At 66.1% G+C, this 219,596-nt stretch carries 210 protein-coding genes, 6 tRNA genes, 3 pseudogenes and 1 riboswitch (1 of these 220 running past the window's edge); of the genes and pseudogenes, 116 read left to right on the top strand and 103 right to left on the bottom strand.

From position 1 onward, the window contains the following. Both ABXG85_RS04835 and ABXG85_RS04830 read right to left on the bottom strand, forming a co-directional pair. Positions 1-337, bottom strand: partial view of a c-type cytochrome gene (locus ABXG85_RS04835; protein ID WP_353512596.1) — the 5' end (the start) only. Its footprint begins 356 nt before the window's first position; the window shows 337 of its 693 coding nt (coding positions 1-337); its start codon is at positions 335-337; its stop codon lies beyond the left edge, outside the window. Between the two features lie 79 nt (positions 338-416). Continuing rightward, positions 417-1,640: a sulfite oxidase gene (locus ABXG85_RS04830; protein ID WP_353512595.1), complete on the bottom strand. Its 1,224-nt coding sequence runs from the start codon at positions 1,638-1,640 to the stop codon at positions 417-419. A gap of 160 nt (positions 1,641-1,800) precedes the next feature. On the opposite strand from ABXG85_RS04830, the gene mutS reads away from it, so the two are divergent. Together mutS and mutL are read left to right on the top strand one after the other, a co-directional pair. Next, positions 1,801-4,236 carry a DNA mismatch repair protein MutS gene (gene mutS, locus ABXG85_RS04825; protein WP_353512594.1) on the top strand — a complete coding sequence of 812 codons (2,436 nt, stop codon included), beginning with the start codon at positions 1,801-1,803 and terminating at the stop codon, positions 4,234-4,236. After that, positions 4,233-5,864: a DNA mismatch repair endonuclease MutL gene (gene mutL / locus ABXG85_RS04820; protein ID WP_353512593.1), complete on the top strand. Its 1,632-nt coding sequence runs from the start codon at positions 4,233-4,235 to the stop codon at positions 5,862-5,864. The genes mutS and mutL overlap by 4 nt, the downstream gene beginning before the upstream one ends. Here mutL and rraA read toward each other — a convergent pair. Continuing rightward, positions 5,758-6,252 (bottom strand): ribonuclease E activity regulator RraA, encoded by a 495-nt coding sequence (gene rraA / locus ABXG85_RS04815; protein ID WP_353512592.1) that lies wholly within the window; start codon positions 6,250-6,252, stop codon positions 5,758-5,760. The genes mutL and rraA overlap by 107 nt on opposite strands. An 18-nt stretch (positions 6,253-6,270) precedes the next feature. Between rraA and purU the strand changes: the two genes are divergently transcribed. Together purU and ABXG85_RS04805 are read left to right on the top strand one after the other, a co-directional pair. Beyond that, entirely contained in the window at positions 6,271-7,125 is an 855-nt protein-coding gene (gene purU / locus ABXG85_RS04810) for a formyltetrahydrofolate deformylase (RefSeq protein WP_353512591.1), read from the top strand. 46 nt (positions 7,126-7,171) lie between these two features. Further along, positions 7,172-8,392 (top strand): S1C family serine protease, encoded by a 1,221-nt coding sequence (locus ABXG85_RS04805; RefSeq protein WP_353512590.1) that lies wholly within the window; start codon positions 7,172-7,174, stop codon positions 8,390-8,392. Here the strand turns inward: ABXG85_RS04805 and ABXG85_RS04800 are convergent. The 5 genes from ABXG85_RS04800 to ABXG85_RS04780 all read right to left on the bottom strand — a co-directional run bounded on the left by ABXG85_RS04800 (position 8,389) and on the right by ABXG85_RS04780 (position 14,110). After that, on the bottom strand, positions 8,389-8,802 hold the full coding sequence (locus tag ABXG85_RS04800; protein ID WP_353512589.1) for a hypothetical protein: 414 nt from the start codon (positions 8,800-8,802) through the stop codon (positions 8,389-8,391). The two genes, ABXG85_RS04805 and ABXG85_RS04800, sit on opposite strands and share 4 nt — an antisense overlap. Positions 8,803-8,806: 4 nt before the next feature. Next, the gene (locus tag ABXG85_RS04795) at positions 8,807-9,781 is read right to left on the bottom strand and encodes a TAXI family TRAP transporter solute-binding subunit (RefSeq protein ID WP_353512588.1); all 975 of its coding nucleotides are present in this window, start codon (positions 9,779-9,781) and stop codon (positions 8,807-8,809) included. Between the two features lie 50 nt (positions 9,782-9,831). Next, positions 9,832-11,928, bottom strand: coding sequence for a TRAP transporter permease (locus tag ABXG85_RS04790; RefSeq protein WP_353512587.1), 2,097 nt, complete (start codon positions 11,926-11,928; stop codon positions 9,832-9,834). A 61-nt stretch (positions 11,929-11,989) separates the two neighbouring features. Beyond that, complete coding sequence (locus tag ABXG85_RS04785; RefSeq protein WP_353512586.1) at positions 11,990-12,973, bottom strand: TAXI family TRAP transporter solute-binding subunit; 984 nt, start codon at positions 12,971-12,973, stop codon at positions 11,990-11,992. Positions 12,974-13,018: 45 nt separating this feature from the next. Next, entirely contained in the window at positions 13,019-14,110 is a 1,092-nt protein-coding gene (locus ABXG85_RS04780) for a site-2 protease family protein (RefSeq protein ID WP_353512585.1), read from the bottom strand. Positions 14,111-14,179: 69 nt separating this feature from the next. Between ABXG85_RS04780 and ABXG85_RS04775 the strand changes: the two genes are divergently transcribed. Continuing rightward, positions 14,180-15,376, top strand: a complete 1,197-nt coding sequence (locus tag ABXG85_RS04775) for an MFS transporter (RefSeq protein WP_353512584.1) — start codon at positions 14,180-14,182, stop codon at positions 15,374-15,376. Here ABXG85_RS04775 and wecB read toward each other — a convergent pair. From wecB to ABXG85_RS04755, 4 genes are read right to left on the bottom strand one after another with little or no spacing between them, the layout of a single operon-like run. After that, a complete protein-coding gene (gene wecB / locus ABXG85_RS04770; protein ID WP_353512583.1) occupies positions 15,351-16,469 on the bottom strand; it encodes a non-hydrolyzing UDP-N-acetylglucosamine 2-epimerase in 1,119 nt (372 codons plus the stop codon). The genes ABXG85_RS04775 and wecB overlap by 26 nt on opposite strands. Next, positions 16,466-17,551 (bottom strand): MraY family glycosyltransferase, encoded by a 1,086-nt coding sequence (locus ABXG85_RS04765; protein ID WP_353512582.1) that lies wholly within the window; start codon positions 17,549-17,551, stop codon positions 16,466-16,468. The genes wecB and ABXG85_RS04765 overlap by 4 nt, the downstream gene beginning before the upstream one ends. Continuing rightward, positions 17,548-18,174: a uracil phosphoribosyltransferase gene (gene upp / locus ABXG85_RS04760; protein ID WP_353512581.1), complete on the bottom strand. Its 627-nt coding sequence runs from the start codon at positions 18,172-18,174 to the stop codon at positions 17,548-17,550. Before upp ends, ABXG85_RS04765 begins: the two co-directional genes overlap by 4 nt. Before the next feature lie 10 nt (positions 18,175-18,184). Then, positions 18,185-19,024 (bottom strand): phosphotransferase, encoded by an 840-nt coding sequence (locus ABXG85_RS04755; protein WP_353512580.1) that lies wholly within the window; start codon positions 19,022-19,024, stop codon positions 18,185-18,187. An 18-nt stretch (positions 19,025-19,042) separates the two neighbouring features. Between ABXG85_RS04755 and ABXG85_RS04750 the strand changes: the two genes are divergently transcribed. After that, complete coding sequence (locus ABXG85_RS04750) at positions 19,043-20,116, top strand: radical SAM protein (RefSeq protein ID WP_353512579.1); 1,074 nt, start codon at positions 19,043-19,045, stop codon at positions 20,114-20,116. On the opposite strand, the gene ABXG85_RS04745 is transcribed toward ABXG85_RS04750, so the two are convergent. Further along, the gene (locus ABXG85_RS04745) at positions 20,110-20,316 is read right to left on the bottom strand and encodes a CDGSH iron-sulfur domain-containing protein (protein WP_353512578.1); all 207 of its coding nucleotides are present in this window, start codon (positions 20,314-20,316) and stop codon (positions 20,110-20,112) included. The genes ABXG85_RS04750 and ABXG85_RS04745 overlap by 7 nt on opposite strands. 142 nt (positions 20,317-20,458) lie before the next feature. On the opposite strand from ABXG85_RS04745, the gene tilS reads away from it, so the two are divergent. The 5 genes from tilS to ABXG85_RS04720 all read left to right on the top strand — a co-directional run bounded on the left by tilS (position 20,459) and on the right by ABXG85_RS04720 (position 25,904). Then, positions 20,459-21,988: a tRNA lysidine(34) synthetase TilS gene (gene tilS, locus ABXG85_RS04740; RefSeq protein ID WP_353512577.1), complete on the top strand. Its 1,530-nt coding sequence runs from the start codon at positions 20,459-20,461 to the stop codon at positions 21,986-21,988. Then, positions 21,967-22,058 (top strand) — tRNA-Ser (locus tag ABXG85_RS04735). The genes tilS and ABXG85_RS04735 overlap by 22 nt, the downstream gene beginning before the upstream one ends. 531 nt (positions 22,059-22,589) lie before the next feature. Continuing rightward, positions 22,590-23,066, top strand: a complete 477-nt coding sequence (locus ABXG85_RS04730) for a type IV pilus modification PilV family protein (protein ID WP_353512576.1) — start codon at positions 22,590-22,592, stop codon at positions 23,064-23,066. A 12-nt stretch (positions 23,067-23,078) separates the two neighbouring features. Next, complete coding sequence (locus ABXG85_RS04725; RefSeq protein WP_353512575.1) at positions 23,079-23,975, top strand: prepilin-type N-terminal cleavage/methylation domain-containing protein; 897 nt, start codon at positions 23,079-23,081, stop codon at positions 23,973-23,975. A 12-nt stretch (positions 23,976-23,987) separates the two neighbouring features. Continuing rightward, on the top strand, positions 23,988-25,904 hold the full coding sequence (locus tag ABXG85_RS04720) for a DUF4900 domain-containing protein (RefSeq protein ID WP_353512574.1): 1,917 nt from the start codon (positions 23,988-23,990) through the stop codon (positions 25,902-25,904). A 6-nt stretch (positions 25,905-25,910) separates the two neighbouring features. Here the strand turns inward: ABXG85_RS04720 and ABXG85_RS04715 are convergent, their stop codons facing one another. Further along, on the bottom strand, positions 25,911-26,525 hold the full coding sequence (locus ABXG85_RS04715) for a YkgJ family cysteine cluster protein (protein ID WP_353512573.1): 615 nt from the start codon (positions 26,523-26,525) through the stop codon (positions 25,911-25,913). Beyond that, positions 26,522-26,701: a hypothetical protein gene (locus ABXG85_RS04710; protein WP_486401641.1), complete on the bottom strand. Its 180-nt coding sequence runs from the start codon at positions 26,699-26,701 to the stop codon at positions 26,522-26,524. Before ABXG85_RS04710 ends, ABXG85_RS04715 begins: the two co-directional genes overlap by 4 nt. Positions 26,702-26,742: 41 nt before the next feature. Here ABXG85_RS04710 and ABXG85_RS04705 point away from each other — a divergent pair, with 41 nt between their 5' ends. Genes ABXG85_RS04705 through ABXG85_RS04695 form a run of 3 tightly spaced genes read left to right on the top strand, consistent with a single transcriptional unit; the run spans position 26,743 to position 28,681 of the window. Further along, positions 26,743-27,240, top strand: a complete 498-nt coding sequence (locus tag ABXG85_RS04705) for a DinB family protein (RefSeq protein ID WP_353512571.1) — start codon at positions 26,743-26,745, stop codon at positions 27,238-27,240. Between the two features lie 35 nt (positions 27,241-27,275). Further along, on the top strand, positions 27,276-27,671 hold the full coding sequence (locus ABXG85_RS04700; RefSeq protein ID WP_353512570.1) for a DUF3197 domain-containing protein: 396 nt from the start codon (positions 27,276-27,278) through the stop codon (positions 27,669-27,671). A gap of 59 nt (positions 27,672-27,730) precedes the next feature. Next, the gene (locus ABXG85_RS04695; RefSeq protein WP_353512569.1) at positions 27,731-28,681 is read left to right on the top strand and encodes a zinc-binding dehydrogenase; all 951 of its coding nucleotides are present in this window, start codon (positions 27,731-27,733) and stop codon (positions 28,679-28,681) included. Here ABXG85_RS04695 and ABXG85_RS04690 read toward each other — a convergent pair. Genes ABXG85_RS04690 through ABXG85_RS04670 form a run of 5 tightly spaced genes read right to left on the bottom strand, consistent with a single transcriptional unit; the run spans position 28,678 to position 34,676 of the window. After that, a complete protein-coding gene (locus ABXG85_RS04690; protein ID WP_353512568.1) occupies positions 28,678-29,532 on the bottom strand; it encodes a hydroxymethylglutaryl-CoA lyase in 855 nt (284 codons plus the stop codon). The two genes, ABXG85_RS04695 and ABXG85_RS04690, sit on opposite strands and share 4 nt — an antisense overlap. Further along, on the bottom strand, positions 29,529-31,190 hold the full coding sequence (locus tag ABXG85_RS04685; RefSeq protein ID WP_353512567.1) for an acyl-CoA carboxylase subunit beta: 1,662 nt from the start codon (positions 31,188-31,190) through the stop codon (positions 29,529-29,531). Before ABXG85_RS04685 ends, ABXG85_RS04690 begins: the two co-directional genes overlap by 4 nt. 24 nt (positions 31,191-31,214) lie before the next feature. Next, on the bottom strand, positions 31,215-31,703 hold the full coding sequence (gene rnhA, locus ABXG85_RS04680; RefSeq protein ID WP_353512566.1) for a ribonuclease HI: 489 nt from the start codon (positions 31,701-31,703) through the stop codon (positions 31,215-31,217). Between the two features lie 10 nt (positions 31,704-31,713). Then, a complete protein-coding gene (locus ABXG85_RS04675) occupies positions 31,714-32,919 on the bottom strand; it encodes an MFS transporter (RefSeq protein WP_353512565.1) in 1,206 nt (401 codons plus the stop codon). Between the two features lie 41 nt (positions 32,920-32,960). Then, positions 32,961-34,676 carry a hypothetical protein gene (locus ABXG85_RS04670; RefSeq protein WP_353512564.1) on the bottom strand — a complete coding sequence of 572 codons (1,716 nt, stop codon included), beginning with the start codon at positions 34,674-34,676 and terminating at the stop codon, positions 32,961-32,963. Positions 34,677-34,701: 25 nt separating this feature from the next. On the opposite strand from ABXG85_RS04670, the gene ABXG85_RS04665 reads away from it, so the two are divergent. Genes ABXG85_RS04665 through ABXG85_RS04630 form a run of 8 tightly spaced genes read left to right on the top strand, consistent with a single transcriptional unit; the run spans position 34,702 to position 45,075 of the window. Continuing rightward, positions 34,702-35,457 (top strand): PP2C family protein-serine/threonine phosphatase, encoded by a 756-nt coding sequence (locus ABXG85_RS04665; protein WP_353512563.1) that lies wholly within the window; start codon positions 34,702-34,704, stop codon positions 35,455-35,457. Next, on the top strand, positions 35,457-37,409 hold the full coding sequence (locus ABXG85_RS04660; RefSeq protein WP_353512562.1) for a protein kinase domain-containing protein: 1,953 nt from the start codon (positions 35,457-35,459) through the stop codon (positions 37,407-37,409). Before ABXG85_RS04665 ends, ABXG85_RS04660 begins: the two co-directional genes overlap by 1 nt. Then, entirely contained in the window at positions 37,406-38,050 is a 645-nt protein-coding gene (locus ABXG85_RS04655) for a response regulator transcription factor (RefSeq protein WP_353512561.1), read from the top strand. The genes ABXG85_RS04660 and ABXG85_RS04655 overlap by 4 nt, the downstream gene beginning before the upstream one ends. Next, entirely contained in the window at positions 38,025-39,326 is a 1,302-nt protein-coding gene (locus tag ABXG85_RS04650) for a sensor histidine kinase (RefSeq protein ID WP_353512560.1), read from the top strand. The genes ABXG85_RS04655 and ABXG85_RS04650 overlap by 26 nt, the downstream gene beginning before the upstream one ends. A 23-nt stretch (positions 39,327-39,349) precedes the next feature. Beyond that, entirely contained in the window at positions 39,350-39,886 is a 537-nt protein-coding gene (locus ABXG85_RS04645; protein WP_353512559.1) for a hypothetical protein, read from the top strand. Then, entirely contained in the window at positions 39,887-40,282 is a 396-nt protein-coding gene (locus ABXG85_RS04640) for a hypothetical protein (RefSeq protein ID WP_353512558.1), read from the top strand. A 15-nt stretch (positions 40,283-40,297) separates the two neighbouring features. Then, a complete protein-coding gene (locus tag ABXG85_RS04635; protein ID WP_353512557.1) occupies positions 40,298-42,502 on the top strand; it encodes a PD-(D/E)XK nuclease family protein in 2,205 nt (734 codons plus the stop codon). Next, on the top strand, positions 42,499-45,075 hold the full coding sequence (locus tag ABXG85_RS04630) for a UvrD-helicase domain-containing protein (protein WP_353512556.1): 2,577 nt from the start codon (positions 42,499-42,501) through the stop codon (positions 45,073-45,075). Before ABXG85_RS04635 ends, ABXG85_RS04630 begins: the two co-directional genes overlap by 4 nt. Before the next feature lie 24 nt (positions 45,076-45,099). Here the strand turns inward: ABXG85_RS04630 and rpsI are convergent, their stop codons facing one another. After that, positions 45,100-45,486: a 30S ribosomal protein S9 gene (gene rpsI / locus ABXG85_RS04625; RefSeq protein WP_039458497.1), complete on the bottom strand. Its 387-nt coding sequence runs from the start codon at positions 45,484-45,486 to the stop codon at positions 45,100-45,102. Then, a complete protein-coding gene (gene rplM, locus ABXG85_RS04620; RefSeq protein ID WP_353512555.1) occupies positions 45,486-45,911 on the bottom strand; it encodes a 50S ribosomal protein L13 in 426 nt (141 codons plus the stop codon). Before rplM ends, rpsI begins: the two co-directional genes overlap by 1 nt. 113 nt (positions 45,912-46,024) lie before the next feature. On the opposite strand from rplM, the gene pyrG reads away from it, so the two are divergent. Continuing rightward, the gene (pyrG, locus tag ABXG85_RS04615; RefSeq protein ID WP_353512554.1) at positions 46,025-47,671 is read left to right on the top strand and encodes a CTP synthase; all 1,647 of its coding nucleotides are present in this window, start codon (positions 46,025-46,027) and stop codon (positions 47,669-47,671) included. On the opposite strand, the gene ABXG85_RS04610 is transcribed toward pyrG, so the two are convergent. From ABXG85_RS04610 to cycA, 5 genes are all read right to left on the bottom strand, one after another. Further along, entirely contained in the window at positions 47,668-48,693 is a 1,026-nt protein-coding gene (locus ABXG85_RS04610; RefSeq protein WP_353512553.1) for a DUF815 domain-containing protein, read from the bottom strand. The two genes, pyrG and ABXG85_RS04610, sit on opposite strands and share 4 nt — an antisense overlap. Positions 48,694-48,736: 43 nt before the next feature. Further along, positions 48,737-48,812 (bottom strand) — tRNA-Lys (locus ABXG85_RS04605). A gap of 39 nt (positions 48,813-48,851) precedes the next feature. Then, the gene (locus tag ABXG85_RS04600) at positions 48,852-49,463 is read right to left on the bottom strand and encodes a thiamine diphosphokinase (RefSeq protein ID WP_353512552.1); all 612 of its coding nucleotides are present in this window, start codon (positions 49,461-49,463) and stop codon (positions 48,852-48,854) included. Continuing rightward, positions 49,460-50,410 carry an ABC transporter ATP-binding protein gene (locus tag ABXG85_RS04595; protein WP_353512551.1) on the bottom strand — a complete coding sequence of 317 codons (951 nt, stop codon included), beginning with the start codon at positions 50,408-50,410 and terminating at the stop codon, positions 49,460-49,462. The genes ABXG85_RS04600 and ABXG85_RS04595 overlap by 4 nt, the downstream gene beginning before the upstream one ends. Before the next feature lie 53 nt (positions 50,411-50,463). After that, positions 50,464-50,910, bottom strand: coding sequence for a cytochrome C-552 (cycA, locus tag ABXG85_RS04590; protein ID WP_353512550.1), 447 nt, complete (start codon positions 50,908-50,910; stop codon positions 50,464-50,466). A 267-nt stretch (positions 50,911-51,177) separates the two neighbouring features. On the opposite strand from cycA, the gene ABXG85_RS04585 reads away from it, so the two are divergent. The 23 genes from ABXG85_RS04585 to ABXG85_RS04475 all read left to right on the top strand — a co-directional run bounded on the left by ABXG85_RS04585 (position 51,178) and on the right by ABXG85_RS04475 (position 69,002). After that, a complete protein-coding gene (locus ABXG85_RS04585) occupies positions 51,178-51,579 on the top strand; it encodes a SoxW family protein (RefSeq protein ID WP_353512549.1) in 402 nt (133 codons plus the stop codon). Beyond that, positions 51,572-52,024 (top strand): thiosulfate oxidation carrier protein SoxY, encoded by a 453-nt coding sequence (gene soxY / locus ABXG85_RS04580; protein ID WP_353512548.1) that lies wholly within the window; start codon positions 51,572-51,574, stop codon positions 52,022-52,024. Before ABXG85_RS04585 ends, soxY begins: the two co-directional genes overlap by 8 nt. A gap of 16 nt (positions 52,025-52,040) precedes the next feature. Continuing rightward, complete coding sequence (soxZ, locus tag ABXG85_RS04575; RefSeq protein ID WP_353512547.1) at positions 52,041-52,367, top strand: thiosulfate oxidation carrier complex protein SoxZ; 327 nt, start codon at positions 52,041-52,043, stop codon at positions 52,365-52,367. Between the two features lie 42 nt (positions 52,368-52,409). Further along, complete coding sequence (soxA, locus tag ABXG85_RS04570) at positions 52,410-53,192, top strand: sulfur oxidation c-type cytochrome SoxA (protein ID WP_353512546.1); 783 nt, start codon at positions 52,410-52,412, stop codon at positions 53,190-53,192. A 10-nt stretch (positions 53,193-53,202) separates the two neighbouring features. Then, positions 53,203-53,778 carry a sulfur oxidation c-type cytochrome SoxX gene (gene soxX, locus ABXG85_RS04565; protein WP_353512545.1) on the top strand — a complete coding sequence of 192 codons (576 nt, stop codon included), beginning with the start codon at positions 53,203-53,205 and terminating at the stop codon, positions 53,776-53,778. Continuing rightward, on the top strand, positions 53,775-55,496 hold the full coding sequence (soxB, locus tag ABXG85_RS04560; RefSeq protein WP_353512544.1) for a thiosulfohydrolase SoxB: 1,722 nt from the start codon (positions 53,775-53,777) through the stop codon (positions 55,494-55,496). The genes soxX (ABXG85_RS04565) and soxB overlap by 4 nt, the downstream gene beginning before the upstream one ends. Next, positions 55,493-56,053, top strand: coding sequence for a sulfur oxidation c-type cytochrome SoxX (soxX, locus tag ABXG85_RS04555; protein ID WP_353512543.1), 561 nt, complete (start codon positions 55,493-55,495; stop codon positions 56,051-56,053). Before soxB ends, soxX (ABXG85_RS04555) begins: the two co-directional genes overlap by 4 nt. Before the next feature lie 3 nt (positions 56,054-56,056). Beyond that, positions 56,057-56,860 carry a sulfur oxidation c-type cytochrome SoxA gene (gene soxA, locus ABXG85_RS04550; protein ID WP_353512542.1) on the top strand — a complete coding sequence of 268 codons (804 nt, stop codon included), beginning with the start codon at positions 56,057-56,059 and terminating at the stop codon, positions 56,858-56,860. Between the two features lie 2 nt (positions 56,861-56,862). Next, entirely contained in the window at positions 56,863-57,297 is a 435-nt protein-coding gene (locus ABXG85_RS04545; RefSeq protein ID WP_353512541.1) for a rhodanese-like domain-containing protein, read from the top strand. Beyond that, positions 57,294-58,145: a translation initiation factor 2 gene (locus ABXG85_RS04540; RefSeq protein WP_353512540.1), complete on the top strand. Its 852-nt coding sequence runs from the start codon at positions 57,294-57,296 to the stop codon at positions 58,143-58,145. The genes ABXG85_RS04545 and ABXG85_RS04540 overlap by 4 nt, the downstream gene beginning before the upstream one ends. A gap of 13 nt (positions 58,146-58,158) precedes the next feature. Beyond that, positions 58,159-59,448: an FAD-dependent oxidoreductase gene (locus tag ABXG85_RS04535; RefSeq protein ID WP_353512539.1), complete on the top strand. Its 1,290-nt coding sequence runs from the start codon at positions 58,159-58,161 to the stop codon at positions 59,446-59,448. Between the two features lie 67 nt (positions 59,449-59,515). Beyond that, entirely contained in the window at positions 59,516-60,799 is a 1,284-nt protein-coding gene (gene soxC / locus ABXG85_RS04530; protein WP_353512538.1) for a sulfite dehydrogenase, read from the top strand. Beyond that, positions 60,792-61,340, top strand: coding sequence for a c-type cytochrome (locus tag ABXG85_RS04525; protein WP_353512537.1), 549 nt, complete (start codon positions 60,792-60,794; stop codon positions 61,338-61,340). Before soxC ends, ABXG85_RS04525 begins: the two co-directional genes overlap by 8 nt. 9 nt (positions 61,341-61,349) lie before the next feature. Then, positions 61,350-62,018 (top strand): cytochrome c biogenesis protein CcdA, encoded by a 669-nt coding sequence (gene ccdA, locus ABXG85_RS04520; RefSeq protein WP_039458526.1) that lies wholly within the window; start codon positions 61,350-61,352, stop codon positions 62,016-62,018. A 41-nt stretch (positions 62,019-62,059) separates the two neighbouring features. Further along, positions 62,060-62,626 carry an ABC transporter ATP-binding protein gene (locus tag ABXG85_RS04515; protein WP_353512536.1) on the top strand — a complete coding sequence of 189 codons (567 nt, stop codon included), beginning with the start codon at positions 62,060-62,062 and terminating at the stop codon, positions 62,624-62,626. Between the two features lie 41 nt (positions 62,627-62,667). Further along, positions 62,668-63,333 (top strand): heme exporter protein CcmB, encoded by a 666-nt coding sequence (locus ABXG85_RS04510; RefSeq protein ID WP_353512627.1) that lies wholly within the window; start codon positions 62,668-62,670, stop codon positions 63,331-63,333. A gap of 57 nt (positions 63,334-63,390) precedes the next feature. Next, entirely contained in the window at positions 63,391-64,077 is a 687-nt protein-coding gene (gene ccsA, locus ABXG85_RS04505) for a cytochrome c biogenesis protein CcsA (RefSeq protein WP_353512535.1), read from the top strand. 91 nt (positions 64,078-64,168) lie between these two features. Then, positions 64,169-64,597, top strand: coding sequence for a cytochrome c maturation protein CcmE (gene ccmE / locus ABXG85_RS04500; protein WP_353512534.1), 429 nt, complete (start codon positions 64,169-64,171; stop codon positions 64,595-64,597). Further along, positions 64,594-66,525, top strand: coding sequence for a heme lyase CcmF/NrfE family subunit (locus ABXG85_RS04495; protein ID WP_353512533.1), 1,932 nt, complete (start codon positions 64,594-64,596; stop codon positions 66,523-66,525). Before ccmE ends, ABXG85_RS04495 begins: the two co-directional genes overlap by 4 nt. Further along, positions 66,522-67,058, top strand: coding sequence for a TlpA family protein disulfide reductase (locus ABXG85_RS04490; protein ID WP_353512532.1), 537 nt, complete (start codon positions 66,522-66,524; stop codon positions 67,056-67,058). Before ABXG85_RS04495 ends, ABXG85_RS04490 begins: the two co-directional genes overlap by 4 nt. Next, positions 67,055-67,474: a cytochrome c-type biogenesis protein gene (locus ABXG85_RS04485; protein ID WP_353512531.1), complete on the top strand. Its 420-nt coding sequence runs from the start codon at positions 67,055-67,057 to the stop codon at positions 67,472-67,474. The genes ABXG85_RS04490 and ABXG85_RS04485 overlap by 4 nt, the downstream gene beginning before the upstream one ends. Then, on the top strand, positions 67,471-68,451 hold the full coding sequence (locus tag ABXG85_RS04480) for a tetratricopeptide repeat protein (protein WP_353512530.1): 981 nt from the start codon (positions 67,471-67,473) through the stop codon (positions 68,449-68,451). The genes ABXG85_RS04485 and ABXG85_RS04480 overlap by 4 nt, the downstream gene beginning before the upstream one ends. Next, the gene (locus ABXG85_RS04475) at positions 68,448-69,002 is read left to right on the top strand and encodes a Rieske 2Fe-2S domain-containing protein (RefSeq protein ID WP_353512529.1); all 555 of its coding nucleotides are present in this window, start codon (positions 68,448-68,450) and stop codon (positions 69,000-69,002) included. Before ABXG85_RS04480 ends, ABXG85_RS04475 begins: the two co-directional genes overlap by 4 nt. Here the strand turns inward: ABXG85_RS04475 and tyrS are convergent. Next, positions 68,999-70,300 carry a tyrosine--tRNA ligase gene (gene tyrS / locus ABXG85_RS04470; RefSeq protein ID WP_353512528.1) on the bottom strand — a complete coding sequence of 434 codons (1,302 nt, stop codon included), beginning with the start codon at positions 70,298-70,300 and terminating at the stop codon, positions 68,999-69,001. The genes ABXG85_RS04475 and tyrS overlap by 4 nt on opposite strands. A gap of 22 nt (positions 70,301-70,322) precedes the next feature. Between tyrS and ABXG85_RS04465 the strand changes: the two genes are divergently transcribed. From ABXG85_RS04465 to ABXG85_RS04455, 3 genes are read left to right on the top strand one after another with little or no spacing between them, the layout of a single operon-like run. Then, positions 70,323-70,700: a hypothetical protein gene (locus tag ABXG85_RS04465; protein WP_353512527.1), complete on the top strand. Its 378-nt coding sequence runs from the start codon at positions 70,323-70,325 to the stop codon at positions 70,698-70,700. Between the two features lie 57 nt (positions 70,701-70,757). Then, complete coding sequence (rpsT, locus tag ABXG85_RS04460) at positions 70,758-71,057, top strand: 30S ribosomal protein S20 (protein WP_353512526.1); 300 nt, start codon at positions 70,758-70,760, stop codon at positions 71,055-71,057. A gap of 11 nt (positions 71,058-71,068) precedes the next feature. Next, a complete protein-coding gene (locus ABXG85_RS04455; protein WP_008632889.1) occupies positions 71,069-71,152 on the top strand; it encodes a 30S ribosomal protein THX in 84 nt (27 codons plus the stop codon). Positions 71,153-71,181: 29 nt separating this feature from the next. On the opposite strand, the gene ABXG85_RS04450 is transcribed toward ABXG85_RS04455, so the two are convergent. The 3 genes from ABXG85_RS04450 to ABXG85_RS04440 are packed head-to-tail and all read right to left on the bottom strand — an operon-like array spanning position 71,182 to position 74,255. Then, positions 71,182-71,922, bottom strand: a complete 741-nt coding sequence (locus ABXG85_RS04450) for a DUF4388 domain-containing protein (RefSeq protein ID WP_353512525.1) — start codon at positions 71,920-71,922, stop codon at positions 71,182-71,184. Then, positions 71,907-72,782 carry a homoserine kinase gene (gene thrB / locus ABXG85_RS04445; protein WP_353512524.1) on the bottom strand — a complete coding sequence of 292 codons (876 nt, stop codon included), beginning with the start codon at positions 72,780-72,782 and terminating at the stop codon, positions 71,907-71,909. The genes ABXG85_RS04450 and thrB overlap by 16 nt, the downstream gene beginning before the upstream one ends. A 27-nt stretch (positions 72,783-72,809) precedes the next feature. After that, positions 72,810-74,255, bottom strand: a complete 1,446-nt coding sequence (locus tag ABXG85_RS04440) for an NAD(P)H-hydrate dehydratase (RefSeq protein WP_353512523.1) — start codon at positions 74,253-74,255, stop codon at positions 72,810-72,812. Positions 74,256-74,289: 34 nt separating this feature from the next. Here ABXG85_RS04440 and ABXG85_RS04435 point away from each other — a divergent pair, with 34 nt between their 5' ends. Together ABXG85_RS04435 and ABXG85_RS04430 are read left to right on the top strand one after the other, a co-directional pair. After that, complete coding sequence (locus tag ABXG85_RS04435; RefSeq protein WP_353512522.1) at positions 74,290-75,024, top strand: SIR2 family NAD-dependent protein deacylase; 735 nt, start codon at positions 74,290-74,292, stop codon at positions 75,022-75,024. Between the two features lies 1 nt (position 75,025). Further along, positions 75,026-75,517 (top strand): hypothetical protein, encoded by a 492-nt coding sequence (locus ABXG85_RS04430; protein ID WP_353512521.1) that lies wholly within the window; start codon positions 75,026-75,028, stop codon positions 75,515-75,517. Here ABXG85_RS04430 and ABXG85_RS04425 read toward each other — a convergent pair. From ABXG85_RS04425 to ABXG85_RS04375, 11 genes are all read right to left on the bottom strand, one after another. Next, positions 75,514-76,998: an ABC transporter permease gene (locus ABXG85_RS04425; RefSeq protein WP_353512520.1), complete on the bottom strand. Its 1,485-nt coding sequence runs from the start codon at positions 76,996-76,998 to the stop codon at positions 75,514-75,516. The genes ABXG85_RS04430 and ABXG85_RS04425 overlap by 4 nt on opposite strands. Before the next feature lie 3 nt (positions 76,999-77,001). After that, entirely contained in the window at positions 77,002-78,036 is a 1,035-nt protein-coding gene (locus ABXG85_RS04420) for a thiamine ABC transporter substrate-binding protein (RefSeq protein WP_353512519.1), read from the bottom strand. Between the two features lie 19 nt (positions 78,037-78,055). Beyond that, positions 78,056-78,149: riboswitch (TPP riboswitch) on the bottom strand. A gap of 5 nt (positions 78,150-78,154) precedes the next feature. Then, a complete protein-coding gene (locus ABXG85_RS04415) occupies positions 78,155-79,003 on the bottom strand; it encodes an alpha/beta fold hydrolase (RefSeq protein ID WP_353512518.1) in 849 nt (282 codons plus the stop codon). Next, the gene (locus ABXG85_RS04410) at positions 78,973-79,212 is read right to left on the bottom strand and encodes a hypothetical protein (RefSeq protein ID WP_353512517.1); all 240 of its coding nucleotides are present in this window, start codon (positions 79,210-79,212) and stop codon (positions 78,973-78,975) included. The genes ABXG85_RS04415 and ABXG85_RS04410 overlap by 31 nt, the downstream gene beginning before the upstream one ends. After that, positions 79,209-79,787, bottom strand: a complete 579-nt coding sequence (locus ABXG85_RS04405) for a fuculose-1-phosphate aldolase (protein WP_353512516.1) — start codon at positions 79,785-79,787, stop codon at positions 79,209-79,211. The genes ABXG85_RS04410 and ABXG85_RS04405 overlap by 4 nt, the downstream gene beginning before the upstream one ends. Before the next feature lie 57 nt (positions 79,788-79,844). Then, the gene (gene rpoC, locus ABXG85_RS04400) at positions 79,845-84,419 is read right to left on the bottom strand and encodes a DNA-directed RNA polymerase subunit beta' (RefSeq protein WP_353512515.1); all 4,575 of its coding nucleotides are present in this window, start codon (positions 84,417-84,419) and stop codon (positions 79,845-79,847) included. Positions 84,420-84,434: 15 nt separating this feature from the next. Further along, entirely contained in the window at positions 84,435-87,791 is a 3,357-nt protein-coding gene (gene rpoB, locus ABXG85_RS04395; protein ID WP_353512514.1) for a DNA-directed RNA polymerase subunit beta, read from the bottom strand. A gap of 169 nt (positions 87,792-87,960) precedes the next feature. Continuing rightward, entirely contained in the window at positions 87,961-89,229 is a 1,269-nt protein-coding gene (gene aspS, locus ABXG85_RS04390) for an aspartate--tRNA(Asn) ligase (protein WP_353512513.1), read from the bottom strand. A 112-nt stretch (positions 89,230-89,341) separates the two neighbouring features. Further along, a complete protein-coding gene (locus ABXG85_RS04385) occupies positions 89,342-89,641 on the bottom strand; it encodes a hypothetical protein (RefSeq protein ID WP_353512512.1) in 300 nt (99 codons plus the stop codon). Further along, positions 89,628-90,944, bottom strand: coding sequence for a phospholipase D-like domain-containing protein (locus tag ABXG85_RS04380; RefSeq protein WP_353512511.1), 1,317 nt, complete (start codon positions 90,942-90,944; stop codon positions 89,628-89,630). The genes ABXG85_RS04385 and ABXG85_RS04380 overlap by 14 nt, the downstream gene beginning before the upstream one ends. Continuing rightward, positions 90,929-91,681, bottom strand: a complete 753-nt coding sequence (locus ABXG85_RS04375) for a TatD family hydrolase (protein ID WP_353512510.1) — start codon at positions 91,679-91,681, stop codon at positions 90,929-90,931. Before ABXG85_RS04375 ends, ABXG85_RS04380 begins: the two co-directional genes overlap by 16 nt. An 85-nt stretch (positions 91,682-91,766) precedes the next feature. Between ABXG85_RS04375 and ABXG85_RS04370 the strand changes: the two genes are divergently transcribed. Together ABXG85_RS04370 and ABXG85_RS04365 are read left to right on the top strand one after the other, a co-directional pair. Further along, on the top strand, positions 91,767-92,753 hold the full coding sequence (locus ABXG85_RS04370) for a lipocalin family protein (RefSeq protein WP_353512509.1): 987 nt from the start codon (positions 91,767-91,769) through the stop codon (positions 92,751-92,753). A 45-nt stretch (positions 92,754-92,798) separates the two neighbouring features. Further along, entirely contained in the window at positions 92,799-93,452 is a 654-nt protein-coding gene (locus tag ABXG85_RS04365; RefSeq protein WP_353512508.1) for a flavodoxin family protein, read from the top strand. On the opposite strand, the gene tsaB is transcribed toward ABXG85_RS04365, so the two are convergent. Continuing rightward, on the bottom strand, positions 93,449-93,997 hold the full coding sequence (tsaB, locus tag ABXG85_RS04360) for a tRNA (adenosine(37)-N6)-threonylcarbamoyltransferase complex dimerization subunit type 1 TsaB (RefSeq protein ID WP_353512507.1): 549 nt from the start codon (positions 93,995-93,997) through the stop codon (positions 93,449-93,451). The two genes, ABXG85_RS04365 and tsaB, sit on opposite strands and share 4 nt — an antisense overlap. 30 nt (positions 93,998-94,027) lie before the next feature. Here tsaB and ABXG85_RS04355 point away from each other — a divergent pair, with 30 nt between their 5' ends. Genes ABXG85_RS04355 through ABXG85_RS04340 form a run of 4 tightly spaced genes read left to right on the top strand, consistent with a single transcriptional unit; the run spans position 94,028 to position 99,628 of the window. Continuing rightward, on the top strand, positions 94,028-95,221 hold the full coding sequence (locus ABXG85_RS04355) for a carbohydrate ABC transporter permease (protein WP_353512506.1): 1,194 nt from the start codon (positions 94,028-94,030) through the stop codon (positions 95,219-95,221). Between the two features lie 49 nt (positions 95,222-95,270). Continuing rightward, positions 95,271-96,404, top strand: coding sequence for a carbohydrate ABC transporter permease (locus tag ABXG85_RS04350; protein WP_353512626.1), 1,134 nt, complete (start codon positions 95,271-95,273; stop codon positions 96,402-96,404). Positions 96,405-96,457: 53 nt separating this feature from the next. After that, positions 96,458-97,711, top strand: coding sequence for an ABC transporter substrate-binding protein (locus ABXG85_RS04345; RefSeq protein ID WP_353512505.1), 1,254 nt, complete (start codon positions 96,458-96,460; stop codon positions 97,709-97,711). A gap of 54 nt (positions 97,712-97,765) precedes the next feature. Next, a complete protein-coding gene (locus ABXG85_RS04340) occupies positions 97,766-99,628 on the top strand; it encodes an aldehyde ferredoxin oxidoreductase family protein (protein ID WP_353512504.1) in 1,863 nt (620 codons plus the stop codon). On the opposite strand, the gene ABXG85_RS04335 is transcribed toward ABXG85_RS04340, so the two are convergent. From ABXG85_RS04335 to hisF, 5 genes are read right to left on the bottom strand one after another with little or no spacing between them, the layout of a single operon-like run. After that, the gene (locus ABXG85_RS04335; RefSeq protein WP_353512503.1) at positions 99,599-100,273 is read right to left on the bottom strand and encodes a DUF58 domain-containing protein; all 675 of its coding nucleotides are present in this window, start codon (positions 100,271-100,273) and stop codon (positions 99,599-99,601) included. The two genes, ABXG85_RS04340 and ABXG85_RS04335, sit on opposite strands and share 30 nt — an antisense overlap. Further along, positions 100,270-102,030 (bottom strand): adenosylcobalamin-dependent ribonucleoside-diphosphate reductase, encoded by a 1,761-nt coding sequence (locus ABXG85_RS04330; RefSeq protein ID WP_353512502.1) that lies wholly within the window; start codon positions 102,028-102,030, stop codon positions 100,270-100,272. Before ABXG85_RS04330 ends, ABXG85_RS04335 begins: the two co-directional genes overlap by 4 nt. Positions 102,031-102,039: 9 nt before the next feature. Further along, entirely contained in the window at positions 102,040-103,008 is a 969-nt protein-coding gene (gene glpX, locus ABXG85_RS04325; RefSeq protein WP_353512501.1) for a class II fructose-bisphosphatase, read from the bottom strand. A gap of 18 nt (positions 103,009-103,026) precedes the next feature. Beyond that, positions 103,027-103,653, bottom strand: coding sequence for a bifunctional phosphoribosyl-AMP cyclohydrolase/phosphoribosyl-ATP diphosphatase HisIE (hisIE, locus tag ABXG85_RS04320; protein WP_353512500.1), 627 nt, complete (start codon positions 103,651-103,653; stop codon positions 103,027-103,029). Between the two features lie 4 nt (positions 103,654-103,657). Then, positions 103,658-104,416, bottom strand: a complete 759-nt coding sequence (gene hisF / locus ABXG85_RS04315; RefSeq protein ID WP_353512499.1) for an imidazole glycerol phosphate synthase subunit HisF — start codon at positions 104,414-104,416, stop codon at positions 103,658-103,660. A gap of 128 nt (positions 104,417-104,544) precedes the next feature. Between hisF and trmFO the strand changes: the two genes are divergently transcribed. Further along, positions 104,545-105,873, top strand: a complete 1,329-nt coding sequence (gene trmFO / locus ABXG85_RS04310) for a methylenetetrahydrofolate--tRNA-(uracil(54)-C(5))-methyltransferase (FADH(2)-oxidizing) TrmFO (RefSeq protein WP_353512498.1) — start codon at positions 104,545-104,547, stop codon at positions 105,871-105,873. Here trmFO and ABXG85_RS04305 read toward each other — a convergent pair. Genes ABXG85_RS04305 through uvrC form a run of 6 tightly spaced genes read right to left on the bottom strand, consistent with a single transcriptional unit; the run spans position 105,854 to position 113,121 of the window. After that, complete coding sequence (locus ABXG85_RS04305) at positions 105,854-107,296, bottom strand: Mur ligase family protein (protein WP_353512497.1); 1,443 nt, start codon at positions 107,294-107,296, stop codon at positions 105,854-105,856. The genes trmFO and ABXG85_RS04305 overlap by 20 nt on opposite strands. Further along, entirely contained in the window at positions 107,293-107,901 is a 609-nt protein-coding gene (locus tag ABXG85_RS04300; RefSeq protein ID WP_353512496.1) for a deoxynucleoside kinase, read from the bottom strand. Before ABXG85_RS04300 ends, ABXG85_RS04305 begins: the two co-directional genes overlap by 4 nt. Position 107,902: 1 nt before the next feature. Beyond that, entirely contained in the window at positions 107,903-108,502 is a 600-nt protein-coding gene (locus ABXG85_RS04295) for a deoxynucleoside kinase (RefSeq protein ID WP_353512495.1), read from the bottom strand. Between the two features lie 3 nt (positions 108,503-108,505). Next, positions 108,506-109,549, bottom strand: coding sequence for a S1C family serine protease (locus ABXG85_RS04290; protein WP_353512494.1), 1,044 nt, complete (start codon positions 109,547-109,549; stop codon positions 108,506-108,508). A 4-nt stretch (positions 109,550-109,553) separates the two neighbouring features. Next, complete coding sequence (locus tag ABXG85_RS04285; protein ID WP_353512493.1) at positions 109,554-111,332, bottom strand: arginine--tRNA ligase; 1,779 nt, start codon at positions 111,330-111,332, stop codon at positions 109,554-109,556. A gap of 10 nt (positions 111,333-111,342) precedes the next feature. Further along, positions 111,343-113,121 carry an excinuclease ABC subunit UvrC gene (gene uvrC / locus ABXG85_RS04280; RefSeq protein ID WP_353512492.1) on the bottom strand — a complete coding sequence of 593 codons (1,779 nt, stop codon included), beginning with the start codon at positions 113,119-113,121 and terminating at the stop codon, positions 111,343-111,345. A 14-nt stretch (positions 113,122-113,135) separates the two neighbouring features. Between uvrC and ABXG85_RS04275 the strand changes: the two genes are divergently transcribed. After that, entirely contained in the window at positions 113,136-114,098 is a 963-nt protein-coding gene (locus ABXG85_RS04275; protein WP_353512491.1) for a dipeptidase, read from the top strand. On the opposite strand, the gene ABXG85_RS04270 is transcribed toward ABXG85_RS04275, so the two are convergent. After that, entirely contained in the window at positions 114,081-114,485 is a 405-nt protein-coding gene (locus ABXG85_RS04270) for a PaaI family thioesterase (protein ID WP_353512490.1), read from the bottom strand. The two genes, ABXG85_RS04275 and ABXG85_RS04270, sit on opposite strands and share 18 nt — an antisense overlap. Positions 114,486-114,507: 22 nt before the next feature. Between ABXG85_RS04270 and ABXG85_RS04265 the strand changes: the two genes are divergently transcribed. From ABXG85_RS04265 to ABXG85_RS04255, 3 genes are read left to right on the top strand one after another with little or no spacing between them, the layout of a single operon-like run. Further along, positions 114,508-115,140, top strand: a complete 633-nt coding sequence (locus ABXG85_RS04265) for an alpha/beta fold hydrolase (protein WP_353512489.1) — start codon at positions 114,508-114,510, stop codon at positions 115,138-115,140. Then, entirely contained in the window at positions 115,137-115,499 is a 363-nt protein-coding gene (locus ABXG85_RS04260) for an alpha/beta fold hydrolase (RefSeq protein WP_353512488.1), read from the top strand. Before ABXG85_RS04265 ends, ABXG85_RS04260 begins: the two co-directional genes overlap by 4 nt. Positions 115,500-115,524: 25 nt before the next feature. Next, positions 115,525-115,959 carry a hypothetical protein gene (locus ABXG85_RS04255; protein WP_353512487.1) on the top strand — a complete coding sequence of 145 codons (435 nt, stop codon included), beginning with the start codon at positions 115,525-115,527 and terminating at the stop codon, positions 115,957-115,959. Here the strand turns inward: ABXG85_RS04255 and truD are convergent. From truD to ABXG85_RS04215, 8 genes are read right to left on the bottom strand one after another with little or no spacing between them, the layout of a single operon-like run. Beyond that, positions 115,956-117,038, bottom strand: coding sequence for a tRNA pseudouridine(13) synthase TruD (gene truD / locus ABXG85_RS04250; RefSeq protein WP_353512486.1), 1,083 nt, complete (start codon positions 117,036-117,038; stop codon positions 115,956-115,958). The two genes, ABXG85_RS04255 and truD, sit on opposite strands and share 4 nt — an antisense overlap. A 14-nt stretch (positions 117,039-117,052) precedes the next feature. Further along, positions 117,053-118,765, bottom strand: a complete 1,713-nt coding sequence (locus tag ABXG85_RS04245) for a M3 family oligoendopeptidase (protein ID WP_353512485.1) — start codon at positions 118,763-118,765, stop codon at positions 117,053-117,055. A 21-nt stretch (positions 118,766-118,786) separates the two neighbouring features. After that, complete coding sequence (locus tag ABXG85_RS04240; RefSeq protein ID WP_353512484.1) at positions 118,787-119,854, bottom strand: branched-chain amino acid ABC transporter permease; 1,068 nt, start codon at positions 119,852-119,854, stop codon at positions 118,787-118,789. A 1-nt stretch (position 119,855) separates the two neighbouring features. Beyond that, the gene (locus ABXG85_RS04235; protein ID WP_353512483.1) at positions 119,856-121,709 is read right to left on the bottom strand and encodes an AMP-binding protein; all 1,854 of its coding nucleotides are present in this window, start codon (positions 121,707-121,709) and stop codon (positions 119,856-119,858) included. A gap of 6 nt (positions 121,710-121,715) precedes the next feature. Further along, positions 121,716-122,465 (bottom strand): ABC transporter ATP-binding protein, encoded by a 750-nt coding sequence (locus ABXG85_RS04230; protein ID WP_353512482.1) that lies wholly within the window; start codon positions 122,463-122,465, stop codon positions 121,716-121,718. Further along, on the bottom strand, positions 122,465-123,241 hold the full coding sequence (locus tag ABXG85_RS04225) for an ABC transporter ATP-binding protein (protein ID WP_353512481.1): 777 nt from the start codon (positions 123,239-123,241) through the stop codon (positions 122,465-122,467). Before ABXG85_RS04225 ends, ABXG85_RS04230 begins: the two co-directional genes overlap by 1 nt. Then, positions 123,241-124,116, bottom strand: a complete 876-nt coding sequence (locus ABXG85_RS04220; protein ID WP_353512480.1) for a branched-chain amino acid ABC transporter permease — start codon at positions 124,114-124,116, stop codon at positions 123,241-123,243. The genes ABXG85_RS04225 and ABXG85_RS04220 overlap by 1 nt, the downstream gene beginning before the upstream one ends. A 40-nt stretch (positions 124,117-124,156) precedes the next feature. Continuing rightward, positions 124,157-125,341 carry an ABC transporter substrate-binding protein gene (locus ABXG85_RS04215; RefSeq protein WP_353512479.1) on the bottom strand — a complete coding sequence of 395 codons (1,185 nt, stop codon included), beginning with the start codon at positions 125,339-125,341 and terminating at the stop codon, positions 124,157-124,159. Positions 125,342-125,429: 88 nt separating this feature from the next. Here ABXG85_RS04215 and ABXG85_RS04210 point away from each other — a divergent pair, with 88 nt between their 5' ends. Beyond that, the gene (locus ABXG85_RS04210; protein ID WP_353512478.1) at positions 125,430-126,866 is read left to right on the top strand and encodes a lyase family protein; all 1,437 of its coding nucleotides are present in this window, start codon (positions 125,430-125,432) and stop codon (positions 126,864-126,866) included. Positions 126,867-126,872: 6 nt separating this feature from the next. On the opposite strand, the pseudogene ABXG85_RS04205 reads toward ABXG85_RS04210, so the two are convergent. The 3 genes and pseudogenes from ABXG85_RS04205 to uvrA form a co-directional block, all read right to left on the bottom strand. Beyond that, positions 126,873-127,745: pseudogene (locus ABXG85_RS04205) on the bottom strand (SLAC1 family transporter); the annotation flags it as partial. A gap of 75 nt (positions 127,746-127,820) precedes the next feature. Then, positions 127,821-128,753 carry an NAD-dependent epimerase/dehydratase family protein gene (locus ABXG85_RS04200; protein WP_353512477.1) on the bottom strand — a complete coding sequence of 311 codons (933 nt, stop codon included), beginning with the start codon at positions 128,751-128,753 and terminating at the stop codon, positions 127,821-127,823. 66 nt (positions 128,754-128,819) lie between these two features. After that, complete coding sequence (uvrA, locus tag ABXG85_RS04195; protein ID WP_353512476.1) at positions 128,820-131,678, bottom strand: excinuclease ABC subunit UvrA; 2,859 nt, start codon at positions 131,676-131,678, stop codon at positions 128,820-128,822. 61 nt (positions 131,679-131,739) lie between these two features. Between uvrA and ABXG85_RS04190 the strand changes: the two genes are divergently transcribed. Then, positions 131,740-132,771 (top strand): SIS domain-containing protein, encoded by a 1,032-nt coding sequence (locus ABXG85_RS04190; RefSeq protein ID WP_353512475.1) that lies wholly within the window; start codon positions 131,740-131,742, stop codon positions 132,769-132,771. Here the strand turns inward: ABXG85_RS04190 and ABXG85_RS04185 are convergent. Together ABXG85_RS04185 and ABXG85_RS04180 are read right to left on the bottom strand one after the other, a co-directional pair. Next, on the bottom strand, positions 132,768-133,097 hold the full coding sequence (locus ABXG85_RS04185) for a tRNA-binding protein (protein ID WP_353512474.1): 330 nt from the start codon (positions 133,095-133,097) through the stop codon (positions 132,768-132,770). The genes ABXG85_RS04190 and ABXG85_RS04185 overlap by 4 nt on opposite strands. A gap of 43 nt (positions 133,098-133,140) precedes the next feature. Next, a tRNA-Ile gene (locus ABXG85_RS04180) sits at positions 133,141-133,217 on the bottom strand. An 88-nt stretch (positions 133,218-133,305) separates the two neighbouring features. Here ABXG85_RS04180 and ABXG85_RS04175 point away from each other — a divergent pair. Together ABXG85_RS04175 and ABXG85_RS04170 are read left to right on the top strand one after the other, a co-directional pair. Continuing rightward, positions 133,306-133,497, top strand: coding sequence for a YgaP family membrane protein (locus ABXG85_RS04175; protein WP_353512473.1), 192 nt, complete (start codon positions 133,306-133,308; stop codon positions 133,495-133,497). Beyond that, positions 133,494-134,018 (top strand): DUF402 domain-containing protein, encoded by a 525-nt coding sequence (locus ABXG85_RS04170; protein ID WP_353512472.1) that lies wholly within the window; start codon positions 133,494-133,496, stop codon positions 134,016-134,018. The genes ABXG85_RS04175 and ABXG85_RS04170 overlap by 4 nt, the downstream gene beginning before the upstream one ends. Here ABXG85_RS04170 and ABXG85_RS04165 read toward each other — a convergent pair. The 4 genes from ABXG85_RS04165 to ABXG85_RS04150 form a co-directional block, all read right to left on the bottom strand. Next, positions 134,015-135,034 carry a hypothetical protein gene (locus tag ABXG85_RS04165; protein ID WP_353512471.1) on the bottom strand — a complete coding sequence of 340 codons (1,020 nt, stop codon included), beginning with the start codon at positions 135,032-135,034 and terminating at the stop codon, positions 134,015-134,017. The two genes, ABXG85_RS04170 and ABXG85_RS04165, sit on opposite strands and share 4 nt — an antisense overlap. Positions 135,035-135,041: 7 nt before the next feature. Next, positions 135,042-135,590, bottom strand: a complete 549-nt coding sequence (locus ABXG85_RS04160) for a LabA-like NYN domain-containing protein (protein WP_353512470.1) — start codon at positions 135,588-135,590, stop codon at positions 135,042-135,044. A gap of 58 nt (positions 135,591-135,648) precedes the next feature. Then, positions 135,649-136,656, bottom strand: a complete 1,008-nt coding sequence (locus ABXG85_RS04155; protein WP_353512469.1) for an NAD(P)/FAD-dependent oxidoreductase — start codon at positions 136,654-136,656, stop codon at positions 135,649-135,651. 74 nt (positions 136,657-136,730) lie between these two features. Next, the gene (locus ABXG85_RS04150; RefSeq protein WP_353512468.1) at positions 136,731-137,762 is read right to left on the bottom strand and encodes a zinc-binding dehydrogenase; all 1,032 of its coding nucleotides are present in this window, start codon (positions 137,760-137,762) and stop codon (positions 136,731-136,733) included. A 116-nt stretch (positions 137,763-137,878) separates the two neighbouring features. Here ABXG85_RS04150 and ABXG85_RS04145 point away from each other — a divergent pair, with 116 nt between their 5' ends. The 9 genes from ABXG85_RS04145 to ttuA all read left to right on the top strand — a co-directional run bounded on the left by ABXG85_RS04145 (position 137,879) and on the right by ttuA (position 147,062). Next, positions 137,879-139,630: an ABC transporter substrate-binding protein gene (locus tag ABXG85_RS04145; protein WP_353512467.1), complete on the top strand. Its 1,752-nt coding sequence runs from the start codon at positions 137,879-137,881 to the stop codon at positions 139,628-139,630. Positions 139,631-139,684: 54 nt separating this feature from the next. Further along, complete coding sequence (locus ABXG85_RS04140) at positions 139,685-140,668, top strand: ABC transporter permease (protein ID WP_353512466.1); 984 nt, start codon at positions 139,685-139,687, stop codon at positions 140,666-140,668. 9 nt (positions 140,669-140,677) lie between these two features. Then, on the top strand, positions 140,678-142,033 hold the full coding sequence (locus ABXG85_RS04135; RefSeq protein ID WP_353512465.1) for an ABC transporter permease: 1,356 nt from the start codon (positions 140,678-140,680) through the stop codon (positions 142,031-142,033). A 72-nt stretch (positions 142,034-142,105) separates the two neighbouring features. Continuing rightward, entirely contained in the window at positions 142,106-143,125 is a 1,020-nt protein-coding gene (locus tag ABXG85_RS04130; protein ID WP_353512464.1) for an ABC transporter ATP-binding protein, read from the top strand. Beyond that, positions 143,122-144,099, top strand: a complete 978-nt coding sequence (locus ABXG85_RS04125) for an ABC transporter ATP-binding protein (RefSeq protein ID WP_353512463.1) — start codon at positions 143,122-143,124, stop codon at positions 144,097-144,099. The genes ABXG85_RS04130 and ABXG85_RS04125 overlap by 4 nt, the downstream gene beginning before the upstream one ends. A 49-nt stretch (positions 144,100-144,148) precedes the next feature. Next, a complete protein-coding gene (locus tag ABXG85_RS04120; RefSeq protein ID WP_353512462.1) occupies positions 144,149-144,775 on the top strand; it encodes a CBS and ACT domain-containing protein in 627 nt (208 codons plus the stop codon). Beyond that, positions 144,769-145,896: an acetoin utilization protein AcuC gene (locus tag ABXG85_RS04115; RefSeq protein ID WP_353512461.1), complete on the top strand. Its 1,128-nt coding sequence runs from the start codon at positions 144,769-144,771 to the stop codon at positions 145,894-145,896. Before ABXG85_RS04120 ends, ABXG85_RS04115 begins: the two co-directional genes overlap by 7 nt. 4 nt (positions 145,897-145,900) lie before the next feature. Continuing rightward, positions 145,901-146,098, top strand: coding sequence for a sulfur carrier protein TtuB (gene ttuB / locus ABXG85_RS04110; RefSeq protein WP_353512460.1), 198 nt, complete (start codon positions 145,901-145,903; stop codon positions 146,096-146,098). 1 nt (position 146,099) lies between these two features. After that, on the top strand, positions 146,100-147,062 hold the full coding sequence (ttuA, locus tag ABXG85_RS04105; RefSeq protein ID WP_353512459.1) for a tRNA-5-methyluridine(54) 2-sulfurtransferase: 963 nt from the start codon (positions 146,100-146,102) through the stop codon (positions 147,060-147,062). On the opposite strand, the gene treS is transcribed toward ttuA, so the two are convergent. The 3 genes from treS to otsA are packed head-to-tail and all read right to left on the bottom strand — an operon-like array spanning position 147,059 to position 152,004. Beyond that, positions 147,059-149,950, bottom strand: coding sequence for a maltose alpha-D-glucosyltransferase (gene treS / locus ABXG85_RS04100; RefSeq protein WP_353512458.1), 2,892 nt, complete (start codon positions 149,948-149,950; stop codon positions 147,059-147,061). The two genes, ttuA and treS, sit on opposite strands and share 4 nt — an antisense overlap. Before the next feature lie 18 nt (positions 149,951-149,968). Beyond that, a complete protein-coding gene (gene otsB, locus ABXG85_RS04095; RefSeq protein WP_353512457.1) occupies positions 149,969-150,658 on the bottom strand; it encodes a trehalose-phosphatase in 690 nt (229 codons plus the stop codon). Next, a complete protein-coding gene (otsA, locus tag ABXG85_RS04090) occupies positions 150,655-152,004 on the bottom strand; it encodes an alpha,alpha-trehalose-phosphate synthase (UDP-forming) (RefSeq protein WP_353512456.1) in 1,350 nt (449 codons plus the stop codon). The genes otsB and otsA overlap by 4 nt, the downstream gene beginning before the upstream one ends. 215 nt (positions 152,005-152,219) lie before the next feature. Between otsA and ABXG85_RS04085 the strand changes: the two genes are divergently transcribed. From ABXG85_RS04085 to ABXG85_RS04060, 6 genes are all read left to right on the top strand, one after another. Then, entirely contained in the window at positions 152,220-153,224 is a 1,005-nt protein-coding gene (locus ABXG85_RS04085; RefSeq protein ID WP_353512455.1) for an ABC transporter substrate-binding protein, read from the top strand. Positions 153,225-153,295: 71 nt separating this feature from the next. Then, positions 153,296-154,141 (top strand): ABC transporter permease, encoded by an 846-nt coding sequence (locus ABXG85_RS04080; RefSeq protein WP_353512454.1) that lies wholly within the window; start codon positions 153,296-153,298, stop codon positions 154,139-154,141. Then, on the top strand, positions 154,138-155,379 hold the full coding sequence (locus ABXG85_RS04075) for a quaternary amine ABC transporter ATP-binding protein (RefSeq protein ID WP_353512453.1): 1,242 nt from the start codon (positions 154,138-154,140) through the stop codon (positions 155,377-155,379). The genes ABXG85_RS04080 and ABXG85_RS04075 overlap by 4 nt, the downstream gene beginning before the upstream one ends. Beyond that, on the top strand, positions 155,376-156,965 hold the full coding sequence (locus ABXG85_RS04070) for an alpha-amylase family glycosyl hydrolase (protein WP_353512452.1): 1,590 nt from the start codon (positions 155,376-155,378) through the stop codon (positions 156,963-156,965). Before ABXG85_RS04075 ends, ABXG85_RS04070 begins: the two co-directional genes overlap by 4 nt. A gap of 4 nt (positions 156,966-156,969) precedes the next feature. After that, positions 156,970-157,611, top strand: coding sequence for a class I SAM-dependent methyltransferase (locus ABXG85_RS04065; protein WP_353512451.1), 642 nt, complete (start codon positions 156,970-156,972; stop codon positions 157,609-157,611). After that, positions 157,602-158,351 (top strand): YkoF family thiamine/hydroxymethylpyrimidine-binding protein, encoded by a 750-nt coding sequence (locus tag ABXG85_RS04060; protein ID WP_353512450.1) that lies wholly within the window; start codon positions 157,602-157,604, stop codon positions 158,349-158,351. The genes ABXG85_RS04065 and ABXG85_RS04060 overlap by 10 nt, the downstream gene beginning before the upstream one ends. A gap of 20 nt (positions 158,352-158,371) precedes the next feature. Here ABXG85_RS04060 and ABXG85_RS04055 read toward each other — a convergent pair. Continuing rightward, a tRNA-Leu gene (locus ABXG85_RS04055) sits at positions 158,372-158,459 on the bottom strand. Next, the gene (gene lnt, locus ABXG85_RS04050) at positions 158,438-159,769 is read right to left on the bottom strand and encodes an apolipoprotein N-acyltransferase (RefSeq protein ID WP_353512449.1); all 1,332 of its coding nucleotides are present in this window, start codon (positions 159,767-159,769) and stop codon (positions 158,438-158,440) included. Before lnt ends, ABXG85_RS04055 begins: the two co-directional genes overlap by 22 nt. Before the next feature lie 61 nt (positions 159,770-159,830). Here lnt and ABXG85_RS04045 point away from each other — a divergent pair. Beyond that, positions 159,831-160,346, top strand: a pseudogene (locus ABXG85_RS04045) (metallophosphoesterase family protein); the annotation flags it as partial. A 9-nt stretch (positions 160,347-160,355) separates the two neighbouring features. Here the strand turns inward: ABXG85_RS04045 and queG are convergent. Beyond that, positions 160,356-161,588, bottom strand: a complete 1,233-nt coding sequence (gene queG, locus ABXG85_RS04040) for a tRNA epoxyqueuosine(34) reductase QueG (RefSeq protein ID WP_353512448.1) — start codon at positions 161,586-161,588, stop codon at positions 160,356-160,358. Between the two features lie 23 nt (positions 161,589-161,611). Between queG and ABXG85_RS04035 the strand changes: the two genes are divergently transcribed. The 4 genes from ABXG85_RS04035 to ABXG85_RS04020 are packed head-to-tail and all read left to right on the top strand — an operon-like array spanning position 161,612 to position 164,313. Further along, positions 161,612-162,616: a homoserine dehydrogenase gene (locus ABXG85_RS04035; protein WP_353512447.1), complete on the top strand. Its 1,005-nt coding sequence runs from the start codon at positions 161,612-161,614 to the stop codon at positions 162,614-162,616. A 24-nt stretch (positions 162,617-162,640) separates the two neighbouring features. Continuing rightward, positions 162,641-163,696, top strand: coding sequence for a threonine synthase (gene thrC, locus ABXG85_RS04030; protein WP_353512446.1), 1,056 nt, complete (start codon positions 162,641-162,643; stop codon positions 163,694-163,696). Between the two features lie 9 nt (positions 163,697-163,705). Next, positions 163,706-164,020, top strand: a complete 315-nt coding sequence (locus ABXG85_RS04025; RefSeq protein ID WP_353512445.1) for a hypothetical protein — start codon at positions 163,706-163,708, stop codon at positions 164,018-164,020. After that, positions 164,017-164,313, top strand: a complete 297-nt coding sequence (locus tag ABXG85_RS04020) for a hypothetical protein (RefSeq protein ID WP_353512444.1) — start codon at positions 164,017-164,019, stop codon at positions 164,311-164,313. Before ABXG85_RS04025 ends, ABXG85_RS04020 begins: the two co-directional genes overlap by 4 nt. On the opposite strand, the gene ABXG85_RS04015 is transcribed toward ABXG85_RS04020, so the two are convergent. Together ABXG85_RS04015 and ABXG85_RS04010 are read right to left on the bottom strand one after the other, a co-directional pair. Beyond that, positions 164,286-164,624: a hypothetical protein gene (locus ABXG85_RS04015; protein ID WP_353512443.1), complete on the bottom strand. Its 339-nt coding sequence runs from the start codon at positions 164,622-164,624 to the stop codon at positions 164,286-164,288. The two genes, ABXG85_RS04020 and ABXG85_RS04015, sit on opposite strands and share 28 nt — an antisense overlap. Continuing rightward, positions 164,617-166,047 carry an ATP cone domain-containing protein gene (locus ABXG85_RS04010; RefSeq protein WP_353512442.1) on the bottom strand — a complete coding sequence of 477 codons (1,431 nt, stop codon included), beginning with the start codon at positions 166,045-166,047 and terminating at the stop codon, positions 164,617-164,619. Before ABXG85_RS04010 ends, ABXG85_RS04015 begins: the two co-directional genes overlap by 8 nt. Before the next feature lie 83 nt (positions 166,048-166,130). On the opposite strand from ABXG85_RS04010, the gene ABXG85_RS04005 reads away from it, so the two are divergent. From ABXG85_RS04005 to ABXG85_RS03965, 9 genes are all read left to right on the top strand, one after another. Then, positions 166,131-166,205, top strand: a tRNA-Cys gene (locus ABXG85_RS04005). A 7-nt stretch (positions 166,206-166,212) separates the two neighbouring features. Continuing rightward, positions 166,213-166,289, top strand: a tRNA-Val gene (locus ABXG85_RS04000). 228 nt (positions 166,290-166,517) lie between these two features. Then, positions 166,518-167,123 (top strand): SagB/ThcOx family dehydrogenase, encoded by a 606-nt coding sequence (locus ABXG85_RS03995; protein WP_353512441.1) that lies wholly within the window; start codon positions 166,518-166,520, stop codon positions 167,121-167,123. Between the two features lie 11 nt (positions 167,124-167,134). Continuing rightward, complete coding sequence (locus tag ABXG85_RS03990; protein WP_014510989.1) at positions 167,135-168,205, top strand: SagB/ThcOx family dehydrogenase; 1,071 nt, start codon at positions 167,135-167,137, stop codon at positions 168,203-168,205. Next, on the top strand, positions 168,202-169,326 hold the full coding sequence (locus tag ABXG85_RS03985; RefSeq protein WP_014510990.1) for a HesA/MoeB/ThiF family protein: 1,125 nt from the start codon (positions 168,202-168,204) through the stop codon (positions 169,324-169,326). Before ABXG85_RS03990 ends, ABXG85_RS03985 begins: the two co-directional genes overlap by 4 nt. Continuing rightward, positions 169,323-170,660, top strand: a complete 1,338-nt coding sequence (locus tag ABXG85_RS03980) for an MATE family efflux transporter (RefSeq protein WP_014510991.1) — start codon at positions 169,323-169,325, stop codon at positions 170,658-170,660. The genes ABXG85_RS03985 and ABXG85_RS03980 overlap by 4 nt, the downstream gene beginning before the upstream one ends. After that, positions 170,657-172,216, top strand: coding sequence for a hypothetical protein (locus tag ABXG85_RS03975; protein ID WP_014510992.1), 1,560 nt, complete (start codon positions 170,657-170,659; stop codon positions 172,214-172,216). Before ABXG85_RS03980 ends, ABXG85_RS03975 begins: the two co-directional genes overlap by 4 nt. Positions 172,217-172,357: 141 nt before the next feature. Further along, on the top strand, positions 172,358-173,560 hold the full coding sequence (locus tag ABXG85_RS03970) for an IS256 family transposase (RefSeq protein WP_014510993.1): 1,203 nt from the start codon (positions 172,358-172,360) through the stop codon (positions 173,558-173,560). Between the two features lie 244 nt (positions 173,561-173,804). Further along, positions 173,805-174,467: a hypothetical protein gene (locus tag ABXG85_RS03965; protein ID WP_014510994.1), complete on the top strand. Its 663-nt coding sequence runs from the start codon at positions 173,805-173,807 to the stop codon at positions 174,465-174,467. A gap of 373 nt (positions 174,468-174,840) precedes the next feature. Here ABXG85_RS03965 and ABXG85_RS03960 read toward each other — a convergent pair whose 3' ends face one another. Continuing rightward, positions 174,841-176,706: a DEAD/DEAH box helicase family protein gene (locus tag ABXG85_RS03960; RefSeq protein ID WP_014510995.1), complete on the bottom strand. Its 1,866-nt coding sequence runs from the start codon at positions 176,704-176,706 to the stop codon at positions 174,841-174,843. Positions 176,707-177,473: 767 nt separating this feature from the next. Between ABXG85_RS03960 and ABXG85_RS03955 the strand changes: the two are divergent. Beyond that, positions 177,474-178,992: pseudogene (locus ABXG85_RS03955) on the top strand (integrase core domain-containing protein). Between the two features lie 501 nt (positions 178,993-179,493). On the opposite strand, the gene ABXG85_RS03945 reads toward ABXG85_RS03955, so the two are convergent. Continuing rightward, positions 179,494-182,082: a valine--tRNA ligase gene (locus tag ABXG85_RS03945; RefSeq protein WP_014510997.1), complete on the bottom strand. Its 2,589-nt coding sequence runs from the start codon at positions 182,080-182,082 to the stop codon at positions 179,494-179,496. A 176-nt stretch (positions 182,083-182,258) separates the two neighbouring features. Between ABXG85_RS03945 and ABXG85_RS03940 the strand changes: the two genes are divergently transcribed. The 6 genes from ABXG85_RS03940 to ABXG85_RS03915 all read left to right on the top strand — a co-directional run bounded on the left by ABXG85_RS03940 (position 182,259) and on the right by ABXG85_RS03915 (position 186,260). Beyond that, a complete protein-coding gene (locus tag ABXG85_RS03940) occupies positions 182,259-182,540 on the top strand; it encodes a transposase (RefSeq protein WP_014510998.1) in 282 nt (93 codons plus the stop codon). Positions 182,541-182,565: 25 nt separating this feature from the next. Then, entirely contained in the window at positions 182,566-183,516 is a 951-nt protein-coding gene (locus tag ABXG85_RS03935) for an IS3 family transposase (protein WP_014510999.1), read from the top strand. Continuing rightward, positions 183,509-183,952, top strand: coding sequence for a transposase (locus ABXG85_RS03930; RefSeq protein ID WP_353512440.1), 444 nt, complete (start codon positions 183,509-183,511; stop codon positions 183,950-183,952). Before ABXG85_RS03935 ends, ABXG85_RS03930 begins: the two co-directional genes overlap by 8 nt. Then, a complete protein-coding gene (locus ABXG85_RS03925; protein ID WP_353512439.1) occupies positions 183,949-184,254 on the top strand; it encodes a TlpA family protein disulfide reductase in 306 nt (101 codons plus the stop codon). Before ABXG85_RS03930 ends, ABXG85_RS03925 begins: the two co-directional genes overlap by 4 nt. Before the next feature lie 173 nt (positions 184,255-184,427). Continuing rightward, positions 184,428-184,946, top strand: coding sequence for a hypothetical protein (locus tag ABXG85_RS03920; RefSeq protein WP_353512438.1), 519 nt, complete (start codon positions 184,428-184,430; stop codon positions 184,944-184,946). A gap of 39 nt (positions 184,947-184,985) precedes the next feature. Next, on the top strand, positions 184,986-186,260 hold the full coding sequence (locus tag ABXG85_RS03915) for an AAA family ATPase (protein WP_353512437.1): 1,275 nt from the start codon (positions 184,986-184,988) through the stop codon (positions 186,258-186,260). On the opposite strand, the gene ABXG85_RS03910 is transcribed toward ABXG85_RS03915, so the two are convergent. Continuing rightward, positions 186,214-186,618 (bottom strand): hypothetical protein, encoded by a 405-nt coding sequence (locus ABXG85_RS03910; protein WP_353512436.1) that lies wholly within the window; start codon positions 186,616-186,618, stop codon positions 186,214-186,216. The two genes, ABXG85_RS03915 and ABXG85_RS03910, sit on opposite strands and share 47 nt — an antisense overlap. A 203-nt stretch (positions 186,619-186,821) precedes the next feature. Here ABXG85_RS03910 and ABXG85_RS03905 point away from each other — a divergent pair, with 203 nt between their 5' ends. Together ABXG85_RS03905 and ABXG85_RS03900 are read left to right on the top strand one after the other, a co-directional pair. After that, complete coding sequence (locus tag ABXG85_RS03905; RefSeq protein WP_353512435.1) at positions 186,822-188,420, top strand: hypothetical protein; 1,599 nt, start codon at positions 186,822-186,824, stop codon at positions 188,418-188,420. Between the two features lie 69 nt (positions 188,421-188,489). Beyond that, the gene (locus ABXG85_RS03900) at positions 188,490-188,801 is read left to right on the top strand and encodes a hypothetical protein (protein WP_353512434.1); all 312 of its coding nucleotides are present in this window, start codon (positions 188,490-188,492) and stop codon (positions 188,799-188,801) included. On the opposite strand, the gene ABXG85_RS03895 is transcribed toward ABXG85_RS03900, so the two are convergent. The 6 genes from ABXG85_RS03895 to ABXG85_RS03870 form a co-directional block, all read right to left on the bottom strand. Further along, on the bottom strand, positions 188,790-189,461 hold the full coding sequence (locus ABXG85_RS03895) for a hypothetical protein (RefSeq protein WP_353512433.1): 672 nt from the start codon (positions 189,459-189,461) through the stop codon (positions 188,790-188,792). The genes ABXG85_RS03900 and ABXG85_RS03895 overlap by 12 nt on opposite strands. A gap of 2 nt (positions 189,462-189,463) precedes the next feature. Continuing rightward, on the bottom strand, positions 189,464-192,757 hold the full coding sequence (locus ABXG85_RS03890; RefSeq protein WP_353512432.1) for an N-6 DNA methylase: 3,294 nt from the start codon (positions 192,755-192,757) through the stop codon (positions 189,464-189,466). Positions 192,758-192,957: 200 nt separating this feature from the next. Beyond that, positions 192,958-193,554 carry a hypothetical protein gene (locus tag ABXG85_RS03885; protein ID WP_353512431.1) on the bottom strand — a complete coding sequence of 199 codons (597 nt, stop codon included), beginning with the start codon at positions 193,552-193,554 and terminating at the stop codon, positions 192,958-192,960. Between the two features lie 8 nt (positions 193,555-193,562). Then, the gene (locus ABXG85_RS03880) at positions 193,563-193,868 is read right to left on the bottom strand and encodes a hypothetical protein (RefSeq protein WP_353512430.1); all 306 of its coding nucleotides are present in this window, start codon (positions 193,866-193,868) and stop codon (positions 193,563-193,565) included. A gap of 51 nt (positions 193,869-193,919) precedes the next feature. Continuing rightward, positions 193,920-194,564 (bottom strand): helix-turn-helix domain-containing protein, encoded by a 645-nt coding sequence (locus tag ABXG85_RS03875; protein WP_353512429.1) that lies wholly within the window; start codon positions 194,562-194,564, stop codon positions 193,920-193,922. 38 nt (positions 194,565-194,602) lie between these two features. Further along, positions 194,603-195,013: a hypothetical protein gene (locus tag ABXG85_RS03870; RefSeq protein WP_353512428.1), complete on the bottom strand. Its 411-nt coding sequence runs from the start codon at positions 195,011-195,013 to the stop codon at positions 194,603-194,605. A gap of 402 nt (positions 195,014-195,415) precedes the next feature. Here ABXG85_RS03870 and ABXG85_RS03865 point away from each other — a divergent pair, with 402 nt between their 5' ends. Then, positions 195,416-195,805: an NADH-quinone oxidoreductase subunit 15 gene (locus tag ABXG85_RS03865; protein ID WP_243094479.1), complete on the top strand. Its 390-nt coding sequence runs from the start codon at positions 195,416-195,418 to the stop codon at positions 195,803-195,805. On the opposite strand, the gene ABXG85_RS03860 is transcribed toward ABXG85_RS03865, so the two are convergent. From ABXG85_RS03860 to aceB, 7 genes are all read right to left on the bottom strand, one after another. Then, positions 195,802-196,200: a PaaI family thioesterase gene (locus ABXG85_RS03860; protein ID WP_353512427.1), complete on the bottom strand. Its 399-nt coding sequence runs from the start codon at positions 196,198-196,200 to the stop codon at positions 195,802-195,804. The genes ABXG85_RS03865 and ABXG85_RS03860 overlap by 4 nt on opposite strands. 28 nt (positions 196,201-196,228) lie before the next feature. Then, positions 196,229-197,347, bottom strand: a complete 1,119-nt coding sequence (hemW, locus tag ABXG85_RS03855) for a radical SAM family heme chaperone HemW (protein WP_353512426.1) — start codon at positions 197,345-197,347, stop codon at positions 196,229-196,231. 5 nt (positions 197,348-197,352) lie between these two features. Next, positions 197,353-198,573, bottom strand: coding sequence for a glycerate kinase type-2 family protein (locus ABXG85_RS03850; protein WP_353512425.1), 1,221 nt, complete (start codon positions 198,571-198,573; stop codon positions 197,353-197,355). 6 nt (positions 198,574-198,579) lie between these two features. Then, complete coding sequence (locus ABXG85_RS03845; RefSeq protein ID WP_353512424.1) at positions 198,580-199,860, bottom strand: (Fe-S)-binding protein; 1,281 nt, start codon at positions 199,858-199,860, stop codon at positions 198,580-198,582. A gap of 4 nt (positions 199,861-199,864) precedes the next feature. After that, the gene (locus ABXG85_RS03840; RefSeq protein WP_353512423.1) at positions 199,865-200,917 is read right to left on the bottom strand and encodes an FAD-binding protein; all 1,053 of its coding nucleotides are present in this window, start codon (positions 200,915-200,917) and stop codon (positions 199,865-199,867) included. Next, positions 200,907-202,286: an FAD-linked oxidase C-terminal domain-containing protein gene (locus tag ABXG85_RS03835; protein WP_353512422.1), complete on the bottom strand. Its 1,380-nt coding sequence runs from the start codon at positions 202,284-202,286 to the stop codon at positions 200,907-200,909. The genes ABXG85_RS03840 and ABXG85_RS03835 overlap by 11 nt, the downstream gene beginning before the upstream one ends. 78 nt (positions 202,287-202,364) lie before the next feature. Then, positions 202,365-203,927: a malate synthase A gene (gene aceB / locus ABXG85_RS03830; RefSeq protein ID WP_353512421.1), complete on the bottom strand. Its 1,563-nt coding sequence runs from the start codon at positions 203,925-203,927 to the stop codon at positions 202,365-202,367. A 99-nt stretch (positions 203,928-204,026) separates the two neighbouring features. Between aceB and ABXG85_RS03825 the strand changes: the two genes are divergently transcribed. Genes ABXG85_RS03825 through ABXG85_RS03815 form a run of 3 tightly spaced genes read left to right on the top strand, consistent with a single transcriptional unit; the run spans position 204,027 to position 206,853 of the window. Beyond that, positions 204,027-204,785, top strand: coding sequence for an IclR family transcriptional regulator (locus tag ABXG85_RS03825; RefSeq protein ID WP_353512420.1), 759 nt, complete (start codon positions 204,027-204,029; stop codon positions 204,783-204,785). Between the two features lie 41 nt (positions 204,786-204,826). After that, positions 204,827-205,537 (top strand): heat shock protein transcriptional repressor HspR, fused homodimer type, encoded by a 711-nt coding sequence (hspR, locus tag ABXG85_RS03820; protein WP_353512419.1) that lies wholly within the window; start codon positions 204,827-204,829, stop codon positions 205,535-205,537. Next, the gene (locus ABXG85_RS03815; RefSeq protein ID WP_353512418.1) at positions 205,534-206,853 is read left to right on the top strand and encodes a dipeptidase; all 1,320 of its coding nucleotides are present in this window, start codon (positions 205,534-205,536) and stop codon (positions 206,851-206,853) included. Before hspR ends, ABXG85_RS03815 begins: the two co-directional genes overlap by 4 nt. Here the strand turns inward: ABXG85_RS03815 and ABXG85_RS03810 are convergent. Further along, positions 206,847-207,563, bottom strand: a complete 717-nt coding sequence (locus ABXG85_RS03810; RefSeq protein WP_353512417.1) for a 2-phosphosulfolactate phosphatase — start codon at positions 207,561-207,563, stop codon at positions 206,847-206,849. The two genes, ABXG85_RS03815 and ABXG85_RS03810, sit on opposite strands and share 7 nt — an antisense overlap. A 10-nt stretch (positions 207,564-207,573) precedes the next feature. After that, complete coding sequence (locus ABXG85_RS03805) at positions 207,574-208,224, bottom strand: Crp/Fnr family transcriptional regulator (protein ID WP_353512416.1); 651 nt, start codon at positions 208,222-208,224, stop codon at positions 207,574-207,576. Between the two features lie 48 nt (positions 208,225-208,272). Here ABXG85_RS03805 and ABXG85_RS03800 point away from each other — a divergent pair, with 48 nt between their 5' ends. Genes ABXG85_RS03800 through ABXG85_RS03785 form a run of 4 tightly spaced genes read left to right on the top strand, consistent with a single transcriptional unit; the run spans position 208,273 to position 211,361 of the window. Further along, a complete protein-coding gene (locus tag ABXG85_RS03800) occupies positions 208,273-208,902 on the top strand; it encodes an ABC transporter ATP-binding protein (protein WP_353512415.1) in 630 nt (209 codons plus the stop codon). A 14-nt stretch (positions 208,903-208,916) separates the two neighbouring features. Continuing rightward, on the top strand, positions 208,917-209,624 hold the full coding sequence (locus tag ABXG85_RS03795; RefSeq protein WP_353512414.1) for a phosphorylase family protein: 708 nt from the start codon (positions 208,917-208,919) through the stop codon (positions 209,622-209,624). 1 nt (position 209,625) lies between these two features. Continuing rightward, on the top strand, positions 209,626-210,441 hold the full coding sequence (locus tag ABXG85_RS03790) for an enoyl-CoA hydratase/isomerase family protein (RefSeq protein WP_353512413.1): 816 nt from the start codon (positions 209,626-209,628) through the stop codon (positions 210,439-210,441). Between the two features lie 44 nt (positions 210,442-210,485). Next, positions 210,486-211,361: a phosphohydrolase gene (locus ABXG85_RS03785; RefSeq protein ID WP_353512412.1), complete on the top strand. Its 876-nt coding sequence runs from the start codon at positions 210,486-210,488 to the stop codon at positions 211,359-211,361. Here ABXG85_RS03785 and ABXG85_RS03780 read toward each other — a convergent pair. The 5 genes from ABXG85_RS03780 to ABXG85_RS03760 form a co-directional block, all read right to left on the bottom strand. Then, complete coding sequence (locus ABXG85_RS03780; RefSeq protein WP_353512411.1) at positions 211,358-211,795, bottom strand: DUF2267 domain-containing protein; 438 nt, start codon at positions 211,793-211,795, stop codon at positions 211,358-211,360. The genes ABXG85_RS03785 and ABXG85_RS03780 overlap by 4 nt on opposite strands. 79 nt (positions 211,796-211,874) lie before the next feature. Next, positions 211,875-212,081, bottom strand: coding sequence for a dodecin (locus ABXG85_RS03775; RefSeq protein WP_353512410.1), 207 nt, complete (start codon positions 212,079-212,081; stop codon positions 211,875-211,877). Between the two features lie 9 nt (positions 212,082-212,090). Then, positions 212,091-213,737, bottom strand: a complete 1,647-nt coding sequence (locus tag ABXG85_RS03770) for a long-chain-fatty-acid--CoA ligase (protein WP_353512409.1) — start codon at positions 213,735-213,737, stop codon at positions 212,091-212,093. 58 nt (positions 213,738-213,795) lie between these two features. Further along, positions 213,796-214,749 carry an MBL fold metallo-hydrolase gene (locus ABXG85_RS03765; RefSeq protein WP_353512408.1) on the bottom strand — a complete coding sequence of 318 codons (954 nt, stop codon included), beginning with the start codon at positions 214,747-214,749 and terminating at the stop codon, positions 213,796-213,798. Next, positions 214,746-215,636 carry a phosphohexomutase domain-containing protein gene (locus ABXG85_RS03760; protein ID WP_353512407.1) on the bottom strand — a complete coding sequence of 297 codons (891 nt, stop codon included), beginning with the start codon at positions 215,634-215,636 and terminating at the stop codon, positions 214,746-214,748. Before ABXG85_RS03760 ends, ABXG85_RS03765 begins: the two co-directional genes overlap by 4 nt. A 34-nt stretch (positions 215,637-215,670) precedes the next feature. Between ABXG85_RS03760 and ABXG85_RS03755 the strand changes: the two genes are divergently transcribed. The 4 genes from ABXG85_RS03755 to ABXG85_RS03740 form a co-directional block, all read left to right on the top strand. After that, positions 215,671-217,752, top strand: coding sequence for an ATP-dependent helicase (locus tag ABXG85_RS03755; RefSeq protein ID WP_353512406.1), 2,082 nt, complete (start codon positions 215,671-215,673; stop codon positions 217,750-217,752). Positions 217,753-217,761: 9 nt separating this feature from the next. Next, on the top strand, positions 217,762-218,475 hold the full coding sequence (locus ABXG85_RS03750; protein WP_353512405.1) for a hypothetical protein: 714 nt from the start codon (positions 217,762-217,764) through the stop codon (positions 218,473-218,475). 12 nt (positions 218,476-218,487) lie between these two features. After that, a complete protein-coding gene (locus ABXG85_RS03745; protein WP_353512404.1) occupies positions 218,488-219,267 on the top strand; it encodes a LamB/YcsF family protein in 780 nt (259 codons plus the stop codon). 17 nt (positions 219,268-219,284) lie between these two features. Next, positions 219,285-219,596: glycosyltransferase (locus tag ABXG85_RS03740; protein ID WP_353512403.1), on the top strand; the 312-nt coding region annotated here is incomplete at its 3' end.

Genomic DNA, 219,596 nt, shown 5'->3' with positions numbered 1-219,596 from the left:
TGGTGTAGACTTGGGCGCCCGTCTTCTTTGCCTCCGGGGCCGCTGGCGGTGGGGGCGGAGGGGTGGTGCCCAGGTAGGTGGCCAGGTAGTCCAGGATGGCCGAGCGCTCCTCTGGGGTGAGCTTTAGGCCCTGGAGGGCCATCTCGTCCAAGACGGCGTCCCACCGTTCCCGGGAAAGGCGCTCCCGGGCCACCAGGCCAATGTCGTGGCAGGTCTGGCATTTGGCCAGAACCAGCTCCTTGCCCGGCCCCTCGGGCAAGGTGGGCTGGCCTAGGGCCAGGTACCCCAGGAGGCCCAGGCCGATCGCTAGAGAAGGGAGTAGCCAAGATTTACGCATCGCTCTAAAGTATCCTCCTTACCCCGGTGGGGTAGAGTGGTGGGAACCACAAAAAACCCTGAGGCGCACAGGGAGGCCCTTAGGCCACGGTGAACCTGACCCGCATCACCCCGTTGTACTCGTAGCCCCGCTCGTTCCAAGCCAGGTTCCCGTCCAGGGGTTGGCTCCGGCCAGCGGCGTCCCAGGCCCGGGCCATGACCTCGTGCTCCCCCGGGCGGAGGTAGAGGGTGGTCCGCCAGCGCACCCAGCCGTAGCTCTTTCCCGTGCGCTCCAGGGCGGCTTGGTGCCAGGTACGGCCGCCGTTGGTGGAAACCTCCACGCTCACGATGGGCACGATGCCGTCGTTGAAGGCCACCCCTTCCACCCGCACGTAGGGGCCCTCCACGGTTTGGCCCTCGAGGGGAGCGAAGACAAAGCTATTCACGTTCACCAGCCAGTTGGGGCGGGAGTTGGTGAAGCTATAGGGGTAGCGGCTTCCTGGTTCTTGGGGCAGGAAGGGGAGGTGGGTGTTGGGGATGGTGGGCACCCGGTAGCGGGGCATCTGTTCGGCGGTGGTGTTCTCCGCCTCGGCGAACTCCACCTTCACCACCCACTTCACGTTGTTCACCCCGAAGTAGCCGGGGAAGACCAGGCGCACCGGCCCCCCGTGGACGGCGGGAAGGGGTTCCCCGTTCATGGCGAGGGCAAGAAGGGCATTCTCCAGGGCCTGGATGGGCACGGAGCGCACGAACTCCGCAGCGTTGCCCTGGCGGCTGGCATGAGCGGTGATGAAAAGGGCCTTTTCCGTGGGCTTGGCTCCCTTGGCGGCCAAGAGGTCCATAAGCCGCACGCCCCGGAAGGTGACGTTCCCCACCCCGCCCCGGCCCCAGGGGTTGCCCGAGGTGCGAGGTTGGTAGAGGGAGCGCCCGTTGCCCGAACACTGGAGGACCATGGTTACCTCGTGCTGGGGGAGGGCGAGGAGCTCCTTGGCCTCTACGGTGAAGGGCTTGTCCACGAGGCCCCCCACCTCCAGGGTCCAGCCCTCGAGGCCCGCCCCTTCCACGGTGTTGTAGCCGGGAAGGTCCACGTTGTTGCGCACGTAGAGGAGTTCCTTGGGGGTGCGTTCCGGTTGGCTGGCGAGGAGGTCAAAGGGGGTTTCCAGGACGATGGGCCGTTGGGAGAGGACAAGGAGTTTAGCGTCCTTGCCCTTCACCAGTTGGTCGGCCGAGGGGGCTTGTTGGGCGAACCCCCGGCCCCCTGCCGCCAGAAAGGCGGCGCCCAGGCCCATGAGCTTAAGGGTGGTGCGGCGATTAAGCTTTTCCATACCCACCTCCGGAACACTAGGGGACATTGGTCCCCTTGTGCGGGTTGCCCCTAGTCTAGGCTCCACACCTTACCCCTGTCAAGTTAGGGTAGGAAACTCTGCGCTCCCATCCCTAAGGGGTAGGAGAAGGCGAGGGAAAGAGGGTATAGGAGGAAGTAAGATGAAGGGCATGCTCAAGGGCGAAGGCCCTGGCCCACTACCCCCCCTTCTCCAGCAGTACGTGGAGCTCCGGGACCGCTACCCCGACTACCTCCTCCTCTTCCAGGTGGGGGACTTCTACGAGTGCTTTGGCGAGGACGCGGAGCGCCTGGCCCGCGCCTTGGGCCTGGTCCTCACCCATAAGACCAGCAAGGACTTCACCACCCCCATGGCGGGCATCCCCATCCGGGCCTTTGACGCCTACGCCGAGCGCCTCCTCAAGATGGGCTTTCGCTTGGCGGTGGCGGACCAGGTGGAGCCGGCGGAGGCGGCGGAAGGGCTGGTGCGGCGGGAGGTGACCCAACTCCTCACCCCGGGAACCCTGGTGCAGGAAACCCTCCTCCCCAAGGAAGCCAACTACCTGGCGGCCATCGCCACGGGGGACGGGTGGGGCCTGGCCTTTTTGGACGTGTCCACGGGAGAGTTCAAGGGAACCCTTCTGAAGGCAAAAAGCGCCCTCTACGACGAGCTATTCCGCCACCGCCCCGCCGAGGTCCTCCTGGCCCCGGAGCTCCGGGAAAACGAGGCCTTTGTGGCGGAGTTCCGCAAGCGCTTTCCCGTGATGCTCTCCGAGGCTCCCTTTGACCCGGAAGGGGAAGGCCCCTTGGCCCTAAGGCGGGCCCAGGGGGCGCTTCTCGCCTACGCCCGCTCCACCCAGGGCGGGGCCTTGAGCGTGCGGCCTTTCCGCTTTTACGACCCCGGGGCCTTCGTGCGCCTGCCCGAGGCCACCCTGCGGGCCTTGGAGGTCTTTGAGCCCCTGAGGGGCCAGGACACCCTCTTCGCCGTCTTGGACGAGACGCGGACCGCCCCAGGCCGAAGGCTCCTGCAAAGCTGGCTCCGCCACCCCCTTCTGGAGCGGGGCCCTTTAGAGGCCAGGCTGGACCGGGTGGAGCGCCTGGTGGCGGAGGGGGCCCTGCGGGAGGCTTTGCGGCGCCTTCTTTTCCGCCTTGCCGACCTGGAGCGGCTGGCCACCCGGTTGGAGTTGGGCCGGGCCGGGCCTCGAGACCTCGCCGCCTTAAGGCGAAGCCTGGAGATCCTGCCGGAGCTCAAAGCCCTTTTGGGCGAGGAGGCGCTCCTTCCCGACCTGGGGGCTTTGGAGGAGGAGCTGAAGGCGGCCTTGGTGGACGAGCCTCCCTTGAAGCTCTCCGAAGGAGGGCTCATCCGCGAGGGGTATGACCCCGACCTAGACGCCTTGAAGCGGGCCCACGCCGATGGGGTGGCCTACTTCTTGGCGCTGGAGGAGAGGGAAAAGGCGCGCACCGGCATCCCCACCCTGAAGGTGGGCTACAACGCCGTCTTCGGCTACTACCTCGAGGTCACCCGCCCCTACTACGAGCGGGTGCCCAAGGAGTACCGGGCGGTGCAGACGCTAAAGGACCGGCAGCGCTACACCCTGCCGGAGATGAAGGAAAAGGAGCGGGAGCTTTACCGCCTGGAGGCCCTGATCCGTCGCCGGGAGGAGGAGGTCTTTTGGGCGGTGCGGGAACGGGCCAGGAAGGAGGCGGAGGCCCTGCGGGAGGCGGCCAGGGTTCTGGCGGAGCTGGACGTTTACGCCGCCTTGGCCGAGGTGGCGGTGCGCCACGGCTACACCAGGCCCCGCTTCGGGGAGCGGCTTTCCATCCGGGGCGGGCGCCACCCGGTGGTGGAAAGGCGCACGGAGTTCGTGCCCAACGACCTGGAGATGGCCCACGAGCTCGTCTTGGTCACGGGGCCCAACATGGCGGGCAAGAGCACCTTCCTCCGCCAGACCGCCCTCATCGCCCTCCTGGCCCAGGTGGGGAGCTTCGTGCCGGCGGAGGAGGCGGAGCTACCCCTTTTTGACCGCATCCTCACCCGCATCGGGGCCTCGGATGACCTGGCGGGGGGGAAGAGCACCTTCATGGTGGAGATGGAGGAGGTGGCCCTGATCCTCAAGGAGGCCACCCAGGATAGCCTCGTCCTCCTGGACGAGGTGGGGCGGGGCACCAGCAGCCTGGACGGTCTCGCCATCGCCACCGCGGTGGCGGAGGCCCTGCACGAAAGGCGGTGTTACGCCCTCTTTGCCACCCACTATTTCGAGCTCACCGCCCTCTCCCTGCCCCGCCTTAAGAACCTCCACGTGGCGGCCAAGGAGGAGGAGGGAGGGCTCGTCTTCTACCACCAGGTCCTCCCCGGGCCCGCCTCCAAGAGCTATGGGGTGGAGGTGGCCCGGATGGCGGGGCTTCCCAAGGAGGTGGTGGAGCGGGCCAAGGCCCTCCTCCAGGCCATGGCGGCGCGGCGGGAAGGGGCCTTGGAAGAGGTCTTGGGGCGGCTTCTCGCCCTGGACCCCGACCGCCTCACCCCCCTCGAGGCCCTAAAGCTCCTCCACGAGCTTAAGGCCTTGGCCCTGGGGGCCCCCTTGGGTAGCATGAAGGGGTGATCCGTCCCCTTCCGCCCGAGCTTAAGGGCCTCCTGGCCCAGGGCGAGGTGCTCCTCTCCGTGAAGGACGCGGTGCGGGAGCTTTTGGAAAACGCCCTGGACGCGGGGGCCAGGCGGGTTAGGGTGGAGCTATTCCGGGGGGGCTTGGAAAGGCTCGTGGTGGAAGACGATGGGGAAGGCATCCCTTTTGAAGAGCTTCCCCTGGCCGTGGAGCCCTTTTCCACCAGCAAGCTCCAGGACCCAAGGGCCATCCGCACCCTGGGCTTCCGGGGCCAGGCTCTCTACGCCCTGAGGCAGGCCGCCACCCTGCGCCTGCGCTCCCGGCCCCGGCACCAGCTTGGGGGAGGGCTTTTGCTAGCCCGGGGGGAGGAGGTGGCGGTGCGGCCTGTCCCTGCGCCCCCCGGTACCCGGGTGGAGGTGGTGGGCCTCTTCGGGGGGGAGGCCCGGGACCCGGCGCGGGAGGCGCGGGAGGTCCAGGCGCTCCTCAAGCGCTACCTCCTCCACCACCCCCAGTTGGTCTTGGCCCTCTTCGTGGAGGGGGAGGCCAGGCTCCTCTTCCCCGGGGCGGGGCTGAAGGAGGCGGCCCGCCTGGCCTTCGGCCGGGTGATGGCGGAGAGGCTTTTCCCCTTGGAGAAGCAAGCGGGGGAGATGGCCCTGTGGGGGCTCCTTTCCGGGCCCCAGGCCTCCCGCACCCGGGAGGACGCCCTATTCCTTGCGGTGAACGGCCGCCCTGTGGCCTTTCCCCCAGGGCTTTTGAAGGCGGTGCGGCGGGCCTATAAGGAGCTTCTTCCCGAGGGGCACTTCCCCCTGGGCGTTTTGAACCTCACCCTGCCGCCCAGCTTCTATCGCCTTCGCTTGGACGCCAGGAAGGAGGAGGTGGCCTTGGACCCAGAGGGGGAGGCCTTCGTGGAGGAGGCCATCCGGGAGGCCTTGGCGGGGAGGAACCTGGCCCGGCTGCTCCCCGAGCCCAAGCCCCTCGCCCCCCTGGCCCCGCCCACGCCCTCCGGGCTTCCCCGGCTCCGCTATTTGGGGCAGTTCCGGGACAGCTACCTTCTGGCGGAGGGAGGAGACACCCTTTACGTGGTGGACCAGCACGCCGCCCACGAGCGCATCCTCTATGAAGAATTCCTACGCCGCTTGGCGGAGGAGGGCCTCGCCCCTTTGCCCTACCCGGTCCTGGTGGAGCTCACCCCGGAGGAGGTCCTCCTCCTACCGGGGGAGGCGGAAGGGCTTTTCGCCTTTGAGCCCTTTGGGCCCCAAAGGGTGCGCCTCCTGCGGGCGCCTTCCTTCCTCCACCCTTACCCCCTCCTCCTCCCGGAGGTTTTCCGGGAGGCCTTGAGGGGGGAAGGCAGGAGCCTCAAGAACCTTCTGGCCCGCCTGGCCTGCCTCCCCGCCATCAAGGCGGGCCACCCCTTGGGCCGGGTTCAGGGCCAGGCCCTTTTGGACGCCCTCCTCGCCTGCGAAACCCCTTGGGTCTGCCCCCACGGGCGGCCCCTGATCCTGGCCTTGAAGGAGGAGGAGCTCATCCGCCGCTTTGGCCGCCGCCAGGGGGCTCGGGTAGGAGAAGCATCCCGTTCTCGTCGGCAAGAAGATAGCTTCCCGGAAGCACCAGGGCCTCGAGAACCCTAAGGGGCACGTCCACCTCTCCCTTTCCCTCTTTGGCGCTTTTCCTGGGGGTGGCGGCGAGGGCCAGAAGGCCGATGGGCACCTCTTTGAGCTCCTCCACGTCCCGCACCGCCCCATAGACCACCACCCCGGCCCATCCCCGCTCCCAGGCGAGCCGGGCCAGGTTGCCGCCCACGAGGGCGGTGCGTAAGGAGCCTCCCCCATCCACGAAGAGCACCTGGCCCTTGCCCTCCTCCTCCAGGACCTTCCGCACCAGGGCGTTGTCCTCGAGGACCCTCACGGTCCGTACCCGTCCGTGGAACCGGGCCCGGCCGCCGAAGCTTTTGAAGACCATGGGGAGGGTTTCGCCCTCCGGGTGCAGGTCCGAGAGGTCTGGGGTGTTCGCCTCCATGGGGATATAGTAGCGGGCATGGAGGCCAGGCTTCTCGTCACCTGCCCCGACCGGCCCGGCATCGTAGCGGCGGTTTCGGGCTTCCTCTACGCCCACGGGGCCAACATCACGGAGTTGCAGCAACACTCCACCGACCCCGAGGGGGGCACCTTCTTCCTGCGCCTCGCCTTCACCACCCCCCACCTGGACCTCTCCCGGCCTGCCCTGGAGCGGGCCTTCCAGGAGGTGGTGGCGGAGCGCTTTGGCATGCGCTGGCGCATGGCCTACGCCTCGGAGCGGAAGAGGGCGGCCATTCTGGTTTCCAAGCCCGCCCACGCCCTTTTGGAGCTCCTTTGGCGCTACCGGGTGGGGGAACTTCCCATGGACCTGCGGTTGGTGATCTCCAACCACCCCGACCACCGGGAGGAGGTGGAGCGTTTTGGCATTCCCTACTACCACGTGCCCGTGGAAGCGGGGGGAAAGGAGGCGGCGGAGGAGAGGATCCTTTCCCTTTTGGAAGGGGAAGGGGTAGAGCTCGTGATCCTGGCCCGCTACATGCAGATCCTATCGCCCCGCTTTGTGGAGCGCTACCCCATGGGGATCATCAACATTCACCACTCCTTCCTGCCCGCCTTCGCCGGGGCTAACCCTTACCGCCAGGCCTATGAGCGGGGCGTGAAGCTCATCGGGGCCACAGCCCATTACGTCACGGAGGAACTGGACGCTGGGCCCATCATCGAGCAGGACGTGGTGCGGGTTTCCCATCGCCACTCCGTGGCGGAGATGCGGCGGCTTGGCCAGGAACTGGAGCGCACGGTTCTGGCCCGGGCGGTGCGCTGGCACCTGGAGGATCGGATCGTCGTCCACAGCAATAAGACTGTGGTCTTTGTTTAATCGCCCCCTAACCGGGGGGGCGTAGGGTGGAGGGAGGAGGTGAGGCATGAACCTTGGTCGTTCCTTCGTGGGTTTCTTGGCCTTGGCCCTCATGGCGGGGGCCGTGCTTTGGTGGGGGATTTCTAACAGTCAGGCTCCCAGCGCCCAGGCCCCCAAGGCCCCGGCTGCCGAGGCTGGCCTTTTGGAGTACGAGCGGAACACCGTGGAGATCGTGGAGCGCTACGGGGACGGGGTGGTCTACGTGGCCGTGGTGACCCAGTCGCAACGGGTCCAGCTTCCCCCGGGCTTTGAGTTCTTCGCCCCCTTCCTCCAGGTGCCGCCCCAAGAGGGGACGGGCTCGGGCTTCGTCATCGACAAAGAGGGATACATCCTCACCAACTACCACGTGGTGGAGGGGGCGAGCCGCATCACGGTGAAGTTCCACAACGACCCCAAGGAGTACCAGGCCCGGCTTGTGGGGGCGGCCCCGCCCCTGGACGTGGCTCTGCTTAAGGTAGATGCCCCCAAGGATAGGCTCGTGCCCTTGGTCTTGGGGGACTCGGACCGGATTCGGGTGGGGCAGAAGGCCATCGCCATGGGCAACCCCTTTGGGCTGGAGTTCACCGTGACTCAGGGGATCATCTCCGCCATCCGGGAAAACCCGGGGGCCATCGGGGACGATACGGGCTTGGTGCCTCAGGTGATCCAGACGGACGCCGCTATCAACCCGGGGAACTCCGGGGGGCCTCTCTTGAACTCCCGGGGCGAGGTCATCGGCATCAACACCGCCATCTTCACCCCCACGGGCCAGTTCGGCGCCGCCCAGTTCGCCGGGGTGGGGTTTGCCCTGCCCATCAACCTGGTGAAGCAGTACCTGCCCGAGCTTAAGGCGGGGAAGACCCTGACCGCCGAGGAGATTATCCGCAACCGTCCCCGGCTTGGGGTTTCCCTCATTCCCCTTTCCCTCTACCCGGAAAGGCTGAGGCAGCAGTACGGCTTGCCCGCCACCGGGCTCATGGTGCAGGAGGTGGAGCGGAATAGCCCTGCGGCGAGGGCAGGCCTTAGGGCCCCAAGCCGCTTCGCCTACATCCAGCTTCCCACCGGGGAGGCCTTGCAGGTGGGGGTGGACGGGGACGTGCTCCTAAAGGCCGACGGGGTGCCCCTCACCTCCATCGCCCAGCTCCGCCAGGTGCTCTACGGGAAGAAGCCAGGGGAGGCGGTGGTCCTCGAGGTCCTCCGCCAGGGGAGGACCCTCACCCTAAGGGTGGTGCCCCAGGTGATGCGCTAGGGGGGCCAGAGGAGCCGGACCCTCAGGCACCCCCCCGCCACCTGGAACCACCGACCCCCCAGGGCCAAGGCCAGGCCTACCTCCGAGCAGTAGCGGAGCTCTTTCCGCCGTTCCCGGGCCAGGCGCTCGTTCCAGGGGTACTCGCCCCCTGTGTAATAGGCCTCCGTCTCGGGGTCGGTGAAGGCCCGGAAGCCCTGGAAGGCCCAAAGGGGGCGGAACTCCAAAAGGACGGGCCGGCCCGTCACCGAGTTCACGAACTCCACCCGCCCCTCTTGCCAAGGGGTGAGGAGGAGGAGAGCCCTACCCCTAGGGCTTTCCACCTCCACCACCCGGAAGGCGGCCAGAAGGAGGAGGGAAAGCCAAAAGGCCCAGCTCCCAAGGAGCCGGGCCGAGAGCCTCGAGGCCAGCATGCCCCTACTTCAGGACCCCGATCTCGCGGAAGTAGCGCAGGGCCCCCTCGTGGTAGGGGATGGTGCCGCCCACGAAGCGTACGGCGTTTTCCGGGGAGGTGTCCTTGGCGGCGGCCACCGCTTGGCGCAGGGCGGGGAGGTTTTCGAAGGTGGCCTTGGTGAGGGCGTAGGCCGCCTCGGCGGGGAGGCTTTCTGGGCAGAGGAAGAGGTTCCAGAAGGTGAGGGTGGGGGTGTCGGCCCGGGTGCCGTAGACGCTCTTGGGGATCACCCCAGCGCTCGCCAGGCCAGGAAAGCGGCGGGTAAAGGTTTGGACCACGGTGCTCTTAGGGTCCATGGGCACCAGATAAATCCTCTGTCCCTTGCGGGCTAAGGCGGCGGAAAGCTCCGTGATGGCCCCCGTGGGCAGGCCCCCCGACCAGAAGAAGGCGTCGATGTTACCCTCCGCCAGGGCGTTGGCGCTTTCCTGCGCCCCCAGGCGCTCCTGTTTGGCGAAGTCCTTGGGGCTAAGCCCCGCCGCCTGCAGGACCAAAAGCGCCTCCACCTCGGTGCCCGAGCCCGGAGCCCCGGTGGACACCCGCTTTCCCTTCAGGTCCTGCACCACCCGGATGCCGGCTCCTTCCCGGGTGACGAGGTGGAGGTAGTTGGGGTACATGGCGAAGAGGATGCGGGCGCTTTTGGCGGGGCGCTCCCGGAAGCGCTCGTGCTGGCCGGTGTAGGCCAGGTAGGCGGAGTCGGGGAGGACGGTGCCGCAGTAGTAGGTGCCCCCGCCGGTGCGGGTTTCCAGGAGGAGGAGGTTGTCTATGGAGGCTGCGGTCTGAATAGCTTGGGCCTCGGCCACCCCCGCCTTGTTCCAGATCTCCGCCAGGGTGGTGCCGTAGTAGAAGTACACCCCGCCCACCCCACCGGTGGCGATGACCACCCGGGGTTTCTGGGCCGCGGCCATCCCCAAAAGGGCTACCAGGAGCAGGACAGTTCTCATAGGTTTGACCCCCTTTCCAGGCCTACGCTACGCCCTTTCCCGCGTCCCCGTCAAGCCCTGGGCTTGGTGAAGAAGGCAAGCCCCAGGAGGAAGGCTAGGAGGTTGAGGAGGGTGTGGGGGACGAAGAGGAGCACGGCCAGGGTTCCTAGGGCCCACGCCTCCCAACGCCGAAGGACCCGCCGGGTGTAGCCGGCGCCGGAGGCGGAGAGGTAGATGATGCCGGCGGCCACGGCCAGGAAGCGCTCCAGGATCATGGGCCAGGCCTCGCCGGGCGGGGAGTTTTCCAGGACGGGGACGATGAGGAGGGCGGTGCCGGAGTAGGAGAGGAGGAAGAAGAAGCCCACCAGGTACTTGGAAAGGGCTACCCGGGCGGCGTAGACCCCGGTCTGCAAGGGGTTAGTGCCGAAGACGCTACTGGCGGCGTAAGCGGATAGGGCCACAGGCGGGGTCACGTCGGCCAGGACGGCGTAGTAGAAGAGGAACATGTGGGTGGCGAGGAGGGCGGCGGAGTCGGGGATGCCGTTTTGCTTGGCGAGAGCGATGATGGCGGGGGCGGTGAGGGCGGAGGTGAGGACGTAGGTGGCGGTGGGGGGCACGCCCATGCCCAGGACCAGGCTGAAGAGGGCAGTGATGAGGGTGGCGAGGAGGAGGCTTTCCCCGGAAACCTGTTGCAACAGCTGGCTGAACTTGGAGGGCAGGCCGGAGATGACCATCATGGCGAAGATGAGGTTGGCAGCGGTGACAGCGGTGCCGATGGGGAGGAGGGTGCGGAAGCCCTCGGCGAGCCCCTGAAAGATGGGGGCTAGCCCTTTAGGCCTCAAGGTGGGATCCAGATAGGCGATGAGGACGAAGAGGACCAGGGCCAAGCTGGCGGCGGTGCGCACCTCGTAGCCCAGGTAGAGCATGGCCACGATGAGGAGGATGGGAAGGAAGAGGGTGGAGTAGCGCCAGGCGTAGGCCCGGCGGCTCATGCCTAGTTCTGCCCCCACCGGGGGCAGGCCTGCCTTGCGGGAGTAGAACTCGTTGAAGGCCAAGACGGCGGTGAGGTAAAGGAGGGCGGGCCCCAGGGCCATGAGGATGACCTTCAGGTAGGGGATTTGGAGGATCTCCACCATGATGAAGGCGATGGAGCCCATGACCGGGGGGGTGATGAGGGCGATGGTGCCGGCGGTGGCCACCAGGCCGGCGGCGGTGAGGGTGTGGTAACCCGCCTTCTCGTAAAGGGGCTTGGTTAGGGCGGCCACGAACTGGGTGTCCGCGGCCCCGGAGCCGGAGAACATGCCCATGAAGACGCTGGCGAGCCCTGTGACCCGCCCCGGGGTGGCGGGGTGCTTGCCCACCAGGGCCAGGGCCAGGTTGGCCACCACCCGGCCCAGCCCCAAGGCCCCAATCATGCCGGAAAGCAGGGTGAAGTAGACCAGGTACTTGGCGGAGACCCCGGTGATGAGGCCATAGATGCCCGCCTCGGTTTCGTTGAAGGTCTTGCCCAGGAGGAGGTCAATCCCCTGCTTGGTTCCATTGAAGGCCCCGGGGAAGAGGTCGGCGTGGAGGTTGTAGCTGAAGAAGAAGAGGACCAAAACGGGCATCACCGGGCCTAGGAGGCGGTAGACCAGGCCCAGGACCAGCATGATGAGGCCGAAGGACATGGCCATGTCCCAGGGGGCGGGGAGAACGGCCCGGTAGACCAGCTCCTCAAAGTGGCGCAACTGGTAGAGGGTGGGGAAAAGGGCGAGGAAGGCGGCGAGGAGGTCAGCGGGGCGCTTGAGGGAGGGAAGGAGGGCTGGAAGAGCCGCTACCGCCCAGTAGAGGAGGCCCATGGCCTTGGCCGCGGGGGGAAGCTCTACCCCGGGGATGCCCGGGAAGAGAAAGTGGTAGAGGGGTACGAGGGTAAAGAGGAAATAGACCCAGGCGCCCAGGGTGCGCTTTCGGGGGAGGTAAAAGGAAACGAGATAGCCCCCGAGGAGGAGGAAGAGGACGTGGGTGCTCCGTTGTAGCTGGACGATGTCCAGGATGGGGATTTCCGCCTGGGCCAAGGGGGTGAAGGGGTGGAGGACCAAGTAGAGGCTATATAGGGCCCCCAGGACCAGGATCCAGTCCGTGAGGCGGCTTAGGGGGGTTCTAGGGGTATGGGCGTGCTCTAGTTCCATGGCTTCGCCTCCAAAAAGCCCGGGGCCTGGGGGGACCCAGGGCACCCGGGCGCCTAGGGGGTTACTTGATGAGGCCCTTCTCCTTTAGGTACCGCTCGGCCCCGGGGTGGAAGGGGATGGGGAGCTTGCCGTAAAGCCTTGCGGTGGCCTCGAGGCTCGTGTCCTTGGCCGCGGCCACGGCGGTGCGCAGGGTGTCCAGGTTTTCGAACACCGCCTTCATGATGCCGTAGGCTGCTTCGGCGGGGAGGGTATCCGGGCAGACCACGATGTTGCCCGTGGCCAAGCCGGGCACGTCCGTGCGGGTGTTGTACACGCTCTTGGGCACCCGGTAGGGGTCCACCAGGCCGGGGAAGCGCTTCATGACCACCTGGGCCGTGGTGCTTTTGGGGTCGATGGGGACCAGGTAGACCCGGTCCCCCTTGCGGGCCAGGGTCTGGGAGAGCTCCACGATGGAGCTGGTGGGCACACCCCCCACCCAGAAGAAGGCGTCCAGGGTGCCCTCCGCCAGGGCCTTGGCCCCCTCGGCCACGGGGAGGCGCTCCCGCTTGGCGAAGGTTTCCGGCTTCACCCCCGCCCCTTGAAGCACCAAAAGGGCCAGGTTTTCCGTGCTGGAGCCGGGCTGGCCTGTGGAGACCCGCTTGCCTTTCAGGTCCTGGACCACCTTAATGCCGCTTTTCTCGCTGGTGACGAGGTGGATGAAGGAGGGGTACATATAGAAGAGGACCCGTTGGCCCTTGGCCGGCCGCTCTTTAAAGCGGGGCTCCTCTCCCGTGTAGGCCACGTAGGCGGAGTCCGTGGTGGTGAGGGCGCAGTAGTAGGTGCCCCCGCCCGTGCGGTCGCGGAGGAGTTGCAGGTTGTCGTAGGAGCCCCCGGTCTGCACCGGCTGGGCCTCCACTACCCCGGCCTTGTTCAGGATATCCGCCAGGGCGGTGCCGTAGTAGAAGAAGACCCCTCCGGTGCTTCCCGTGCCGATGGCTACCCGGGGCTTTTGGGCCAGACCCAAGCCCAAGACCAACAAACCGATAAGGACTAGCGCTCGCTTCATGGCCACCTCCCGCATACTTTTGCGCCCCCTAACCTACCCCACCCCTTAAGGCCTGTCAAGCCCAAGAAGCCGCACCTGAAAGGCCCTCAGGAGGTCCGTTTTGCTGAGGATGCCCACAAGCCTTTCCCCTTCCACCACCAGGGCCCGCGTGTACCCCCTTTCCGCCATGCGTTCCAAGGCGGCCAGGGCTTCCGTGTCGGGGGTGAGGAGGAGGGGGGCTTGCAGGTAGCGGGCCACGGGGGCCAGGGGGTCGGCCCCCTCTAGGCCCTCTAGCCCCACCACCCCGAGGATCCTTTCCTCCTCCACCACGGGAAAGCCGGAAACCTTGTGGTAAAGGGCTAGGCGCAGGGCCTCGGCCACGGGGAGGTCCGGGGGGAGGACGAGGGGGTTAGGGGTCATGAGGTCCCGCACCCGAAGCCCCTCCAAGGCTTGGGCCAGAAGGGTGGCCTCCACCTCGGCCCGGGAGGCCATGTAGACGAAGAAGGCGATGAGGACCAAAAAGGGATTGAGGGCCAAAAGGCCAAAGAGCCCCAAGGCCAAGGCCACCGCCTGGCTTAAGGCCAAGGCTTGGCGGGTGGCCCTGGCATAGGGCTTTCGTAGGGCTAAGAGGGCGCGGTAGACCCGCCCCCCATCCAGGGGGAGGGCGGGGAGGAGGTTGAAAAGGGCCAGCATTAGGTTTACCAGGGCCAGGTAGTGGGTGAGAAACCCCAGGGCGCCGGAAGGAGCCTTTAGGAGGTGGAAGAAAAGGGCCAAAACGAGGCTAACCCCCGGGCCCGCCAAGGCGATGAGGAGCTCCTTGGCGGGCTCCCTTGGGAGCCTTTCCAACTGGGCCACCCCGCCCAAAAGCCACAGGGTGATGCGCCGGGTTTCCACCCCGAAGCGCCGTGCGGTGAGGGCGTGGCCGAGCTCGTGCAAGAGGACCGAGAGGAACAGCCCGAGGGCGGCTAGAAGCCCGAGGAAAAAGGGCCAAACCTCCTGGAGGAGGTCTGGGTCTTGGGGCAGGCCAAATAGTTCCAGGTAGAGGGGGAGGTTGTTCCCGATCAGGAAGGCCAGGAGGGGAAGGATGAGGAGGAAGGAAAGGTCCAGGTAAAGGGGGATACCGAAGAGGCGGAAGAGGAAGATCCCGCGCCCCGCCATGCCTCAGTATAGGCTCTGCCAGGGGCTTCGCCTTGATAATGACCGGTCAGTCAGGAGTAGGATGGAGGGGTGTTGGCCCTTGCCCTCCTGCAAGACCCCCGCTACCGCGCCTACTGGCTGGCCCTCTTCACCTCCCAGATGGGCACCTGGATGCAGTCTGCAGCTCAAGCTTGGCTCGTCCTCCTCCTCACGGGGAGTGCGGAACGGCTTGGGCTGGTGGTGGCCTTGCAGTTCCTGCCCTCCCTTCTTTTCTCCTTACCCGCCGGGGTCCTGGCGGACCGCTACCCTAAGCGGAACCTCCTCTTCCTCACCCAGGGGGGGATGATGCTCTTGGCCCTCCTCATGGCCTTCCTCATCCTCACGGGGGCGGTGCGCTATGGGTACGTCCTCCTCTTCGCTTTCCTCTATGGCGCCCTAAACGCCATGGACCTCCCCGTGCGCCAGAGCTTCACCGTGGAGCTGGCGGGGCGGGAACGGTATCCCGGGGCCATCGCTTTAAACTCCTTTGGCTTTAACACGAGCCGCCTCCTGGGACCGGCGCTTTCTGGGGTGCTCATCGCCCTTTATGGGGTGGGGGTGGCGTATCTCGCCAATGCCCTTTCTTTCCTTCCCCTCCTTTTGGTCCTGCGGCGGGTGCCCCCCGGGCCTAGGGGGGAGGGGGGGGATGGGCGCTTTTTGCGGGAGGCCCTCGAGGGCGTCCGCTTTGTCCTGGAGCACCCTCTGGTGCGGCGGGTGGTGGGGCTCGTCCTCTTCGCCAGCCTTCTCGGCATGAACTTCCAGACCCTGGTCCCCGCCTACGCCCGGCTGGTCCTTGGGCTTTCCGCCACCGGTTACGGCGTTCTCCTTTCTTCCGTGGGGCTTGGGGCTTTGGGGGCAGCCTTGGTCATGGCCTTCACGGGGAGGCCTAGGCCCATGCGTCTCCTCCTTGGGGTTTTCGCCCTGGCCCTCGCCCACCTGGGGCTCTTCCTTCCCCATGCTGGTTGGGTGCCCCTTTTCCTCGCCTTGGGGGGGTTTGGCATGATCTCCGTCCTCATCAACGCCAACACCCTGGTGCAGCTTTCCGTGCCCGACCGCTTGCGGGGCCGGGTCATGGCGGTCTACAGCCTGGTCATGCTGGGCACGGGGCCTTTAGGGGCTTACCTCACGGGCCTCCTCTTCGAGCTTTTGGGGGGGCGGTTCGCCACGCTCCTCCTGGGAAGCGCCGTCCTCCTGGTGGGCCTGTATCAGCTTCAGGCTTGGCCTAAGGACGCCAGTCCTCCGGCCTAGGGCCGAGGCCGAGCCGCCAGGCCACGCCCCGGGCCACTCGCTCCCCGGCCCTTCCGTCCCCGTAGGGGTTTGGGGCCTGGCGCATGCGGCCCAGGGCCTCGGGGTCTTCCAGAAGCCCCTTTACCACCCGGTAGACCCCTTCGGGGTTAGTGCCGGCCAGCTTCAGGATGCCCGCCTCCAGCCCCTCGGGCCTTTCCGTGACGTTCCTTAGGACCACCACCGGCACCCCCAAGGCCGCCCCCTCCTCCTGCAGGCCCCCGGAGTCGGTGACCAAAAGAAGGCTTTCCTTCATAAGGGCGGCCATGGGGCCGTACTCCAGGGGGTCTAGGAGGACGAAGTTCCTCACCCCCTTGAGCACCGGGAAAACCGCCTCCCGCACCACGGGGTTCAGGTGCACAGGGTAGACGAAGGTGAGGTGGGGAAAAGCCTCCGCCACCCGTCTCAGGGCCCGGGCCAGCTCGGAAAGGATAGGCCAGTTCTCCCGGCGGTGCATGGTCACGGTGACGTAAGGCCCCGGAGGGAGCCCCTCGGGAAGCCGCCCCAGTTTGGCCGCCAGGAGCACGGCGTCCACCCCCGTCTGTCCCGTGACCAGGATCCCCTCCCGCGACTTCCCCTCCTTCAGGAGGTTTTCCCTGGCCAAAGGCGTGGGGGCGAAGTCCAGATCGGTGAGGACGTCGGTGAGGCGGCGGTTGGCCTCCTCGGGGAAGGGCTCCTTGAGGTTGCCGCTCCTTAGCCCCGCCTCCACGTGGCCCACGGGGATCCCTTCCAGGAAGGCGGCCCAGGCCACGGCGAAGGTGGTGAGGGTGTCCCCGTGCACCAGGACGTAGTCCGCCCGCATCTCCTTAAGGGCCCGGGCCGCTTGGGGCAGGATGCGGGCCGCCAGGTCGGGGAGGGCCTGGCGTTCTTGCATCACGTCCAGGTTCCGGTCCTCTTGGATGCCAAAAAGGCCTAGGGCCTGCCTGAGCTGCTCCCGGTGCTGCCCCGTGAGGAGGACGAGGGGGATGAGGTGGGGGATGGCCCTTAGGGCCAGGTACACCGGGGCCATCTTGGTGGCCTCGGGTCGGGTGCCGAAGGCCAAGACCACGCGCTTCATTCGCCCCTCCATAGTGCCCGAAGGCGGCGGTAGGTAACCCAGGAAAGGCCAAGGAGGGTGGCGAGGAGGCTCGCCCCTATGGCTTCCCAAGGCATCTTGAGGTAGAGCATGGCGAGGAGGTTAAAGAGGAGGGCCACGCCCCAAAGGGCGAAGGCCACCCGGCGTTGGGAAAGCCCCCGGGAGAGGAGGTGGTGGTGGATATGGTCCTTCCCCGGGGTGGAGAGGGGGTTTTGCCGCCTAAGAAGCCTTCGCGCCACCACCTGGGTGGTGTCCAGAATGGGCAGGAGCAGGAAGAGCATGGGGGGGAGAAGGCCCAAAAAGGTGGTGAGCTTGAGGTTGCCCAGCAGGGCGGTGGCCGCCAGGGTATAGCCCAGGAAGTAGGCCCCGGCGTCCCCCAGGATGATGCGGCTTGGGTGGAGGTTGTGCCGCAAAAACCCGAGGGCGGCCCCGGCCAAGGCGGCCAGGACTAGGGTGCCTGCGGCCCAGAAGGGGAACTGGGCGGAGACGAAGAGGAGGCTTATGGCGCTGATGTAGGTTATGCCTCCGGCGAGGCCGTCCAGGCCGTCCATGAGGTTTAGGGCGTTGGTGATCCCCACCACCCATAGCCAGGTGAGGAAGAGCCCCAAGGCGGGGTCCAAGGGGGTGCCGAAGGCGGCCTCAAACCGCACCCCCACGGCCATGAGGAGGAGGGCGGCCAGGGTTTGCACGAGGAGGCGGAAGAGGGGGGGGAGGCCGAACTGGTCGTCAATGAAGCCCACCAGGACCAGCCAGGCCCCGCCCAGGAGGATGGCGAGGACCTGGATGAGGACGCTCTCCACCAGGATGGGCCGGAGGAAGGCCGCCGCCACCAGGGCCAGGACCACCCCGGCGTAGACGGCGAGTCCCCCGGCGTTGGGCAAGGGTTCCCGGTTGAGCCGGCGCTCGTTGGGAAGGTCGGCCCAGCCCACCTCGAGGGCGAAGCGGCGCACGTGGGGAAGGAAACGCCAGGTGAAGAAAAGGGCCAGGAGGAAGACGAAGGCCACAGTGAGCCAACCCGTGCCCCCCGGGTCGGCCACGCCCATGCGCTTAAGAAGCTCGGTCATTTCGTTCCGTAGATGCGGTCCCCAGCGTCGCCGAGGCCGGGGACGATGTAGCCGTGCTCGTTCAGGTACTGGTCCACCGCCGCCACCACCACCTCGGTGTCGGGGTGGTCCTGGGCGATGCGCTTTAGGCCCTCGGGGGCGGCGATGAGGCACATGAGCTTGATGCCTTTAGCCCCCTTTTCCTTGAGGAGGGAAAGGGCGTGGCTGGCGCTACCCCCCGTGGCCAGCATGGGGTCCAGGAGGAAGACCCGCCGCTCGGCGATGTCCGGGGGGAGCTTGGCGTAGTACTGCACGGGCTTTAGGGACTCGGGGTCGCGGTAGAGCCCAATGTGCCCCACCCGGGCGTGGGGGACGAGCTTGAGGATGCCCTCCACCATGACGAGCCCCGCCCGGAGGATGGCCACCAGGGCGAGCTTCTTGCCGGAGAGGACCTTCACCCGGGCCTCCGCCACGGGGGTTTCCACCGTGGCCTCGGTGAGCTCCAGATCCCGCATGGCCTCGTAGGCCATGAGAAGGGAAAGTTCCTCGGCGAGCTCCCGGAAATCCTTGGGGCCGGTGCGCTTATCCCTCAGGTGGGCCAGCTTGTGCTGGACCAAGGGGTGGTCCACCAGGGTGATCTTCATCCCGTAAAGCCTAACACGCCCGTCGGGGGGAAAGGCAGTCCTGGAAGAAGCTTAGGGCCTTGGGGAGTTTTTCCTTTAGGGCCTGAGGGAAAGCCTCGGGGTGCTTGGTGCGGAACCAGTGGAGGTCGTGGAGGTAGGTGAGGGGAACGTAGAAGGCAAGCCGCTCCCGCACCTCGGCGGGGTAAAAGCGGGCGATGCGGAAGAGGGCTTCCCGGGCCGCCTCCTCCCCTAAAAGGTCCAGGCTTCCCGTCTTCAGGAGGGCGAGGTCGCGGGCGGGGTCGTCGCCCCCGGCGCGCACCCAGTCCACCAAGAGCACCTCGGGGCCCTCCGCATGGGGGTGCTTCACCAGAAGGTTGCCCGCCCAGGCGTCCCGGTGGCAGAAGCGGCGCTCAGCCCCCGCCACGAGGCCCACCTCCCGCCTTAGGCCCTGGATGAGGGCCAGGGCCTCGGGGATGGCGTGGAGGCTTTCGGCGAAGCGCTCTAGCCTCTCCAAAAGCTCCTCTTCCCCCACGTATCCGGGCTCGGGAAGGCGGTGGAGGGAAAGGAAGAGGTGGGCCAAGGCGGCCAGGGTCTTGGGGGTGAAGGCCTCGAGGGCGAAGGGCCGGCCGGGGAAGCGGCGGGTGATGAGGACTCCTTGGCCCTCCACCTCCGCCACCCCCAGGACGAAGCGCCCCAGGCCCGCCCGGGCCATGCGGCGGGCCTCGAGGGCGGCGAGGTGCCCCTCCTCGGGGCGGTAGACCTTGTAGACCCGCATCCCGTCCGTGTAGACCCGGGCCTCAAACCCCCCTAGGGGCGTGAGGCGGGCGAGGGTTTCCGGGGAGAGGAGGCCCTGGAGGGCGGAAAGCGCCACGGGGCTTATTCTAAGGCCGTGGAGCTCCTTAGGCCCGAGGCCACCGTCCTTTCCCTGGGGGATAGGGTCCTCTCCTTCGACCGGGAAGGGCGGCTTTACCACTACTTCCGCCGGGGGATGACCTATAAGCGGGCGTTGGACGGAAGCCTTCACCTGCGCTACCGGGAGGGGAGGCGCAGGAGGCAACGGCTTGCCCCGGAGGAGGCCCTTGGGGTCTACCGGGAGGCCTTGGCCCTGGCGGAGGCCCACCTCCAGGATGGGGAAAGGCGGCGGGAGGTCCTCCGCTGGACCCCGGAGGCCCTCTTGGACCCCAGGCCTTACCGGGAGGCCTACCCCTGGCCCATAAGCATCCTTCCCCCCGACGCCTACCTCGCCGTGGTCCTCCAGGCCACCACGGGCTGCACCTGGAACCGCTGCACCTTTTGTAGCTTTTACCAGGACCGCCCTTTTCAGAAGCGCAGCCCAGAGGCCTTCGCCGAGCACGTGGAGCGGGTGCGGGCGCTGCTTGGCAAGGGGGTTCTCCTCAGGCGGGGGGTCTTCCTGGCGGATGGGAACGCCCTTGCCCTTTCCGAGCCCCTTCTCCCCCTTCTGGAGATCGTGGGGAAGGCCTTTCCGGGGGAGCCCGTCCTGGGGTTCTTGGACCTCTTTACGGGGCTTAAGAAGGAGGCTTCCTGGTGGGAACGCCTTAGGGGCTTGGGCCTAAGGCGGGTCTATCTGGGGTTGGAGACGGGCCACGCCCCCCTCCTCGCCCTCCTGGGGAAGCCTGGCCACCCCAAGGAGGCCTTGGCCTTGGTGGGGGCCCTCAAGCGGGCGGGGCTGAGCGTGGGGGTGATCCTCATGGTGGGGGCTGGAGGAAGGCCCTTCGCCCAGGCCCACTTCCGGGATAGCCTCGCCCTGTTAGCCGAGCTTCCCCTGGACCGGGAGGACCTGGTTTACCTATCCCCGTTCCAAGAAAACCCGGACACCCCCTACGCCGCCCTGGGCCTGGAACCCCTTCCCGACGTAGAGGAGGAGCTAAAGGTCTGGGTGGGGGCCCTTCGCCGGATGGGCCTGCGGGCAAGCCGCTACGATATCCGCGAGTTCCTCTACTGAACCTCTATTTCCCCGGCTTCCGCCTGGAAGCCCACCTCCTTGTGGGTGCCGTCGCAAAAGGGCTTGTTCCCGGAGTGGCCGCAGCGGCAAAGGGCGAGCTTGGGTCGCTCTAGCCGCCTTTCCTCCCCGTTCAGGCGGAAGGCACTTCCCTCGGGGAGGTCCAGGATGTAGGGGCCGTTTTCCCGGAAGCGGAGGCGCATGGCCTTAGGATACCCCGTATAGTGTGGGGTATGCGCCCTTCCCAAGGCGGCCGGGAAGGGCTTCCCCGCCCCCGGTCCACGCCCGTCCGGGGGGCGAAAAGGGCGCGGTGGAAGCCCGCCCTGGGGACGGAGGTGGCGAGGCTTGCATCCCCTAGAGGCCCTCTTCCGTGAGCGCCTGGCGGCCCTGGCCCCGGAGGACCCCTTGGTCCTGGCGGTTTCAGGGGGCGGGGACTCCGTGGCCTTGGCCCACCTGGTCCACCGCGCGGGGCGGAGGGCGGTGGTGGCCCACCTGGACCACGCCCTAAGGCCCGATAGCGCCGAGGACCTGGCCTTCGTGCGGGCCTTGGCGGAGCGGCTTGGCTTTCCCTTCTTCGCCGAGCGGGTGGAGGTGGGAAAGATCGCCCGGGAAAGGGGGGAAAACCTCGAGGCCTTGGCCCGGGAGGTGCGCTACGCCTTCCTCCACCGGGTGGCCAAGCGGGTGGGCGCCAAGGCTATCCTCACCGCCCACACCCTGGACGACCAAGCGGAAACCCTTCTCCTCAAGCTCCTCCAGGGCACGGCCCGGGGGCTTGGCATTCGGGAGAAGGAGGGCCTGGTGGTGCGGCCCCTCCTCCCTTTCCCCCGGGAGGCGCTCCGGGACTACCTGAGGTCCTTGGGGGAGGCCTGGCGGGAGGACCCCACCAACCAAGACCCTGCCTTGGACCGCAACTACCTCCGCCTCGTGGTATTCCCCCTCCTTCTGGAGCGCTTTCCCGCTGCCCGGGAGGCCCTGGCCCGCTTCGCCAAGGTTCAGGAGGTGGAGGACCTCCACCTGGAGGAGGAGGCTAGGGCGCGCCTCCTCCCCGACCCCCGCTTCTTCGTCCCCGCCTACCGGGTGGCCCCCCTTGTGGAAGCCCCCCCTGCCCTCCGCCGCCGCGCCCTCCGCCAGGTCTTGGAGGGCCTTTCCCTCCGCCCCGAGGCCCGGCTCATCGCCCTCTTGGAAGGCGCCTTGGCGGGCCGGGCCGCTACCTTGCCGGAGGGCCACACGGCCCGCCGCAAAGGGGGGACGCTTTTCCTCATCCCCCCGGCCCCCAGGCTCCCCCTTCCCCCCGGCTTCCGCCGCCCGGAGCCCGGGGACTACCTGAGGATGCCCTACGGCCGCAAGCGCCTCCGCGACTTCTTGGCGGAAAAGGGGGTGCCCAAGGAGCTCAAGGGCCTTTGGCCCGTGCGGGCGGAGGGGAAGGAGGTGGTGGAGGTCTATGGGCTCTTTCCCCCGGGGGAGGGGGAAAGGTACATGGGCCTTGCCCTGGAGGAGGCGGAAAAGGCCTTGGCCCAGGGGGAGGTGCCCGTGGGGGCGGTGTTGGCGGTGGGAGAAAGGCTTTACCGGGCCCACAATCTGGTGGAGGCCACCAAGGACCCCACGGCCCATGCGGAGATGCTCCTCCTGCGGCAGGTTGGGAAGGAGGCCCGGGGCGGGCGGGTCTACGTGACCCTGGAGCCTTGCCTCATGTGCCAGCACGCCCTCACGCAGGCGGGGGTGGAGGTGGTCTACGGGACGGAAAACCTGAAGGAGGGAGCCCTCACCCGCTTTGGCCTCAAGGGGAAGGTCTTGGGTGGCGTGCGGGAAGGGGAGTGTGCTAAGCTCTTAAGGGACTTCTTCGCCCGGCTCAGGGAGGGGTGCCGGAGCGGTTGAACGGGCCGGTCTCGAAAACCGGTAGGCCCCGCAAGGGGCCTCGCGGGTTCGAATCCCGCCCCCTCCGCCAAAGGCGGCCTCTAGGCCGCCTTTTGATATCCCCCATTTGGGGGATGCGCTGGGTTTCCTAGGGGCTCTACTATGGTCCCTCAGAAGGGGAGGGCAGGGTGAGTACCAAAGGACTTAGTTTGATGGAGCTCCTGGTGCTTCTCGCCATTTTGGCTGTGGTCCTGGCCATGGGGGCCTTGAACGGGCGACGGACCCTTTCAGGCCAAGAACAAGCAGCCTTCCTTAATACCCTCCAGAACGTCTTCTGGCAGGGGGCTACCGAGGCGGCGAGCCGAGGGGAAAACCTCACCTTAGAGCGCAATGGAAGCCGCTTGGAGTTGAAACGGGACTCCACGGTGCTTCGCACTTGGGATATCCCCCAGGGTGTGATCCTCTCCCTTGGCAACGGTGCCATCGCTCGGTTCACGCCCCCAGGTAAGGTGCAAAATCCCCAAGGGCAACCTCTTTCCCAGCCTCTAACCTTTACTGCCACCGTAAACGGGAGGACTTACACCTATACCATTTCCCTTATTGGGGAGGCAAAGAGGGCGCCATGAAGAGAAGCCTAGGTCTCACCTTGTTGGAAGTGCTCATCGCCCTTTCCATCCTTTCCCTTGTGTTGTTGGCTTTCAACGCCGTTTTGATTTCTAGCTTACGGCAGACTTCCGTTTCCGGGGGCAGGACGCAGGCGGTACAGATCCTGAACTATGTGGGCCGCAGGATCGTGGGGGGAGAGGCCGCCTTGCTTCCAGGGTCCACCCCCATCGCCTACGGCTATGGGACGCTTCGCCAGGCTTTTCCAGACCTTCCCCAAGAGGCTCGCTTCGCCAATCCGGACCTATACCGGGTGGCGGTGAGCAACTTGGGAACCCCTAGTTGGGCTTCCTCCTTGGGGGTTAGCCTAAACGAGTACCGCATCCAGGTTTGCTGGCGGCAAAGCGGCCAGGAGTACTGCACGGAGGGGCGAACCTTTTCTGCGCCACCTGCTCCCTCAGGCTCCCCGCCTCCTCCCCTGGAGGGGGTTAACTAACGGGAGGAAACCATGCGGAAACCCTCAGGCTTTACCCTTTTAGAGCTTCTCCTGGCCTTGGCCATCTTGGCCACGGTCATGGCCATTGCTTACGGCGGGATGGTGCAGTTCATGGGCTTTCGCTCAGATCTGGACGCCACTGCGGGCGCTCAGGCTAAGCTTCGCCGTATTGTGGAGGTATTTACCCAGGATTTGCGGAGCGCGGTGTTCGGGGGGCTGGCCTCCACGCCCTATCCCACCGGCCAGGCCAGCGTTTCCTTCGCCCTTATAGAGGGTGGGGCCGGATATCCCGTTTTGCCCCATGATAGTGGGAGCAACAACAGCTTCAAGCAGGCGTCAGAGGCCAAAATCCTGGTTTTGGCAAACCAAGCCTCTGCCATAGGTATTTCGCGTGGAGATTACGTTCTTATGGTCAATGCCAACGGGGACGGGGTCATCCTTCCGGTTACCGGGGTGAACGCCGTGGGGGGGCAGCCTAACCGTTGGCACGTGGTTCATGCGGGATGTGGCAACACCATCGACTACACGCCCAACACCCTGCTCTTCCGGGTGCGTACCTTGGGGTTTAGGTATGATTCGAACACGAAGGAACTGGTGTACCGCGAAGGCTCAGGGGGAGAGGTCCCCGTGGCGTTTAACCTGACCCGCTTCGCCATCGGCTACGTCTATGAGGCTGGCCAGGCGGACGTGTTGGTGAACCCCCAAGGCTACAATTACGCCAACCCCACCGGCACGCCCCCCTTCCAGATTACCCAAGATGACAAGACATACACCTTGAGGCGCCTTTCCCTGGTGTTGGGCACCGAAGCGCTTTCCCGTGGCCGCTCGGTGAGCCGGGTCTACACGAGCCAGGTGGAGCTTTCCTCCAACACCCAGTACCAGGTGCGGCGCATTCTGCCTTGCCAATGATAGGGGGAGTGTATGCGTCAAAAAGGCATCGCTTTGGTAATCGCCCTCGCCACGGTATTGGTGGTTTCGGGTATCGGCACCTTGCTTTTCCTGCGTACGTTGGGTGAGATCCGCCATAGCGGTCAGGATCAGGGCATCGTCCAGACCCTGATGCTGGCTCGGGGTGCGGCTAACGCTGGAGGCACCTTCTTGAGCACCACGGCGCGGGACCGCTTGAGCGCCATCGTGCGGGCTACGGCGAGCACCACAGACTGCTGGGCCTACGGGGGAAGCAGCAACTGCCAAACGGGGGGTCAGCCTGACCCTGTGGCCGTAGCCCAGGCCCTGGTCACGGTGGCCTCCCAGTTTCAAACCCAAGTAGACAATTACCTGTGCCCTAATGGAACGCCCCGAAACCTTTCCCCTTCCGGCCTTGATGGCACGGTGACGCTACGGGTTCACTTCACCACGAGCGCTTGTGGGCGAAGCCTTCCCCCTAATACCCGCTTGACGGAGGGGCGCTTTGTGGAAGGCGCGCCCCGGGGGGTGGGGAGCGGGGCTTCCCAGACCTATGCCCTACCCTTTGTTATGGTGGCGGAGGCAACCCTCGGCCCTTACCGCCGCAATATCGTTCTCCAGGGGGAGTACCGGTTCACCGTGGGGCGGGCTAGCTTTGCCCGCTGGGCGCTTTTTACCAACGTTCATACCCTACCCAATGGCACGGATGTTTGGTTCACCGACCGAACCCTTTTTGACGGGCCTGTCCATACCAACAGCCACTTTCGCTTCTACCGTCAGCCCTGGTTCGGGGGGGAGGTGACCAGCGCAGGGTGCACCAATCCAGGAGATTCCAGCTGTAGCGGCCAGACCCGGGCTGGGGCTTACTTCTACGGCGTTAATGGGGGCAACTTGGTCCTGGCAAACAACATGCAGCCTTCAGCCAGCGCTCCTTCTTACCGCAATACCTACGGCACCCACGCACCCCAGTTCACCGCCGGGGTGGACTGGAATGCGCCCTTCATTCCCCTCCCTCAGAACAACCAGGAGCAGAAACAGGCAGCCCAAGCTGCGGGGCTCTACTTCGGGCGGACCATTACCTCTTTGCGCCTTTCCCGGAGATGCGTGAACGAAACCACGGGCTTGGAGGTGCCGTGCAGCCTTCCGCTTCCCGTGGGAGTGACCAAATACCAGTACATAGAGGTCACCTACTGCGCTGACAACAACTGCCGTAACACCAACACGGAGGCCTACCGCTACGGGGAGGACCGGAAGCTTTACCGAAAGGTAACCCAAGGGCAGACCACTTCCTGGCAGGTGGAGCAGCGCCAAGGAAGCGAGGTCTACTTCAATGGCGTGATCTTCACCGACGGGGCTATAAACAGCCTACAGGGGCCCGACCGTACCAATGGCAACGATCCCAGCACGGCGGGGCCGGCCTTAGCGGAGTTTGCCCAGATTACCGTGGCAGCCACGGACACCATACAGATCTCCGGGGACCTCAAGTACGAAACACCCCCTTGCTCCGGCGTGCCGACCCGCAATTCCGATGGCACCGTGACCCCTCCTACCTGCGACAACCTCACCGCTAGGAATGTGCTTGGCGTCTATAGCCAGGACGGGAACATCCTCATAGACCAAGGCGCCCCGCGTAACCTTCACATCCACGCTTCCCTTATGAGCGCTAAAGGAGTGGTGGCGGTGGAAAACTACAACTCCATCTCGGACAAGGGAAGCGTGTACCTTATTGGGGGCATTATCGAGAAATACTACGGCGCCTTCGGTACGTTTAACGCCCAGACCGGGCAAAACTCCACTGGCTATGGCCGCGCCTTCACCTACGACCGCCGTTTTCTCCAAGGGGTGGCGCCCCCCTTCTTCCCCACCACGGGGCAGGACCAGGTGACGGGGGTCACGGTCTTCAGCTACGGGCAACGGGAACAGGTGTACTGAGGGGCTTTAGGCGGTGGGGACCACCTGGAACCCCCACCGCCCCCCCAGGACCCCGAGGGCCTTCAGGCGGGCTTCCGCCTCCGCCCGCTCCTGGGGAAGCCCCGTCAGGAGGAGGTAAAGGAGCCCCACCATCTCCCCGAGGAGCACGTAGCCGTAGCGCCTTTCCTCATCTTCCCAAAGCGCTTCCATTTTGCGCCGGGCCATGCGCCAAGGCACGGGGAGGAAGTGCCCTTCGGGGGCCCTGGCCTCGGGGGCGCAAAGGGCGGGGTCGGAGGCGGTGAGGAGGCCCCGGCAGGCCAGGGGGCGGTGGGGGTAGACCCCGCAAAGCCCCCCTGCCAGAAAGGGACAGGGGATACGGTTTTGGAAAAAGCGGCTGGGGAAGTCTTCCTGGTCCTTCCCCCGGGCGAGGAGGGCGAGGCGCCTTGGGCCCTCCGCCAGGACCCGGTCTTTTTGCGCTTCCGTGAGGTGGGGGAGGAGGGCTTCCCCCTCGAGGCGGGACAGGATCACCAGGCCGAAGCAACAGGCGAAGCACCCCGCCCGGCAGGAGGGGACCACCCCCTTTTTCGCCAGGTAGTCGCTGAGGTCCAGGTCTAGGCTACGCCAGGCTTCCTCTGGGGTCATCGGCGTTGGCGGTACAGGCCCCTCCTTGGGTCAAAGGGGCAGGCGCGGAAGGCCACGCGGGGGCAGAAGCGCCGGTAGCGGCGCACCTCCTCCGCCAGGCCCCTGGGAAGGCCGCAGGCGGGACAGGAGGCGGGCCGCCTGGGCCAGAGGCGGTAGGCCAGGAGGAAAAGCCCCAAAAGGGCCAAGAGCTCCACGCCCTTTAGTTTAAACTGGAGGCATGCCCGCGCCCTTTTTGGAACCCCTGGTGCCCGGGGTGCCCCCGGTAGTTTCCGCCTGGGTCCGGGGCTTGGAGGAGGTGGCCCTTCACCTGGAGCGGTGGGCCTTTGGCCTGCCGGAGGAGGCCTTCTGGTGGCGGCCCAAGGAGGGGGCGAACCCCATCGGCGGCTTGGTGCGCCACATCACGGGAAGCTCCCTGCGCCTCGCTACCTACGCCCTCAGCCTGCCCCTTCCCGAGTGGGCCAAGCGGGGCCGGGAGTGGGAGCTCCTGGGGGAGGCGGAGCCTAAGGAGGAGGTGGTGGCCCGCTTCCGGGAGGCCTGGGAAGGCCTCCTTTCCGCCTTCAAGGAGGTGCGGGAGGAGGCCCTGGCTGAGGAGGTGGCCGTGGGCCAACAGGGGGTGAAGGCCCCCAGGGCCCACGTCCTCCACCATCTGGTAGAGCACGCCCAGCACCACGCTGGCCAGGTGATCTACGCCGCCAAGTTGTTTCGAGCCGGGTAGGACCTTTGCCCTTTCCGGGGGCGTAAAATGGGCTTATGGAACGCATTGGCCTGCGCGCGGCGCCAAGGGTGAGCCTCGAGGCCCTAAAGGAGGCCTTGCGGGGCCTTCGCCTTCCCGAGGTCAAGGTCTACCTCATCACCGACTGGCAGGACCGGAGGGATAAGGCCCGCTACGCCCTCCTCCTCCACGGGGGGAAGAAGGACCTCTTGGTCCCCGATGCCTTCGGCCCCGCTTTTCCTGGAGGGGAGGAGGCCTTGGCGGAGCTCGTGGACCTCTTGCTCCGGGGCGGGGCGAGGAAGTTCTACGAGGCGGTGGTCTCCCCTGGGGAGATGACCGCCCTCCTGGACCTCTCCCCGGAGGAGCTGGTGAAGCGGGTGGTGGCCGTCGCCAACCCCACGGACCCCGGCATCTACCTTAAGCGGGCGGCTTAGCGGCTTTTTTCACAAAAAAGGGCCGCGGCCTGCGGTAGGGTGAAGCCCGGAGGTGGGCTATGCGTGCGGTGGTGCTCAAGGGGTTTGGCGGCTTGGAGATGCTGGAGGAGCGGGACCTGCCGGTGCCCGAGCCGGGGCCGGGTGAGGTTCTCGTGAAGAACCTCGCGGTGGCCGTAAACCCCGTGGACGCCAAGATCCGGGCCGCAGGCCGTTGGGCTGGGGTAGAGCCCCCCTTTGTTCTGGGATACGACGCCGCGGGGGTGGTGGCCAAGGTGGGTCCCGGGGTGAAGGACCTTAAGGAGGGGGACGAGGTCTACTACACCCCGGAGATCTTCGGCAACCCCCACGGGACGTATGCGGAGTACACCCCGGTACCCGCGAGCCTCGTGGCGCCGAAGCCCAAAACCCTCTCCTTCGCCGAGGCGGCGGCCATTCCCTTGGCGGGGGGAACAGCCTGGGAAGGGGTGGTGCGCCGCTTGGCGGTGCGCCCCGGGGAAGCGGTCCTCGTCATGGGGGGTGCGGGCGGCGTGGGCTCCTTCGCCGTGCAGTTCGCCAAGGCGGCTGGGGCCTTCGTCATCGCCACGGCAAGCCAGGAGAACCTTCCCATGCTCGCCGAGCTTGGGGCGGACCTCGCCTTGGACTACCGGGGCCCGTGGCAGGAGGAGGTGCTCCGGGCCACGGAGGGCCAGGGGGTGGACGCCGCCGTTGAGACGGCGGGGGAGAACCTGGTGGAGCGCGTGATCCCCGTGGTGCGCCCCTTCGGCCGCATCGCCACCATCCTGCCTCCTCAGGGGAACCTTTCCGGGCTCTACACCAAGAACCAGACCCTCTACGGGGTTTTCCTCACCCGGGAGCGGAGGCGGCTCGAGGAGATGCGCCCCCTCTTTGAACGGGGCCAGGCCAAGCCGCTCCTTGCCGAGGTCCTGCCCTTCAGCGTGGAGAACCTGCGCAAGGTCCACGCCCGCATGGATTTGGGCCACGGGCGGGGGAAGATCGTCCTGACCTTCTAGGCGTAGCGGAGCCTGAGCCGCGCCGCCTCCTCCGCCAAGAGGGGGAGGCGGCTTAGGTCCACCCCCGTGGAGAGGCCCCTGGCCTCCAGGAAGGGCAAGACCCTTTCCGTGGGCAGGTTGCCCACCAGCTCGTCCCCGGCGAAGGGGCACCCCCCCACCCCCGCCAGGGCCCCTTCCAGCCAGAAAACCCCCGCCTGCAAGACCGCCTCCACCTTGGCCAAGGCCCCTTCGGGCCGGGCGTGGAGGTGGGCCCCAAGCCCCTCCGCCCCAAAGCGGGCCACGGCGGCCTCCAGGACCGTTCGGACCCTCTCCGCGTCCGCCACCCCGTAGGTGTCCGCCAGGGCGATCTCCCGCACCCCAAGCTCCCTTAGCCGGGCGATGGCCTCCAGGACCCTCTCCACGCTCCAGGGGTCCCCGTAAGGGTTGCCGAAGGCCATGGAGAGGTAGACCACCAGGCCAAGCCTTCCCTCCACCGCCCGCACCATCCCCGCCACCAGGGGCCAGGATTCGGCGATAGAGCGGTTGGTGTTCTTCCGCTGGAAGGTTTCCGAAAGGGAGAAGGGGTAGCCCACGTGGGTGAGGTTTTGGGCCGCCAAGGCCCGTTCCAAGCCCTTTTCGTTGGCCACGATGGCCAGGTAGGTGCGCCCTTCGGGGGGTGGCAGCGCCGCCAGCACCGCCTCGGCGTCTTGCATCTGGGGCACCCACTTGGGGGAGACGAAGCTGGTGAGGTCCAGGTGGGAAAACCCCACTTCCAAAAGCTTCTTCAGGAAGGCTACCTTCTCTTCGGTGGGGATGAAGCGGGAAAAGCCCTGCCAGGCGTCGCGGGGGCACTCCACCCACTTGGCCGTCATACCTGGAACACCCCCACCCGAAAGGGCTCCCGTTCCGGGTTCAAGGCGCAGGCCTCGAGGGCCTTGATGAGCCACTTCCGCGTTTCGTGGGGGAAGATTACCCCATCCACCCAAAGCCTGGCCGCGGCGTAGCGGGGGTCCAGGGTTTCCTCGTACCGCCCCTTGATGCGCTCGTAGAGCTCCTTTAGCTCCTCGTCCGAGGGCTCTTGGCCTTGGCGCCTTAGCTTTTCCACCTCCAGCTCCAAGAGGGTCTTCGCCGCCTGCGCCCCACCCATCACCGCATACCGGGCGCTGGGCCAGGCGAAGAGGAAGCGGGGGGCGTAGGCCTTGCCCGCCAGGGCGTAGTTCCCCGCCCCGAAGGAGCCCCCGAGGATCAGGGTGATCTTGGGCACGGCGGAGTTGGACACGGCGTTCACCAGCTTGGCCCCACGGCGGATAATCCCCGCCTGCTCCGCCTCCTTGCCCACCATGAAGCCGGTGACGTCCTGGAGGAAGAGGAGGGGGATGTTCATCTGGTTGACCTCGAGGATAAACCGCGCCGCCTTGTCCGCCGCCTCGGGGTAGATGACCCCGCCCACCTCGATCCGCCCCTTCTTCTTGAGGACCAGGCGCTGGTTGCCCACAATGCCCACGGGAAAGCCGCCGATGCGGGCGAAGCCCGTGACCAGGGTCTCCCCGTAGTGGGCCTTGTACTCCAAAAACTCCGAGCCGTCCACGATCCGGGCGATCACCTCCCGCAGGTCATAGGGGCGGGAGCCGTCCGGGGAGATGAGGCCGTAGAGGTCCTCTATGGGGTAGAGGGGCTCTTTGGGCTCCTTGCGCCCCTCGGCCCAGGGGGCGAGGCGGGGGGGCGGGTAGAGGGCGGCCAGCTGCCGGATGCGCTCCAAGGCCGCCTCGTCCGTGGGCTCGTAGAAGTCCACCGTGCCCGAGACCTCCGCATGCATCCTGGCCCCCCCAAGCTCCTCCGAGGATACCTCCTGGCCAATGGCCGCCTTCACCAGGGCGGGCCCTGCCAGGTAGAGCCCGCTCCCTTCCGTCATGATGAGGACGTCCGTCATCACGGGGAGGTAGGCTCCCCCGGCCACGCAGTTGCCCATGATGGCGCTGATCTGGGGAATGCCCAGGGCGGACATGCGGGCGTTTAGGTAGAAGATGCGGCCGAAATCGTCCTGGTCGGGGAAGACCTCGTCCTGCAGGGGCAGGAAAACCCCGGCGGAGTCCACCAGGTAGACGGTGGGGATGCGGTTTTCCAGGGCCATGGTCTGGGCCCGGATCACCTTCTTGGCGGTGATGGGGAAGAAGGCCCCCGCCTTCACCGTGGCGTCGTTGGCGATGATCATCCAGTCCTGGCCCGCAATACGCCCCAGGCCGGTGATGACCCCACCCGCAGGGGCCCCGCCCCACTCCTCGTACATGCCGTAGCCGGCAAAGGCCATGAGCTCGTAGAACTCCGTGCCGGGGTCGATGAGCCGCTGGATCCGCTCCCGGGCGGTGAGGCGTCCCTTTTGGTGCTGGCGCTCTATGGCCCTGGGGCCCCCTCCCTGGCGCACCTTCTCCAGGCTTTCCTTGAAGTCCCGCACCAGGGCCACCCAGGCGTCCTTGTTGGCCTTGAAGGCGGGGTTTTCCCGGTCCTCGGGGCGGAGGGCGGTTTCCAGCATGGCTTGAGTATAACGCTTTTTCGCCTAAGAGGAAAAAAGCGTGCCTTCCCGGGGTGGGGGGCAGGGGGAACCCTCCCGCTTCGCCTCCTCCGCCTGGCGCCGGGCCTCCCGGTCCACCCGGGCGTTTTCCGGGTGGCCGGCGTGGCCCTTCACCCAGTGGAAGCGCACCCGGTGGGGGGCCATGGCCGCAAGGAGGGCTTTCCAGAGGTCTTGGTTTTTCACGGGGGTTCCTTCTGCCGTTCGCCAGCCGTTTTTCTGCCACTTCTCCAGCCACCTTTCGGCGAAGGCCCGCTCCAGGTACCGGCTGTCCGTGTAGAGGTCCACCGCGCAGGGCTCCTTCAGGGCCAGAAGGCCCTCCACCGCCGCCTTGAGCTCCATACGGTTGTTGGTGGTGCAGGGTTCGCTCCCCGAGAGGAGCCTCTCCCGGCCTTCGTGGCGGAGGAGGGCTGCCCACCCCCCAGGGCCCGGGTTGCCCAAGGAAGCCCCGTCGGTGAAAAGCTCCACCCGTTTCACGCCCTATAGCCTACGCCTCTAGGGTCTTGCGCACTTCCTTGGGCGCGGGGATGCCCCCGGTGAGGAGGGTGTAGGAGGCGGCGAGGCTCACCCCAAGCCCCGCCAGGAGAAAGACCGTGGGGGCGCCTAAAGGGCCTTCCAGGGCCCCACCCAGCATGGTCCCCAGGAGGACGGCGGCGTTCATCACCGCGCCGAAGGCAGCGAAGATCCGCCCCCGCATCTCCTGGGGGGTGTTGAGCTGCAGGATGGAGCGGGCGGGGACGATGAAGGCCATGTTTAGGAAGCCGCCCACGAAGAAGGCCACCAGCACCCAGGCGAAGACGGGGAAAAGGCCCACGGAGGCCTCAAAGAGGCCAAAGAGCAAGAGGGCGAGGAGGAAGAGCCTTTCGCGGGGAACCTTGGCCAAAAGCCGGGGCAGGGCGAGCCCCCCCAGGATGGCCCCCAGGGCCATGGCCGCTTCCATGAAACCAAAGCCGGCGGAGCCCACCTGAAGCCATTTGAGGGCCAGCACCACCCCCAAGGCGGTTTCCACCGAGCCAAAGGCGGCGGCGGCGAAGAGGGTACCCACGGCCCTGCGGATGGGGGGGGTCTGCCAGAGGTGCCCCAGGCCCTCCTTGACCCGGGCGAAAAAGCCCGCCTTGGACATCTTCTCCGGCTTCAGGGAAGGAAGCCCCAGGAGGAGAAGCCCCGAGGCCAGGTAGGTGGCGGCGTCCAGGTAGAAGGCGTAGGCGGGCCCCACCGCCGCCACCAAGACGCCCGCCGCCCCCACGAAGAGGACCTCGGAGAGGCGGTCGGCCAGGAGGATCAGGCTGTTGGCCTCGTCCACCTCTTCCTTGGGCACCAGGTCCGGCACCACGGCGTTTTGGATGGGGTCGTGGAGGTCGCGGAGAAGTTCTATGAGGAAGACCAAGAGGAGGAGAAAGGGCAGGCTCTTCGCCCCCAGGAGGGGGATGAGGGCCACCAAAGGGCCCCTCAAGAGGTCCGACCAGACCAAAAGGCGTTTGCGGTCTTGGGTGTCGGCCCAGGCGGAAAGGAGGGGGGAGAAGACCACGGTGCCCAGAAGCTGCACCCCCAGGGTCAAGGAAACCCAAAGGGCGTTTTCCGTGAGGAGGTAGATGAGGACGAGAAGGGCCACCCGGTGGATCTTGCTGCCTGCTTGGGAAACCAGGTAGGCCAGAATGAGCCGGGCGAAGGCTTTGTGCCGGAGGACTTTCATAAAACCCCCTTCTCCGGGATTATACCAGATTATTCCAGCAGCTAAGGGGGCGTGACCACCAGGTACGCAAGGCGCCTTCCTTCCCGGGCCAGGACCAGATGAGCCTCCGGCAGTCGGTAAACCAGGAGGTCCTTAAGCCGTTTGGGCACTTCTCCTGCTTGGCCCACGTAGACCACGTCTTCCTTTAGGCGGAGCGAGAGGACGGTGGAGCCAAGCCTTAAGGCTAGGGGCTCCGGGGTTAAGGAAAGGAGGTGGACCTCCCCGCCCAGGGTTTCCCGGGTAGGGGGACGGCGGCCCAGGTACTCCCTGAGCGCCTCGGCTAGAGCTTTGGCCTCCTGTGGTAGCCCCAGGGCTTCGCCCACTTGGGAGAGGGCAGGGTAGGGGTCGGTAGGGCCCAAGCGCCTTAGGGTGAGATCCAAGAGCTTGCGGGCGAAATCCTGGAGGGCTTCTTCCGGCGCTTGGCGGAACTTTTCCGCAAGCTCTTTCCCGAAGCTTTGGGGTTGGAATTCCCCTTTGAGCTTGGCGGAGAGGGCGCGGAGAAGGCGGAGATAGGCGTAGTCTTCCCAGGGGGATAGGAGGAGGGTGAGGAGGCGGCCTTCCGCCAAAAGCTCGTAAAGCCTCAGGCCGCTTCGCGCCTCCAAACGGAGGTGCAAGAGGTCCCCTTCCCGCACCGCCCAGACCTCGAGGTCCTCCCAGGGGAGCACCAGGGTTTCCTCCAAAACGTGGTCCTCCCCCCCAAGGCCTAGGTGCCAGACGCCCTCCACCTGGCTGAGGGTGAGGACCAGGGGTCCTAGGGGGATGCGGCCTGGAGATAGGGGAAGGGTGAGGAGGCTTTCCTCCCCTCCACCGGGCTCGGGTACCTTGGGCCAAGGGGTTTCCCCTTGAGGCGTGGGAAGGAGGTTGAGGAGGGCGAGGACCTTTTCCGAGGCCACTTGGAAGCGGCGCTTTTCCTCTTCCAGAAGAAGCTCCCGCCGCCTTTCTTCCAAAGCCTCTTTCTTCAGGCGTTCTTCCAGGCGGGCAACTTCTTGGCTGCTTGCCCCCAGGCGCCGCGCCTCCTCCAGGGCTCGCCGCAGGGCCATAAGGTCCCGCTTGGGAGGCAGGCCGTAGGCTTCGTCCCACTCCAGGATGCGGTTCAGGAAGCGCCGGACGTAGGCCTTCGTTTCCTCGGGGGGCAAGGGGAGGTCCTCGGGGATGTGGAGGGCAGTTTCTAGGAATTCCAAAAGGAGGGCCTCCGCCACCTGAGGGTCTTCCAGATCCAAAAGGCTTTCCGAAAGGGAAGGGATGGGATGGGTGGGGACGAAGCGGGAGAGGTTAAAGTCCCGCTTGAAGCCCTCCTTTTCCCGGTAGTCCAGGTAGTTTTGCAAGAAGGCGTGGAGGAGCCTAAGCTCCTCCCGTCTGCCCGAGAGGAGGTCCTTGGCCCGGGCCTTGGCCTCCCGTTCCACCCATAGCCGCCATACCTTCTTGGCCAGGGCCTTCAGGCCGGGGGCAGTGTCGGGCGGGGCCGGGGTTTCGGGCTCCTCCGGGACAAGGGTGGGGAGCTCGGGGGGAGGTGGAGGGGGGGTGAGGCTTCCCCGGAGGGCCCGGAAGCGGGCGTCCGCTTGGCGGAAGCGTTTGGCCAGGGGACCAGGAAGGCGGGTCTGGGCCAGGAAGGCGCGGAGGGCCAAGAGGGCCTTCTTGCCTCCCTTGGGGGTGCGGCCCGCCACCAGGTCCTCCACCCGGTACTCGTATAGGTCCACCAGGTCGGCCAGGTGCTCCACGCTTCCATCCTATACAATGAGGCCGATGCGCCTGGCTCCCCGGTTCAGCGTGGCCGCCGTGTCCCACGTGGGCCGTCGCCAAAACAACGAAGACTTCCACCGGGTTCTTAGGCTGGAGGTCCCTCAAGGAAACCTCTTGCTTTTGGCGGTGGCGGACGGGATGGGGGGCTTGGAGGCGGGGGAATGGGCCAGCAAGGTGGCCATCGAGGCCTTGTCCGAGGCGGTGCGGGCCTACGCCGAGCACCTGCGCACGGGCCGGCCGGCGGTGGGGCTTCCCAAGGTCATGGAAAAGGCCTTCGCCTTGGCCCAGAAACGGGTAGAGAAGGAAGCGGAAAAGCCTGGGCGAAAGGGGATGGGCACCACCCTCACCGCCTTCCTCTACGCCGACTGGCTCAAGGAAGGGGTGGTGGGGCATATCGGGGACTCCCGGGCCTACCTCTTGGGGCTTGGGGGGCTTAGGCGCCTGACGGAGGACCACTCCTGGGTGGCGGAGCGGCTTAAAGAAGGCATTCTCACCCCCACCGAGGCCGAGCGCCATCCCTACCGCCATGTCCTTACCCGGGCTTTGGGTTTGCCCGAGGCCCGTTTCGACCTCATTCCCGTGCGCCTGGCCCCGGGGGAGGGGGTTTTGCTGGCCACGGACGGGCTTTACGGGCTGGTGCCCGAGGTAGAGTGGAAGCTGGGGAAGGACCTGCAGGGGAGCCTCGAGGCCCTCCTGGCCGAGGCCCTTCGCCGGGGCGGGGACGACAACGTCACCGCCGTGGCCTTGCGGGTGGAGTGATGCAGGGGCTTTTGGCCTTCCTCTTGGTCCTCCTCACCGCCCTTTTGGCGGTGCGGCTTTCCCCGTGGCCGCTTTTTCTCCTCCTCGCCCTCCTTGCCGGAGCAGGGGTGGCCACGGGGGTTAGGGCGGAGGTGGCCCTGCCTTGGCTTCTCCTCGCCTTGGGGGCCTTGGCGGCCCCCCGGGTCTACCTGGGGCCGAGGCGGAAGCCCGCCCGCCGCCTGGCCAAGGCTGCCAAGCGGGAAGGGCCTAAGACCACGGAGGAAACCCAGGCCCTTTCCCAGCGCTACGAAATCCTGGAAAAGGTGGGCGTGGGGGGCATGGCCACCGTCTACAAGGCCAAGGACAAGAAGACGGGTCGCCTCGTGGCCCTAAAGGTGCCCCAGGAGCGCTTTGTGGGTGACCCCCGGTTCGTGCGCCGCTTTCACCGGGAGGCGGAGGTCTTGGCCAAGCTGGACCACCCCAACATCGTCAAGGTCTACGATCACGGCCAGGTGGATGGGGTCCACTTCATCGCCATGGAGTTTTTGGAGGGGGAGGGCCTGGACAAACTCATCGAGGAAAGACGTATAAGCCTTCCCCAGGCCACCGCCATCCTGGCCCGGGTGGCGGACGCCCTAAAGCACATCCACGCCCAGGGCATCGTCCACCGGGACATCAAGCCGGGGAACATCATGGTCCTGAAGGGGGCCCTTCGGGAAAACGGGGTGGACCCCCGGGGCGTGCGCCTCATGGACTTCGGCATCGCCGCCGGCAAGGTCTTGACCCGGCTCACCATCACCGGGGCCCGCATCGGCACCCCCGTCTACATGAGCCCGGAACAGGCCAAGGGGCAGAAGCTGGACCACCGCTCGGACATCTACTCCCTGGGCATCGTGCTCTACGAGGCCCTCACGGGCCAGCCCCCCTTCACGGGCGGGTATGAGACGGTGATCCACCAGCAGATCTTCCAGGTGCCCACCCCGCCCAAGCAGCTGAGGCCCGAGATCCCGCAGGCCCTTTCCGACCTGGTTCTGAAGATGCTGGAGAAGGACCCCGCCAAGCGGCCCAGCCTGGACGAGGTGATCCGGGGTCTCGAGGGGCCTTGGGAGGAGGAAAAGGGCCTGCCCCACCCCGTCTACCTCCTCCTGGGGGTGGAGGCCAAGAAGGGGAGCGTGCGCCTTTTGGACCTAGAGGGCACCGCCGCCAGGCTCATCTCCGGCATCGGCTCCGCCCCCGGCCATTTCTCCGCCCCCCCTCTTTCCGTGGCCGCCGACCCGAAGGGGGGGATCTGGGTCTCCGTGTTCGAGCACGGGGCCAAGCTCCTCCACCGCTTCGCCCCGGAAGGGGAGCTTCTTCTCTCCACCGGGCCTTACGGGATGAAGCCGGGGGAGTTCCTCTTCCCCGCCTCCTTGGCGGTGGCGGACGGGGCCCTTTACGTTTTGGACGCCGAAACCGCCACCATCAGCCGCCTGGACCTGGAGGGGCGGTACCAGGGGCGGTTTGGCGGGCAGGGCCCTGGACGGGGCACCTTCCAAGACCCCAAGGCCCTGGTGGCGGCGGGGGGGTTTCTCTTCGTCCTGGACTACGGCAACCGCCAGGTGCAACGCCTAAGCCTCGAGGGGCGCTACCTCTCCCGCTACGCCTTCCGCCGCGCTAAGGAAAGCGAGGAGCTCAGGCTCCTGGGGGGCGTGGGGGCGGACGGGGAGAGGATTTACCTCTACGACGTGGAGGCGGCCAAGGTGCGGGTGGTGAACCTTTCGGGCAACCTCCTCGCCTCCTGGCCCTTGCCCCTGTTGGAAGGGGAAGACGCCCGGAGCCTGGTGGAGCTTCTGCCCTTTGAGGGCGTCCTCTACGCCGCCCGCCGGGGGTCGAGCCGCCTCCACCGCCTGGACCTCAGAACCGGGGAGGCGCTTCCGCCCCTAGAGGTGTACGCCCCGGTGCGGGCCTTGGCCCTTTGGCGGAACCCGGCATGAGGGTCTTGGTGGTGGAGGACGATCCTGGGGTGCGGGAGGCCTTGGCCTTAGGGCTTTCCCTGGAGGGGCACGAGGTGAGGGCGGTGGAAACCCCCAAGGAGGCCCTGGCCTTTTTGCCCTGGGCGGAGGCGGTGGTCCTGGACATCCTCCTGCCGGAAGGGGACGGGTTTGCCCTCCTCAAGGAGATCCGGGCCCGCTCCGAGGTGCCGGTGCTCATGCTCACCGCCTTGGATGCGGTGGAGTGGCGGGTGAAGGGCCTGAGGGAGGGGGCGGACGATTATTTGGTGAAGCCCTATAGCCTCCAGGAGCTTTTGGCCCGCCTCGAGGCCCTTAGGCGGCGGGCGCAACGGCCCGAGGAGGTCTTGGCCTATAAGGAGCTCCGCCTCTACCCGAGGCGCATGGAGGCCTACCGGGGAGAGCGGCGGCTTAGCCTTTCCCCCAAGGCCTTCCTCCTCCTCAAGGCCTTCCTGGAGGCCCCCGAGGAGGTGCTTTCCAAGGAGGCCCTGATGCTCAAGGTCTGGGGCGAGGTGGTGGAGCCTGCCACCTTGGAGGTCCACCTTTCGGCCCTCAGGAAGGCGTTGGGAGAGCCTAACCCCATCCAGACCCTCCGCGGCTATGGCTACCGCCTTTTCCTCCCTTAGGGGAAGGCTTTTTGCCCTCCTCTTCCTGGCCCTTTTGCTCCTGGCCTTTCCCCTCGCCCTCCTCTCCGCCAAGGAGGCGGAGCGGGCGGCCACGGAGGACCTCAGGCGGGCCCTTTTCACCCGGCTTTTCCTCCTCAAGGAGGAAGGCCCTAAAGAAGAGGCGGCGCTTTTGGCGGAGCTTTTCCGCTTGGGCCAGGTTTTCGGGGGCGGGGTGGGGTTCGTGGTGGGGAAGGAGGTGCGCTCCACGGAGCTTGCTCCCTTGGCCCTTCCCCCCGCCCTCCCCCAGGCCTTGGCCGAGGGGCGGGCCTACCAGGGGGTGTGGCGGGGGGTGCTCTACGTGGCCCTGCCCCGGGAGGGCGGGGGGTTCGGCCTGGCGGTGCCCCTGGAGGGGGTGGCGGGGCTGGGGCGGCGCCTCCTTCTCCTCTACGCCACCTGGGGGGGTGGGGTGCTCCTTCTGGTCTACGCCTTGGCCGCCTTGGGGTTTTCCTGGGCCTTGAGGCCCCTAAAGGAGCTCGCCCGCACCCTCAAGGACCGAAGCCCTCAGGACCTTTCCCCTCTGCCCAGGCCTCCTTTGGCGGAGCTCGAGCCGGTGGTGGAGGCGATGAACGGCCTCCTCGCCCGGGTGCGGGCGCTTCTGGAAGAGCTTTCCGAGAAGGAAGCCCTGGCCCGCCGCTTTGCCCGCCACGCTTCCCACGAGCTCCGGAACCCCTTGGCCGCCCTGAAGGGGTACCTGGAGGTTCTAGCCCGCAAGGGGGAGCCCAAGGCCCTGGAGGGGGCCCTGCGGGAGGCGAGCCGCCTCGAGGCCCTTCTTTCCGGGCTCCTGCGCCTCTCCCAGGTGGAGGCCACCCCCTTGCGCCTCCAGCCCGTAAGCCTCGCCGCCTTCCTGCGGGAGCGGGGGGTGGAGGGGGTGGGGGAGGCCGAGGTCCTGGCGGACCCCGAGCTCTTGGCCCTGGCGGTGGAAAACGTCTTGGAAAACGCCCGCCGCCACGGCAAACCCCCGGTGCGGGGGGAGATCCTGAGGGAGGGCCAAGGGGTGTGGCTTTGGCTTGTGGACCAGGGGCCGGGCTTTCCGGAAAGCCTCCTCCCCCGGGTCCTGGAGCCCTTCGTCCACGGGGGGCGGGGCACGGGGTTGGGGCTCGCCTTGGTGGCGGCGGTGGCCCGGGCCCACGGGGGGAAGGCGGTGGCGGAGAACCGGGGTGGGGCGGCGGTGGGGCTTTACCTGCCTTTGGCCTCGCTTAAGGTTTCCCCCGCTGCGGGCTTTGGGGAAGGGGGCTAGGCTTCAGGTGGGAGGTGATGGAAATGCGGAAAGCGGTCTTCGGGCTACTTCTTCTGGCGGGCCTGACTTTGGCCCAAGGGGCGGACTACCGGCAGATTGCCCTGGCTGCTGGGGCCCTTGCCCGGCTCCAGGCGGTGGCCCAAGGCGTTCAGGGCGAGGCCAAGCTCCTGGACTGGGCCAAGGCGGTGCAGGCCCGGGCGGAAAAGGACTTTGCGGATAAGGCCTACTTCAAGGCGGCCCGGGAGGCCCAGGCGGCCCTGTTCCTCTACCGGGCGGCCCAAGGGGAGCCCCAGGTGAGGGCGCCCGCCCGCATGGGGTTCCACCCCGGCCACGGGCCTCGGGACTGGGGGTGGAGGGGTAGGGCGGTGCCCCAGCTGGCGGAGCGGGCGAGGCGCGCCGTGGACCGGGCGGAGAAGGAGCTCGCCTACTACCGCGCCCAGGACGCCTTGGTGAAGGACCTGGTGGCGGAGGCCAAGGCCCGGCTGGAGAAGGAGCCCGGTAGGGCCCTCCTCCTGGCCCAGGCCGCCTTGGCCCTGGTCTCGGCGGAGCGGGGCTTTTAGATGCGCGGGCTCGCCCTTCTCCTCCTCTTGGGCCTGGCCTGGGCCCAAGGAGGGGAGGAGCGGGCCCTCGCCCGTTGCCTCGAGGTGGTGCGGGCCCTAGAGGTCCAGGCCCTTTACCGGGAGGACGGGGTAGTCCTGGTCCTTTTGGGCCGGGAGCGCCCCTTCCTCCTTCTGGCCCTGGAGGGGGGAAGGCCCATGCCCCATGCGGGCCCTCCCCGGGGCCGCCCCATGGGCAGGCGCCCCCTTCCCTTCCTCCGGGAGCTCACCCTGGCCCGCTTCGTGGCGGTGGGGGAGAAGGAGTACCGCTGCTTCGTCCTCCACCGGGGGCGGGTGGTGGGGGTTTTGCGCTTGGCAAAGGACTTTTCCCTCTTGCCCTTGGAAGGGTTTTCCCCTTGAGTAAACTAAGGCCCTATGAAGCCGGGCCTCTATCCCGTGGTGGGGCCCCCGGCTTCGGGGAAGACCACCTGGGCCCTGGAGCTCGCCCTAGAAGCCCTTGGGCGGCGGGAGCGGGTGTGGTGGGTGGGGCTTCCCCACCAACGGGCCTACGTTTACCGCCTCCTGGGGCAAAGGGGGGCGTTTTTGGGCCTGGAGTTCCTCTCCTTCCAGGCCCTCTACTACCGGGTGGTGGCGGAAGCGGGGAGGCTTGGGCCCCCCCTGCCGGGGGCGGGGCGGGTGGCCTTGGTGGCGGAGGCCTTGCGGACCCTCTTCGGCCCCCAGGTGGCCCCGGGGGAAGCCCGCCTCTTCGCCCGGGCCATCGCCGAGCTGAAGCGGTTTGGCCTCTCCCCCTTCGCCTTGCCCAAGGAGGGGGAGGCGGGGCGGCTGAGGCGGGTGTACTTCCTCTACGAGCGCCTCAAGGGGAAGGCCCTGGACTATGACGATTTCCGCCGCCTGGCGGGGAAGGTGCCCTTGAGGCTTTTCCCCAGGCCGGGCCTGGTGGTGGTGGACGGCTTTCGGGAGATCGGTCCCTTGGACCTGCGCTTCCTCCGCCGCCTGGCCCGGGAGGTGCCCGTGCTCCTTACCCTCGAGCTTCTGCCCGAGGGGCTAGAGCCCCTAAAGGTCCTTTCCCCAAGGCCCCTACGGCGCCAGGTCCTGGCCCTGGCCAACCCCGTGGAGGAAAGCCGCCACCTCCTTAGGGCCCTGAAGCGGGCCCTGGCCCCGAGGGCGCTGGGCGGGGAGGGCTTGGCCCCGGAGGAGGTGCTGGTGGTGGCCCCCGAGGGGCGCATCCCTGGGCTTCTCCTTTTGAAGGACGAGTACGGCCTTCCCCTAGTGGACGGCAGGGAACGGGCCTTGGCGGACACGGAGGAGGGGGAAAGGGTCCTCGCCCTCCTCAACCCTTTCCCCACGGGGCGGGACCTCCTGGCCCTGGGGTTTTCCGCTTTGGGCCGGCGTGCCTTGCGCCTGGGCCTGGCGGGGGAGGAGGCCATAAGGGCCTTGGCGGAGCGGGAAGGGTTGCAGCAAGAGTGGCAGGCCTTTTGCGCCCTAAGGGCCCCCGGGGAGGACGCCTTGGCCTGGGGGGAAGAGGTCCTGGAGCGCCTTGGGGTTTCCGCCAAGGAGCCTTTCCTCTCCCGGCTCCGCCTGGCCTTGCGGGTGGACCGGGCCAACCCCCTTTCCTGGTGGCGAAGCCTCCTCTTGGACGAAACCTTGCCCCCCGAGCCAGAGCGGGGCGTGCCCCTCCTTCCCCCCCTTCGGGCCACAGGGGTGCGGGCCCGGCGGGTTTACGTCCTGGAGTGGCTCGCTGGGCGGTACACCCTGGAGGAGCGGGAAGACTACTTCCTCCTGGAGGAGCTTAGGGAAGAGGGGCTTCTCAAGGGGCTTCCCAAGCGGCTTCGGGGGCTAGACCCCCTCTTCCAGGAGGAGATGGCGAGCCGGGGGGAGGAGGTCTTCCTCCTCTACCCGGAGGCGGGGCCCTCGGGGCCCTACGTGCCCTTGGCCAAGGGGGTAAGGCCCGAGCCCTTGCCCCCGGCGAGCCTCATGGAGGCGTTACCCCACGAGCCCTTCCGGGCGGAGGATCCCACCACCCAGGCACCCCCGCCCCACCTCGAGGCCCTCCGCCACTATTTGGAATGCCCTTTCCGGGCCTACGCCCTGCGCTTTGACCTCCAGGAAGGGGACGGGGCCACGGGCTGGCACCTCCTGCCCAAGGAGCTAGAGCGCCTAAGGGAAGACCCCCAGGTGGGCCCGTGGCTTTCCGCCCACGGGGCGCACCTGGAGGGGATGAGGTTTTGGGTGCCTTGGCCGGGCCGGCGCTTCGCCCTGCGCCTGGACGGGGTGCGGCGGGAAGGGAAGACCCTGCACCTCTACCGCCTCCTGCCCCCAGGGAAGGAACCCGACCTGAGCCCTAAAACCCGCTGGACCGAGTGGTACGCCTTGAAGGTTCTCCTCGCCCGGGGGGATGTGGCGGAGGTGCGGCTTTGGGTCTGGCCCTGGCTGGGGGCCCCCAAACCCCACCGCAAGACCCCTTACCGCCCCGGGGATACCCTTTCCCCGGCCCAGGAGGTGGAGGAGAGGGTGGAGGCGGCCTACCAGGAATGGGCTAAGGGCGTCTTTCCCCCCAGGCCCGGCGCCCACTGCTACCATTGCCCCTTGACCGACGTCTGCCGGAAGGAGGAAGCGTGAAGCTCTATGTGGCCTCGGCGGGCACGGGGAAGACGCATACCTTGGTGCAGGAGCTTTTGGAAGGGCTCCGCAAGGGGGTGCCCCTAAGGCGCATGGCCGCCCTCACCTTTACCCGCAAGGCGGCGGAGGAGCTGAGGGGAAGGATCCTGGAAGCGCTGGCCCACCTGGGGGACGAGGCGGCGAGGCGGGAGGCCTATGGGGCGGTTTTCACCACCATCCACGGCTTCATGGCCGAGGCCTTGCGCCACACCGCCCCCCTCCTCTCCTTGGACCCCGACTTCGCCCTTTGGGACGAGTTCTTGGCCGAGGGGGTGTTCCTGGAGGAGGCGCGAAGCCTCCTTTACCTAAAGGGGCTTTCCCCGGGCTGGGAGGAGCCCCTCCGGGCGCTTTACCGAAAGCGCTCCTTGGCGGAGGCCTTTTGCCCTGCGGAAGGGGAGGAAAATAGGAGGTTCCTCGCCCTTTACCAGGAGGTGCTGGCGGGCTACCGCCGCCGAACCTTGGAGGCCCTGGGGCCCGGCGACCTCGAGGCCCTGGCCCTCCGCTTGGTGGAAAACCCCCGCGCCCTCGCCCGCTTGGTGGAGCGCTTCCCCCATCTCTTCCTGGACGAGTACCAGGACGTGAACCCCCTGCAGGCCCGCTTTTTTGAGGCCCTGGAGAGGGCGGGGGCCAGGCTTGTGGCCGTGGGGGACCCCAAGCAGTCCATCTACCTCTTCCGCAACGCCCGGGTGGAGGTCTTCCGCCAGGCCCTGGCCCGAGCGGAACGGCGCGAGCTCAAGGAAAGCCGCCGCCACGCTAAGGAGGTGGCGGCCTTCTTGAACCGGCTCCTGGACCTCTTCCCCGAGGCGGAGCGGGTGCCCCTGGTGCCCTTGCGGGAGGAGGAGGGGCGGGTGGAGGTGCACTGGGTGGTGGGGGAGGGCGAGTTGGAGGCCAAGCGGGCCTTTGAGGCCCGGCTTTTGGCCGAGCGGCTTCTGGCGCTTGCGCAAGAGGGGGTACCCTTCCGGGACATGGCCGTCTTGGTGCGAAGCCGCACGAGCCTACCTCCCCTGGAAAGGGCCTTTCGGGCCCTGGGGGTGCCGTACGTGGTGCGGCGGGGGCGGAGCTTCTTCACCCGGCCCGAGGTGCGGGACCTCTACCACGCCCTCCGGCTTTCCCTGTTGGAAGGCCCTCCCTCCCCACCCGAGCGGCTTTCCCTCCTGGCCTTTTTGCGGGGGCCCTTCCTGGGGCTCAACCTGGGGGCGGTGGAGGAGGCCTTGCGGATGGAAGACCCCCTGCCCCACCTGCCCCAGGAGGCCAGGGCCCGCCTGGCCTGGCTCAAGTCCCTGGCGGGGAAAAGGCCTTTGGAGGCGCTCAAAGCCCTGGCCCAGGACGAAGTCTTCCTCAAGCGGCTTGAGCCCAGGGCCCGGGCCAACCTGGACGCCCTTTTGCTCCTCGCCGCCCGGGAGCGCTTCCCGGACCTCGAGGCTCTATTAGAATGGCTACAAATGAGAGCCCAAGACCCCGAGGCCGGGGAGCTTCCCGAGGGGGGCGAGGGGGTGAACCTCCTCACCGTCCACGCCGCCAAGGGCCTGGAGTGGGCGGTGGTGGCGGTCTTTGACCTGGCCCGGGGGGAACCTCCGGACCGGGAGCCCCTCTTGGTGGGGGAGGGGGGAAAGGTGGCCCTGAAGGGCACCCCGGGCTACGAGCCCCTGGCCATAGCCCTAAAGAAGGCGCAAAAGGAGGAGGCTTTCCGCCTCCTCTACGTGGCTCTTTCCCGGGCTAGGGACGTCCTCCTCCTCACGGGAAGCGCCTCGGGGCGCCCCGGGCCTTGGGCGGAGGCCCTTTGGGATTTGGGCCTAGGGCCCGATGGGGAAGACCCCCTGGTGCGCCGCCACCCCCTAAGCCCCCTCCCCCGGGCCTTACCCAAGGGGAAGGGGAACGGAGAAGGCCCAAACCCCGCCCCCTATGCCGCCTGGCACCTGGCGCCGAGCCCCTTGCCCAGGGTCTACTCCCCAAGCGCCCTCCGCAAGGACGAGCCTCGGCCCCTGGCGGAGGCTTTGGAGGGGGAGGTGGCCTCGGAATACGCCCGGGCCCTGGGTACCCTGGTCCACTACGCCATCGCCCGGGACCTGGACCCTGAGGACGAGGCGGCCATGGAAGCCCTCCTCCTCCAGGAGGTAGCCTTCCCCTTCCCCGAGGAGGAAAAGGCGGCGCTTCTTTCCGAGGTCAAAGCCCTCCTTTTGCGCTACTGGGCGCTTTTGGGCCAGGCCCTTCCAGCCCTTGCCGCCCGGGACGAGGACCACCCCGAGCTCCCCTTGGTCCTTCCCCTGGGGGGCACCGTCTGGTACGGGGTCCTGGACCGCCTCTACCGCATGGGGGAGAAGTGGTTCCTGGACGACTACAAGACCGACCAAGCCCTGCATCCCGAGGTGTACCGCTTCCAGCTCGCCCTCTACGCCGAGGCGGTGCGGCAGGCCCTGGGGGTGGAGGCGGAGGCCAGGCTCGTCTACCTGCGGCATGGGAAGGTCCACCCCTTTCCCCCAGAGGCCCTGCGGGAGGCCCTCAGCCAGATGCCAAAGGAAATCCCCCCGGGGTGAGCCGGGGGGAGGGAAGGGCAACGCCTAGCGCTTGGAGTACTGGGGCGCCCGGCGGGCCTTGTGCTTGCCGTACTTCTTCCGTTCCACCATGCGGGGGTCGCGGGTGAGGAAGCCCAAGGGCTTGAGCTTGGCGCGGTAGTCGGGGTTGTACCGCAGAAGGGCCCGGGCCACCCCCAGCTTGATGGCGTCGATCTGGCCGCTCTTGCCGCCCCCTGTCACGGTGATGTAGGCGTCAAAGCGGCCCAAGGCGTCCACCACCCGCAAAGGCTCCAGGGCCGCCACCGCCCGCACGATGCCCTGGAAGTAGTCCTGGAAGTCCTGGCCGTTCACGGTGACCTTGCCGCTTCCGGGCCTGAGGAAGACCCGGGCCACCGCCTCCTTGCGCCTTCCGGTGCCGTAGTACTGCTCCATCACTTGACCTCCAGCTTCTGGGGCTTCTGGGCCTGGTGGGGGTGGGTGGGTCCGGCGTAGACCTTAAGCCGCTTGAAGAGCTTCCGCCCCAAGGGGCCCTTGGGAAGCATCCCCTTCACCGCATGCTCCAGTACCCGCTCGGGGTGGGTGGCGAGCATCTTCTCCGCCGGGATCTCTTTAAGACCCCCCTGGTAGCCGCTATAGCGGGTGTAGATCTTCTGCTTGAGCTTCTTCCCCGTGAGGCGGATCTTGTCGGCGTTGATCACCACCACAAAGTCCCCCATGGCCACGTTGGGGGTCCAGTCGGGGCGGTGCTTGCCCCTAAGGAGGGTGGCGATCTGGGTGGCGAGCCGCCCTAGGGTCTTGCCCTCGGCGTCGATCAGAACCCAGCGGGGCTCAATTTCCTTCGGCACGTACGTTTGCATGACCAGGGCCCTCCTCAAGTTCTTGCCGGGGGATCGGGGGACCCCGCAAGAACGCCAAAGAAGACTCTACCACAAACCAAGCCCTTCCGCCAGATGTGGTAGGCTAAAGTCCCGTGAGCGGGGTTTCCGATAGCCCAACAAGGCCCAGGAAGTACGTGTTCGTCACCGGAGGGGTGGTGTCCAGCCTGGGGAAGGGGATCCTCACTTCCTCCCTGGGGGCTCTGTTCCGGGCCCGGGGATACCGGGTCACGGCCATCAAGATTGACCCCTACGTGAACGTGGACGCGGGCACCATGCGCCCCTATGAGCACGGGGAGGTCTTCGTCACCGCCGACGGGGCGGAAACCGACTTGGACATCGGCCACTACGAGCGCTTTTTGGACATGGACCTCTCCCGGGGGAACAACCTTACCACCGGCCAGGTCTACCTCTCCGTGATCCAGAAGGAGCGCCGGGGCGAGTACCTTTCCCAGACGGTCCAGGTCATCCCCCACATCACCGACGAGATCAAAGACCGCATCCGCAAGGTGGCGGAGGAGCAGAAGGCGGAGGTGGTGGTGGTGGAGGTGGGGGGAACGGTGGGGGATATAGAAAGCCTCCCCTTTTTGGAGGCCATCCGCCAGTTCCGCTTTGATGAGGGGGAGGCCAACACCTTTTACATCCACCTCACCCTGGTGCCTTACCTGGAAACTAGCGAGGAGTTCAAGACCAAGCCCACGCAGCACTCCGTGGCCACCTTGCGGGGGGTGGGCATCCAGCCTGACGCCGTCGTTCTGCGCTCCGTGAAGCCCGTGCCCGAGGAGGTGCGGAACAAGGTGGCCCTCTTCACCAACGTGCGCCCCGGGCACGTTTTTTCCAGCCCCAACGTGGAGCACCTCTACGAGGTCCCCCTCCTCCTGGAGGAGCAGGGCCTGGGCCGGGCGGTGGAGCGGGCCTTGGGCCTCGAGCCCGTCTTTCCCAACCTGGCCTTCTGGCAGGAGGCGGTCCGGGTCCTAAAGCACCCCGAGCGCACGGTGCGCATCGCCGTCGCTGGGAAGTACGTGAAGATGCCGGACGCCTACCTTTCCCTCCTCGAGGCCCTCAAGCACGCCGGCATCAAGAACCGGGCCCGGGTGGAGGTGAAGTGGGTGGACGCCGAGGCGCTGGAGGCGGGGGATTTGGACGAGGCCTTCGCCGACGTTGCCGGCATCCTGGTTCCTGGGGGCTTTGGCGTGCGGGGGATTGAGGGGAAGGTGCGGGCGGCCCAGTACGCCCGGGAGCGCAAGATTCCCTACCTCGGCATCTGCTTGGGCCTCCAGATCGCCGTGATCGAGTTCGCCCGGAACGTGGCGGGGCTAAAGGGGGCCAACTCCACCGAGTTTGACCCCTACACGCCCCATCCCGTCATCGACCTGATGCCCGAGCAGCTGGAGGTGGAGGGCCTGGGCGGGACCATGCGCCTGGGGGACTGGCCCATGCGCATCAAGGAGGGCACACTCCTCCACCGCCTCTACGGCAAGGAGGAGGTCATGGAGCGCCACCGCCACCGCTACGAGGTGAACCCCCTTTACGTGGACCAGCTGGAGCGGGCAGGGCTCGTCATCTCCGCCACCACCCCGGGGATGCGGGGCCGAGGCGCAGGGTTGGTGGAGGCCATCGAGCTCAAGGACCACCCCTTCTTCCTGGGCCTCCAGAGCCACCCCGAGTTCAAAAGCCGCCCCATGCGCCCCTCGCCTCCCTTCGCTGGCTTCGTGGAGGCGGCCTTGCGCCAGTTGGGCTAGCGGAGGAGGCTTGCAAACTGCCGGGCCACCCGGCCGGAAAAGCCCTTTTGCAGGGCAAAGCGGAGGGCTTCCTCCGCTTCCCCTTGGCTCAGGGGGCGGCCCAGGTGGTGGGCCACCGCCTGGAGGTAGAGCCCCTTGTCGAAGGGGGGGAAGGTGAGGACCAGGCCGAAGCGCTCGGAAAGGGCCAAGGTGTCCTGAAGGGCATCCCAGGCCTCGGGGGCCTCGCCCGGCAAGGGGTTTTCCCCCAGGCGGCGCACCAGGTGGCGGCGGTTGGAGGTGGCCAGGAGGAGGACGTTTTCCGCCGCCCCCTCGAGGCTTCCCTCCAAAAGCGCCTTGAGGTGGTGGAAGGCCTCGTCCTCAGGGTCCAGGGAGAGGTCGTCCAGGAAGAGGAAAAAGCGGTGAGGCAGGGAGGCCAGGGTTTCTAGCAGGGTTTCCAGCCGGAAAAGGGCCTTGGGCTCCACCTCCACCATGCGGGCCCCTTCCAGGTGCAATAACCCCTTGGCGGCGGTGCTTTTCCCCGTGCCCCGGGCCCCGTAAAGGAGGGTGTGGAGGGCGGGCTTGCCTGCCAAGAAGCGGCGGGCGTTTTCCTCCAGGGCTTGGCGTTGGGCTTCATAGCCCAAAAGCTCCCCGGGCCGGGGCAGGCGGGGGGAGGGGAGAGGGTGGAGCTCCCCGTCAAAGCGGAAGGCGCGGTGCAGGGTGAAGGGCCAGGGCCCGTGGGCCTTTAGGACCGCCGCCATGGCCTCCGGATCGCGGGCGAGGAGGGCCTTAAGCGCCCCTTCCTCCGCTGGGTGGGGCGGGCGCTCCCCCAGGCTTCGCAAGGGGTATTCCTGGCGGAGGCGCTCCAGCTCCAGGTAGAGGGCCTCGAGGTCTAGCCGGATCAGGTCCAAGATCCCCGGGGTGGCCCTCAGGGCCCGGAAGGCCCAAGGGGCCTTGAGGAGGCTTTGCGCCAAGGCGTAGCCCCAGGGCTCCCCTTGGGGAAGGTCCAGGGGCAAAAGGTCCAAGGGGGTCTTGGGGTGGTCCATAGCGACCATAATACGGAAGCCCCCGGGTTTCCCCGGGGGACCTTGGTGGGCCGCACAGGACTCGAACCTGTAACCCACCGATTAAGAGTCGGTTGCTCTACCGGTTGAGCTAGCGGCCCAAACGCCAAAAGCTAGTGTAGCCCCCCCTTTTGCCCCTGTCAATAGACGTAGAGCAGCGCCCGCCCGGTCGCCACCTCGATCCGGACCGCCCCCAAGGCCTCGTTCTCCAGGGTGCGGGTGGTGGCCTTTAAGTGGGTCAAGGGGAGGTTCCAGCGAGCCCCTTCCAGGGTCAAGGTGGCCTCGGGAAAAGGGAGGAGGCTAAAGGGGGTGCCCGCCGCTAAGGGAAAGGCGTGCGTCCCGGGAAGAAGGGGGTAGGCCCAGGTAAGCCCGTCGGTGAGGGCCACCTTGACCCCTTCTTCCGCCAGGGAAAAGGAAAGGGCCAGGTGGGCCAGGGTGTGGTCCAGCCTCCCCCCAATCCCCCCGAGCAAAAGCACCTCCCCCGCTCCCAGGGCCAAGGCCTTTTGCAGAAGGGCTTCCCCGTCGGTCAGGTCCTTTTCCCGGGGCAAGGCCTCCTTGGGGGAGGGCAGGGCGGACTGCAGCCAGGGGGGGCTTGAGTCAAAGTCGCCAAGCCAGACCTCTGGGGTGAGCCCTAAGGCGAGGGCGTGTCTTCCCCCCGAGTCCGCCGCCAGGAGGCGGTGGCCTTCCAGCCTCGCCTTGAGGGCCTCCGTCACCAGCAGGGGGCCTCCTAAGAGGAGGGCGAAGCGGTTCATCCCTCCAAGGCTACCGCCTGGGCCAAGTCCAGGTGGAGCCCCACCTCGTCCCCTTCCTTTGGGCCCTCCTCCGCTTCCAGGTAAAGCCTCACCCCCCGGACCTGCACCCATAGCCCCACCCGGTTCCCGTAGAACAGCCGTTCCTCCACCACCCCTGCCCATCCCCCGCCCAGGCGCAAGGCCCGGGGAGGAAGGAGGTGAAGCCTGGGTGGGAGCCCTAGCCGCAGGCTCTCCTCGAGGCCAAGCAGGTTCTTGTGCCCGAGGAAGCGGGCGGTCCAGGCGTCTTTGGGCCGGGCGTAGACCGCTTCCGGCGTGCCCACCTGGACGAGCCTCCCTTCCCGTAGCACCGCCACCCTTTCCGCCAGGAGGAAAGCCTCCTTTTGGTCGTGGGTCACCAAGAGGGTGGTGACGCCTTCTTCCCGCAGGGTCTTGCGGAGGAAGAAGAGGAGCTCCTCCCGCAGCCTAAGGTCTAAAGCTCCCAAGGGCTCGTCCAGGAGGAGGAGGCGGGGCTTTGCCGCAAGCGCCCTGGCTAAGGCTACCCGTTGCTTTTCCCCTCCCGAGAGGGCCTCGGGCCGCTTGCGGGCGTGGGGGGAAAGCTCCATGCGAAGGAGGAGCTCCCCCACCCTTTCATCCCGCCGGGCCTTGGGCCAGCGGGCCTCCACCAGGGGAAAGGCGATGTTCTCCGCCACGCTGAGGTGGGGGAAGAGGGCGTAGTCCTGGAAGAGAAAACCCACTCCCCGCTTTTCGGGGGGGAGGGGGGTGAGGTCCAGGGGGCCGAAGCGCACAAAGCCTCCATCGGGAGGGAGGAGGCCGGCGATGAGCCTGAGGAGGGTGCTCTTCCCGCTGCCGGAAGGCCCGAGGAGGGCGAGGACCTCGCCCTCTTGGACCTCGAGGGCCACCTCCAGGTGAAAACCGGGGAAGCGCTTTTCCAGGGTAAAGGCCAGCACCCCCCCATTAAAGCAAGGCCCGGGGCCTTTCGGCCCCGGGCACACCAGGTTCCTTACTTCAGGCCCAGCTTCTTACGCTCCTCCAGGACCTGCTGTGGGGTGAGCTTCTTATCCCGCAGGGCCTTGACCTCGGCCGGGGTGAAAGGCTTAAAGCCCTGTACCTTCTTGTCGTCGCCCCAAGCCGTGGCGATGTGGTTGAGGAGGGCGGCGATTTCCTCGTCCTTGAGGCCGTTATAGGCAGGCATGGCCCCGTTGTACTTCATGCCCTTGACCTCGATCTGCCCCTGGAGGCCCCAGAGGAGCACCTTGATCAGGTACTCCCGCCCTCCCTGCTTAGCCAGGATCTCCGCCACGTGGCCCGCCAAGGGAGGGAAAGCTCCCGGGATCCCTTGGCCGTTCGCCTGGTGGCAGCCCGCACACTGGGCGTAGAGCTTGGCGCCGTCCGCCTGGGCTAAGGCCAGGCCGCCGAGGAGGAGGAAAACCATAAAGGTCCGTTTCATCTTTACCCTCCGGGGTATAGGGTAGTTTGTCCCTTTGGTTTGGTCAAGGGTCAAGGCTTTAGTTTTCCTTTAGCGGGGGGTAAGGCCCAGCTTGGCGTGCGGGGTAGCTTACCCCTTAGCCGGTAAAAAGATAGGGTATAATGTGATAGGATGTTCAAAATAGTGTAGTTAGGGACTTGATTTTTCGCTGACAAACTTGGTAAGGTACAAATGTCCTCGGGTGTACCCGGGTGGTGTAAGGTGATGTACGCATACAGGGTACTTTGGATGATCCTCCTGAGCGTGGCGCTAGCGGCGCCGGACTTCGGGCGCTGGTATCCCTTTCCCCAAGCCCAGGCCTTGGCTCAGGAGCACGCCCGGGTGCTCATGGTGTACTTTCACAGCGCCCACTGTCCCTACTGTGAGCAGATGAACACCTTTGTTCTCTCCGACCCTGCGGTGAGTCGCCTTTTGGAAGAGCACTTTGTGGTGGCCTCCGTGGGCACAGATACCCTGGAGGGGCAAGACCTGGCCCGGCGCTTCCGTGTACCGGGCACTCCTACCTTTGTCTTCCTCGCCCCCCGGAAGGGGGCGTGGGAAGAGGTGGGTCGGCTTTTTGGCAGCCGGCCCCGGGCGCAGTTCTTGAATGAGCTGCGCCAGATATGCGCCAAAGGAGGTGCGTGTGAATAGGCGAGCGTTTCTGAAGACGACCGGAGCGGCCCTTTCCGCCCTCGCCGTGGCGGGGCTACCCGCCATGGCCCAAGGGTTGGAAGGCGAAGACCTGGCCCACCTGGAAAAGGCCTTGCAGGAGACCCTGGGCAAGGGCTTTAAGGACCTCACCCCCTCTAACCTGGTTAAACTCACCATGCCGGCCATTGCGGAGAGCGGGGCCAACGTGTCCGCCGAGGTGGAGGTGAGCCTGCCCGCAAACCAGGTGAAGGTTATCCATCTTTTCGCCGATAAGAACCCTACACCCCACATCTCCGCTTACATGCCCATTAAGGCTGAACCCTACTTCCAAACGCGGATCCGTTTGGCGGAAACCTCGGCCGTCCGAGCCGTGGTGGAAACCACCGACGGCAAGCTACTTTTGGCCTCAGCCAGCACCCGCGTGACCGTGGGGGGCTGCGGTTAAGGAAAGGAGGTAGAGCATGCCCATCCGCACCATCGTTCGTCTCACCCCGGCCAAGCCCAAGGCGGGGGAAGAGTTCAAGCTTCAGGCGGTGGCCCAGCACCCTAACGAGCCGGGCACCCGCCGCGACGCCCAGGGGAACCTTATCCCCGCCAACTACATCGACTTGGTGGAAGTCTACTTCGAAGGGGAGAAGGTGGCGGAGGCCCGTCTTGGCCCATCTATAGCTACCAATCCCAACTGCGTCTTTAAGTTTAAGGCGGAAAAGCCGGGGACCTACACCATAAAGCTTAAGGACACCAGCGGCGACACCGGGGAAGCCCAGGTAAAGCTGGAGCTAGCCTAAAGGGGCGCCCGGGAAACCGGGCGCCTTTATGGAGATGGGTAGATGCGGCCCAAGGCGTGGTGGGTGGTAGGCGCGGTCCTGGTCTTGGCCTCGGCCCTAGCCCAGGAAAGCCCCGACCCGCGAGAGGAGGCCAAGCGGCAAAAGGAGCTTCTCCTGCAGACTGCGGGTATCCTGCCCACGGAACTTGTGGTCCTGCAAGGGGAGGAGCTCTTTAACCGGAAGGGACCCTCGGGCAGGACGATGGCTGAGTGCGACTTTGGCCTTGGGAAGGGGGTTTTGGAGGGGGCCGCCGCCCGGCTTCCCCGCTACTTCCTGGACACGGGCCAGGTGGAGGACCTGGATGGCCGCATCCTTACCTGCATGACCCGGGTCCAGGGGTTTAAGCCAAGCGAGGTGCGGCGCTCTGAGGTGGTGGCCGTGGCCTTTTACATCGCCAGCAAGTCCACGGGCCACAAGATCCAGGTGCGCCTCCTCTTCCCCCAAGAGCGTGAGCTTTACGCTCTAGGGGAGAAGCTCTTTTACGCCCGCTCGGGGGCTAGGGATGTGGGCTGCGCCACCTGCCACGTGACTTACGTGGGCAAGCGGGCTGGGGTCTTGCCCTACGCCGACGTGCTGGGGAAGGACAAGTCTTGGACCCACTGGCCCGCTTACCGCTACTCCAACGACCAGACCTGGACCATGCAGGACCGCATCCGGGCCTGCTACGGCAACATTGCCCACCCGCAGCCGGACCTTTACTCCCTGTCCATCCTGGCCTTAGAGCTTTACCTGGCCTACCACAGCAACGGGGCGGTGGTGGAGGAGTGGCCCGCCTTCGTGCGGTAGTGGAGGGAGCATGAAGAAGGCGCTTTTGTCCCTTCTGGCAGTCGCCTTTGTGGCCTTGGGCCTTGCCCAGCACTATTTGGGAGGAAGGGAGCTGGAGCTCATCCAGACCGGGGGGAAGGCTTACGCCGAGGTCTTCCTAAACCAGCGCCCGGATCAGGCCCTGTGCTCCATCCACAAAAACCGCCTTCCCGCCGAGCTCTTGCCCCAGTTTTTGGAGGAGCAGAGGAGCCTCATCAAGTACCCAGCGAGCGGGAAGCTAATGGGGGACTGGAAAAAGGGCGGGGCCATCTTCAACAACCTCCAGAAGGCCAACTGTTTTTCCTGCCACTTCGGCTCCCCCGTGCACTTGGGAGGGGATGTGGGGCCGAGCCTAGAAAAGTACGGGCTAAAGCGGGGCCAGTCCGAGGCGGTGCAGCGGTACACCTACGAGGTGATTTATAACTCTTGGGCCTACTTCCCCTGCACGGTGATGTACCGCTTCGGCGCCCAAGGCCTCCTCACCCCGGAGGAGATCGCCGATGTGGTGGCCTACCTCCTGGACCCGGAGTCCGAGTTCAACACCAAGCCCGCTGTGGGGTCTAGATGAACCGAAGGGAAGCCCTTTTCCTGCTTTCCACCTTGGCGGGCCTGGGACCCAAGGCCTTGGCCCAGGTTTTGGCGAACCCGGCTCGCTTGTACGACCTTCCCCCTTACGGGGAGGCCACCCTCCTTTACTTCTCCGACCTGCACGGCCAGGTCTTCCCCCACTACTTCATGGAGCCCCCCAACCTCATTGCCCCCAAGGCCCTCATGGGGCGGCCCGGCTACCTCACAGGGGAGGCGGTCCTGCGGTACTACGGGGTGGCAAGGGGTACGCCTTTGGCCTACCTCCTTTCTTACCTGGACTTTGTGGAGCTGGCCCGGGCCTATGGCCCCATAGGCGGCGTGGCCGCCCTCACCGCCCTCATTCGGGACCAAAAGGCGCGGGCGGAAGCAGAGGGGGCTAAGGTATTGGTCCTGGACGGCGGGGATACCTGGACCAACTCCGGGCTTTCCCTCCTCACCCAAGGAGAGGCCCTGGTGGAGTGGCAGAACCTCGCCGGGGTGGACCACATGGTGAGCCACTGGGAGTGGACCCTGGGGCGGGAGCGGATGGAGGAGCTTTTTGGGAAGTTCCGCGGGGAGCATCTTTCCTACAACGTGGTGGACGAGCTTTTTGGCGATCCCCTCTTCCCTGCCTACCGCCTCCACCCCGCAGGGCGCTACACCTTGGCCGTGGTGGGGGCCACCTACCCGTACGTGAAGGTGTCCCACCCGGAAAGCTTCACCGAGGGGCTTTCCTTCGCCTTGGACGAGCGCAGGCTCCAAGAGGCGGTGGACGCTGCCCGGGCCGAAGGGGCGGATGCCGTGGTGCTCCTTTCCCATAACGGCATGCAGTTGGACGCCGCCTTGGCGGAGCGGATCCGGGGTCTGGACCTCATCCTTTCCGGGCATACCCACGACCTCACCCCCTCGCCCTGGCGGGTGGGAAAGACCTGGTTGGTGGCGGGGAGCGCCGCCGGAAAGGCGCTAATGCGGGTGGACCTGAAGCTGAAGAAGGGGGGCATCGCCAACCTACGGGTGCGGGTCCTGCCGGTATTGGCGGACCACTTGCCGAAGGCTCAGGACGTGGAAGGCTGGCTTTCGGAAAAAGTGGCCCCGCACCAAGCGCACCTCTTCGCTCCCTTGGCGGTCACGGAGAGCCTGCTTTACAAGCGGGATACCCTGTACTCCACCTGGGACCACCTGGTGGGCCAGGCGGTGAAGGCCCTCTACCCGGAGGTGGAGGTGGTTTTTAGCCCCGCGGTGCGTTGGGGCACCACGCTTCTTCCGGGGCAGGCCATCACCCGGGACCACCTCTATGCCTATACCGGCTTCACGTACCCTGAGCTCTACCTCTTTTACCTGCGGGGAGAGCAGATACAAAGCGTCTTGGAGGACATCGCCAGCAACGTCTTCACCCCCGATCCCTTCTACCAGCAAGGCGGGGACGTGAGCCGCACCTTTGGCCTTTCCTACGTTCTGGACCCCGACGCCCCCACGGGCAAGCGGGTGCGGGAGCTACGGGTGGGGGGTAAGCCCTTAGACCCAGGCCGCCGCTACCTGGTGGCCGCCTACGGGGGAAGGCTCCAGCGGGTGGGGGAGGCCAAGCCCGGCTTTGAGCCCAAGCCCATCTATGCGGTCTTGGAGGAGTACCTCAAGGGGGTGGGCCGGGTCAGGGTCTTGCCGGAGCCCAACGTGAAGGTAATAGGACGCAACTACCGCGTGCCGGAGGTGATGGGATGAAACGAATAGGGTTCTTGATCCTAGGCTTGTTGGCTATGGGTGTGGCCCTTTCCCAGGTGAGTCCCTTCCGGGCTCGTCTCGAGGCCCTATTGCATTCGGGAGGGCACGAGTTCGCCAGCGTGATGCGCTCCCAGGACAAAGCCCAGGCCCTTTGCTCCCAGTACCGCGACAAGCTTCCTCCCGACCTCATCCCGGGGTTCCTGGCGGAGCAGAAGGCCCTCATCCGGTACCCGGCGAACGGGAAGTTGATGGGGGATTGGAAGAACGGGGAAAAGGTCTTCACCGACCCCAAGCGGGGCAACTGCTACGCCTGCCACGCCGGGGACCCCAAGGAGGTGGCCCACGGCACCATGGGGCCGAGCCTCACGGGCTACGGCCAGCGGGGCACGGCGGAGGCGGTGGTGCGCTACACCTACGAGAAGATCTACAACGCTTGGGCCTTCGTCCCTTGTTCCCTCATGTACCGGGGTGGGGTGCACGGCCTCTTCACCCCCGAGGAAACCGCCGATTTGGTGGCCTTCCTCCTGGACCCCGAATCCCCCATCAACCGGAGGTGAGCCATGAAGTCTAGGAACCGCATCTTGCTCATTGGTCTTGTGGCCTTGGGTGCCTTGGTGGGGCTTTGGGCCTACACCCAAGGGGAAAAGCCCCTGGACCCCTTCGAAGAGGCCATGCGCCAGCGGCAGATGTACCTGGAAACCTTTGGGGTTTTGCCCGGGGAACTGTACGTGGAAGAGGGCAAGGAACTCTTCTTCCGCAAGGGCCCAAGCGGCAAGACCCTCGAGGCCTGCGACTTCGGCAAAGGCCCCGGGGTTTTGGAGGGCGTCTACGCCATTTTACCCAAGTACTTCCCCGACACCAAGCGGGTGGAGGACCTGGAAACCCGGGTCTACACCTGCATGCAGCGGGTGCAGGGCTTTAAGCCCGAGGAGATCAAGCGGGACGAGGTGAAGGCCATCACCACCTACATCGCCTCCTTCTCCTCCAAGGCCAAGATCCAGGTGGTGCCCAAGCACCCAGAGGAGCTGGCCATGTACAACCTGGGGCGGGAGCTTTGGTACCAGCGGGCGGGGGCCCGGGACATGAGCTGCGCCGTCTGCCACGAGCAGTACGCCGGGCATAGGGTGCGGCTTTCCCCGGTGCGTAGCCCTAAGCAGGGTCTTGGGAACGAGTGGCCCGCCTACCGTTTTGAGGAGGACAAGCTCTACACCATGGAGGACCGCATTAACTTCTGCTACGAGTCTATCGGCATCCCTAAGCCAGACTTCTACTCAGAACCCCACATCGCCCTTACCGTCTACATTCTGGCCGAGGCTACCAAGGCGGGGCACTCCTTTGAGGAATTGCCCTTCTTCACCCGTTAGCTATGCGCCGCCGCCACCTCCTCGCCCTTTTGCCCCTTTTCCTCCTGAAAGCCCGGGGGGAGGAAGGGGCGGACTGGGTAAAGGCCTTTGGGGCGTTTTTGCAGCGGGTGCCCCCAGCGAGCTACCTGGTCTACCCCACGGAGGCTAAGGATCTCCTACTCTTTGAGCCTTTCATCCTGGATGTGCGCACGGCGGAGGAGCGGAGGAAGGGTTACATCCCGGGCTCGGTGCACATCTATGCCGGCCAGGTACCGGACCGCTTGGCTGAGCTTCCCCAGGACAAGGAGAGGCTCATCCTCGTCTACTGCAACTCGGGGAGCGTTTCTGCGGTGGTGGCGGCTTACCTTCAGGCTTTAGGCTACAAGAACGCCAAGAATATCGCCCATGGGTACAAAGGCTGGCTGGACGCTGGCTTGGAAGTGGAGGGAAGATCATGAAAAGACTCTTGGCGCTGGTGGCGGTTTTGGGCTTTTCCCTGGCCCAATCTTTGCTGGTGGAGGTCCGGGGGAACCTGGAAGCGGTGGAGGGGCGGACGCTGGCCGCCCTGAAGGCGGTGGGCCTCGAGGCCGACCGGGTCCTCAACCTGGGGGAGCAGGTGCGCCAGGTCACGGGCCCAGGCTTCCCCGACTACCGCCTCGTGGTCCTCAAGCCGGAAAAGGGGAGCCTGGAGGCGGTGAGCAAGAACCCCATGGCGGCCATCGTCCTGCCCCCCACGGTCTTCATTACCGGGGAAGGGGAGAGGTACCTGGTGGGCACCTTTGATGGGCGGCTTCTCTTCGGGATGCTCGGGGTCTATGGCGGCGAGGTGGAGCGCCTCACCTGGCGCCTGGAGGCTGCCTTGGGTCGGCTCGGTCTGGTGCGCAAGGTTTCTCCCGCCATGATGCCCGACCCCAGGAGCGGCATGATGCCCGCCCTCCTTTACCGGGTGCGGGGGGCTAAGGTGGAGGACGTGGTCCTCATGGTGGAAACCGAGCTTACCTCCGCTGGGCTCAACCTCTTGCCCCACGTCCAGGTGGGCCCCGTCACCGTGATCATGCCCTGCAAGAGCGAGTGGGCCCGCATCATGTTCCTCACCCAGCCCGCCGGGGGGTTCGCCGCCCCTTGCCGCTTCTTTGCCATGCAGATGGGCCCGGACGTTCTGGTGGGGGCCATCGAGCCCATGCTCATGACCATCATGCCGGGGGTCATGGGCTCGCCGGCGGTTACGATGCTCCAAGAAGCCAGGCAGGTGATGACCGGCATCCTGGAAGCCGTGGGCGGGGAGCCTTACCGCCCAGGCCAATGAAGGAGGGAGACGTATGGGTAAGGTAAACCGTAGGGATCTACTAAAATCGGGGGCTGCCTTGGCGGCGGCGAGCGCTCTAGGGGGCAAGGCTTTTGCCCAGGAGTTTTACGCCAGCCCCGCCACCTTGCTCCCCCGCACCCGCAAGCCCCGGGTGGTGGTCATCGGGGGCGGCTGGGGCGGGACCACGGTGGCGCGGAAGCTGGTGCAGTCCGGGGTGGACGTGGAGGTAGTCCTCATCGAGCAGAAGCCCATCTTCATGTCCTGCCCCATGTCCAACCTCTTCCTGGCAGGGGTGAAGCCTCTGGAATGGCTCGTCTTCGACTATACCAACGTGGTCAAGGACGGGGTCATCTTCGTCCAGGAAAAGGTCTTGGACATCAACCGTGACCGCCGCCTGGTGCGCACCACTGGGGGGTACGTGGCCTACGACTTCCTGGTCCTGGCCCCTGGCATCGACTACATGTACGAGGCCATCCCCGGCTACGCCGAGGTGAAACACCTCCTGCCCGTGGGCTTCAAGCCCTTTGAGCACATCGCTCTAAGGCGCATGCTGGACCAGTTTGATGAAACGGGCGGGGAGCTGGTCCTGTACATTCCCACCCCCCCCTACCGCTGCCCCCCGGGCCCCTACGAGCGGGCAGCCATGCTGGCGTGGCGGCTCAAGACCAAAGGGGTGAAGGGGAAGGTCATCGTTCTGGACGCCAACCCGCAGCCCGTGTCCAAGGCCCCGGGCTTCCTGGCCGCCTACAACGACCTTTACAAGGACTACCTGGAGTACGTGCCCAACACCCTCATCACTGGGCTGGATTACGAGAAAAAGCAGGTCCTCACCGAGTTGGGGGAGGTGCCCTTTACCCTGGCGAATATCATCCCCCCCATGAAGGCGGGGGAGCTGGTGCGCACTGCGGGGCTTGGGGAGCGCTGGGCCAACGTGCGCATCCCCTACTTCCTCTCGGAAAAGGATGACCGGGTCTACCTGGTGGGGGACATCACCGGCAATACCCCCTACCCCAAAAGCGGCATGGTGGCCTACGTTTCCGGCACCATCGTGGCCCGGCACCTGGTGGAGCGCCTGAAGGGCAAGCCCTTGGCGGAGATCCCCCCAGAGTTGCCCCAGAACATCTGCTACTCCTTCGTGGACTCGGAGGAGGCCATCTGGGTTTCCGCCAACTACTCCTGGGACGAGGCGGCCAAGCAGATCAAGGCCCAAAGCGCCGTGGACAACCAGCGTTCCAAGGCCAACGGCGAGGCGGCCTTCGGCTGGGCTAATGGCCTCTGGAACGACATGTTCGGCCCTGCCTAAGGCCTTAGGCCCCGCCCCTTCTGGGGGCGGGGTTTTCTTTTGCCCGGCAGATACGATAGGAGGGTATATGGACCGAAGGAAGTTCTTCCGGCTTCTTGGCGCAGGAGGCCTCCTGGGCCTTCTCAAGGCCCGGGCCCAAGGGGTTCCCTGGAGCGAGGAAACCTTCGCCCCTACCAAGACCCTGGGGGCTCCCCTTTCCGAGTACGGGAGTAGGAGCCCCTTTGAGGAAGAGGTGGTGCGCTACATCTCCCCCAACCTGCGCACCCGCCACTCGGGGGCGGACTTCGCCCCCTTAGAGCGGCTGGAGGGGGTTATCACCCCCAACGGCCTCCACTTTGAGCGCCACCACGCCGGGGTGCCCCAGGTGGACCCCAAGCACTACCGCTTGGTGATCCACGGGATGGTGGAAAGGCCTTTGGTCTTCACCTTGGAGGACCTCAAGCGCTTTCCCTCCGTGACCCGCACCTACTTCATCGAGTGTGCCGGAAACGGGCAAAACGGCTACCGTAATCCCCCTGACCCCAACCTCACCGCCACCCGGAGCCGGGGGCTCGCCTCCAACGCCAGCTGGACGGGGGTGCCCTTGGCCCTCCTCCTCAAGGAGGCGGGGGTGAAGCCGGGGGCGAAGTGGCTCATCCCGGAGGGGATGGACGCTGCCATGTATACCCGCTCTCTTCCCTTGGAGAAGGCCATGGAGGACGTGTTGGTGGCCTATGCGCAAAACGGGGAGGCCCTCCGCCCCGAGCAGGGTTACCCCGTGCGCCTGGTGGTGCCGGGCTGGGAGGGGAGCATCCAGGTGAAGTGGCTCCGGCGCATCCTGGTCACGGACCTGCCCGCCATGGCCAAGGACGAGACCAGCGAGTACACGGACGTCATGGCGGACGGGAAGGTGCTGGCCTTCACCTGGGTCATGGAGCCCCAGTCCATCATCACCTACCCCTCGGGGGGGCAGGCCATCAAGCCCGGGTTCCACGAGATCCGGGGCCTGGCTTGGAGCGGGTTTGGCCGGGTGACCAAGGTGGAGATCTCCTTGGACGAGGGCAGGACCTGGCGGCAGGCTACCCTCGAGGCCCCCGTGGAGCGCTACGCCTTCGTGCGCTTCAAGATGCCCTGGCAGTGGCGGGGGGAGGAGGTGGTGCTTTGGAGCCGGGCTTGGGACGAGAAGGGCAACACCCAGCCCACCCGGGAGGAGTTCTTCCAGCGCTGGGGGAAGAACAACCGCTACCACTACAACGCCATCCAGGCTTGGCGCATCCTGCCCGACGGCCGGGTGGTGAACGGGGATCGGCCCGTGGGCGCCCAAGCCGTGGGCTCCGTGGGCGGGTGCGACGGGGAGGTGTTTGATGGCTAGGAAACTCTTCTTCGCCGTGGTCCTCTTGGGCTTGGCGGTGGGGGCGCGGTATGGCCTGGGCACCCCCATCAGCGAGGAGCTTGCGGCCCAGTACGACCTCAGGCCCGTGGTCCTGCCCGATGGCCGGGGGCTTCCCCCGGGGGAGGGAAGGGTGGAGGAGGGGGAGCGGATCTACGCCGAGAAGTGCGCTTCCTGCCACGGGGCCCGGGGGGAAGGCTACCCCTTCAACCGCTTGGTGGCCGAGCCCTTCCCCATCACCCCGGACACGGAGCCCGTGGAGTACGCCATCGGCAACTACTGGCAGTACGCCACCACCCTGTACGATTACATCCGCCGGGCCATGCCCTTCGGCCAGGAAGGCACCCTCACCGACGAGGAGGTCTACCACCTGGTGGCTTTCCTCCTTTACATGAACGGCATCATCGAAGCGGACGAGCCCATCAACCAAAAGACCTTGCCCCAGGTGCGCATGCCGGCCCGGGAGCTTTTGCACCTGGACCCGGAGACCCAGCGCCGTTTCCCCTGGCTCACCTTGCCCTAGGATGGGAGCATGACGCTTTCCTTGGGCGCAGCCTTCTTGGCGGGGGTGCTCTCCTTCCTCTCCCCTTGCGTGCTTCCCTTGGTGCCCACCTACCTTTTTTACCTGGGAGGAGAAAGGGGGCGCCCCCTCTTTAACGCCCTCTTCTTCGTCTTGGGCTTTGGGGCGGTGTTTTTCCTCCTGGGGCTTCCCTTTACCCTTCTTGGGGGGCTTCTTTTTGAACACCGCCAGACCCTGGCCCGGGTGGGGGGGGTGGTCCTGGTCCTCTTTGGGCTTTACATGCTGGGCCTCAGGCCCAAGTGGGGGGTATCCCTCCGCTACGAAGGGGAAACGGGCCGCCCCTTGGGAGCCTTCCTGCTTGGGGCCACCTTGGCCTTGGGCTGGACCCCCTGCATCGGCCCCATCCTAGGGGCCATCCTTACCCTCACCGCCGTGGGGGGTGGGGTGGGCTTCCTGCTGGCGTACATCCTGGGGCTTGCGGTCCCCTTCCTCCTGGTGGCCCTCTTCGCCGAAAGGCTCAAGGGGTGGCTAAGGCGGGCGGGGAGGCTCTCCCATTACGTGGAGGTCTTCGCCGGGGTGGTGCTCGTCCTCGTGGGAGTGCTCCTCTTCACCGGGACGTACTCCGCCTTGAACACCTTCTTCCTGCGCATCACGCCGGAGTGGCTACAGAAGTACCTCTAGGGACCCTTGTCCCCGGGGGATACCCCTAGACTGAAGGGAGTATGTTGCGCCTCGAGGCCGTTTCCAAGCGCTTCGGTCGGGAGTGGGTCCTAAGGGACCTTAACCTTTCCCTGGCCCGGGGCGAAGTTGTGGCCCTTCTGGGCCCCAACGGCTCGGGCAAGACCACCCTTTTGCGGCTCATGGCGGGGCTCTTGAAGCCCACTCGGGGCCGGGTGGTGCGGGAGGGGAGGGCCCTTTTCCTCGCCAACCCCCCCGCCTTCCACCGCCACCTCACCGCCAAGGAACACCTCTTCTACGACCTGGCCTTCCACGGCGGCAAGGGGGACTGGCGCGAGGCCTTGGCCCGGTATGGCCTGCCGGAGGACCTGCCCCTCGCTGCCTTCTCCAGCGGCATGAAAAAGCGCTTGGCCTTGGCCCGCCTGGAGCTCCTTTCCCCCGACCTTTGGCTTTTGGACGAGCCGGAAACCGCCTTGGACCAGGAGGGGCGAGAACTCCTCCTTAGGGCCTTGGCCCGGGCCCGGGAGCGGGGCGGGGTGGTCTTCGCCACCCACGACCGGGCCTTGGCGGAGGTGGCGGCGGACCGGATCCTCTGGCTGGGGGCGGCGTGAGGGCGGAAACGCAAAGGGGTGGGGAGAGGAGGGGCCTGGAGGTGGGGCGGGTCTGGCTTTTGGCCCTGCGGGACCTTCGCCTGGAGGTGCGGGACCGGGCGGGGGTGCTTTCCGCCCTGACCTTCTTGGCGGTGATGCTCTTCATCATGGCCTTGGCCCTGGGCCCGGAGGAGGGGACCTTGCGCCGGGCCGCCCCCGGGGTCTTGTGGGTGGCCTTGGCCTTCCTGGCCACTCTCCTTTCGGGCCGGGCCTTCGCCTTAGAGGTGGAGGACGCCACCTTGGATGACCTCCTCCTCACCCCCGGGGGCAAGGAGTGGGTTTACTTCGGGAAGCTCCTCTTCCAAATGCTCCTCCTCTTGCCCTTTTCCGCTTTAGCCCTTTTCCTTGCCGCTTTGCTCTTCTATTTGCCCTTGGAAAAGGCCCTACCCCTTTTCCTTACCCTGGCCCTGGGGGGGCTTGGCTACGCCAGCGTGGCCACTTTTTACGCCGGGCTCCTCGCCCGGCTACGGGGGCGGGAGGTGCTTTTGCCCCTCCTCCTCTTCTCCCTGGTGGTGCCCGTGGTCCTGGCGGGGGTCCGGGCCACGGCGGGGCTTTTGGAGGGGCTTCCCCTGGTGGAGGTGGCCTCTTGGTGGCAGCTCCTTTTGGTCTTTGACGTGGTCTACCTCACCGCGGGAGCCCTCCTCTTCCCCGTGGTGATGGAAGGGTAGAGGGCCACAGATTTTTCACCCAAGAGGCGGCTATGCTTAGGTTCGTGGAGGCAAGCGATGCTAAAGGCGGCACACCCTGAACGACCGGACGCCCTCACCTGGGCTTTCTTGGGCCTGGGGCTCCTCCTTTTGCCGGTGGGGCTTTACCTGGCCCTCTCCGCCCCGCCGGACGTGAACCAGGGGTACCTGGCCCGCATTATGTATCTGCACGTGCCCGGGGCTTGGCTTGGGTATCTGGCCTTCTTCGTGACCTTCCTGTACTCCCTCCTCTACCTCTTCCGCCAAGACCCCCGCTACGACCGGGTGGCCCTGGCCAGCGCCGAGATCGGCCTCGTCTTTATGGGCCTGGCCTTGGTGACGGGGATGCTCTGGGCTCGGCCCACCTGGGGGGTCTACTGGACCTGGGAGCCGCGGCTCACCACCACCGCCATCCTCTTCGCCGTTTACGTGGGTTACTTCCTTCTGCGGGGGGCCATTGAGGACCCGGAACTCCGGGCCAAGGCGGCGGCGGCGGTGGGGATTTTGGGCTTCATCAACGTGCCCATCAGCTACATGTCGGTGAAGTGGTGGCGGAGCCTGCACCAGACCCAGTCCATCGACCTGACCACGGGCAAGATCCACATGGACCCAGCCATGCTCCAGGCTCTTCTCTTTAACCTCTTCGTGTTCACCCTGCTCTACCTGGGCTTCGTGCGCCTTCGGGCCTTGGTGGCGGCCCTCGAGGCCCAAAAGGAGGAAGCGTGAGCGAAGTCTTCGTCACCTGGGTCTACGTCCTCACCTACCTTGCGGTCTTCGGCTATCTGGCCTACCTCCTCTGGCGCTACCGGAGGGCTAGATGAGGACCAAGTACCTCTTCGGCCTCGTGGTCATCCTGGGGGCCCTGGGTTACCTCGTCTTCGGGGGCCTGGGGCAGAACCTGGTGTACTTTCTCACTCCCTCGGAGTACCTCCAGGATCAGGCCCGTTACCAAAATCGCCCGGTGCGCCTCGGGGGCCTGGTGAAGCCGGGCACGGTGCAATACGACAAGGACCGGCTGGAGCTCCGTTTTGTCCTCACCGACGGGGTGGCGGAGGTTCCTGTCTTCCACAAGGGTACCCCCCCGGGTATGTTCAAGGAGGGCCAGGGGGTGGTGGTGGAGGGCCGCTTCCAAGAGGGGGTTTTCCAGGGCACTAACCTCCTGGTGAAACACTCGGAAAGCTACCAAGCTCCCAAGGCGGGGTGGACGCCCGAGGAGGTGCGCAAGCTGATTGAGGAGGCCAAGTGACCCCGGCGCTTTTGGGCAATCTGGGCGTGAGCCTGGCCCTGGCCTTTAGCCTCTTGGGCCTGGCCCTAGCCCTTTTGGCCTACTTCCAGGGGGATGGGCGCTTCCTTAAGGGGGCCAAGTCCCTCCTTCTCCCCACCTTCCTTGCCGCCTTGGCCGCCTTTTTGGCCCTGGAGTGGGCTCTCCTCACCCACGACTTTTCCTTGGCCTACGTGGCCAAGAACCACTCGGTGAAAGACCCTCTTTGGGTCACCCTGGTCACCCCTTGGGCCGCCCTGGAGGGGAGCATCCTCCTCTGGGGGCTTTTGCAGACCCTTTACACCCTCCTGGCGGGTCGGCGGGCCCTGGACCCCTGGCGGGCCTCCTGGGTGCTCGCCGTGCTTTTTGGTGTCCAGGTCTTCTTCTTTGGGGTTATGGCCACCATCGCCAGCCCCTTTGAAACCCTGCCCAACCCGCCCCAGGACGGGGTGGGCCCCAACCCCCTCCTGCAAAACCACTGGATGATGGCCGTCCACCCCGTGCTCATGTACCTGGGCTTCGTGGGCCTAAGCGTGCCCTACGCCTACGCCGTGGCGGCCATGGTCACCCGCCGCTACCAGACCTGGGTGGAGGAAACGCGGTGGTGGACCCTCATCGCCTGGGGCTTCCTCACCGCCGGGAAGGTGGCGGGGATGTGGTGGAGCTACGAGGTCTTGGGCTGGGGCGGGTACTGGGCCTGGGACCCGGTGGAAAACGCCAGCTTCATCCCCTGGCTTCTCGCCACCGCCTTCCTCCACACCGCCTTGGTGCAGCAGACCCGGGGGGCCTTTAAGGCCTGGAACTTTGCCTTCGTCACCCTGGCCTTCGCCGCCACGGTGCTCGGCACCTTCCTCACCCGCAGCGGCGTGATCCAGTCCGTGCACGCCTTCGCCGAGGGCCCGGTGGGGCCGGCCTTCTTGGGCTTCTTCCTCCTCGCCACCCTGCTTGGCCTGGCCCTGCTTTCCCGGGTTTCCCGCGAGGTGCGGGACACCGCTTTCTTCCACCCCTTTTCCCGGGAGGGGGCGCTCCTTCTGGGGGCCTTCTTCTTCGCCGGTTGGGCCTTGGTGGTAGTCTTGGGCACCTTCTACCCCCTTTTGGTGGAGGCCTTCGCCGGGGCCAAGGTGAGCGTGGGGGCCCCCTTTTTCAACCAGCTTTCCGCCCCCCTTGGGGCTGGGATTTTGCTCCTCATGGGGGTGGGACCCCTTTTGCCCTGGCGGAGGCCGAGGGCCGAGGCCTTGCGGAACCTTTACCTGCTTTTGGGCGTCTTGGCCTTGGGAACCCTTCTTGGGCTGGCCCGGGGCTATACCGTGGGGGCCTCCTTGGCGGTGGGGCTTTTCCTCTACAACGTGGCCGCCATTCTCCTCCTGGTGCGGGAAGGGGTCTTGGGGCGGGTGCGGGCGGGGCTTTCCCCTTGGGGCTTTTTGGAAAACCGCAGGCGGGTGGGGAGCCTGGTGGTCCACTTCGCCGTGGCCCTCATGGGGCTTGGCATCGCTTTTAGCCAGACCTACCGCTTGGAAAGCGAGAAGACCCTTTATCGAGGGGAAAGCTGGGAGGTGGCGGGCTTAAGGCTCACCTTCCAAGGGGTGCGGGTCCTGGACGAGGGGCGGCGCTTCGCCGTGGAGGCCCGGGTCCAGACCGACCGCTTCGGGGAGGTGGGGCCCCGGCTCCACTTCTACCCCCAGATGAACTCCCCCCTGCCCGCCCCCAAGGTGGTCTACACCCCGGGGAACGACTACTACTTCCTCCTCATGGACTTTGACCGGGAAAAGGGCGAATGGGCCTCCTTGCGCCTCATCGTCACGCCCCTGGTCTTCTGGATGTGGGTGGCGGGGGGGCTCATGGCCCTGGGAACCCTCTACATCCTCTGGCCGCAGGCGCGCCGAGAGGAGGCCAAGGGGGTGAGCCCAGCGTGAGGGCCTGGCTTTGGATCCTTTTGGTGGTGGCCTTGGGCGGGCTTTTCTTCTGGGGGATGCAGCGCAACCCCAAGGAGCTCCCCTCGGTCTTGGCCAAGGAGCGGCGCCCTGCCCCCGACTTCACCCTGCCCGTCCTTCTCCCCTACCGGGCGGAGTGGGGGGAGACCTTCCGCCTTTCCGACCACCTGGGGAAGCGGCCCATCGTCCTCAACTTCTGGGCTAGCTGGTGCTATCCCGCCTGCTACGAGGAGGCCCCGGTGCTGGAGGCTGCCTGGCGCGCCTATAAGGACCGCGTGCTCTTCCTGGGGGTGAACACCCAGGACAAGGAGGCGGAGGCCCTGAAGTTCATCGCCCAGTTCGGCCTCACCTTCCCCCAGGTCTTTGACCCCCGGGGCCGGGTGGGGGTGGACTACGGGATGTACGGGGTGCCCGAAACCTTTTTCATCGATGGCGAGGGGCGGGTCCTGGCCCGCCACGCCGGGGCCATCGACCAGGCTACCTTGGAGAAGTACCTAAAGGAGGCGTTGCCGTGAGGTGGGTGCTGTTCCTCGCCCTGTTCTTCCTGCCCGCCCTGGGCCAAGCGGAGCCTCCCCCTGACCTTTCCCCGGAGGTGTTCCGCATCGCCCGGGAGCTCCGCTGCCCCGTGTGCCAAGGGGAAAGCGCCGCCGAGAGCAACTCGGGGGTGGCGGTGGAGATGCGGCGCATCATCGCCGAGATGCTTCAAGAGGGCAAGACGGAGGAGGAGATCAAGGCCTTCTTCGTGGACCGCTATGGGGAATGGATCCTCTACAGTCCGCCTCGGCGGGGGGTGACGCTTTGGGCCTGGGTGTTGCCCGGGGTGGCCCTGTTCCTCCTGGCCTGGGGGCTTTTCGCCTATTTCCGTCCCAGGAAGGTGCCCAAGGAGCTTTTGGAGGAGGCGGAGCGCCGCCTGAAGGAGCCCCCGGCATGACGGCCACCCTGCTGTTCCTGGTCCTCTTCCTCTTGGGGCTGGCCTTGGCCCTCAGGCCCCTTTGGGGCCCTAAGGAGCCTTTTCCCGAGCCGCCCAGGCGGGAGGAGCTCCTTCGGGAGTTGGAGGTTTTGCGCACCGAGGTGGAGGCCCTGGAGGGGGAGGCGAAAAAGCTCGCCCTGGCCCGCATGGTGGAGCTGGAAAGGGCCCTGGAGGGGTACCGCCCCCCGGAGCGGCGCCCCTTCAACCCCTTGCCTGTGGCCCTGGTCCTGGGTGCGGTGGTCCTCCTGGGGGTAGGCCTTTGGCGGTACACCCTGCCCCGCCTACCCGGGGAGACCACGGTGACGCAAAGGGCCGAGGCCCAGGAGCTCAGGGCCCTGGCGGATAAGGCAAAGCGGACGGGGGCGGTGGAGGACCTCTTGGCCTGGGGGCGGCGGGCCTACGAGCTCCAGGCCTTTGACCAGGCGGCGGAGGCTTACCTAGAGGTGCTGAAGAAGGACCCGCGGAACGTGGAGGCGGTGCGGCGGGTGGGGATTCTCCTCTTCATGGGGGGGAGGCTCGAGGAGGCGCAGATGTTTTTGGAAATCGCCCAGCACGCCGACCCCAAGGCCGCGGAGGGATGGCTTTTCCTGGGGAACCTCTACTTCCAAAAGGGGGAGATGGACCAGGCCATCGCCGCTTGGGAGCGGTACCTGGAGGCGGGGGGCGAGGCCCGGGAGCGGGTGGAGGGCTTGATCGCCATGGCCCGGGCTCAGGCCCAAGGGGGGAAGGACGGGAAAAGCGTTTATTTGGCCCGCTGCGCCCTTTGCCACGGGGTGGAAGGGGAGGGGGGCGTGGGGCCCAGGCTTAAGGGGAACCCCATTCTGAAGGCGCCGGAGGCGGTGCGGGAGATCGTGCTGAAAGGAAGGGGCCAGATGCCCGCCGTGTCCCTGGGCGAGGGGGAGCTAGAGGCCCTCTTGGCCTACCTCCAAGGGCTATGAAGCGGCGCGACCTCTTCTTCTACGTTCCCGTGGCCGTGGCGGGGGGCTTTTTCGCCTGGTTTGGCGTGCGCACCTACAACCTCCGCTTCCGGCCCCGGCCCGAGGCGGGCCCGCCCACGTGGAAGGAGGGCCCCAAGGTGGCGGTGGCCCGGCTGGGGGAGCTTGGGGTGTGGCAGGCCAAGCCCTTCCTCTATCCCCTGCCCTTGGGGGAGCTTAGGGCCATCCTCCTTCGGCTTCCCGAGCCCGCTCCTGGGGGGCTTTCCCTGGGGGAAGCGCACTACATTGCCTTTAGCCGCATCTGCACCCACCAGGGTTGCACCCTGAACTACGTCCCCGACCCCGAGGCGGCTTCCCTTCTCTATAACTTCCGCCCCGAGCGGCCCTTCCTGGGCTGTCCCTGCCACTTCGGCGCCTTTGACCCCCTTCTGGGGGGAAAGGCCATCTATGGCCCTCCCCGCTACCCCCTGCCCCGCCTCCGCCTCGAGGCGGAGGGGGACACCCTCTACGCCACCGGCCACGAGGTGCCCCTGAGGCCCATGGAGGGGGCTTAAGGGGCAAGCCTTACCCGCACGAAGCGGTCCTTTCCCCGCTGCAGGACCCGGGGCCGGGAGAGGTCCACCTCGAGGCTGGGGTCCGTGACCAACTCCCCGTCTAGGCGGAGGCCCCGGTTCCCGATGAGCCGCCTGGCCTCGGCGTTGGAAGGGGTGAGGCCCGCTAAGGTGAAAAGCCGCGCCACCCAGATCCGCCCCTCCTTGAGCTCGGAAGCGGGGATGGTGACCTCGGGGATGTCCTCGGGGATCCCCCCTTTGGCCACCTCGTCGTAGCGGACCTCCGCCTGCCGAACTTCCTCGGGGCCCGCCTCCTTGTCCTGGCCCAGGGCCTCCCAGGCGTAGCCCAGGCTCTCGTAGAAGGCCCGGTCGATGCGGGCGGGGATCCTTGGCCTGGCGTAGGCGGCGGTGAGGAGGCGGGCCAGGACCCGATGGGCGGGAACGGGGCCCGCCTGGAGAAGGGCCTGGATCTCCTCCTCGCTCAAGTCCGTGAGGAGGCGGAAGTAGCTCGGGAGCAGGGGGTCGGGGACCCGCATGAGCTTCTTGAACATCACCTCGGGGGGCTCGGCCACCCCGATGTAGTTGTCCAGGCTTTTAGACATCTTCTCCCGGCCGTCTAGGCCCACCAGAAGGGGCATGAGGAAGCAGACCTGGGGGCTTTGCCCGTACGCCCGCTGCACCTCCCGCCCCACGAGGAGGTTGAACCTCTGGTCCGTTCCCCCCATTTCCACGTCGGCCTTAATGGCCACGGAGTCGTAGGCCTGGGCGAAGGGGTAGAGGAACTCGTGCAAGGAGATGGGGATGCCCGCCTCGTAGCGCTTCTTGAAGTCCTCCCTCTCCAGCATCTGGGCCACGGTCATGAGGGAGGTGAGGCGCACCACCTCCTTGAAGGTGAGGCCCTCGAGCCACTCGGAGTTGTAGCGGAGCTCGAAGAGCTCGGGCTCCTGCCTCAGGATCTTCCCCGCCTGCTCCACGTAGGTCTTGGCGTTTTCCCGGGTTTCTTCCAGGGTGAGGGGAGGGCGGGTCTTGCTCCGGCCCGAGGGGTCCCCAATCATCCCGGTGAAGTCGCCGATGATGAGGACCACCTTGTGCCCAAGCTCCTGGAACTGGCGCATCTTCCTCAGAACCACCGCATGCCCCAGGTGGAGGTCGGGCCGGGTGGGGTCGGCCCCCAGCTTTACCGTAAGGGGCCGGCCTTCCTTCAGCTTGGCCAGAAGCTCCTCCTCGGGGAGGATCTCTTCCGCCCCCCGCTTGAGGAGGGCGAAGGCTTCTTCCGGGGGGATGGTGCCCGTGCCTGCCATGTGCCCAAGTATACTTAGGGCAATGCGTAGCCTGCTCCTTGTGGTCTTGGCCGCTTTGGGCCTTTACTGGTACGCCGAACGCTACGGCCTGGCCCTGGGGTATCCGCCCTTCTTGCCCGTCTTCTACTGGAAGTACACGGGGGAGGCCCGCTACCCCTTGCGGGTCACGGGGCTTTACGATGCGGTGAAGGTGCGGGTGGCGGGAAGCCTGCAGGAAGGAAGCCTCGAGGTGGCCTTGCTTCAGGAAGGAAGGCTCTTGGGGGAGAGGCGCTATCGGGGGAGCTTCCAGGAAGAGGTGCGCTTTCCCGTGAGCGCCGGGGAGTACCTCCTGCGCTTCCGCCTACAAGACGCCAAGGGCCAGGTGCGCTACGACTGGGTGGCCACCAAGTTTGCCCCATAGGGCGGGGTGTGCTACACTTAGGCCTGGTCTGCCCCGAGGGGGCATAAGGGGAGAACGATGGCGCAGAAGAAGCCCAAGAGGAACCTTTCCGCTCTGAAGCGGCACCGGCAATCCTTGAAGCGCCGGCTTCGCAACAAGGCCAAGAAGTCGGCCATCAAGACCCTGAGCAAGAAGGCCGTCCAGCTAGCCCAGGAGGGCAAGGCGGAGGAGGCCATCAAGATCATGCGCAAGGCCGAGAGCCTTATCGACAAGGCGGCCAAGGGTTCCACCCTGCACAAGAACGCCGCCGCCCGCAGGAAGTCCCGGCTGATGCGCAAGGTCCACCAGCTCCTTTCCACCCAAGGGGCTAACGCCTAAGGAGGGAAGGCATGGGCAAGGGCGACCGTCGCACCCGTAGGGGCAAGATCTGGCGGGGTACCTACGGCAAGTACCGTCCCCGCAAGAAGAAGTAGGCCAAGGGACCCTGGGGGCCTAGGCGCGCCTAGGCTTCCCCTTCTTTTTCCATCTCCCAGGTGAGGTCCCGCAGGAGCCAGCCCCGGCCCTGGGGGGTAATCTCCCCTGAGCTTAGGGCCTGGACCAGGTAGCGGCGCACCAGGCCCACGGGCACCCCAGTGGCGATCACCTCCCCCAGGTTGCGGGTTCCGTCCAGGAGGGCCTGGAGCTGGCCGTACTCCTCCAGGGTCTTGCCCTTGCGCCCCTGGTAGCGGATGCGCAGGGCGTACCAGGCGTAGCGGCGCAAGGGGTAGAGGTCCCCTTCCCTTACCCCCATGTAGGCCCGCTCCATGGCGATGAGGAGGGGAACCCCCCAGGCCTTGGCCGCGGCCCGGACGCTCTTGCCCCCCTGGAAGACCTCTAGGGGCGGCTTGGGACGGATGGCCTCCAGGACGCGGCTAGGAGAGTCCACCAGGGTGCGGAACCGGTCCCACTCGTCGTTTACCCGGGCCCACTCCCCCAGGAGGCTGGCGAAGGGGAGGAGGGGGCGCTCCTGGGAAGGGGGGCCGGGTTGGAAGCGGAAGGGGCCTTCCTTGGGGTGGAGGGGGAAGGCGAAGAGGGCCTCGAGGCCTTCCCAGTCCAGGATCGCCGCCCCCACCACCTCCCCGGCGGAGAAGCGGAGGGAAAGGGGCAAAGGCCCCACCTTCACCTCCAAAACCCCGGAGCGGCGGTGGCCGTGAATAAGCTCCAAAAGCTCCGTAAGAGGGATGGTGTTCAGGTTTCCTTCCAAAAGTATCCCTCCCCTAGGTTTAGGACCAAGGTCTGGCCCGGGCCGCGGTAACCCTCCAGGGCCCGGGCCACCCGTTCCTCCGTGCCCTGGCGCACCAAGGCGGCCAGGGTGGGCCCGGCCCCCCCCACGAAGGCGGCCAGGGCCCCCGCCTCCAGGGCGCCTTCCAGGGCCTCCAGCACCCCGGGCATGAGGTGGGCCCGGTGGGGCTGGTGGAGGCGGTCCCGGCAGGCCTCCCGCAGGGCCTCGAGGCGCCCCGAGTAGAGGGCGGCGGGCCAGAGGGCGCTTCGGGCCAGGTTGTAAACGGCATCGGCCAAGGGTACCCTTTCCGGCAGGGCGGCCCGGGCCAAGAGGGTGGGCACGGGGTAGGGGGGAACGGCCAGGACGAAGCGCACCCCCTCAGGCCTGGGCAAGGGGATGGCCAAGGGGGGGTCGCTCAGGGCGGCCACGAACCCTCCGTAGACCGCGGGGGCCACGTTGTCGGGATGGCCCTCCAGGCGGGCGGCCACCCGGAACACCCCTTCCCGCCCAAGCCGCCCGCCGGAAACCCGGTCCGCCAAGGCCACCCCCGCCACCAAGGCGGCGGAGGAGCTCCCCATGCCCCGGGCCAGGGGGATGGGGTTGAAGGCGCGGATGGCCAAGGGCTCTGCCTTCAAGCCCAAGGCGGCCATCCCCGCCCGGTAGCCCTGGTGGATCAGGTTGTCCGTTCCCGCCACCTGGCCTTCCCCCTCGTAGAGGAAGACGTCTTCCCGGGCCGGCTCCGCCTCCACCTCCAGGTAGAGGTCCAAGGCTACCCCCAAGGCGTCGAAGCCCGAGCCCAGGTTGGCTAAGGTAGCGGGGACGTAAAGGCGGGATAGGTCCATGGTTCGGGGCAACGCCCTTGCCCAAGACTATACCAGGCCAAAGGGGAGGCCGAGGCCCCCTTCAAGGGCCCGCCGCGCCCGGGGCAGGGCCTCCGCCACCTCCCGGGCCAAAAGGCCCACGCCCCTTTCCCCCGCCAAGAGGTCCCCGGCGAGGCCGTGCAGGTACACCCCAAGCCGGGCGGCATCGAAGGGGGGTAGCCCTGCGGCCAAAAGGGCGGCGATGGCCCCCGCCAGGACGTCCCCCGTGCCCCCGGTGGCCAGGGCGGGGTTGCCCGTGGGGTTCACGGAGGTCCGCTCCCCCTCCGCCACCACCGTGGGGTTCCCCTTGAGGACCACCGTGTGGCCCGTGGCCTCCGCCAGGGCCCGGGCGGCGGCCACGGGGTCTTTGGTTACCTCCTCCGGGGAGGTGCCCAGGAGCCTGGCCGCCTCCCCTGCGTGGGGGGTGAGGACCGCCTTGGCCCCGGTGCGGCGGTAGAGGGCCACCACCTCGAGGTGGAGGGCATCGGCGTCCAGGACCGTGGGCAGGCCCGCCTGCAGGGCCTCCAGGGCCCAGGCCTTCCCCCAGGGCCCCCCGCCCATGCCCACCGCCAGGGCCTCCACCTTCATGGGGGGAAGGGCGGGGGCGGGTACGGGGTGGAAGACGGCCTCCAGGGGCTCTAAGAGCGTCCCCTCAGGAACGGCCAGGTGCACCAGCCCCGCCCCCATGCGGTACGCCCCCCAGGCGGCCAGGAGGGGGGCGCCGGCGTAGCGGAGGGCGTCTCCCCGGTAGCCCCCGAGCACCCCCACCCGGCCCACGCTCCCCTTGTGGGCGGTGAGGGGGCGTTGGGGAAGGAGGGGCCTTAGGGCATCGGGGGTGGCCACCTCGGGGAGGTCCTCCCGCTCCAGGAGGGCTTGGGGCAGGCCGATCTCCGCCAGGAAAAGCGTGCCGCAGGCCTCGCGGTGGAGGAGGTGGGGCGTCTTGAGGGCGGCGAAGGCCACGGTGGCCGTGGCCCGCACGTGGGGGGTGAAGGGAAGGCCCGAGGGGAGGTCCAGGGAGAAAACGGGGAGCCTCGAGGCGTTCACCCGCTCCACCAGCCCGGCGTAAAACCCTTCCAGGGGGCCTTTGAGCCCGGTGCCGAAGAGGGCGTCCACCAGGACCTCCCCTTCCCCCCAAGCGGCCTCCTCCAGGGGAAGGAGGGGAAGGTTCATGGCCTCCAGGGCCCGCCGCATGAGGAGGGCATCCCCCCCTTGCCCTTCTGCGGCGTAGACCCGCACCCGCACCCCCTCCAAGAGGAGGTGCCGGGCCAGGGCAAGCCCGTCCCCGCCGTTATTCCCCTTGCCGCAGAGCACCACTGCGGGCGCTTCGCCGAAAAGCCTCCGGTAGGCCCGGGCGGCCTTCATCCCCGCCCACTCCATGAGGAGCAGGGTGGGGTAGCCCATCGCCTCCGCCTTCCTGTCCGCCTCCCGCATGGCCTCGGGGGTGAAAAGCCGCATCCCCCTTAGCCTACCGCGCTAGGATGGGATGGGGATGGAAAAGCTTCACGAGGCGCAAAGGCGGCTCAGGGAGGCCAAGCGGGTGGCGGTGCTCACGGGGGCGGGCATCTCCAAGCCCTCGGGCATCCCCACCTTCAGGGATGCGGAGGGCCTGTGGCGGAACTTCAACCCCCTGGACTACGCCACCCCCGAGGCCTATGCCAAGGACCCCGAAAGGGTGTGGGCCTGGTACGCCTGGCGCATCGCCAAGGTGCGGGAGGCCCTACCCAACCCCGCCCACCACGCCCTGGTGGAGCTGGAGCGGCGGGTGTTGGCCCGCGGGGGGGAGTTCCTCCTGGTGACGCAGAACGTGGACGGCCTCCACGCCCGGGCCGGAAGCCAGAACCTGGTGGAGCTCCACGGCAACCTCCTCTGGGCCCGGTGCGAGGCCTGCGGCCAGCGCTTTCCCCTGCCCGAAACCTTCACCCCGCCCCCCTTCTGCCCCGCCTGCGGCCACCGGGCCCGGCCCGACGTGGTCTGGTTCGGGGAGCTTCTCCCCCTTGGGGCCTGGGAGCGGGCGGAAAGGGCCTTCGCCCAGGCGGACGTGGCCTTGGTGGTGGGCACCAGCGCCGAGGTGGAGCCCGCCGCCTCCTTGGGGCGCATCGCCTTCGCCGCCGGGGCCTATCTGGTGGAGGTGAATCCCGAGCCCACCCCCCTCACCCCCTTGGCCCACCTCTCCCTGCGCCAGGGGGCGGTGGAGGGGCTTGCCGCCTTGCTCCAGGAGGGCTAGGGTGAGGGCCTTGGCCGACCTGTGCACCCTGGCCCGGGGCGGGGTGGCCTGTTGCCTCCTCCTCCGGGTGGGGGAGGGGCCAGAGGCCTTGGGGCAGGTGGTGCGCCTTCTTCTCCTGGGCTGGACCCTGGATGTTTTGGACGGGATGCTGGCCCGGGCCGCCGGGCGGCCCACCCGCCTCGCCGCCTGGGACTACCCCTTGGACGCCGGAATGGCCTGGGCGGGCTTCGCCTACCTCTTGGGGGCGGGCCTGGTGCCCCTGGGCTTGGGCCTTTCCTGGATGGTCCTGGCCCTTACCCTACTCCTCCGCTACCCCAACAAGAGCCTCTCCATGCTCCTCCAGGTGCCCGCCACCTTCACTCCCTTCCTCTTCGCCGCCTCCCTCGCTCCCGAGGCCTTTCGCGCCGCCTTGGTCTGGGCCCTCCTGGCCCTCCTCCTGGACGGGCGGCGCTTCCTTGGGGTGGTGCGGGAGTTTATGGCCGGGTTTCCTTAACCCACCCGGCCCCGCCCCCGGTCCAGGAGGTAGAAGAGGAGGCCGGAGAGGAGGGCGAGGAGGGCGGCCAGGCTCAAGGCCTCCCGAAAGGGCCCTTCCCCGGGGCGGCCGAGGCGCTCGTAGATGGCCAGGGTCAAGGTGGTCCACTCGGGCCGCCACAGCACCAGGCTCGCCCCAAACTCCCCCAGGAGGGCGGCTAAGGCCAAGGCCACCCCCGAGGCCAGGGCGGGGCGGAGGAGGGGAAGCTCTACCCGAAGGAAGGCGCGGAAGGGGGTGGCCCCCAGGGTTCGCGCCGCCTCCAGGAGGTTTGGGGGGAGGCTCCTAAGGGCCGGCAGGAGGGCCCGGGCCAGGAGGGGGTAGGCCAGGAGGGCGTAGGCGGTGAGGAGGAGGAGCAAGGAGCCCCGCAGGGTGGGGTAGGCCACCAGGTAGCCGAGGCCCACCGCCACCGGGCTCACCATGAGGGGGAAAAGGCCTAGGAGGTCCCAAAGCCCGCTCCGGCGCGCTGCCACCCCGTAGGCCACCCCCAGGGGCAGGGCCAGGAGGAGGGCGAGGAGGGTGAAGCGCAAGGAATTGGCCAGGGCCAGGGAAAGGGGGGTGAAGTCCTCTGAGGACCAGGCGGAGCGGAGGGCGGAAAGGTTCCCTTGGGCGAAGAGGGCCAGGAGGGGGGCGTAGAGGAGGAGGAAAAAGGCTCCAAGCCCTAAGGGATAGGCCAGGGAAGGGGCGGGGAGGAGGGGCCCTGGAGGGAGGGGGTAGGCCTTGAGGCGCAGGTAAAGGAGGACCGCAAGGCCCAGGGTGAAAAGCTGCCAGGCCATGAGGGCGCTGGCCTCGGGCAGGGCCAGGCGGTGGGCGAGGAGGGTGTAGACCTCCACCTCGAGGGTGGCGTGCCTGGGCCCCCCGAGGAGGAGGGGCACCCCAAAGGCGGAGAAGGTGTAGAGGAAGACGAGAAGCCCTGCGCCCCCCAGGGCGGGCAGTAGGAGGGGAAGCCCCACCCGAAGGAAGGCGCGAAGGGGCGTGGCCCCCAGGCTCCGCGCCGCCTGCAAAGGCGCTTCCAGGCCCAGGGCCACGGGGAGGAGGATCCTTAGGGCTAGCCCCAGGTTGTAGAACACCGCCGCCAGGAGGAGAAGGGCGAAGGTGCCGTAGAGGTCTACCCCCAGCACCCCTCGAGGGCCCAGCAGGGCCAAAAACCCCAGGGCCACCACCGGGGTGGGAAGGACGAAGGGCAAGGTGGAAAGGGAGAGGAAAAGGGCGCGCAAGGGGAAGCGCCGCCGGAAGAGGAAGGCCAAGGGAAGGGCCAGGGCGAGGGTGAGGAGGGCCGAGGCCAGGCCGTACTCCAGGCTAAAGCGGTAGCGCTCCCAGTAATAGGGGTTGGCCCAGGCGCTCCAAAACCCCACCCCTAGCCCCAGGAGAAGGAGGCGGAAGAGGGGGTAGAAGAGGGCGAAGGCAAGGAAGAGGAGGACCACCCACCCGGCGAGCCGCGCCATCCCCTAGCGCCGCCCCCGGCGCACCGCCTCCGGGCTTTGCCCCTGGAGGACCACCTTGGTCCACTCCTCGATCCAGCGCTCCCGGTTTTCCGCCATGCGCTTGGGGTCCAGCCGCACGCTCCCCACGGGTTCGGGGGCGAAGCGGAAGACCTCAGGGAGCTTGGCGTCCCGCCGGGCGGGGTACATCCACATCTCCGTGGGGAGGTTCTCCTGCACGGGACGGGAGAGGAGCCAGTCCACCAGCTTTTTGGCCCCTTCCAGGTTCCGGGTGCCCTTCAGGATGCCCACGAACTCCACCTGGAAGAAGGCAAGCTCCGGGAAGAGGTTGGCCGTGGGGGGCTCTTGGTACTTGCCCTCGGAGTAGTAGACCTCGGCGGCGGGGCTGGTGGTGTAGGAGACCACCAGGGGCCGGTCCCCCTTGTAGAGGGTGAAGTGGGTGTAGTAGGCCTCGCTCCAGCCCTTGGCCACCCGCACCCCGCCGTCCCGGAGCCGGGCCCAGAAGTCCAGGTAGCCGTCCTCGCCGAAGCGGGCCACGGTGGCCATGAGGAAGGCGAGGCCGGGGGAGCTGGTGGCGGGGTTTTGCACCACCAGGAGCCTGGCGTACTCGGGCTTGGCCAGGTCCTCGGGCGCCTTGGGCAAGGGCCGGTTCTGGAAGTAGGCCTTATCGTAGTTCAGGCTCACCCAACCGTAGTCCACGGGAAGGGCCCGGAAGGTGGGGTCCAGGAGCAAGGTGGCCTTGAGGTTCCTAATCTCCGGGCTCCGGTAGGGGAGGAGGATGTCCGCCTCCAAGGCTCGGGAGAGGAAGGTGTTGTCGAAGCCGTAGAGCACGTCTGCGATGGGGGCGTTTTTGGTGAGGATGGCCCGGTTCAGGGTTTCCCCCGCATCCCCCGCCTTGAGGATGCGGAGCTTCAGGCCCGTTTCCCGCTCGAACTGGGCGATGAGGCCCTTGTCCAGGGAAAAACTTTGGTGGGTAAGGAGCGTGACCTCCTGGGCCAGGCCGAAGGCCAAAAAGAGAAGGAACGCCAAGGCTTTACGCATAAAACCCCTCCTTGTCACCGGGAGGGGCCCGTCACCTTCCCTACGCCGGCATTACCCGGATCAGGTTCCAAGGGTATTTCTCAGCCCCTTTTGGGGCACCCCCGGTGACGCCCTTAGTCTACCACCCTTGGGGGGCGAGAAGGTGGGCCAGGCCGGCCTGGAAGGCCTCGGCAAAGGCCTCGGGGGCGTCGATCCAGGGGTAGTGCCCCGCCCCGGGCACCACCCGGATGGGCGCTTTAAGCCGCTCCGCCACCTCCTCGGCGTAGGGGTAGCTGGTGCCGTCCAGCTCCCCCACCACCACCGCCAGGGCCTTGGCGGAGGGGGTGAGGTGGGGGGTGTAGTCCAGGCGCCAAAGCCCGTTGCGCAAGAAGGCCCAGGCCGGGGTGTCGGGGCCCAGGATCCCCGAGCCCTCCGCCAGCCACTCGTACTCCAGGCGCCCCCTTGGGCTTGGGAACATAAGGCGGTCGAAAAGAAGCTTGGGCTCGGCCTTTTCCAAGGCGGCCCTGAGGTTTTCCTCCGGGTCCTCCCCCGGGGCGAGCCCCGCTGCCTCCGCCAGGCGGGCGGAAAGCCAAGGGAAGCTCACCCAGGGTCCCAGGAGCACGGCCCCCTCCGCCTCGGGGTAGCGGCGAAGCACCTCCAGGGCCACCACCGCCCCGAAGCCGTGGGCCACGAGGCCAAACCGTTCTATCCCCAGGGCTTCGGCCAGGGCCAGGGTGTCCTCCACCAGGGCATCGAGGGTGAAGAGCCGGGGGTCTTGGGGAAGCTCCAGGCTCCGCCCCGAGCCCCGCTGGTCAAAGTAGACCACGCGGAAGCCTTCCAAGTAGTCCTGGAGCCCTTCCCGGAGGACGTAGGCGTTCCCTCCGGGGCCCCCGTGGAGGACCAAAAGGGCGGGGGCGTGCACGTCCCCCACGTCCTCCACGTAAAGCTCCGCCTCCCCTACGGGGATGTACCCGATTTCTTCCCGCATCCCCTATAGACTACCCCATCCTCCAAGGTAAAGGTCCAGACCCTGACCCCAGGGAGGCCCTCCGCCAGGGCCTTGGCCTCCTCCGTGGCCCCAAAGACCTCGAGGAGGAAAACCCCTTCCCCGGCCAGGAGCCAAGAGGGGTGGGGGAGCCTTTGCGCCAGCGCCCAAAGGGGCTCCCGTTCCTTGCCCTCCACGAAGAGCACCCTCATCCCTTCCCCCAAAGCCGGTGGTAAAGGAGGACCTCGGCGCTTTCCTCCAGGGTGGTGAGGAGGGCATAGGCCTCCAGCAGGGCCTCTTCCGGTCTTTCCTTGCGCCCCAGGGCGAAAGCCCCGTGCCCCTTCAGGAGGCAGACCGGGTGTTCCCGGAGGGCCTCCGCCACCGCCAAGGCCGCTTCCTCCGTGGCGGAGGTGGTCTTGGGGGAGAGGACCGGGACTTCCTTGAGGTAGAGCCGGCCCTCGAGGTCCAAGGGGATGAGCCGCTCTAGGTGCAAGGAAAGGGCCACCGCCACCCGGGGGTGGGCGTGGGCCAGGGCCTGGGCCTTTGTCTGCCGGTAGACCTCCCGGTGGATCACGCTCTCCACGCTGGCCCCAGGGGGAAAGGGGCCTTCTAAGGGAACTTCCACCAGGTCCTCCGGGGTAAGCCGGGCTTTCTGCACCCCGCTTTTGGTGATGAGGAAGCCGTCCTTGGTGCGGACGGAAAAGTTGCCTGCGGTGGCGGAGATGAGGCCCTGGGCGAAGAGGTCTTCCCCCACCTGGCGGAAGACGGCGTAGAGCCTAGCTAGCATGGCCCCATTATGCGGCAAAAGGCGGCGGGGTTTTCCCGCCGCCCCATAAGCCCTCCCTTAAGCCTGCTTGCCCGGCTGCTCCCGGCGGGGGGCCCGGCGGGCAGGGGCCTCCTTGGTGGCCTCCACCGCCTCCTTGCGGGCTTCCTCCAGGGCCTTCAGGGTCTTCTGGTCCACCACCTGGGTGAAGCGCACGAAGTCCGAGCCGGTGCCGGCGGGGATCAGGCGGCCCAGGATGACGTTTTCCTTGAGGCCAATGAGCTCGTCCTTCTTGCCGGCGATAGCCGCCTCGGTGAGGACGTGGGTGGTGTTCTGGAAGCTGGCGGCGGAAAGCCAGCTCTTGGTGGAGAGAGCGCTCTTGGTCACCCCCATCAGGAGGGGCTTCCAGGCCACCGGGGTCTTGCCCTCGGCGATGAGCCGCTCGTTCAGGGCCTCCACGTCCCACTTCTCCAGGACCTGGCCCTCGAGGAGGCGGCTGTCCCCGGGGTCGGTGACCTCCACGTACTTGAGCATCTGCCGCACCACGATCTCGATGTGCTTGTCGTGGAGCTTCACGCCCTGAGCCCGGTAGACCTTCTGGATCTCATCCACCAGGTAGCGTTCCACCGCCTCCGGTCCCTTGGCCTCCAGGAGCTGGTGCGGGTCGATGGCCCCACGGGTGAGGGGCTGGCCCGCCTCCACGTAGTCCCCGTCCTTCACCACCAAGCGGGCGTCCTTGGGGAGCTTGTACTCCTTGGCGAAGCCCTCGGACTCCACGAAGACGGAAAGCTTGTCCTCGGTTTCCTCAATGCGCACCACGCCATCGATCTCCGAGATCACCGCCTTGGCCTTGGGCCTGCGGGCCTCGAAGAGCTCGATGACGCGGGGCAGACCCTGGGTGATGTCCGTACCCGTGGCCACGCCGCCGGTGTGGAAGGTGCGCATGGTGAGCTGGGTGCCCGGCTCCCCGATGGACTCCGCTGCCACCACCCCCACCGCCTCGCCGATGGACACGGGCCGGGCCATGGAGAGGTCGTAGCCGTAGCACTTCTGGCACACCCCATAGCGGGTCTGGCAGGTGAGGGGGCTCCGCACGGGCACTTCCTTGACCTCCCCGGCCTCCGCCCCCTTGATGAGGAGGTTGACGTCTTCCAAGGAGAGGTAGCGGCCCTCCTCGAGGCGCACCCCCTGCACCTCCACCTCCCGGGCCAGGACCCTCCCGTAAAGCCCCGCCTCGATGTCCGAGCGCTTCCTGAGGCGCAAGGAGCGGGTCACCTCGTCGGGCTGGAAGAGGGGGACGGAGATGTAGTTGGTGGTGCCACAGTCTGCCTCCCGCACCACGATCTCGTGGGCCACATCCACCAGCTTGCGGGTGAGGTAGCCCGAGTCGGCGGTCCTGAGGGCGGTGTCCGCCCCACCTTTCCGCGCCCCGTGGCTGGAGATGAAGTACTCCAGCACCGTGAGCCCCTCGCGGAAGGAGGAGCGCACCGGCACCTCAAAGGTTTCGCCGGAGGGCTTTTGCATGAGGCCCCGCATGCCGCAAAGCTGGCGGATCTGTTGCGGGTTACCCCGGGCCCCGGACTGGGCCATCACGTAGAGGGGGTTGAAGGGGTAGTTCTCCTCAAAGTTCTTGAACACCGCCTGGGTGACCTTCTCCGTGGTTTCCGTCCAGAGCTGGATCACCTGGTCGTACCGCTCCCGGTCGGTGAGGAAGCCCATCTCGTAGGCCTGCTCGATCTGGCGGAGCTTGCGGTCGGCCTCCTCCAGGTACTTCTGTTTCTCCGCCGGGATCACGGCGTCGTCGATGCCGATGGTGATGCCGCTGGTGGTGGAGAGGGTGAAGCCGTAGTACTTGAGGGCGTCCAGCAGCCGGGCGGTCTTCTCAATGCCCAGGCGCAGGAAGGACTGGTAGACCAGGTCCTTGAGGGAGTTCTTTTCCTGGGGAACGTCCATCTGGAGGAGCTCCTGGGCCACCTTCTCGTCCCCCACCGCCTCGCCCACGATACGGGCGAAGAGGATGCGGCCCGGGCTCGTTTCCAGCCGCTTGCCCATGTAGCGCACCGTGACCACGTCCTGCAGGTCCAGCAGGCCGTGGGCCACGGCCAAAAGGGCCTCGTCGGGGTTGGCGAAGACGAACTTGAGGCGCCCCACGCTGGTTTCCTTGCCCGCTACCTTGATGGGGGCGTTCAGGGCCACCTCGCCCCGCTCGTGGGCGGCCAGGGCCTCCTCAGGGGTGGCGAACTCCCGCCCGGCGCCCCGCTTCTCCCGCCGCACCTGGGTGATGTAGTAAAGCCCCAGGATGATGTCCCGGCTTGGCTTGGCCAGGGGTTCCCCGGAGGCGGGGGAGAGGAGGTTGTGGGCGGAGAGCATCTGGATGCGGGCCTCCGCCTGGGCGAAGGAGGAAAGGGGCACGTGCACCGCCATCTGGTCCCCGTCAAAGTCGGCGTTGAAGGCCTCGCAGACCAGGGGGTGGAGCTGGATGGACTGCCCTTCCACCAGAACGGGCTGGAAGGCCTGGATCCCCAGGCGGTGCAGGGTGGGGGCGCGGTTCAGGAGGACCACCTTGCCGTGGATCACCTCCTCCAGGGCGTCCCACACCTCGTCCTTGATGTCCCGCTGGCGCTCCAACATGCGCCGGGCCGCCTTGACGTTGGGGGCGATGCCCTTTTCCTCCATCTTCTTGAGGAGGAAGGGCTTGAAGAGCTCCAGGGCCATGCGCTTGGGCAGGCCGCACTGGTGGAGCTTGAGCTGGGGCCCCACCACGATCACCGAGCGGCCCGAGTAGTCCACCCGCTTGCCCAAAAGGTTCTGCCGGAAGCGGCCCTGTTTGCCAGAAAGGACGTCGGTGAGGCTTCTAAGGGGGCGGTCGGAGCCGGGGTTGGTCACGGGGGCTCCGCGGCGGCCGTTATCGATGACGGCGTCCACCGCCTCTTGGAGCATGCGCTTCTCGTTGCGGATGATGATCTCCGGCGCCCCTTGGGCCAAAAGCTTCTTCAAGCGGTTGTTGCGGTTGATGAGGCGGCGGTAGAGGTCGTTGAGGTCGCTGGTGGCGAAGCGGCCCCCGTCCACCTGGACCATGGGGCGGAGGTCCGGGGGCAGGACGGGAACGGCCTCGAGGATCATCCACTCGGGGCGGTTGCCGGAGTCCAGGAAGGCCCGCACCACCTCTAGGCGCTTGCGGGCCTTGGCCCGCCGGGCCCGGGAGGGGTGCTTCATCTCCTCCAGGAGCTCTTGTTCCAGAGCCTCGAGGTCCAGCTCCTTGAGGAGGGCCTGGATGGCCTCGGCCCCCATGCGGGCGTCTATATCGTAGGACTCCACCACCCGCACCACGTTGCGGACCAGGTCCACCTCCACCCGGCCGTAGATCTCGCTCTTTACCTTGCCCCCGTCTGCCAGCACGTCCCCCGGGGCCACCCGGTCGCCGGTGGTGACCTCCACGTCGTCCTCAAAGGGGTAGAGGCGAGCCTTCATTACCACAATGCTGGCGGGCTCGTGCAGATGCACCACGCCCTCCGCCTCGGCGATGACCTCCTCCTCGGGGTCGATGGCGGCCACGATCTTTTCCCCGGCTTCCACCCTCGCCCCCTCGGGGACCACCACGTTCATGTGGGGGGCCACCCGGTACTCCTTGGGCTCGGTCCACTCCAGGGAGAGGGTGAGGTAGACGCTTTCCCCTTCCTCCTCCGCCTCCACCACCTTGGCGTACATGTGGCGGGGTAGGCGCAAAAGGCCCTTCCCTTCCGCCAGGGGCTGGCCTTTCTCCACGATCTCCCCGTGCACCACCAAGGGGGTCAGGCCCACGGGGAGGAAGTAGCGGGCCACGGGCTCCTCGTTTCGCAGGAGGGTGAGGAGGTAGCCCTCTTGGAGCTCCGTGAGCTCCACCACTCCCTCCTCCTCGGCCCGGAGGAGGTAGGGCTCGGGAAGCTCCGCCAGGATCTCCCCAGGCTTATACGCCTCCTTCTCCACCCAGGCGGCCAGGGGCAGGCGCAAGGAGGCCCGCTCCTTTTTCAGGTAGTCCACTACCACCCGGCGGGGGAAGCGGTACAGCGCCACCCCGTCCATGCGGCTCACCACCCCGGGGGCGAGCTCCTGGCCCTTCACCACCTCCTCTCCGTCCTTCACCAGGGCGTCCACCCCGCTGGGCAGGGGGTAGGTTTCCTGCTTGCCGTAGCGGAGCTCCCGGTACTCCTCGTCGGTGAGGAGCTGGCGCTTCTCCACGGGTACGCCGTTCAGGATGGCCCCCTTGGGGTCCAAGACGATGTACTTGCTGAAGTAGAGCACCTGCTCCAGCTCGGTGGCGGAAAGGTCCAGGAGGGTGCCGATCTTGGAGGGCACGTCCTTGACGAACCAGATGTGGGCGGCGGGGGTGGCGAGCTCGATGTGCCCCATGCGGTAGCGGCGCACGATGCTCTTGGTCACCTCCACGCCGCAGCGCTCGCACACCTTGCCCTCAAAGCGCTGGCGCTTGTACTTGCCGCAGGCGCACTCGTAGTCCTTGATGGGACCGAAGATGCGCTCGTCAAAGAGCCCGTCCCGTTCGGGCTTCAGGGTGCGGTAGTTGATGGTTTCCGGCTTCTCCACCTCCCCGTAGCTCCAGGAGCGGATCTTTTCGGGGGAGGCCAGGGCGATGCGGACCTTGCGGACTTCCTTTTTCATCGTTCCTCCGGGTTTTTAGCGCTTGGACGCCAGGCCCTCGAAGATGTCCACGGGGTTGTCCTTCTCGTCCAGGGTCTGCACGTCCAGGGCCAGGGCCTGTAGCTCCTTGACCAAGACGCGGAAGGACTCGGGCACGCTGGGCTCGGGCACGTCCTCGCCCTTGATGATGGCCTCGTAGGCGGCGTTGCGGCCTTCTATGTCGTCGGACTTGAGGGTAAGCATCTCCTGCAGGGTGTGGGCGGCCCCGTAGGCCTCGAGGGCCCATACCTCCATCTCCCCGAAGCGCTGGCCACCGAACTGGGCCTTGCCGCCCAAAGGTTGCTGGGTGATGAGGGAGTAGGGGCCGGTGGAGCGGGCGTGCATCTTGTCCTCCACCATGTGGTAGAGCTTCATGATGAACATCTGCCCCACCACGATGGGCCCCTCAATGGGCTCGCCGGAACGGCCATCGTAGAGCACCACCTTGCCCTGGGTGAAGAGCTCCTTGAGCTGTTCCTCCGGGCTCTTGTCCGGGCTCACCAAGCCAAGCTTCGTGGCCCGTGCCAGGACCTCTTTCTCCCGCTTGTCCACCCCGAAGCCCTCGGCCTTGCGCTTGCCAAAGTAAAGGTCAAAGGCCTCGGCCAAGAGCTCCTTGATCTCGGGCTCCGTGGCCCCGTCAAACACCGGGGAGATGTAGCGCTGGCCCAGGAAGTAGCCCGCCAGGCCCAGGTGGGTTTCCAGGATCTGCCCCAGGTTCATCCGGCTCGGCACCCCCAGGGGGTTCAGGATCACGTCCACCGGGGTGCCGTCCGGCAGGTGGGGCATGTCCTCCACGGGGAGGATCTTGGCCACCACGCCCTTGTTCCCGTGGCGGTTGGCCAGCTTGTCCCCCACTTGGAGCTTGCGCTTTTGCGCCACGAAGACCCGCACCACCTCCCGCACCCCGGGCTTGAGCTCCACCCCCGGGTCGCCCCGCTTGAGGCGCAGGGTACCCACCACGATGCCCCCTTCCCCGGGGGGCACCCGCAAGGAGGTGTCCTTCACGTCCCGGGCCTTCTCGCCAAAGATGGAGCGGAGGAGGCGCTCCTCGGGGGAGGGCTCCTGCTCGCCCTTGAAGCTGGTGCGGCCCACCAGGATGTCGCCCGGCTTCACCTCGGCGCCGATGCGCACCACACCCTCCTCGTCCAGGTCGCGCAAGGCCGCCTCGGAGAGATGGGGGATGTCCCGGGTGATGCGCTCGGGGCCCAGTTTGGTGTCCCGGGCCTCGATCTCGTAGCGCTCGATGTGGATGGAGGTGTAGAAGTCCCGCTTCAGGAGCTCCTCGCTGATGACGATGGCGTCCTCAAAGTTGTAGCCGTCAAAGGGCATGATGGCCACCAGGACGTTCTGCCCCAGGGCCAAGAAGCCCTCCTCGGAGGCGGGGCCGTCCGCCAGGAGGTCCCCCTTCTTCACCTTCTGGCCCACCACCACCCGGGGGCGTTGGTCCAAGGCGGTGCCCTGGTTGGAGCGCACGTAGCGGCGCAAGGGGTATTCCACCAGGCGGCCGTCCTCGTAACGCACGGCAATGCGGCGGCCGTCCACTGCCACCACCTCCCCGTCCTCCTCGGCGTACAGGGCGGCCAAGGAGTCCCGCACCACCCGCTCCTCCAGGCCCGTCATCACCACCGGGGCCTGGGCCCGGATGAGGGGCACCGCCTGGGTCTGCATGTTGGAACCCATCAGGGCCCGGTTGGCGTCGTCGTGCTCCAGGAAGGGGATGAGGTTGGTGTTCACGGAGAAGACCTGCTTGGGGGAGACGTCCATGAACTCCACCTCTTCCGGGCTTACGATCACGGGCTCCCCGCGCCGCCGGGCCACCACCCGGTCTGTGGCAATGCGGTTGCCCTCGAGGGGGGTGTTGGCCTGGGCGATGGTGAAGCGGTCCTCCTCCGTGGCGGTCATGTAGGCCACCTCGTCCGTCACCACCCCGTTCACCACCCGGCGGTAGGGGGTGCGGATGAAGCCCAGCTCGTCCACCCGGGCGTAGGCGGCCAAGGAGGTGATGAGGCCGATGTTGGCCCCTTCCGGGGTCTCCACCGGGCAGATGCGGCCGTAGTGGGTGCGGTGGACGTCGCGCACGTCAAAGCCCGCCCGCTCCCGGGTAAGCCCCCCTGGGCCCAAGGCGGAGATGCGGCGCTTGTGCCGCAAGGAGGAAAGGGGGTTGGTCTCGTCCTTGAACTGGGAGAGCTGGCTACGGCTGAAGAACTCGCGGATGGCGGCCTCGAGGGGCCGATTGTTCACCAGCTTGGCCGGGGTCAGGGCATCCCCGCCCATAACCATGCGCTCCCGCACCCCGCGGGCCAGGCGGCTTAAGCCCACCCGGAACTGGTCGGCCATGAGCTCCCCCACCGTGCGGATGCGGCGGTTGCCCAGGTGGTCGATGTCGTCCACCTCGTGGCCCGGCACCCCAGCGGTGAGGGCGAAGAGGTAGCGCAGGGTGGGCAGGAAGACCTCGTCCTTGAACTCCCCGTCCTCGAAGCGGGCCAGGGTACGGCCCGTGAGGCGGATGCCGAGCTTCTCCTCCGCTTTGTACCGCCCCGCCTCTCCCAGGTCGTAGCGCCGGGGGTCGGCCAGGAGGCCATAGAGGTAGGCCAGGGCCTTGTCCTTCTTGGGCGGGTCCCCCGGGCGGAGCAGGGTGAAGAGGCGCACCAGGGCTTCCTCGGGGCGCATGGCGAGCACCGCCTCGTCCAGTAGACCTTGCACCAGCTCCCCGTAGGCCCCAAGCTCGCGGTTCAAGGTTTCGGCGTCGTACCCCAGGACCCTGAGGAGCAGGATCAGGGGGAACTTGCGCTTGTTGACCTTCATGGAGACGGTGCCGTTCGTCTCCAATTCCAGGTCAATCCAAGGTCCCCGCTTGGGCAAGGGGATGATGCTGGCAATGTACCGACCGGGGCGGGTGGGGTCGGGGGTGAAGTACACCCCGGGGGAGCGGTGGATCTGGGAAACGATGACCCGGTCGGCCCCGTTGATAATAAAGGAGCCGTCTTCGGTCATCAGGGGGATGTGGCCTAGGAAGACCTCGTCCTCCTTGATGAGCCCCGTGTCCTTGTGGATGAGCTGGAGACGGGCGTACAAGGGAGCCTGGTAGGTCAGGTCCTTCTGCCGGCACTCGTCGGGGGGAAAGGGAGGCTCTCCGATGCGGTACTCCAAGAAGTCCAGGACCAGACCGCCCTTGCCCTTGTCCCCCTCCTCGATGGGGAAGGTCTCCTTGAAGGCCGCTTGGATGCCCACGTTCTCCCGCTTGTCGGGGGGGACGTCCGCCTGAAGGGCCTTCTTGTAGGAAGCCACCTGGATTTCCGTAAGGGGAGGCAAAGGAATAACCTCTCGGATGCGACCAAACCGCTTAATCTCCATGCGTCACCTCAAAGGGTAAGCGGGCCGCCCGAGGTAAGCTAACAGGGTTCTTCCGCAAGGGGTAGGTCCCTTGCGGTGGCTGGCTCTTACCGTGCTCCCTTGGCCCGACCAAAGAGCACAAACTTTACCTTATATGAAACCCCCTTTTCCGTCAACATGTGTTTTTGAACTAGGGGGTAAGCCGATGGCGGTCTCGGGGAAAGGCCCGGGCGTAGCGCACGTTGGGCAGGCCCAGGAGCTTTTGCGTGAGCCTTTCCGCCCCGATGGCGAAGCCCCCATGGGGGGGCATGCCGTACTTGAAGACCTCCAGGTACCCCTTGAAGCCCTCGGGGTCCATGCCCTTTTCCTCTAGGCTTCGCAAAAGCTCCTCGTAGCGGTGGATGCGCTGGCCTCCCGAGGTGATCTCCAGGCCGCGGAAGAGGAGGTCAAAGCTCCGGGTGGTGCCGTCGGGCTCGGGGTAGGTGTAGAAGGGGCGCACCGCCTTGGGGTAGCGGGTGAGGAAGAGCCAGTCCGTACCCCAGCGCTCCTTGGCGTACTGGCCCAAAAGGCGCTCCGCCTCCTCGGAGAGGTCCTGCCCGGCGGGGTAGCCGAGCTCCTCCTTGAGGAGGCGGCGGGCCTCCGCCAGGGTTAGGCGGGGGATGTCCTTGGGGATGGAGGGCCACTCGGCCTCGAGGAGCCGGATCTCGTTCCCCGCGCTGGTGAGGGCCTCCTCCAACATTTCCTGAAGGAGCTCCTCCTCCAGGCGCATGAGGTCTTCTTCCCCCCTGAGGAAGCCCATCTCCACGTCCAGGGAGAGGTACTCGTTCAGGTGGCGGCTGGTGTTGTGCTCCTCCATGCGCCACACCGGGGCTACCTCGTAGACCCGCTCGAACACCCCCACCATGATCTGCTTGTAGAGCTGGGGCGACTGGGCCAGGTAGGCCCGGTGTTCAAAGTAGTCCACGCCGAAAAGCCCCGAGCCCCCTTCCGCCCCGGCCCGCACCACCTTGGGGGTGAAGATCTCCGTGAAGTCCTGCCGGTCCAAGTAGCGGCGGAAGCCCCGCACCAAGGCGGCTTGGACCTTAAGGGGGGCGCGGGCCTTTTCCCCCCTTAGGGTCACGTAACGGTATTCCAGGAGGGTGTCGGGGTGGGCCCGCCACTCCTCCTTGGGGATCTCCACCGGGGTGGGTTCCAGGGCGGGGGAGAGGACCTCCAGGTCCCGGGCCTGGACCTCGAGGCCCCCCGGGGCCTTGGGGCTTACCACCACCACCCCCCGCACCCGGAGGGAGGACTCGGGTAGGGGAAGCTTCCTGCCCCCCGTGACCACCTGCACTACCCCGCTTCGGTCCCGCAGGAGGAGGAACTGCACCTTCCCCAGGTCCCGGCGCCAGTGGAGAAAGCCTAGAAGCTCCACCTCTTTGCCCACGTGCTCCTTTAGGTCCTTCACCAGTACGCGCATCCTTCCCTCCCTATAGCGCTAACCCCCCCGGCCATGGGGACCGGGGGGGTCGGGTGCGCCGCCCCCCAGCTAGCTGTTGTTAAGCAAGCGCCGGCGCATGTTGCGCCTAAGTTTAGGGGCTTTCCTGGGGGAGGTCAAGCCGCTCGAAGGCCACCACCAGCTCGGGAAGCGCCTCGGGCTCCGCCACGGCGAAGAAGTTTTCCTCCACCTCTAGGCGGGCCACCCACTCCCCCGCCACCCCGGCCAGGGTCTTGGGGCCGGCTTCCTCCCGGAGAAAGCGGCGCCGGCGAAGCCTAAGGTCCCCCCCTTCCCCGTAGAATACCTGGTAGACCACGCCGCCCCAGCGCTTTTCCCCATACCACCCCCCTTCGATGGGGCTCACCTCGTAGCCCAAGGCCTTAAGGGCTTCCATCCAGGACCTCGAGGGCCTCGGGGCCTTCCAAGACAATCTCGTAGTAGCCAGCGTAGAGGACGATGCGCCCTTTGGCCCGCACCTTCTTGCCCAGATAGCTTTGGGGGAAGGGCTGTTGGAAAAGGCCATAGCTGCGCGGGAAGACCGCCAGGCGCAGGTCGCTTTCCCCCGTGCCGAAGTGGAGGAAGGCCACGGTGCCCCGGTCCTCCACCCGCTGGATCACCCCTTCCACCCGGGCCACCCGGCCGAAATACCGGGGGGCTTCCTGCCAGGGGATGGTCCCTTCCACCTCGGGCAGGGCGAAGGGGTTTTCCTTTAGCCCCGCTTGGAAGTCCTTTTCCATCACCGCCAGGAGGCGGGCGAAGGCCTCCGGGGCCTCCTTGCGGGAAAGGCGCACGGCGAGCTCGCGGTTGGCGTTTAGGGAGTTGGCGCTCAGGTTGAGGCTTCCCAAAAGGGCCACCTCCCCGTCTTGCACCAGCACCTTGGCGTGGACGTAGGGGTCGGGGAGGAAGCGCACCTCGGCCCCTGCCGCCTTGAGGGCCTCTGCCCCCGCCAGGAAGTAGGTGTCCCCAGGCTCGGCGGGGCTTCCCACCAGGCGCACCCTGACCCCCCGGGCCAAGGCCGCTTTCAGGGCGGCCACCACCTCCGGGTCCGCCATGGCCTGGTGCTCTAGGAAGAGCTCGCGCTTGGCCCCTTGGATGAGGGAAAGGAGGACCTCGCGGGCGTTCCCCTCCTTGACCCCGCCCAAGACGCGGCTTGGGGCCCAGACGAGGAGGGACCGGGAGAGGTCCAGGCGCTCCCCCTTCCAGTCCGCCTCGAAGACCCGGGCCACCTCCGCCACCTGCTTGGGGTCGTCCAGGATGAGGGCGTACTCCCGGTTGGCCCCAAAGGAGCTTCCCGTGAAGTTCATGGTCCCCACCCAGGCCCACTTGCGGTCCACCACCAGGCTCTTCTCGTGGACGAAGACGAAGCGGAAGGGGGTGGTGAGGCGCACCTCCACCCCCCGTTCCTTCAGGGCCTGGTAGACCGTGAGGTCCGCCCGTCCGCCCGAGGGCTCCCGCTCCAGGAGGACCCGCACCTTGACCCCCCGGGCCACCGCCTCCCCCAACGCCTCCACCACGTCCATGCGGCTTGGGGTCCAGAGGTAGGCCTTGACCAGGATCTCCGTCTTGGCGGCGCGGATGAGGTCCAAGAGGGGCGCCACCCCGTCCTCGGGCTCCACCACCAGCCGGGGCGCCGCCAGGGCGGCGAGGAGGAGAAAGATTAGGGTAAAGAGGAGCCTTCGCATCACCACCCAAAGCATACCTGGGCGTTTTGGTCCGTGAGGGCCTCCGCCTCGGCCAAGGTTAGCCCCCGCACCTCCGCTAGCTTGGCCAGGGTGAAGCGCACATAGTGGGGGCGGTTGCGCTTGCCCCGGTGGGGTTCGGGGGGGAGGAAGGGGGTGTCGGTTTCCACCAGGAGGCGGTCCTCGGGGAGGCGTTTCGCCACCTCCCGGAGGGCCTCGTTTTTCCTGTAGGTGAGGGGGCCGGCAAAGCTGAAGTAGGCCCCCACCTCGAGGCCCGCCCACTCCAAGGCGGGGTGCCCCCCGAAGGCGTGGAGCACGGCCCGCTTGGGGCGGTGGAGGAGGAGCCAGGCGGCGAGGTCCTCCTCGGCGCTTGCGTCCTTGCTCCGCACGTGGAGGACCAAGGGGAGTCCCCGCTCCTCCGCCAAGGCCGCCTGGAAGTCCAGGGCCTTGTGCTGGGCGGCCTTGGTCTCCGGGGTCCAGTAGTAGTCCAAGCCGGTTTCCCCGATGGCCCTGACCCGCCCGTGGCGGGCGTAGTGGCGCAACGCCTCCTCCACCTCGGGGGAGAGGAGGTGGGCGCTGGTGGGATGGAGGCCGAGGGCGGCGTACACGTTGCCTTGGGCTAGGGCCAGGGTCCTCTCCCAGCGGCTTGGGTCCACCCCCAGGGTGAGGACCGCCTTGAGTTCGCCCAGGTGGGCCTTGGCCTCCTCCAGCTCCTCGGGTTCCAGAAAGTCCAGGTGGGCGTGGGTGTCCGTCATGGGGACTAGCTTAGCCCGAGGGGCTTTGTCGGCTGGGCCACGGGGGCCTTGTACCTCCCCTTGTATCCTGAAAGGGAGGCCACCTATGAAGCGGTTCTTCCTTCTCGCTCTCCTCCTTTCTGCCTGCGCCCCCGCCCTCTTGGGGGTGGACCCCGGACGGCTTCCCGACCCCGGGGACTGGGACCCCAAGCCGGCTCCCTTGGAGTGGTGGTACGCCTCGGGCTTCGCCGGGCCCTACGCCTTCCACTTCGCCTTTTTCAAGGCCTACCCCCCGCCTGCCTACCGCATCCTGGGCCTGCCGGGAAGCCTTTTCGGCCCCTTCCACGCCGCCCACCTGGCCCTCACCCACCTGGGCACGGGGGAAAGGCGGTTTCTGGAGGTGGCGGATCAGGACCTCCTCTCCTCCCGGGGCCGGGCGGAGCCGGGGCCGCGGCTTTGGGTGGGGGATTGGCGCTTTGAGCGGGAAGGGGAAGGTTTTGCCCTCCAGACGGGCCCCTTGGCCCTTTTCCTCCTCCCGGAAAAGCCCCCCGTGGTCCACCCCCCGGGCTACTCGGGCACGGAGGAGACGGGGCGGATGTACTACCAGTCCTACACCCGGGCCCGGGCTTGGGGGAGGGTCTTGGGGGAGGAGGTGGCCGGGGAGGCCTGGCTGGACCACCAATGGGGGGAGCAGCTTTCCGGCCTAGAGGCTACCTGGGACTGGTTCGGCCTCCACCTCTCCGACGGCTCCGAGCTCATGGCCTACCAGGTGAAAGACGCCCGGGGCCGGGTGGTGCAGGTCCTGGGAAGCCGGGTGGACCCCTTGGGGCGGGTGGAGGCGGTGGACCTGGCCTTCCTGCCCCTGGAGGCCTGGCGGAGCCCCTCGGGCCGGGTCTACACCCTTTCTTGGCGCCTAGAGGGGCCGGCCCTGGACCTCACCCTGCGCCCCTTTTTCCGGGAGGGGGAGATCCTCTCCCGCACCACCCGGGTGGCCTACTGGGAAGGCCCCGTGGCGGGGGAGGGCAGGCTAAAGGGCTACCCCGTGCGGGCCCGGGGGATGGGGGAGTTTGTGGCGGGGGCCTTCCGCCCTTAAATGCGTCTGCTATACTAAAAGAGGTTTAGTGCCTGGGTGATATTTATGAGTTTACGCGTGCTCGGCGTCAACGCATCGGCACGGACGGACGGGTTTACGGCGGAGCTTCTAGACGAGGTTTTGGAGGCGGCCAGGCGCAAGGGAGCACTCACGGAGCGCCTGGATTTGGTGAAGCACCCCTTTCCCTTGTGCGTGGGGAACTACTCCCAAGACCCTTCCTCCTGCGGCCCCGAAACCTGCGTGCAGGGGCCCTGGGACGGGTTTGGCAAGGTGGCGGAGCGGATCCTGAACGCCGACGCCGTGGTCTTCGCCACCCCCGTGTACTGGTTTAGCGTTTCCGCCCGGATGAAAGCCCTCTTGGAGCGGATGACCTCCATGGAGAACCAGGGGCTTTTGAACCTGGGCAAGCCCATGGCCCTCTTGGCCGTGGCCGAGGAGGAGGGGGCGAGCCAGGCCTTGAGCCAGATGCTTTTGCCCCTTTCCTACATGGGCTTCGTCCTCGCCCCCTTGGGCCTGGTGTATGCCCATCGGCGGGGGCTTCGCACCTTCAAGGAAAACCGGGAGCTGGTGGAAGACGCCCGCATCGCCGGGGAGAACCTGGTCCTCATGGCCGAAAGGCTCCGGGGAACCCCGTTCCAAGAGCCCCTTCCCAGCTACGTCTACCGGGTTCCCCGCCTGCCGGGGGTGGTGGCGGATTAGAGGTAGAGGGGCTCCACCCCTTCCTGGGCGAAGGGCTTGAGGGCATAAAGGGCCCAGGGGTCCGGGGGAGGGTCCAGGAGAAGGCCCGTTTGGGGAAGCTCCTCCGCCGTGAGCTTCCTGGGGGGGGTTAGCACCAGGGGCCTGCCTTCCCGCTTGGCGTAGGTGGCCCCGTAGTAGAGGCGGTTCCTGGCGGTGAAGAGGGGGGTGAGGGGAGGCCCACCCTCCGCCAAAAAGGGCCAGCAGGCGGCCAGGAGGGAGCTTACCCCGTAGACCTTAGCCCCTTGGGCCAGGGCCACCCCGAGCCCCGCGGCCAAGGCGATGCGGAGGCCCGTGTAGGAGCCTGGGCCCGTGCCCAGGACCAGGGCGCCGATGTCCTCCCGCCTCGCCCTCACCTCGGCCAGGACCTCGTCTAAGAGCGGGAAAAGCGCTTCCTCATGCCGCCTTCCCAGGCGCACCACCCGGCCCACCCCCTCCTCGCCCTGGAAGACGCCCAGGGCCAAATAGGGGGTGGCGGTGTCCAGGGTCAGGGTCCACACGCCTTCCATCCTAAGGGGGTTGGTATACTCCGGCACGGGATGCGGGGGTACCCGTTATACCTTCTCCTTTCCTTGGGGGCCCTTTTGGCCTTGGCGGTGCTGGCGGAAAGGCTTCGCTTTGCGCCCGGCTTTGTGGTTTCCCTGGGCCTTCTCGCCTACGGCGCCTTGGCCCTTTATGGCCTCCGCTTTGGCCTGCGCCATGCGCTTTTGCTTTTTGGGCTTCTCGCCCCTTGGTTTCCCCTTGCGCCCGTCCTCGCCCCCCTGGCCTTCGCCCTTCTCTTTGGCCGGCGCATGGGGGAGAAAGAGCAGGCCGCCTTTTACGGGTGGGCCTTGGTCTGGCCCGCCTTGGCGCTTCTTTTGGTTTGGCAGGTCTTTCCCACCTTTTACGCCTTCTACTTAAGCCTCTTTGAGAAGGTGAACTTCCTGCGCCCGGCGGCCTTCGCCGGGCTTGAGAACTACCAGATCCTCCTCAAGGACCCCCTTTTTTGGCGGGCCCTGGGCAACACCTTCTGGTACGTGCTCTTCACCGTGCCCACGGGGCTTCTTTTGGCCACCGCCATCGCCATCCTCCTGAACACGGGGGTGGCCTTCCAGGGGTTTTACCGCACCCTTTACTTCCTCCCCTACATCACCGCCCTCACCGCGGCGGCGGCGGTGTGGCGCTGGATCTACCACCCCGAGTTTGGCTTTCTGAACTGGCTCCTTGGCACCCCGGGCCTGGACTGGCTCAACACCCCCACCGGGGTCTTCGCCCTTCTCCTTAAGCCCTTGGGCCTCGAGCCCCAGGGTTTTTGGGCGGGGCCGAGCCTGGCCTTCGTGGCGGTGATGGCCATGAGCGTCTGGCACTTCCTGGGGTACCAGGTGGTGATCCTTTTGGCGGGGCTTCAGGCCATCCCCAAGGAGTACTACGAGGCGGCGGAGCTGGACGGGGCCAACTTTTTCCAGCAACACCGCCTCATCACCTGGCCCCTCCTTTCCCCCACCACCTTCTTCCTCTTCACCCTGGGGGTGATCGGGGCCTTCCAGGTCTTCACCCAGGTCTACGTTCTGACCCCCACGGGCGGGGTGTTGCAGGACACCTTGACCCTGGCCTTCTACCTCTACAACAAGGGCTTCCGCGACTCCGATTTCTCCTACGCTAGCGCCATCGCCATGGTGACCTTCCTGCTCATCCTGGTCCTCACCCTGGTGCAGCGGCGGGTTTTAGAGCGGCGGGTGAACTATGAGATCTAGGGCCTTTTCCCTCCTGGTCCACCTCCTCCTCCTGGCTGGGGGGTTGGGGATGGCCTTCCCCTTCTACTGGATGCTGGCCACCAGCCTCAAAAGCCCCCAGGAGGCCCTGCAGGCCAAGCCCATCTGGGTGCCGGAACGGATGAAGCCGCAAAACTGGGCCAAGGCGGCGCGGCTCGGGGATAGCCCCTTCTGGGGGGGGTTGGGCCCGGGGCGGAGCGTAGAGCTCGTCTTCCCCGGGGAGGCGGGAAAGCCCCCCAGGGCCTTCGTGCCCCGCGCCCCAGGGGCCTTTTTTGACCCGGTGGCGGACGGTACCCGGGTGGAGGTGGGGTACCGGGAGGGCGCTTGGCGGGTCCGGCTCACCAACGCCACGGAAGAGTCCTTCCGGGTCCTGCCCCTGGTGGTCCTTTGGCCCAAGGAGGTGCCCCTGGCCCCGCCCCTGCCCCCGGACGCCCTTCGCTCCCAGGGGGAGATGTGGCGGTTGGAGTGGGTGAATGCGGTGCCGGGGGCCTTGGGGTACGTGTTCCACAACTACCTCGAGGCCTGGCGGGCCGCGCCCTGGGGCCGCTACTTCTTCAATAGCTTCTTCACCGCCTTCACCCAGGTGGCGGTGGGGCTTTTCCTGGCGGCCCTGGCCGCTTTCGCCCTGGCCCGGGTGCCCTTTCCCGGCAAGGAGGGGGTGTTCCTCCTCATCCTGGCCACCATGATGGTGCCCGGGGAGGTCCTCCTCATCCCCAACTATGTTCTTTTGGCCCGGCTTGGCTGGCTGGACACCTACTACGCCCTCATCGTGCCTTGGCTGGCCTCCGTTTTCGGCATCTTCCTTCTGCGGCAGTTTTACCTTTCCTTGCCCCAAGACCTCTTTGACGCCGCCCGGATCGACGGGGCCGGGTACCTGACCCAGCTTTTCCGCATCGCCTTGCCCCTTTCCCTACCGGGCCTGGTGTCCTACGGCATCTTCACCTTCCTGGGGGCGTATAACGCCCTCCTCTGGCCCCTTATCGTTACGCAAAGCCCGGAGATGCGCACGGTGCAGCTGGGCCTCCAGGCCTTCGTTTCCGAGGCGGGCTCGGACTACGGGGCCTTGATGGCCGCCAGTACCTTCGTGATCCTCCCGGTCATCCTGGGTTACTTCGTGGCCCAGCGGCAGTTCATCCAGGGCATCGCCCGCTCGGGGCTCAAGTAGCTGACCCTGGTCTGACGCCAGGCGGTATACTCCTAGCGGAGGTGTAGAGGCGTATGAAGAGGGTTTTGTTGCTCGCAGCCCTTCTGGGGCTAGCCTTGGCCCAGCAGGCCAAACCCGAGGACGTGATCAAGGAGCAGTGTGCCAAGGCCAAGGTGGTGGCCGAGCTCTGGCACGGCTTCACCGGCGGCGCCCCCAAGGTGGCCTTGGAGAACCTGGCGGTGGAGTTCAACAAGGCCCAGCAGGGGCGGTGCGTCCGCCCCGTGCCCCAAGGGGGGTACCGGGACCTCTCCACCAAGATCAAGGCGGCCTTCGCCGCCGGAAAGGTCCCCGCCATGGCCCAGGCCTACGAGAACAACATCGCCCTTTACCTGGAGGCCAAGGCCCTTTTGCCCATCGAGTCCTTGGGGGTGAAGCTCCAGGGGGTGAACCTCGCCTTCCTGAACGCCGTGCGCTTCGGGGGCGTGGTCTACGGGGTGCCCTTTAACAAGAGCATCCAGGTTCTCTACTACAACAAGGACCTTTTGAAGAAGCACGGGGCCAAGGTGCCCGCTACCCTCGAGGAGTTCGTGGCCCTCAGTAAGCGCCTTTCCCAAGCGGAAGGGGGCCCCGTCTATTGGTTCCAGCCCGACGCCTCCACCTTCGCCTACTTCTTCTTCAACCTGGGGGGCAGCTACCTGAAAAACGGCAAGCTCGTCCTGAACTCCAAGGAGGCGGTGGAGGCCCTCACCCTCTTGCAAAACGGGGTGAAGGAGGGCTGGGCCAAGGCCATCACCTCCGGCTACATCAACCAGAACCTGGGCTCCGGCCCTTATGCCTTCAGCGTGGACACCTCCGCCGGCTACACCTACTACCGCCAGGGGGCCAAGTTTGACCTGGGGGTGGCCACCCTTCCCGGGAAGGGCAAGGGGCAGGCGGGGTTCGGCCTGGTGCAGGGCACCAACCTCGTGGTCTTCCGCCAGGCGAGCAAGGAGGAGCAGGCGGTGGCCAAGGACTTCCTCCAGTTCGTCTTAACCCCCAGGGCCCAGGCGGTCTTCGCCACGGCCACGGGGTACGTGCCCGTAACCGAGGCCGCCCTCAAGGACCCCGTTTACCAGGCCTACGTGGCGGAAAACCCCGATTACGCCACCATCGTGCGCCAAAGCCGCTACGCCAAGTTCGAGCCCGCCTTGGCCGAGTGGGAGCAGATCCGCTTTGACATCCTGGGCCAGGCCATCAAGGAGGCCATCCTGAACAAGGTGGACCCCAAGGTGGCCCTGGACAAGGCGCAAAAGCTGGCCGAGGACCTCCTTTCCGGCAAGACCCGCTAGGCCTAACGCCCTTAGGCCGCCCGCCCCTCTGGGCGGGCGGTTTAGACTAAAGGCATGCCCAAGGGATACCACGACCGCGTGGCCTTCGTGGACCTCTCCACGGGGCGCATCTGGTACGAGGGTTATGGCGAGGCCTTTTGGCGGCGCTATCTTGGGGGCAGGGCCCTAGCTGCCTACCTCCTCCTCAAGCACGTGCCCAAGGGGGCAGACCCCTTGGGCCCGGAAAACGCCCTCATCTTCGCCCCCGGGGTCCTCACCGGCACCCCCATCTCCGGCTCGGGGCGCAACACCGTGGCCGCCAAGAGTCCCCTGACCGGGGGGTACGGGGACGCCGAGGGCGGGGGCTTCTTCGGGGCCGAGCTGAAGAATGCTGGGCTGGACGCCCTGGTGGTCCTGGGCCAGGCGGAAAGCCCCGTCTACCTGCACGTGGAGGGGGGCGAGGTGGCCATCCATCCCGCCCCCCACCTCTGGGGGAAGGATCCCCTCGAGGTGGAGGCCCTCATCAAGGAGGTCCACGGGGGGAACACCCGCATCGCCCAGATCGGCCTGGCGGGGGAGAACGGGGTCCTCACCGCCAACGTGATCCACGACCTGGCCCACTTCGCCGGGCGGGGGGGCTTGGGGGCGGTGATGGGGGCCAAGCGCCTCAAGGCGGTCTCCGCCCGGGCCCGGAAGGAAACCCTTCCCCCCTACCACGACCCCGCCCTCCTCAAGGAGCTGGCCCGGCGCATGGCCAAGGAGCGCATGGAGCGGGCGGCGGGCCTGGTGACCATGGGCACCGTGGGCACGGTGAAGCCCTTTAACCTGCGGGGGGTCCTCCCGAGCCACAACTTCCTGGATGGCTTTCTGGAAGGGGCCGAGGCCCTAGACGGCACCAGCCTGGACGCTTTGGGCATCCGCATCGGGCGGGACACCTGCTACGCCTGCGCCATCCGCTGCAAGCAGGTGGTGAAGATCGAGGGCACGGGCAAGTACGACGTGCGCCCGGAGTACGGGGGGCCGGAGTACGAGGGGCTTGGGGCCTTGGGCTCCACCTGCGGGGTCACCGACCCGTACGCCGTGACCAAGGCCAACACCCTCTGCAACCAGTACGGCCTGGACGTGATCGGGGTGGGGGTGACCCTGGCCTGCGCCATGGAGGCGGTGGAGAAGGGGTATCTGGACGACGAGGGCCTGGGCTTGCGCTTTGGCCACGGGGATGCCCTCATCGCCGCCATCGAGAAGCTCGCCCGCAAGGAGGGGCGGCTTGGGGCGCTTTTGGCCTTGGGGGCGAGGCGGTTGGCGGAGGCCATCGGCCATCCCGAGCTGGCCATGCACGTGAAGGGCCAGGAGGTGCCCATGCACGACCCCCGGTACAAGCGGGCCCTGGGGGTGGGCTACGCCCTTAGCCCCACGGGGGCGGACCACAACCACAACCTCCACGACACCGCCTTCGCCAAGGAGGGCAAGGCCTTGAAGGAGCTTCGCTTCTACGGGGAGGACTTCCCGCCCCTTCCCATTGAGGACCTCTCCGAAACCAAGGTCCGCATGCTCTGGACCAAGACCCGGGAGCGGGGCTTCGTGAATAGCCTGGTGCTTTGCGACTTCGTCCCCTGGACCCCCGAGGAGTGGCAGGAGGCGGTCTACGCCGCCACGGGCTGGCGCCTCACCCCGGAGGAGATGCTGGCGGTGGGGGAGAGGACCTTGCACCTCACCCGGCTTTTCAACCTGCGGGAAGGGATTTCCCCCCAGGAGGACCGGCTTCCCGAGCGCTTCTTCCAACCCTTCCGCCGGGGGAACCCGGAGGCCCGGCTGGACCCCGGGGCCTTCCAGGAGGCCGTCCGGGCCTACCGCCGCCTTGCCGGGTGGGAGGAAGGGGTGGACCCCAGGCGGCTTGCCGCCCTGGGCCTAGAGGAGTTCCAAAACGCCCTGGCGTAGGAGGGCGGGGAGGGGGGGTTCGCCCACCTTAAGGAGGGCGTACCGCCCCCGGAGGAGGGCGAGGAGGCGGAGGGCCTTGAGGTGGGCGGTGAGGGCCTTCCGGTAGCCCTCCACCTCCTCCTTTCCCACGAGGAGGGTTGCTCCCGTTTCCACGTCCTTTAGGAGGGCTTCCCCGAAGGGCGGGGCGAGTTCCAGGGGCGAGAGGATCTGCACCAGGACCAGCCGCCGGGGGAGGAGCCGGGCCCAGGGCAGGGGGTCCAGGCCGTCGGTGAGGAGGACCAAGGTTCCCCGCCCCGCCCCCCAGGCCCCGGGCCTGCCCCGCCTTAGGCGGGCTTGCGGGTCTTCCTGGCGGGCGATCTTGAGGAGGAGGGCCGCCACCGCCTCGGCGTAGGCCAGCTTCCCGTGGAGGCGCATGCTTTCGCTCTCGTCCAGGAATAGGCGGAAGCGGGCCCTTTGCGGGGCGGTTTCCAGGCGGGTGTAAAGCCTTCCCGTCTTGGCGTAGGCCCGCCAGTGGATCCGGCGCACCTCGTCCCCGGGGGCGTAGGGGCGGAGCTCGTAAAACTCTCCCCCCAGGCCCTTGCGCCGGGCCAGGCGCTCCCCGGGGTAGGGGAGGTAGGGTTTGGTGGCGAGGCGGTAGCGGGTCATGCCGTCTGGCAGAAGGTGCAGACCCCCACGGGGGGCAGGGGCTCAATCACCTCCTCCCGGCTTCCCTCGCGGAAGACGGTGATCCCCTTGCACCCCTCCTTCCAGGCCAGGAGGAAGAGCCCTGCCACCACCTCCTTGGGGGTTTCCTTGGGCAGGTTCACCGTGGAGGAAATGCTCTGGTCCACGTGGCGCTGCAAGGCGGCCTGGAGCCGGACCCGTTGGAAGGGGTCCACGGTGTGGGCTGTGGGCCAGTCGGGGGTTCCGCCGCCCGTGGCTTCCCGGTAGCGCTTGAGCAGAGGGTGTTCCGCCAAGAAGACCGCTCCCCCGGCGTGGCGTAGGTAGGTGAGGGCGAAGATGGGCTCGATGCCGCTCGTCACCCCCGCCAGGATGGAGATGGAGCCCGTGGGGGCGATGGAGAGGAGGGCGGCGTTCCTTAGGCCCCTTTCTATTTCCAGGATTACGTCTTCGGGAAGGGCTTGGATGAAGGGGCTTTTGAGGTGCTCCCGGGGGTCGAAGGCGGGGAAGGGGCCCTTCTCCCTCGCCAGGCGGGCGCTTTCCCGGTAGGCCGCCTCCTTGATGCGGCGCATGACCTCCTCGGCCAAGCGGAGGGCTTCTTCGGTGCCGTAGGGGAGGCTCAGCATGGCCAGCATGTCGGCGAGGCCCATAACCCCGAGCCCGATGCGGCGGCTTCTTAAGGAGGCTTCCCGCTGGGCCCGCACGGGGTGGTGGTTCTTGCCCAGGTCCACCACCGCGTCCAGGAAGCGCACGGCAAGCCGGGTGGCCTCTTCCAAGGCGGCGAGGTCCAAGCGGGCCTCCGGGGTAAAGGGGGCCCTCACGAAGGCGGCCAGGTTGAGGCTACCCAGGTTGCAGGCCCCATAGGGCTCCATGGGCACCTCCCCGCAGACGTTCACCCCCTTCACCTCCATTCCCCCGTACTGGGCCGTGGCCCAGGTGCGCACCCGGTCCCAGAAGAGAAGGCCGGGCTCGGCGCTGCTCCAGGCGGCCTCCACCAGGGCGTCCCAGGCCTCCTTGGCCCGGATGGTGGCGGCGATCCGTTGGCGGGGGGTGGTGAAGGAGAGGGTCCAGGGCGCATCGGCCAGGGCCGCCTGCAAAAAGGCGTCCGTGGCCCGCAAGGAGAGGTTGGCGTGGCGGATTTTGCTGCGCTCGAGGTCGGTTTTGGCCCGCAGGAAGTCCAAGAGCTCGGGGTGGGTGTCGGAGAAGGTGAGCATCAGGGCCCCCCGCCTTCCCCCGCTTGCCCCCATAACCCCGGCCAGGGTGGAGAAGAGTTCCATGAAGCTCACCGCCCCGGAGCTTTCCATTCCGGCGTTGCCCACCCTGGCCCCCTTGGGGCGGAGGACGTCGGCGTTGGTCCCCACCCCGCCCCCGTAGGCGAAGGTGCGCATGGCCTCGTCCAAAAAGCGGGCGATGCCCCGCACGGAGTCTTCCCGGATGGGGAGGAAGTAGCAGTTGAAGAGGGTGCTTTTGCGCCAGTTGCCGAGGCCAAAGAGGATCCTGCCCCCGGGGACGAAGCGGAAGTCCTGGAAGAGCCAGAGGTAGGCCCCTTCCATGCCCCGGTCCACCCGGGCGGCGTGGCGGGCCAGGCGGCGCCATAGCTCCGGGGGGGTGGCCTCGAGGGGCCTCCCTTCCCTATCCCTCAGGGCGTAGCGCCTCAGGAAGACGCTTGCCCTAAGGTCATCTCCCCCAAAAAACTCCAGGGAAAGCCGATACGCCTCCTCTTCCCGGTAGGGCTTGGGCACGCCTTCAGTTTAGACCCGGATGGTCACCCGGGCCCCGGTTTCAAAGAGGTGGATGGAGTCGATAAAGCGCACCACCCGGGTGGCGTGGCCCATGACGATGGAGTGGGTGCGGGCGCCCCCGCCGAAGAAGCGCACCCCTTCCAGGATGTCTCCGTCGGTGATGCCCGTGGCGGCGAAGACGATCTCCTGGCCGGGGGCCAGGTCTTCCGTGCGGTAGACCCGGTGCTCGTCCCCCCCCATGGCCCGAAGCCGCGCCCGCTCCTCCTCGTTCTGGGGCACGAAGCGGGCCTGGATCTCCCCGCCCAGGCACTTCAGGGCGGCGGCGGCCAAGACCCCTTCCGGGGCCCCGCCGATGCCCATGACCGCATGGACCCCCGTGCCCCGGATGGCGGCGGCCAGGGCGGCGATCACGTCCCCGTCGGAGATGAGCTTGACCCGGGCCCCCGCTTCCCGGATCTCCCGGATGAGCTTTTCGTGCCGGGGGCGGTCCAGAACCACGATGACCAGATCTTCCACGGAGCGCTGCAGGGCCAGGGCTAGGGCCTTCAGGTTGGCGGAAACCGGCCAGGTGAGGTCCACGAGCCCAGCAGCGGGCGGGGGGACGATGAGCTTTTCCATGTACATGTCCGGGGCGTGGAAAAGCCCGCCCTTTTCGCTTAAGGCGATCACGGTCACGGCGTTGGGCAGGCCCTTGGCGGCGGTGGTGGTGCCCTCCACCGGGTCCACGGCGATGTCCACCTCGAGGCCCCCCTGGCCCAACACCTCCCCGATGTAGAGCATGGGGGCCTCGTCCATCTCCCCCTCACCGATGACCACGGTGCCCCGGATGGGGAGCTCGTTTAGGACCCGGCGCATGGCCTCGGTGCCCGCCTCGTCCACCGCCTCCTTGTCGCCCTTGCCGGCGTAACGGCTCGCCGCCAAGGCGGCCTGCTCCGTCACCCGCACCACTTCCAGGACAAGCCGGCGCTCGATTTCCATGTTTCCATCATAAAGGGGCTAGCCCTGGGGGCGGTGCCGGGCCCAAAGGGTTTCCGAGAGCTCCTCCAGGCTCACCCCCTCCTCCGCCAGGGTGAGGAGGAGGTGGAACAGGAGGTCGGCGGCCTCGTGGCGGAGCTCCCCCTTATCGTGGTTCTTGGCGGCCAGGATCACCTCCCCCGCCTCCTCCGCCACCTTTTTGAGGATGCGGTCCAGGCCCCCCTGGTGCAGCCTCGCCACATAGCTTCCCTCGGGGAGCGTCCTTAGCCTCTCCTCAATGGTGGCGTAGACCCTTTCCAAAACCTCCCCGAGGCGGGGGGTGGCCCTTTCCTGGAGGAGGGGGCGGTGGAAGCAGCTTTGTTCCCCCGTGTGGCAGGCGGGGCCATGGGGGAGGACCTTGTAGACCACGGCGTCCCCGTCGCAGTCCAAGAGGACCTCCACCACCTCCTGGTGGTGCCCCGAGGTTTCCCCCTTGCGCCAAAGGGCCTGGCGGCTTCGGCTATAGAAGGTGCTCCGCCTCGTCCTTAGGGTTTCCTCTAGGGCCTCCCGGTTGGCGTAGGCCAGGGTAAGGACCTCCCCCGTGCGGGCGTCCTGCACCACCACCGGCACCAGGCCCCGCTCGTCAAAGCGCACGGCCGCTAGGTCCATGTTCCTAGTCTAGCCGTACCCTTACGCCCTTTTCCGCCAGGAAGCGCTTGAGCTCGGGGATGCGGATCTCGCCAAAGTGGAAGACGCTGGCGGCCAAGGCGGCTTCGGCCCCCGCCTGGAAGGCCTCGAGGAAGTGCTCCCTCCTTCCCGCCCCCCCGCTGGCGATCACGGGGACGTTCACCGCCTCCGCTACCCTCCGGGTGAGGGTTAGGTCGTAGCCCTCCTTGGTCCCGTCCCGGTCCATGCTGGTGAGGAGGATCTCCCCGGCCCCAAGCTCCGCCCCCTTCGCCGCCCACTCCACCGCATGGAGGCCCGTGGGCACCCTTCCCCCCGCCACGTAGACCTCGGGGAAATCCCCCCGCCACTTGGCGTCGATGGCCAGGACCACCGCCTGAGCGCCGAAGTGGTCTGCGAGCTCCTGGATGAGCTCGGGCCGCTTCACGGCGGCGGAGTTCACGCTCACCTTGTCCGCCCCCGCCAGGAGGAGCCTCCGGGCGTCCTCCAGGGAGCGCACCCCCCCGCCCACGGTGAGGGGGATGAAGACCCTCTCCGCCACCTGGGCCACCACCTCCAGGAGGATGGCCCGCTCCTCGTGGGTGGCGGAGATGTCCAGGAAGACGAGCTCGTCCGCCCCCGCCTGATCGTAGGCCTGGGCCGCCTCCAGGGGGTCCCCGGCGTCCTTGAGGTTCACGAAGTTCACCCCCTTGACCACGCGGCCGGCGTGGACGTCCAGGCAGGGGACGATGCGCTTGGCGAGGCTCATAGGGGAGGCTCGTGGCGGCGCTTTAGGCCTGCTTGGGCGGAAACCTCCTCCACGGGGAAGGGCCGCACCGCCATGGCCCCATTATAGGCCCCTTTTCCCTGGGCCTTCCCCGTGCTACCATCGGGGGAATGGAACGGGTGAACGTGGTGGGCGGGGGCCTTGCCGGGAGCGAGGCCGCCTGGACCTTGGCCCGGCTGGGCGTTCCCGTGCGGCTTTACGAGATGCGCCCCAAGCGCATGACCCCGGCCCACGCCACGGGGCTTTTGGCCGAGATCGTCTGCTCCAACTCCTTGGGCGGGGAGGGGATGGCCAACGCCAAGGGGCTTCTCCAGGCGGAGATGCACCGTGCGGGAAGCCTCGTCATGGAGGCGGCCTTCCGGGCCCGGGTCCCCGCCGGGGGCGCCTTGGCCGTGGACCGGGAGGAGTTTAGCGGCTATATCACGGAAAGGCTTTCCCGCCATCCCCTGGTGGAGGTGGTGCGGGAGGAGGTGGGGGAGATCCCCGAGGGGATCACGGTCCTGGCCACGGGGCCCCTGACCTCGGAGGCCTTGGCCGAGGCCCTGAAGCGCCGCTTCGGCGACCACTTCCTCTCCTACTACGACGCCGCAAGCCCCATCGTCCTTTACGAGAGCATCGACCTCTCCAAGTGCTTCCGCGCCGGGCGCTACGGCCAAAGCGCCGACTACCTCAACTGCCCCATGACGGAGGAGGAGTACCGCCGCTTCTACGAGGCCCTGGTGGTGGCGGAGAAGCACCTTCCCCACGAGTGGGAAAACCTGCAGTTCTTCGAGGCCTGCGTGCCGGTGGAGGAGCTGGCCCAGCGGGGCTACCAGACCCTCCTCTATGGCCCCCTAAAGCCCGTGGGCCTCGAGGACCCCCGCACCGGAAAGGAGCCCTTTGCCGTGGTGCAGCTCCGCCAGGAGGACAAGGCGGGGCGGCTTTGGAGCCTGGTGGGCTTCCAGACCGGGCTCAAGTGGCCGGAGCAGAAGCGCCTCATCCAGATGATCCCCGGCCTGGAAAACGCCGAGATCGTGCGCTACGGGGTGATGCACCGCAACACCTACCTAAACGCCCCCAGGCTCCTCCGGGAAACCCTGGAGTTCAAGGAGGCGGAGGGCCTCTTCGCCGCCGGGGTCCTGGCCGGGGTGGAGGGGTACTTGGAAAGCGCCGCCACGGGCTTCCTGGCGGGGCTCAACGCCGCAAGGCGCGCCCTGGGCCTTTCCCCCGTGGCCCCGCCCGAGGAAAGCCTCTTGGGGGGCTTGGTCCGCTACCTGGCCACCGCCAACCCCGAGGGCTTCCAGCCCATGTACGCCAACTGGGGCCTGGTGCCCCCCGTGGAGGGGCGCATGGGAAAGCGGGAGAAGCGGGAGGCCATGTACCAAAGGGGCCTCGCCGCCTTCGCCCTTTGGCTCGATGCCCTCACGCCCCCCTTGCCCGCTAAAGCCCCCGCATCCTGAGGGCCGCCTCCGCCACCTCCCGCTCGTTCCAGGGGAGGGCCTCCTGGCCCCTTTCCAGGGTGTGTTCGTGCCCCTTGCCCGCCAGGAGGACCGTGTCCCCCGCCTGGGCCTCGAGGACCGCCTGGAGGATGGCCTCCCTGCGGTCCGGCACGATGCGGAACCTCCCCCCTTCCCGCCGGGCCGCCTCCGCCAGGGCGCTAAGGATGGCCTCCAGGGGCTCCGTGCGGTGGTCCTCCTCGGTGAAGAAGGTGAGGTCGGCGAGGCGGGCCGCCACCTTGCCGATGTCCTCCCGCCGCCTCGGGTCCCTTTCCCCCGCCGCCCCCACCACCAGGAGGAGCCTGCCGGGGGTGGTGCGCCTGAGGGTCTTGAGCGCCTCCTCCAGGCTTTTCCCCGTGTGGGCGAAGTCGATCACCACCCGGAAGGGGGCCTTGCGCACCACCTCCATCCTGCCCGGCACCCCGGGAAAGGTGGAGAGGCCCGCTAGCGCTTCATCCAAGGAAATCCCAAAGTGGAGGGCCGCCGCCAGGGCCATGAGGGCGTTGTCCACGTTGTAGGCCCCAAGGAGGGGCAAGAAGGCCTCGCCCTGGCCCCAGGGGCTTTTGAGAAGAAAGCGAAGCCCCTCCCGTTCCTCCCTTACCTCCTCCGCCCACACCTCCCCCCCAGGGCCCACCAGGAGGTGGGGCCGCTTCCTAAGGGCCTCCAGGTGGGGCAGGCTCGTGTGGAGCACCGCCACCTCTGAGCGCTCCACCAGGAGGGCCTTGGCCCGGAAGTAGTTCTCCGCCGTGCCGTGGAGGTCCAGGTGGTCGTCGGGGTAGAAGCTCACGAAAAGCCCCACCCGGTAGGAGAGCCCTTCCACCCGCTTGAGGGCCAGGGCGTGGCTGGAAACCTCCAGCACCGCCGCCCTTAGCCCCCGGTCCGCCGCCTCCCTCAGGAAGCCATAGACCTCGGGGGCCTCTGGGGTGGTGAAGTGGCCTAGGGGAGGGCGCCTTTCCTCCCCCAGCCTCAGGCCCACGGTGGAGAGGAGCCCCGCCTTCACCCCCCCCGCCTGGAGGAGGTGGTGGAGGAGGCCGGCCGTGGTACTTTTGCCCTTGGAGCCGGTGACGCCAAAGAGGGCCAGGGCTGCCTCGGGCTCGCGGTAAAAGCGCCGGGCGAGGAGGGCGAGGGCCTGGCGGGCGTCCGCCACCCGTAGGTAGGGCACGGGCAGGGCGAGGTCCTTCTCCCCCACCACGGCGATGGCCCCCCGGGCCAGGGCCTCGGGGATGAAGGCGTGCCCGTCCAGGGGCTTGCGGTGGGGGAGGGGTACCCCGGGGACGGCCACGAAGACGAAGCCGGGGGCCACCCGCCTCGAGTCCAGGGTGATCCCCCGCACCGCCTGGGGCGGGGCTTCCAGGCCAAAGGGGGCGAAGAGCTCCTTCAGGGTCATGGCCGCAAGAGGGGGCGCAAGGCGGTAAGGAGGGCTTCCTTGGCCCTTTCGTCCTCCACGAAGTCCACCTGGTCCCCCTCCACCACGTAAATCGGCGAGAGGTCCCAGGAGGCGATGAGCTCCTCGTAGAGGCGGTTTAGGGCGAGGAGGTAGCCCTCGGGGATGTTCCGTTCAAAGGGGCGGCCCCGCTTGAGGATGCGGGCCCTCAGGGTGGGGAGGCTTGCCCGGAGGTAGATGAGGAGGTCAGGCTGGCGCAGGGCGGGGGCCACGCTGTGGAAAAGCTCCAGGTAGGTCTGCCAGTCCCGCTGGGAGAGGTGGCCTTCCCGGTAGAGGTTTTGCGCGAAGACGAAGGCGTCCTCGTAGAGGGTGCGGTCCTGGACCACGCCCCTTTGCCCGTTCACCTCCAGGAGGTGCTGCCGCACCCGCCTGGCCAGGAAAAAGACCTGGGAATGGAAGGCATAGGCCCCCATATCCCGGTAGAAGTCTTCCAGGTACGGGTTTTCGCTCACCGCCTCGTACACCGGCTTGAGCCCGAAGGTCTGGGCCAGGAGGGCGGTGAGGGAACTCTTACCGCTACCGATGTTGCCGGCGATGGCCACGTACATCCTAGACCCCTAGGGAAAGGTGGGCCTTCACCAACTCCACCACCTGGTTCCGGTCAGGGCCGCCCTCGGCGTAGTCCCACGCCTCCGCCTCGAGGACCAAAAGGGGGTGGGGGTAGCGGGCGAAGTGGCGCTCGTAGGCCTGGGAGAGGGCTTCTAGGTAGGCGGGGTCCATGCCTGCCTCGAAGGGCCGCCCCCGCTTCTGAATGCGCTCCAGGAGGACAGGGACCGGGGCCCTCAGGTAGACGGTGAGGTCGGGGGCGGGAAGCCTTGGGGAAAGCTCCCGGTAAAGCTCCAGGTAAAGGTCCCACTCGGGGCCTTCCAGGTTGAGGCTGGCGAAGATGGCGTCCTTGTCGAAGAGGTAGTCCGCCACCACCCCGCCGAAGAGGGGCCTTTCCTGGAGGCGGGAAAGCTGCCGATAGCGGGAAAGGAGGAAGAAGACCTGCGCCTTGAAGGCGTAGCGCTTGGGGTCTTGGTAGAAGAGGGGCAAGAAGGGGTTTTCCTCCACCACCTCCAAAAGGGGCTCCGCCCCCAGGGCCTCGGCCAGGAGCCGGGCCAGGGTGGTCTTGCCCACGCCGATGGGACCTTCAATGGCCACGTACACGCCTTACCTCCTGGGCCGGGCCACCAGGGTGAGGGTGGCCTCGAGGCGGCGCCCTTCCCGCCACAGGGTGAGGCGCACCCGGTCCCCCGGACGGTAGCGGGCGATGAGCCGCACCACCTCCGCCTTGTCCTTTACCGCTTTGCCGTTCACCGCCAGGATCACGTCCCCCAGGGCCACAAGCCTCCCCTGGGCGTCCCGCTGCGCCCCCCTTAGGCCGGCCCGGGCCGCTGGGCTTCCCGGCTCCACCCGGTCCACCATGGCCCCTTGGGTGGTGGTGAGGCCCACGGCGCGGAGGAGGACCGGGGGGAGCTCGTCCAGGCTCACCAGGCTGGCCCCGAGCCACCCCCGCTGGGGGATGCCGAAGCGCTCCAGGTCCTGGACGCTCTGGGCGGCCAGCTCCGCCGGGATGGCCACCCCAATCCCTCCCACCCCGGAAGGCCCCCCCACCACGTCCGCCACCACCCCCACCACCTCCCCTTGCAGGTTCAGGAGGGGGCTTCCCGAGTTCCCCACGGTGAGGGGGGCGTCGGTGAAGAGGTACTCCCCCACCTCGGCGCCCACGCTGGGGTCGGGGGTGGGGACCTCGAGGGGGCCCACCCCGGCCAGGATGCCGTAGGAGGCTAAGGGCCCCTGGCCGTAGGGGAAGCCCACCACCACCAATCCCATCCCCCAGGGGAGGCTGGCCGCTGGGGCCTTGCTGAAGGCAAGGACCCCCGGGGCCTGGACCCCTTTCACCGTGAGGAGGGCCAGGTCGATCCCCGGGTCCACGGCGAAGCGCTCCGCCGGGAAGGTGCGCCCGTCCGTGAGGCGCACGGTGAGGTCGGCCAGGTCCTGGACCACGTGGTAGTTGGTCACCACCCGGAAGGGGCTCACGAAGAAGCCCGTGCCCACCACCTGGTCTTCCCCGGGGGCGGTGGGGGTGCCCTGGATGCGCACCACCGCGGGCAGGGCCTTCTTGATCACCTGGCTGCGCGCCACCTCCTCGGGGGAGGTGAGGCGCTGCCCCAAGGCGACGAGGAGGAAGAGGGCCAGGAGGGCGAGGCGCATGGCCTTACATTACCTCGGGGGCGGGGATGCCGAGGAGGCCGAGGCCCGCCTGCAGGGTTTCCTGAAGGCGCAGGACCAGGCTGAGCCGGAGTTCCCGCAGGCCCTTGGGGGCGGTGAGGACGGGGGTGGCGGGCCTTTCCCCTTCCTTGGCGTTGTAGTAGGCGTTCCAGGCCGCCGCCAGGTCCAGGAGGTACTGGGCCAGGATGTGGGGGGTCTTCTCCTCCGCCGCCTCGAGGACCGCTTCCTCAAAGTCCAGGAGGCTTAGGGCCAGGGCCCGCTCGTAAGGGGTGGCCTGGGTGAGGTCCGGCTCGCCCCATTCCCCGGCCTTGCGCAGGATGCTGTGAGCCCGGGCATGGGCGTACTGCACGTAAGGCCCCGTGTCCCCGTCGAAGGAGAGGGCCTCCTGGTAGCGGAAATCGATCTGCTTCTTGGGCTCCGTCTTCACCATGGCGAAGCGGATGGCCCCCAGGGCCACCATCTGGGCCGCCTCCTCCTTGGCGGGGTGTTCGGGGTTTTTTTCGGCGACGATGGCTAAGGCCCGGCGCTGCGCCTCCTCCAGCACCTCGTCCACGCTCACGGCCACCCCCTTCCGCCCCGACATCTGCTTGCCCTCCAGGAGCACAGTCTCGTAGGCCAGGTGGAAGGCCCCTTGGGCGAGCTCGGGGTGGCCCACCAGGGCCAAGGCGGCCCGCACCAGGGCCTGGGGGTGGCTTTGCCGCACGTCGATGACGTTGATGGTTTCCCGGGCCCGGGGGGTGTAGGCCTCCCCCTCGGGGGCGCTGGTCTTTAGGCCGGGGTAGAAGGGGTTCTTGTAGGGGCGGAAGCGGAGGCCCTCCAAAAGCCCCATCTTCCAGAACTGGAAGGCGATGTCCTTGGCGTAGTAGGTGGCGGCGCCCCCGGAGCGCACCAGGACGAAGTAGGGGTCCTCCAGCCCCGGGATGAAGGGGCTTGCGTCCATGACCAGGGCCCCGGCGTACTTGCCCTCCTGCGGGCGGAAGACGTGGGGGCTCTGCTGCAAAAGGGCCAAGGCTTTCCCCAAAAGCCCCGCTTGCACGATGTCCGACTCCCAGACCAAAAGGTCGTAGTGGGCGTTTAGGGCGTGCATGGTGGCGAGCTGGGCCAGGAGGATGCGGTTCACCTCCTCCCTGAGCTCTCCCCGCTCCAGGGCGTGGAGGACCGCTTCGATCCCGGGCTGCAACCGCTCGTAGTCGGGGTCTTGGTGGAGGCGCACGTAGGCCTTGCCGGCGAAGTGGTCGTACTTCTCCTTCCCGTCCCAGGTGAGGCCGTAGTGCCTGAGGGCGAAGAGGGTTTCCGCCGCCTGGCGCCCGGTATCGTCGATGTAGTTGAGGACCAGGACCTCCCGCCCGGCGTAGGCCAGGATGCGGGCCAAAGCGTCCCCTAGGGCGATGTTCCGGAGGTGGCCCACGTGGAGCTCCTTGTTGGGGTTCACCGAGGTGTGCTCGATGAGCACCAGGCCTTCCCGCTTGGGGAAGGGCCTTTTCTCCTTTAGGGCCTCGGCCAGGAGGCTTTCCGTGCGCAGGCGGAAGTTCAAGTACCCCCCCACGGGGATGGCCTCCTCCACAAAGGGCGGAAGCCGAAGCCGCTCCTTTACCTCCTGGGCGATGGCCTGGGGGGGTTTTTTTAGCTCCTTGGCCAGGGCGAAGAGGGGGACCCCGTAGTCCCCGGGTTTGTCCTTGGGGGCCTTGGCCACCTTGGGCTTTAGCTCCAGGCCCATCTCCTTCAGGGCTTCGTGTATGGCCTCTTCCAGGGCGCGGCGCACCATCAGGGCTTCATCATAAGGGCTTTTCCCCTAAGGCGGCCTTGAGGGCCTCCGCCGCCTTGCGGTTCATCCCCGGCAGGCGGGCGAGCTCCTCTAGGGGGGCCTCCCTCAGGGCCTTAAGCCCCCCGTAGCGCTCCAGGAGGAGGCGCCGCCTCGTCTCCCCGATGCCGGGGATCCCCTCCAGCACCCGGAGAAGCTCCCGGCTCCGGTCCTTTTGGTGTTGCTTGAGGCCGTTGTGGTGGGCCTCGTCCCGCAGGTGGATGAGGAGCCTCAGGGCGGGGTGGGTGAGGGGAAGGCGGATCTCCCGCCCCTCAGGGGTGACGAGGACCTCCTCCTTCTTGGCTAGCCCCACCAGGGGAAGGCGAAGCCCCGCCCGCTCCAGGGCCCGTTGCGCCGCCCGCACCTGGCCTAAGCCCCCGTCGATGAGGAGGAGGTCGGGAAGGGGCATCTCCTTGAGGCTTCCCGTGTAGCGGCGGTACACCCCCTCCTCCATGGCGGCGTAGTCGTCGTTGCCCGCCTTTAGGCGCATGCGGCGGTACTCCAGACGCTTGGGCCTTCCCCCCTCGAAGACCGCCAGGGAGAAGACCCGGGCCTGGCCCTGGAGGTGGCTCACGTCGTAGGCTTCTATGCGGAAAGGGCGGGTGGGGAGGGCGAGGAGGTCCTGGAGGGCCTTGAGGGCGGGGTGGTCCCCCCGGCGCTCCCTAGCCTTGAGCTCGGTTTCCAGGGTCAGGCGGGCGTTTTTCTCGGCGAACTCCAGTAGCCTGGCCTTCCCCCCCCTTTGCGGCACCCTGAGCTCCACCCTGCGCCCGGCGCGGCGGCGGAGGAGGGCCTCCAGCCCGGAGAGGTCCTCGAGGGGAAAGGGGAGGAGGACCAGGGGGGGGAGGGGAGAGGCCTCGAGGTAGTGGTCCCGGAGGAAGGCCCAGAGGATCTCCTCCTCCGTGGCCTCCTCCTTCTCCACCACCCGGCTGATGCGGCCCAGGATCCGGCCGCTGCGCACCTGGAAAAGCTGCACCACCGCCAAGGCACCGGCCCGGGCCAGGCCCAGGAAGTCCAGGTCCCCAAGCTCGGGGTCGAAGGCCTGCTGGCTGGTAGCGAAGAAGGCCTTTAGGGCCTCTATCTGGTCCCGGAGCTCCGCTGCCCGCTCGAACTCCAGCCTTCGGGCGGCCTCCCGCATGCGGGCCTCCAGCTCCGCCAAAAGCCCGTCCACCCGGCCCTCCAGGACCGCCTCCACCTGCCGCACCACCTCCCGATAGGCCTCGGGGTCCGCCTTGCCCACGCAAGGGGCGAGGCAGCGGCCCATGCTGTGGTTCAGGCAGGGGAAGCGCCTGCGCTTCATGGGGTAGCCCGAGTTCTTGCGCAAGGGGAAGTGGCGGTCGATGAGGGTCTTGATGCGCCTCAGGGCCCCCGCCTCGGGGAAGGGCCCGTAGTACTTGGCCCCGTCCTCCTCCACCCGCCGCACCACCAGGAGGGTGGGGAAGGGCTCGTGGGTGAGCTTTAGGAAGGGGTAGTGCTTGTCGTCCTTGAGGAGGACGTTGTAGGGGGGGCGGTGGGCCTTGATGAGGTTCGCCTCCAAAAGGAGGGCCTCCACCTCGTCCCGGGCGGCGATGAAGTCCAGGGCCGTGGCCTCCTCGGCGATGCGCCTGGCCTTCCCCTCGGCGTGGAAGTAACTCCTCACCCGGGCCCTAAGGTTTTTGGCCTTCCCCACGTAGAGCACCTCTTCCCCCCGCTTCCAGAGGTAGACCCCGGGGGTTTCGGGCAGGGGGGGAAGCGCCTCGAGCCGCACAAGCCCCATTGTAGAGTGCCCTTATGGAGCCCGTGATGGTGGACGCCCACCTGGACCTGGCCTACAACGCCCGCTCCCTGGGGCGGGACCTCACCCTGCCCCTCGAGGCCCTCAGGGCGCAGGACCCCCACCCTGACACCCCCTTGGTGACCTTGGAAAGCCTCAAGGAGGCGGGGGTGGCGGTGGTCTTCGCCACCCTCTTCGCCGACCCCCGGGAGGGGGGAAGGGAGGACTGGCTGGAGGAGGTCTACGCCCAGCTGGCCCTCTACGAGGCGTGGGAGGGGCGGGGCCTGGTGCGGATCCTGCGGGAAGGGGAAGACCTAAGGGCCCACCTCGCCCGCTACCCGGAAGACGGGGTCTTGGGCCTGCTCCTCCTTTTAGAGGGGGCCCACGCTCTGGAGGCCCCGGAGGACCTAAAGCCCCTTCGGGAGCGGGGCCTTAGGCTCCTTTCCCTCACCTGGGCCACGCAAAACCCCTACGCCGGGGGGAATGCGGAGGAGGGCCCCCTCACGGAGAAGGGAAGGGCGCTCCTTAGGGAGATGGAGCGGCTTGGGGTGGCCCTGGACCTCTCCCACCTGGCGGAGGAGGCGGCCTGGGAAGCCCTGAGGGCCTTTTCGGGGCCGGTGTGCGCCACCCACGCCAACTGCCGTGCCCTGGTGCCCTCGCCCCGCCACCTCTCGGATGGTCTCCTGAGGGCCTTGAGGGAAAGGGGCGGGGTCTTGGGCCTCGTGCCCTACAACGCCTTTTTGGACCCCGCTTGGCGGCGGGGGATGGCGCGGCTTCCCCTCGAGGCCTTCCTCCGCCACAAGGCCCATGCGGAGGCGCTTTTGGGCCGGGAGGGCGTGGGCCTGGGCACGGATTGGGACGGGGGGTTCGGCCTTCAGGCCGTCCCCCTGGGCCTCGAGCGCCACCGGGACCTCAGGGCCCTGGGGGATGCGGCCTTTTTGGGGGGGAACTGGCTTTCCTGGCTAGCCCGCTGGCTTTAGGGGCACCACCGCCAGGGTGCAGCGGCTTGCGGCGATGAGGCGCTCCTCCTCGTCGTAGACCTTCACCTCCCAGACCTGGGTGGTGCGGCCCACGTGCAGGGGCCGGCCCACGGCCCGGATCACCCCCGCTTGCTTTTTGCGGATGTGGTTGCAGTTGATCTCCAACCCAAAGGCGGCGTACCCCGGAGGGCAGTGGAGAAAGCCCCCCACGCTGGCCACGCTTTCCGCCAGGGCCACCGTGGCCCCGCCGTGGAGGAAGCCGAAGGGCTGGTGGACCTTGGGGGTTACCTCCAGCTCCGCCACCACCTCCTCGGGGGTGAGCTTGAGGTAGCGCACCCCCAGGGTGCGGTCTAGGGTCTCCCCTTGCAAGAAGGCGGGAAGCTCCATGGCCTGGAGTATAAAGGGGGTTGTGGGCGCGATACGGGTCTTCCCCGGGCTTCTTGCCCCCCCGGCGGGGCTGGATTTCCTCCTGGACCTTCCTTCCGAGGAGGGGCTCCACCTGGTGGCCTTCGCCGAGGGTGCCCTGGAAGCCCTGAAGACGGCCTTTCGAGAGGGGGCGAGAAGCCTCGTCCTCCTTTCCCCCATCCTCCGCAAGGACGCCCTCCTCGCCGCCAAGCTAAAGGCCCTTCGCTTCGGCCTGGAGCGGGGGGGGATTGCGGGTTTTGCCACCATTGGGCGGGCGCTTTTCTTCGGGCCAGGGGCGGCGGGGAGCGAGGAGATCTTTGCGGTCTGGCAGGGGAGCCTGAGCGAGGAGAGGGTTCGAGCCTGGCTTGAGGGATTGGAGGGGCTTGGGGACGAGCGCCGCTGGCTCAGGGGCACCGAGGCCCGGGTGCTGGTGGTCCAAGGGGCCCTGGACGCCTTCACCCCGCCCCACCACGGGCACGAGGCGGCGGACTTCGCCAAGGGGGAGGCCTTGCGCTTCAGCGTGGAGGGGGCGGGCCACTTCGCGCCCTGGGAGGCATGGGAAGAGGTGCGCTCCTTGGTGGCGGACTTCCTCCTGGGGGAAAGCTTCCGCCCCCTGCCGGGAGGACTGGCCCTGTGAGGCGGACGGGCTACCTTCACCTTTACGGCCTCAACCTGGTCTTCGACCGGGTGGGGAGGGGGGCTCCCGTGGTCCTCTTGGCCGAGGAGGCCACCCGCTGGCCGGAAGCCCTGCCCCTCGGGTACACCTTCTACCTCCTGGACCTTCCCGGCCACGGGCGCACAGGGGGCCCCGCCATGGACCCTGAGGCGCTGGCGGAGTACGTGGTGGGTTTCGTGGTCCTGCTCAACCTGGGTTCGCCCCCTATCCTCACCCGGGGCCTGGGGGAGGCGGTGGGACGGGTGCTGGCCGAGCGGGGCTACCGGGTGCTCCCCGGGGGTAATTTAATAGAAGCCTTGTCAAGAGGGTTTAGCCTATGATAGATTGGCGCTGGGAGGTAACCCTATGAGGAAGCTTTTAGGCGCTTTGGTGGTGGCGCTGGGTTTGGCCTCGGCCCAGTTTTCCGTGGAAACCCTGAAGCCCTCCGTGGCCTTGGTGGGCGGTACCCAGGGGTTTGGGGTGGAGCTCTCCTGGCACTGCCTCCTCTTCCAGCCCCCGGTGGGGGAGGTGCGGCCCGCTTTGGACGTGGCCTACACGGTAAGCGGTTCTTGGAACGGCGCTTTCCTCTTCCGCTACCTCTATCCCCTGGCGGAGGGGCTCAACGCTGGGGTGGGCCTGGGGGCGGTCTTCCCCGGGTTTAGGAGCGCCCAGTTCTACTTCCGCGCCGACGCCGAGTACGACCTGAAGGGGGCCTTGGGCGCTCCCCTTTTCCTGGGCGGGGATGTGGGGCTTGCCGGAGGTGCCTTGGCGGCCCAGATGAAGCTCGGCTACCGCTTCTAAAGGGGCGGGTCTTCCCGGGGGGGAGAAGGCTCCTCCCCCGCTTCTTCGTACTCGGGGGCGTCCACCTCTACCTTCATCACCTCCCGGAGAAGGCTTGTGGCGTAGCTCCCCTTGGGGAGGAAGAAGGATAGCCATAGGCCCTCCGGGCTCTCCTCGAGGCTCCACTCGGCGAGGGGTACCCGGATGGGCCGCCTTGTCCCCCGGCGGGCCCAGAAGTCCTCCCGCCGCAGGCCGAAGCGGGCGAGGATCTCCTCCTCCAGGGCCCGGGCCTCCCCTTGGGCCTCGGGATACTTCTTGCCGAAGAGGGGCCCGGTGGCGCTGATCTCTAGCCTGAGGGCCCGTTCCGCCTCCTCCGGCCGTTCCACCAAAAACTCCCCGCCCGTGGCGTGCTTCTTGGCCCAATCCCCGGGGATCACCCGGTCGTAGAGGCCCCGTTCCATCCTCAGGGCCACCCACTCGTTGAAGAGGAGGCTTTGTAGGCTACCGATGAGGAAGCGCTTGAGCCAGGGGCTTCCCCGCCCCTTGCCCCGCTTTACCAGCTCGTAGCCCCTCACCGGGTTGAGCCCGCCCAGGCCGAAGCGCTGGGGCCCGTAGTAGTTGGGGACCCCCTTTTCTTGGAGCACCCGCAGGACGGCCTCCGCCCTTTCCCTTCCTTGGGCCCCCCGGATGAGGATCCTAAAGCGGTTTCCCTTGAGGTGCCCGGTGCGGAGCTTGTTGGTGTGCAGGTCAGCGGCCAGGAGCCTCACCCCCTTCAGGTTTTCCAAGAGGCAAAGGGCGTCTTCGTACTTCCTGGGGATGGAAAACCACTGCCGGGTGCGGGCGCGCTTGTCCTTTAGCCCCGCCACCCCGATGGCCTTTTCCGGCACCCCCACCTCGTCCCGCAGGAACTCCAAGACCTCCCGGGTGGTGCGGCCTTCCTTTTCCAAAAGAAGGTAAAGGTGCTCCCCTTCCCCCTGGGGCAGGTAGGCGGGCACCTCCTCCACCTGGAAGTCGTGGGGCTCCCCCCGGATGGCCCCGCCCACCCCGGGGAGGTCCTGGGTGAGGAAGGGGTAGCGCTCGGGCCGATAGACGAGGTCCATCCCTCTATTCTTGCCTAGGGAAGGGCCTTTAGCCAAGCCTCCAGGACCCCAAACCCGTAGCGGAAGAAGTCCTCGGAGGCGAGCTCCACCCCGGCCTGCCTGAGGATCTCCTTGGGGCTTGCGCTTTCCCCGGCCTTCAGGACCTCCAGGTACTTGGGCACGAAGGCTTCCCCCTCCTCCTGGTAGCGGCCGTAGAGGGCGAGGACCACCAGGTACCCCAGGGCGTAGCTGTAGGTGTAGAAGCGGTAGTGGACGAAGTGGGGAATGCCGGCCCAGGCCGCCTGGTCTAACTCCGTCCAGGCCACGGCCTCGCCGTAAAGCCTTTCTTGCTCCTTTTGCCAGAAGCCGTGGAAGGCCTCGGGGGAAAGGGCGGCTTCCTGGCGGGCCAGGAGGCTTTTCTGTTCAAAGAAGGTGTACATCACCTGGCGGAAGAGGGTGTTGATGGCGTCCTCCACCCGCTCGGCCAAAAGGAGGGTCCGCTCCTCCCCGGAAAGCCTTTCCATGAGGAGGTCGTCCAGGAGGAGCTCGGCGAAGACGCTGGCGGTTTCCGCCAAGGGGGTGGAGGCCCCGAAGTTGAGGAGGCGCTGCTTCCGGGCCAGGTAGAAGTGGACCCCGTGCCCAAGTTCGTGGGCTAGGGTGTGGGCGCTATCCAGGTCGTCCGTGTGGTTGAGGAGCACGTAGGGATGGGTGGAGGGAAGCCCCCCGGAGCAAAAGGCCCCGCCCCGCTTGCCGGGCCTGGGGTAGACGTCGATCCAGCGCCTTTCGAAGAACTCCCGGGCGATGGCCTCGACCTCGGGGGAGAAGCGGCGGAAGGCTTCCAGGACCAGGGCCTTTGCCTCGGCAAAGGGCACCTTAGGCTTCTTGCCCAGGGGGGCGAGGAGGTCTTGGCTTGGGGTCTTCTCCTGGCCCAACTGCTGGGCCTTCCAGCGGTAGTAGCGCTCCACCAGGGAGTAGTGGGCCTCGGTGGCGGCGAGGAGGGCTTCGATGTCCCGTACCTCCACCTCGTCCCTTAGGGCCACGGGCTCCAGGGGGTGGCGGTAGCCCCTGAGCTTTAGGTCCTGGAGGTAATCCAGGTAGACCGCGTTGAAAACGGCGCTTAGGGTAGGGGCCTCGGCCATGAGCTTGCCGTAGAGCTCCCGGTGGGCCTCCCGCCGCACCTCAGGGTCGGGGTCGCGGCGGAGGGCCCGCACCTCCATCTCCGTGAGCTCCCTGCCCTTTACCCGGAAGCGGAAGCGGCCTGTGTACTCCGTGTAGAACTGGCTCCAGGCGCTTCTTCCCACCAGGCCCTTGAGGTTTAGGAGCTCCTCCTCCCGCTCGGAGAGGGTGTGGGGGGCGTAGGCCCGCTCCCTTTCCAGGAAGTGGCGGAGGTCGGCGAGGCTTGGGTGGGTCAGGAGGGTCTGGAAGGCCTCCTCAGGAAGCCGCCTTAGGGCCACCTCGAGGGGTACGAGGCGGTTTCTTACCTCGGTGAAGCGGTTCCGCACCCGGTCTAACAGGGCCTTGGCCGTGGGGTCTTGGGTGCGGGTGGCGAAGTAGAGGCTGGCGAAGTTGAGGGGCTTGTAGGCCTTTTCCATGGCCGCCTCGTAGCGGCGGAAGAGATCTTGAGCCTTTTCGGGCAGGAGGAGGTCCTCGGGGTTTAGGCCTTCAGCTAGGGCGAGGGCGGCCTCGAGGTCCTCTTCCAAGGCAACATCTTCAGGCCCAGCGTAAAGGTCAGAAAGGTCCCATTCCACAAGGTCCAGTATAGGGTCCCCCTAGTAGGGCAAGGGCCAGGTACGGAAGTAGTTGCGTATTCGGCCCCACAAGCCCACCAAGCCCAAGGGTTCCAGGATGAGGAAGAGGAGGATGAGGAGGCCAAAGGCCACGTTGCGCCAGGCGGCCAAGGTGGCGGCGTACTCTGGCCCCAAGGCCCCCACGAAGCTGTTCAGCACCTCGGGGATGAGGAGGACGAAGAAGGCTCCTAACACCGCCCCCAGAACCGTGCCCGCCCCGCCCACGATGACCATGGCCAGGTACTGGATGCTCACGCTCAAGGGAAAGTACTCCGGGGTCACCGCCTTGTAGAGCTGGGCCAAAAGCCCCCCGGCCACCCCAGCGTAGAAGGCGGAAAGGGCGAAGGCCAAAAGCTTGACCCGGGTGAGGTCCACCCCCGCCACCCGGGCGGAGAGGTCGTTGTCCCGCACGGCGTTGAAGGCCCGCCCGGCTCGGGTCATGAGGAGGCGCTTGCCATAGAAGAAGAGGGGGAGGGCGAAGAGGAGGACCAAGTACCAAAGCCTTTCCGGGGTGTCCAGGTTTAGGCCCAAGACCTGGGGTGGGGGCAGGGTCCGGCCCCGGATGCCCCCGGTCACCGCCTCCCAGTTCTTGAACACGTAGTCCGCCAGGAACTGGAAGGCCAGGGTGGCGATGGCCAGATACACCCCTTTGATGCGCAGGGAAGGAAGGGCGAGGATCAGGCCCAAGAGGGCGGCGAGGAGGCCGCCCAGGAGGATGCCTAAAGGGGCCAAGGGCCCAAAGAGGTGGCTTGCGGCGTAGGCCCCGACTCCCATGAAGGCGGCGTGGCCCAAGGAGATCTGCCCCGCCCCGCCCACCAAGAGGTGAAGGCCCAAGGCGGAAAGGGCCCCGATGGCCACCAGGGTGGCCACGTACATGGGGTAGGGCCCCAGGAGGAAGGGGAGCAGGAGGAGCAAAAGGAGGAAGGCCCCAAGGGCAAGCCGCCCCAAAGGCGTGCTGGCGTAGGCCTCGTCCTCCCGGTAGGTTTCCCGCACCGCCCGGGCGAAGCGGCGGCTAAAGGCGTCGGTGAGGCGTTTGGATAGGGCGTACACCTTAGACCTCCTGCACCTCGAGGACCGCTTCCAGCCGCCCCTCGCCCTCGAGGTAGCGGATGGGAAGGCTCACCTCCACCCGTCCCCCCTCCCCATAGAGGGCTTGGATGACGGGGGCGTAGCGGTTTTCCACCACCTGGCGGCGCACCTTGCGGGTGCGGGTGATCTCCTCGTCGTCGGGGTGGAGTTCCTTGGGCAAAATGGCGAAGCGCTGGATGCGGAGCTTTTCCGGCAGGGTCTTGTTCACCATGCGGATCTCCTCGGCGATGAGGGCCCGCACCTCAGGGCGCTCCGTGAGGGAGAGGTAGGTGGTGAAGGGGATGCCCCGCCTGCGGGCCCAGTTTTGCACGTTCTCGGGGTCTAGCTCCACCAAGGCGGTCACGAAGGGCTTCCCGTGGCCCAAGACCACGGCCTCGCGGATGTAGGGGGAGTACTTCAGGCGGTTTTCCAGGAACTGCGGGGCGAAACGGGTGCCGTCCGCCAAGGCGCCCACCTCCTTCACCCGCCCCAGGATCACCAGGTGGCCCCGCTCGTCAAAGAAGCCGGCGTCCCCGGTGCGGAAGAAGCCGTCTTGGGTGAAGCTTTCCCGGGTAGCCTCCTCCTGCTTGAAATAGCCCAAAAAGACCTGCGGCCCCCGCACCTGGATCTCCCCCTCCGGGCTTATGCGCACCTCCGTGCCCGGCAAGGGGGGGCCCACGGTTTCCGGGGGGGCATCCCTTCTTGGATGGGCGGTGGTGGCGGCGGCGGTTTCCGACTGGCCGTAGACCTGGCGGATGTCCAGGCCTAGGGCCCGGAAGAAGGTGAAGACCTCGTTCCCCAAGGGCGCCCCTCCGGTGACGGCGATGCGGCAGGCGGCGAGGCCAAGCCGCGCCCTAAGGGGCCTCGCCACCAAGGGATAGAAGAGGGCCCGCTTGAGGTTGAGCCAAAGGCCCACGGGCTCGCCCCGGAACTCCCGGCTCGCCCCTTCCAGCAACGCGCCCATCCCTACCCGGTAAACAAAGGCCTTTAGGAAGTCGGCGTCCTGCATCCGGCTTTGGATTAGGCTCGCCATGTCCTCCCAAAGCCGGGGAGGGGCCAGGAAGAAGTCGGGCTGCACCTCCTTGAGGTCTTCCCGCAGGGTGGTGGGGTCCTCAGGGAAGTGGACCGTGGAGCCTTCCACCAGGCCCTGGACCACGGTAAGCATCTGCTCCCCGATCCAGGGAAGCGGCAGGTAGCTAAAGACCCAGGCCCCCTTCTGGAAACCCAGGGCCTGGCCCACGGCCTCGTGGCCGGCCAGGAGGTTGCGGTGGGAGAGCATGGCGAGCTTGCTCCGCCCCGTGGTGCCCGAGGTGGGGGCTAGGAGGGCCACCTCCTCGGGCCGGCGCCTTTTGACCGCCTCCTCTCCCAGGGGCCTGTCGCCAAAGGCTTGGCTAAAGCGGCGCACTTTGCCGCGGAAGTGGCGGCTCATGCCCGCTTCCTCCCACACCAGGACAAAGTCCACCAGGTGCAGGTGGGGGTAGACCTTGTCCAGCTGCTCCTCGTCGGACACCACGATGCCCTTGGCCCCGGTGAACTGCAAGAAGTAGCCCACCTCCTCGGGCATGGCGTCGGCGTAGATGCCCATGGGCAAAGCGCCCAGGGCCTGGGCGGCGAGCTCCGCCTCCACCCATTCCGGGGCGTTGTGCCCCAGGATGGCGAGCACCTCGCCTTCCCGTAGCCCTAGGGCGTGGAGCCCCCCCGCCAAGCTCAAGACCTTCTCCCAAAGCTCCCGCCAGGAGGTCTTCTGCCAGACCCCAAGCCGCTTCACCCTCAGGGCCGGGGCCTCGGGGCGCTCCTGGGCGTGGCGGTACAGGTGTGCTAAGAGGGTTCCTTCCATGGCGCATTAGGCATGGCCCAAGTAGGCCTCCACCACCTTGGGTTCTTGGCGCACCCCTTCCGGGGGGCCGTAGTAGAGCACCTCACCGTAGGAGAGGACCAAGACCCGGTCGGAAAGCTCCAGCACGGCCCTCAGGTCGTGTTCCACCCAAAGGAGGGTGACGCCCCACTCCTCCCGGGCGTCCAGGAGGAAGCGGGCCAGGTCCTGCTTTTCCTCCAGGGCAAGCCCCGCCATGGGCTCGTCCAGGAGGAGGAGCTTGGGGCGGCCCGCCAGGGCCCGGGCCACCTCCACCCGCTTCTGGAGTCCGTAAGGGAGCATCCCCGCCGGGGCGTGGCGGAAGGGGGCGAGGTGCAGGTAGTCCAACACCTCCTCCGCCCAGGCCCGAAGCCGCCACTCCCGCTCCGCCTGGGGCAGGCCCAAGGGGTAGGTGGCCAGGGCCAGCTCCGCGCCCAGCTTCACGTTGTCTAGCACGCTCATGCCCCGGAAGATCTCCAGTCCCTGGAAGGTGCGCCCCAAGCCCATGCGGGCCCGGGTCTGGGGGCTTTTCCCCTTCAGGCTTTGCCCGAGGAAGACCACTTCTCCTCTTTCCGGCTCATACACCCCGGAAAGAACGTTTAGGAGGGTGGTCTTTCCCGCCCCGTTGGGGCCGATGACGGCGAAGAACTCCCCTTCGTTCACAGCGAACTCCACCCCGGCCAGGGCCTTGACGCCTTTGAAGGAAAGGTGCAGGTTTTTGGCCTCGAGGATCACCCCCATCACACCCACCTCTTCCGCCTGCGGTAGCGGCGGGCTTGGCGAAAGCCCACCTCCTCCTTGCCCAGGTAGAACTCCATCACGTCCTGGTCTTCCTTGGCATCCTTGGCGTTCCCTTCAAAGACCACCCGGCCCCGCTCCAATACATAGACGCGATCCACGATGCTTAGGGCGGCCCGGGCGTTTTGCTCTACCAGCAGGAGGCTTAGCCCCTTTTCGCGCCGGAGGGTGTCCAGGATGGCCATCACCTCCTCCACCAACTTAGGGGCGAGGCCCAAGGAAGGCTCGTCCACCACCAGGAGTTGGGGGCGGGTCAGGAGGGCCATGCCCAGAAGGAGCATCTGCTGCTCTCCTCCGGAGAGGTAGCCCGCCTGCTCGTGGCGGCGCTCGTAAAGGCGGGGAAAGCGGGCGAAGACCTCCTCCATCCCTTCCTTGAGCTCCTTGGGGCTCAGGCGGTGGCCCGCCGCCACCAGGTTTTCCACCGGGGTGAGGTAGCGGAAGAGGGGCCTTCCTTCCAGAACCGCAGTGAGGCCCATGCGGGAAAGGCGCACGGGGTCCAGGTGGGTGGTGTCCTGGCCGAGGAAGCGGATGTGCCCGTCCAGCACCCGCCCCTCAAACTTGGGGAGTAGCCCGGCCACGGCCCGCACCAAGGAGCTTTTCCCAGCCCCGTTGGGGCCCAAGAGGGCTACCGCCTCCTTTGTCCCCACCTCCAGGGAAACCCCGTCTAGGGCCAGGATTACCCCGCGGTACACCACCTTGAGGTTCTCCACGGACAGCATCACACCCTCTCTATCTGCCGCTCGCCCAACAGTCCATAGGGCCGAACGAGGAGGACGAAAAGCACCACCAAAAAGGGCAAGGCCTCGGTGAAGCCGGGGAGGAAGGGCTCCAGGTAGCGTTGGGAAAGGGCTTCCAACACCCCGAGCAAAAACCCAGCCAAAAGCGCCCCGCCCACGGAGTCCAGTCCCCCCAGGATGGCCACGGGGAAGACCTTCATGCCGAAGAAGACCAGGTTATGCCCCACCCCGCTCGCCACCGCCAAAAGCGCCCCCGCCAAGGTGGCCAAAAGGGCGGAAACCCCCCAGACCCCGGCCAGGACCCGGGCGGTGGGGATGCCCAGGGCCAAGGCGGCCACCTCCCGCTCGGAGATGGCCCGCACCAAGACGCCGTACTTGCTCCGCCTTAGAAGCCACAGGAGGCCAAGGCCCAAGGGGAGGGCTAGAAGGAGGTTCCACACCGCCCGGGAAGAAACGAAGACCTCCCCCACTTGGAAGCCCAGGTTGGGGAGGCTTCCCGAGAGGTACTTGAGGTCCGGCCCCCACAGGAGCTGCACCCCGCCGTCCAAGGTAGCCGCCAGGCCGATGGTGGCCATGATCACCGCCACCACGTTCCGGCCCAAGAGGGGCCGCACGAAGCCCCGTTCCACCAACACGCCGAAGAGGAAGGCGAAGGGCAAGGCGGCTAGGATGGCGAGCCCTAGGGGCAGGAAAAGGGCGAAGGTGTAGGTGAGGTAAGCCCCCACCAGGAGAAACTCCCCGATGGCGAAGTTGACCACGCTGGTGGCCCGGTAGACCAAGACGAACCCCAAGGCTAAAAGGCCGTAGAGGGCGCCGTTGGCTAGGCCGCCGATGAGGTAAGGCAGGAGGTCGGACACGAATCCTCCAAGAAGGCGGGCCAAAAAGGGTGCGGGGCCTTTAGGCCAGCTTGATCCAGTCGGTGATGGCGTTGAAGCGGCCGTCCTTGGCGCTCGCCCGGTAGAGCTTGGTGTAGGGCAGGCGGTGGTTCACAAACTGGTAGCTCCGCTGCAGGCCCAAGCCATTGTAGTCCCCAAGCTTTTCCAGGTACTCCACCACCCCGGCCCGGGTGAGCTTCCCCGCCCCCGCTGCCCGGCGCATGGCCTCCGCCACCGCCAGGGCTACGGCCAGGCTACCCATGTAGTAGGTGGGGCGGTAAGAGGTGTCCCGCCCCTTGCGCTGGCGGAACTTGCGCATTTCCTCCACCGCGGGCACCAGGGTGTCGTACCAGTAGGCGTTGTGGTAGGTGACGGTGAACCCCTCTGCCGCCGGGCCCGCCCGTTGGATGAGGGCGAGCTCCGCCGAGTAGTAGGTGCCCATGAAGCGGGCCTGCAGGCCCTGCTCCCGGGCGGTGCGCAGAATGAGGGGCTCCACAGAAAGGGCGTAGCCTTGGAGGATCACGTAGTCGGGGTTGGACCGGCGCAGGTTCAGGACCACGGGGGTGGCGTCGGTGAAGGCGGCGGGGGTCACTTCCTCGTGCACGACTTCCATGCCCAAGGCTTTGGCCCGCTCCTTCACGTAGGGGATGGGGTCGCGCCCGAACTCCGTGTTGGAGTAGACCAGGGCGATGCGGGCTCGGGCCTTCTCCAGGCGGATTTGGCGCAAAAGGGCCTCCATCATGTCGTTGTAGGTGGGGCCGAAGACGAAGATGGTGGGGTAGGTTTTGGGGTCGGCCAGCTCGTTGGCGAAGCTGGTGGCGGAGTAGGGGAGGCCTAGGCGGGCGATCTCGGGAGCCAAGGCCTTGGACAGCCCAGTAGAGTCCCCGTAGACAAAAAGGAGCTCCTCGGGCCGTTCCCGGGAGAGGACGCGGTTGAAGGCGGCGGTGCCCTTGGCCACGTCGTAGCCCGTGTCCTCCACGATAAGTTCCAGCCTACGGCCGCCGATGCCCCCCAGGATCTCGTTCACGTAGTCCACCCCGTCTACGAAACCTTCCCGCCCGGCGTTGCCGGCGAAGGCGAAGGGCCCCGTGAGGGGCAAGAGGGTGGCGAGCTTCACCGGTCTAGCCTGGGCCAAGGCGATGTAGGGCATGCCCAAGGCCAACAAGGAACCCACGCCGACTTTCCGCAAAAACTCCCTGCGCTTCATGTTCGCCTCCTTCCCGCTTTGCTTGCGGTCAACATAACACGCACCGTAAACCACGTCAACCGAGGCGTTTTCGTCCTAGGATGGGAGCATGCGCTGGCACGGGGTCTACCGCCGCCACGTTTTGGCGCCCCATTACCGCTTCGCCCGGGAGCATCTGGTGCCCCACTTCTTTGACGCCCTCACCGCTTACGCCCTAGAGCTCGCCCGCCTGGGGGTACCCAAGGCCAAGGAGGCGGTGGCGGCGTTGCGGGAGCTTCGCACCTTGCCCCTGCCCAGCTTCACCGGGGAGGTGGAGGACGTCTTCTTTTCCATCCAGCTCCAGCTGGCCGAGCACTGGGGAGAGGAGGTGGCGGGGGCGGTGCGCCGCGGGCTTTCCCGCAACGACCTGGACCTCACCGTGTTCCGCGCCTACTTGCGGGACCAGGTCATCGCCCTTTTGGGCGATTTTTGGCGGCTACGGCGCGCCCTTCTTCGCCTGGCGGAGGTTCACTTTGGCGTGCCCCTCGTGCTGGCCACCCATCACCAGCCGGCCCAGCCCTCCACCCTGGACCACTACCTCCTTGGGGTGGAGGCGCTCTTGGAGCGGGATTACCGGAGGCTCATCCACGCCCTTTCTACCCTGGACCGCTCCCCCTTGGGGGCAAGCGCCTTGGCGGGAAGCCCTTACCCGGTGGACCGCGCCCGCCTGGCGGCCCTTTTGGGCTTCCAGGGACCGGTGGAGCACACCCTGGACGCCGTGGCTGCCGGGGACTACGCCCTGGAGCTCGCCTTCGCCCTGGCGGGCATGGGGACAAGCCTCTCCCGCTTCCTCACCGACCTCTTGGCCTGGGCGGCCCGGGGGGCCTTTGTGGTGGGGGAAAGCCTGGCCCAGGGGTCCAGCTTCATGCCGCAGAAGCGCAACCCCGTGGTGCTGGAGCACGCCCGCATCCGGGCCGGGAACCTGGTGGGCGGGGCGGGGGTTTTGGCCCATCTCAACCACAACACCCCCTTCACCGACCTCAACGACCACTCCACGGGGGCCTTGGAGCCCTTGGCCGCCCTTTTGGCCGAGGGGGAGGCGGCCTTGGAGCTCACCCGGGTGGCCCTGGAGGAGAGCCGTTTCGCCCCGGACCTTCTCCTCGAGGCCCTCTCCCCCGAGGTCTTGGCCTCGGAAGTGGTGGACCTTTTGGTGCGCAAAGGAGTGCCCCTCCCCGAGGCCTACCGCCGGGTACAGGGGGCCCTACCGGGGGTGCGGCCGGAGCTCTTGGGTGTGGAGCAGGAAGAGCTAGTGGCCTGGATGAACCTGCCTGCCTTCTTCGGCCGGCGCGAGGTCTTGGGGGGCGTAGGCCCGGGGGCGCGGGAGCGGGCGCTCAAGGAGGCCAAGAGGCGCCTTAAAGAGGACCGAAAGGCCCTAGCTGCCCTGAGGGCCCGGGTGCGCTTGGCCCGTAGGCACCTCCTCTTGGAGCACCCGGAGGGTCAAGAAGGCTTGCAGGGTCTTGGGGAGGAGGGCGAGGTAGAAGGCGAGCAGGAGGAGCAGAAGCCCTGACGCCAGCCAGAGGAAAAGGAGGCTATCGAGGCCTTCCGCCAAAGCCCGGGTGGCCAGGGTGAAGGCGGCCAAGGGAAAGACCAGGCTCCAAAGGCCAGGACCGAAGGGAAGCGGCTTTTTCTCCCGCAAGAAGGTTTCCCCCATCAAGGCTAGGGCAAGCACCAACCACCAGCCCCCAAGCCCCCAAAGGGTGGCTCCCAGGAGGTAGAGGCCCTCGAGGTTCCCCCCGTAAAGCCCTGCTGCCCGGGCCCCTTCCAGGAGGCTTAAGGGGGCGAGGATTCCTACCCCCACGGGAGCAAGACCGATGAAAAGGCTCGGCGTGAGCTCGGGAGCTGGGCGCTCGTGGACGTAGAGGCGGCTAAAAAGGGTGGCTCCTACCCAGAGAAAGAGGACATACCCTAGGCCCAGAAACATGAGCATCCAGTACAACGCTTCCAGCTTCCAGGGGCCTAGGAGGGGCAGGAGGGGTCCCCCGGTAAGGGGCACCACCAGGGTGGAAACGGGGGGGATAAACCAGGTGCCGTTGGCGGCCTCAAAGGGAAGGCGCATTCGGGTGAAGACCAAATACCCTAGGAGAAGGCTGGTGAGGAGGACAAGGGGCGCCCCCGTGAGGAAAAGACCCAAGGCTAGCGTTGTGAGCCCTGCCACCTTGAGGCTTGCCAGGGAGAATAGGAGGAAGGCTAAGGGAAATGTGGCGTAGAGCTGGGAAAGGAGGGGGTGGTGGAGTTCCCGCCACACCTGGTTCGGGTGGCGGAGGAGCTTGGCCAAGAAGAAGCCCAGGCTGAGGGCGAAGAGCAGGGCCGTGAGGCCGTAGGCCAAAACCCCAAGGCTCCAGGCTTCGAACCGGGCCAGGACCAAGGCCACTCCGCTTCCCCCCATGACCGCTGCGAACCAACCCGGGTGGAAAAGGCGTGCGCTCATACCCCCTATCTTCCAATAGGGGGAGGGGGTATGTCAACGCTCCCGGAAATACTCCACCGTGCGCCGGATGCCCTCCCCAAAGCCCACCTGGGGCTGCCAGCCGTGGGCCATGAGCTTTAGGGGGGAGAGGACGCTCCGCTCCAGGTCCCCTGGGCGCGGGGGGGCGTACTTTACCTCTGGCGCTTTTCCCGCCGCCTCCACCACTGCTTCCAGGACCTCTCGGGTGGTGTGGCCTTCCCCAGTACCCACGTTGTACACCCCTTCCAGGCTCCTTAGGGCTAGGTTGTGGGCCCGCACCACGTCCTCCACGTAGATGTAGTCCCGCACGCACCCCTCGTCACCTGGGGTCTTGCGGGCGTAGAGGGTGACGGGCTCTCCCTTGAGGACCCTTTCCGCAAAGATGGCCACCACCCCCGCCTCCCCGTGGGGGTCTTGGCGGGGCCCGTAGACGTTGGCGTAGCGCAAGGCCACCCACTTGAGGCCAAAGTTTTGCCCATAGGCGGAAAGGTAGTGCTCAAAGGCCGCCTTGCTTGCGGCGTAGGGGCTTTTGGGCCTGGGGGGCCAGGTTTCCTCGGCGGCCTCTCCCTCGGGCACCTCACCGTAGATGGCCCCGCCGGTGGAGGCGAAAAGGAGCTTCTCCACCCCCCACTTGCGGCAGGCCTCGAGGAGGTTAAGCCCCCCCAGGAGGTTCACCTCGAAGTCCAGGACCGGGTTTTCCACGCTCACCTTGACCGAGGCCTGGGCCGCCTGGTGGGACACATGGGTGGGGCGGAACTCGCGGAAGACCCGCTCTAGCCCCTCCTTGTCCCTGAGGTCCACCTTGTAAAAGTAAAGGCCCTGGGGTACGTTTTCCCGCTTGCCCGTGGCCAGGCTGTCTAGGACCGCCACCTCCACCCCTTCCCGCCATAGGCTTTCCACAATATGGCTGCCGATGAAACCCGCACCGCCTGTAACCAGTACCCGCATGATTCCTCCCGGTCCAACGCCTAGGCCACTTTACTGGTCTAGGTCGTAAGAGAGCAAGATGAGCGCTTATCTCGCCCCCACCTGGATTCTCTCGGCAATCTCGGGGATCCGCGCCAGGAAGACCCCGGTGGGGCTTCCCGAAAGGGCCACCTCCTCGGGGGTGCCCTCGGCCACGATTTCCCCGCCCCTATCCCCCCCTTCGGGGCCCAGGTCAATGACCCAGTCCGCCGTCTTCACCACGTCCAGGTTGTGCTCAATGACCACCACGGTGTTCCCAGCGTCTACCAGGCGGTGGAGGACGGAGAGGAGCTTGGCCACGTCCTCAAAGTGGAGGCCCGTGGTGGGCTCGTCCAGGATGTAAAGGGTGCGGCCCGTGGCCTTGCGCCCCAATTCTGTGGCCAGCTTGATGCGTTGGGCCTCGCCGCCGGAAAGGGTGGGGGAGGGCTGGCCCAGGCGCATGTAGCCTAGCCCCACGTCCACCATGAGCTGAAGTTTGCGGGCGATGGTGGGAACGTTTTGGAAAAACTCCAGGGCCTCCTCGGCGGTCATGTCTAGGACGTCGGCGATGCTCTTCCCCCTGAGCTTCACCTCCAAGGTTTCCTTGTTGTAGCGCTTGCCCTTGCACACCTCGCAGGGCACGTAGAGGTCGGGAAGGAAGAGCATCTCGATCTTCACCGTGCCGTCGCCGCCGCAGGCCTCGCACCGCCCCCCCTTGACGTTGAAGGAAAAGCGCCCGGGCCCGTAGCCCCGCTTTCTGGCCTCCGGCGTCTTGGCGAAGAGGTCGCGGATCTCGTCGAAGATCCCCGTGTAGGTGGCGGGGTTAGAGCGGGGGGTGCGGCCGATGGGGGACTGGTCGATCTCGATGACCTTGTCCAGGTGCTCCACCCCCTCCAAGGCTTCGTAGGCCCCTGGGGTGGCCTTGGCCCGCATGAGCTTTTGGGCTAGGGCGGCGTAGAGGACGTCGTGGATCAGGGTGCTCTTGCCGCTTCCCGAAGGCCCCGTCACCGCCACGAAGCGGCCCAAGGGGATGCGCAGGGTGACGTTTTTCAGGTTGTGCTCCCGGGCGCCCCGGAGCACCAGCCACTTCCCGTTCCCCTTGCGCCGCTCCTTGGGCACGGGGATCTTCTTCTCGCCCCTGAGGTAGGCTCCGGTGAGGCTTTGGGGACTTTTCAGGATTTCCTCCAAGGGCCCTTGGGCCACCACCTCCCCCCCGTGGATGCCCGCCCCCGGGCCCATGTCCACGATCCAGTCGGCGGCCCGCATGGTTTCCTCGTCGTGCTCCACCACGATGAGGGTGTTGCCCAGGGACTGCAGGCGCTTCAGGGTGGCGATGAGGCGCTGGTTGTCCCGGGGGTGGAGGCCGATGGAGGGCTCGTCCAGGACGTAGAGCACCCCGGTGAGGCCGCTCCCCACCTGAGTGGCCAGGCGGATGCGTTGCGCCTCCCCCCCGGACAGGGTGTTGGCGGCCCGGTCCAGGGTGAGGTAGTCCAGGCCCACCCCCACCAGGAAGCCGAGCCTTTCCACGATCTCCCGCAGGATGGGCCGGGCGATCTGGGCCTGGAAGGGGGAAAGGTCTTCCTCGAGGCCCTGAAAGAAGGCCAAGGCCTCCCGCACGGGCAAGGCGGACACCTCGGCGATGTTCTTCCCCGCCACCTTCACCGAGAGCACCTCCTTCTTGTAGCGGGTGCCCCCGCAGACGGGGCAGGGCTTCAGGGACATGAAGCTTTCCAAGACCTCCCGCACCCCTTCGGACTCCGCCTCCTGGTAGCGCTTCTCCAGCCAGGGGATGACCCCTTCGTAATGAACCTCCACCCGGAAGGTTTCCTTCCCCCCCCGGCGGAAGACCACCTCAAAGGGCTCGGGCAGGCCGTAGAGCACCGCCTTCTTGGCCGCTTCCGGCAGGTCCTTAAAGGGGGTCTTGAGGTCAAAGCCCAGGTGCTCGGAAAGGGCCCGCAGGCGGTCCCAGAGGTAGCTCCGCCCCGTGTCCCGCCCCCGGGCCCAGGGCAGGATGGCCCCTTCCGCCAAGGAGAGCTCGGGGTTCACCACCAGCTCCGGGTCAAACTCCCGCTTGTAGCCGAGGCCGGAGCAGGCGGGGCAGGCCCCGTAGGGGGCGTTGAAGGAGAAGATGCGGGGTTCCAACTCCTCCAGGACGCTTCCGTGCTCGGGGCAGGCGAACTTTTCCGAGAAAAGCTCCTCCTCGCCGCTTTCGAGGTAAAGGACCCGCATGAGGCCTTCGCCCCGAAGGAGGGCCAGCTCCACCGCCTCGGCGATGCGGGGGCGCTCCTCCTCCTTGAGGACCACCCGGTCAATCACCAGGTCTATGTCGTGCTTCTCGTACTTTTCCAGGTTGAGGTTTTGCGCCTCCTCCAGGAGGTAGATCACCCCGTCCACCCGCACCCGGGCGTAGCCCTCCTTCATGAGTTGCTGGAACAGCTTGCGGTATTCTCCCTTCCTCCCCCGCACCAGGGGAGCCATCAGGACCGCCCGGGTACCCGCGGGTTTGGTGAGGAGGCGGTCGGTGATCTCGCTGGCGGACTGCTTCTCGATGGGGCGGCCGCAGGTGGGGCAGTGGGCCTGCCCTACCCGGGCGAAGAGGAGGCGGAGGTAATCGTGGATTTCGGTGACGGTGCCCACGGTGGAGCGGGGGTTGTGGCTCGTGGTCTTCTGATCGATGGAGATGGCGGGGGAGAGGCCTTCGATGCTCTCCACCTCCGGCTTGTCCATGACCCCGAGGAACTGGCGGGCGTAGCTGGAAAGGCTTTCCACGTAGCGCCTCTGCCCCTCGGCGTAGATGGTGTCAAAGGCTAGGGTGCTCTTGCCCGAGCCCGACACCCCGGTGATGACGATGAACTTGCCTCGGGGGAGCTCGAGGCTGATGTTCTTCAGGTTGTGCTCCCTGGCGCCCCGGATGACGATGCGGTCCATCCGTGGAAGTATACCACCCCCAGGGGGAAGGAGGTAGGGTGGGCGGGCTACAATGGGGCACATGGCTTCGTTCATGCGCCACGAGGCGGAGGAAGCCCCTCAGGTGGTGGAGCGGCTTCTAAGGGAGAACGAGGCCGAGGTGAGAAGCCTCGCCGCCTTCCTCCGGCGGAGGCCCCCGGCCTTGGTCCTCACGGTGGCCCGGGGGAGCTCAGACCATGCGGCTCTCTTTGCCAAGTACCTCCTCGAGGCGCGCCTGGAATGGCCCGTGCTCTCCTTAGCCCCTTCCGTCCTCACCCTCTACCGGGCGCGGCCTAGGCTCCCTCACCCCGCCTTGCTCCTCGCCTACAGCCAAAGCGGGGAGAGCCCAGACCTCTTGGAGGTGGTGCGGGCTTACCGGGAAAGGGGGGTCCTCACCGTGGCCTTGGTGAACCGGGAGGAAAGCCCCCTGGCCCAGGCGGCGGAGGTGGTCTTGCCCCTCCATGCGGGGGAGGAGAAGGCGGTGGCGGCCACCAAGAGCTTTCTCGCCATGCTGGCGGCCACGGCCCACCTCCTCGCCCATACCCTGGAAGACCCCAGGCTTCGGCAAACCCTGCCCGCCTTGCCCGAGGCCTTGAGCCAGGCCCTGGCGCCCCAGGGGGACCTGGGGTACTTGGAGGAGGTGGAAAACCTCTTCGTCTTGGGCCGGGGCTTCACCTTCCCCGTGGCCTTGGAGGCGGCTTTAAAGCTCAAGGAGGTGGCGGCCCTCCACGCCGAGGGGTTTTCCTTGGCAGAGTTTCTCCACGGGCCCCAGGCCCTTTTGGAGGAGGGCTTTCCCGTTTTGGCCTTGGCGCAGAAGGACGAGGCCCTGGAGGAAACGCTAAAGACCCTGGAGGGCCTAAGGGCCAAGGGCGCCCACCTCCTCGTCCTCTCCCCCGAGCCCGACGCCTTAGCCCTGGCCCATACCCCCTTGGCCCTGCCCGTGGCCTTGGGGCCAGAGCTTACCCCCTTGCTCCTCATCCAGGCCTTTTACCCCTTGGCCGAAGCCCTGGCCCGGGCCCGGGGGCAGGACCCCGACCGGCCCCGGCACCTCCGCAAGGTGACCCGGACCCTCTAGAAGACCTTTTCCCCCAGGGGCACCGCCCGCTCGGGGGTGAGGAGGACCACCCGGCCCTCCCCATCCTTCACGCCTAGGACCAGGACCTCCGAGGGGAAGCCCCCGATGACCCGGGTACCCAGGTTCACGGCGCAGACCACCAGGCGGCCCACCAGGGTTTCTGGGGTGTAGAGGTCGGTGATTTGGGCCGAGCTCCGCTTGACCCCCAGGGGCCCCAGGTCCACCCAAAGTTTGTAGCTGGGCTTTCTCGCCTTCTCGTGGGGTTCCGCCTTGACCACTTGCCCCACCCGTAAGTCCAGGAGCTGGAAAGCTTCCAAAGCCTCCATACCCCCATTCTGCCAAAAGGAAAAGGCCCCCAAGGGGCCTTCTTGGTGGGCCGTGCAGGACTTGAACCTGCAACCAACCGGTTATGAGCCGGCCGCTCTGACCGATTGAGCTAACGGCCCGCGCCAAGGGCTTATTTTAGCACAGGGTGCCCTAAGGGCCAAACGTCTTTCCCGGGAAGGTATAAACTCTAAAACGGAGGTGAAAGGCATGACGGTGAACGAGAGCACCACCGACCGGGTCATCCGCTTTGTTCTGGCCCTGGTTCTCTTCTACTTCGCCTTCCAGTCCGCTTCTCCTTGGAACTGGATCTTGGGGATCGTGGCCGTGGTCCTCCTCTTCACGGCCATAACCGGCTTTTGCGCCTTGTACAAGGTCTTGGGCATCAGCACCAAGCGGTGAGCTGGCCCCTCGCCCCAGGGGAATGGGTCCGGGTGGAGTTTTGGAAGTACCCGGAAGAGGTTCTTCACTACCATTGGGAAGCCCGGGTGGTGGAGGTGCGGCCGGAGGGCGTCCTTACCCTCTTGCCCCAAGGTGGGGTGTTCCACCACGTGGCCAAGGGGCGGTCTGTGGTCCTGGACCACGATGCCTACGTGGCCTTCTTCCCTGGGGCCTGGTACTCTGGGGGGCCTGACGTTCGCCAAGGCAAGGTCTTGGAATACTACTGGAACGTGCAGACCCCGGCGGAGTGGACGGGGAAGGCTTTTCGCCAGTACGACCTGGAACTAGATGTGAAGTGCCGGGCGGACCACACCTGCCAGGTGTTTGATCGGGAGGAGTTTCTGGCGAAACGGCCCCTTTACCCAAGCGCCTGGGTGGAGGAAGCGGAAAGGGCGGTGGAGGCCATCTTCCGGCACATGCGCGAGGGGCGCTGGCCCGTCCTCCCCCCGGGGGAGCCCCTTCCTTGGATGGAGCGGGTCTAGGGTAAAAGGCGGGGCGGGTAGGAGGTGGGCGGGGCCTCGGTCCCGGGGCCAAACGCCTTCAAGGGAAGGAGGGTCTGGCCTTCCAGGTGCCAGTGCCCCTCGAGGACCACCTGGTAAAGAAGGCCTTTGAAGAAGCCGTGGAAGCTATCCTCCCAGGTTTCCAGGTTCTGCGCCCGCAAGGGGTAGTTGTGCCAAGCGGGGCCTAAGTAGTAAAGCCAGGGGTCCTCGAGGACCCGCATATCCCCGGGCGGAAGGCCCAGAATGGCGTTGAAGTAGCCCCTGAGGCGGCTTGCGGTGAAGAGGAGGTTGAGGTAGGCGTCCTCCAAGGCGGCCCGGGCCTCGGCCTCGGTGCGGGGGAAAGGCCTTGCGGGGTCCCAAGCCCCAAAGCGCCTCAGCCGTTCCTCCTGCTTGAGGGCGTCTTCCCAGCTCATCTGGGCCAGGCCCAAGGTGCGGCTAAAGGGGGCCTGGCCCTGGAGCGCCGCCAGGTCCTGGGCGAGGGCGTCCGCCGCCTCCCGCACCCCCCGGGAAAGCCCCAAGGCTTTGTCCCCGCCGTACTGCTCGTTGTCCACGATGGCCGCCAGCGTCCCCGGCGGGATGCGCAACGCCCCCGCCGCCGCCCGGATTTCCCTAGCATGGGGCAGGACGTGGTGAGGGGCGGTGGGAAGGCCATGCAGGTCCACCCTCCGCCCCCGGTGGGCCTGGCCGATAGCCTCCACCCACCTCTGGGCGGCCCAGAGGGCACCCTCGGGCTCGCTGAAGGCGGATCGTTTGCCCGCCCGTTGGTTGCTCAGTTCCAGGCGCACTAAGCGGTCATAGGCCCGGGCCGCTTTTTCCCCTAGAAGGAGGTGCAAGCTTGCCTTGTTACGCAAATGCAAAGCCACCAGCCTTTCCTGGACCGCCTTAGGGTAGGGGAGAAGGGCCCGTAAGTTGGGGGCAGGGGTGGGTTCGGGGAAGTTGGGTAGGGCGAAAAAAAGTAGGCCCGCCAAGATCAGGACGAGCCAAGGACCAAGGGGCATGGCCCTTTTAGGGCTTGCCCTCCTCCACCGTGGCGGGGGGCACCTCCACCGTGGCCTCCACGGGATAGCCCACGTAGGTACGCCGGCCCCCCAGGGTCCGTTCCAGCACTTCCCGCCACTCGGGCAGGTTAAGGAAGCGGTCCGCCTGGTTGCGGAGCTCCAAATCAGCGAGTTCGTGCAGGCCTAGGAGGTGGACCTCCTTGCCCATGGCGCGGAGCGCGGCGAAGGTGTGGGCCAAGTCCCCGGAGCCGCTGGCCACGATGGCTCGGTCCCAGCGGGGAGCGGTGGTGAGAAGGTCCGTGGCCATCATGGCCTCAAAACGGGCCTCCCCCCGGGTCAAGCGGCTTCGCACCGTGTAGCCCATAAAGACCAGGGCGTCAATGAAGCGTTGTTGCCGTTCGTCCTCCGGGTCGGTGACGGGCACGTAGTAAAAGGCGTTGTACAGCTGCTCCGGCGTGGCGAACTGGGTGAGTACCCGCCGGTGATCCACGTTCCACCCGAGGCGCTTGGCCGCCAGGTACATGTACGAACCGTCAATGAAGAGGGCAACCCGCATATGCCCCCATGATAGGGCAAAAACGCCCCCCAGAGGGTGGCTCTGGGGCGAAGGGGTTTCAGGCGGGGGATTTCTCCTCCGCCTTTTCGGAGGAGTGGCCCGGGTTCACCTTGAGGGCTGGGTTGGCGTAGGCGGCGGCGTGGTTGGCGGCGATGGCGGCCTCACCGAACCCAAGGACAATGAGGGGAAGCTTTCCCGGGTAGGTGACGATGTCCCCACAGGCGTAAACTCCTGGAATGCTGGTGGCCATGGTGGTGTCTACCTTGATCTTGTTCTTTTCCAACGCCAGGCCCCAGTTGGCCAAGGGGCCCAGCTTGGTGAGGTAACCTGCCAAGATCAAGACGGCATCCACCTCCAACGCTCTTTCCTCCTGGGTTTGGTTGTGGAAAATCACCGCCCTCTTCACCCAGGTGTCCCCTTCTATCCGCCGCACCTCGTAGGGGGTAAGGACGGAGAGCTTTCCTTCCTCCGCCGCCTTGAAAAGCTCCTTCACGCTGGCCTCGTGGGCCCGGAACTGGGGCCTACGGTGGATGAGGGTGATCTCCTTGGCGGTGTCCAGCAGGTTGAGGGCCCAGTCCACGGCGCTATCCCCCCCGCCTACGATGAGAACCCGCTTACCTTGGAACTCTGCCTTGGTCTTTACCGCGTAATAGACCCCTTTGCCTTCAAATTCCTTCTCCCCTGGGGCGCCGATCCGCCTGGGCTCGAAAGCCCCCACCCCTGCGGCGATGATCACCGCCTTAGCCGTGTAGGTGTTGCCCAGGGAGGAGGTCACCTTAAAGAGGTCCCCCTCCCGTTCCAGGGTTTCCGCCCGTTCCCCTAGGTTGTAGACGGGGTTAAAGGGGGCTACCTGTTCTACCAAGCCCCGCACCAGGTCCTTGGCGTATACCTTAGGAAAGCCCGCCACGTCGTAGATGTACTTTTCCGGGTACAAAGCGGCGAGCTGTCCCCCAGGTTCCGGCAGAGGGTCCACAAAGCGGAAGGTAAGCCCCCGCATGCCCACGTAAAAGCCTGCGAAAAGCCCTACTGGTCCTGCGCCGATGATGATCACGTCCGTGTGTTCCATGGGTGCCACCTCGCCTGGCATTTTACGCCCAGGGCCCGTAGCCTGGGCTCCCTTCGGGAAAGGGACAAAACGCCTTAGTCTACCCGAAGCACCACCTTGCCAAATACCCGCCGCTCCTCCAAAAGCCGATGGCCTTCTGCCGCTTCCTCCAAGGGGAGCACCTGGCCCACCACGGGCCGAAGCTTTCCCATCTCAACGAAGCGCAAAATGGGATAAAGGCGGCTTTTGGAAGCCATGGTGGAGCCCAAGATGGAAAGCTGGCGGAAGAACACGTGGGCAAAGGGCAGGGTCCCCTCGTACCCCGAGGAGGCCCCGGCGATGGCGATCCTACCCCCGTTGGCCGTGGCCTTGATTACCCCTTCAAAGTAAAGGGCGCCGGTATGGTCCACCACCTTGTCTGCCCCCTTACCCCCGGTAAGGCGGCGCACCTCCTTAAACCATTCGGGGTGGGTGTAGTTCACCCCCTCGTCCGCTCCCAGTTCCCGGGCTTTCCTGAGCTTGTCCTCGGAGCCCGCCGTGGCGATGACCCGGGCCCCGTGGAGCTTGGCGATCTGGATGGCGGCCACGCTCACCCCGCTTCCCGCCGCCATGACCAGCACGTCCTCCCCGGGGCGGACCTGGAGCTTGTCCACCACCATCTGCCAGGCGGTGAGGAAGGTCAGGGGGATGGCCGCTGCCTCCTCAAAGGACAGGTTCTTAGGCTTGGGGAGAAGGTTCGTCTCGGGCACCACCAGATACTCTGCGTACGCTCCCCAGCGGTGTTCCCCCAGGATCTCGTACCTTGGGCAAAGGTTGTCCTCTCCTGCCAGGCAGCGTTCGCAGTGGCCGCAGGAAAGGCCGGGGTTCACCACCACCTCGTCCCCCGGGGCAAAGGCCGTGACCCCTGGGCCCACCGCTTCCACCACCCCGCTGGCATCGGCGCCAAGCACGTGGGGGAGGGGAAGCTTGGGACTCGCCACGCCCTTGCGCACCCAGACGTCCAGGTGGTTGAGGGCCGCCGCCTTCACCCGTAAGCGCACCTCCTTAGGGCCCGGCTCCGGTGTAGGCACCTCCGCTGCCTTGAGCACCTCCGGGCCGCCTCTCGCCTCCATGACCACCGCTTTCATGGCCGCCTCCTTATGCAGGGGATTTTTTCACGAACCCCCCCACGGGTCAAGCGTGCTTGACAGGGTCTAAATGGAACGTGTAGCCTTAGCGCCGTAAGGCAGATGGAGGCGAAAACATGAGAAAGGTTCTAGCTTTGGTGGTAAGCTTTATCGCTTTGGCCGAGGTGGCCAGCGCCCAGACCTTCGTTTGGCCGCAGAAGTGGACCGTGGCCAAGCCGTCCGAGGTCAAGCGGGGAGGTACCCTGCGGAGGGCGGTGATCTCCGACTTCCGGACCTTTAACCCCTTCATCACCGCCGAGGCGACCAATGTCCCGGATACCATCTCCCCTTACGGCCTGGTGCGCCGTGACCCCACCACCGGGGACTGGATCCCCTACATGGCGGAGTCCTTTAGCATCAGTCCCAACAAGCTGGAAATTACCTTCAAAATCCGCCGGGGCATGAAGTGGTCCGACGGCCGCCCCATTACCGCCGACGACTGGATCATGACCTGGCGCATCCACACCGACAAGGCGGTGGGCTCCAACAGCTATGACTCCTTCTTCATCGACGGCAAGCCCATCACCTTGCGGAAGATTGACGATTACACCCTCCGCTTCATCTACCCCAAAACGGATGCCGAGGCTTTGAATGTGGCTTCCTTTACCCCCTGGCCCGCCCACATCTTCGGGCCTGTCTACCAGAAGGAGGGGGCCGAGGGGATCAAGAAGATGTGGACGCTGAACGAGAAGCCCGAGAACATCGTTTCGGCGGGGCCTTGGCTTGTGGAGAGCTACCGGCCAGGGGAGCGTTTGGTGCTGAAGCGGAACCCCGTCTTCGGGGAATGGAACAAGGACGAGGCGGGGAACCCCTTGCCTTACCTGGACCGCTACGAGATCAAGATCGTAAAGGACGTCAACGCCGCCCTAGCGGAGTTTCTAGCGGGCAACACAGACGTCTTCTTCGAAGTCACCACTGTGGACCACATTTCCCAGATCCGCCAGGCCATCCAGGCGGGCCGTCTGGACGCCACCATTAAGGTGAACGCCTCCCCGGTGGCCAGCAGCCAGTTCATGGTCTTCAACTGGAACAAAGCCTCCGACCTCTTCAAGCAAAGCCTCTTCCGCTCGGAGAAGTTCCGCCGGGCCATGAGCCACCTGGTGAACCGCCAGGCGGTGGTGGAGATCGTCTACGGCGGTCTGGGTACCCCCATGTACTCCAGCGTTTACCCCGTGCTCACCCAGTGGGTGAACCCCAAGGTGCCCAAGTACGAGTACAACCCGCAGCAGGCGGCCAAGCTCCTCGCTGAGCTTGGCTTCACCCGGAAGGACCGGGAGGGGTACTTGGTGGACAGCAAGGGCCGGAGGCTGGAGTTCAACCTCTCCACCAACGCCGGCAACCCTCAGCGGGAGCAGATTGCCAAGCTCATCGTGGACGAGGCCAAGAAGGTGGGGGTGAAGGTCAACTTCACCGCCATCGACTTCAACACCCTGGTGGGGCAGCTCCTCTCCTCCGGTCCAGACCGGCCCTTTGACGCCATCATCATCGGCCTCTCGGGCGGGGGCCTGGACTGGCCCTTTGGTTCCAACGTGGTGCCCTGCAAGGGCAACCTACACATGTGGAACAAGTCGGGTCAGTGCCTGGACCCCCGGGAGACCCAGTTGGACGCCCTTTACTCCCGCGGCCGCACCGAGCTGGACTTCAAGAAACGGGTGGAGATCGGTTACCGCATGCAGGAGATCGAGGCTCAGCTCCTCCCCGTCATCTACATCGCTGGGCCCAACTACCATACCGCTTGGAACAACCGCTTGGGCGGGGAGCACCCGGAAGCCATCATCAGCGCCATCTGGGGCTCGCGGCAGCTGGAACTCACCTTCATCAAGAAATGAGCTAAATCCGGCATCCCCCGGGGCCAAAGGCCCCGGGGGTCATTTGGGAAGCCCATGACCGCCTACATCCTTCGGCGCATCCTCTACCTGATCCCCACCTTTTTCGGGGCCACCTTCCTCGCCTTCCTTATCATCCAAATGGCCCCGGGGGACTACCTAACCCAGCTGGAGTTAGATCCTAAGGTCACACCCGAAACCATTGCCAGGCTGCGCTCCCAGTTCGGCCTGGACCGCCCTGTCTACGAGCAGTACCTTCTTTGGATGAACAACCTCTTGCACCTTAACCTGGGCTATTCCTTCGCCTACCAAGCCCCGGTGTTGGAGGTGATCTGGCCCCGGGTGGTGAACTCCATGGTCATCGTGATCCCTTCCACCCTCTTGCTCTACCTGGTGGCCATCCCCATCGGGGTTTACGGGGCCGTGCGCCAGTATTCCTTTGGGGATAGGCTTTTGTCCTTTTTGGCGTACGTGGGGCTTTCCGTGCCCAGCTTCTTCCTGGCCCTTATCGCCATTTACGTTCTTTTGCAGATTAAGTTCCGCACGGGGGTGCTGGTGTTTCCCGTTTCCGGGATGACGTCTAGCGGCTTTGAGCAGATGCCCCCTTTGCGCCAGGTGCTGGACATCGCCTGGCATGCGGTGGTGCCGATCCTGGTGGCCACGGCCAACGACATCGCCGGGCTTTCCCGGCTCATGCGGGGGCAGATGCTGGAGGTGCTTTCCCAGGACTTTATCCGCACCGCTCGGGCCAAAGGGCTTTCCGAGCGGGTGGTCCTTTACAAGCACGCTTTCCGCAACGCCGTCATCCCCTTTGTGGCCACCTTGGGCGGGCTTTTGCCAAGCCTCATCTCCGGAGCAGGGTTCGTGGAGGTGGTCATGGCCTGGCCCGGGATCACGCCCTTCTTCCTGGATGCCATCGCCAACCAGGACCTTTACGTCATCGCCGGTTTCCTCACGGTCAGCCTGGTTCTTCTCATGATCGGCAACCTGATTTCCGACCTGCTTTTGGCCTGGGTGGACCCCAGGATCCGCTATGAATAGGGGGGTCTTGTGGAACGCGCGGCTTCTTCCACCGGCTTAGCCTTGGCTCTGCGCCAGTTCCGCCGCCACCGCCTGGCGGTCTGGGGCGGGCGGATCCTCCTGGTGCTCTACCTGATGGCCGCTTTCGCCGGTTTCTTTAGCCCTTACGATCCCAACTACTACGAGCTCTACCCGCCTAAGGGGTACCACCCGCCCACCCGTATCCACTTTGTGGACCCGGAAACCGGCCGGATTACCCGCCCCTTCGTCTACGCCACCCGGCGGACCATTGACCCGGTGAGCCTCCAGCCCCGATACGAGGAGGACCCTACCCAGGGGAAGTTTTACATCCGCTTTTTCGTGCGTACCCCAGACCAGCCCTATACCCTTTTCAAGGTTTTCCGCTCCGATCTGCGGCTTTTTGGGGTGGATGCGCCGGGCAAGATTTTCCTGATGGGCACCGACAACTTTGGCCGCGACCTCTTTAGCCGGGTGGTCTACGGCGGCCAGGTTTCCTTGACCATCGGCATCCTTTCCGCCCTGGTTTCCTTTGCCCTGGGGCTTTTGCTTGGGGGCATCGCTGGGTACTTTTCCGGAAGGCCCTTTGCCCTTTCCCTGCCCCCTAGGGCCTGGCGGGGGGTGGGGTGGTTCTTGGGCCCTTTGAGCCTGGCCCTATGGCTCGGGGTGGCGGGAGGGGCCTTGTACTTGGCCTGGTCCTTCGCCCGCTTGAGCCCAGGGCAGGATGCGTTTTCCCTCCTGGTGGATGGGATTGTGCTCCTTTTGGCTACGGGTGCGGTGTTCCTCATCCTGCGCCGGGTTTTCCGGGAGTCTTTGCGCCTTGACCCCGATGACCTCATCATGCGCACGGTGGAGATCATCGCCGCCATTCCCAGCCTGTTCCTCCTGATCTCCTTGCGGGCGGTTTTCCCCACCAACATAGACCCCTTGTTCACCTTCTACCTGGTGGTGGGGCTTCTGGGGTTCATCGGCTGGGGTGGCTTGGCTAGGGTGGTGCGGGGTATTGTGCTTTCCGTGCGGGAAATGGACTACGTGCAAGCGGCCCGGGCCCTAGGGGCCTCGGATGGGCGCATCATCGCCCGGCACGTCCTTCCCGCCACGGCGAGCTACGTGATCGTGAGCCTATCCCTCACCATCCCCGGCTTTATCCTGGGGGAAAGCGGCCTTTCCTTTTTGGGCCTTGGGGTGACGGAGCCTTACACCAGCTGGGGGCTCCTGCTCCAGGCGGCGCAACAGGGCGGCTTCGCTTCCTTTACCGACCGTCCTTGGGTGCTTTGGCCGGGGTTTTTCATCTTCCTGGCCGTGCTTTCTTGGAACTTCCTGGGGGATGGGCTTCGGGACGCCTTGGACCCGCGGAGGAGGCGGTAGGCTCTTCTCTTTTGACCCGGTATGGCGTATAACGGGTGAGGTGTTTTAGGGGCAGTGCCCGAAGGAGTGCGCATGGACGAAAAGCGGCTACTGGAGGTGAGAGACCTCAAGGTCCACTTCTTCACGGACGATGGTGTGGTGAAGGCGGTGGACGGGGTGTCCTTCCACGTGGACAAGGGGGAGACCCTGGCGGTGGTGGGGGAGTCGGGCTCGGGGAAGAGCGTGACGTCTTTGGCCATCATGCGCCTGATTCCCACGCCGCCGGGGCGGATTGTGGGCGGGGAGATCCTTTTCCGGGGGAAGGACGGCCAGGTGCGGGACCTCACCAAGCTTTCCGAGGCGGAGATGCGGCGGATCCGGGGCAACGACATCGCCATGATTTTCCAGGAGCCCATGACGTCGTTGAACCCGGTGTACACGGTGGGGGACCAGATCGCCGAGGCCATCATGCTCCACCAGGGGAAAAGCCGGAAGGAGGCCATGGAGCTGGCGGCCCACATGCTGGACCTGGTGGGGATCCCGGAGCCGAAGAAGCGGCTTTCCAACTATCCTCACCAGATGTCCGGGGGGATGCGGCAGCGGGTGATGATTGCCATGGCGCTTTCCTGCAATCCTTCGCTCCTCATTGCGGACGAGCCCACCACCGCCTTGGACGTGACCATCCAGGCGCAGATTCTGGAGCTGATGAAGAAGCTCCAGGAGGAGATCGGGATGAGCATTCTCTTCATCACCCACAACCTGGGGGTGGTGGCGGAGATGGCGGACCGGGTGGTGGTGATGTATGCGGGGCGGGCGGTGGAGCAGGCGGACGTGGTGCCGCTTTTCAAGGAGCCCCTCCACCCTTACACCCGGGGGCTTCTCCACTCGGTGCCGCGGCTGGACCTGGCGGCGGAGCACAAGGAGCGTTTGGAGGCCATTCCCGGCAACGTACCGAACCCGCTTTACCTGCCTTCTGGGTGCGCCTTCCACCCCCGGTGCAAGCACTACGTGGAAGGGCTTTGCGACCGGGAGGTGCCGCCCTTGGAGGATGCGGGGGACGGGCGTCAGGTGCGGTGCGTGCGCTGGCGGGAGATCCGGGAGGTTAGGGCATGAGCGGGGTCCTGCTGGAGGTCAAGGACCTCAAGAAGCACTTTCCCATCCGGGGCGGGGTGCTTTCCCGGGTGGTGGGGAGCGTCAAGGCGGTGGACGGGGTTTCCTTCGCCATCCGGCGGGGGGAGGTGTTGGGGCTGGTGGGGGAGTCGGGGAGCGGCAAGACCACGGTGGGCCGCACCCTTTTGCGCCTCATTGAGCCCACGGGGGGCCGGATCCTTTTTGACGGGGAGGACATCACCGAGCTACCCAAGGACAAGCTGCGGCCGTACCGCCGCCGGATGCAGATCATCTTCCAAGACCCCTTTAGCTCCCTGAACCCTCGGATGACCGTGGGGGACATTATCGCCGAGCCCTTGGTGATCCACGGTATCGGCAAGACGCCCCAGGAGCGGACCGAGCGGGTGGCGGAGCTCCTGAAGCTCGTGGGGCTTTCCCCTGACCACATGCGCCGCTACCCCCACGAGTTTTCCGGGGGGCAGAGGCAGCGCATCGGCATTGCCCGGGCCCTGGCGGTGGCTCCGGAGTTCATCGTGGCGGACGAGCCGGTTTCCGCCCTGGACGTGTCCATCCAGGCCCAGGTGGTGAACCTACTCCAGGACCTTAAGGAGGAGCTGGGCCTCACCCTGCTCTTCATCGCCCACGACCTGGCGGTGGTGGAGTACATCTCGGACCGGGTGGCGGTGATGTACCTGGGGAAGGTGATGGAGATTGCCTCTTCGCGGGAGCTCTACCGCAACCCCAAGCACCCCTACACCGAGGCGTTGCTTTCGGCGGTACCCATTCCCGACCCCACGGTGAAGCGGGAGCGCATCGTGCTCCAGGGGGATATCCCTTCCCCCATCAACCCGCCCTCGGGGTGCGTGTTCCGCACCCGTTGCCGCTACGCCCTGCCCGAGTGCGCCCACACCGTGCCCGAGCTTAAAGAGGTTTCCCCGGGCCACTACAAGGCCTGTATCCGGGACGACATCCTTTGAGGCCTGGGCGGGGAAGTGTGCCCCCCTTAGCGGGGGGTATACTTTTTTCATGCTGGTCAAGGACGTAATGCGCTCCCCCGTGGTCACGGTGGGGCCGGAGGCCACGTTGGAGGAGGCGTACCGCCTGCTTCTGGAACGGGGCATCCGCCACCTGCCCGTGGTGGCGGAAGGGAAGCTTCTTGGCATCATCACCGACCGGGACATCCGCTTGGCCACGAGCCACCTGAACCCCAAGGGGCCGTGTCCCACCTGCGCCAAGGTGGAGGAGGTCATGACCCAGGAGGTGGTCACCGCCCACCCCTTGGACCCCGTGGAGGAGGCGGCCCGGGTGATGCGCGAGCGGAAGATCGGCTCCTTGCCCGTTCTGGAGGACGGCGACCTGGTGGGCATCGTCACCGGCATCGACCTTCTGGATGCCCTCCTTAGGCTTACCGGGGTCACGGAACCCTCGGGGCGGCTGGAGGTGCGGCTGCCGGATCGGGTGGGGGAGCTTGCCCGGCTCACGGGGTACTTGGCGGGACGGGGGGTGAACATCCACTCCCTCCTCTCCTACCCGGAGGACGGGGACTTCGTGCGGGCGGTGGTGCGGGTGAACACCTTGGAGACCCACCTCCTGGCGGAGGGCCTGAGGCGGGAAGGGTTTGACGTGCTGTGGCCCCCCAAGAAGCCATGGTGATTTATCGGGACGAGTACCGCCTTTACAACTTTGGCCCGGACCACCCCTTTTCCCCGGTGCGGCTGGAGATGCTCACCTCCCTTCTCCAGGCCCTGGGGGTGTGGCAACCCCCCCATTCCCCTCCCGAGGCCAGTCGGGAGGAGGTGCTTACCGTCCACTCGGAGCGCCTGGTGAAGCGGGTGGAGGCGGCAAGCCGGGGGGAGAGGGTGCCGGATCTGGAGCACTACGGTCTGGGGACGGGGGACACCCCCGTGTTCCCCGGCATGGACCGGGCGGCGCGGGTCCTGGTGGGGGGGACCCTCGAGGGGGCCAGGCGCATCCTTTCTGGGGAGAAGCGGGTGTTGCAACTGGGAGGCGGCCTGCACCACGCCCAGTACGACCGGGCCTCGGGGTTTTGCGTGTACAACGACCTTTCCGTGGCCATCCGCCACCTGACCCGGTCCGGGCTGAGGGTGGCCTACCTGGACATCGACGTCCACCACGGGGACGGGGTACAGTGGATCCACTACGAGGAGAAGGAGGTCCTCACCCTGAGCCTCCACGAATCTGGCCGCTACCTCTTCCCCGGCACCGGGCACGTGCACGAGGTGGGCCGGGGGGAAGGGGTGGGGAGGAAGCTCAACCTTCCCCTGGAGCCCTTTACCGAGGACGAGAGCTACCTCGAGGTCTTCGAGGCCCTGGTGCCTTGGGCCCTGCGGGCCTTCCGGCCCGATGTGCTGGTGGTCCAAGCGGGGGCGGACGCCCACTACCTGGACCCCTTGGCCGACCTCCTCCTCACCACCCGGGCCTACGAGCGGCTATTCCGCCTCATCCTGGAGTACGCCGAGGCCTTTGCGGGAGGGCGGGTTCTCCTTACCTTGGGGGGTGGGTATAGCCTGGATGGGGCGGTGCGGGTTTGGACCCTCCTTTACCACGTTTTCCACGGCCTGCCCCTGCCGGAGCGTCTGCCCGAGGGGTGGCTACTGGTTTGGCAGGAACGGCTGGGGCGGCCCCTCACCCCCACCCTCCACGACCCGGAGGCGCCTTACCCGGGGATTCCCCGCAGGCCGGAGATCGAGAAACGCAACCGCCTAACCTTAGAGCGGCTCACAGAGCTCGTCTCCCCTTACCTGCTAGACTAGCGGGGTGAAGGTCGTTTTGCGCCTGCCCGAGCGCAAGGAGGTGGAGGTCCGGGGAAACCGGCCCCTGAAGGACGTGCTGTTGGAGCTGGGCCTCAACCCGGAGACGGTGGTGGCCATCCGCCAGGAGGAACTCCTCACCCTGGACCAGGTGGTGGGGGAGGAGGAGCAAATCGAGGTCCTTTCCGCCATCTCGGGAGGCTAGCGTGGTCTGCAAGGTTTGCGGGGAAAAGGCCCAGGTGGAGGTGCGCTCTAGGGGGTTCGCCCTTTGCAAGGCGCACTACCTGGACTGGTTCGTGAAGGAAACGGAAAGGGCCATCCGCCGCCACAAGATGCTGTTGCCGGGGGAGCGGGTCTTGGTGGCGGTTTCCGGGGGGAAGGACTCCTTGGCCCTGTGGGACGTGCTGAGCCGCTTGGGCTACCAGGCGGTGGGGCTTCACCTGGAGCTTGGCATCGGGGAGTACTCCAGGCGGAGCCTCGAGGTCACGGAGGCCTTCGCCCGGGAAAGGGGCCTAGAGCTTCTTGTGGTGGACCTGAAGGAGGCCTACGGCTTCGGGGTGCCGGAGCTTGCCGCCCTTTCCGGGCGGGTGGCCTGCTCCGCCTGCGGCCTTTCCAAACGCTACATCCTCAACCAGGTGGCGGTGGAAGGGGGCTTCCGCGTGGTGGCCACCGGCCACAACCTGGACGATGAGGCGGCGGTTCTCCTGGGCAACCTCCTGAACCCCCAGGAGGACGCCTTGGCTCGCCAGGGGCCGGTCCTCCCGGAAAAGCCTGGCCTCGCCGCCCGGGTCAAGCCCTTCTACCGCTTTAGCGAGCGGGAGGTCCTCTCCTACACCCTCCTCCGGGGCATCCGCTTTCTGCACGAGGAGTGCCCCAACGCCAAGGGGGCTAAAAGCCTCCTCTACAAGGAGGCCCTTAACTTGGTGGAAAAGGGGATGCCGGGGGCTAAGCTCCGCTTCCTCGAGGGCTTCCTGGAGAAGATCCAGCCCCGCCTCCAGGCGGAAGGGGAGGTGGCCCTCAGGGAGTGCGAGCGCTGCGGCTACCCCACCACGGGGGCGGTCTGCTCCTTCTGCCGCATGTGGGAGGCGGTCTACCGCAAGGCCAAGAAGCGGAAGCTCCTCCCCGAGGAGGCGGTCTTTCGCCCCCAGGCTTCCGTGAGCCGGCTCTAAGTGGTTTCCACTTTACGCCGCCAGCGCTCCAAGATCCGTTGGCGGGTGGGCTTATCTTCCCGGAGGAGTTGGGCCTCAGCCCAGGTGGCCATAATTCGGGGCCAGCCCTCTTCCTGGAAGGTTTCCTGGACAATACCCCGGTAAGCGGTGAGAAGTGCGTTTTCCACGAGAAACTCTGCCACGAGCCCGGGCAGTTCTGGGGTAGGTTTGTCTAAGGTTTCCCAGGCAAGCTCTATAGCCCGCTCCAGGTCATAGGCCAGCCGGGCTAGGTCCATGAGGGGGCTCCCCCTGCCTCCAGGGCCTAGGGCTAACAGATACACCTCTCCTCCCACTACCAAAAAGGCCCCAAGGCCCCGGTTGAGAAGGGGTTGTCCGCCCTCCTCGCCTTCCACCTCGGCTAGGCTCCGGTGAAGTAGGGCAAGCCGCACCCCAAGAAGCCGGGTCAGGGCTTCAAGCTCGCTAAGGGCTTCGGCGAGGAGACCGGGCCCGATCCCTTCCAGGGAGTGTCCCTGTAGCCGGGAAAGCCCCTCGGAGGCCAGGGCCTGGGCTAAGGCGAAGGCTTCTTGGGGTTCCCCTTCGGGAAGGTGTCCCGTTAGGGCGAGCACCCGCCTCTCCCTGCCCCGCTCCCACACCAGGCGGCCTTCCGGCACCAAAACCCAGGGCAGACTAAGCTTGGGGAGGACCTCTAGTGTTCGGTCCATTCCCCCGTCCTGCACCAAGCCTACCTGAAGCCAGACCCCTTCTCCTGCGGCAAGCCCCGGGCGCAAAAGGGTGAGGGTTTCGGGCAAGGGCCCGGGGTGGCTTCCCCGGTAGTAGGCCTTGAGGCTTCTGGCCTCGAGGCCCTCCTTCAGGCGTTGGAGCAAGTGGGCGTAAAAGTCTGGATCCTGGGAGAGCTCGTAAAGATACCCCTTCCTAGGGTACGTGCGGGCGAAAAGGCCCGGGGCCTCTTCTTTGGGTCCGTGGCGGATAGGTAGGAGGATCGTGGCTTCGGCGTGGTCTTCCAGGTGGAGGAGGGTGAGGTAGAGGGGGGGGTCTTTGCGGAGTCGAAGGGCGTCCAGGATTTCTACCCGCTCGGGTTTTAGAGGAAGCCAGCTCCGTTCCCGAAGTACCCAGGCGAGGGCCTCGAGGAAGGCTCCTTGGGCTTTGGCCTCCGTCATCGTCTGAATGAAGAGGACCTCGGGGCCTTCCTGCAGGGGCACAAGGGGAACCTCCTCGGGGGGAGCCTCCTCTGCCCAGTCGGGGGTCTGGACCCGGATTGCTTCTTGGGGAGTTAGGGCGAAGAGGGCGAAGCCGTGGGGGCCTAAGGTAAGGCGGTAGGTCCCCTCAATAGGGGGAAAGGGGTTTTGGGAAAAGAGTTCCACCGGGACGAGCCCTTTTTGTTCTTCTAAGGGCAATTCCACCGCTTGGGTATAGCGGGAGAGGTTGGCGGCAACCAAAATCCTCTCTCCTAGGTACTCCCTTAGGTAGGCCAAAACCCTGCGGTTTTCCACCGGGATCAGGCGTAGACTTCCCCGACCAAAGGTCTTAGCGTGCCGTTTCCTTAAGGCGAGGAGCCGGCGGATGAAGTTCAGGTTGGAGTGGGGGCTTTGTTCTTGGGCTTCCACGTTGACGAAGTGGTAGCTGTAGGCCCCCTCGCTCACCGGGGGAAGGAAGAGCCTGTGGTAGGGAGCGCGGGAGAAGCCGGCATTCCGGTCGGCAGACCACTGCATGGGGGTCCTAACCCCATTCCGGTCCCCCAGGAAGGGGTTATCCCCCATGCCGATTTCGTCCCCGTAATAGATGATGGGGGTGCCCTTCAGGGTAAAAAGGAGGGCGTGGAGGAGCTCATACCGCCTGCGGTCACCCCCTAGGAGAGGCATGAGCCGCCGTCTGATCCCCAGGTTTATGCGGAAGCGGGGATCAGGGGCATAAATCTCCCACAAGAACTCCCGCTCCTCCTCGGTGACCTTTTCCAGGGTTAGCTCGTCGTGGTTCCTTAGGAAAAGGGCCCACTGGGCGGTTTCGGGGATGGCCTCCGTTTCTTTGAGCATCGTCTCTATGGGGCTCCGGTCTTCCCGCCTTAGGGCCATGAAGATCCTGGGCATCAGGGGGAAGTTGTAGGCCATATGGACCCCGTCTCCTTCCCCGAAGTAGGGTAGGGTCTCCTCCGGCCACATGTTGGCCTCGGCCAGGAGGACCTTTCCCGGGCCGTAGCGCTCCTCCAAGGCTTTCCGCAAGCGCTTCACCGCTTCGATGGTTTCGGGAAGATTTTCGCATGGGGTGCCTTCCCGCTCGTAGAGGTAGGGAATGGCGTCCAGGCGGAACCCGTCCACCCCCAGGTCGGCCCAGAAGAACATCACCTGGTGCATGGCCTTTTCCACCTCGGGGTTGTCCCAGTTGAGGTCGGGCTGGTGGTGGTAGAAGCGGTGCCAGTAGTAGGCTCCGGCCACGGGGTCATAAGTCCAATTAGAGGTCTCGAAGTCTTGGAAGATGACCCGTACCCCTTTGTACTTTTCTGGCGTGTCGCTCCAGACGTAGAAGTCCCGCATGGGGCTTCCTGGTTTCCGTGCCTCCTGGAACCAGGGGTGATCTATGGAGGTGTGATTGAGGACGAGTTCTATGATGACGCGCATTCCCCGCTGATGGGCTTCGTCCAAGAAGCGCTTGAAGTCCTCCAAGGTCCCGTGAACCGGCAGGATTTGGTAGTAGTCGGAGATGTCGTACCCGTCGTCTCTTAGGGGGGACTGGAAGAAGGGCATAAGCCAGAGGGTATCCACCCCCAAGGACTCTAAGTAGGGGAGTTTTTGTCTCAAGCCCTCAAAATCCCCATAGCCGTCGTCGTTGGCGTCGAAGAAGGAACGGACATGGAGCTGGTAGATTACCGCATCCTTGTACCAAAGGGGGTCCACGGCCTCAAGGCTAGGCGGTTAGAGGTAAGTTTTCAAGTAGGTCAACACCTCCTCCACGTCCTTAAGCCTTCCTTTTGCCCGGGTGGGGCCCTCCCCCACCTTAAAGGTGAGGCCCAGGCCCTCGAGAGCCGCAAAGGCCGCCTCGTCGGTGATATCGTCCCCGATATAGATGGGGGTATGGTGAGGATGCCGCTTTAGGAGCCTTAGAACCGCCTGGCCCTTGTCTACCCCCTTAAGCTTAATCTCCAGGACCTTTTTGCCGGGCAGGGCTTCCAGGTTTAGGGTGGCAAAAAGGTCTTTTATCCCCTCTAGCCAGGCTTTCAGGCAGGCCTCGGCTTCCTCCTCGTTTTCCGCTCCACGGTAGTGAAGGGCAAGGGCAAACCCCTTGTCCTCCACCCGCACTCCGGGGCAGGGGGGAAGCCTTTTCCGCACGGGATTTAGGTTTACTGGGTAAAGAGGCCGCACCTCCCCGAACAAAACACCCTCTTCTAATCCATGCCCACCTACCACGGGCAGGCCAGGAAGGGGCAGCAAGACTTCCAGGTCCTTTACTCGCCTCCCCGTAACCACATAGACCGGGTAGCGTGCCCAAAGCATTTTTAGGACCTGAGGGGCCTCGGGGTGGGGAACAGCCTCCTCGGGTTTTTTCGCTAATGGGGCAAGCGTGCCGTCGTAGTCCAAGAAGAAAACCGGTTTCTCTGCCTTCATGCTTTTTCCAAAGATTGGAGGAACCGCTCTGCCCAACCTTGAACGTCCAGGGCTTGGATCCGTTTTTTCAAAGCGGCGAGCCTTTCTTGCTTTTCCCCTTCGGGCATGCGTAAGGCTCGATCTAAGGCGGCTGCCATCCCGTCCAGGTCGTAAGGGTTTACCAAAAGGGCTTCCTTCAGATATTCCGCTGCCCCCGCGAGGTTGGAAAGCACCAGGACTCCTTCACCCGTGGTGTAGGCGTATTCCATCGCCACCAGGTTCATTCCGTCCCTTAAAGGGGTAATGAGGGCTACGTCCGCCGCCCGGTAGAAGGCGGCTAGCTCGTCTTGGGTGTAGCTTTGGTAAAAGTAGCGTAAGGGTACCCAGTCCTCCCGCAAAAAGCTCCCCATGATCCGACCCACCACCTCGTCCACTCGGCGCTTGAGTTCCTGGTAGGCGTGGACGCTAGTACGGCTGGGTGTGGCGATCTGGAAAAAGGCTACCCGGCCTCGCCATTGCGGGTAAGACTGGAGCAGGCGTTCGTAGGCGAGAAGGCGCTCCAAGATTCCTTTGGTGTAGTCTAAGCGGTCCACCCCCAGGATCAGACGATCTACTCCTGCAAGCCGTTTTAAGGCCCGGGCGTGGAGGCCAATCCAAGGGTCTTGCGCGAATTCCAAAAAACGCCCGGTATCGATTCCCAAAGGATGGGCCTCCACCCGTACCCATCTTTCCCCTACCCGAACGGTATTTCCCTCCACGAGGTAGCCGTAGTGGGCGGCGGTCCTGAGAAAGTTCTCCACGTACTCTGGGGTGTGGAAGCCGATGAGGTCAGCACCCAGGACCCCGTCCACCAAAGACCTTCCCCAAGGGAGGATGCGGAAGACCCCGCTGGAGGGCCAGGGGATGTGGAAAAAGAAGCCAATGCGCCCGGGGATCCTTTCCCGAAGAAGGCGAGGAAGAAGGAGGAGGTGATAGTCCTGGACGAAGATGGTGTCCCCTTCCTGGTAGAGGGACAGCACCTTTTCGGCGAAACGGCGGTTGGCTCGCTGGTAGTCCAGGTAAAAGTCCCGCCTTAGCTCTACCCGCTCCAAAAAGTAGTGGAAGAGGGGCCAGAGAACCCGGTTAGAGAACCCTCCGTAATAGCCTTGCCATTCCTTTTCTGGCAGAAAGACTTGCTCTAGCCGCACCTGGCTTTTCCTGGGGGGAGCGCTTTTCCCCTTTTCCTTCCACTCCCCAGCGGCCACCCAAACCCCTGTTCGCGCTTCCAGTACGGGAAGTAGGGCCGTGGCGAGTCCACCCACCGCCGGGATCAAGCCCTCCGGGGTGGAGCGAAAAGGGGCGCGGTTGGCCACAATGATGAGCCTCATGCTTTCCAGCATAGAGGGCGCAGGGATACGCAGAACAACATGAGAATTTGCTAAAGGCCGTTTAGTTAACGGCAATGGGGAATAACGTGGCTTCAGAAGGGAGCAAACCAGGCTTTGTGAACAAGCGTGGCTTTAAGGAAATCCCAGAGGCAAGACAAGGGCCTTTAACGGCCATCTAAAAAGCCGTGGGTAGGCTTCCTGCAGGAGGTGAAGGCGTGAGGTTCAAAGAGGTTTTGGTGGTCGCCCTCGCCCTTGTGGGTTTGGCCTGGGCCCAAAAGTGCGAAACCAGCCGGACGATTGTTTTCGCTGATTACGACTGGGAGAGCGCTCGAGTCCACAATCGGATTGCGCAGTTCATCCTTGAAAAGGGCTTTGGTTGCAAAACCGACGCCCTTCCAGGCACGTCTATTCCCCTGATCACGGGGCTAGGTCGGGGAGATGTGGACGTTTCTATGGAGATCTGGTACAACCTTACGCGGGACGTGGTGGACCAACTGGAAAGGGAGGGGAAAATACAGCGCTTAGGGGTCAACTTTCCCGACGCTGTCCAGGGCTGGTTTGTGCCCACCTACGTCATCAAGGGGGACGAGAAGCGGGGCATCAAGCCTGCGGCTCCGGACCTGAAGTCGGTCTTTGACCTGCCCAAATATAAAGGGCTTTTCCGCGACCCCGAGGAGCCTAGCAAGGGTCGTTTCTACAACGGGGTTTTGGGTTGGTTTGCTGAAAAGATTAACACCAAAAAGCTCAAAGCCTACGGACTGGACCGTCATTTCACCAATTTTCGTCCTGGGACCTCAGATGCTTTGGTGGCTGCTATCGCTTCCGCTTACGAGCGGGGCCGGCCCATCGTCTTCTACTACTGGGGTCCCACCTGGGTTTTGGGTAAGTATGACCTAACCATGCTGGAAGAGTCCCCCTACAACCCTGAGGTCTGGAACGAGCTCTTGGAAAGGGAAAATCCTACCCGGGCTTGCGCCTTCCCGTTGGAGACAGTTTACATCGCCGTGAACGCTCGCCTTGTGAAAGAGGCGCCTACCGTGGTGGAGTTCCTGGAGAAATACCGCACCTCTAACGAATTGGTGAGCAAGCTTCTTGCCTATATGGAGGACCAGAAAGCCAGCGAGGAGGAAGCGGCCATTTACTTCCTCCGCAACTACCAGGACCTTTGGACGAAGTGGGTTCCTGCCGAGGTAGCGGAGCGCGTGAAGCGGGCCCTCTGAGGGTCATTTTGGCATAAGGTAGGGCCTTTGGGCCCTGCTTTTCTCCTGTGAAGAGAAGGAGCTAGGAAGCCATGGAACTCGCTCTGGGAGAATGGGTTAACGCTTTCATCAACTGGCTGGTCAGGGCCTACGGCGACACGTTTGAGCAGATCTCCAACGCCCTTTTGCACTTCATCCTGGCCTTTGAAGGGTTTTTCCGCGGTCTTTCCTGGCCCTGGTTGGCGGGGTTTGCCGCGCTTTTGGGTTGGTTTGTTACCCGACGCTTTTTCTTCGCCGTGGGCATGGCCTTTTCCGTGTGGCTTATAGCTGCCTTAGGGCTTTGGGATAAAGGGATGCAGACGTTGGCCTTGGTGTTGGCCTCGGTGGTGATCTCCGTGGTTCTAGGGCTTCCCTTGGGGATTCTCATGGGGCGGAGCGACGGCTTCCGTTCCTTCATGCTTCCCCTACTGGACGCCATGCAAACCATGCCCAGCTTCGTCTACTTGATCCCTGCGCTCTTGCTTTTTGGGCTTGGCAAGGTCCCCGCCCTGATTGCCACCGTGATTTACGCTGCGCCGCCCATGATCCGCCTCACGGACCTGGGCTTGAGATTGGTAAGCCGGGAGGTGGTGGAGGCGGCGGAGGCTTTTGGGACTACTTCCTGGCAACGCCTCTTCAAGGTGGAGCTTCCCTTGGCGCTTCCCAACCTGATGGCGGGGGTGAACCAAACCACCATGATGGCCCTGGCTATGGTGGTCATCGCTTCCATGATCGGGGCGAGGGGGCTTGGGGAAGAGGTGCTCCTGGGCATCCAACGGCTCGATGTGGGGAGGGGTGCGGAAGCGGGTGTCGCCATCGTGGCCATGGCCATTGTGATGGACCGCCTTACCCAGGCGGTGGGCCGGCGGGTGATGCGCCGCTACCGGGAGGAAGCATGAGCTTTGTCCGCATTGAGAGCGTCTACAAAATCTTTGGACCCCGAGCGAGGCGGGTGTTGGAGGAAGTACGCCAAGGGCGCAAGAAGGACGAGATTTTCCAGACGACCCGCCACGTGGTGGCTCTTAGGAATGTGAACCTCGAGGTCCAAAAAGGAGAACTTTTCGTCATTATGGGGCTTTCGGGGTCGGGGAAGTCCACGCTTCTGCGTGCGGTGAACCGCCTTATTGATCCCACGGCGGGCCGGATTTGTGTGGGGGACACCGAGGTCACAGCCCTCAACCGGCGAGAGCTTTTGCGCTTTCGCCAAGCGACCTTCGGTATGGTGTTCCAGCACTTCGCCCTCTTGCCCCATCGCACCGTGCTCCAGAACGTGGCGTTCCCCTTAGAACTCAAGGGAGTGCCAAAAAGAGAGCGGGAGGAGCGGGCGAGGGCCTGGTTAGCTCGGGTGGGACTAGCGGGTTACGAGAACAACTATCCGGTGCAGCTTTCGGGTGGCCAGAAGCAACGCGTGGGGTTGGCTCGGGCTCTTTGCGCCGACCCCCCGGTCCTACTCATGGATGAGGCCTTCAGTGCGCTGGACCCCTTGATCCGGAAGGAGATGCAAGACGAGCTTTTACGCCTTCAAGAGGAATTGAAAAAGACCATTCTTTTCGTCACCCATGACCTGGACGAGGCGTTGAAGCTGGGGGACCGTATCGCCATCATGCGGGACGGGGAGATTGTGCAGGTGGGTACCCCCGAGGAGATCCTAGCCCAGCCCGCCGACGACTACGTGGCCGCTTTTGTGGAGGGCGTGAACCCGGCTAAGGTCTACCGGGTAGAAGGGCTCCTGTTGGAAGCGGTGACGGTAATCCTGGGCCGAGAGGGCCTGCGGGCTGCCTTGCGCAAGATGGGCCAGGCGGGTGTGGGAAGCGCCTACGTGGTGGACACCCAAGGGCAGTTCAAGGGGGTGGTACGGGCGGAAAAACTCGCCGAGGCCTTAAAAGCAGGGGGGGATGGGAAGGATCTTAGCCCGTACCTGGAACCTTTGCCCACGTTACGGCCTGACCAGACCCTCGAAGTAGCCCTGCCTTTGTTTAGCGAAACGCCCTTGCCTCTTCCTGTGGTGGACGATGCGGGGAAGTTTCTTGGCATCGTCACCCGGGGGAGGTTCCTCGCCGCCATGGCCCGCCGGTACACGCCCCCGGTGGGGGAGGCTTCCCCTTCTACGGACCGAGGGGTAGACTCCGGTCCATGAGTTGGTGGAAAGAGGCGGTGATCTACCAGGTTTACCCCCGGAGCTTCCAGGACACCAACGGCGACGGTATCGGGGACCTCGAGGGGGTGAGGCGGCGGCTTCCCTACCTAAAGTCCCTGGGGGTGGACGCCATCTGGCTTTCCCCCTTTTACAAAAGCCCCATGAAGGATTTCGGCTACGACGTGGCCGACTACTGCGACGTGGACCCCATCTTCGGCAGCCTGGAGGACTTTGACCGCTTGATGGCGGAGGCCCACGCCCTGGGGATTAGGGTGCTCATCGACCTGGTACCCAACCACACCTCCAGCGAGCACCCTTGGTTCCAGGAGTCCCGGGCCTCTAGGAATAGCCCCAAGCGGGACTGGTACGTCTGGGCCGATCCTGCCCCGGGTGGGGGCCCGCCCAACAACTGGCAGAGCTTCTTTGGCGGCCCCGCCTGGACCCTGGACGAGGGGACGGGCCAGTACTACCTCCACCAGTTCCTCCCGGAGCAGCCCGACCTCAACTGGCGCAACCCCGAGGTGCGGGAGGCCATCTACGAGGTGATGCGCTTTTGGCTTAGGCGGGGGGTGGACGGCTTCCGGGTGGACACCCTTTGGCTTTTGGCCGAAGATCTTCTCCTCCGGGACGAGCCGGGGAGCCCCTACTGGCGGTCTGGCTTGCCGGATCGGGCCCGGCACGAACACCTATTCACCGAGGACCAGCCCGAAACCTATGCCTACGTGCGGGAGATGCGTTTCGTGTTGGACGAGTTTTCCAGCCCGGGGCGGGAGCGGGTCATGGTGGGGGAGATTTACCTTCCCCTTAACCGCCTAGTGCGCTACTACCAAGCGGGTTGCCATCTCCCTTTCAACTTCAACCTTATCACCGAGGGTCTTCCCGACTGGCGTCCCGAGAACATCGCCCGCATCGTGGAGGAGTACGAGCGCCTCCTCAGGCCCTCGGATTGGCCTAACTGGGTCCTGGGCAACCACGACCAACCCCGCCTGGCTTCCCGCCTGGGGGAGGCCCAGGCCCGGGTGGCGGCCATGCTCCTCTTCACCCTGCGGGGCACCCCCACCTGGTACTACGGGGACGAGCTTGCCCTCCCCAATGGGGAGATCCCCCCCGATCGGGTGCGGGATCCGGCGGCCCTCAGGCAGAAAGACCGAAGGCCCACGGCTTATCACTCCCTGGGCCGCGACCCCGAGCGCACCCCCATGCCCTGGGACGATTCCCCCTACGCCGGATTTTCCACCACGGAGCCCTGGCTTCCCCTAAACCCCGACTGGCGGACCCGCAACGTGGCCGCCCAGGAACAGGACCCCCGCTCCATGCTCCACCTGGTGCGCCGCCTCATCGCCTTACGGAAGGACCCGGAGCTCCTCTATGGGGCTTACCGCACCTACTGGGCCCAGGAGGGCGTTTACGCCTACCTGCGGGGGGAGGGTTGGCTCGTGGCCCTCAACTTCACGGATAGGGAAAAGGCGCTTTCCCTTCCCCGCAAGGGGCGGGAGGTCCTCTCCACCCACCTGGACCGGGAGGAGGGGGTGGGGGAAAGCCTCCGGTTGCGCCCGGAGGAGGGCGTGGTGCTCCGGTTAGACTGAGGGCGTGGAAGATCCCTTCCAGGGCCTGGCGGAGGCCTACGAGGCCTGGTACGAAACCCCCTTGGGGGCCTTCGTCATCGCCGAGGAGGAGCGGGCCTTACGGGGGCTTCTTCCCCCCGGGGAGAGCCTCCTGGAGGTGGGCGCCGGGACCGGGTACTGGCTCAGGCGCCTTCCCTACCCCAGGAAGGTGGGGGTGGAGCCCTCGGCGGCCATGCGCCGGGTGGGGGAGGGGCGGTCTCCCGGGGTGGAATGGGTGGCGGCTTACGGGGAGGCTTTGCCCTTTGCGGACGGGGCCTTTGACGTGGTCCTCCTCTTTACCACCCTGGAGTTCGTGGCGGACGTGGAGCGGACCTTGGGGGAGGCGCGGAGGGTCTTGAGGCGGGGCGGGGCCCTTGTGGTGGGCGTCCTCGAGGCCCTCTCCCCCTGGGCCGCCCTTTACCGCCGCCTGGGGGAGAAGGGGGTGCGCCCCTGGACCCAGGCCCGCTTCCTTTCCCGGGAAGACCTTTGGGCCCTCCTGGGCCCCCCCGAGGCGGAGGGGGAAGCGGGTTTCCTCGCCCCCGAGGCCCGTCCTCCCTACGGGGAGGCGGACCGGGCGGGGCGGCGGGCGGGAAACCGCCCCGCCCTATACTTAGGGCGATGGCGCTAAAGGCCCTCTTCGCCCTTTATCCCCTCCTGCAGGGGGACTACCGTGCGGTGGAAAAGGCCCTCCTCGCCCTGGAGGGAAGCGGGGTGGACTACCGGGTCTTCCCCACCCACACCGAGCTTTCCGGGGAGGAGGAACAGGTTTTCTCGGCCCTTCGGGAGGCTTTCCAGAAGGCGGCGGAGGAGGGGGCCACGGCGATGTGGGCCCTCCTCACCAACGCCTGCCAGGCCCGGGACCCTTTCCGCCAGGAGGAGCGGCTTCGGCGCTTTCCCCCCTTGGCCATCGCCCAGAAGGCCCTGGAGGGCATGGAGGCCAAAAGCGTCCTGGACATCGGCACCGGCACCGGGGTCTATGCCGAGGCCTTCGCCCGGCTTGGGCTTTTCGCCGTGGGCCTGGACCCCAGGGCGGACCGCCTGGAGGTGGCCCGGGCCAAGGTGCCGGGGGCGCGCTTTGTGGAGGGAAGGGCGGAAAGCCTTCCCTTTCCCGAGGGGAGTTTTGACTTGGCCTTCTTCGGCCTCTCCCTCCACCACCTGAACCCCATCCCCGCCCTGAAGGAGGCGGCGCGGGTGGCCCGGCGGGTGGCGGTGCTGGAGTGGCCCTACCGGGAGGAGGAGGTGGGCCCCCCCTTGGCCCAGCGCCTTTCCCTCGAGGCCCTGGAGGACCTCTTCCGGCAGGCCTTGGGAAGCCCCCCTGCCCTCCACCGGGAGGCGGATTGGGTCCTGGCCCTCTGGGAAAAGGGCTAAAGGCCCCTTGCGGGGCCTTTTGGTGCCGGGGGCGGGACTCGAACCCGCACGCCCTCATCGGGCAACAGATTTTGAGTCTGCCGCGTCTACCTGTTCCGCCACCCCGGCGGACGCACCCTAAGGATAAGGCCAAGGAGGAAAATGGTCAACGCCAGGGCCACCGCCCAGTCCCCGAGGCGTACGTAGGGGGTATGGCCCTCCCTAAGGGCGTAAGGGGCGAGGAGTAAGCCCTCCCGGTGGGGCGGGATGGCCGCCACCACCCGGCCAAAGGGGTCCGCGCTTGCGGTGACGCCGTCGTTTCCCGCCCGTAGGAGCCAAAGGCCCGTTTCCACCGCCCTAAGCCTTCCCATGGCGAAGTGTTGCTGGCCGCCGAAGGAGGAGCCGAACCAGGCGTCGTTGGTGAGGAGGACGAGGACCCTCGACCCTTCCCGGGCCAGGCTCCGGGCCACGGAGGGAAAGACGGACTCGTAGCAGATGAAAACCCCGTAGGGTCCCAAGGGGGCCACCCGCCTTCCGGGGGTGCGGTCGGCCAGCTCCCCCAGGCCGAAGGACCGGAAGAAGAAGCCGTAGACCCCGCCCAAGGCCTCCCGGAAGGGAAACCGCTCCCCGAAGGGCACGAGGCGCACCTTGTCGTAGTGGTTCAGGATCCCTCCCCCTTGGTAGAGGACCGCCCGGTTGGGGCCATAGAGGTTGAGCCCGGTGAGGAGGGGGCGGCCTTGGAGGAGGGGGTCCAGGGAAGGGGGGATGCGCCACACCGCGGTTTCCGGCCAGACGATGAGGTCCGCCTCCGGGTGGAGGGCCAGGCCTTCCTTCGTGAGGCGGAGGTACACCGCCTCGTCCAGCTCCCCTTGCACCTTGGCCAAGGGGTTCAGGTTGCCCTGGACCAGGAGGGCCTTCTGCGTTGCCTTTGCCTCGGGCAGGGGCAAGAGCCATAGGAGGGCCCAGGGGAGGAGGACCCATAAGCGCCTTTGGGCGAGCCCATAGGCGGCGAGGAGGACCAAAAGGGAAAGGAGGTAGACCCCTCCCAGGCTCGCCAGGACCCGGCCTGGGGCCTCCACCAGGGCGTAGCCCAAAAGCCCCCAGGGGAAGGCCAATTCCCCTTGCTCCGTGAGCCATTCCAGCGCCACCCACCCTCCCACCCGCATGAGGGGTGAGGGGGTGAGGGCGAAGAGCAGGCCGAGGGAAAGGGCCTTCACCAGGACCAGGGGCAAAAAGGGAAGCGCCCCCAGGGGGCCGAAGAGGCTAGCGAAGCTTTGGGGAAGCCAGAGGAGGTGGAGCCCCCAAAACCCTATCCCGGCTAGGAAGCCTTCCCGGAAGCGCCCCCGGAGCAAGAAGGCCAGGGGCAAGGGGGCCAGAAAGCCCAGGGGGAAGGGCGGGAGGGTGAGGGCCAGGGCGAGGCCCAGGAGGAAGGGGCGCACCCTTTCACCATACGGGGCGTTTGTGAGATTGACCAGGTGGGGGCTATGGCAGAATGGTCCCATGCGCCTCGGGGTCCTTTCCGATATCCACGCCAACCTGCCCGCCCTCGAGGCCGCCTTGGAGGCCCTGCGGGCCGAGGGGGTGGACGAGGTCTTGGTCCTGGGGGACATGGTGGGCTACGGGCCCCACCCGCGGCAGGTGGTGCGCCGCCTCATGCAGGAGGGCTTCCCCGCCATCGCCGGGGCCTGGGACCTGCGGGTGGCCTACCCCGTGGACCATGCCGTCCCCGAGGGCTTGGGCAAGGTTACCCTGGCCTGGACGCGGAGCCAGCTTGGGGAGAAGGAGCTCGCCTACCTCCGCTCCCTGCGCCTTTCCCACCGGAGGACCTACGGGATGACCCGCCTGGTGGCCTTCCACGGCAGGCCGGGCCGCCCCGAGGAGCACCTGGACCTCCTGGGCCCGGCTCGGGAGTTCCTGGCCCTTCTGGAGCGGTTTAACGCCCGGGCGCTCCTTTTGGGCGGGCGGCACCTGCCCCTGGCCCGACGGGTGGGGGTGGGGCTGGTGGCGGACCCTGGGAGCGTGGGGCTAAGCCTTTCCGGGGAGCCCGGGGCCGACGTTTTCCTCTTGGACACGGCCACCCTCGAGGCCCGCATCCTCAAGGTGCCCTACGACCTGGGCCCCGTCCTCTTCGACCTGAGGGCCTGGGGCCTGCCCCCCGCCCTGGAGAAGGTCTACCGCACCGGGCGCTTCCAGTAAGGCTTGGGCGTCCTGCCGCACTACGGGGTCGGGGTCCTCGAGGAAGCCCTCTATGGGCCTTCCCGCCCGGAAGAGGGCGTGGAGGGCGGTGCGGCGCACCAGGGGGTTGGGGTCTGAGGCCGCCTCCGCCATGAGCCCCTCCCCCAGGCCCAGGTTGGAGAGGACGATAAGGGCGTTGCGGGCCATGCGGGCCCTCCCCGGCCGAAGGAAAGCGGCGCCGGCGTACTTCCTCCGGAAGGCCTGCCCTGAGAGGCGGAAGAAGTCCCCTAGGTCCGGGTGGGCCAGGTGGGGCTCCGGGCGGAAGCCGGGCCACGCCTTTCCGAACCGCTCCCAGGGGCAGGCCTCCCCGCAGAGGTCGCACCCAAAGAGCCAGTCCCCTATCCCGGGCCAGAGGCTTGGGGGGATGAAGCCCTTGTGCTCGATGGTTAGGTAGCTCACGCAGAGCCGGGCGTCCAGGGTGCCGTCCCCCAGAAGCGCCCCCGTGGGGCAGGCGGGAAGGCAACGGGCGCAGCGGCCGCAGCGGTTGGGGTGGGGGGGCGGGGGCTCCACCTCCAAGGAGGTGAGGAGGACGGCCAAGAAGGCGTGAACCCCGAAGGCCTGGGAGAGGAGGTAGCCGCTTCGGCCGATCCAGCCCGCCCCCGAGAGGGCGGCCAAAGTGCGCTCGGAAAGGGGCCCGTGGTCCACGTACCCCTTGGCCCACACCCCAAGGCCCTCCGCCACCGCCTCGAGGCGCCTCAGCTCCTCCCCCAAAAGGAGGTGGTAGTCCCGCACCCAGGCGTAGCGGGCCACCCGGCCCACCCGGAGGCCCCCTGGGGGTGCCCCGGGGTCGGGGTAGGCGTAGGGGGCGAAGAGGAGGAGGGCGCTCCGGGCCTTGGGGAAGCGGCGCCGGGGGTCAAAGCGCTCCTCCACCCGCCGTTCCAGGTAGGCCATCCCCCCGTGCCGCCCGGCCTCGAGCCAGGCCTGGAAGCGGGCTTGGGCCGCCTCCTGGGGCAGGAGGGGAGCCCAGGCCACCCCCAGGCCCCGCGCCCGGGCCGCCTCCTCCAAGAGGGCCTTGGCCTCCACCCCCTTAGCCTATAATCCCTTTCATGGAACGGCTCAACCTCGCCCTCCTCGGGGGCGGTACCGTGGGAAGCGCCTTTTACGCCTTGGTCCAGGAGCGGGAGGAGGAGCTCGCCGCCTTGGGCTTTACCCCCCGCTTCCTTGGGGTACTGGTGCGGGACCCCAAGAAGCCCCGGGGCATCCCCGAGGCCTTCCTACGGGTGGAGCCCTTTGACCTCCTGGAGGCGGACGTGGTGGTGGAGGCCCTCGGGGGGGTGGAGGCCCCCCTAAGGCTCGTCCTCCCCGCCCTGGAGGCGGGCATCCCCCTCATCACCGCCAACAAGGCCCTTTTGGCGGAGGCCTGGGACGCCCTTCGCCCCTTCGCCGAGGAGGGCCTCATCTACCACGAGGCCAGCGTCATGGCGGGCACCCCTGCCCTTTCCTTTTTGGAAACCCTCAGGGGAAGCGAGGTTCTGGAGCTCCACGGCATCCTGAACGGCACCACTCTCTACATCCTCCAAGAGATGGAAAGGGGCCGGACCTACGCAGAGGCCCTGGCCGAGGCCCAGCGCCTGGGCTACGCCGAGGCGGATCCCACCCTGGACGTGGAGGGGATAGACGCCGCCCACAAGCTCACCCTCCTGGCCCGCCTTCTGGTGGACCCCGCCTTTCCCTTTGGGGCGGTGGAGTCCCGGGGCATCACGGGCCTCACCCCGGAGCTTCTCCAGGAGGCGGCGGCCCAGGGCCAGCGGGTGCGCCTTTTGGCGAGCCTCTACGGGGAAGGGGGCAGGTGGCGGGCGAGGGTGGCCCCAAGCCTCCTCCCCCTGGAGCACCCCCTGGCCCAGGCCCGGGGCAACGCCCTTTGGGTGCGGACCCGGCCCCTGGGGGAGGCCTTCGTCACCGGCCCTGGGGCGGGGGGTGGGGCCACGGCCAGCGGGCTTTTCGCCGACCTCCTCCGCCTCCTCTCCGGGGCCCCGGGCCACCTGCCCGCTTTCCGGGCCAGGCCCCCCTTGGCGGAGGGGAGCCCTTTCCTCGAGGCCTTGACCCGCTAGCCCTCTCCCTGGGAGCATATCCCCATGCGCCTCCCCCTCATTGAGCGCTACCGGGCCTACCTGCCCGTCTCGGAGAAGACGCCGGTGATCAGCCTCCTGGAGGGCTTCACCCCCTTAGTCCCCCTAAGGGGCCCCAAGGAGGCTCGGGAACGAGGCATCCGGCTTTTCGCCAAGTACGAGGGCCTAAACCCCACGGGGAGCTTCAAGGACCGGGGGATGACCCTGGCGGTGTCCAAGGCGGTGGAGGCGGGGGCGGAGGCCATCGCCTGCGCCAGCACCGGCAACACCGCCGCCTCGGCCGCCGCCTACGCCGCCCGGGCGGGAATTAAGGCCATCGTGGTCCTGCCCGCAGGGTACGTGGCCCTGGGCAAGGTGGCCCAGAGCCTGGTCCACGGGGCCCGCATCGTCCAGGTGGAGGGAAACTTCGATGAGGCCCTCCGCCTCACCCGTGAGCTCACGGAGCGCTACCCCGTGGCCTTGGTGAACTCCGTGAACCCCTTCCGGTTAGAGGGCCAGAAGACCCTGGCCTTTGAGGTGGTGGACGAGCTGGGGGACGCTCCCCACTACCACGCCCTCCCCGTGGGGAACGCTGGGAACATCACCGCCCACTGGCAGGGCTACAAGGAGTACCACGCCTTGGGAAAGGCCAAACGGCTTCCCAAGATGCTGGGCTTCCAGGCGGCGGGGGCGGCCCCCTTGGTCCTGGGCCGGCCGGTGGAGAGGCCGGAAACCCTGGCCACCGCCATCCGCATCGGCAACCCGGCGAGCTGGGAGGGGGCGGTGCGGGCCAAGGAGGAGTCGGGGGGGCTCATAGAGGCGGTGACGGACGAGGAGATCCTGGCCGCCTACCGCTACCTGGCGGCGGAGGAGGGCCTCTTCTGCGAGCCCGCCAGCGCCGCGGCCATGGCCGGGGTGTGGAAGCTCCTTAGGGAGGGCCGCCTGGAGCCGGGAAGCACTGTGGTCCTCACCCTCACCGGCCACGGGCTCAAGGACCCCGCCACCGCAGAGCGGGTGGCCCGGCTTGACCCCCCGGTGCCCGCTACCCTCGAGGCGGTGGCGAAAGCCGCAGGCCTTTGGTAGGCTTCGGGTATGCCGGAGGCCAAGCGCGCGCGCAAAAAGGTGCCCGAGCCCTTTCCCGGGGCCTACTATCTGGCGGGGGCCATCACCATTGCCCTCATGCTCCTGTTCCTGGCCCTGGGGGCGAGCCTGCCCCCGGGGGTGGCGGGGTTTTTGGTGGCCTTTGTCCTGGGGCTTACCGTGAACCCCAAGTACGTGCCCTTCTTTCTGGTGGCGGGGGTGTTCTCGGCGGTCATGGGCTTCTTGGGGCGGGAGCCCCAGGTGGCCTGGGGCGGGGTGGCCTTGGCCCTCTCCCAGCTTTGGGTCCGCCGCTTCGTCCGGGAATGAACCCCAACCGCCTTTCCCAGTCCTTGGCCCTTCTCGGTGTGGCCCTATACGCCTACTTCCTCTTCCTGCGCCCGAACCAGGAAGGAATGGCCTTGGCCGTGGGCCTATTCGTGGGCACCATGGGGGTGGCCTACGGGGAAAAGCCCTTTTGGGTGCCCTTTTTCCTTGGGCTTTACGGGGTGCTTTTTCTCCTTCAGCTCTTCTTTGGCCATCCTTGGCCCTTCCTCCTGGGGGGCCTGGTGGGGGTGGGGCTTCCCTACCTCCTCTACCGCTTGCGGAAACCCGCTAGGTAGAGGAGGCTTCCCAAGAGCATTCCCTCTCCCAAGGCGGGGAGGTAGAGGACGAATTCCCGCACGTCCAGCCGCAGGTAGAGGAGGAGGGGCCAAGGGGTGAGGGCCCAGGCCAAGTCCGCCCGCCCGTAGCCCGCCGCCAGGAAGAGCCCTGCCCCCAGGCCCCGAAGGTAGGCGAGCCAGCCCGAGCCCAGCTCGTTTTGGTAGACGAAGAAGACCAGGTTGAGCCAGATCCCCAGCACCCAAAGGGGCAGGCGCCTTTCCAAGCGGAAGGCCAGGGCCAGGAGCAAGGCAAAGGCCAGGGCCTCAAGCACGGCCCACCTCCGCCTGGCCCTGGGCCTCGAGGTAAGCCACCAGCACCTCAAAGGCCTTTTCCACCGCTTCGTCCAAGTCCTCCCCGGGAATGGTGGGGACGCCTTCCTCCTGGGCCCAGCGGAGGAGGTGGTCTTGGATGAGGCGGATCTCGGCGAAGTGGGCCAGGTACTTGTCCTTGGGACGGGCGTGGCCCGTTTCCTTGTCCCGCAGGTGGAAGCGGTCCTGGTGGAGCTTCTCGTCTTGCAGGTAGACCAGCATGGGCACGGTGAAGACCCGGTCCTGGTAGGGGTGTCCCAGGTAGCGCGGCACCACGTGTACCCCCTCCAAAACGATGGAGGTGCCCTCCAAGGCGCTCCTTTCCTGGATGGCCCTGAGGCCCACCGCCACCCGGGCCACCTGGTCCAAAAAGCCTCGGAGGACCCTGGCCTCGTGGCTTTCCTCGGAAAGCTCGGGCATGAGGGCCTTCCAGGCCTCGAAGGTGGAAAGGTGCAAGGTGGGGAGGAGGTCTTTGGACAAGGAGGCGCGGAAGACCTCCCGCACGGCGTCTGAGGGAACGATGTGGGTGATGCCCAGGCGGTAGGCCAAGGCCGAGGCCAAGACGCTCTTGCCCACCCCCGTCACTCCCCCGATGAGGATGTGCACCGGGCGGGCGCTCCAGCGCAGGTGCCTCAGGAGGAGGTAGCGCCGGGCCACCTCCTCCCCTGCCTCCTTGAGCAGGGCTTGGTGGACCCTTTCCCTCAGCTCCGGGCGCCGTATGACCTGGATGCCCGCCCGCCTAAGCGACCCTTCGATCTCCCGGGCCAGGCGGTAGGCTTGCTCGGGGGAAAGGCCGATGCCCATGAGGGACTGGGCCAGGATGCCCTTGGAAAAGGGCATGCGGGGTTCACCGCCCTCTTCCTCCACGAAAAGCTCCCCGGCGAAGGCCCGGCGTTCCAGGTAGCGCCGCTTGGCCGCCTGACCCTTTACCCGGCCCACCTCCTGCGCCACCACCTCTTCCAGGCGGCGGGCGGAAATCTGCTTGATGCCCTCGGCCCGCAGGCGCTCTTCCACCCTTTTGGCCAGCTCGTGGGCTTCCTTGAGGGAAAGCCCCGCCTCCTCCAGGCTTCGCGCCAAAAGCCCCTTGGAGAAGGGGCGGCGCCGATGGCCTGCCAGGACCAGGATCTCCTCAAAGGGGAGGGTCTTGCGGGCCAGGGTCTCCGCCGCCTCCTGGCCCAGGGCCTTGCCCACCTCCTCCAAGAACACCTGGCGGAGGCGCCGGGGGGTCACCTCCTGGTAGCCTTCCGCCTTGAGCCGCTCTTCCACCGTGTGGGCCAGGGCCTGGGCGGCCTCGAGGGGCACCCCCAAGGGCAAAAGCGCCTCCACCAATAGCCCCTTGGAGAAGGGCCACCGCCCCCGCTTGAGGCGCACGAAGACCTCGCTCATTGCCTGGCATCATAGCACCTTTCCCTTGGTTATGGGTTTTCTTGACACTCCTCGTGGCCCCGTGCTAAGCTACCTTACGGCTTGGCGCCGTAGCCAAGTGGTAAGGCAGAGGTCTGCAAAACCTCCATTCGCCGGTTCGAATCCGGCCGGCGCCTCCAAAAGCGCGGGCGCGTAGCTCAGGTGGCCAGAGCACTACCTTGACACGGTAGGGGTCGGTGGTTCAAGTCCACTCGCGCCCACCAAGTTCCAGAACGGCGAAAACCCCGGGACAACCCCGGGGTTTTTCGTTGGGGCTTACCCTCAATCTACCCTCAATCGCCTTGGGGGTTATTGTCCTTTGGCAGGATCTGAAGGGAGCGGAGGGTGGATTTGAGTTCTTCTTGGGAGATGTGGGTGTAGTGCTTGAGGGTGGTGGAGAGGGTTTTATGGCCTGCTAGGGCGGCGGCGAGTTTGCGGTTAAGAGGATCCCCATGGGTGCCCCGAAACCGGCTGATGCGCCGTCCACCTTTGAGGAAGTCATTGCTGGAACTGTCCCTGTCGGGACCCTTTCAAAAGATCGATTTTTGGCTGCACTGTCCATTAGCTTCAACTATACTGGAACAATACCGGTTCCCTGGAAAGGCGCACCACTTTTTCGCCGAACGAGCCCGTCTGGAGGGGCACGTCATCCGTCCGAAACATATGTTCTGGTTCGCAATATAGAGGGTTTACCGCAAGGTTGGTACCACCTTGACTTTGGAGCTCGAGTGCTCGAGCTCATGCGGGAAGAAAAAGTAGATTCAGCAGAGCTAGTCACGCTGTTTCCGGCAACCTATGGCCGTGCGCCGTTTCCGGTGGCGGCCATCGTCATTGTGACCTGCGTTTTTGAAAGGAATATGTATCGTTATAGGGAGCCACGCACTTTTCGGACAGTACATATGGATGCGGGCCACCTTATTGAGACCTTCGAGCTCGTGTGTGCAGCGAATGGGATACGCTGTTTTACCCAGTACGGGAACAATGATCAAGCTATAGAGGCAAAGCTCGGCCTTAACCCGCTTGAGGAGGGTTATATGCTCGCTTGCGCTGTTGGTTGAAGGAGGGTTTGATGGCTTCTGTTCTCAATGAATTGTCATCTACACTATCTATCCGACCCTGGATAGAAGGGGAAGATACGGTGCTGCTCTCCGATGCTTGGCATGGCAAACGCTTCACAGTACAGATCGAAGCATTGGAGGATTTTTTGCTAGTAATGGCTGGGCGTAAACCTGCTAATACCCGCTCGACCCAGGTGCAGCATGTTCTAAGGAATGCCGGTATTCTAGGCGAACCTCGTGCAACTCGCGAAGAGGCCCTTCTGGACCACTGGAGGAAACGGGGGTGGCATCCCTCGCTCGAATTCTACCTTTGGTCACGGCAGATTCCTTACGCCGATCAAAACGACCCAGATGGGCAAATTCGTGACCGCATCATCGCGGAATACCTATCGGAGCAGGAGCCCCCTGCCCGTATCACCGTCAGCGGCCGCCAGCACAAGCTAACACCCCAGCCACGCCTACCAAGAGCGAGTCTTCTCGGTGAGCTACTTTTAAAGCGCAGGACCGTTCGGCGGTACGCGGAAGGGAGCGTTTCCCTCAATCGCCTGAGTGGCACCCTGTGGTGGGGGTTACAGCGTCTGCGCCGGCTACGAAACCTAAAGAGGTCAAAGGGGCGTGATTACCTGATTAGTTACGGCGTAGCTCTGGATTTCTATGTGGTGGTGTATAATGTGGAAGGGCTCCAACCAGGTGTATACTTTTATGATGTAGTAGCGCACTCTCTGACAGAGGTCTTTCTCGGCGATCTGCGCTCGGAAATGGAAAAAGTGATGTTCGACATGCCCTCCCCGCGTTGGGCAAATTGGACAATCGTGATTGTTGCTGATATGTGGCAATATCAATGGCTCTACCGCCATGACCGTGCGCTGAGGAACCTCTATATCGAAACCGGCCGGGTGGGCCAACTGCTGATTCTATCAGCTCTAGCCTACTCTCAGGGCAGCTTGGTCACACCTGCAGTCAGCGATGGACGCCTTTCAGAGCTCCTTAGGCTTGAGACGCCTCGACAGGCTCCTTTGTACACCGTTACTTCGGGGAGGCTACATCGGAAGCGGGCAGGGTCGGTCCGGGAGGAGGCATGAGCCAACTCACCAACCGGCTGGTGAAGCTACAGGGTGAGTGGCGGTTTTACTTGAGCCGCAATGCCAACGGGGTCGAGCTTGTTGCTCCTCTTAAGAGGAAACGGCTTCTCCTCAGCGGATTGGATAGCAATGCCGTACTGGCAGTGCTATGGGAGCTTTCAGCGGGCGTGCCTGAGGATAACCTGATTGGCCACCTGGCGCAGGTATCAGGCCTGGGATCGCATTCGTTACAGCAACTTCTCGGTAAGCTAAATAGCTATGATGCCCTGCTCTATACGACCGAACCCATTGGACTCCAGGACTCCGGATCGCAGTACGACCGTCAGATCCGGTACTTTGAGGCTTTCGCAACCAATGAGCGATCCGCCTTCGCCATGAATGACAACCTTCAGAAGCGACGGGTAGTGATCGTGGGGCTTGGCGGTTATGGGACGTGGCTAGCGATGATGGCTGCCCGGATGGGAATCCGCCACATAATCGGCATCGATTTTGATCATGTCGAATTGAGCAACTTGAACCGCCAAGTTCTTTTCACCCAGCAAGATGTCGGTCGCCCCAAAACGGAAGCCTGCGCAGAGGCAATCGCCCAAATCGATCCTAACGTTAGGTTTGAAGGTCATAATGCCCGCATAAACTCCCCACTGGACCTTATAAGTTACCTGGAAGGAGCCGATCTGGTGTTCAACTCTTTCGGTTACTCTCCCCCAGATTTCCCAGCGAACTCTGTGTTTCAAAGCATCTCCCAAGCTGCCCTGGTTGCGAACGTGCCCTGTTTGCACCTGGGGGGCTCATGGATCGGCCCGCTCACCGTTCCCGGCGAGACGCCCTGTATTGAGTGCCTTTTCAAGAATGAAAAGGTTGCCGACATAGCCCGGGCATCGTTTCCCCATATCGACCGACCCGTCCCTTCTATAGCACCGAGAATGGCCATAACTACTGGTTTGGCGGTTTGGGAAGCCGTCCGTTTCTTATCTAAACTGGATGAGCCACCGTCCCTTCGTAACCTAATCATACTGGACCTTCACAACTACACACGACACGCCCTCCTCCCTATCGAACGTTCTGAAGAGTGCAAGCTCTGCGGGCCTATACGCAAGGCTCGCCGCTCGGAGGCCCCATGACGGCGATGGCGGAGAGGTGGCGCTCCATCCTAGGTCTCGCCTTGCCGATTATCGGGGCATCGCTGGTGGAAATAATTCTGGGGCTCGTGGACACCGCCTTTCTGGGAAGGCTGGGTGCAGGCGCCCTGGCAGCCGTCGCCACCGCCTCGGCGCTCTATAGCGTTGTAGTCCAAGTGGTGGCTACCTCCGCGATAGGGTATCAGATCCTGGCCGCCCGGGCCTTTGGGGCCTCGGACCGGGCTCGGGTAGATGCCCTGTACTCCAACGCGGTGGTCCTCGTTGCGGCGGTGGCCGCCTTAGGGGTCTTGCTCCTCTTTTTCTCCCTGCCCTTGCTTCGCCTCATCGCTTCCACGGAGGAGGTGGCGCAGGAAGCGCTCCTTTTCCTGCGGATAAGAAGCCCCTCCCTTCTCTTCTTCGCCCTGGGCCTGGCCCTCCGCAGCACCCTCTACACCGCCAAGCAGGCTCACTGGGTGTTTAGGGCCAGCGTGCTCTCCGTGTCCGCCAACATCGTCCTGGACTACCTTTTGATCTTCGGCAAGCTTGGCCTCCCAGCCATGGGTACGGCAGGTGCGGCCCTGGCCAGCACCATAGCGACGCTTCTGGGGTACATGTATCTGTACTGGGTTCATCTTAGGCTGAAGCTAGCGGCGTTCCTCCCGCGCGCCGCCCATGCCCATGGGGTACGGGAGCAACTCCGGCTTTCCGGGCCCGAGATGGCGAACGCGTTTTTGGACTATGTGGGCACCGCAGTCCTGTTCCTCTTCATGGGGCAGCTCGGCACCTACGCCTTGGCGGGGGGCCGGATCGGTTTCACCCTGCTCCTCTTCTTCTTTGCCCTCGCCTTTGGCCTAGGGTTTGCCGTCCAGATCCTGGTGGGGCACCATCTCGGCGCTGGCAGGACGGAGGACTTCAGGAAGGATCTCCACGCCGGGCACTGGCTGGGCGTACCCACCTTTCTGCTCCTCGGCTTTCTCACCTACCTCGCCCGTGAACCCTTGGCCCTAGTCTTCACCTCCTCGCCGGAAGTTGTGGCTGAGGCGGTCCAGGCGTTGATCCCTGTGGCCCTCTCCTTGCCCTTGATGGCCGCCACCATGGTGGAGGTGGGTGGGCTGAGGGCCCTCGGGTACACCCAGTGGAACATGTACAGCAATTTGGCGGTGATCTGGTTCGTGCAGATGCCCGTGGCCTGGCTTCTGGGAGTGAAGCTTGGCCTCGGCCTCGAGGGGGTATTTGCTGGCTTCGTCGCCTACTTCGGGGTACGGTGGCTGGTCACCCACGTCTTGCTAAACCGGGGCCTCCGCCGTATATCCCAAGCTGATACGGTGAGCCAATGAAACGAGACTTTAAGGCTGAACCCCCCCGAGTTGAAACAGATATCTCGCTGTCAGTTAAGGCGCTCCTAGATCGGATTTTTGATGGCTATAGCGCGCAGTTTCCAACACTTGTCATGCTGGCTACAGGCACAATTAGTGAGGGCGTTGAAGATTTGTCCGACGCTAGTCTTAAGAGTTGGGCTGAAAAGCTTGAATCATATTCCGTGGAAATCGCGCGCCTGGCCGGGCAACTTCAGTTCCTTACGCCTATCGATCGTGCAGTAGTGGCTGAGATCCAGCGCTTCCTATTCCGTCAGCTACTAGCTTATCGGCAACGCATATTCATCACCAAAGCGGCATCTTCGTACCAGTTGATATGTTTTGCGCTTCTACCCTATTACCTTCGCAGCCAAATCAACATCCACGATCAATCCCCTGAGATACTTAATGAGCTCAGGTTCAAGCTATATCGTTGCATCGATATCCTCGATCTAATGATGAAGAGGGTGGATCAAGGCATAACCAGCCACACAAAGAAAGACCGTCAATTGGCCTCCATGATTGCAACGTCTATCCAGAAATGGAGTGCCTTGCCTGAAGACCTGGCCAATGCCCTTTTGAGTAGGCTGCGAAAGCTGGCACAAACTGAGGGGAAGGAAACACCGTTAGAAGCAACCGATACGGATAGCTACTTACGAGATATCCTGGGTATAACAGCTGGGCCTCTGCAGATTGTTCAAGCCCTTTTCTCCATGATGGAGGAGGAGCTTTTAGGCCTGCCCGAAGAGTTAAGAAGATCAGAAAGTTTACAAAAAATTCAAAGACCCACTTCCTTGGGCTCACATGACCAGGTGTTCGATCAAGTATTCATTCTCCTCTCCGAAAAGACCAAAGGTGTTTTCTTGGATACTACTAGTGCAAAAAGGCCGCTCTGCTTGGTGGCTCCGGAATTGATAAGCCCTTTCGTTTTGGACGCCTTATATCTACCCCTACATGGAGAGGGCAGCATAGAGGATCCATCTGGAGCCCTATTGGTAAACCCGATCTATCTCAATCCTAATACTATGAGCCTAGCCGGCCTGGCTTTGATCATGGCCCATGAAATTGTACCAGGGCATCGCGAACAGCATAGGCGCTGGATGCAACTTCCCTTTTCTAAACTCTTTAGTATAACTCGCTCACCGCTTGGCTTTGAGGGTTGGGCGTCACATGCAGAATCAGCTGTGTTGGAGCTCACCGAACAGGATAACAGGGTACAACGTGCCTTTAAGTTGCAACGTATTCGCCGTTTAACGACCGTCCTACTGGGCTTAACCAACGGGAGGGCGGAGCCAGTGCTCAATAGGATTTTATCGAACTTACCTGTACATATCCGCGATGAGCTTCTAGGGATCGCTAAGCGGATGAGCGGCGTTTTTCATCAAATGCTGCCCTACACGTGGGGCCTCTATGAGACGAAGACAACCCTTTCCTCTATCAAGAGTGCCTATGCCCTGTCAGATGCCAAGGCTCACGAGTTATACCTTACTTTGGGCCCGCTTCATCCGCAAAGCATAAAGGCGATATTAGGTGTTTAAGAATTTTAAAGAGTGCAGATCAAACTGCGAACTTCGCGAATTAGAGGCTGTCGTAAAACCCTTTCCCATGGTCGTGTCAGGATTTATGTGTATGGGTCCGTGTAAAAAGAGGGGGTACCGAATCTGGAAAGGAGGTACCCCATGGACCAGGATAGCCTGCGGACGCTTTTGAGGGAAGCGGTGAGGGAGACGGTGACCGAGGTCTTGCAGTTCCTGCTGGAAGCTGACCGAGCCGCCTTCTTGCGGGAACACGGGGGCCGCAAGAACGGCCACTACCCCCGTAAGCTGGAGACCCCCTTCAAGATACGGGCTAAGCCCGTGACTGGCCAGGTGGAACTGGCCATCCCCCGGGATCGGGAAGGGCGGTACTACCCCAGCTTTCTCCATCCCTACGCCCGCCGCCAGGTGGATGTGGGTGAAGTAGCGGTGGCTCTGTACGCCGCCGGCGTTTCTCAAAGGAAAGCCGCTGAGGTGTTGAGCCTGCTTCTGGGCCACCGCTACACCCACGAGACCGTGAGCGCCATCACCGACGGGGTGCTGGAGAAGGTGGAGGCCTTCCGCCAAAGGCCCCTTCCCGAGGAGATGGCCTTCGTCTACCTGGACGGCTTCTTCCTGAAGGTCCTGTGGGAGGGGGAAGGGGTGGAGCGGGCGTCGGTCTACGTGGCCCTGGGCATCACCCCTTCCGGAGAGCGGCAGGTCCTGGGCTTCTGGCTCTTGCCCTCGGAAAACGCCCTCGCCTGGGAGGGGGTTCTGAGGGAGCTGCGGGGGCGGGGTCTCTGGCGGGTGCTGCTTTTCGTCGCCGATGGCCTGCCCGGGATAGAGGAGGCCATCCGCCGGGTCTACCCCCAGGCCCAGTGGCAGCGGTGCGTGGTGCACATGGTGCGTTCCGGCCTTTCCCAGGTGCGGTCGCGGGACCGGGCCCTTTTGGCCCAGGAGTTGCGGGGGGTGTACGGGGCGGGGAGCCGGGAGGAGGCCCTCCAAGCCCTGGAGCGGTCCAGGGAGGTGTGGGGGGCGAGGTACCCTTCCCTGGTGGCGGCCTGGTGGGGGGACTCGGGGGCCTTGCTGCGGTTTTACGAGTATCCCGAGGTCTTGTGGCCGTATCTTCGCAGCACCAATCTGATGGAGCGGTTTATTCGGGAAGTGAGGAGGGGGACGAAGGTGAGGGACTACAAGTTTCCTCGGCCTGAGGCGGTATTCAAGCTTCTGTACTTGGAGGGGGAGCGTCAGGAGGGGAGGTGGGGGGAGCGAAAGCTCAAAGGGTTTGCCGAGGCGCGGGAGACTTTGGAAAGGATGCTTGAAGAGCGGTATGCCCCCCGTACACAGACGCTTACACATAAATCTTGACACGACCGGGGGTTCTTCAAAATGTGCCTCTTTCCCTCCTGGCCGCGTATAATAACGCTACAAAAGGAGGTGAAGCGTGCGGAAGGCTCGGGTCCTGTTCCTGTCCCTCACCTGGGCGCTGGCGGTTCTCGCCATGGCCGTGGCGGGAGGCGGCTCCTTCACCTGGTAGGCTCGGTTTTCAGGACTCCCTGCCCCCGTGGGAAAACCCGCGGGGTTTTTCCTTCCTCGAGAGCGCGGCGATAGAATGGTGGCCGTGAACCTTCGGCTCTTCGTGGCGGCGCTGACGGCTCTTTTTCTGGCCCTTCTGCTCGCCCTTCCCTGGAAGGTCGAGGACTGGCAGGCGCTCCTCTTTTGGACGGCGGTGACCGCTCTCCTCGCCCAGCCCTCCGTGCCGCTCTCCCTTCTCGGCAACGTGAGCCTGCACTTTCTCGGAGCTTTGACCCTGGTCTTTTCCTGCTCCCCGCCGGCGGCGGCTCTGGCCGCTTCGCTCGCCCTTCCTCTGGCGGGGCGGCCAATCCTCCTGGAAAGGGAGCTTTTCAACCGGTCCCAGGTGGGGCTCGCCACCTTAGCGGCTTCCTGGGTGCACGCGGCGAACCCTGGGATAGTCGGCGCTTTTTTGGCGGGGGCGGCGTATTTTCTGGTCAACACCGCTGCCATGCTTCTTCTGGCCTGGGTGCGGTACGCTTTGCCCCCCCTCTACGCCTGGAGGAGAAACTTTGCCCCCTACGGGCCGACCTACGTGGCGGGCGCCTTAGGGGGAACCCTCTCGGGGGTCCTGGGGGGGATCGGCGTGACCCTGCCCTTGCGGGTGGCCCTGGCCTCCTTCCTGGCCTTCTACCTCTTCGCCCTTGGCCCGCTCCATCCCAGGCGCCTGGAGGAGGTAGAGGCCATGGGGAAAGCCTCCTAGCCGGTGCGAAGAGGGCTTGGTCTTATCGCTAAGCTTGTTTCCCGCAAGGCTGACCCTCCCCTGAGGCCCGGGTGGACCGGCCCTACCCATGGGGGTGGGGGGTAACACTACCTTGGAAGGGCGCAGATGGGCGGAGGGGGAACGGAGTCTCGGGAAAACGGCGGGAGGATTCCTGAGCCGCTTTGGCGTGGGGGTTTGGGCGTATCCCCTCAGTTTGTGGTGGTGGGAGGGACCTGGTGCCCACGGCTCTGGGCCGGGTAGCTTGAGCCCGGGCCCCCCACCAAAAGAGCTGGAAAGGGCACCCCCGAAGGGAAGGGGTCTACTCCCTGGAGGCCTCCGGGACCCCCTTCACCCTACGGTTTTAGGCTCCCCTTCACCCCGAGGGCGGAAGCGGCACCTCCAGGGAAGAGGCCTCCTCCTCCTCCCGGGGGGCCTTGGACAGGCTTTCCTCCGCCTCTAAAAGCCTGAGGAAGCCCATCAGGTCCACCGCCGCCAGGTCGTAGAGGAAGGCCTCCACCACCCGCTCCGGCACCATCCCCTCGCCCCCTCGCACCGCGTACCCCAGGGTCCTCAGGCTCTGGGCCACCGTGGCCGTAAGCTGCTGCTCAAAGGGCACCGGGGCCGCAGGGAAGAGGATCCGCACGGGGCTCTTCATTCCAAGGCGCACCACCCGGCCCAGGACCTGGTCCAGCCCCGTGGCCGTCCAGGGCAGGGTGAGGACGATCTGGGCCGTAGGTCTCTTCCCCGTGGTGTCGTGGAAGGAGAGGCCCACACCCCCCTTGCCCGCGGTGGCCAGGAGGAGGCGCACCCTCCCCTCGTCCCAGGCCGCCTTGGTCCTCCTGAGGGCGCTTCCCGTCTCCGCCCCGGTGTAGAAGGCGAGGGCCTCTCCCAGCCCTCCGAAGGCCTCCCGCACCATCGCCACGGGGGAGGGGAGAGTGAGCCCGAGGCCCTTCAGGGCCGGGGCCAGGTGGCGGTGGAGGGCCCCCTTGAGCCCCCTCTCCTCGGCGTCCTGGAGGAAGGCCTCCACCGCCTCGGGGCTCGTGAGGTCCAGGGTCTTGTCCGAGCGGTACTGGACGAAGAGCAGGACGTGCCACCCCTCCTCCAGGAGGCCGGCCACCAGGGGAAGGGCCGCCCTCAGCTTGATCCTCTCCAGGATGGCCCGGGAGAGGAGGGTGCGCTGGGCCATGACGATCCCCCGCTCCTCCTGGGGGGCCCGGTAGGCCGCCGCCTTGAGCCGCCTCCGCACCTCCGCCAGGAGGGCCTTCGCCTCCTCGGGGACCTCCAGGAGGGGGACCTCGTAGGCCACCAGGCCCTCCGGGGGGCGGAAGAGGCGCTTGGTGAGGAGGTTGCGGTCCCGGAGGTACCCGTGGAAGCGGGCTAGGTCCTCAATCCCCCCCGCGAAGTAGAACTCCCTCCCTCCCCGGTACCGCTCCCGGGTGTAGACGGCGAACTGGCGCATGAAGCAGGTGAAGAGGCGGTAAGGGACGAAGCCCGTGGGCTCCAGGAGGTAACGGGCCTCCCAGGGCCGGTCAAAGGGGGTGGCGGTGGCGTAAAGGGTGAAGAGGGCCCGCCAGGCGGCCTCCAGGGCCCGCATCCCCCGGGCCGAACCCTCCGAGCCATAGGCCCGCTTGGCCAGGTGAGCCTCGTCCAGGACCAACACCCGGCACCAGGCCTCCTCGGGGCGGAGGCGGGCGTAGGTGGTGATCCGGAAGGCCTCCCCTTCCGCTACCCCGAAGCGGGAGAGGACCTCCCGGGTCTGGCGGATCAGGTCCTCGTTGGGTACCACCAGGAGGGCGGGAAGCCCCACCCCCAGGACGGCCTGGAGGACCCGGGCGTAGACGTAGGTCTTCCCCGTCCCCGTGCCGCTGGCCAGGACGAAGCCCCACCGCCCCCCAGGAAGGAAGGCCCCCGAGAGGCTCCCCAGGACCTGCCAGGCCTCCTCCTGTTGCTCGGGGTGGAGGAGGGGGCTTTCCCGCTCGGCCTCCTGGGCCAGGGCATAGGCGAAGAAGGCGTTTCCCTGGAGGACCTTGACCAGCTCCCCCTCGTCCCCCTCCAGGTGCCGCACCACCCCGGCGAACCGGCTCAAGGGGAAACGCCAGGCCCAGACTTCCCGGTCCCACACCCCGCCCGCCTCGCGGAAGGGCTCCGAGAGCTCGTAGGGGCGGGGGATCCGTACCCACACCTCCAGGCCCCTGAGGGCGACCCTGGCCCGTACCCGACGGGAGGCTACCCGGGCCATCCCCCCTCCTGCTTCCTTGGGAGCTTCCCCGGCATCCTCTCCATGCTACCCTTACCCAAAGGTTGAGAAGGAGCAGACCCGGCCCTGCCAGGGGGTTTAGATGGCCCTTTCCTCCGAAGGACCCCAGGGGGCATCCCTCACGCGGCCCTGGAGCCCGCAGCGGGGGTGGACCCGTTGTAAGGGCCAAGGGCCAGCCCTTCCGTGGTCGCCCGCCTCGAGGGCGTCTTCCCTTCCGCCCTCACCCTCTCCATGGGCCTTTAGGCCCTCCTCTCTCTCGGGGAGAGGGCCTATAGGCCTGCCCCCCTGGTACCCGGAGGCGGAGGGTCCTGGGGAGCCAGGGCCAGGCCAGGGGAAGGAGGGTGTCCGGACAGGGGTGTCCGGGGCAGGGACGGATGGGGGGAAAGTGGAACAGTTGGCGCATTTGGCCGCCGGTCCTACCCGGACAAGGCCAAAACGAGAGAGAATAAACCCTCTCTCCTAGCCCCTTTTCTCCTGTCCGTCCCCCTCTTTTCTGTGTCCGCTGGGGTTGTGGACAGGAGAGGATAGCTTCCGTTGATACTTCTCGCCGTGCCTGTCCGCTCCCCCTCCGGACAGGCTCCCGGGCCCGTCCGGTCCGTCCGGTGGGGGGTGCGGACGCCTTGTCCGCCTTTGTCCGGTGGGGATGCGAACACCCTGTCCGCCTGTACCCGGTCAGACACATGTGAGACTCTCTGACCCTGGGATGAGATAAAAAGAGGGGGACCGACTCTAGAAGGGAGGTCCCCCAAGTGCAGCTTACCACAGTCGGCAAAGAGGTCATAAGAGGGGCAAGGCTCGCCTCCCGGCTCGCCGAGGCTCAAGCCGGCGACCCCGAGGTCCAGGAGCGCCTGCGCAAGCTCAAGCAGGTGGAGACCCTGCGCCGCCACAGGGTGGACTGGGACGAGGTCCAGGACCTGGTGGGCATCAGCCGGGCCACTTCCTTCCGTTGGAAGAAGCGGCTCAAGGAAGAGGGGCTCAAGGGTTTGGTCCCCAGGTCCAGGCGTCCCAAACGCTTGCGGCGAAAACGAGACTGGACCCCTGAGCTTCTCCAAAGGGTGGAGGCTTTGAGGAAGGAGAACCCCACCTGGGGCCGTTGGCCCATCGGGTACACCCTGAGGAAGGAGGGCTTTGGGGTGAGCGAGCGCACCGTGGGCCGCATCCTGGCCCACCTGGAGGGGCTAGGGAGGGTGGAAAGGGTGGCTGCCTTCCTGGCCCGGGCGAGGCGGGGAAAGGGGAGGCCAAGACCCCAAAGGCCCTACGCACAAAGGAAGCCCAAGGGATACGAGGCCAAGGCGCCCGGGGACCTGGTGGGGGTGGACACCCTTACCGTGACCCTATCTCCCTGGCCCAGGTGCAGGGCCGGGCCACGGCCCAGCGGGCGGCGGGATTCCTTTTTGCCCTGGTGACCAAGGCCCCCTTTCCCATCCGGGCGGTCCAGGTGGACGGGGGGAGCGAGTTCATGGCGGAGTTTGAGGAGGCCTGCCGGAGCCTGGGGATCCGGCTTTTTGTGCTGCCTCCCCGAAGTCCGAGGCTCAACGGTCACGTGGAGCGGATGCAGCGGACCTTCCGGGATGAGTTTTACACCTGGCCCTTGCCGTCTGGGATTGCTGAGCTTCAGGGGGAGCTGGACGCTTACCTGGACTACTACAACCACCGCAGGCCCCACATGGCCCTGGGGGGGCTGGCGCCCCTGGAGTTCTTGGCTAAGATGCAGGAGGAGTCGGTCCCCCAGTCTCAGATGTGTTGACCGACTACACCGCCTTGTCCGCCGGGGTAATGTGGACTATCCTGGAGGGGATGACCGTGCGCGAGCTCGCCCGACTCCTGGGCTTAGGACGCTCCCAGGCCCACGCCCTCCTCCAGACCTACCGGGAGGTCTTCGGCCCCTCGCCCATAGACGAAACCGCCCTGGAGCGCATCCGGGAGGCCCGCCAGATGGTCCATTCGGGGGCCGTGCCCTCCTTCCGGGCGGGGCTTCTCCTTCTGCGGGACGGCAAGCTCCCCGAGCCCGAGGTTCCCCCCGCGGTAGTCCCAGGGCGTCCCACCCGTCCCATGGGAGTCCTAGGTCTGTCCCAACCTGAGACTTCGCCGGGACGTCCCGGGAACTGCCTCCTTACCCACGGATTTTCAAACCCTTGGGTAAGGCGGGAACAGGGCGGCCCTCACCCGCCCTTCCACTTCCGGTACCGGGCGAGGACCACCTCCACGTACCGCCTCGTGGACTCGGGTATCCTGCCCGCCCTCACGTTGTCGCTCCCCGTGTCGTAGGCGGCGAGGGCAAGCCTCCAGGCACCGCCTCTTGCATAGCACCTCTACAGCCACAGCCATTCCAACGAGGGCCTCCCCCTCCTCCAAAGCCTCCCCCAGTGGCGGGTGGCCTGAAAGGGCCCGGCCAAAAAGGGCGTGGGCGTGGCCTTCGGAGGAAGCGCTTCTAACCTTTGGACGGAGCCAACCCCTCCCTCAAGGCCCCGTCCAGAAGGAAAGCTCCCGGAACCACCCCAGGTCGCGGTAGCTGAAGGTCCACACGGAGGCTTTTAGCCGCAAGGCTACTTCGGTAACGGTCTTCGCCCCCCGCGGATGCGCCAGTGGATTTCCCCCTTGGTTAACCTGCCGAGTTCAGGTTAACCCGCCGAGCTCCCTCTTTGTTACCTGAGGCCGTCCGGATTAACCCTAAAAAATTCGCGACGCTACCCTTTCCCTTCGTCACCCTCAACCTGCGCCTGGTGGAGGGGGTGGTGGAGGCCCCCGGGGCGGAGCGCGACCCCCGCCTCACCCTATTTGGCTGAGGGCCTCGCGGATCCTTTCCGCCTGCTCCAGGTTCTCCTTAAGCCTGGCCTCCTCCGCCGCCACCACCTCCTTGGGGGCCTTCTCCCGGAAGCTGGGGGCGGCAAGCTTCCTCTGGCTCCTTTCCGCAAGGGAGAGGAGCTCCTTGAGCCGCTTCTCCTGGCGTTTTTTCCACTCTTCCACGTCCAGAAGGCCTTCTAGGGGCATGCGGACGGTAACTTTGGGCATGGCCTTGACCAGGGCCTTTTCGGGCCTTTCGGGGAGGAGCTCGGCCCGGGCCAGGAAGCGGAAGGCCTCGAGGTTCTCCCGCACGGGGGCCGTCTCCCCCTCCAGAAAGACCCGCACCTCCTGCCCCGGGGGAAGCCCGGCCTCGGCCTTCAGGGCCCGCACCGCCGTCACCGCTTGCTTTAGGGCCTCAAAGGCCCTCTCGGCCTCCTCGTCCCTCTCTCCAGGCTCGGGCCAGGCCTCGAGGGCGAGTTCCTCCTTGCCGGTGAGGGCCTGGAAAAGCTCGCTGGTGATAAAGGGCATCATGGGGTGGAGGAGCTTGAGGAGGGTGGCGAGGGCTTCCTCCAGGGTCCTTAGGGTGTGGGCGTTTCCCGCCTTGAGGGCGGGCTTGGCCGCCTCCAGGTACCAGTCGCAGAACTCGCTCCAGACGAGCTCGTAGACCTCCCGGGCCGCCTGGGCCAGGTCCAGGGCCTCGTAGAGGGCGGTGATCTCCTCCACGCCCCGGCTTAGGCGGCTTCGCATGAAGCGGTCCGCCAGGGTGGGGGCGTCCTCCTTGGCCTGGAAGCCTTCCCGGGAGAGGAGGACAAAGCGGGCGGCGTTATAGAGCTTGTTGGCGAAGTTGCGGGCCATCTCCAGCCAGCGGGGGTCTAGCCTTATGTCCTGTCCCCCCGTGGCCAAATAGAGGAGGGCGAAGCGAAGGGCGTCGGCCCCGTAGCGCGCCACCAGCTCCAGGGGGTCTATCGTGTTCCCCTTGGACTTGGACATCTTCTGGCCCTTTTCGTCCAGGAAAAGGCCGTGGAGGAGCACGGTCTTGAAGGGCCTTTCCCCCATGAAGTGGTAGCCGGAGACCTCCATGCGGGAGACCCAGAGGAAGAGGATGTCGTACCCCGTGACCAGGACGTCCCCGGGGTAGAAGGCCTTGAGGTCCTCCGTTTCCTCGGGCCAGCCCAGGGTGGAAAGGGGCCAAAGGGCCGAGGAGAACCAGGTGTCAAAGACGTCCTCGTCCCGCCTGAGCCTCGGGCTTCCGCAGGCCTCGCAGTGGGTGGGGTCTTCCAGGTAGCGCTCGGGGCGCGGGACGTTGATGGCGCCGCAGTCCTCGCAGTACCAGGCGGGGATCTGGTGGCCCCACCAAAGCTGGCGGGAGATGTTCCAGTCCTTGACGTTCCTGAGCCAGTCCAGGTTGACCTTCTTCCAGCGCTCGGGCACGAAGGCGATGTCCCCCCGCTCCAGGCCCCTTATGACCTTTTCCGCCAGGGGCTTCATGGAAAGCCACCACTGGGGGAAGATGGCGTACTCAATGGGGGTGCCGCAGCGGGAGCAGGTGGCGAGGGCGATGGTGTAGTCCTCCTCCTTCACCAGGTGCCCCGCCTCCCGGAAAAGCTCCACCGCCTTCCTGCGGGCCTCAAAGCGGTCCAGGCCCCTGAGGGCCTCGGGTACCCGCTCGCCTTCCATCTTCCCTTCCAGGTTGATGACGGAAACGGGCTCTAGGCCGTGCCGCTCCCCGATCTCGTAGTCCAGGGGGTCGTGGGCCGGGGTGACCTTGAGGGCCCCGGTGCCGAACTCCTTCTCCACGGCGGGGTCGGCGAGGATGGGGATCCAGATCTCCGTGAGGGGGATCCGGGCCCTTTTGCCGATGAGGTGCCGGTAGCGCTCGTCCTCGGGGTGGACGGCGATGGCCTGGTCGGCGAAGACGGTTTCGGGACGGACGGTGGCGATCTCAATGAAGCCACCCCCCTCCACCTCGTAGCGCAGGGTGTAGAGCTTGCCCGGGGTGGGCTCGGTTTCCACCTCGAGGTCGGAAAGCGTGGTCTCGCACCGGGGGCACCAGTTCACGAGGCGGGGCGCCCGGTAGGCCAGGCCCTCGTGGTAGTAGCGGGAAAAGGCGTAGCGCACCGCCTTGGAGCGCTTCTCGTCCATGGTGAAGGCCTCCCGGCTCCAGTCGGCGCTGGCCCCCAGGCGCTTGAGCTGCTGGAGGATGGTCCCCCCCGACGCCTCCTTCCACTCCCAAACCCGCTTTAGGAAGGCCTCCCGGCCCAGGTCGTGCCGGGTTTTGCCCTCCTTGAGGAGGAGGCGCTCCACCACCACCTGGGTGGCGATCCCGGCGTGGTCGGTGCCGGGAAGCCACACCGCCTCAAACCCCCGCATGCGCTTGTAACGGATGAGGGCGTCTTGGAGGGAGTTGTCCAGGGCGTGGCCCATGTGGAGGCTTCCGGTGACGTTCGGGGGCGGCATGAAGATGACGAAGGGGGGTTTGCCGCTTTTGGGGTTCGCCACGAAGGGGTTCTTCGCCCACTTCTCCGCCCACTTGGGCTCCACGGACTGGGGATCGTAGGTCTTGGGTAGGTCCATGCCCCTTACTTTAGCGGATGGCCTAAGGAGGCCACAACCATAAGTATCCTCCCCTAATATTTTCGACTCCATACCCCTAGGGCAGACTGGCCTTGCCTAGTAAATTGCCTTGGGATATGGACCCCCTAGACTAGACGATGATTTAGATGTAGGACGACCCCATCCGGGAGATCAAGATGAAGAAGCCCAAAGCGGTACCGCCACAAGTGAAGTTTCAAGCCGCTCTGGAGGCCATCAAGGGGGAGAAGAGCCTGGTGGAACTCGCCCGCATCTACAACGTCCACCCCAACACCATCCTGAAGTGGAAGGCAGAGCTTATGGAGAAGGGGGCCACCGTCTTCTCCAACGAGACCCAGGAGAAGGAGCTGGAGAAGAGGATCCGCGACCTGGAGCAGCTCATCGGCAAGAAGGAAGTGGAGATCGCCCTCCTAAAAAAGCCGAACCTACGCTTCGCGTGACCCTCGGGCAGGGGAGGTGAAGCGGATGACCCTGGGCGAGCGCATCGGCCTGGCCCGCGAGGCGCTGGCCCAGGGTTTAGCTCCCCTGCCCATCGTCCTCAGGGCCCTGGAGATCCCCCGGGCCACCTGGTACTACTACCAGAAGCAGAAGGTGGCGGCGGACCGGAAGCGGGAGGAGGAAGACCTCCGCCTCAAAAGGGCCATGAAGAAGGTCTTGCTGGAACACCCCGAGTACGGCTACCGCCGGGTCACCGAGGCGCTCAAGAGGAAGGGTATCCCGGTCAACCATAAACGGGTCCACCGTCTGTTGCAGGACTTCCACCTCTCCCTGAAGCGCACCGCCCGGAGGCCCAAGCCCAACCCCCTGCTGCAGATCGTGCTTTTGGCCGGGGACAAAGCGGACCTGAGGGCCTCCCTTCTCCGGGAGAGGGAGCCGGAGCCCTTTGCGCTTCTGTACACCGACTTCACCCTTCTGCCCTACCGGGGAGGGAAGGCCTGGTTCGTGCCCATCCTGGACCATAGGACGCGGATGGTGGTGGCTTTTGGTCTAGGCCCGTCCCCTTCGGCGGAGCTGGCCCTGGAGGCCTGGGCGGAGGCCAAGGCTTTTCTCCGGACCCGGGTGGGAGGGCTCCCCAGGGTTCTGGTCCACCACGATCAGGGGGGTCCTTTTCTGAGCCACGACTGGGTGGGGACGCTTCTTAGGGAGGGGCAGCGGCTTTCCTACAGCCTGATGGGGGCGAAGGGTAACCCGGTGGTGGAGAGCTTTTTTGCGCGGTTCAAGGCGGAGGGGGGAGACCAGTTCTTGGAGGCCAAGAGCCTTGGGGAGCTAAGGGGGGTGGTGGAGGAGCGGCTACGCTACTACCACGAGAGCCGGTTGCACTCGGGGCTAGGCTACCGAACGCCGAGGGAGGTGATGGAGGAGGCGCTGGGAAAGACCTGGGAGGCGTCACACGGGAGGCAGGGTGAAGGTGTCTAAGTTCAGGGGGCCGGATCAGCTAGCCCACGTGCCGCAATCGGAGCGGGAGGCGGTAGCGGAGGAGCTCAAGGAGGTTTTCACGGTGAAGCGGCGGAGCACCGCTGAGTCCTTAGCCCAAGGTTTCATGGAGCGCTACCGGGAGCGGTATAGGCGGGCGGTGGAGGTGTTTGCCCAGGGGATAGAGGAGGCGTTGACCTATCTGGAGTTTCCTGGTAGCCACCAGGGGCAGATCAAGAGCACGAATGTGCTGGAGCGGCTTTTCCGGGAGGTGAAGCGGAGGACCAAGGTGGTGGGGGTATTCCCGAGCGAAAAGAGCCTGGCCAACCTGGCCACGGTGGTGATGCTCAGGGCCAGTGAGGACTGGGCGTTCAGGCGCTACATGGACATGGGCCCCCTCTGGGCCGCGGAGGAGAAACCCACAAAAAAGGCTACTTGACCTGGGGGTTTGAGGTAGCACACGAAGGCATTCTCTTCCTGGGGATCCAAGACACCAGGGAAAACATCCTCGCCTTTGCCCGAAAACACTCCATCCCCCCCGATCGCCTCCTCTTCGGCGGCTACGGGGGACCCACCACCTACTTCAAAATCCGAGCTGTCCCCACCACCCTCGTCTTCTGCCAAGACACCACCAAACGCCTGGTGGGCGAAATCACCCCCGATAGACTCCCCGAACTCACCTGCCCAAAACAGAAACCCCCGCCGGAGAACCAGCGGGGGCAGGGGCCTAAAACCTGGTGAGAGTGAAGGAGATCACGAGGGTCAACCCAAGCGTAGCCGCAAAGATAACCCTTCCCCAGGAGATCTTCTCCATCAGATTCACCTCCCTTACTGAGATTTGAGATTTGGAGACCTAGATTGCCCCTGGACCAGTCGGTCCATTCCCATTATACTCTTCTCAGGAGGTCAATCTCATGGTAGTAGAACCGATCTCCGTGGACCGGGAAGAAGAGAAGAGGCTCAGGCAAAACCTCGCCTACGCCGGAGCGGGACTCCTCCTCAAGGGAAGGGACCGGGAAGCCCTCGCCTTCATCCTCGCCTCGCAAGCGCTTTACACTCGTCAACTTTTGGAGGTTTTGGAGGTGTTGGAGCGGGGGGATGTGGAGGAGGCGGCTTGGTTGGCGTTTGGGTACACGCACCACCCCACTTTGGAGAAGCGCCCGGTGATGGGGCCTCCATTGGGGGGGTGGAGGCCCATTTGGCGGCTTCTGGCCCAGGAGGGGCTGGACCCCAAGGCGGAGCCGGGGGCGAGTTTGGTGGCCCTGGCGCACACGGGGCATTTGGGGGAGATCACGGCGGTTTTGGCTACCCATGAGCGGAAGGGGTTGGAAACCGCTTTGAAGGTGGCCCAAGCGCTTTTGGAGACCCGTCCTGTGGCCTTCCGCTACGGGTTGCACATGGTTTCCGGGGCGCTTCCCAAGGGCAGGGCGTGAGCTTCCTCTGTCCACGGTTGAGTGTGGGAGGTGAGGTAGTTGAGGTTGAGGCTTTTGGGGATGTTTTCCTTGGGCCTCCTTCTCTTCGGCGGTGGAGGGGTTCTCGTTTATACCGGGGTGGTGGAGCGGGAGTGGTTCATGGTCTTTTACGGGGCGGCCATGATCCTCGGGGGGGTGCACTTCTTCACCGGGCGGCTTGGCGCGCTCCAGCCTTTCCTGGCGGTTTTCTTCCTTGGTTCGGCGGTCCTTTTGGTCCTCTACGCTTTGGAGGGAGGGGGGGGTGATGCGATGATGGCTTTGTCCCTAGCCGTGGGCTTTGGCGGTCTGGGTTACTACATGTGGCGGACCCCCAGGCACGTGGTGAGGCGGGCGGCCCCCCTCAAGGTGTCCTTGCCCGTGGTGCGGGGGGTTTCCCTGGACCGGGTGGATTTTGACCGCCTCCTTTCCCGCTTGCGGGAGAGGGTCATCGGGCAGGAAGCGGCGGTGGAGGCGGTGGTGCGGGGGCTCAAGCGTAAGGCGGCGGGGCTTTCCCGGAAGGAAAAGCCCTTTTCCGCCATGCTCGCCGGGCCCACGGGGACGGGGAAGACGGAGCTAGCCAAGGCTTTGGCGGAGGAGCTCGGGCGTCCCTTGGTGCGGTACGACATGAACGCTTACGGGGACAGCCACACGGTGGCCGGATTGGTGGGCTCCCCGCCCGGCTTCATAGGGTCTGAGAAGCCCGGGCGGCTTTACGAGGACCTGGCCCGCTACCCCAACGCCGTGGTCCTCTTTGACGAAATGGAAAAGGCCCACCCCTCGGTTTTGGACCCTCTCCTCCAGCTTTTGGACGAGGGGCGGTTCCAGGAGCTTTCCAAGGGGCTTGTGGCCCACGCTCCCGAGGCGATCCTGCTTTTCACCACCAACCTCATGGCCCGGGAAGCCTTTGAGGGACGGGATTTGCCCGACCACCTCCTCCGGGGGCGGTTGGTCCACATGGGGCTCAGGCCGGAGTTTGTGAACCGCCTGGATGTGGTGGTGACTTTCCGTCCTTTCACCGAGGAGGCGCTCAAGAAGGTGGCGGAGCTGCACCTCAAGGGGTACCTGAGGCGCTGGATGGAGGAGGCGGGGCTTTCCCTTGAGGTGAAGGTGGACCCTGGGGTCTACGACCTTCTCCTCAAGGCTTGCGACGTGCGCTTTGGGGCCCGGGATCTACAGCGGGTGATCGAGTCCTTCTTGGGCGATCCCCTGGCGGACGCTTACCTCAAGACCCGGGGAGGTTTCCGGGAGATCAGGGTTTATCCCCAGGGGGAGGAGATTGCCCTGGAGCTCCGATGAGCTGTCCCATATTCCACAGGAACCCCACCAGATGCCCGTGCCCGGCGATGGCGAGGGCTACCGGGTAGGCCAGAAGCGGGTCCCCCAGAAGCCGGGTCAGAAACACCACCTTTAGGCTGATGAGCCCCAGGTCCACCAGGGGCATTCCCCATGGGCCCAAGAGCAGGGCCTTGGCGTAAAGGAGGTTTCCTTCCCGGTACCCCCTTTCCAACCCCCGAAGGGTGGTCCACAGATCCCCCGCTAGCGTGGCCCCGTAGTACCCCAAAACCCACGGCCACATGCCCCGCCACTCTTCCGGGTTCGCCGAGGCGAGCGCTAGGGTGAGTACCGTGAGAAACCCGATGAGCAAGTACGGCACGGGGTTATGATACTGGACCCCCTTCCTCCTATAACTAGGGCCTCGGAAACTCTACTCCAGTAAAACACCCATAAAACCTTTCGGGGCCCCGAAGAGCCCCGGAAAGGCGCTATGGAAGCGAAAGGTGGTAGAGGTGGCGTTTTCACTATACACCAAAATTTTACCCCCTGTCTACTCTACTAGGGTGGTATAATAATGGCGCTATGGAAGCGAAATGGATAAGGGAGGTGGTGGAGGCCCTTGGGCGTGCCCCCCAGACGCCCGAGGAAGCTCTGGAAACTCTGGGGGTCCTTCTTCGTGCCAACCCCACGAAGAAGGAGGAGTTCCTGGCCGACGCCCACCGCGCCTGGGTTGGGGGCGGGTGGGCAATCAAGGGGGACAGCTCCCCCGAGGCCCGGGTGGTCCTGATGGCCCTTCAGGAGGCCACCCGGCGTCTGGCGGCCAAGTACGGGTGGAAGAAGGAGAGGAGAGAGGCCAGGCTTTTGGTTTCCTCTGAAGTCGCGGCGCGGGTGGTGGTGGTTTCCACCCCACCCAAGGGAGTGAAGAGGGAGGGGGTGTTCTGGGTCCCCCAGGAGGGCCTCTCCCAGAAAGCCCTGTGGGCGGCGGCCTACAGGGTGGCGAAGGGGGAGAGGGTTTACTTGGTGGGGCCCTGGGCTTCCAAGGCGAAGAAGATGGTGCTTTCTAAGGTCGCCAAGATCTTTGCCAAGGAAGCTCGGGAGAACACCGTGAAGCTCCCTTGGGGGGAGCGTGTCAGGCTCCTTCCTGGGGACCGCTGGGAGGACCTGGAGGCCCCCGAGCCCCGGATTGCGGCGGCAATCCGGGAGTTGAGGCGCTATTGGGAGGAGGAGAAAGGGGAAGAGGAGGAAGCAGAGGAGAGGGAGTGGTCTCACCAAACCCGGGTAGACCCCTGGGTGGTGAAGGCCCTCATCTCCTCCGTGGACCCGGACGCGGAGGAGGTGGAGCTTGAGTATTTCCGGGACCTCCAGGGAGAGGCGTTGTCTATCCTTGACCAGTATGCTCTGGAGGTGGATGTGTATACCTCTTCCGGCCTCTACCGGGTTCTCGGGCTTTCCCGGAGGCCCCGGTTCAAGAGGGAGGGGGGTTGGTGGAGGGTTTTGGCGGATGTTTTGCGCTACGCTAAGCCCTTCACCTTTGCCGAGGTAAAGGAGGTGTGGCAGGAAAAGAGGAAAGGCTGGGGTTGGGAGTTCAAGGTCATCCGCCTCCTTCAACCCCTCATAGCCTGGGAGGTGGCGTTGCTGGGGTTCAAAGACCCCGAGCACGCCTACTCCTGGGGCCTTACCGAGGGAGTGCGGATCGCCCGTCGCCTCCGGGCGGACAAGCTGAACCCCTTGGTCTTCCTCGTGCCCGAGCTTCGCAAGCGCTTGGCGGAGCTTCGGGCCCAGGAGGTGGGGGTTTACAAGCTGTCCCACCGGGAGGCGAAGGCGGTGCGCCGCTACTTCGGGTTGCTAAAGGAAAAGACCCCGGAGGAGGCGGCGAAGGTACTCCCGAAGGAGCTGGTTGATGCCTTGAAGAATACCACCCTCTCCACCGACCTTATGCGGGAGGTGGGGGTGGAGCCCGCGGAGGAGATGGACTACAACGCCATCCTCTTGCGGGCCAAGGTGAGGGAGGTGGTTGGGGATGTCCGGGCTATCTTTGGCGACCCTGGGGTCGCCTTCGTGGAGGCCCTGATGGAGGGGGCATCCATCGAGGGTGCCCAGGTGATCGCCGGAGTGGGGCCTGAGATAGCGGAGGAGGTGGTGGCTTACCTTAGGCACGAACTTGCCGGGTTCGCCGACTAGCGGCGGCCCGGTGGGTTTCCCCCGTCCGACCTCGGACGGGGGTTTCGGTTTTACGATAGGGGGTAGGACATGATGACCTTAGACGCTTTAACGGACCAGATGCTGGCGGAGCTTCGGATGGAAACGGGAGCCAAGGGGCCTGGTTTGGTCCTTTGGGGGGAAACCCCAAAGGACCTGGAGCTTGCCCTCTACGACATGCTCTCCAACCTGGAGGAGCCCATCCGGGGATGGGTGCGAAAGGTCCTCCCCGATCTGGTGGAAACTTCCGCCAGGGAGGGCTACACCGTTCTTGTCCTGGTCCCCACAGAGGAAGGTGTCTACGCTAAGGGCGCTAGCGTGCAACTGGAATACCTCCCCCTGGAAGGGCACCTAGAAGGGTGAAACAGGGGTGTGCCGACGGAGCTCTAGATGCCAGGAGGGAAGACCATCCCAAATTTCCCCTCCGCTTCCTTTTACGCAGGCTGAGTGCCCGGGGATTTCCAGGGAGGCGAGGACCTTGGGGAGAGGCTCAAGGTTGCAGAAAATTTCTCCCCTATGGATCTTCTCTTCCAAAAGGGCTGTTAGGGACACCATCGAGGCGAGGGCGGAAAAGGCTTCCAGGGCGTGTTTTAGGTTGGCCTTCGCCTCGTTTTGGGGTTTCTGGTGCTTCAGAGAGGTGAAGGCGTCCCACCAAGCGAAAGTCTTTTGGTCCACGCCTTTCTGGAAGGGCATTAGGGGATCGGGAAAGCGGCGGAGGCGGACTTGGGTGTTGTGCAGGTTTACCCCTAGTTCGCTTTCCACCTTGTGCGCGAGAAGGGTGAGGAGTTCCCCGAAGGGTTTGGCCCGGTTCCCCTTGTGGCATTGTGTGGGGTCCACCAAGTTCGTGCAGACCCAAAGGAGGGTGGCTTCGGTTTCCACGGCGGCCATCTGGATGAGGCGTTGGAGTTCCAGGGAGTAGACCCCGAGGTTGTCCGGGGCAAAGGTGATGTACCGCCTAAGCTGCCAAAGGTCTTCGTCCAGGGCGATCACCGCATCCCAGAAGGTCTGGATGCCGGGCTGCATGGCTAGCGGTACCTGTCCTCTGTGTATGCCTTGAGGGGCCGGAGCCTGACCACTTCCCAGGGGTACCGGGGTTTTAGCCGGTTCAAGGGGAACTGGCGAAGGCGCTTTCGGATGTGCTCCCGTTCCTCCTTCGTCAGGCCGAAGAGGTCAAAGACCGCCTCGTCAATCTCCTCAAGAATGCGCAGAAAAGCTTGGGGAACCGAGGAGAAGGCGTGCTCCCGGCGCTCGTACTCCAAGAGGAGCTCGCGGTAGTCCTCGGGCACTTGGAGCTTCTGCAGGTCGCGTTTCTTTACCTGCGCTTCCTCGTCCACCATGCTCAGAACAAGGTGGACGAAGCGGGCTAGATCGGGGTCCTTGAGGTCCAGTTGGCTGAAAAGCCCGCCTTTGAGCCAGGTGCCTTCCAAGGTGATGTCCCCTGCCTTACATGCTTCTTGCCAGTCGTGGAAGTTTAGGCCAAATTTAGGGGCGCTAAGGGAGAAGGCCCTTCCCTTCTGAATACGCTCCTCAATGGCGCCCTGCAACCATGTTTTCGGGTTGCTCCTGGAAGCTAGGGCTAGCTCCTCTAACTTTTGGTAAAGGTCTTTCAGGCGGCGTAAGACCTCCAGGTCAGGATCCTTGGGCCAGGGGAGGGCCTCGAGGGTGCGGGGGTAGATGTGGGCTCTGCTGGATCCTTCCAATACCCCACTCCTTAGGCGTACGAGGTAATACCACCGAGCAAGGGAGGAGTTGAGGTACGCCGCTACGGCTTCGGCGAGGTTCTTTTTCGGGATGCCTATTATGGTGCTATCCAAGGTTGCTACAGGGCTTTCTTCACCTGAGCGGATAAGAGCTGCTATGGGGACTAAGCTTATGTTCGCTACCGCAAGGTAGTTGCGAGGCCATTCCGTGTTTCCCCAAAGACTCAACTTGCCGTAGGGTCGCCTCCTGACCTGGTCCAAATCCACGTAGCCCAGAGGTTCTCCCGCCCAGGCTACCGCCAGGCCTCTGCCGGCGATTACGGCCACAGGTTCCTTCCCCGTAGGTGCTTCTGTGGTTTCCACCCCTCCCCGTTGGATGCCGTAAGTCCACCAGAAGGGCTGGGGTTTCCGGTGGCGGGTCCATTGGGTTTCCATAGCCGTGGTGAGTGTGGTGCATTTTTCGCCGCCAGGGAAAAGCTTCCTTAGAAGTTCTGGATCTCCTTCCTTGAGTAGGGGAAGGAGGTATTCCCCGTACCCGTTAATGCCGGTTTGGGGACGCGCCACGGGGTTCACTTTGGGGTCAAAGAAGTCCCGATAGGGGATATGGGCTACCTCTCCCGGATCGGGGCTGGTTTTGGGCCATGACGAGGGTACCCAGATTTCAACGGTATCGTTTTCTCTGTTGGGCCTTCTTTCCACGATGAGGATCATCGGGATAACGTTCGCATCCCACACTTTTCCCACAAACTCCAGCCATACCAGTTTCCGCAGGGTGTACCCCTTTCCGGGCCAAAGGAGGGACCAAACTGGGGCCGCGGCTTCGCTAGAGGCGTAGCCCCCGGAAACCACCATGCCCAGCTTGCCTCCGGGCTTTACCCAGGGTTTATCGGTGGTCCCCGAGCCCTTTAGGGCCCGCCAGAGGAAGAGGAGGCCCGTGTCTCCGTTCTGTCCCCAGACCTCCTTATAAAGGTCCCGGATGGCCTCCCCGTACTTGGCCCTTTCGGCCCGGATATAGGGCGGGTTGCCCACCACATAGTCCCACTCCCCGGTGTCCCGTTCCCTTTCCCCGGGGGAGAGGTGTTCCTGGCCGATGATTTGTGCCACTTCGTTGTCGTCCAGCAGGCTGTTGAGGTTGTAGACATGGATCTGGGGCCGCTCCCGTTTCAGGCGCAAGAACCCCCAGAGGAGCTGGAAGAGGGTGATGTAGGCGGCGAAGGGGTTGAGGTCAAAGCCCCATATGGTATCGGAAAGCTCCTTGGGCTCAAGGTCCACACCTCTTTCTTGAGCGTCCTTAAGCCGATGGTGCAGGTAGCGCACGAGGAAGGAACCGGAGCCGCAAGCGGGGTCCAGAACCCTTGGGTTTCCCCCCGGGTGGGCCAAGGCGGTTTCCCGGAGGATGTAGTCCACCACCTCCTTGGGGGTGTAGAACTCTCCCAGGCGCTTCCGTTTGGGGGGAGGCAGGAAGCTCTGGTAGATGTCCCCAAGGATTTCCTCCGAGAGGGTGGAGAAGTTGTAGGCGTTCACCCGCAAAAGGAGGCGTTGCAGGGCCCGGTCCAGCTCTCCGTTGGTTTCCAGGACCCAGGCGAACATCTCGTCCTCAAAGGGTTCCCTGTAGGCGTGGGAAAGGTCCAGAGAGGCCACCTTGAGGAGGGCCGTGGCCCTTTGCGAAAGGAACTCCACGAACTCTTGCCAGCGCTCGGGTCCTCCGTTGGTGAGGCGGCGTTTGGTGAGGTTGAGATCCTCCAGGAAGCGCAGGAACAGCACCCGGGCCATGAGGGCGGCGGCGGAGTCGGCGGCGAAGGCTTCCCGGATGACGGGGTTGGTCGGGGCCTCGTTGCCTTCCACTTCCCGGGCGTACTGGTCGGCAAAGCGGGGAAGGTACACCTGGAAGAGGGCCTTGAGTCGCTCGGGAAACTCCTTTTCCAAGCGCATCAAAGCCCGGCGGAGGGTTTCCTCCTTGCCGATACTGCCAAGGTTTTTCTTTAGGGCCTCTATGCGCTTCTGGTGGTCTTCATACTCCCTTTGCAGGCGCTCTAGGGCCCTTTCGGTGGCCTTGGTTAGTTCGTTAAAGGAAGCGAGAAGGTCTTCCTTGAGCTTTCGGGTGTTGGCCTCGTCTAGCTCCAAATAGGCGTAGGGTAGCTCTCCCCGGGTGTAGGTTGTCCAAAGGTGTTCATGGTTAGCCCGCCCGTAGGAGATCAGCGCTAGCCTTTCACGCAGGCTTTCCGTGGTTTCTCGGGTAAGGTCAAGCCGGAGAAGGACTTTACCCGTGGGGTCCCGAAGTTGCAGGTGTTTGGGCGTGAGGAAGAGCACGTAGCGAGTGAAGCCGGTGATATACTTGCGCTTTTCCTGCCACAGGGCCTGGGTTCTTGAGGAGTCCTGGAGGTAGCCGTCGTCCTTCTTGAACTCCCCCACCACCCAGGGATCCCCTTCAGGGGTGTAGAGGACCACATCGGCGAGCCCCCTTCCTTGAGGGTCTTCGGTAATCACCCGGTCTTCGGGATAGCCAAGGAGATGGGCTAGGAAGTCGCGAACTAGGGGGTTATAGGACCGCTCGGGCCCGGTAAACTCGGTGCTAAGCCAGCGGCTAAGGGGGTCCTCGGGCGCGTTCCTCCGTGGCATACTTGCGGGGAAGTCTACCCCGCCTTCCTTGGCTGGGGCAAGCGGTATGTCCCCCTCAAAGCCCCGGCAACCCCGCGAAAGCCAATGCCCTTCTGGGCAGACCCTGCGGGGTTCGGGAGAGCTCTGGGTAAGGTTTAGCGGCTTATCAGGATGGTGCCTGAAGCTGTGTGGTAAGCGTTGGGTGTCTTGGGCTTATCAGGTTAGCGTTGCATTAAGGAGAAGACGGTGAGCAGGATTGTGGCTCCCCCGATAACGATTGTGGCTACCCCGATGACGATAAGAATAATGTTTTGGCTTTGCTGGATGCGATTGTTCACATCGGACCGGACTTCCCTGATCTCTTGCCTTAGCTCGCTCACTTCCCGCTTGACTTCTTCGCGCAAAGCCTTGTTGTCTTCCCGGAGTTCCTGGACAATCGCTCTGAAGTCCTGGCGAAGGCTTTCCGCCATCGCATCCATGCGACGGGAGATGTCAAGCGCCACCTGTAGGGCCACCTGGCCCGCATCCGTGGGCGCATCCTTGCGCTCTTCCATAGGCCCTTCTCCTCCCACAACCCTGGCCTGCCCTGATGCCGACGCCGTAGCACTTGCACGAGCTGTTGCAAAGATGACCTTGGGAGAAGCAGTTGCAGTTTCCTGCTCCCATTGCTTCGTGAACTCTTCTTGACCCATAATCTTGGGGACAAGATGACTAGGGAGCGGTGAAACAATACCTCCTATGTCGGGTGAAAAGCGAAACGAGGAAAAAAGCAACTGCTCCACCTTTGGTGTATGTCCGTTTGTGGCTTTTCCACTCATACGCTCCCTTATTCATCGGAGCTCTTGCCCAAATGCTTGGCTAAGTTAGTGTAAAGCCATTCCGCCAAATCCTGGGTTAGAGCGTAGGTGCCTACCAGGTTCAACCGAACCACCTGTTTTTCGCCGGTTTGGCTTTCGGGGTCGCTAACATAATCGGGAGCCCCGGAGTAGATTTGCAATATAACCAAGCCTGGAGTGCGCCCCCTGAGAACCAGGCGCGAAACCACAATGGGTATTGTCGCTCCAGGATGCGCCACAAACTGAACTTCCAGTTGCTCAGAAGCACCCACGTTTGCTTCCTGGCCCTTTTCCATGTGCCCCCCTATCACTTCTGACAACCCGTCCGGGTTATATTCAGTTTACCTCTAGTCCTCCAACCTGACCTGCCCCACTACCCGGTGGAGATCCCACTCGGTCTTTTCCAAGACCCGGGTTTCCGGGGGACACCCCAAGGTTTCCACCACAAAGCTCTTGCGGCTGTTGAGCCCGAGAAACCGCACAGGATAGGGGGCTTTCTGGCCTTCCTTGGATACCGCCACCGCCAGCCTGCCGTGTTCGGGCTCCTCGCCCTCCCGGTACACCACAAACCCATCCTTGTAGGCCAAAGCCCTGAGATCCTTCGGGTCCACCTCCACTCCCGGCAGGCCAAGGATCAGGTACTCTACAGGCTCTTCGGCTGACGCCGGGGCTTCAGCGCCCGCCCCTGTCCCCACCAACGGGACCTTGAGGAGAGGCACCGGGGGCGCTCCGGGAACACCTTCCGCCGTGAGCCCCGGCACCTTGACCCCGGTGGCTTGGGCAAACTCCTCGGGGCTCCAGCGAAACACCTTCATCAAGGCCACCAAACGGTGATAGGGCACATTTCCCAGATTGATAAGCCCCTGCTCCAGCTTCCACACATACCCGTCTGAGGTCCCTAACGCCTGAGCTACCTGCTTTAACGTCAACCCCAGCTCCTTCCGCCGCTGACGCAAAACCTCGCCTACTTTACTACGAACTCCGGTCGCCATGCCCGGATTTTACCACTTGGCAAGAGAAGGGAGGGGTTTTAGGGGTTTTGGAGGCGGGTTAGGGCTTCGGGGATTTTCCAATCGTGGGCGATTTTTTGGAGGGTATCCCTTGGGGTGTTGGGGTTATTGGCGAGGGCTTGCAGGCACCAGGCGGGGAGGTCTGGTTGTTGGTAGAGTTGGCGGAGGGTTTCGGGGCTGGCGTTGGGGTGGGCGCAGACCTTAGCCCGCAGTTGGGGGTCTGGGTGTTGGGCGAGCTTGGCGAGGATTTGGGAGGGTGTAGTCCCTACCTGGGTGAGGACTTCCAGAACCTCGGGACAATCCCATAGGACTTCCACCACGCGCTCTAGGAACTCGGGAGGGAAGTTGTGTTGGAACACTATCCGCACCGCCCCCCGAAACTCCCCAATGTCCCGGAAATCGCCCGAACCAAGCGCGAGCACAATGCGCAACCTCTTGCCTTCCTCCCCTTGCTCCTCCAAAACCTCCCACAGCCTCCCCAAAAACCCCTCACAACCCATACCTAAAACCTACCTCCCCTTGCCAAACGACAAGAGAAAACACAGCGAGAGCGCCGTCTGGAACGGCGCTCTTGTCTTACCCTCAATCTACCCTCAATGGAGGGAGGAACAGGGGGTTTGTTGGTTCCGTTCCGGTGAGCGTTGGCGCGAGATTTTATCGTTCCTATGCCATTTGGCGTGTTTTGAGTGGGGTTGAAGTGGGGGTGGAGGATTAACTTGACACGGTAGGGGTCGGTGGTTCAAGTCCACTCGCGCCCACCAGGCCAAACCCCCGGATCGCCCCGGGGGTTTTTCCTTATGCGCTTGCGGGGGGCTTCGGGGTATACTCGGGCCATGAGCGCGGCCCACGAGCGCGAGCTATACCAGGCCTGGGTGGAGCTCCTTTCCTGGATGCGGGCGTACGCTGAGGAAAAGGGGGTGCGCTTCGAGAAGGAGGCGGACTTCCCCGACTTCATCTACCGCATGGAAAGGCCCTATGACCTGCCCACCACTATCATGACCGCCTCCCTATCCGACGCCTTGGGGGAGCCTTTCCTCCTGGCCGATGTTTCGCCCCGCCACGCCAAGCTCAAGCGCATCGGCCTTCGCCTGCCCCGGGCCCACATCCACCTCCACGCCCACTACGAGCCCGGCAAGGGCCTGGTGACGGGGAAGATCCCCCTCACCAAGGAGCGCTTCTTCGCCCTGGCGGACCGGGCGCGGGAGGCCTTGGCCCTGGCCTAGACCTGGCTGATGGTCCCTTGGGCCAGGGCGATGAGCCGCGGCTCGGGCTCTTCGCTGTAGGCCTCCCCTTGCACCACGGCGAGGCGCTTGCCGGCGTGCACCACCCGCCCCACGGCCCGAAGCCGCGTTCCCTTGGCGGGGCGGAGGAAGTTCACCTTGAACTCCACGGTGAGGACCTGAGGGCCCAAGGCAAGCCCCCCGGCGAAGGTAAGGGCGTTGTCCAAGAGGGCGCTGATGACCCCGCCGTGGACCACCCCCAGGTGCTGGTAGAACTCGGGCCTAACCTGTAGGGCGAACTCCACCATCCCTCCCTCCACCCGCACCACCTCCGCCCCCAGGTGCTGGGTGAAGGGCTGGGCTTGGGCCACCTGTTCCGCCAGGGCTTTGGGGTCCATGGGCCACCTCCTTAGACTTGGTCAAAGTCTAGCCCGTTTCCTCCTGGCCTTCAAGGGCTTCCCAGAGGGCAAGGACCACCGGGTGAAGGAGGGAAAAGGCTTTTGGGGTGGGGCGGAGGCGCTTTCCTTCCAACAGAAGGAGCCCCGCTTCCGCCAGTTCCTGGGCTTTCCCTGTTAGGCGAGGGAAAAGGGAAAGGCCTACCCTCGCCTCCACCTCGGCCACATCCACCCCTTCCCTAAGCCTTAGGCCCAGCATGAGGCTTTCCTTGGCGTGCTCCAGGGGGGAGATGGCCTCCTCCCTAGGGGCCTCCCCGGCGAGCCAGCGGGGGAGGGGGGGGTTGGTGCGCCGCAGGGCGTAGGCTGGGCCCTCCCCCGGGTACTGCCCCGTGGCGGAGGGCCCCAGGGCGAGCCAGAAGCCAGCCCGCCAGTAGACCAGGTTGTGCTGCGCCTCCTCCCCAGGGCGGGCGAAGTTGGAGACCTCGTAGCGTTCTATCCCTGCTTCCCCCAAGATGGCCTCGGCCCGCTCCATGGCCCAAGCCTCCCGCTCGGGGTCCTCCTTCAGGCCGAGGAGGGCGAAGGGGGTTCCCGGTTCCACCTGTAAGGTGTAGGTGGACACGTGGCCCACGCCCAAGGAGGCCGCCTCCTTTAGGTCCTCTTCCACCTCCTGCATGGGCAGGCCCAGGATGAGGTCCAAGGAGATGCGGAAACCCGCCTCCAGGGCCATCGCCACCGCCCTAAGGGCTCCCTTGCGCCCGTGGGCTCGGCCGAGGAAGCGGAGGACCGCCTCCTGGAAGCTTTGCACCCCTAAGGAGAGGCGGTTCACCCCAAGCTCCTTGAGAAGCCGGAGGCGGGCGGGGCTCAGGGTGCCGGGGTTGGCCTCGAGGGTCACCTCCGCCCCTTCCGCCAAAGGCCAGGGGAGGGCCTGGAAGAGGGCCACGAGCTCCCGGTCCCTGAGGTAGCTCGGGGTGCCCCCGCCCAGGTAGAGGGTCTTAAGGGGGTGGGGATAGCGGGCGTAGAGGCGGGCGGCCTCCGCCTCGAGGCGCTTCAGGTAGGCCTCCACCCAGCCTGGCCCCCGGCGCACCACGTGGAAGTCGCAGTAGGGGCAGAGGGTGGGGCAGAAAGGGACGTGGACGTAGAGGCTCGTCAACCTTTTCAGTCTACCAGAAGGAGGCGGAAGTCGTTCAGGTTGGTGCCCGTGGGGCCGGTATGGAGGAGGGTGCCAACCTGTTGGAAAAACCCCAAGCTATCGTTTTCCTCCAGGAAGGGCCTTGGGTCTAAGCCCTTTGCCCAGACCTCAGGGGTGAGAAAGGCCCCGGCGGCGCCGCTATTCCCGTCCAGGCCGTCGGAGTCTGCGGCTAGGGCGTAGAGGGGCCTTTCCAGGTGGGCGTAAAGGGCCAGGAGGAACTCCAGGTTCCGCCCCCCTTGGCCCCGGCCCCTGACCCGCACCTGGGCCTCGCCCCCGGAGAGGAGGAAGAGGGGCTTTCTAAAGGGCACCCCGTGGGCGCGGATGGTGGCGGCAAGCTCGGCATGGAAGCGGGCCAGGGCGCGGGCCTCTCCCCCGAAGCGGTCGGAAAGGGTCACGGCCCGGTGCCCTTCCCGCCGCAAGAAGGCCTGGGCCGCCCGCAGGAGGTGGAGGTTCGTCCCCACCAGGCGCCAGGTGAGGCGCTTAAAGGCGGGGTGGCCCGGCTTGAGGGTTTCCGGGAGCTCCCCCAAAGCCCCCCGCAGGAGCACCTTGCGGGCCTCGGGGAAGGGGAGGCCGTGGCGGTCCAGGACGGCCAGGGCCTCTGCGTAGGGGGTGGGGTCGGGGTGGAAGGGCCCGGAGGCGATGACGCTGGGGTCGTCCCCCGGCACATCGGAGAGGAGGAGGGCGTGGACGCGGGCCTGGGTGGCGAGGAGGGCCCTACCCCCCTTGATGCGGGAGAGGTGCTTGCGCACGGCGTTGATCTCCCGGATGCTGGCCCCGCTTTGGAGAAGGGCCTGGGTGAGGGCCTGCTTCTCCGGAAGGCTTATCCCCAAGGGGGCGCACCAGAGGGCGCTCCCGCCCCCCGAGAGGAGGGCGAGGACCCTGGCCCTGGGGGGTAGGGCCTTAAGGAGGCTTAGGACCTCCTCCGCCGCCCGAAGGCTTTCCCCATCGGGCACGGGGTGGCGGGCGAAGACCGCCCGGAGGCCCAGGGCGTCCTGGCCCCGGGGCAGGGTTAGGTGGTAGGGGACCTCCCCGTAGCGGTCCAGGGCCGCCCGGAGCATAGGGGCTGCCCCCTTCCCCACCGCCAGGATCAGGTCGGGCCGGAAAGGGGGGAGGGCCTTTAGGGTGAGGCGGTAAGGGTCCGTGGCCTTTAGGGCCTGGTGGAAGGCTTCTTTCAAGAGGGTTTCCATGCCAGGTCAAAGGCCCGGCCCCTCGTTCCCGGCCAGGGGGTCTTTCCCCTCGTAGAGGAGGGCCAGAAGCTCCGCCGTGTGGAGCACGGGGAGGCCCTGGAGGTAGGCGCTGATCTGGGTGAGGCAGCCGATGTTGCCCGTGACCACCAGGTGGGGCTCCGTGGCCTTGAGGTTTTCCGCCTTGCGCCGGCCCAGGGCCTCGGCGATCTCCGGCTGGAAGAGGTTGTAGGTGCCGGCCGACCCGCAACAGAGCTCCCACTCCTTAGGCTCCAGCACCTCCAGCCCCGCCGCCTTCAGAAGCCTCCTGGGCGCCTCCCGCACCCCTTGGGCGTGGGCCAGGTGGCAGGCGTCGTGGTAGGCCACCCGGAGGGGGGTTTTGGGGGGTGGGGGCGGGGTGAAGCCCAGCTCGTCCAGGAGGAGGGTGAGGTCCTTCACCTTGGCCGCCAAGGCCCGGGCCGCCTCCTCCTCGGGCTCCCCCAGGAAGAGGAGGGGGTACTCCTTCATCCCCGAGCCGCAGCCCGCGGCGTTGCTCACCACGTAATCCACGTCCTGGAAGGCCTTTAAGTTCTTTCGGGCCAAGGCCTTTGCCCCCTCCTTGTCCCCGGCGTGGAGGTTTAGGGCCCCGCAGCAGACCTGCGCCTGGGGGATGATCACCTCCACCCCGTTTTCCTGGAGGACCCGCAGGGTGGCCTGGTTGATGGAGGGGCGGAGAACCCGTTGCGCACACCCCAAAAGGAGCCCTACCCGGGCCTTCCTTTCCCCCTTGGCGGGGTAGACCTCCTGGTAGGGGGCCTCCGGGGGCAGGCGGTCTGGGAGGAGGGCCAGGGGCGCCTTGAGGGGCTTGGGGAGGGGAAGGGGCTGGAGGAGGGGCTTGAGGCGGACGCCCATCTCCGCCAAAGGCCGGAAGCGCCCCGGGTGGGGGAGGGTGCGGAGGAGGGCCAGGCGGTAGGCCCTTTCCAGGGGGTAGCGGTGGCGCTTGGCCTCGGTGTGGAGGCGGAAGGTAGCGATGAGCTCGCCGTAGGGCACCCCGCTCGGGCAGGCGGTGACGCAGGCCTGGCAGGCCAGGCAACGGTCCAGGTAGGGGAGGGCCTCCTCCAGGGGCAGGGCCCCTTCCAGGACCTCCTTCATGAGGAAGATGCGCCCCCTGGGGGAGTCCATCTCCTCCTGGAGGACCACGTAGGTGGGGCAGGTGGGGAGACAGAAGCCGCAGTGGACGCAGGCCTCGATGGCGTGGGCCATCACCTCCCCTTCCTGGCCCAAGGCTTCCACGGGAATGCGGTGCTGCATGCTCTCACCCTAAGGGAAAGCGGCCTTTGGGGTCCAGGGCTTCCTTGAGCTTGGCGAAGAAGGCCTCGGGGGGCGGGGGGTAGAGGGGGTCTTCCGCCCCCTTGAGGACCAGGTGGGGAAGCCCCGCACGCCTCAAGGCCTCGAGGCCTTCCCCGTCCAGCCCGGCGTAGAGGACCTCCCCGCCGTCCAGGTAGCGCCTGGGCCCCAGGGGAAGGGCCTCCAGTTGCGCCACCTTCTGGGGCTTGGCCGGTACCTTCACCCAGATGGGGCTTCCCTCCAGGAAGCGGAGGTCCCGCACCCCCTCCCAGTAGGCCTCGTCCTCCTCCAGGACCTCCGTTTGGGCCCCCTCCTGGGCCAGGAGGGCCTTGAGGCCTTCCAGGCGGGCCGCCACGCTTTGGGGAAACCCCCCCAGGCGGGCCTCGAGGGTGGCGGGGGGGACGAGGTCCAAGGCCAAAAGCTCCAGGGGCAAAAGCCGAAGCCTTTCCAGAAGGGCCAGGGCGCTTTCCCGGCTCGGCAGGGTGGCCCGGAGGGTCCGGGTGGCCCGGGGGAAGGGGAAGACCTTGAAGGAAAGCTCCACCAAAATGCCAAAGGCCCCCAGGGAGCCCACCAGGAGGCGGTGGAAGGGGAAGCCGGCGGCGTTTTTCACCACCTTGCCCCCGCCCCGCACCACCCTTCCCTCCCCGTCCACGAAGCGCACCCCCAGGAGGAAGTCCCTAAGGCCCCCATAGCGGTGGCGCAGGGGCCCGGAAAGCCCGGCGGCCACGGTGCCCCCCAGGGTGGCCCCCTGGGCCCTCAGGGGCGGGTGGAAGGGGAGGTACTGCCCGTGGGCCTTGAGGGCCTCCTCTACCTCGGCGATGGGGGTCCCGGCCCAGGCGGTGAAGACGAACTCCTCGGGGGCGTACTCCAGGATGCCGGAAAGCCCTCCGAGGCTCAGGCTCACCTCCCCCGCCCGGGGGGCGGAAAGGGCGGGCTTGGTCCCCCCGCCCTTGGGGCGGAGCCGGGGGTAGGTCCGCACCGCCTCCACCACCTCCCTCAGGGTGCTCGCCCTAACCTCCATGGACCACCTCCGGGAGGACCTTGCCCCGGTTGGCGAGGCCCTTGGGGTCCAGGGCCCGCTTCACCCGTTCCATGGTTAAGAGGTCTTCCGGGGCGAACATCTCCGGCATGTAGGCCTTCTTCTCCACCCCGATGCCGTGCTCCCCCGTGAGGGAGCCCCCGAGGCGCACGCAAAGCCGCAGGATCTCCCCGGCCAGGGCCTCTGCCCTTTCCAGCTCCCCGGGCTTCTTGCCGTCGTAGAGGACCAGGGGGTGGAGGTTCCCGTCCCCGGCGTGGAAGACGTTGGCCACCCTGAGGCCAAAGGCCTGGGAAAGCCTTTGGATCTCCTTTAAGGCCTCCCCCAGGCGGCTTCGCGGCACCACCCCGTCCTGGACCAGGTAGTCCGGGGAAAGCCGGCCCACGGCGCTAAAGGCCGCCTTGCGGCCCTTCCAGATGGCCTGGCGTTCCGCCTCGCTTTGCGCCACCCGCACCGCATAGGCCCCGCTTTCCCGGATGACCTCTCCCAAGACCAAGGCCTCCTCCGCCACCTCCTCCTTGGGGCCTTCCAGCTCCACGATGAGGAGGGCCTCCGCCTGCGGGTAGCCCGCTTGCACCGCCTTTTCCGCCGCCTCTATGGCCAGGCGGTCCATGATCTCCATGGCCCCGGGCAGAAGCCCCCGCCGGATCACCAGGCTCACGGCGTTCCCCGCCTGCTCCAGGCTCTCGTAGGCGGCCAGGAGGGTGTGGTAGGCCTCGGGTTTGGGGAGGAGGCGCAGGGTGATCTCCACCGCCACCCCCAAAAGCCCCTCCGTGCCCACGAAGAAGCCGTGAAGGTCGGGGCCCACCCCTTCCAGGCTCTCCCCCCCAAGGCGCACCACCTCCCCTTCCGGGGTCACCACCTCGAGGCCCAGGACGTGGTTGGCCGTCATCCCGTACTTCAGGCAGTGGGCCCCCCCCGAGTTGAAGGCCACGTTGCCCCCTAGGGTGCTCACGGGCTGGCTGCTGGGGTCCGGGGCGTAGTAGAGGCCAAAAGGAGCGGCCTGGCGGGAAACCTCCAGGTTCACCACCCCGGGTTCCACCACGGCGATCCTGGCCTTGGGGTCCAGGCGCAGGATGCGGTTCATGCGGTTGAGGGCGAGGACGATCCCCCCCTCCACGGGCAAGGACCCCCCGCTGAGGCTCGTGCCGCTACCCCGGGCCACGAAGGGAACCCCGTGGCGGTGGCAAAGCCGCACCACCGCCACCACCTCCTCCTTGCCCTCGGGCAGGACCACCGCCAAAGGGCGTTTGCGGTAGGCGGTGAGGGCGTCGGACTCGTAGGGGGCGAGGGCCGCCTCCTGGGTGAGGACCTTGCCCGGCAAGAGGGCCTTGAGTTCTTCCAAAAAGCCCACGGCCTTCCTCCTTTCCTCCCACTTTAGGGCAAAGGGCGGGGGACTGCCCCGCCCGCCCTCCCCTTGGCCCTCAGCGCCTTAGTCCAGGTACTCGTAGGCCACCAGGGTCAGGAACTCGATGAACGCCTCCGAGAGGACCAGCTTGTCCAGGATCTCCTCCGCCTCCTTGTAGCGCTCCTTTTCCCGTCCCCCAAGCTTGGCCAGCTCCTCCTCCTTCACCTTCTGGTACAGCTCGGGGGTCACGGTGCGGCCGTCCTCCAGCTTGGCCTCCCGGTGGACCCACTGCCAAAGCTGGGCCCGGCTGATCTCGGCGGTGGCGGCGTCCTCCATGAGGTTGAAGATGGCGGCGGCCCCGTTGCCGAGAAGCCACTGGTTCAGGTACTGCAGGGCCACGGAGATGTTGTTCCTAAGCCCCGCCTCCGTCACCTTCCCCCCGGGGACTTCAAAGTTGAGGAGGTCCTCCGCCTTCACTTGGACGTCCAGGCGCTTCACGTGCTTCTGGTGGGGCTTGTCCCCCAGGTAGCGGTCAAAGACCTCCTGGGCCACGGGCACCAGGTCGGGGTGGGCCACCCAGGTGCCGTCAAAGCCCTGGGAGGCCTCCCGCTCCTTGTCCGCCCGCACCTGCTGGAAGGCCCGCTCGTTCACCTCGGGGTCCTTGCGGCTGGGGATGAAGGCGGCCATGCCGCCGATGGCGTGGGCCTCGTGGGTGTGGCAGGACTTCACCAGGAGCTCGGTGTAGGCCTTCATGAAGGGTACGGTCATGGTCACCTGGGCCCGGTCGGGGAAGATGGGGGCGGTGGTGGCGAACTTCTTGATGCAGCTGAAGATGTAGTCCCAGCGCCCGGCGTTCAGCCCGGCGGCGTGCTCCTTGAGCTCGTAGAGGATCTCCTCCATCTCAAAGGCCGCCAGGATGGTTTCTATGAGCACCGTGGCCCGGATGGTGCCCCGGGGGATCTTGAGGTAGTCCTGGGCGAAGTTGAAGACCTCGTTCCAGAGGCGGGCCTCGAGGTGGCTCTCCATCTTGGGCAGGTAGAAGTAGGGCCCGCTTCCCCGCCTTAGGAGCTCGTGGGCGTTGTGGAAGAAGTAAAGCCCAAAGTCAAAGAGGCTCGCCGAGATGGGCTCCCCGTCCACCCGCACGTGCTTTTCCACCAGGTGCCAGCCCCGGGGGCGCACCACCAAGGTGGCGGTCTGCTCCTTTAGGCGGTAGGCCTTGCCCTCGGGGGAAACGAAGTCGATCTGGCGGCGCACGGCGTCATAAAGGTTTTTCTGCCCTTGGATCACGTTGTCCCAGGTGGGGGAAAGGGCGTCCTCGAAGTCCGCCATGAAGACCTTGGCCCCCGAGTTCAAGGCGTTGATGATCATCTTCCGGTCCACGGGGCCGGTGATCTCCACCCGGCGGTCCAGGAGGTCTGGGGGGGCCTCGGCCACCCGCCAGTTCCCTCCCCGGACGAAGGCGGTTTCCTGAAGGAAGTCGGGCCTTTCGCCGGCCTTGTACCGCTCCCAAAGCTCGTGCCTGCGGGCGAGAAGCGCCTTGCGCACGGGGTTGAACTCCCGGTGCAGGGCCACCACGAACTTCAGGGCCTCCTCCGTCAGCACCTCCCTAAGGAGGGGGTGGTCTTTGGTGATCTCCACGCCCTTCATGGTGGCCTGAGCTTACGGGGGCGGGGGAGGGATTGTCAATAGACGAAACGTTTTTTTACTTCTTGAAAAACAAGGGCCCCCATGCTAGGCTAAGGCGCCATGCCGCGGCGGAGGGAAAAGGGGGCAAGCGAGGTCAAGACCCTGGAAAAGGGGCTTGGGGTGCTAGAAGCCTTGGCGGAGCATAAAGAAGCGGGGCTTTCCGCCCTGGCCGAGGCCACGGGGCTGGCCAAGAGCACCCTTTACCGCCTCCTCCAGACCCTGGTGCGGCGGGGCTTCGCCGTGGAGGAGGGGGGCGTGTACCGGGTGGGGCCCAAGGCCTTCGCCGTGGGCCAGGCCTACCCCCGGCCCGACCTCCTCTCGGCGGCGCGCCCCGAGATGGAGGCCTTGGCGGAGGAAACGGGGGAGAGCGTAAACCTGGCCGTGCCCTGGGAGGGGGAGGCGTTGTACCTGGACCAGGTGGAAGGGAGGCAGCTCGTGCGCCTCTTCACCGCCCCGGGGAGCCGGGCTCCCCTCCACGCCACCGGGGTGGGGAAGGTGTTTTTGGCCTACCGGGGGGTACCGGAGGGCCTACGCCTCACTCCCTTCACCCCCCACACCCAAACCCGCCTCGAGGGCCTTCTGGCGGAGCTCCAGGAGGTGCGGGCCCAGGGCTACGCCTTGGACAACGAGGAGAAGGAGCTGGGGGTGCGGTGCGTGGCCGCCCCCGTCTTCGGCCCCACGGGGGAGGTGGTGGCGGCCATCTCCCTTTCCGCCCCAGCCAGCCGCCTTTCCCTGGAGGCCGCCCGCCGCCTCGCCCCCCGGGTGAGGGCGGCGGCCGAGCGGGCTTCCCTGCGCCTAGGGTTTTCAGGGGGCGTATAATGAAAAGGGTTAGACTGGTTTAGTGGGGAGAGCTTAAGGCCATGGACAGGGTCACGGACAAGGACCGCCCGGTGTACGTGATCAGCGTGGCGGCGGAGCTGGTGGAGATGCACCCGCAGACGCTGCGGCTTTATGAGCGGAAGGGGCTCATCAAGCCGAAGCGGTCTGGGGGCAAGACGCGGCTTTACTCGGAGCGGGACATCGAGAAGCTGAGGGAGATCCGCCGCCTGACGCAGGAGCTTGGGGTGAACTTGGCGGGGGTGGAGGAGATCATGCGGCTCAGGGCGGAGCTGGAGGCTCTCCAGGCCCGCTTCGAGGCCGAGGTGGAAAGGCTTAAGGGGGAGATCGGGGACCGCTTCCGGGAGCTGGAGCGCAAGGCCCTCCCCGCCCCTGGGGAAACGGCGAAGCCCTCCCCCAAGGACCGCCCGGTGTACGTGATCAGCGTGGCGGCGGAGCTGGTGGAGATGCACCCGCAGACGCTGCGGCTTTATGAGCGGAAGGGGCTCATCAAGCCGAAGCGGTCTGGGGGCAAGACGCGGCTTTACTCGGAGCGGGACATCGAGAAGCTGAGGGAGATCCGCCGCCTGACGCAGGAGCTTGGGGTGAACTTGGCGGGGGTGGAGGAGATCATGCGGCTCAGGGCGGAGCTGGAGGCCCTCCAGGCCCGCTTCGAGGCCGAGGTGGCCCGGCTAAGGCTTCTTCTCCTCGAGGAGGGCAAGGCCTTGGCGGAAGAGGGTAGCATGGGGGCGTGAACGCCTTAGCCCCCTTACTGGAGTTCCTTTCCATCCCCTCGGTATCCACCGACCCCGCCCGCAAGGAGGAGGTGCGCCGGGCGGCCCTTTGGCTGAAGGAGCGCCTCGAGGCCCTGGGCTTTTCCGCCGAGCTCCACGAAACCCCCCTTCACCCCATCCTTTACGCCGAGCGGGTGGTGGACGAAAAGGCCCCCACCGTCTTGGTCTACGGCCACTACGACGTCCAGCCGGAAGACCCCTTGGAGCTTTGGGAAACCCCGCCCTTTTCCCCGGTGGTGCGGGAGGGCAGGATCTACGCCCGGGGCGCCTCCGACGACAAAGGGCAGCTTTGGGCCCACGTGGCCGCCCTGGAGGGCCTCGCCGCACGGACCAACGTCAAGTTCCTGGTGGAAGGGGAGGAGGAGATCGGAAGCCCCCACCTCCTTCCCTTCGTGCGGCAACACCGGGAAAGGCTCCGGGCGGACGTGGTTTTGGTTTCCGACGGGGCCATGTTCGCCCCCGAAACCCCCACCCTCACCTACGGCCTAAGGGGGCTTTGCTACCTGGAGGTGCGCCTCAAGGGGGCCAAGCGGGACCTCCACTCCGGGGCCTTCGGCGGGGTGGCGCCTAACCCCATCCAGGCCCTGGGTTGGCTCCTCGCCCGCCTCAAGGACGAGGGGACGGGCAGGGTCCAGATCCCGGGTTTCTACGAGAGGGTACGGCCCGTTTCCGAGGAGGAAAGGCGCCTTTGGCCCCCTTTGGACGAGGAGGCCCTAAAGCGGGAGCTCGGGGTGGAGGTCCTCCCGGGGGAGGAAGGGTACACCCCCCTGGAGCGGCTTTGGGCCAGGCCCACCCTGGACCCGAACGGCGTATGGGGCGGCTACCAGGGGGAAGGCTCCAAGACGGTGATCCCGGCGGAGGCGGGGATGAAGCTTTCCATGCGCCTGGTGCCGGACCAAGACCCCGAGGAGGTGGCGGACTTGGCCGAGGCCTACCTCAAGGAGGTCCTTCCCCCCGGGTACCGCTTGGAGGTGCGCCGCCTCCATGGGGGGAAGCCCGTCCTCACCGACCCTTTCAGCCCCCCCATGCGCCTCATGGCCCGGGCCTTGGCGGAGGTCTGGGGGAAGCCCCCCGTCTACGCCCGGGAGGGGGGGACGATCCCCGTGGTGGCGGAGCTGAAGGAGGCTCTGGGCGCCCCCATCGTCCTTTTGGGCCTGGGGCTCAACGACGACAACCTGCACGCCCCCAACGAGAAGTTTGACCTCCTCAACCTGGAAAAGGGCATCGCCGCCATCCGGCGCTTCCACGAGCTTTTGGCCGAGGAGGGCCTTCAGTAGGCCCGCTTGAAGATGAGGGCTTCCCCCACCCTCCCGGAAAGGAGGGGCACGGCAGCGCTTTTGGCCACCTGGGCGCAAAAGGGGACGTCCCCTTCTAGGCCCACCCCCTTTAGGGCTTGGGCGGCGGCGGAGAGGCTTAGGGCCTCCAAGGGGTCCTGGTAGGCCCGCTTCACCGCCAGGGCGATGCGGGCCCCGTCCTCCGGCTCCACTTCGCCCAACAGGCCCAGGTACTCCGCCAAGACCCCGGCGGTGTACAGGTCGTCCAGCCCGGCCCGCCCCTCCTTGCCGGCGCAGAGGATGGCCACCTCCTCCGTGGCCAGCTCCCGGGCCAGCCGGGCGGCGGCGTGGGCGTTGTACAAGGAGGCCAGAAGGACGTGCTTGGCCGTCTTGGCGGCGGCGTGAGCCGCTTTGGTGCCGTTGGTGGTGCTCATGACCACCACCTTGCCCCCCACGGGGGCTTCCAGGGCCTCCCGGGGGGAGTTCCCCAGGTCAAACCCCGGGGGTTTCAGCCCCCCCACCTCCCCCGCCAGCACCACGTCCTCGTCCTTGAAGGCCCGGGCCGCCTCGAGGCCTTCCACCAGGTAAAGCGCTCCCGCCCCCGCCTCCAGGAGGCAGGCGGCGGTGGTGGTGGCCCGGATCACGTCCACCACCAGGACCACATCGGGGTAAACCACCCCTTCGCTGGGAAGCACGTCCACCCTAAGCCGCACGGCGCACCCCCTAGACCAAGCCGAAGGCCACCTCTTCCAAAAGCCGGAAGTCCCTCACCTCCACCTCCCCCGGGGCCAAGGACAGGATCCCCTTCTCCTTCAGGTCGTGCAGGACCCGGGTCACCGTCTCCCGGCTTGCCCCCGCCAGGGCCGCCAGGTCCTGGTGGCGCAGGCGGAAGCGGGGCCCGTGCCCTTGGCGGTGGAGCTTGAGGAGGGCATAGGCCACCCGGCTTTGCGCCTCCTCAAAGGCCAGGAGGTCCATCTCCACGTTGAGTTCCCGCAGGCGCCGGGCCAGGATGCAGGCCAGGTTGTGGGCCACCAAGGGTAGGCGGCGAATCAGGGCGAGGTAGCCCTCCCGGTAGAGGGCGAGGAGGTGGGTGTCCTCCTGGGCCTCGGCGCTGGCGCTCCTTTCCCCCCCGTCCAGGAGGCTCATCTCCCCGAAGACCTCCCCCGGGCCCACGTAGCCTAGGGTCTTCTCCTGCCCCCCTAGGTGGGTGCGGTAAAGCCGCACCCGCCCCGCCTCCACCAGGTACAAGGTCTGGCCCAGGTCCCCTTGTTGGAAGACGGTTTTCCCTTTGGGGTAGACGAGGGGTTGGAAGTAGGAGCGGGCGAGGGCGATTTCCTCCGGCGTCAGGTCCTGGAACAGGGGGCTTCCCCGCATCGGTCCTACTCTAACCGAGGCTTCATCTTTTGCCTAGAGGATGAGAGGGTGCGCCCGGTCCTCGAGGTCCAAAACCTCGGCTTCGCCTACGTGCAGGGCCCCCTCTTCCGGGGGCTTTCCTTCGCCCTGGGGCCGGGGGAGGCCCTAGCGGTGCTCGGGCCTTCGGGAAGCGGTAAGACCACGCTTCTCCATCTCCTAGCGGGGCTTCTCCCTTTGCAGGAGGGGGAGGTCATTTGGGAGGGCACGCCCATCCGGGGCCTTACGGAGGAGGCCCTGGCCCGGCGTCGGCTCCGCTTTTTGGGCCTCGTCTTCCAGCACCACTTCCTGTTTCCCGAGCTCACCGCCTTGGAAAACGTCCTCGCCCCCGGGTACCTGGTGGGACGGGTGGATCGGCCTTGGGCCCTCGCCCTCTTGGAGCGTCTGGGGCTTGGGGGCAGGACGCGCTTTCTCCCCCAGAAGCTTTCCGGGGGGGAAAGGCAGCGGGTGGCGCTGGCCCGGGCCCTTTACCTAAGGCCCCGGCTCCTCCTGGCGGACGAGCCCACGGCCAGCCTGGACCGCCGCCAGGCCCGGGAGGCCCTGGCCCTCATGCGGGCCCTTTGCCGGGAGGTGGGTACCGCCTTGGTCCTGGCCACCCACGACGAGAGCCTGGTGGAAGGGCTTCCCGCCCTCAGGCTGTAGTATCCTTAGGCGGTATGAGTCCCATCCACGTGCGGGGCAAACCGGGGGATGTGGCGGAGAGGGTTCTCCTCCCCGGGGACCCCGGCCGGGCGGAATGGATCGCTAAGACCTTCTTGGAAGACCCCGTGGTCTACAACACCCACCGGGGGCTTTTGGGTTACACGGGGCGCTACCGGGGCGTGCCCGTTTCCGTGCAGACCACGGGGATGGGGGCCCCTTCGGCCAGCATCGTGGCGGAGGAGCTGATCCAGCTAGGGGCCCGGGTCCTCCTCCGGGTGGGGACCTGCGGGGCGGTGGACGGGGCCTTGGCCTCAGGGGATTTGGTCATCGCCCAGGGGGCGGTACCCTTGGAGGGGGCCTCGAGGCAGTACCTTGGGGGGCTTCCCTACGCCCCTGTGCCCGACCCCTTCCTCTTCCGCGCCCTCTGGGCCAAGGCGGAGGAGAGGGGTTACCCCCACCACGTGGGCCTGGTGGCCACGGAGGACGCCTTCTACGCCACCACCCCGGAGGCGGCCCGCGCCTGGAGCCGCTTTGGGGTCTTGGCCTTTGAGATGGAGGCGAGCGCCCTCTTCCTCCTGGGCCGGATGCGGGGGGTGAAGGCGGGGGCTATCCTGGCGGTTTCCAACCGCATCGGCGACCCCGAGCTGGCGCCTCCCGAAGTCCTCCAGGAAGGCATCCGGCGCATGGTGGAGGTGGCGCTTCTCGCCCTTTTGGAGGTGTAGCATGGAACACGAGCACGAGCACGAGTTCATCCTGGAAATCCCCGAGTTCCAGCACCTCTCCTACGAGGTGGAGGGGAACATCGCCCTGGTGACCCTAAGGCGGCCCGAGGCCCTGAACGCCCTTTCCCGCGAGGTCCTGGAGGAGCTGGCCCAGGTGGTGGAGGTGATCCACCAAGACCCCGAGGCCCGGGTGGCCATCTTCACGGGGGAGGGAAGGGCCTTCGCCGCCGGGGCGGACCTCAAGGAGATCGCCGCCCTCAAGGACCCCTTCATGGCCCGGGAGTACGCCCTTTTGGGCCAGCAGGTCTTCGCCGAGATCGCCGCCTTGCCCATCCCCACCATCGCCGCCATCCACGGCTACGCCCTGGGGGGCGGGTTGGAGCTGGCCTTGGCCTGCGACCTCCGGGTGGCGGCCAAGGGAGCCAAGCTCGGCCTCCCCGAGGTGGGCCTGGGGCTCATCCCTGGCTTTGGGGGTACCCAGCGCCTGCCCCGGCTCATCGGCCGGGGGCGGGCCTTGGACCTCATCTTCACCGGCCGGCACGTGGAGGCGGAGGAGGCCCTCACGCTGGGCCTGGTGAACCGGGTGGCGGAGGACGCTTTGGAGGAGGCCAAGAAGCTGGCCCAGAAAATCCTCAAAAACGCCCCCATCGCCCTGGCCCTGGCCAAGGAGAGCGTGGTGCGGGGCGAGGGGCTGGACCTGGCGGAGGCCTTGGAGATCGAGGCGGATCTCTTCGGCTACGCCGCCGCCACCGAGGACATGAAGGAGGGGGTCCGGGCCTTCCTGGAAAAGCGGGCGCCGGAGTTCAAGGGGGAGTGAGTTCCTTTCCCTCGCCAGGGCCCGGTGTAAGGTGAGGGGTGCGCATGACGGGAGAACGCGTGGTCCACGTAGCTAGCCCCAAGGCCAAGCTCTACGCCGAGGCCGACCAGGCCATCCGGGAGCGCCTGAAGCCCTTTCCCAAGGCCCTTAGGGCCTACGAGCTTTTGATCCAGGACCCGGAGGCCCGGGCCGGTTGGAACATGGCCAACTACATCACCATGCGCAAGCTGGGCTACAACGACCACGGCCGGGTCCACGCCCTCCTCACCGGGGCGGCCAGCGTGGCCATCCTGGGCCTTCTGGCCGAGGCGGGGGTGCGGCTGGACACCCTGGAGTCGGGGGCGGGGGAGCTGGAGGACGCCTACGTGGTGGTCCTCCTCTCCACCATGCTCCACGACCTGGGAAACCAGGTGCACCGGGACCATCACGAGGCCTTTGGGGTAAGCCTGGCCCTCCCCATCCTGAACCGCATCCTGGAAAGGATCTACCCCGACCCCGAGCAGCGCACCGCCCTCCGGGCCCTCATGCTCCACGGCATCTACAGCCACGACCTCTCCCCCGAGCCCCTCACCATAGAGGCGGGCATCACCGCGGTGGCGGATGGCACCGACATCACCAAGGGCCGGGGGCGGAAGGCCTTTGCCCTGGGGAGCATCGATATCCACTCCATCAGCGCCCTGGCGGTGGACGAGGTGCGGATCCTAAAGGGGGAAAAGGTCCCGGTGGAGATCCAGGTGACCATGAACAACTCCGCAGGCATCTTCCAGGTGGAGGAAACCCTCACCAAGAAGGTTTTGCGGAGCCCCTTGCGCCCCTACGTCACCGTGGTGGCCATGACCGAGCCCAATGGGTCCCAAGACCAGCGGATCGTCCACCGGGTGCGCCTGCACGAAACGGAGGACCGCTTCGTCCTGGACTAGCCTTCCGGCCAGAGCTCGCGGAGTTCCTTGGGCAAAAGCTGGCGCACGTCTTGGATTTCGCCCTCGGTCACCTTTTGCTTGAGCACCTTGAACACCGCCTGCGCCGCCCTTTCTGGGTCCACCGCCGGGCCGGAAGGGGTTTTGAGCTCCCGGGCCACGTGGGCCAGGAACTCCTCCTTGTGCCGCTCCTTAAGGGGCTTGCCCGTGGGATCCCACCCCTCGTAGTAGATGCCCCGGATGAGCATGGGCAACTGGGCCCCAAGCTGGGCCACCTCCTCCACGGGCAAGCGGTCCCTGAGGGCATGGAGGACGGCCCGAAGGGCCATGTAGGCCCGGTGGCGGTCCTCTATGCCTAGCTCCTCCATGATGGCCCTGAGCCAGGTGTGGGTTTTGTGAAGGGTGGCGTCAAAGACCTCCAGACCAGTGGCGCTCATACCCCTTCACCTCCTTCACCCTTAGCATATCCCTTGAGTAAGGGTGTGTAAAGGGGTAGCGCTTTCGGAAGGAGGGCGCCTATTCCTCCAGGCGGAACCCCACCTCCAGGACCACCTGGTACTCCTTTACCCCTTCCGGGCCGATGGTGCCCCGGATCTCTTTGACCTCAAACCAGTCCAGGTGGCGGAGGGTTTTCTGCGCCCGCTCCAAAGCGGCTTGGATAGCGTTCTCGAGGCCCTCCCCACTCGTCCCCACCAGCTCCACCTTCTTGTACACCTTGCCCATGGGGCTATCCTACCGCCTAGGCCCCACCTCCTTGGTGAGTTCCCGCTTGAGGATCTTGCCCACGCTGGACTTGGGGAGGCTTTCGCGGAACTCTAGGATGCGGGGCACCTTGTAGGCGGCGAGGTGTTTGCGGCAGAAGGCCTCGATGTCCTTCTCCGTGACCTTGCCCCGGTACTCGGGCTTGAGGACGAGGAAGGCGGCCACGGTTTCCCCGCGGTAGGGGTCGGGGACGCCCACCACGGCGGCTTCCTGGACGGCTTCATGTTGGTAGAGGACCTCTTCCACCTCGCGGGGGTAGATGTTGTAGCCTCCGGCGATGATCATGTCCTTTTTGCGGTCCACGATGTAGAAGTATCCGTCTTCGTCCATGCGGGCCATGTCGCCGGTGAAGAGCCAGCCGTCCTTGAGGGCCTTTTGGGTTTCCTCGGGGCGGTTCCAGTAGCCTTTCATGACGTTGGGGCCCTTGACGATGAGCTCGCCCACCTCGCCCAGGGGCACCTCCCGCCCCTCCTCGTCCACCACTTTTGCCTCCACCCCCGGGAAGGGTAGGCCCACGCTCCCCAGCTTCCTCGGGCCGTGGAGGGGGTTGCAGTGGGTCACGGGGCTGGCCTCGGTGAGGCCGTAGCCCTCCACCAGCTTGGCCCCGGTGAGGGCCATGAAGCGCTCCGCCACCTCGAGGGGCAAGGGGGCGGAGCCAGAGATGCAGGCTCGGACGCTTCTTAGGTTGCGCTTCTCGATCCCGGGGAAGTTGTTGAAGGCCACGTACAGGGTGGGCACCCCGGGGAACAGGCTAACCTGGTGCGCTTCTATGGCCTCCACGATGGGCCCGATCTCGGGGCGGGGAAGGAGGACCAGCTTGGCCGCCCCCAGGAGGGCCAGGTTCATGGCCACGGTCATGCCGTAGACGTGGAAGAAGGGAATGGCCCCCAAGACCACCTCCTCGCCTTCCCGGAAATCCGGAATCCAGGCCCGCACCTGCAGGGCGTTGGCGGAGAGGTTCCGGTGGGTGAGCATGGCCCCCTTGGCCACCCCGGTGGTCCCCCCGGTGTACTGCAAAAGGGCCAGGTCGTCCAGCTCCAAGGCCACGGGGTCAGGCTTCCCCCGCTTGAGGAAGGCCCGCCAGGGGGTGCCTTCCCGGTTCTTGGGGGCCTGCCCCTGGCGCTTGAGCATGAGGGGATAGAGGAGGTTCTTGGGGAAGGGAAGGTAGTCTTGGATGCCCGTGCGCACCAGGAGGTCCACGGGGGCTTCCCCTTTCACCTCTTGGTAGCGGGGAAGGAGCTGGTCCAGGATGACCAGGGCCTTGGCCCCGGAGTCCCGTAGCTGGTGCCGTAGCTCCCTGGGGGTGTACATGGGGTTGGTGTTCACCGCCACGCCCCCCGCCAGGAGGGTGCCGAAGAAGGCCACCACGAACTGGGGGGAGTTGGGGAGCATGATGGCCACCCGGTCCCCCTTCCTCACGCCCGCCTCCTGCAGGCCCTTGGCGAAGGCCTCGACTTCGCGCCACAAGGCGGCGTAGGAGATACTTCGCCCCAGGAACGCCAAGGCCACCTTCTTCGGGTAGCGGCGGGCATTTTCCCGCAGGGCCTCGGTCAGGAGCACCGGCCTTGGGGCCTCCTTGGGAACCCCGGGATCGTAGTGTGCGTACCAAGGATGCATGGCACCTCCTTGAACCGGGTCAAAGTTTACCCCCCGTTATCCGGCGGGGCAAGGGGCTCTAGACCCGGAAGTAGCGGTAGGGGGGGCCTTCCCGGTCCACCAGGCCTTCCCTTCGCAGGTACTCCAGGTGGGCCAGGGTTTCGGCGAAGGCGAAGCGGCGCCCGGCGGCGTCCAACTCCTGGGGGAAGAGGAGAAGGGAAAGCTCCCAGGCGCTCTTGGGGCCCTCCAGGAGCGCCAGGAGGCTTTGCAGGCGCTCCTCGTGGTGGGCGAGAAGCTCCTTAGCCCGCTTCCTCACGTCCCGGATGGGGCCGAAGTGCCCGGCGTGGGCCACCTGGACGGGAAGCCCCGCCAGGCGTTCCAAGGACCCAAGGAAGTCCTTCAGGGGGTTCTCCCGGGTGTAGGCCCAAAGGCCCACGTTGGGGGAAACGTGGTCCAAGAGGGCGTCCCCCGCCAACAGGACCCCTTCCTCTTCCAGGTAAAAGGCCACGTGCCCGTCGGCGTGGCCCGGGGTCCAAAGGACCCGAAGCCGCTTGCCCGCCACCTCCAGGACCTCCCCGTCCTTTAGGGGCCAGGGGTTTTGCGGCGGGTGGACCCTTTGCCGGGTTTTGGCCATGGTTTCCCGGATGCCCCAAAGGGCCTCCTCTGGGGTGCCGTGGTCCCGGAAAAGCCGCCAAGACGCCTCCTCAAAGGCCTCGGGGACAAGCCAGAAGCGGTGGCCCCGGTTTAGCTCCTCCTCGTGGAGGAAGACCCGCGCCCCAAGCCCCTCGAGGAAGCCCGAAAGGCCGTAATGGTCGGGGTGGTGGTGGGTGAGGAGGACCACCTTGACGTCCTGGAAGCAAAGGCCGAGCTCTGCCAGGTAAAGCTCCAGGCTTCCCCGGGCGGTGCGGGTGTCCAAGGCGGTGTCCAAAAGGGCCACCTCCCCGTCCCCCTTGAGGAGGTAGAGGTTCACCGTCTTCAAGGGGTAAGGGATGGGCACGGGAAGCAGGAAGACCCCGGGCAGGATCTCCCTCATAAGAGAGCCCCCAAGAGGAGCAGGGCGGCGAGGAAGGGGTCGGGCTCCTGTAGGTGCCAGGGGAAGCGGAAACCCCCTTCCCCGTCCCCTTCCACCTCCTTGCTGCCCAGGATTTCCCTCAGGTGCGCCAAAACCGCCTCCTCCTCCAGGGGCGTTCCGCCCGGGAGGTAGACGGCCAGGCGGCAGGCGTCCCCGTCCAGGGCAAAGCCCAAGGCCGGAGGCTCTTGCGCCTGGAGGAGGATCCGCAGGGTCTTCAGGTTCTCCGGCCTCGGGTCCGGGTCCACCCCGTAGAAGAGGGGGTGGGGGAGGGGGTGGAGTTCCCGGAGTTCCGCCTCGAGGCTAAGCAGTTTCCACACCCCAGGCAGGACCCCACCCCCCGCTCCCCCCATGGCGTCCAGGTAGACCACGCCCTTCTTCTTGGCCCCTTCCCCGGCGCTTTGCCGCAGGCGCTCCAGGTAGGCCTTCTTGACGTCCAAGAGGGTAAAGGCCCCCCGGGCCTCCGGGGGGGGTAAGAAGGGCACCGCCTCCCCGGGAAGGGGCTTTCCGGGACCGAGGCGGAGCCTGACCCCTTGGAAGCGGGCGGGCTTGCGCCCGGCAGTGAGGTAAAGCCCCCCCGCCTTCGCCTCTTCCAGGGCGAAGCCGAAAAGGGGAAGGGGGGAAGGCCCGGGAAGGAGGAAGGTTTCCAGGCCCAAGGCCGAAAGCACCTCTGCCGCCTCCTCCGCCATCTCCCGGGCCAGGAAACGGGCGTCGTGGCCCACCACCACCCGCTCTACGCCCTCTTCCTTCAGGCGCTCGCCAAACCCTGCCGCGAGCCGGGCCAAGGTGGCGAAGGTGAAGTCCCGGGCGAGTTCACCCAAGAAGCCCTCCTGCGTGGGACGAAGCTCCATGTCCTAGAGTCTACCGCGTGGTAGACTCCACCCCGTGGACGAGGCTCTCCTCTCCTCCTTGAACGAGGCCCAACGCCAGGCGGTTCTCCACTTCCAAGGCCCCGCCTTGGTGGTGGCGGGGGCCGGGAGCGGCAAGACCCGCACCGTGGTCCACCGGGTGGCCTACCTGGTGGCCCACCGGGGCGTCTACCCCACGGAGATCCTGGCGGTCACCTTTACCAACAAGGCGGCGGAGGAGATGCGGGAGCGGCTGAAGGGCATGGTCAAAGGCGCGGGGGAGGTCTGGGTTTCCACCTTCCACGCCGCCGCCTTGCGCATCCTCCGGGCCTATGGGGAGCGGGTGGGCCTGAAGCCGGGCTTCGTGGTCTACGACGAGGATGACCAGACGGCCCTCCTCAAGGAGGTCCTGAAGGAGCTCGGCCTTTCCGCCAAGCCCGGGCCCATCAAGGCCCTCTTGGACCGGGCCAAGAACCGGGGGGAGCCGCCTGAGGCCCTTTTGGCGGAGCTTCCCGAGTATTACGCCGGGCTTTCCCGGGGCAGGCTAAAAGACGTCCTCCACCGCTACCAGGAGGCCCTGCAGGCGCAAGGGGCCTTGGACTTTGGCGACATCCTCCTCTACGCCCTGAGGCTTTTGGAAGGGGACCCGGAGGTCTTGAGGAGGGTGCGCAAGCGGGCCCGCTTCGTCCACGTGGACGAGTACCAGGACACAAACCCCGTGCAGTACCGCTTCACCAAGCTCCTGGCGGGCGAGGAGGCCAACCTCATGGCCGTGGGGGACCCGGACCAGGGCATCTACTCCTTCCGGGCGGCGGACATTAAAAACATCCTCCAGTTCACGGAGGACTTTCCCGGGGCCAAGGTCTACCGCCTGGAGGAGAACTACCGCTCCACCGAGGCCATCCTCCGCTTCGCCAACGCCGTCATCGTTAAGAACGCCCTGCGCCTGGAAAAGACCCTACGCCCGGTGAAGGGGGGTGGGGAGCCGGTGCGGCTTTTCCGCGCCAAGGACGCCCGGGAAGAGGCCCGCTTCGTGGCGGAGGAAATCCTGCGCCTGGGGCCACCTTTTGACCGGGTGGCGGTCCTCTACCGCACCAACGCCCAAAGCCGCCTCCTGGAGCAGGCCTTGGCCAGCCGGGGCATTGGGGTGCGGGTGGTGGGCGGGGTGGGCTTCTTTGAGCGGGCCGAGGTGAAGGACCTTCTGGCCTACGCCCGCCTGGCCCTAAACCCCCTGGACAGCGTGAGCCTGAAACGCATCCTGAACACGCCCCCCCGGGGCATCGGCCCGGCCACGATGGAGAAGGTGGCCCGCCTAGCCTTGGAGAAGGGCCTTCCCCTTTTTGAGGCCCTGAAGGCGGCGGAAGGGGTGTTGCCCCGCCCCGAGCCCGTGCGCCATTTCGTGGCCCTGATGGAGGAGCTTATGGACCTGGCCTTTGGCCCGGCGGAGGCCTTTTTCCGCCACCTCCTTCAGGCCACCGACTACCCCGCTTACCTCAAGGAGGCCTACCCCGAGGACCACGAGGATCGGCTGGAAAACGTGGAGGAGCTCCTGCGGGCGGCCAAGGAGGCGGAAAGCCTCCTGGAATTCCTGGACAAGGTGGCCCTCACCGCCCGGGCGGAGGAGCCGGCGGAGGCGCAGGGGAAGGTTTCCCTCATGACCTTCCACAACGCCAAGGGCCTGGAGTTCCCCGTGGTCTTTCTGGTGGGGGTGGAGGAGGGGCTTCTGCCCCACCGGAACTCCCTTAGCACCCTCGAGGCCCTGGAGGAGGAGCGCCGCCTCTTCTACGTGGGGGTGACCCGGGCCCAGGAGAGGCTTTACCTGTCCTACGCCGAGGAACGGGAGATTTACGGCCGCCTCGAGGCTACCCGGCCAAGCCGCTTCTTGGAGGAAGTGGAAGAGGGGCTCTACCAGGAATACGACCCCTACCGAAGCCCGAAGCCCGTCCCCCCCACACACCGGCCCAAGCCCGGGGCGTTTAAGGGAGGGGAGAGGGTGGTCCACCCCCGCTTCGGTCCGGGCACCGTGGTGGCGGCCTCGGGGGACGAGGTCACGGTGCACTTTGAGGGGGTGGGGCTCAAGCGCCTTTCCCTCAAGTACGCCGACCTGCGCCCCGCCTAGGAGGTAGCCGTGTGGCCCCCCTACCACAAGACCCGCCCCTTGCCCTTCCTCCACCGGGGCGACGCCAGCTTCTTTGACCCTTTGGTGGCGGAGGTGGTGTCTTTGCGCCTCCCCCTTTTCCCCTACCCCGTGGAGGCGGAAAACCCCTGGGAGCTTCTCCCTTGCCTTTTGCCCCTGGGGCTCGCCGGGTTGGTTTTGGCGGAGGGGCTTCCCCCCCCGGAGGGGATGCGCTTGGAGGCGGAGGCGGAAACGGCGGGCTTGGTGGACCTGGTGGCCGTGGGGGTGGGGGGAGCCGTGGGCCAGTATGCGGAAGGGGTGGCCTTGGAGCGCTTCCTTGCCGCCCACTTCCCGGGGGCCAAGGCCCTTTGGCTTGGTCCGTTGCGCCCCGCCTTAGCCCCCTTCCTCCGCGCCTTGGCCCAGGTTTCCGTGGTCGCCCCCAGCTTCGCCGAGGGGGACGCCTTCCTGGCCCGCCTGCCGCAAAGGGCCCGGGGGCACGTGGCCTTGAGGCGGGAGGAGGTGGAGGCCTTGGCCCTAAGGTCCGACCTCCTCCTCTACGCCGGGGGCGGGCTTCCCCTGGCCCTGCTTCAGCCCTTCCACGCCCTCTTGGCCCTGGCCCCCGTGGACCCAAAAGCCCACGAGCGGGTCCAGGCCATCTACTCCCGGGAGGAGCTTTGGGCGGAACGGGTGAAGGTGGTCCTGGGGGGGCTTGGCTACCCCCCTTGATACCCTAGGGGTATGGCGGAGCGTTGGGTGGATCTGAATGCGGATGCGGGGGAGTCCTACGGGGTCTATACTTACGGGCACGACCGGGAGCTCTTTCCCTTGGTGACCTCGGTGAACCTGGCCTGCGGCTTCCATGGGGGAAGCCCCTTGCGCATGCGGGAGGCGGTGGCCCTAGCCAAGGCCCACGGGGTGGCGGTGGGAGCCCACCCTGGCTTCCCCGACCTGGTGGGGTTTGGCCGGCGGGAGATGGCCGTGGCTCCGGAGGAGGTCTACGCCGACGTGCTCTACCAGATCGGCGCCCTTTATGCCTTCCTGAAGGCCGAGGGCCTTTCCCTCCACCACGTGAAGCCCCACGGGGCGCTTTACCTCAAGGCGTGTCGGGACCGGGAGACGGCCCGGGCCATCGCCGAGGCGGTGCGGTCCTTTGACCCGGGGCTTCCCCTGGTGGTTCTGCCCGGCACGGTGTACGAGGAGGAGGCGAGGCGGGCGGGGCTTAGGGTGGTCCTCGAGGCTTTCCCCGAGCGGGCCTATTTGCAAAACGGCCAGCTTGCCCCCCGCTCCCTCCCGGGCTCCTGGATCACCGACCCAAAGGAGGCGGCCCGGCGGGCGGTGCGCATGGTCCTGGAGGGGAAGGTGGAGGCCCTGGACGGGGGGGAAGTGGCGGTGCGGGCGGACACCCTGTGCATCCACGGGGATAACCCCAACGCCCCCCAGGTGGCCCAGGCGGTACGGGCGGCCCTGGAGGCGGCGGGGGTAGAGGTGCGGGCGTTTGGAGGGATACGCGACCAATAGACGAGGGATGGAACGGGGTGCCGGACACTCCTTTTCGGGCTGACCCGGGACGGGAGCCTCCCAGGCTGGTCATGGTGGCCCGCTTTGCTCCCCAAAAGGATCACGCTCTTCTTCTTCAGGCTTTGGCGGGGCTTCGGGATCTTCCTTGGACCTTGGACCTGGTGGGGGATGGGCCGTTGCTTGCTAGGGTTCGCGTTTTGGCTGATGGGCTTGGGCTTGCGAGCCGGGTTCGCTTTCTTGGGCGCAGGTTGGATGTGGACCGGATTTTAGCGGAGGCGCAGATTTTTGTGCTTGTTTCCAACTGGGAGGGGCTTCCTTTGGTGGTTCTG

It is taken from the genome of Thermus sp. LT1-2-5 (genome assembly GCF_040363165.1).
In the GTDB taxonomy this organism is placed as follows: domain Bacteria; phylum Deinococcota; class Deinococci; order Deinococcales; family Thermaceae; genus Thermus.
The sequence above is the reverse complement of the archived record's forward strand: the minus strand, read 5'-3'. Positions and strand labels throughout refer to the sequence as shown.

Coding starts and splice junctions, on each gene's coding strand:
- ABXG85_RS04405 (WP_353512516.1), bottom strand. CDS start 79,787: ATGCTAGCTAGGCTCTACGCCGTCTTCCGCCAGGTGGGGGAAGACCTC.
- ABXG85_RS04125 (WP_353512463.1), top strand. CDS start 143,122: ATGAGCGGGGTCCTGCTGGAGGTCAAGGACCTCAAGAAGCACTTTCCC.
- hisF (WP_353512499.1), bottom strand. CDS start 104,416: ATGAGCCTCGCCAAGCGCATCGTCCCCTGCCTGGACGTCCACGCCGGC.
- otsA (WP_353512456.1), bottom strand. CDS start 152,004: ATGAGGCTCATCATTGTGGCCAACCGCGCCCCTTTTCGCTCCACCCCG.
- ABXG85_RS03840 (WP_353512423.1), bottom strand. CDS start 200,917: ATGGAGGTTAGGGCGAGCACCCTGAGGGAGGTGGTGGAGGCGGTGCGG.
- ABXG85_RS04115 (WP_353512461.1), top strand. CDS start 144,769: ATGGTGATTTATCGGGACGAGTACCGCCTTTACAACTTTGGCCCGGAC.
- ABXG85_RS04290 (WP_353512494.1), bottom strand. CDS start 109,549: ATGCGCCTCGCCCTCCTGGCCCTCTTCCTCCTCGTCGCCTTGGGGCAG.
- aspS (WP_353512513.1), bottom strand. CDS start 89,229: ATGCGCGTACTGGTGAAGGACCTAAAGGAGCACGTGGGCAAAGAGGTG.
- thrB (WP_353512524.1), bottom strand. CDS start 72,782: ATGGACCTATCCCGCCTTTACGTCCCCGCTACCTTAGCCAACCTGGGC.
- ABXG85_RS03745 (WP_353512404.1), top strand. CDS start 218,488: ATGGCGGAGCGTTGGGTGGATCTGAATGCGGATGCGGGGGAGTCCTAC.
- ABXG85_RS04305 (WP_353512497.1), bottom strand. CDS start 107,296: ATGACCCTGAAGGAGCTCTTCGCCCCCTTTGGCCTGGAAGCCCCGCCC.
- hspR (WP_353512419.1), top strand. CDS start 204,827: ATGGACAGGGTCACGGACAAGGACCGCCCGGTGTACGTGATCAGCGTG.
- ABXG85_RS04540 (WP_353512540.1), top strand. CDS start 57,294: ATGAAAAGACTCTTGGCGCTGGTGGCGGTTTTGGGCTTTTCCCTGGCC.
- rpsI (WP_039458497.1), bottom strand. CDS start 45,486: ATGGAGCAGTACTACGGCACCGGAAGGCGCAAGGAGGCGGTGGCCCGG.
- ABXG85_RS04075 (WP_353512453.1), top strand. CDS start 154,138: ATGAGCTTTGTCCGCATTGAGAGCGTCTACAAAATCTTTGGACCCCGA.
- ABXG85_RS04585 (WP_353512549.1), top strand. CDS start 51,178: ATGATCCTCCTGAGCGTGGCGCTAGCGGCGCCGGACTTCGGGCGCTGG.
- ABXG85_RS03880 (WP_353512430.1), bottom strand. CDS start 193,868: ATGGAAAAGGGCCAGGAAGCAAACGTGGGTGCTTCTGAGCAACTGGAA.
- ABXG85_RS04350 (WP_353512626.1), top strand. CDS start 95,271: ATGGCCTTCCCCTTCTACTGGATGCTGGCCACCAGCCTCAAAAGCCCC.
- ABXG85_RS04165 (WP_353512471.1), bottom strand. CDS start 135,034: ATGCCCCTTGGTCCTTGGCTCGTCCTGATCTTGGCGGGCCTACTTTTT.
- ABXG85_RS03900 (WP_353512434.1), top strand. CDS start 188,490: ATGATGACCTTAGACGCTTTAACGGACCAGATGCTGGCGGAGCTTCGG.
- ABXG85_RS04705 (WP_353512571.1), top strand. CDS start 26,743: ATGCCCGCGCCCTTTTTGGAACCCCTGGTGCCCGGGGTGCCCCCGGTA.
- ABXG85_RS03865 (WP_243094479.1), top strand. CDS start 195,416: ATGAGCGCGGCCCACGAGCGCGAGCTATACCAGGCCTGGGTGGAGCTC.
- ABXG85_RS04455 (WP_008632889.1), top strand. CDS start 71,069: ATGGGCAAGGGCGACCGTCGCACCCGTAGGGGCAAGATCTGGCGGGGT.
- upp (WP_353512581.1), bottom strand. CDS start 18,174: ATGAAGATCACCCTGGTGGACCACCCCTTGGTCCAGCACAAGCTGGCC.
- ABXG85_RS04035 (WP_353512447.1), top strand. CDS start 161,612: ATGGAACGGCTCAACCTCGCCCTCCTCGGGGGCGGTACCGTGGGAAGC.
- soxA (WP_353512546.1), top strand. CDS start 52,410: ATGCGGCCCAAGGCGTGGTGGGTGGTAGGCGCGGTCCTGGTCTTGGCC.
- ABXG85_RS04230 (WP_353512482.1), bottom strand. CDS start 122,465: ATGGGGGTGATCCTCGAGGCCAAAAACCTGCACCTTTCCTTCAAAGGC.
- ABXG85_RS04120 (WP_353512462.1), top strand. CDS start 144,149: ATGCTGGTCAAGGACGTAATGCGCTCCCCCGTGGTCACGGTGGGGCCG.
- ccsA (WP_353512535.1), top strand. CDS start 63,391: ATGCTAAAGGCGGCACACCCTGAACGACCGGACGCCCTCACCTGGGCT.
- ABXG85_RS04440 (WP_353512523.1), bottom strand. CDS start 74,255: ATGCGGCTTTTCACCCCCGAGGCCATGCGGGAGGCGGACAGGAAGGCG.
- ABXG85_RS04475 (WP_353512529.1), top strand. CDS start 68,448: ATGAAGCGGCGCGACCTCTTCTTCTACGTTCCCGTGGCCGTGGCGGGG.
- purU (WP_353512591.1), top strand. CDS start 6,271: ATGGAGGCCAGGCTTCTCGTCACCTGCCCCGACCGGCCCGGCATCGTA.
- ABXG85_RS04790 (WP_353512587.1), bottom strand. CDS start 11,928: ATGGAACTAGAGCACGCCCATACCCCTAGAACCCCCCTAAGCCGCCTC.
- ABXG85_RS03905 (WP_353512435.1), top strand. CDS start 186,822: ATGGAAGCGAAATGGATAAGGGAGGTGGTGGAGGCCCTTGGGCGTGCC.
- ABXG85_RS04300 (WP_353512496.1), bottom strand. CDS start 107,901: ATGTACGTGGCCATCGCCGGCAACATCGGTAGCGGTAAGAGTTCCCTC.
- ABXG85_RS04600 (WP_353512552.1), bottom strand. CDS start 49,463: ATGAACCGCTTCGCCCTCCTCTTAGGAGGCCCCCTGCTGGTGACGGAG.
- ABXG85_RS04275 (WP_353512491.1), top strand. CDS start 113,136: ATGGAGCCCGTGATGGTGGACGCCCACCTGGACCTGGCCTACAACGCC.
- ABXG85_RS04345 (WP_353512505.1), top strand. CDS start 96,458: ATGAAGAGGGTTTTGTTGCTCGCAGCCCTTCTGGGGCTAGCCTTGGCC.
- rraA (WP_353512592.1), bottom strand. CDS start 6,252: ATGGAGGCGAACACCCCAGACCTCTCGGACCTGCACCCGGAGGGCGAA.
- tyrS (WP_353512528.1), bottom strand. CDS start 70,300: ATGGCAGGCACGGGCACCATCCCCCCGGAAGAAGCCTTCGCCCTCCTC.
- soxX (WP_353512545.1), top strand. CDS start 53,203: ATGAAGAAGGCGCTTTTGTCCCTTCTGGCAGTCGCCTTTGTGGCCTTG.
- ABXG85_RS03790 (WP_353512413.1), top strand. CDS start 209,626: ATGGAACACGAGCACGAGCACGAGTTCATCCTGGAAATCCCCGAGTTC.
- ABXG85_RS04415 (WP_353512518.1), bottom strand. CDS start 79,003: ATGCGGGAAGAAATCGGGTACATCCCCGTAGGGGAGGCGGAGCTTTAC.
- ABXG85_RS04210 (WP_353512478.1), top strand. CDS start 125,430: ATGCGCTGGCACGGGGTCTACCGCCGCCACGTTTTGGCGCCCCATTAC.
- ABXG85_RS04145 (WP_353512467.1), top strand. CDS start 137,879: ATGAGAAAGGTTCTAGCTTTGGTGGTAAGCTTTATCGCTTTGGCCGAG.
- ABXG85_RS04465 (WP_353512527.1), top strand. CDS start 70,323: ATGCGTAGCCTGCTCCTTGTGGTCTTGGCCGCTTTGGGCCTTTACTGG.
- ABXG85_RS03805 (WP_353512416.1), bottom strand. CDS start 208,224: ATGCGGGGAAGCCCCCTGTTCCAGGACCTGACGCCGGAGGAAATCGCC.
- ABXG85_RS03850 (WP_353512425.1), bottom strand. CDS start 198,573: ATGGAAACCCTCTTGAAAGAAGCCTTCCACCAGGCCCTAAAGGCCACG.
- tsaB (WP_353512507.1), bottom strand. CDS start 93,997: ATGGAAGGCGTGTGGACCCTGACCCTGGACACCGCCACCCCCTATTTG.
- ABXG85_RS04270 (WP_353512490.1), bottom strand. CDS start 114,485: ATGGAGCTTCCCGCCTTCTTGCAAGGGGAGACCCTAGACCGCACCCTG.
- ABXG85_RS04785 (WP_353512586.1), bottom strand. CDS start 12,973: ATGAAGCGAGCGCTAGTCCTTATCGGTTTGTTGGTCTTGGGCTTGGGT.
- uvrA (WP_353512476.1), bottom strand. CDS start 131,678: ATGGACCGCATCGTCATCCGGGGCGCCAGGGAGCACAACCTGAAGAAC.
- ABXG85_RS04685 (WP_353512567.1), bottom strand. CDS start 31,190: ATGCTGGAAACCGCCCTCCGCCCCGAGGACCGGGAAAACCCCGCCTTC.
- ABXG85_RS04155 (WP_353512469.1), bottom strand. CDS start 136,656: ATGGAACACACGGACGTGATCATCATCGGCGCAGGACCAGTAGGGCTT.
- uvrC (WP_353512492.1), bottom strand. CDS start 113,121: ATGGGGCTTGTGCGGCTCGAGGCGCTTCCCCCCCTGCCCGAAACCCCC.
- ABXG85_RS04515 (WP_353512536.1), top strand. CDS start 62,060: ATGTTGCGCCTCGAGGCCGTTTCCAAGCGCTTCGGTCGGGAGTGGGTC.
- ABXG85_RS04255 (WP_353512487.1), top strand. CDS start 115,525: ATGAGGAAGCTTTTAGGCGCTTTGGTGGTGGCGCTGGGTTTGGCCTCG.
- truD (WP_353512486.1), bottom strand. CDS start 117,038: ATGGACCTCGTCTATCGGCCCGAGCGCTACCCCTTCCTCACCCAGGAC.
- ABXG85_RS04375 (WP_353512510.1), bottom strand. CDS start 91,681: ATGACGGACACCCACGCCCACCTGGACTTTCTGGAACCCGAGGAGCTG.
- ABXG85_RS04655 (WP_353512561.1), top strand. CDS start 37,406: ATGAGGGTCTTGGTGGTGGAGGACGATCCTGGGGTGCGGGAGGCCTTG.
- ABXG85_RS04025 (WP_353512445.1), top strand. CDS start 163,706: ATGCCGGAGGCCAAGCGCGCGCGCAAAAAGGTGCCCGAGCCCTTTCCC.
- ABXG85_RS04370 (WP_353512509.1), top strand. CDS start 91,767: ATGAAGCGGTTCTTCCTTCTCGCTCTCCTCCTTTCTGCCTGCGCCCCC.
- ABXG85_RS03785 (WP_353512412.1), top strand. CDS start 210,486: ATGACGGGAGAACGCGTGGTCCACGTAGCTAGCCCCAAGGCCAAGCTC.
- ABXG85_RS04140 (WP_353512466.1), top strand. CDS start 139,685: ATGACCGCCTACATCCTTCGGCGCATCCTCTACCTGATCCCCACCTTT.
- ABXG85_RS03845 (WP_353512424.1), bottom strand. CDS start 199,860: ATGCAGCACCGCATTCCCGTGGAAGCCTTGGGCCAGGAAGGGGAGGTG.
- soxC (WP_353512538.1), top strand. CDS start 59,516: ATGGACCGAAGGAAGTTCTTCCGGCTTCTTGGCGCAGGAGGCCTCCTG.
- ABXG85_RS03980 (WP_014510991.1), top strand. CDS start 169,323: ATGACGGCGATGGCGGAGAGGTGGCGCTCCATCCTAGGTCTCGCCTTG.
- mutS (WP_353512594.1), top strand. CDS start 1,801: ATGAAGGGCATGCTCAAGGGCGAAGGCCCTGGCCCACTACCCCCCCTT.
- ABXG85_RS04380 (WP_353512511.1), bottom strand. CDS start 90,944: ATGCTTTGGGTGGTGATGCGAAGGCTCCTCTTTACCCTAATCTTTCTC.
- ABXG85_RS04525 (WP_353512537.1), top strand. CDS start 60,792: ATGGCTAGGAAACTCTTCTTCGCCGTGGTCCTCTTGGGCTTGGCGGTG.
- ABXG85_RS04335 (WP_353512503.1), bottom strand. CDS start 100,273: ATGACCCGCTACCGCCTCGCCACCAAACCCTACCTCCCCTACCCCGGG.
- ABXG85_RS03935 (WP_014510999.1), top strand. CDS start 182,566: ATGACCCTGGGCGAGCGCATCGGCCTGGCCCGCGAGGCGCTGGCCCAG.
- ABXG85_RS04650 (WP_353512560.1), top strand. CDS start 38,025: ATGGCTACCGCCTTTTCCTCCCTTAGGGGAAGGCTTTTTGCCCTCCTC.
- ABXG85_RS03945 (WP_014510997.1), bottom strand. CDS start 182,082: ATGGACCTACCCAAGACCTACGATCCCCAGTCCGTGGAGCCCAAGTGG.
- ABXG85_RS03765 (WP_353512408.1), bottom strand. CDS start 214,749: ATGAGGGAGATCCTGCCCGGGGTCTTCCTGCTTCCCGTGCCCATCCCT.
- rpsT (WP_353512526.1), top strand. CDS start 70,758: ATGGCGCAGAAGAAGCCCAAGAGGAACCTTTCCGCTCTGAAGCGGCAC.
- ABXG85_RS04365 (WP_353512508.1), top strand. CDS start 92,799: ATGAGTTTACGCGTGCTCGGCGTCAACGCATCGGCACGGACGGACGGG.
- ABXG85_RS04695 (WP_353512569.1), top strand. CDS start 27,731: ATGCGTGCGGTGGTGCTCAAGGGGTTTGGCGGCTTGGAGATGCTGGAG.
- ABXG85_RS03970 (WP_014510993.1), top strand. CDS start 172,358: ATGGACCAGGATAGCCTGCGGACGCTTTTGAGGGAAGCGGTGAGGGAG.
- ABXG85_RS04355 (WP_353512506.1), top strand. CDS start 94,028: ATGCGGGGGTACCCGTTATACCTTCTCCTTTCCTTGGGGGCCCTTTTG.
- ABXG85_RS04700 (WP_353512570.1), top strand. CDS start 27,276: ATGGAACGCATTGGCCTGCGCGCGGCGCCAAGGGTGAGCCTCGAGGCC.
- ABXG85_RS03990 (WP_014510989.1), top strand. CDS start 167,135: ATGGCTTCTGTTCTCAATGAATTGTCATCTACACTATCTATCCGACCC.
- ABXG85_RS04535 (WP_353512539.1), top strand. CDS start 58,159: ATGGGTAAGGTAAACCGTAGGGATCTACTAAAATCGGGGGCTGCCTTG.
- ABXG85_RS04545 (WP_353512541.1), top strand. CDS start 56,863: ATGCGCCGCCGCCACCTCCTCGCCCTTTTGCCCCTTTTCCTCCTGAAA.
- ABXG85_RS04020 (WP_353512444.1), top strand. CDS start 164,017: ATGAACCCCAACCGCCTTTCCCAGTCCTTGGCCCTTCTCGGTGTGGCC.
- ABXG85_RS04080 (WP_353512454.1), top strand. CDS start 153,296: ATGGAACTCGCTCTGGGAGAATGGGTTAACGCTTTCATCAACTGGCTG.
- ABXG85_RS04190 (WP_353512475.1), top strand. CDS start 131,740: ATGGCTTCGTTCATGCGCCACGAGGCGGAGGAAGCCCCTCAGGTGGTG.
- ABXG85_RS04010 (WP_353512442.1), bottom strand. CDS start 166,047: ATGAGCGAGGTCTTCGTGCGCCTCAAGCGGGGGCGGTGGCCCTTCTCC.
- ABXG85_RS04690 (WP_353512568.1), bottom strand. CDS start 29,532: ATGACGGCCAAGTGGGTGGAGTGCCCCCGCGACGCCTGGCAGGGCTTT.
- ABXG85_RS04215 (WP_353512479.1), bottom strand. CDS start 125,341: ATGAAGCGCAGGGAGTTTTTGCGGAAAGTCGGCGTGGGTTCCTTGTTG.
- ABXG85_RS04235 (WP_353512483.1), bottom strand. CDS start 121,709: ATGGAAGGAACCCTCTTAGCACACCTGTACCGCCACGCCCAGGAGCGC.
- ABXG85_RS04425 (WP_353512520.1), bottom strand. CDS start 76,998: ATGGCGCGGCTCGCCGGGTGGGTGGTCCTCCTCTTCCTTGCCTTCGCC.
- ABXG85_RS04765 (WP_353512582.1), bottom strand. CDS start 17,551: ATGACCGAGCTTCTTAAGCGCATGGGCGTGGCCGACCCGGGGGGCACG.
- ABXG85_RS04715 (WP_353512573.1), bottom strand. CDS start 26,525: ATGACCCCAGAGGAAGCCTGGCGTAGCCTAGACCTGGACCTCAGCGAC.
- ABXG85_RS04745 (WP_353512578.1), bottom strand. CDS start 20,316: ATGCGCCTCCGCTTCCGGGAAAACGGCCCCTACATCCTGGACCTCCCC.
- ABXG85_RS04665 (WP_353512563.1), top strand. CDS start 34,702: ATGCGCCTGGCTCCCCGGTTCAGCGTGGCCGCCGTGTCCCACGTGGGC.
- ABXG85_RS03960 (WP_014510995.1), bottom strand. CDS start 176,706: ATGGCCCGGGTAGCCTCCCGTCGGGTACGGGCCAGGGTCGCCCTCAGG.
- ABXG85_RS03995 (WP_353512441.1), top strand. CDS start 166,518: ATGGGTGCCCCGAAACCGGCTGATGCGCCGTCCACCTTTGAGGAAGTC.
- ABXG85_RS04720 (WP_353512574.1), top strand. CDS start 23,988: ATGCGTCAAAAAGGCATCGCTTTGGTAATCGCCCTCGCCACGGTATTG.
- glpX (WP_353512501.1), bottom strand. CDS start 103,008: ATGGAAATCGAGCGCCGGCTTGTCCTGGAAGTGGTGCGGGTGACGGAG.
- ABXG85_RS04420 (WP_353512519.1), bottom strand. CDS start 78,036: ATGCGTAAAGCCTTGGCGTTCCTTCTCTTTTTGGCCTTCGGCCTGGCC.
- ABXG85_RS04800 (WP_353512589.1), bottom strand. CDS start 8,802: ATGCTGGCCTCGAGGCTCTCGGCCCGGCTCCTTGGGAGCTGGGCCTTT.
- ABXG85_RS04200 (WP_353512477.1), bottom strand. CDS start 128,753: ATGCGGGTACTGGTTACAGGCGGTGCGGGTTTCATCGGCAGCCATATT.
- ABXG85_RS04340 (WP_353512504.1), top strand. CDS start 97,766: ATGCCCAAGGGATACCACGACCGCGTGGCCTTCGTGGACCTCTCCACG.
- ABXG85_RS03775 (WP_353512410.1), bottom strand. CDS start 212,081: ATGGGCAAGGTGTACAAGAAGGTGGAGCTGGTGGGGACGAGTGGGGAG.
- ABXG85_RS04635 (WP_353512557.1), top strand. CDS start 40,298: ATGAAGCCGGGCCTCTATCCCGTGGTGGGGCCCCCGGCTTCGGGGAAG.
- ABXG85_RS03985 (WP_014510990.1), top strand. CDS start 168,202: ATGAGCCAACTCACCAACCGGCTGGTGAAGCTACAGGGTGAGTGGCGG.
- ABXG85_RS04225 (WP_353512481.1), bottom strand. CDS start 123,241: ATGCTGTCCGTGGAGAACCTCAAGGTGGTGTACCGCGGGGTAATCCTG.
- ABXG85_RS03875 (WP_353512429.1), bottom strand. CDS start 194,564: ATGGCGACCGGAGTTCGTAGTAAAGTAGGCGAGGTTTTGCGTCAGCGG.
- soxZ (WP_353512547.1), top strand. CDS start 52,041: ATGCCCATCCGCACCATCGTTCGTCTCACCCCGGCCAAGCCCAAGGCG.
- ABXG85_RS04660 (WP_353512562.1), top strand. CDS start 35,457: ATGCAGGGGCTTTTGGCCTTCCTCTTGGTCCTCCTCACCGCCCTTTTG.
- aceB (WP_353512421.1), bottom strand. CDS start 203,927: ATGAAGGGCGTGGAGATCACCAAAGACCACCCCCTCCTTAGGGAGGTG.
- ABXG85_RS04675 (WP_353512565.1), bottom strand. CDS start 32,919: ATGAAAGTCCTCCGGCACAAAGCCTTCGCCCGGCTCATTCTGGCCTAC.
- thrC (WP_353512446.1), top strand. CDS start 162,641: ATGCGCCTCCCCCTCATTGAGCGCTACCGGGCCTACCTGCCCGTCTCG.
- ABXG85_RS04645 (WP_353512559.1), top strand. CDS start 39,350: ATGCGGAAAGCGGTCTTCGGGCTACTTCTTCTGGCGGGCCTGACTTTG.
- ABXG85_RS04725 (WP_353512575.1), top strand. CDS start 23,079: ATGCGGAAACCCTCAGGCTTTACCCTTTTAGAGCTTCTCCTGGCCTTG.
- ABXG85_RS03965 (WP_014510994.1), top strand. CDS start 173,805: ATGGTGGCCGTGAACCTTCGGCTCTTCGTGGCGGCGCTGACGGCTCTT.
- ABXG85_RS04175 (WP_353512473.1), top strand. CDS start 133,306: ATGACGGTGAACGAGAGCACCACCGACCGGGTCATCCGCTTTGTTCTG.
- rpoB (WP_353512514.1), bottom strand. CDS start 87,791: ATGGAGATTAAGCGGTTTGGTCGCATCCGAGAGGTTATTCCTTTGCCT.
- ABXG85_RS04060 (WP_353512450.1), top strand. CDS start 157,602: ATGGCGCTAAAGGCCCTCTTCGCCCTTTATCCCCTCCTGCAGGGGGAC.
- ABXG85_RS03890 (WP_353512432.1), bottom strand. CDS start 192,757: ATGCCACGGAGGAACGCGCCCGAGGACCCCCTTAGCCGCTGGCTTAGC.
- ABXG85_RS03860 (WP_353512427.1), bottom strand. CDS start 196,200: ATGGACCCCAAAGCCCTGGCGGAACAGGTGGCCCAAGCCCAGCCCTTC.
- ABXG85_RS03940 (WP_014510998.1), top strand. CDS start 182,259: ATGAAGAAGCCCAAAGCGGTACCGCCACAAGTGAAGTTTCAAGCCGCT.
- ABXG85_RS04805 (WP_353512590.1), top strand. CDS start 7,172: ATGAACCTTGGTCGTTCCTTCGTGGGTTTCTTGGCCTTGGCCCTCATG.
- ccmE (WP_353512534.1), top strand. CDS start 64,169: ATGAGGACCAAGTACCTCTTCGGCCTCGTGGTCATCCTGGGGGCCCTG.
- ABXG85_RS04730 (WP_353512576.1), top strand. CDS start 22,590: ATGAAGAGAAGCCTAGGTCTCACCTTGTTGGAAGTGCTCATCGCCCTT.
- ABXG85_RS04070 (WP_353512452.1), top strand. CDS start 155,376: ATGAGTTGGTGGAAAGAGGCGGTGATCTACCAGGTTTACCCCCGGAGC.
- ABXG85_RS04640 (WP_353512558.1), top strand. CDS start 39,887: ATGCGCGGGCTCGCCCTTCTCCTCCTCTTGGGCCTGGCCTGGGCCCAA.
- ABXG85_RS04130 (WP_353512464.1), top strand. CDS start 142,106: ATGGACGAAAAGCGGCTACTGGAGGTGAGAGACCTCAAGGTCCACTTC.
- ABXG85_RS03920 (WP_353512438.1), top strand. CDS start 184,428: ATGGTAGTAGAACCGATCTCCGTGGACCGGGAAGAAGAGAAGAGGCTC.
- ABXG85_RS03770 (WP_353512409.1), bottom strand. CDS start 213,737: ATGCATCCTTGGTACGCACACTACGATCCCGGGGTTCCCAAGGAGGCC.
- soxB (WP_353512544.1), top strand. CDS start 53,775: ATGAACCGAAGGGAAGCCCTTTTCCTGCTTTCCACCTTGGCGGGCCTG.
- ABXG85_RS04480 (WP_353512530.1), top strand. CDS start 67,471: ATGACGGCCACCCTGCTGTTCCTGGTCCTCTTCCTCTTGGGGCTGGCC.
- ABXG85_RS04610 (WP_353512553.1), bottom strand. CDS start 48,693: ATGGACCACCCCAAGACCCCCTTGGACCTTTTGCCCCTGGACCTTCCC.
- hisIE (WP_353512500.1), bottom strand. CDS start 103,653: ATGGACCTAGCGGCCGTGCGCTTTGACGAGCGGGGCCTGGTGCCGGTG.
- ABXG85_RS03895 (WP_353512433.1), bottom strand. CDS start 189,461: ATGCAGCCCGGCATCCAGACCTTCTGGGATGCGGTGATCGCCCTGGAC.
- ABXG85_RS03975 (WP_014510992.1), top strand. CDS start 170,657: ATGAAACGAGACTTTAAGGCTGAACCCCCCCGAGTTGAAACAGATATC.
- ABXG85_RS03825 (WP_353512420.1), top strand. CDS start 204,027: ATGCCGCGGCGGAGGGAAAAGGGGGCAAGCGAGGTCAAGACCCTGGAA.
- ABXG85_RS04795 (WP_353512588.1), bottom strand. CDS start 9,781: ATGAGAACTGTCCTGCTCCTGGTAGCCCTTTTGGGGATGGCCGCGGCC.
- ABXG85_RS04285 (WP_353512493.1), bottom strand. CDS start 111,332: ATGGTGCGCCGCGCCCTGGAAGAGGCCATACACGAAGCCCTGAAGGAG.
- ABXG85_RS04160 (WP_353512470.1), bottom strand. CDS start 135,590: ATGCGGGTTGCCCTCTTCATTGACGGTTCGTACATGTACCTGGCGGCC.
- ABXG85_RS04435 (WP_353512522.1), top strand. CDS start 74,290: ATGGAAAAGCTTCACGAGGCGCAAAGGCGGCTCAGGGAGGCCAAGCGG.
- ABXG85_RS04385 (WP_353512512.1), bottom strand. CDS start 89,641: ATGGAAGCCCTTAAGGCCTTGGGCTACGAGGTGAGCCCCATCGAAGGG.
- otsB (WP_353512457.1), bottom strand. CDS start 150,658: ATGAAGGCAGAGAAACCGGTTTTCTTCTTGGACTACGACGGCACGCTT.
- soxX (WP_353512543.1), top strand. CDS start 55,493: ATGAAACGAATAGGGTTCTTGATCCTAGGCTTGTTGGCTATGGGTGTG.
- ABXG85_RS03760 (WP_353512407.1), bottom strand. CDS start 215,636: ATGGAGCTTCGTCCCACGCAGGAGGGCTTCTTGGGTGAACTCGCCCGG.
- wecB (WP_353512583.1), bottom strand. CDS start 16,469: ATGAAGCGCGTGGTCTTGGCCTTCGGCACCCGACCCGAGGCCACCAAG.
- ABXG85_RS03780 (WP_353512411.1), bottom strand. CDS start 211,795: ATGAGCGCCACTGGTCTGGAGGTCTTTGACGCCACCCTTCACAAAACC.
- cycA (WP_353512550.1), bottom strand. CDS start 50,910: ATGAAACGGACCTTTATGGTTTTCCTCCTCCTCGGCGGCCTGGCCTTA.
- ABXG85_RS04780 (WP_353512585.1), bottom strand. CDS start 14,110: ATGGCGGGGCGCGGGATCTTCCTCTTCCGCCTCTTCGGTATCCCCCTT.
- ABXG85_RS04185 (WP_353512474.1), bottom strand. CDS start 133,097: ATGGAGGCTTTGGAAGCTTTCCAGCTCCTGGACTTACGGGTGGGGCAA.
- ABXG85_RS04410 (WP_353512517.1), bottom strand. CDS start 79,212: ATGAGGGTGCTCTTCGTGGAGGGCAAGGAACGGGAGCCCCTTTGGGCG.
- ABXG85_RS03795 (WP_353512414.1), top strand. CDS start 208,917: ATGAGTCCCATCCACGTGCGGGGCAAACCGGGGGATGTGGCGGAGAGG.
- trmFO (WP_353512498.1), top strand. CDS start 104,545: ATGGAACGGGTGAACGTGGTGGGCGGGGGCCTTGCCGGGAGCGAGGCC.
- ABXG85_RS03885 (WP_353512431.1), bottom strand. CDS start 193,554: ATGAGTGGAAAAGCCACAAACGGACATACACCAAAGGTGGAGCAGTTG.
- soxA (WP_353512542.1), top strand. CDS start 56,057: ATGAAGTCTAGGAACCGCATCTTGCTCATTGGTCTTGTGGCCTTGGGT.
- ABXG85_RS04830 (WP_353512595.1), bottom strand. CDS start 1,640: ATGGAAAAGCTTAATCGCCGCACCACCCTTAAGCTCATGGGCCTGGGC.
- rpoC (WP_353512515.1), bottom strand. CDS start 84,419: ATGAAAAAGGAAGTCCGCAAGGTCCGCATCGCCCTGGCCTCCCCCGAA.
- rplM (WP_353512555.1), bottom strand. CDS start 45,911: ATGCAAACGTACGTGCCGAAGGAAATTGAGCCCCGCTGGGTTCTGATC.
- ccdA (WP_039458526.1), top strand. CDS start 61,350: ATGACGCTTTCCTTGGGCGCAGCCTTCTTGGCGGGGGTGCTCTCCTTC.
- ABXG85_RS04150 (WP_353512468.1), bottom strand. CDS start 137,762: ATGAAAGCGGTGGTCATGGAGGCGAGAGGCGGCCCGGAGGTGCTCAAG.